At 68.8% G+C, this 220,087-nt stretch carries 218 protein-coding genes, 1 tRNA gene and 4 pseudogenes; 131 read left to right on the forward strand and 92 right to left on the reverse strand.

Annotation, left to right across the window (positions count from 1 at the left end):
- Positions 1–40 precede the first annotated feature (40 nt).
- The 18 genes from folE (at position 41) to GVY64_RS15490 (ending at position 16,375) form a co-directional block, all read left to right on the forward strand.
- Positions 41–658: a GTP cyclohydrolase I FolE gene (gene folE, locus GVY64_RS15405; RefSeq protein WP_201298032.1), complete on the forward strand. Its 618-nt coding sequence runs from the start codon at positions 41–43 to the stop codon at positions 656–658.
- Between the two features lie 176 nt (positions 659–834).
- The gene (gene folP / locus GVY64_RS15410; protein ID WP_159842270.1) at positions 835–1,692 is read left to right on the forward strand and encodes a dihydropteroate synthase; all 858 of its coding nucleotides are present in this window, start codon (positions 835–837) and stop codon (positions 1,690–1,692) included.
- The gene (folB, locus tag GVY64_RS15415; RefSeq protein WP_159841910.1) at positions 1,689–2,126 is read left to right on the forward strand and encodes a dihydroneopterin aldolase; all 438 of its coding nucleotides are present in this window, start codon (positions 1,689–1,691) and stop codon (positions 2,124–2,126) included. The genes folP and folB overlap by 4 nt, the downstream gene beginning before the upstream one ends.
- Positions 2,127–2,184: 58 nt before the next feature.
- Positions 2,185–2,721 carry a 2-amino-4-hydroxy-6-hydroxymethyldihydropteridine diphosphokinase gene (gene folK / locus GVY64_RS15420; protein ID WP_159841912.1) on the forward strand — a complete coding sequence of 179 codons (537 nt, stop codon included), beginning with the start codon at positions 2,185–2,187 and terminating at the stop codon, positions 2,719–2,721.
- Positions 2,722–2,723: 2 nt separating this feature from the next.
- Positions 2,724–3,194 carry a DUF3180 domain-containing protein gene (locus GVY64_RS15425; RefSeq protein ID WP_159842272.1) on the forward strand — a complete coding sequence of 157 codons (471 nt, stop codon included), beginning with the start codon at positions 2,724–2,726 and terminating at the stop codon, positions 3,192–3,194.
- Between the two features lie 69 nt (positions 3,195–3,263).
- Positions 3,264–4,211: a DUF6779 domain-containing protein gene (locus GVY64_RS15430; protein ID WP_159841914.1), complete on the forward strand. Its 948-nt coding sequence runs from the start codon at positions 3,264–3,266 to the stop codon at positions 4,209–4,211.
- Positions 4,212–4,366: 155 nt separating this feature from the next.
- On the forward strand, positions 4,367–5,296 hold the full coding sequence (locus GVY64_RS15435) for a Rossmann-like and DUF2520 domain-containing protein (RefSeq protein ID WP_159841916.1): 930 nt from the start codon (positions 4,367–4,369) through the stop codon (positions 5,294–5,296).
- Complete coding sequence (gene panC, locus GVY64_RS15440) at positions 5,296–6,276, forward strand: pantoate--beta-alanine ligase (protein ID WP_159841918.1); 981 nt, start codon at positions 5,296–5,298, stop codon at positions 6,274–6,276. The genes GVY64_RS15435 and panC overlap by 1 nt, the downstream gene beginning before the upstream one ends.
- 13 nt (positions 6,277–6,289) lie before the next feature.
- Positions 6,290–6,709, forward strand: coding sequence for an aspartate 1-decarboxylase (gene panD, locus GVY64_RS15445; protein WP_040773236.1), 420 nt, complete (start codon positions 6,290–6,292; stop codon positions 6,707–6,709).
- Positions 6,710–6,726: 17 nt separating this feature from the next.
- Positions 6,727–7,524, forward strand: a complete 798-nt coding sequence (locus GVY64_RS15450) for a type III pantothenate kinase (RefSeq protein WP_159841920.1) — start codon at positions 6,727–6,729, stop codon at positions 7,522–7,524.
- A 180-nt stretch (positions 7,525–7,704) separates the two neighbouring features.
- Positions 7,705–8,313, forward strand: coding sequence for a cysteine dioxygenase (locus GVY64_RS15455; protein WP_159841922.1), 609 nt, complete (start codon positions 7,705–7,707; stop codon positions 8,311–8,313).
- Between the two features lie 8 nt (positions 8,314–8,321).
- Positions 8,322–8,744, forward strand: coding sequence for a rhodanese-like domain-containing protein (locus GVY64_RS15460; protein WP_159842274.1), 423 nt, complete (start codon positions 8,322–8,324; stop codon positions 8,742–8,744).
- 262 nt (positions 8,745–9,006) lie between these two features.
- Complete coding sequence (gene lysS, locus GVY64_RS15465) at positions 9,007–10,506, forward strand: lysine--tRNA ligase (RefSeq protein WP_159842276.1); 1,500 nt, start codon at positions 9,007–9,009, stop codon at positions 10,504–10,506.
- Positions 10,507–10,621: 115 nt separating this feature from the next.
- Positions 10,622–10,981 carry a histone-like nucleoid-structuring protein Lsr2 gene (locus GVY64_RS15470; protein WP_159841924.1) on the forward strand — a complete coding sequence of 120 codons (360 nt, stop codon included), beginning with the start codon at positions 10,622–10,624 and terminating at the stop codon, positions 10,979–10,981.
- Positions 10,982–11,211: 230 nt separating this feature from the next.
- The gene (locus tag GVY64_RS15475) at positions 11,212–11,811 is read left to right on the forward strand and encodes an FHA domain-containing protein (protein ID WP_051020193.1); all 600 of its coding nucleotides are present in this window, start codon (positions 11,212–11,214) and stop codon (positions 11,809–11,811) included.
- Between the two features lie 132 nt (positions 11,812–11,943).
- A complete protein-coding gene (locus GVY64_RS15480; RefSeq protein WP_159841926.1) occupies positions 11,944–12,498 on the forward strand; it encodes an anthrone oxygenase family protein in 555 nt (184 codons plus the stop codon).
- Positions 12,499–12,611: 113 nt separating this feature from the next.
- Positions 12,612–13,529 (forward strand): esterase/lipase family protein, encoded by a 918-nt coding sequence (locus GVY64_RS15485; protein ID WP_442939590.1) that lies wholly within the window; start codon positions 12,612–12,614, stop codon positions 13,527–13,529.
- Positions 13,530–13,819: 290 nt separating this feature from the next.
- Positions 13,820–16,375, forward strand: coding sequence for an ATP-dependent Clp protease ATP-binding subunit (locus tag GVY64_RS15490; RefSeq protein WP_159841930.1), 2,556 nt, complete (start codon positions 13,820–13,822; stop codon positions 16,373–16,375).
- 73 nt (positions 16,376–16,448) lie between these two features.
- Here the strand turns inward: GVY64_RS15490 and GVY64_RS15495 are convergent, their stop codons facing one another.
- From GVY64_RS15495 to GVY64_RS15510, 4 genes are all read right to left on the reverse strand, one after another.
- Positions 16,449–17,255 carry an LLM class flavin-dependent oxidoreductase gene (locus GVY64_RS15495; protein ID WP_236566856.1) on the reverse strand — a complete coding sequence of 269 codons (807 nt, stop codon included), beginning with the start codon at positions 17,253–17,255 and terminating at the stop codon, positions 16,449–16,451.
- Between the two features lie 17 nt (positions 17,256–17,272).
- The gene (locus GVY64_RS15500; protein ID WP_159841932.1) at positions 17,273–17,542 is read right to left on the reverse strand and encodes a hypothetical protein; all 270 of its coding nucleotides are present in this window, start codon (positions 17,540–17,542) and stop codon (positions 17,273–17,275) included.
- 380 nt (positions 17,543–17,922) lie between these two features.
- The gene (locus GVY64_RS15505) at positions 17,923–18,636 is read right to left on the reverse strand and encodes a response regulator transcription factor (protein WP_159841934.1); all 714 of its coding nucleotides are present in this window, start codon (positions 18,634–18,636) and stop codon (positions 17,923–17,925) included.
- Between the two features lie 32 nt (positions 18,637–18,668).
- Entirely contained in the window at positions 18,669–20,609 is a 1,941-nt protein-coding gene (locus GVY64_RS15510) for a histidine kinase (RefSeq protein ID WP_236566857.1), read from the reverse strand.
- 234 nt (positions 20,610–20,843) lie between these two features.
- Here GVY64_RS15510 and GVY64_RS15515 point away from each other — a divergent pair, with 234 nt between their 5' ends.
- Together GVY64_RS15515 and GVY64_RS15520 are read left to right on the forward strand one after the other, a co-directional pair.
- On the forward strand, positions 20,844–21,746 hold the full coding sequence (locus GVY64_RS15515; RefSeq protein WP_159841936.1) for an ABC transporter ATP-binding protein: 903 nt from the start codon (positions 20,844–20,846) through the stop codon (positions 21,744–21,746).
- Positions 21,743–22,606 carry an ABC transporter permease subunit gene (locus tag GVY64_RS15520; protein ID WP_159841938.1) on the forward strand — a complete coding sequence of 288 codons (864 nt, stop codon included), beginning with the start codon at positions 21,743–21,745 and terminating at the stop codon, positions 22,604–22,606. Before GVY64_RS15515 ends, GVY64_RS15520 begins: the two co-directional genes overlap by 4 nt.
- 21 nt (positions 22,607–22,627) lie before the next feature.
- On the opposite strand, the gene GVY64_RS15525 is transcribed toward GVY64_RS15520, so the two are convergent.
- On the reverse strand, positions 22,628–23,236 hold the full coding sequence (locus GVY64_RS15525; protein WP_159841940.1) for a TetR/AcrR family transcriptional regulator: 609 nt from the start codon (positions 23,234–23,236) through the stop codon (positions 22,628–22,630).
- Between the two features lie 108 nt (positions 23,237–23,344).
- Here GVY64_RS15525 and GVY64_RS15530 point away from each other — a divergent pair, with 108 nt between their 5' ends.
- The 3 genes from GVY64_RS15530 (at position 23,345) to GVY64_RS15540 (ending at position 24,925) form a co-directional block, all read left to right on the forward strand.
- Complete coding sequence (locus GVY64_RS15530) at positions 23,345–23,992, forward strand: FMN-dependent NADH-azoreductase (RefSeq protein ID WP_159841942.1); 648 nt, start codon at positions 23,345–23,347, stop codon at positions 23,990–23,992.
- Position 23,993: 1 nt separating this feature from the next.
- Positions 23,994–24,314, forward strand: coding sequence for a DMT family transporter (locus tag GVY64_RS15535; protein ID WP_159841944.1), 321 nt, complete (start codon positions 23,994–23,996; stop codon positions 24,312–24,314).
- Between the two features lie 170 nt (positions 24,315–24,484).
- Positions 24,485–24,925 carry an OsmC family peroxiredoxin gene (locus GVY64_RS15540; RefSeq protein ID WP_159841946.1) on the forward strand — a complete coding sequence of 147 codons (441 nt, stop codon included), beginning with the start codon at positions 24,485–24,487 and terminating at the stop codon, positions 24,923–24,925.
- A 55-nt stretch (positions 24,926–24,980) separates the two neighbouring features.
- Here GVY64_RS15540 and GVY64_RS15545 read toward each other — a convergent pair whose 3' ends face one another.
- The 4 genes from GVY64_RS15545 to mhuD all read right to left on the reverse strand — a co-directional run bounded on the left by GVY64_RS15545 (position 24,981) and on the right by mhuD (position 27,076).
- Positions 24,981–25,460, reverse strand: coding sequence for a hypothetical protein (locus GVY64_RS15545; RefSeq protein ID WP_159841948.1), 480 nt, complete (start codon positions 25,458–25,460; stop codon positions 24,981–24,983).
- A 35-nt stretch (positions 25,461–25,495) separates the two neighbouring features.
- On the reverse strand, positions 25,496–26,314 hold the full coding sequence (locus GVY64_RS15550; protein ID WP_159841950.1) for a CbtA family protein: 819 nt from the start codon (positions 26,312–26,314) through the stop codon (positions 25,496–25,498).
- Complete coding sequence (locus tag GVY64_RS15555) at positions 26,305–26,499, reverse strand: CbtB domain-containing protein (RefSeq protein ID WP_039794710.1); 195 nt, start codon at positions 26,497–26,499, stop codon at positions 26,305–26,307. The genes GVY64_RS15550 and GVY64_RS15555 overlap by 10 nt, the downstream gene beginning before the upstream one ends.
- Before the next feature lie 262 nt (positions 26,500–26,761).
- On the reverse strand, positions 26,762–27,076 hold the full coding sequence (gene mhuD / locus GVY64_RS15560; protein WP_039794711.1) for a mycobilin-forming heme oxygenase MhuD: 315 nt from the start codon (positions 27,074–27,076) through the stop codon (positions 26,762–26,764).
- A 58-nt stretch (positions 27,077–27,134) separates the two neighbouring features.
- Here mhuD and GVY64_RS15565 point away from each other — a divergent pair, with 58 nt between their 5' ends.
- Positions 27,135–27,881 (forward strand): alpha/beta fold hydrolase, encoded by a 747-nt coding sequence (locus GVY64_RS15565; RefSeq protein WP_159841952.1) that lies wholly within the window; start codon positions 27,135–27,137, stop codon positions 27,879–27,881.
- A gap of 37 nt (positions 27,882–27,918) precedes the next feature.
- On the opposite strand, the gene GVY64_RS15570 is transcribed toward GVY64_RS15565, so the two are convergent.
- On the reverse strand, positions 27,919–28,836 hold the full coding sequence (locus tag GVY64_RS15570; protein ID WP_442939591.1) for an A/G-specific adenine glycosylase: 918 nt from the start codon (positions 28,834–28,836) through the stop codon (positions 27,919–27,921).
- Positions 28,837–28,927: 91 nt separating this feature from the next.
- Here GVY64_RS15570 and GVY64_RS15575 point away from each other — a divergent pair, with 91 nt between their 5' ends.
- Positions 28,928–29,551, forward strand: a complete 624-nt coding sequence (locus tag GVY64_RS15575) for a carbonic anhydrase (RefSeq protein WP_063022306.1) — start codon at positions 28,928–28,930, stop codon at positions 29,549–29,551.
- Positions 29,552–29,664: 113 nt separating this feature from the next.
- On the forward strand, positions 29,665–30,312 hold the full coding sequence (locus tag GVY64_RS15580; RefSeq protein WP_159841954.1) for a hypothetical protein: 648 nt from the start codon (positions 29,665–29,667) through the stop codon (positions 30,310–30,312).
- Between the two features lie 9 nt (positions 30,313–30,321).
- Here the strand turns inward: GVY64_RS15580 and radA are convergent, their stop codons facing one another.
- Positions 30,322–31,719, reverse strand: a complete 1,398-nt coding sequence (gene radA, locus GVY64_RS15585; protein WP_159841956.1) for a DNA repair protein RadA — start codon at positions 31,717–31,719, stop codon at positions 30,322–30,324.
- Positions 31,720–32,048: 329 nt separating this feature from the next.
- A complete protein-coding gene (locus GVY64_RS15590) occupies positions 32,049–32,756 on the reverse strand; it encodes a hypothetical protein (RefSeq protein WP_201298033.1) in 708 nt (235 codons plus the stop codon).
- A 455-nt stretch (positions 32,757–33,211) separates the two neighbouring features.
- Here GVY64_RS15590 and carD point away from each other — a divergent pair, with 455 nt between their 5' ends.
- The 6 genes from carD (at position 33,212) to GVY64_RS15620 (ending at position 37,690) form a co-directional block, all read left to right on the forward strand.
- Positions 33,212–33,700: an RNA polymerase-binding transcription factor CarD gene (carD, locus tag GVY64_RS15595; protein ID WP_011206964.1), complete on the forward strand. Its 489-nt coding sequence runs from the start codon at positions 33,212–33,214 to the stop codon at positions 33,698–33,700.
- Between the two features lie 2 nt (positions 33,701–33,702).
- The gene (gene ispD, locus GVY64_RS15600; RefSeq protein ID WP_159841958.1) at positions 33,703–34,428 is read left to right on the forward strand and encodes a 2-C-methyl-D-erythritol 4-phosphate cytidylyltransferase; all 726 of its coding nucleotides are present in this window, start codon (positions 33,703–33,705) and stop codon (positions 34,426–34,428) included.
- Between the two features lie 2 nt (positions 34,429–34,430).
- Complete coding sequence (gene ispF / locus GVY64_RS15605) at positions 34,431–34,898, forward strand: 2-C-methyl-D-erythritol 2,4-cyclodiphosphate synthase (protein WP_159842286.1); 468 nt, start codon at positions 34,431–34,433, stop codon at positions 34,896–34,898.
- Positions 34,899–34,962: 64 nt separating this feature from the next.
- Complete coding sequence (cysS, locus tag GVY64_RS15610) at positions 34,963–36,369, forward strand: cysteine--tRNA ligase (RefSeq protein WP_159841960.1); 1,407 nt, start codon at positions 34,963–34,965, stop codon at positions 36,367–36,369.
- Positions 36,369–37,346, forward strand: coding sequence for a 23S rRNA (guanosine(2251)-2'-O)-methyltransferase RlmB (rlmB, locus tag GVY64_RS15615; protein ID WP_159841962.1), 978 nt, complete (start codon positions 36,369–36,371; stop codon positions 37,344–37,346). The genes cysS and rlmB overlap by 1 nt, the downstream gene beginning before the upstream one ends.
- 65 nt (positions 37,347–37,411) lie before the next feature.
- Positions 37,412–37,690, forward strand: coding sequence for a DUF4190 domain-containing protein (locus GVY64_RS15620; protein ID WP_159841964.1), 279 nt, complete (start codon positions 37,412–37,414; stop codon positions 37,688–37,690).
- A 36-nt stretch (positions 37,691–37,726) separates the two neighbouring features.
- Here the strand turns inward: GVY64_RS15620 and GVY64_RS15625 are convergent, their stop codons facing one another.
- The 3 genes from GVY64_RS15625 to GVY64_RS15635 form a co-directional block, all read right to left on the reverse strand.
- On the reverse strand, positions 37,727–38,533 hold the full coding sequence (locus tag GVY64_RS15625; protein ID WP_159841966.1) for an enoyl-CoA hydratase/isomerase family protein: 807 nt from the start codon (positions 38,531–38,533) through the stop codon (positions 37,727–37,729).
- 55 nt (positions 38,534–38,588) lie between these two features.
- Positions 38,589–39,761, reverse strand: coding sequence for an acyl-CoA dehydrogenase family protein (locus GVY64_RS15630; RefSeq protein WP_159841968.1), 1,173 nt, complete (start codon positions 39,759–39,761; stop codon positions 38,589–38,591).
- A gap of 308 nt (positions 39,762–40,069) precedes the next feature.
- A complete protein-coding gene (locus GVY64_RS15635) occupies positions 40,070–41,044 on the reverse strand; it encodes a helix-turn-helix transcriptional regulator (RefSeq protein WP_159841970.1) in 975 nt (324 codons plus the stop codon).
- 78 nt (positions 41,045–41,122) lie between these two features.
- Here GVY64_RS15635 and GVY64_RS15640 point away from each other — a divergent pair, with 78 nt between their 5' ends.
- Positions 41,123–41,536 (forward strand): RidA family protein, encoded by a 414-nt coding sequence (locus GVY64_RS15640; RefSeq protein WP_159841971.1) that lies wholly within the window; start codon positions 41,123–41,125, stop codon positions 41,534–41,536.
- 83 nt (positions 41,537–41,619) lie between these two features.
- On the opposite strand, the gene GVY64_RS15645 is transcribed toward GVY64_RS15640, so the two are convergent.
- The 5 genes and pseudogenes from GVY64_RS15645 to kstR all read right to left on the reverse strand — a co-directional run bounded on the left by GVY64_RS15645 (position 41,620) and on the right by kstR (position 48,521).
- Entirely contained in the window at positions 41,620–42,489 is an 870-nt protein-coding gene (locus tag GVY64_RS15645) for a metal ABC transporter permease (RefSeq protein ID WP_159841973.1), read from the reverse strand.
- Between the two features lie 641 nt (positions 42,490–43,130).
- Positions 43,131–43,994 (reverse strand): annotated as a pseudogene (locus GVY64_RS15650) (metal ABC transporter ATP-binding protein); the annotation flags it as partial.
- A gap of 4 nt (positions 43,995–43,998) precedes the next feature.
- Positions 43,999–44,877, reverse strand: coding sequence for a metal ABC transporter solute-binding protein, Zn/Mn family (locus GVY64_RS15655; protein ID WP_236566858.1), 879 nt, complete (start codon positions 44,875–44,877; stop codon positions 43,999–44,001).
- 163 nt (positions 44,878–45,040) lie between these two features.
- Positions 45,041–47,614 carry a trehalose-phosphatase gene (otsB, locus tag GVY64_RS15660; protein ID WP_159841975.1) on the reverse strand — a complete coding sequence of 858 codons (2,574 nt, stop codon included), beginning with the start codon at positions 47,612–47,614 and terminating at the stop codon, positions 45,041–45,043.
- Between the two features lie 256 nt (positions 47,615–47,870).
- Positions 47,871–48,521, reverse strand: a complete 651-nt coding sequence (gene kstR / locus GVY64_RS15665; protein WP_043686038.1) for a cholesterol catabolism transcriptional regulator KstR — start codon at positions 48,519–48,521, stop codon at positions 47,871–47,873.
- A gap of 145 nt (positions 48,522–48,666) precedes the next feature.
- Here kstR and GVY64_RS15670 point away from each other — a divergent pair, with 145 nt between their 5' ends.
- The 7 genes from GVY64_RS15670 (at position 48,667) to GVY64_RS15700 (ending at position 56,097) form a co-directional block, all read left to right on the forward strand.
- Positions 48,667–50,820, forward strand: coding sequence for an acyl-CoA dehydrogenase (locus GVY64_RS15670; protein ID WP_159841978.1), 2,154 nt, complete (start codon positions 48,667–48,669; stop codon positions 50,818–50,820).
- Between the two features lie 25 nt (positions 50,821–50,845).
- Entirely contained in the window at positions 50,846–51,910 is a 1,065-nt protein-coding gene (locus GVY64_RS15675; protein ID WP_159841980.1) for an acyl-CoA dehydrogenase family protein, read from the forward strand.
- The gene (locus tag GVY64_RS15680; protein ID WP_159841982.1) at positions 51,895–53,055 is read left to right on the forward strand and encodes an acyl-CoA dehydrogenase family protein; all 1,161 of its coding nucleotides are present in this window, start codon (positions 51,895–51,897) and stop codon (positions 53,053–53,055) included. The genes GVY64_RS15675 and GVY64_RS15680 overlap by 16 nt, the downstream gene beginning before the upstream one ends.
- Before the next feature lie 18 nt (positions 53,056–53,073).
- Positions 53,074–54,009 carry a bifunctional MaoC family dehydratase N-terminal/OB-fold nucleic acid binding domain-containing protein gene (locus tag GVY64_RS15685; RefSeq protein ID WP_159841984.1) on the forward strand — a complete coding sequence of 312 codons (936 nt, stop codon included), beginning with the start codon at positions 53,074–53,076 and terminating at the stop codon, positions 54,007–54,009.
- Complete coding sequence (locus tag GVY64_RS15690) at positions 54,006–54,425, forward strand: MaoC family dehydratase (RefSeq protein ID WP_159841986.1); 420 nt, start codon at positions 54,006–54,008, stop codon at positions 54,423–54,425. The genes GVY64_RS15685 and GVY64_RS15690 overlap by 4 nt, the downstream gene beginning before the upstream one ends.
- Positions 54,418–55,596: a lipid-transfer protein gene (locus tag GVY64_RS15695; protein WP_159841988.1), complete on the forward strand. Its 1,179-nt coding sequence runs from the start codon at positions 54,418–54,420 to the stop codon at positions 55,594–55,596. Before GVY64_RS15690 ends, GVY64_RS15695 begins: the two co-directional genes overlap by 8 nt.
- 63 nt (positions 55,597–55,659) lie before the next feature.
- On the forward strand, positions 55,660–56,097 hold the full coding sequence (locus GVY64_RS15700) for an NUDIX hydrolase (RefSeq protein ID WP_159841990.1): 438 nt from the start codon (positions 55,660–55,662) through the stop codon (positions 56,095–56,097).
- A 9-nt stretch (positions 56,098–56,106) separates the two neighbouring features.
- On the opposite strand, the gene GVY64_RS15705 is transcribed toward GVY64_RS15700, so the two are convergent.
- Complete coding sequence (locus tag GVY64_RS15705) at positions 56,107–56,688, reverse strand: TetR/AcrR family transcriptional regulator (RefSeq protein WP_236566859.1); 582 nt, start codon at positions 56,686–56,688, stop codon at positions 56,107–56,109.
- Between the two features lie 61 nt (positions 56,689–56,749).
- On the opposite strand from GVY64_RS15705, the gene zapE reads away from it, so the two are divergent.
- The 6 genes from zapE (at position 56,750) to GVY64_RS15735 (ending at position 62,085) form a co-directional block, all read left to right on the forward strand.
- The gene (gene zapE, locus GVY64_RS15710) at positions 56,750–57,748 is read left to right on the forward strand and encodes a cell division protein ZapE (RefSeq protein ID WP_159841992.1); all 999 of its coding nucleotides are present in this window, start codon (positions 56,750–56,752) and stop codon (positions 57,746–57,748) included.
- Positions 57,749–57,926: 178 nt separating this feature from the next.
- On the forward strand, positions 57,927–58,844 hold the full coding sequence (locus tag GVY64_RS15715; protein ID WP_159841994.1) for a DUF4129 domain-containing protein: 918 nt from the start codon (positions 57,927–57,929) through the stop codon (positions 58,842–58,844).
- Between the two features lie 34 nt (positions 58,845–58,878).
- A complete protein-coding gene (locus tag GVY64_RS15720; RefSeq protein WP_159842292.1) occupies positions 58,879–59,364 on the forward strand; it encodes a hypothetical protein in 486 nt (161 codons plus the stop codon).
- A 29-nt stretch (positions 59,365–59,393) separates the two neighbouring features.
- Positions 59,394–60,356 (forward strand): AAA family ATPase, encoded by a 963-nt coding sequence (locus GVY64_RS15725; protein ID WP_159841996.1) that lies wholly within the window; start codon positions 59,394–59,396, stop codon positions 60,354–60,356.
- A complete protein-coding gene (locus tag GVY64_RS15730) occupies positions 60,353–61,627 on the forward strand; it encodes a DUF58 domain-containing protein (protein ID WP_159841998.1) in 1,275 nt (424 codons plus the stop codon). Before GVY64_RS15725 ends, GVY64_RS15730 begins: the two co-directional genes overlap by 4 nt.
- Positions 61,624–62,085 carry a hypothetical protein gene (locus GVY64_RS15735; protein WP_159842000.1) on the forward strand — a complete coding sequence of 154 codons (462 nt, stop codon included), beginning with the start codon at positions 61,624–61,626 and terminating at the stop codon, positions 62,083–62,085. Before GVY64_RS15730 ends, GVY64_RS15735 begins: the two co-directional genes overlap by 4 nt.
- 68 nt (positions 62,086–62,153) lie before the next feature.
- Here the strand turns inward: GVY64_RS15735 and GVY64_RS15740 are convergent, their stop codons facing one another.
- The 3 genes from GVY64_RS15740 to kstD form a co-directional block, all read right to left on the reverse strand.
- A complete protein-coding gene (locus GVY64_RS15740; protein WP_159842002.1) occupies positions 62,154–62,780 on the reverse strand; it encodes a hypothetical protein in 627 nt (208 codons plus the stop codon).
- Positions 62,781–62,936: 156 nt separating this feature from the next.
- Positions 62,937–63,803 carry a MaoC family dehydratase gene (locus tag GVY64_RS15745; protein ID WP_159842004.1) on the reverse strand — a complete coding sequence of 289 codons (867 nt, stop codon included), beginning with the start codon at positions 63,801–63,803 and terminating at the stop codon, positions 62,937–62,939.
- Between the two features lie 218 nt (positions 63,804–64,021).
- A complete protein-coding gene (gene kstD, locus GVY64_RS15750) occupies positions 64,022–65,731 on the reverse strand; it encodes a 3-oxosteroid 1-dehydrogenase (RefSeq protein WP_201298026.1) in 1,710 nt (569 codons plus the stop codon).
- Positions 65,732–65,836: 105 nt separating this feature from the next.
- Between kstD and GVY64_RS15755 the strand changes: the two genes are divergently transcribed.
- From GVY64_RS15755 to dmpG, 4 genes are read left to right on the forward strand one after another with little or no spacing between them, the layout of a single operon-like run.
- Positions 65,837–67,462, forward strand: a complete 1,626-nt coding sequence (locus GVY64_RS15755; protein WP_159842008.1) for an FAD-binding protein — start codon at positions 65,837–65,839, stop codon at positions 67,460–67,462.
- A 1-nt stretch (position 67,463) separates the two neighbouring features.
- The gene (locus GVY64_RS15760) at positions 67,464–68,249 is read left to right on the forward strand and encodes a 2-keto-4-pentenoate hydratase (protein WP_159842010.1); all 786 of its coding nucleotides are present in this window, start codon (positions 67,464–67,466) and stop codon (positions 68,247–68,249) included.
- A gap of 10 nt (positions 68,250–68,259) precedes the next feature.
- Positions 68,260–69,168, forward strand: a complete 909-nt coding sequence (locus tag GVY64_RS15765; protein WP_159842012.1) for an acetaldehyde dehydrogenase (acetylating) — start codon at positions 68,260–68,262, stop codon at positions 69,166–69,168.
- Positions 69,169–69,180: 12 nt separating this feature from the next.
- A complete protein-coding gene (dmpG, locus tag GVY64_RS15770; RefSeq protein ID WP_159842014.1) occupies positions 69,181–70,218 on the forward strand; it encodes a 4-hydroxy-2-oxovalerate aldolase in 1,038 nt (345 codons plus the stop codon).
- 100 nt (positions 70,219–70,318) lie between these two features.
- On the opposite strand, the gene GVY64_RS15775 is transcribed toward dmpG, so the two are convergent.
- Both GVY64_RS15775 and GVY64_RS15780 read right to left on the reverse strand, forming a co-directional pair.
- On the reverse strand, positions 70,319–70,726 hold the full coding sequence (locus tag GVY64_RS15775; RefSeq protein ID WP_159842016.1) for a hypothetical protein: 408 nt from the start codon (positions 70,724–70,726) through the stop codon (positions 70,319–70,321).
- A gap of 22 nt (positions 70,727–70,748) precedes the next feature.
- The gene (locus tag GVY64_RS15780) at positions 70,749–71,255 is read right to left on the reverse strand and encodes a hypothetical protein (protein ID WP_159842018.1); all 507 of its coding nucleotides are present in this window, start codon (positions 71,253–71,255) and stop codon (positions 70,749–70,751) included.
- 298 nt (positions 71,256–71,553) lie between these two features.
- Here GVY64_RS15780 and GVY64_RS15785 point away from each other — a divergent pair.
- A pseudogene (locus GVY64_RS15785) lies at positions 71,554–71,757 on the forward strand (4-hydroxy-2-oxovalerate aldolase); the annotation flags it as partial.
- A 413-nt stretch (positions 71,758–72,170) separates the two neighbouring features.
- Here GVY64_RS15785 and GVY64_RS15790 read toward each other — a convergent pair.
- Together GVY64_RS15790 and GVY64_RS15795 are read right to left on the reverse strand one after the other, a co-directional pair.
- The gene (locus tag GVY64_RS15790; RefSeq protein WP_159842020.1) at positions 72,171–73,310 is read right to left on the reverse strand and encodes a baeRF10 domain-containing protein; all 1,140 of its coding nucleotides are present in this window, start codon (positions 73,308–73,310) and stop codon (positions 72,171–72,173) included.
- Positions 73,311–73,700: 390 nt separating this feature from the next.
- Complete coding sequence (locus GVY64_RS15795) at positions 73,701–74,360, reverse strand: ATP-grasp domain-containing protein (RefSeq protein WP_236566860.1); 660 nt, start codon at positions 74,358–74,360, stop codon at positions 73,701–73,703.
- A gap of 81 nt (positions 74,361–74,441) precedes the next feature.
- Between GVY64_RS15795 and GVY64_RS37855 the strand changes: the two genes are divergently transcribed.
- Positions 74,442–74,630, forward strand: a complete 189-nt coding sequence (locus tag GVY64_RS37855; protein WP_236566861.1) for a hypothetical protein — start codon at positions 74,442–74,444, stop codon at positions 74,628–74,630.
- 33 nt (positions 74,631–74,663) lie between these two features.
- Here the strand turns inward: GVY64_RS37855 and GVY64_RS15800 are convergent, their stop codons facing one another.
- The 5 genes from GVY64_RS15800 to hsaA form a co-directional block, all read right to left on the reverse strand.
- Positions 74,664–75,221 carry a YdeI/OmpD-associated family protein gene (locus tag GVY64_RS15800; protein WP_236566862.1) on the reverse strand — a complete coding sequence of 186 codons (558 nt, stop codon included), beginning with the start codon at positions 75,219–75,221 and terminating at the stop codon, positions 74,664–74,666.
- Positions 75,222–75,429: 208 nt separating this feature from the next.
- Positions 75,430–76,002: a 3-hydroxy-9,10-secoandrosta-1,3,5(10)-triene-9,17-dione monooxygenase reductase subunit gene (gene hsaB, locus GVY64_RS15805; protein WP_159842026.1), complete on the reverse strand. Its 573-nt coding sequence runs from the start codon at positions 76,000–76,002 to the stop codon at positions 75,430–75,432.
- Between the two features lie 20 nt (positions 76,003–76,022).
- Complete coding sequence (gene hsaC, locus GVY64_RS15810; RefSeq protein WP_159842028.1) at positions 76,023–76,928, reverse strand: iron-dependent extradiol dioxygenase HsaC; 906 nt, start codon at positions 76,926–76,928, stop codon at positions 76,023–76,025.
- The gene (hsaD, locus tag GVY64_RS15815; protein WP_159842030.1) at positions 76,928–77,806 is read right to left on the reverse strand and encodes a 4,5:9,10-diseco-3-hydroxy-5,9,17-trioxoandrosta-1(10),2-diene-4-oate hydrolase; all 879 of its coding nucleotides are present in this window, start codon (positions 77,804–77,806) and stop codon (positions 76,928–76,930) included. Before hsaD ends, hsaC begins: the two co-directional genes overlap by 1 nt.
- Positions 77,807–77,815: 9 nt before the next feature.
- Positions 77,816–78,979, reverse strand: a complete 1,164-nt coding sequence (gene hsaA / locus GVY64_RS15820; protein ID WP_159842032.1) for a 3-hydroxy-9,10-secoandrosta-1,3,5(10)-triene-9,17-dione monooxygenase oxygenase subunit — start codon at positions 78,977–78,979, stop codon at positions 77,816–77,818.
- Positions 78,980–79,177: 198 nt separating this feature from the next.
- Here hsaA and GVY64_RS15825 point away from each other — a divergent pair, with 198 nt between their 5' ends.
- The 3 genes from GVY64_RS15825 (at position 79,178) to GVY64_RS15835 (ending at position 81,694) form a co-directional block, all read left to right on the forward strand.
- Positions 79,178–80,374, forward strand: coding sequence for a Rieske 2Fe-2S domain-containing protein (locus GVY64_RS15825; protein ID WP_159842034.1), 1,197 nt, complete (start codon positions 79,178–79,180; stop codon positions 80,372–80,374).
- The gene (locus tag GVY64_RS15830) at positions 80,374–80,706 is read left to right on the forward strand and encodes a hypothetical protein (protein WP_063022259.1); all 333 of its coding nucleotides are present in this window, start codon (positions 80,374–80,376) and stop codon (positions 80,704–80,706) included. The genes GVY64_RS15825 and GVY64_RS15830 overlap by 1 nt, the downstream gene beginning before the upstream one ends.
- A 169-nt stretch (positions 80,707–80,875) precedes the next feature.
- Positions 80,876–81,694 carry an MBL fold metallo-hydrolase gene (locus GVY64_RS15835; RefSeq protein ID WP_159842036.1) on the forward strand — a complete coding sequence of 273 codons (819 nt, stop codon included), beginning with the start codon at positions 80,876–80,878 and terminating at the stop codon, positions 81,692–81,694.
- A gap of 6 nt (positions 81,695–81,700) precedes the next feature.
- Here GVY64_RS15835 and GVY64_RS15840 read toward each other — a convergent pair whose 3' ends face one another.
- Together GVY64_RS15840 and GVY64_RS15845 are read right to left on the reverse strand one after the other, a co-directional pair.
- Positions 81,701–82,111: a cupin domain-containing protein gene (locus tag GVY64_RS15840; RefSeq protein WP_159842038.1), complete on the reverse strand. Its 411-nt coding sequence runs from the start codon at positions 82,109–82,111 to the stop codon at positions 81,701–81,703.
- Positions 82,112–82,141: 30 nt separating this feature from the next.
- On the reverse strand, positions 82,142–83,191 hold the full coding sequence (locus GVY64_RS15845; RefSeq protein ID WP_159842040.1) for a saccharopine dehydrogenase NADP-binding domain-containing protein: 1,050 nt from the start codon (positions 83,189–83,191) through the stop codon (positions 82,142–82,144).
- A gap of 96 nt (positions 83,192–83,287) precedes the next feature.
- Here GVY64_RS15845 and GVY64_RS15850 point away from each other — a divergent pair, with 96 nt between their 5' ends.
- Positions 83,288–84,205, forward strand: coding sequence for an AraC family transcriptional regulator (locus GVY64_RS15850; protein WP_159842042.1), 918 nt, complete (start codon positions 83,288–83,290; stop codon positions 84,203–84,205).
- A gap of 127 nt (positions 84,206–84,332) precedes the next feature.
- On the opposite strand, the gene GVY64_RS15855 is transcribed toward GVY64_RS15850, so the two are convergent.
- The 4 genes from GVY64_RS15855 to GVY64_RS15870 form a co-directional block, all read right to left on the reverse strand.
- Positions 84,333–85,085: a DUF427 domain-containing protein gene (locus GVY64_RS15855; RefSeq protein ID WP_159842044.1), complete on the reverse strand. Its 753-nt coding sequence runs from the start codon at positions 85,083–85,085 to the stop codon at positions 84,333–84,335.
- Positions 85,086–85,177: 92 nt separating this feature from the next.
- Complete coding sequence (locus GVY64_RS15860) at positions 85,178–86,416, reverse strand: MFS transporter (RefSeq protein ID WP_159842046.1); 1,239 nt, start codon at positions 86,414–86,416, stop codon at positions 85,178–85,180.
- Positions 86,416–86,886, reverse strand: a complete 471-nt coding sequence (locus tag GVY64_RS15865) for a MarR family winged helix-turn-helix transcriptional regulator (protein WP_159842048.1) — start codon at positions 86,884–86,886, stop codon at positions 86,416–86,418. Before GVY64_RS15865 ends, GVY64_RS15860 begins: the two co-directional genes overlap by 1 nt.
- Positions 86,887–87,000: 114 nt before the next feature.
- The gene (locus tag GVY64_RS15870) at positions 87,001–87,498 is read right to left on the reverse strand and encodes a cupin domain-containing protein (protein WP_159842050.1); all 498 of its coding nucleotides are present in this window, start codon (positions 87,496–87,498) and stop codon (positions 87,001–87,003) included.
- A 77-nt stretch (positions 87,499–87,575) separates the two neighbouring features.
- Between GVY64_RS15870 and GVY64_RS15875 the strand changes: the two genes are divergently transcribed.
- Positions 87,576–88,154 (forward strand): TetR/AcrR family transcriptional regulator, encoded by a 579-nt coding sequence (locus GVY64_RS15875; RefSeq protein WP_201298028.1) that lies wholly within the window; start codon positions 87,576–87,578, stop codon positions 88,152–88,154.
- Position 88,155: 1 nt separating this feature from the next.
- Here GVY64_RS15875 and GVY64_RS15880 read toward each other — a convergent pair whose 3' ends face one another.
- The 6 genes from GVY64_RS15880 to GVY64_RS15905 form a co-directional block, all read right to left on the reverse strand.
- Positions 88,156–89,553 (reverse strand): FAD-binding oxidoreductase, encoded by a 1,398-nt coding sequence (locus GVY64_RS15880; protein ID WP_159842054.1) that lies wholly within the window; start codon positions 89,551–89,553, stop codon positions 88,156–88,158.
- Positions 89,554–89,763: 210 nt separating this feature from the next.
- Positions 89,764–90,819, reverse strand: coding sequence for an acyl-CoA dehydrogenase family protein (locus GVY64_RS15885; RefSeq protein ID WP_159842056.1), 1,056 nt, complete (start codon positions 90,817–90,819; stop codon positions 89,764–89,766).
- Positions 90,820–90,943: 124 nt separating this feature from the next.
- Positions 90,944–91,975 (reverse strand): acyl-CoA dehydrogenase family protein, encoded by a 1,032-nt coding sequence (locus GVY64_RS15890; protein WP_159842058.1) that lies wholly within the window; start codon positions 91,973–91,975, stop codon positions 90,944–90,946.
- Positions 91,972–93,114, reverse strand: a complete 1,143-nt coding sequence (locus GVY64_RS15895; RefSeq protein ID WP_159842060.1) for an acyl-CoA dehydrogenase family protein — start codon at positions 93,112–93,114, stop codon at positions 91,972–91,974. Before GVY64_RS15895 ends, GVY64_RS15890 begins: the two co-directional genes overlap by 4 nt.
- Entirely contained in the window at positions 93,114–94,019 is a 906-nt protein-coding gene (locus GVY64_RS15900) for an enoyl-CoA hydratase (protein WP_159842062.1), read from the reverse strand. Before GVY64_RS15900 ends, GVY64_RS15895 begins: the two co-directional genes overlap by 1 nt.
- Positions 94,019–95,572 (reverse strand): FadD3 family acyl-CoA ligase, encoded by a 1,554-nt coding sequence (locus GVY64_RS15905; protein WP_159842064.1) that lies wholly within the window; start codon positions 95,570–95,572, stop codon positions 94,019–94,021. Before GVY64_RS15905 ends, GVY64_RS15900 begins: the two co-directional genes overlap by 1 nt.
- Positions 95,573–95,647: 75 nt before the next feature.
- Here GVY64_RS15905 and GVY64_RS15910 point away from each other — a divergent pair, with 75 nt between their 5' ends.
- The 7 genes from GVY64_RS15910 (at position 95,648) to GVY64_RS15940 (ending at position 102,119) form a co-directional block, all read left to right on the forward strand.
- Positions 95,648–96,865, forward strand: coding sequence for an acyl-CoA dehydrogenase family protein (locus tag GVY64_RS15910; RefSeq protein ID WP_159842066.1), 1,218 nt, complete (start codon positions 95,648–95,650; stop codon positions 96,863–96,865).
- Positions 96,862–97,659 (forward strand): SDR family oxidoreductase, encoded by a 798-nt coding sequence (locus GVY64_RS15915; RefSeq protein ID WP_159842068.1) that lies wholly within the window; start codon positions 96,862–96,864, stop codon positions 97,657–97,659. Before GVY64_RS15910 ends, GVY64_RS15915 begins: the two co-directional genes overlap by 4 nt.
- 198 nt (positions 97,660–97,857) lie before the next feature.
- On the forward strand, positions 97,858–98,631 hold the full coding sequence (locus GVY64_RS15920; RefSeq protein ID WP_236566863.1) for a hypothetical protein: 774 nt from the start codon (positions 97,858–97,860) through the stop codon (positions 98,629–98,631).
- A 90-nt stretch (positions 98,632–98,721) separates the two neighbouring features.
- A complete protein-coding gene (locus GVY64_RS15925) occupies positions 98,722–99,279 on the forward strand; it encodes a TetR/AcrR family transcriptional regulator (RefSeq protein ID WP_159842296.1) in 558 nt (185 codons plus the stop codon).
- Positions 99,280–99,289: 10 nt separating this feature from the next.
- Positions 99,290–100,483: an acetyl-CoA C-acetyltransferase gene (locus GVY64_RS15930; protein ID WP_442939594.1), complete on the forward strand. Its 1,194-nt coding sequence runs from the start codon at positions 99,290–99,292 to the stop codon at positions 100,481–100,483.
- Between the two features lie 276 nt (positions 100,484–100,759).
- The gene (locus GVY64_RS15935) at positions 100,760–101,338 is read left to right on the forward strand and encodes a dihydrofolate reductase family protein (RefSeq protein ID WP_159842070.1); all 579 of its coding nucleotides are present in this window, start codon (positions 100,760–100,762) and stop codon (positions 101,336–101,338) included.
- Between the two features lie 85 nt (positions 101,339–101,423).
- A complete protein-coding gene (locus GVY64_RS15940; protein WP_159842072.1) occupies positions 101,424–102,119 on the forward strand; it encodes an LmeA family phospholipid-binding protein in 696 nt (231 codons plus the stop codon).
- A gap of 211 nt (positions 102,120–102,330) precedes the next feature.
- Here GVY64_RS15940 and GVY64_RS15945 read toward each other — a convergent pair whose 3' ends face one another.
- Positions 102,331–103,839 (reverse strand): FAD-dependent monooxygenase, encoded by a 1,509-nt coding sequence (locus tag GVY64_RS15945; RefSeq protein ID WP_201298029.1) that lies wholly within the window; start codon positions 103,837–103,839, stop codon positions 102,331–102,333.
- Positions 103,840–104,143: 304 nt separating this feature from the next.
- Entirely contained in the window at positions 104,144–104,719 is a 576-nt protein-coding gene (locus GVY64_RS15950) for a dihydrofolate reductase family protein (protein WP_159842074.1), read from the reverse strand.
- A 72-nt stretch (positions 104,720–104,791) separates the two neighbouring features.
- Here GVY64_RS15950 and GVY64_RS15955 point away from each other — a divergent pair, with 72 nt between their 5' ends.
- Positions 104,792–105,391, forward strand: coding sequence for a TetR/AcrR family transcriptional regulator (locus tag GVY64_RS15955; protein WP_159842076.1), 600 nt, complete (start codon positions 104,792–104,794; stop codon positions 105,389–105,391).
- A gap of 193 nt (positions 105,392–105,584) precedes the next feature.
- Here GVY64_RS15955 and GVY64_RS15960 read toward each other — a convergent pair whose 3' ends face one another.
- The 5 genes from GVY64_RS15960 to GVY64_RS15980 all read right to left on the reverse strand — a co-directional run bounded on the left by GVY64_RS15960 (position 105,585) and on the right by GVY64_RS15980 (position 109,993).
- A complete protein-coding gene (locus GVY64_RS15960; protein WP_159842078.1) occupies positions 105,585–106,058 on the reverse strand; it encodes a YbhB/YbcL family Raf kinase inhibitor-like protein in 474 nt (157 codons plus the stop codon).
- 433 nt (positions 106,059–106,491) lie between these two features.
- Positions 106,492–107,586, reverse strand: a complete 1,095-nt coding sequence (locus tag GVY64_RS15965; protein ID WP_159842080.1) for an NAD(P)H-dependent flavin oxidoreductase — start codon at positions 107,584–107,586, stop codon at positions 106,492–106,494.
- Positions 107,583–108,341 carry a CoA-transferase subunit beta gene (locus GVY64_RS15970; RefSeq protein ID WP_159842082.1) on the reverse strand — a complete coding sequence of 253 codons (759 nt, stop codon included), beginning with the start codon at positions 108,339–108,341 and terminating at the stop codon, positions 107,583–107,585. Before GVY64_RS15970 ends, GVY64_RS15965 begins: the two co-directional genes overlap by 4 nt.
- The gene (locus tag GVY64_RS15975) at positions 108,341–109,216 is read right to left on the reverse strand and encodes a CoA transferase subunit A (RefSeq protein ID WP_201298030.1); all 876 of its coding nucleotides are present in this window, start codon (positions 109,214–109,216) and stop codon (positions 108,341–108,343) included. The genes GVY64_RS15970 and GVY64_RS15975 overlap by 1 nt, the downstream gene beginning before the upstream one ends.
- A gap of 12 nt (positions 109,217–109,228) precedes the next feature.
- Positions 109,229–109,993 (reverse strand): enoyl-CoA hydratase family protein, encoded by a 765-nt coding sequence (locus GVY64_RS15980; RefSeq protein WP_159842084.1) that lies wholly within the window; start codon positions 109,991–109,993, stop codon positions 109,229–109,231.
- A 64-nt stretch (positions 109,994–110,057) separates the two neighbouring features.
- Between GVY64_RS15980 and GVY64_RS15985 the strand changes: the two genes are divergently transcribed.
- From GVY64_RS15985 to GVY64_RS16005, 5 genes are all read left to right on the forward strand, one after another.
- Entirely contained in the window at positions 110,058–110,840 is a 783-nt protein-coding gene (locus tag GVY64_RS15985) for an SDR family oxidoreductase (protein ID WP_159842086.1), read from the forward strand.
- Positions 110,841–110,868: 28 nt separating this feature from the next.
- Positions 110,869–111,780 (forward strand): SDR family oxidoreductase, encoded by a 912-nt coding sequence (locus GVY64_RS15990; protein WP_159842088.1) that lies wholly within the window; start codon positions 110,869–110,871, stop codon positions 111,778–111,780.
- A 135-nt stretch (positions 111,781–111,915) separates the two neighbouring features.
- Positions 111,916–113,118: a hypothetical protein gene (locus tag GVY64_RS15995; protein WP_159842090.1), complete on the forward strand. Its 1,203-nt coding sequence runs from the start codon at positions 111,916–111,918 to the stop codon at positions 113,116–113,118.
- A gap of 11 nt (positions 113,119–113,129) precedes the next feature.
- Positions 113,130–113,645: an ImmA/IrrE family metallo-endopeptidase gene (locus GVY64_RS16000; protein WP_159842092.1), complete on the forward strand. Its 516-nt coding sequence runs from the start codon at positions 113,130–113,132 to the stop codon at positions 113,643–113,645.
- Positions 113,642–114,652 carry a hypothetical protein gene (locus GVY64_RS16005; RefSeq protein WP_159842094.1) on the forward strand — a complete coding sequence of 337 codons (1,011 nt, stop codon included), beginning with the start codon at positions 113,642–113,644 and terminating at the stop codon, positions 114,650–114,652. Before GVY64_RS16000 ends, GVY64_RS16005 begins: the two co-directional genes overlap by 4 nt.
- A 291-nt stretch (positions 114,653–114,943) precedes the next feature.
- Here GVY64_RS16005 and GVY64_RS16010 read toward each other — a convergent pair whose 3' ends face one another.
- Together GVY64_RS16010 and GVY64_RS16015 are read right to left on the reverse strand one after the other, a co-directional pair.
- Positions 114,944–115,360, reverse strand: coding sequence for a helix-turn-helix domain-containing protein (locus GVY64_RS16010; RefSeq protein ID WP_011207048.1), 417 nt, complete (start codon positions 115,358–115,360; stop codon positions 114,944–114,946).
- 359 nt (positions 115,361–115,719) lie between these two features.
- Entirely contained in the window at positions 115,720–116,883 is a 1,164-nt protein-coding gene (locus tag GVY64_RS16015) for a steroid 3-ketoacyl-CoA thiolase (RefSeq protein WP_159842096.1), read from the reverse strand.
- A 102-nt stretch (positions 116,884–116,985) separates the two neighbouring features.
- Here GVY64_RS16015 and GVY64_RS16020 point away from each other — a divergent pair, with 102 nt between their 5' ends.
- A complete protein-coding gene (locus GVY64_RS16020) occupies positions 116,986–118,287 on the forward strand; it encodes a cytochrome P450 (RefSeq protein WP_159842098.1) in 1,302 nt (433 codons plus the stop codon).
- Positions 118,288–118,342: 55 nt separating this feature from the next.
- Here the strand turns inward: GVY64_RS16020 and GVY64_RS16025 are convergent, their stop codons facing one another.
- The 5 genes from GVY64_RS16025 to GVY64_RS16045 are packed head-to-tail and all read right to left on the reverse strand — an operon-like array spanning position 118,343 to position 122,856.
- On the reverse strand, positions 118,343–118,759 hold the full coding sequence (locus GVY64_RS16025) for a nuclear transport factor 2 family protein (RefSeq protein ID WP_159842100.1): 417 nt from the start codon (positions 118,757–118,759) through the stop codon (positions 118,343–118,345).
- A 28-nt stretch (positions 118,760–118,787) separates the two neighbouring features.
- Positions 118,788–119,672, reverse strand: coding sequence for a TIGR03619 family F420-dependent LLM class oxidoreductase (locus tag GVY64_RS16030; RefSeq protein WP_159842302.1), 885 nt, complete (start codon positions 119,670–119,672; stop codon positions 118,788–118,790).
- Positions 119,673–119,677: 5 nt separating this feature from the next.
- Complete coding sequence (locus tag GVY64_RS16035; RefSeq protein WP_159842102.1) at positions 119,678–120,844, reverse strand: thiolase domain-containing protein; 1,167 nt, start codon at positions 120,842–120,844, stop codon at positions 119,678–119,680.
- Positions 120,841–121,878 carry a thiolase domain-containing protein gene (locus GVY64_RS16040; protein ID WP_159842104.1) on the reverse strand — a complete coding sequence of 346 codons (1,038 nt, stop codon included), beginning with the start codon at positions 121,876–121,878 and terminating at the stop codon, positions 120,841–120,843. The genes GVY64_RS16035 and GVY64_RS16040 overlap by 4 nt, the downstream gene beginning before the upstream one ends.
- 12 nt (positions 121,879–121,890) lie before the next feature.
- On the reverse strand, positions 121,891–122,856 hold the full coding sequence (locus GVY64_RS16045) for a Zn-ribbon domain-containing OB-fold protein (RefSeq protein WP_159842106.1): 966 nt from the start codon (positions 122,854–122,856) through the stop codon (positions 121,891–121,893).
- A gap of 115 nt (positions 122,857–122,971) precedes the next feature.
- Here GVY64_RS16045 and GVY64_RS16050 point away from each other — a divergent pair, with 115 nt between their 5' ends.
- Positions 122,972–124,009 carry an LLM class F420-dependent oxidoreductase gene (locus tag GVY64_RS16050; RefSeq protein ID WP_159842108.1) on the forward strand — a complete coding sequence of 346 codons (1,038 nt, stop codon included), beginning with the start codon at positions 122,972–122,974 and terminating at the stop codon, positions 124,007–124,009.
- 82 nt (positions 124,010–124,091) lie between these two features.
- The gene (locus GVY64_RS16055; RefSeq protein WP_159842110.1) at positions 124,092–125,630 is read left to right on the forward strand and encodes an acyl-CoA synthetase; all 1,539 of its coding nucleotides are present in this window, start codon (positions 124,092–124,094) and stop codon (positions 125,628–125,630) included.
- 413 nt (positions 125,631–126,043) lie between these two features.
- Here GVY64_RS16055 and GVY64_RS16060 read toward each other — a convergent pair whose 3' ends face one another.
- The 3 genes from GVY64_RS16060 to GVY64_RS16070 all read right to left on the reverse strand — a co-directional run bounded on the left by GVY64_RS16060 (position 126,044) and on the right by GVY64_RS16070 (position 126,978).
- Positions 126,044–126,250: a hypothetical protein gene (locus GVY64_RS16060; RefSeq protein ID WP_159842112.1), complete on the reverse strand. Its 207-nt coding sequence runs from the start codon at positions 126,248–126,250 to the stop codon at positions 126,044–126,046.
- Positions 126,251–126,263: 13 nt separating this feature from the next.
- On the reverse strand, positions 126,264–126,695 hold the full coding sequence (locus GVY64_RS16065) for a hypothetical protein (protein ID WP_159842114.1): 432 nt from the start codon (positions 126,693–126,695) through the stop codon (positions 126,264–126,266).
- Positions 126,696–126,840: 145 nt separating this feature from the next.
- Positions 126,841–126,978 (reverse strand): hypothetical protein, encoded by a 138-nt coding sequence (locus GVY64_RS16070; RefSeq protein WP_159842116.1) that lies wholly within the window; start codon positions 126,976–126,978, stop codon positions 126,841–126,843.
- A gap of 482 nt (positions 126,979–127,460) precedes the next feature.
- Here GVY64_RS16070 and GVY64_RS16075 point away from each other — a divergent pair, with 482 nt between their 5' ends.
- From GVY64_RS16075 to GVY64_RS16085, 3 genes are read left to right on the forward strand one after another with little or no spacing between them, the layout of a single operon-like run.
- Positions 127,461–127,736 carry a hypothetical protein gene (locus GVY64_RS16075; protein ID WP_236566864.1) on the forward strand — a complete coding sequence of 92 codons (276 nt, stop codon included), beginning with the start codon at positions 127,461–127,463 and terminating at the stop codon, positions 127,734–127,736.
- The gene (locus tag GVY64_RS16080) at positions 127,726–128,226 is read left to right on the forward strand and encodes a DUF6879 family protein (protein ID WP_236566865.1); all 501 of its coding nucleotides are present in this window, start codon (positions 127,726–127,728) and stop codon (positions 128,224–128,226) included. The genes GVY64_RS16075 and GVY64_RS16080 overlap by 11 nt, the downstream gene beginning before the upstream one ends.
- Positions 128,223–129,065, forward strand: a complete 843-nt coding sequence (locus GVY64_RS16085; protein ID WP_159842122.1) for a helix-turn-helix domain-containing protein — start codon at positions 128,223–128,225, stop codon at positions 129,063–129,065. Before GVY64_RS16080 ends, GVY64_RS16085 begins: the two co-directional genes overlap by 4 nt.
- Before the next feature lie 22 nt (positions 129,066–129,087).
- Here the strand turns inward: GVY64_RS16085 and GVY64_RS16090 are convergent, their stop codons facing one another.
- Positions 129,088–130,092 carry a sigma-70 family RNA polymerase sigma factor gene (locus GVY64_RS16090; RefSeq protein WP_159842124.1) on the reverse strand — a complete coding sequence of 335 codons (1,005 nt, stop codon included), beginning with the start codon at positions 130,090–130,092 and terminating at the stop codon, positions 129,088–129,090.
- 183 nt (positions 130,093–130,275) lie between these two features.
- On the opposite strand from GVY64_RS16090, the gene GVY64_RS16095 reads away from it, so the two are divergent.
- Complete coding sequence (locus GVY64_RS16095) at positions 130,276–130,695, forward strand: VOC family protein (protein WP_159842126.1); 420 nt, start codon at positions 130,276–130,278, stop codon at positions 130,693–130,695.
- Positions 130,696–130,762: 67 nt separating this feature from the next.
- On the opposite strand, the gene GVY64_RS16100 is transcribed toward GVY64_RS16095, so the two are convergent.
- Complete coding sequence (locus GVY64_RS16100; protein ID WP_159842128.1) at positions 130,763–131,545, reverse strand: crotonase/enoyl-CoA hydratase family protein; 783 nt, start codon at positions 131,543–131,545, stop codon at positions 130,763–130,765.
- A 60-nt stretch (positions 131,546–131,605) separates the two neighbouring features.
- Here GVY64_RS16100 and GVY64_RS16105 point away from each other — a divergent pair, with 60 nt between their 5' ends.
- Positions 131,606–133,255 (forward strand): acyl-CoA synthetase, encoded by a 1,650-nt coding sequence (locus GVY64_RS16105; RefSeq protein WP_159842304.1) that lies wholly within the window; start codon positions 131,606–131,608, stop codon positions 133,253–133,255.
- 66 nt (positions 133,256–133,321) lie between these two features.
- Here GVY64_RS16105 and GVY64_RS16110 read toward each other — a convergent pair whose 3' ends face one another.
- The gene (locus tag GVY64_RS16110) at positions 133,322–134,509 is read right to left on the reverse strand and encodes an FAD-dependent monooxygenase (RefSeq protein ID WP_159842130.1); all 1,188 of its coding nucleotides are present in this window, start codon (positions 134,507–134,509) and stop codon (positions 133,322–133,324) included.
- 102 nt (positions 134,510–134,611) lie between these two features.
- Between GVY64_RS16110 and GVY64_RS16115 the strand changes: the two genes are divergently transcribed.
- Positions 134,612–135,199, forward strand: coding sequence for a TetR/AcrR family transcriptional regulator (locus GVY64_RS16115; RefSeq protein ID WP_159842132.1), 588 nt, complete (start codon positions 134,612–134,614; stop codon positions 135,197–135,199).
- A gap of 241 nt (positions 135,200–135,440) precedes the next feature.
- Here the strand turns inward: GVY64_RS16115 and GVY64_RS16120 are convergent, their stop codons facing one another.
- Together GVY64_RS16120 and GVY64_RS16125 are read right to left on the reverse strand one after the other, a co-directional pair.
- Entirely contained in the window at positions 135,441–136,556 is a 1,116-nt protein-coding gene (locus tag GVY64_RS16120) for an acyl-CoA dehydrogenase family protein (protein ID WP_159842134.1), read from the reverse strand.
- 20 nt (positions 136,557–136,576) lie between these two features.
- Positions 136,577–137,770, reverse strand: a complete 1,194-nt coding sequence (locus GVY64_RS16125) for an acyl-CoA dehydrogenase family protein (protein ID WP_159842136.1) — start codon at positions 137,768–137,770, stop codon at positions 136,577–136,579.
- A 207-nt stretch (positions 137,771–137,977) separates the two neighbouring features.
- Between GVY64_RS16125 and GVY64_RS16130 the strand changes: the two genes are divergently transcribed.
- The 12 genes from GVY64_RS16130 (at position 137,978) to GVY64_RS16185 (ending at position 149,933) form a co-directional block, all read left to right on the forward strand.
- A complete protein-coding gene (locus tag GVY64_RS16130) occupies positions 137,978–138,166 on the forward strand; it encodes a ferredoxin (protein ID WP_063022338.1) in 189 nt (62 codons plus the stop codon).
- A 43-nt stretch (positions 138,167–138,209) separates the two neighbouring features.
- Positions 138,210–139,112, forward strand: coding sequence for a 3-oxoacyl-ACP reductase (locus tag GVY64_RS16135; protein WP_159842138.1), 903 nt, complete (start codon positions 138,210–138,212; stop codon positions 139,110–139,112).
- A 290-nt stretch (positions 139,113–139,402) separates the two neighbouring features.
- Complete coding sequence (locus GVY64_RS16140) at positions 139,403–140,167, forward strand: MlaE family ABC transporter permease (protein ID WP_067795040.1); 765 nt, start codon at positions 139,403–139,405, stop codon at positions 140,165–140,167.
- A gap of 4 nt (positions 140,168–140,171) precedes the next feature.
- On the forward strand, positions 140,172–141,023 hold the full coding sequence (locus tag GVY64_RS16145; protein WP_159842140.1) for an MlaE family ABC transporter permease: 852 nt from the start codon (positions 140,172–140,174) through the stop codon (positions 141,021–141,023).
- A 37-nt stretch (positions 141,024–141,060) separates the two neighbouring features.
- Positions 141,061–142,242 carry an MCE family protein gene (locus tag GVY64_RS16150; RefSeq protein ID WP_236566874.1) on the forward strand — a complete coding sequence of 394 codons (1,182 nt, stop codon included), beginning with the start codon at positions 141,061–141,063 and terminating at the stop codon, positions 142,240–142,242.
- Positions 142,239–143,267, forward strand: a complete 1,029-nt coding sequence (locus GVY64_RS16155; protein WP_159842144.1) for an MCE family protein — start codon at positions 142,239–142,241, stop codon at positions 143,265–143,267. The genes GVY64_RS16150 and GVY64_RS16155 overlap by 4 nt, the downstream gene beginning before the upstream one ends.
- On the forward strand, positions 143,264–144,325 hold the full coding sequence (locus GVY64_RS16160) for an MCE family protein (protein ID WP_159842146.1): 1,062 nt from the start codon (positions 143,264–143,266) through the stop codon (positions 144,323–144,325). The genes GVY64_RS16155 and GVY64_RS16160 overlap by 4 nt, the downstream gene beginning before the upstream one ends.
- Before the next feature lie 82 nt (positions 144,326–144,407).
- Positions 144,408–145,688 (forward strand): MCE family protein, encoded by a 1,281-nt coding sequence (locus tag GVY64_RS16165; protein WP_159842148.1) that lies wholly within the window; start codon positions 144,408–144,410, stop codon positions 145,686–145,688.
- Entirely contained in the window at positions 145,685–146,938 is a 1,254-nt protein-coding gene (locus GVY64_RS16170) for an MCE family protein (RefSeq protein WP_236566866.1), read from the forward strand. Before GVY64_RS16165 ends, GVY64_RS16170 begins: the two co-directional genes overlap by 4 nt.
- A complete protein-coding gene (locus GVY64_RS16175; protein ID WP_159842150.1) occupies positions 146,935–148,359 on the forward strand; it encodes an MCE family protein in 1,425 nt (474 codons plus the stop codon). Before GVY64_RS16170 ends, GVY64_RS16175 begins: the two co-directional genes overlap by 4 nt.
- Positions 148,356–149,285 carry a hypothetical protein gene (locus GVY64_RS16180; protein ID WP_159842152.1) on the forward strand — a complete coding sequence of 310 codons (930 nt, stop codon included), beginning with the start codon at positions 148,356–148,358 and terminating at the stop codon, positions 149,283–149,285. The genes GVY64_RS16175 and GVY64_RS16180 overlap by 4 nt, the downstream gene beginning before the upstream one ends.
- Positions 149,286–149,438: 153 nt before the next feature.
- On the forward strand, positions 149,439–149,933 hold the full coding sequence (locus GVY64_RS16185; RefSeq protein ID WP_159842154.1) for a h domain protein: 495 nt from the start codon (positions 149,439–149,441) through the stop codon (positions 149,931–149,933).
- An 18-nt stretch (positions 149,934–149,951) separates the two neighbouring features.
- Here GVY64_RS16185 and GVY64_RS16190 read toward each other — a convergent pair whose 3' ends face one another.
- From GVY64_RS16190 to GVY64_RS37255, 4 genes and pseudogenes are all read right to left on the reverse strand, one after another.
- On the reverse strand, positions 149,952–151,418 hold the full coding sequence (locus GVY64_RS16190) for a sensor histidine kinase (RefSeq protein WP_159842156.1): 1,467 nt from the start codon (positions 151,416–151,418) through the stop codon (positions 149,952–149,954).
- Positions 151,415–152,146, reverse strand: coding sequence for a response regulator transcription factor (locus GVY64_RS16195; RefSeq protein ID WP_159842158.1), 732 nt, complete (start codon positions 152,144–152,146; stop codon positions 151,415–151,417). The genes GVY64_RS16190 and GVY64_RS16195 overlap by 4 nt, the downstream gene beginning before the upstream one ends.
- Positions 152,147–152,216: 70 nt before the next feature.
- Positions 152,217–153,677: pseudogene (locus GVY64_RS16200) on the reverse strand (alpha,alpha-trehalose-phosphate synthase (UDP-forming)); the annotation flags it as partial.
- 159 nt (positions 153,678–153,836) lie between these two features.
- Positions 153,837–154,007 carry a hypothetical protein gene (locus GVY64_RS37255; protein ID WP_195085746.1) on the reverse strand — a complete coding sequence of 57 codons (171 nt, stop codon included), beginning with the start codon at positions 154,005–154,007 and terminating at the stop codon, positions 153,837–153,839.
- A gap of 190 nt (positions 154,008–154,197) precedes the next feature.
- Between GVY64_RS37255 and GVY64_RS16205 the strand changes: the two genes are divergently transcribed.
- From GVY64_RS16205 to GVY64_RS16220, 4 genes are all read left to right on the forward strand, one after another.
- Positions 154,198–155,016 carry an alpha/beta fold hydrolase gene (locus GVY64_RS16205; RefSeq protein WP_159842162.1) on the forward strand — a complete coding sequence of 273 codons (819 nt, stop codon included), beginning with the start codon at positions 154,198–154,200 and terminating at the stop codon, positions 155,014–155,016.
- Positions 155,017–155,185: 169 nt separating this feature from the next.
- On the forward strand, positions 155,186–155,425 hold the full coding sequence (locus GVY64_RS16210) for an MbtH family protein (RefSeq protein WP_067795192.1): 240 nt from the start codon (positions 155,186–155,188) through the stop codon (positions 155,423–155,425).
- A gap of 242 nt (positions 155,426–155,667) precedes the next feature.
- Positions 155,668–155,739 (forward strand) — tRNA-Thr (locus tag GVY64_RS16215).
- 911 nt (positions 155,740–156,650) lie between these two features.
- A complete protein-coding gene (locus GVY64_RS16220) occupies positions 156,651–158,363 on the forward strand; it encodes a glycoside hydrolase domain-containing protein (RefSeq protein ID WP_159842164.1) in 1,713 nt (570 codons plus the stop codon).
- A 195-nt stretch (positions 158,364–158,558) separates the two neighbouring features.
- Here GVY64_RS16220 and GVY64_RS16225 read toward each other — a convergent pair whose 3' ends face one another.
- Both GVY64_RS16225 and GVY64_RS16230 read right to left on the reverse strand, forming a co-directional pair.
- Positions 158,559–158,984: an HIT family protein gene (locus GVY64_RS16225; protein WP_159842166.1), complete on the reverse strand. Its 426-nt coding sequence runs from the start codon at positions 158,982–158,984 to the stop codon at positions 158,559–158,561.
- Between the two features lie 46 nt (positions 158,985–159,030).
- Positions 159,031–159,408, reverse strand: a complete 378-nt coding sequence (locus tag GVY64_RS16230; protein ID WP_043718981.1) for a PH domain-containing protein — start codon at positions 159,406–159,408, stop codon at positions 159,031–159,033.
- A gap of 150 nt (positions 159,409–159,558) precedes the next feature.
- Between GVY64_RS16230 and purD the strand changes: the two genes are divergently transcribed.
- Positions 159,559–160,830: a phosphoribosylamine--glycine ligase gene (gene purD / locus GVY64_RS16235; RefSeq protein ID WP_159842168.1), complete on the forward strand. Its 1,272-nt coding sequence runs from the start codon at positions 159,559–159,561 to the stop codon at positions 160,828–160,830.
- A gap of 26 nt (positions 160,831–160,856) precedes the next feature.
- On the opposite strand, the gene GVY64_RS16240 is transcribed toward purD, so the two are convergent.
- Positions 160,857–161,828, reverse strand: a complete 972-nt coding sequence (locus tag GVY64_RS16240; RefSeq protein ID WP_159842170.1) for a M23 family metallopeptidase — start codon at positions 161,826–161,828, stop codon at positions 160,857–160,859.
- Between the two features lie 53 nt (positions 161,829–161,881).
- Between GVY64_RS16240 and GVY64_RS16245 the strand changes: the two genes are divergently transcribed.
- From GVY64_RS16245 to GVY64_RS16260, 4 genes are all read left to right on the forward strand, one after another.
- Complete coding sequence (locus GVY64_RS16245) at positions 161,882–163,051, forward strand: pyridoxal phosphate-dependent aminotransferase (protein WP_159842172.1); 1,170 nt, start codon at positions 161,882–161,884, stop codon at positions 163,049–163,051.
- Positions 163,052–163,179: 128 nt separating this feature from the next.
- On the forward strand, positions 163,180–163,875 hold the full coding sequence (locus GVY64_RS16250; RefSeq protein WP_236566867.1) for a TetR/AcrR family transcriptional regulator: 696 nt from the start codon (positions 163,180–163,182) through the stop codon (positions 163,873–163,875).
- A 6-nt stretch (positions 163,876–163,881) separates the two neighbouring features.
- Positions 163,882–165,303, forward strand: a complete 1,422-nt coding sequence (gene purB, locus GVY64_RS16255; RefSeq protein WP_159842174.1) for an adenylosuccinate lyase — start codon at positions 163,882–163,884, stop codon at positions 165,301–165,303.
- Between the two features lie 335 nt (positions 165,304–165,638).
- Positions 165,639–166,061: an HIT family protein gene (locus GVY64_RS16260; protein WP_159842176.1), complete on the forward strand. Its 423-nt coding sequence runs from the start codon at positions 165,639–165,641 to the stop codon at positions 166,059–166,061.
- Positions 166,062–166,274: 213 nt separating this feature from the next.
- Here the strand turns inward: GVY64_RS16260 and GVY64_RS16265 are convergent, their stop codons facing one another.
- Positions 166,275–167,363 carry an alkene reductase gene (locus GVY64_RS16265; protein WP_159842178.1) on the reverse strand — a complete coding sequence of 363 codons (1,089 nt, stop codon included), beginning with the start codon at positions 167,361–167,363 and terminating at the stop codon, positions 166,275–166,277.
- 46 nt (positions 167,364–167,409) lie between these two features.
- Here GVY64_RS16265 and GVY64_RS16270 point away from each other — a divergent pair, with 46 nt between their 5' ends.
- From GVY64_RS16270 to GVY64_RS16280, 3 genes are all read left to right on the forward strand, one after another.
- Positions 167,410–167,781 (forward strand): MerR family transcriptional regulator, encoded by a 372-nt coding sequence (locus tag GVY64_RS16270; protein ID WP_159842180.1) that lies wholly within the window; start codon positions 167,410–167,412, stop codon positions 167,779–167,781.
- A 10-nt stretch (positions 167,782–167,791) separates the two neighbouring features.
- Positions 167,792–169,963 carry a S9 family peptidase gene (locus GVY64_RS16275; RefSeq protein WP_159842182.1) on the forward strand — a complete coding sequence of 724 codons (2,172 nt, stop codon included), beginning with the start codon at positions 167,792–167,794 and terminating at the stop codon, positions 169,961–169,963.
- A 129-nt stretch (positions 169,964–170,092) separates the two neighbouring features.
- Positions 170,093–170,794: a DUF2334 domain-containing protein gene (locus tag GVY64_RS16280; RefSeq protein ID WP_159842184.1), complete on the forward strand. Its 702-nt coding sequence runs from the start codon at positions 170,093–170,095 to the stop codon at positions 170,792–170,794.
- A 117-nt stretch (positions 170,795–170,911) separates the two neighbouring features.
- Here the strand turns inward: GVY64_RS16280 and GVY64_RS16285 are convergent, their stop codons facing one another.
- Positions 170,912–172,303 carry a glutamate decarboxylase gene (locus tag GVY64_RS16285; protein ID WP_159842186.1) on the reverse strand — a complete coding sequence of 464 codons (1,392 nt, stop codon included), beginning with the start codon at positions 172,301–172,303 and terminating at the stop codon, positions 170,912–170,914.
- 211 nt (positions 172,304–172,514) lie between these two features.
- On the opposite strand from GVY64_RS16285, the gene GVY64_RS16290 reads away from it, so the two are divergent.
- A complete protein-coding gene (locus GVY64_RS16290; RefSeq protein WP_159842188.1) occupies positions 172,515–173,870 on the forward strand; it encodes a dipeptidase in 1,356 nt (451 codons plus the stop codon).
- A gap of 2 nt (positions 173,871–173,872) precedes the next feature.
- On the opposite strand, the gene GVY64_RS16295 is transcribed toward GVY64_RS16290, so the two are convergent.
- On the reverse strand, positions 173,873–174,517 hold the full coding sequence (locus GVY64_RS16295; protein ID WP_159842190.1) for an MBL fold metallo-hydrolase: 645 nt from the start codon (positions 174,515–174,517) through the stop codon (positions 173,873–173,875).
- 131 nt (positions 174,518–174,648) lie between these two features.
- Between GVY64_RS16295 and purS the strand changes: the two genes are divergently transcribed.
- Positions 174,649–174,885, forward strand: a complete 237-nt coding sequence (purS, locus tag GVY64_RS16300) for a phosphoribosylformylglycinamidine synthase subunit PurS (RefSeq protein WP_063023328.1) — start codon at positions 174,649–174,651, stop codon at positions 174,883–174,885.
- On the forward strand, positions 174,882–175,559 hold the full coding sequence (gene purQ / locus GVY64_RS16305) for a phosphoribosylformylglycinamidine synthase subunit PurQ (protein WP_159842192.1): 678 nt from the start codon (positions 174,882–174,884) through the stop codon (positions 175,557–175,559). The genes purS and purQ overlap by 4 nt, the downstream gene beginning before the upstream one ends.
- Before the next feature lie 91 nt (positions 175,560–175,650).
- Here the strand turns inward: purQ and GVY64_RS16310 are convergent, their stop codons facing one another.
- Positions 175,651–176,727, reverse strand: a complete 1,077-nt coding sequence (locus GVY64_RS16310) for a substrate-binding domain-containing protein (RefSeq protein WP_159842194.1) — start codon at positions 176,725–176,727, stop codon at positions 175,651–175,653.
- A 50-nt stretch (positions 176,728–176,777) separates the two neighbouring features.
- Between GVY64_RS16310 and GVY64_RS16315 the strand changes: the two genes are divergently transcribed.
- From GVY64_RS16315 to GVY64_RS16325, 3 genes are read left to right on the forward strand one after another with little or no spacing between them, the layout of a single operon-like run.
- Positions 176,778–177,209 carry a MarR family winged helix-turn-helix transcriptional regulator gene (locus GVY64_RS16315; RefSeq protein WP_043719065.1) on the forward strand — a complete coding sequence of 144 codons (432 nt, stop codon included), beginning with the start codon at positions 176,778–176,780 and terminating at the stop codon, positions 177,207–177,209.
- 27 nt (positions 177,210–177,236) lie between these two features.
- The gene (locus GVY64_RS16320) at positions 177,237–177,386 is read left to right on the forward strand and encodes a hypothetical protein (protein WP_159842196.1); all 150 of its coding nucleotides are present in this window, start codon (positions 177,237–177,239) and stop codon (positions 177,384–177,386) included.
- Between the two features lie 50 nt (positions 177,387–177,436).
- Positions 177,437–178,735: a M18 family aminopeptidase gene (locus tag GVY64_RS16325; RefSeq protein WP_159842198.1), complete on the forward strand. Its 1,299-nt coding sequence runs from the start codon at positions 177,437–177,439 to the stop codon at positions 178,733–178,735.
- On the opposite strand, the gene GVY64_RS16330 is transcribed toward GVY64_RS16325, so the two are convergent.
- On the reverse strand, positions 178,684–179,997 hold the full coding sequence (locus GVY64_RS16330; RefSeq protein WP_236566868.1) for a glycosyltransferase 87 family protein: 1,314 nt from the start codon (positions 179,995–179,997) through the stop codon (positions 178,684–178,686). The two genes, GVY64_RS16325 and GVY64_RS16330, sit on opposite strands and share 52 nt — an antisense overlap.
- Before the next feature lie 128 nt (positions 179,998–180,125).
- Between GVY64_RS16330 and purL the strand changes: the two genes are divergently transcribed.
- Entirely contained in the window at positions 180,126–182,420 is a 2,295-nt protein-coding gene (purL, locus tag GVY64_RS16335; protein ID WP_159842200.1) for a phosphoribosylformylglycinamidine synthase subunit PurL, read from the forward strand.
- A gap of 62 nt (positions 182,421–182,482) precedes the next feature.
- Here the strand turns inward: purL and GVY64_RS16340 are convergent, their stop codons facing one another.
- Complete coding sequence (locus GVY64_RS16340; RefSeq protein WP_159842202.1) at positions 182,483–182,773, reverse strand: YiaA/YiaB family inner membrane protein; 291 nt, start codon at positions 182,771–182,773, stop codon at positions 182,483–182,485.
- Between the two features lie 162 nt (positions 182,774–182,935).
- Here GVY64_RS16340 and GVY64_RS16345 point away from each other — a divergent pair, with 162 nt between their 5' ends.
- From GVY64_RS16345 to GVY64_RS16360, 4 genes are all read left to right on the forward strand, one after another.
- Positions 182,936–184,669, forward strand: coding sequence for an alpha/beta hydrolase (locus GVY64_RS16345; protein WP_159842204.1), 1,734 nt, complete (start codon positions 182,936–182,938; stop codon positions 184,667–184,669).
- A gap of 32 nt (positions 184,670–184,701) precedes the next feature.
- Entirely contained in the window at positions 184,702–185,343 is a 642-nt protein-coding gene (locus tag GVY64_RS16350; protein ID WP_236566869.1) for a CPBP family intramembrane glutamic endopeptidase, read from the forward strand.
- Between the two features lie 338 nt (positions 185,344–185,681).
- Positions 185,682–187,136, forward strand: coding sequence for a serine hydrolase domain-containing protein (locus GVY64_RS16355; protein ID WP_159842208.1), 1,455 nt, complete (start codon positions 185,682–185,684; stop codon positions 187,134–187,136).
- Positions 187,137–187,233: 97 nt separating this feature from the next.
- Entirely contained in the window at positions 187,234–187,629 is a 396-nt protein-coding gene (locus GVY64_RS16360; RefSeq protein ID WP_159842210.1) for a sterol carrier family protein, read from the forward strand.
- Positions 187,630–187,669: 40 nt separating this feature from the next.
- Here the strand turns inward: GVY64_RS16360 and GVY64_RS16365 are convergent, their stop codons facing one another.
- Positions 187,670–188,938, reverse strand: coding sequence for a YhgE/Pip domain-containing protein (locus GVY64_RS16365; RefSeq protein ID WP_159842310.1), 1,269 nt, complete (start codon positions 188,936–188,938; stop codon positions 187,670–187,672).
- A gap of 216 nt (positions 188,939–189,154) precedes the next feature.
- Here GVY64_RS16365 and purF point away from each other — a divergent pair, with 216 nt between their 5' ends.
- The 6 genes from purF (at position 189,155) to purM (ending at position 197,773) form a co-directional block, all read left to right on the forward strand.
- Positions 189,155–190,747 (forward strand): amidophosphoribosyltransferase, encoded by a 1,593-nt coding sequence (gene purF, locus GVY64_RS16370; protein ID WP_159842212.1) that lies wholly within the window; start codon positions 189,155–189,157, stop codon positions 190,745–190,747.
- 429 nt (positions 190,748–191,176) lie between these two features.
- Positions 191,177–192,748, forward strand: coding sequence for an ABC transporter substrate-binding protein (locus GVY64_RS16375; protein ID WP_442939597.1), 1,572 nt, complete (start codon positions 191,177–191,179; stop codon positions 192,746–192,748).
- A gap of 116 nt (positions 192,749–192,864) precedes the next feature.
- Entirely contained in the window at positions 192,865–193,875 is a 1,011-nt protein-coding gene (locus GVY64_RS16380; protein ID WP_201298036.1) for an ABC transporter permease, read from the forward strand.
- Positions 193,876–193,958: 83 nt separating this feature from the next.
- Entirely contained in the window at positions 193,959–194,885 is a 927-nt protein-coding gene (locus tag GVY64_RS16385) for an ABC transporter permease (protein ID WP_236566876.1), read from the forward strand.
- Positions 194,878–196,566, forward strand: coding sequence for an ABC transporter ATP-binding protein (locus tag GVY64_RS16390; RefSeq protein WP_159842218.1), 1,689 nt, complete (start codon positions 194,878–194,880; stop codon positions 196,564–196,566). The genes GVY64_RS16385 and GVY64_RS16390 overlap by 8 nt, the downstream gene beginning before the upstream one ends.
- A gap of 130 nt (positions 196,567–196,696) precedes the next feature.
- Positions 196,697–197,773 carry a phosphoribosylformylglycinamidine cyclo-ligase gene (gene purM / locus GVY64_RS16395; protein ID WP_159842220.1) on the forward strand — a complete coding sequence of 359 codons (1,077 nt, stop codon included), beginning with the start codon at positions 196,697–196,699 and terminating at the stop codon, positions 197,771–197,773.
- 145 nt (positions 197,774–197,918) lie between these two features.
- Here purM and GVY64_RS16400 read toward each other — a convergent pair whose 3' ends face one another.
- The 4 genes from GVY64_RS16400 to ygfZ form a co-directional block, all read right to left on the reverse strand.
- Entirely contained in the window at positions 197,919–198,128 is a 210-nt protein-coding gene (locus tag GVY64_RS16400; protein ID WP_063053670.1) for a DUF3073 domain-containing protein, read from the reverse strand.
- 175 nt (positions 198,129–198,303) lie between these two features.
- Positions 198,304–199,251: an asparaginase gene (locus GVY64_RS16405; protein WP_159842222.1), complete on the reverse strand. Its 948-nt coding sequence runs from the start codon at positions 199,249–199,251 to the stop codon at positions 198,304–198,306.
- A complete protein-coding gene (locus GVY64_RS16410; RefSeq protein ID WP_159842224.1) occupies positions 199,248–199,964 on the reverse strand; it encodes an MOSC domain-containing protein in 717 nt (238 codons plus the stop codon). Before GVY64_RS16410 ends, GVY64_RS16405 begins: the two co-directional genes overlap by 4 nt.
- Positions 199,965–200,065: 101 nt before the next feature.
- Positions 200,066–201,181: a CAF17-like 4Fe-4S cluster assembly/insertion protein YgfZ gene (gene ygfZ / locus GVY64_RS16415; protein WP_236566870.1), complete on the reverse strand. Its 1,116-nt coding sequence runs from the start codon at positions 201,179–201,181 to the stop codon at positions 200,066–200,068.
- Between the two features lie 182 nt (positions 201,182–201,363).
- On the opposite strand from ygfZ, the gene GVY64_RS16420 reads away from it, so the two are divergent.
- From GVY64_RS16420 to cydC, 5 genes are all read left to right on the forward strand, one after another.
- The gene (locus GVY64_RS16420; RefSeq protein ID WP_159842228.1) at positions 201,364–202,284 is read left to right on the forward strand and encodes an aminodeoxychorismate lyase; all 921 of its coding nucleotides are present in this window, start codon (positions 201,364–201,366) and stop codon (positions 202,282–202,284) included.
- A 196-nt stretch (positions 202,285–202,480) separates the two neighbouring features.
- Positions 202,481–203,974 carry a cytochrome ubiquinol oxidase subunit I gene (locus GVY64_RS16425; RefSeq protein ID WP_159842230.1) on the forward strand — a complete coding sequence of 498 codons (1,494 nt, stop codon included), beginning with the start codon at positions 202,481–202,483 and terminating at the stop codon, positions 203,972–203,974.
- A 9-nt stretch (positions 203,975–203,983) separates the two neighbouring features.
- Positions 203,984–205,015, forward strand: coding sequence for a cytochrome d ubiquinol oxidase subunit II (cydB, locus tag GVY64_RS16430; RefSeq protein WP_159842233.1), 1,032 nt, complete (start codon positions 203,984–203,986; stop codon positions 205,013–205,015).
- 4 nt (positions 205,016–205,019) lie between these two features.
- The gene (locus GVY64_RS16435) at positions 205,020–207,035 is read left to right on the forward strand and encodes an ABC transporter ATP-binding protein/permease (RefSeq protein ID WP_159842235.1); all 2,016 of its coding nucleotides are present in this window, start codon (positions 205,020–205,022) and stop codon (positions 207,033–207,035) included.
- Between the two features lie 89 nt (positions 207,036–207,124).
- Positions 207,125–208,801: a thiol reductant ABC exporter subunit CydC gene (gene cydC / locus GVY64_RS16440; RefSeq protein WP_159842314.1), complete on the forward strand. Its 1,677-nt coding sequence runs from the start codon at positions 207,125–207,127 to the stop codon at positions 208,799–208,801.
- Positions 208,802–209,333: 532 nt separating this feature from the next.
- Here the strand turns inward: cydC and GVY64_RS16445 are convergent.
- The 6 genes from GVY64_RS16445 to GVY64_RS16470 all read right to left on the reverse strand — a co-directional run bounded on the left by GVY64_RS16445 (position 209,334) and on the right by GVY64_RS16470 (position 213,427).
- Complete coding sequence (locus GVY64_RS16445; protein WP_159842237.1) at positions 209,334–210,041, reverse strand: FABP family protein; 708 nt, start codon at positions 210,039–210,041, stop codon at positions 209,334–209,336.
- A 189-nt stretch (positions 210,042–210,230) separates the two neighbouring features.
- A complete protein-coding gene (locus GVY64_RS16450; protein WP_159842239.1) occupies positions 210,231–210,536 on the reverse strand; it encodes a DUF1416 domain-containing protein in 306 nt (101 codons plus the stop codon).
- Positions 210,537–210,541: 5 nt separating this feature from the next.
- Positions 210,542–211,375 carry a sulfurtransferase gene (locus GVY64_RS16455; RefSeq protein ID WP_159842241.1) on the reverse strand — a complete coding sequence of 278 codons (834 nt, stop codon included), beginning with the start codon at positions 211,373–211,375 and terminating at the stop codon, positions 210,542–210,544.
- 29 nt (positions 211,376–211,404) lie between these two features.
- Complete coding sequence (locus tag GVY64_RS16460) at positions 211,405–211,899, reverse strand: DUF4395 domain-containing protein (protein ID WP_159842243.1); 495 nt, start codon at positions 211,897–211,899, stop codon at positions 211,405–211,407.
- 287 nt (positions 211,900–212,186) lie between these two features.
- Entirely contained in the window at positions 212,187–212,630 is a 444-nt protein-coding gene (locus tag GVY64_RS16465; protein ID WP_159842245.1) for a thioredoxin family protein, read from the reverse strand.
- On the reverse strand, positions 212,627–213,427 hold the full coding sequence (locus tag GVY64_RS16470; RefSeq protein ID WP_159842247.1) for an LmeA family phospholipid-binding protein: 801 nt from the start codon (positions 213,425–213,427) through the stop codon (positions 212,627–212,629). Before GVY64_RS16470 ends, GVY64_RS16465 begins: the two co-directional genes overlap by 4 nt.
- A gap of 294 nt (positions 213,428–213,721) precedes the next feature.
- On the opposite strand from GVY64_RS16470, the gene GVY64_RS16475 reads away from it, so the two are divergent.
- From GVY64_RS16475 to pstB, 6 genes are all read left to right on the forward strand, one after another.
- Positions 213,722–214,486, forward strand: a complete 765-nt coding sequence (locus GVY64_RS16475; RefSeq protein WP_159842249.1) for a winged helix-turn-helix transcriptional regulator — start codon at positions 213,722–213,724, stop codon at positions 214,484–214,486.
- 126 nt (positions 214,487–214,612) lie between these two features.
- Positions 214,613–215,533 (forward strand): mycothiol synthase, encoded by a 921-nt coding sequence (mshD, locus tag GVY64_RS16480; protein WP_159842251.1) that lies wholly within the window; start codon positions 214,613–214,615, stop codon positions 215,531–215,533.
- Between the two features lie 241 nt (positions 215,534–215,774).
- Positions 215,775–216,887, forward strand: a complete 1,113-nt coding sequence (gene pstS, locus GVY64_RS16485; protein WP_159842253.1) for a phosphate ABC transporter substrate-binding protein PstS — start codon at positions 215,775–215,777, stop codon at positions 216,885–216,887.
- Between the two features lie 91 nt (positions 216,888–216,978).
- Positions 216,979–217,950, forward strand: coding sequence for a phosphate ABC transporter permease subunit PstC (pstC, locus tag GVY64_RS16490; RefSeq protein WP_159842316.1), 972 nt, complete (start codon positions 216,979–216,981; stop codon positions 217,948–217,950).
- Entirely contained in the window at positions 217,950–218,852 is a 903-nt protein-coding gene (pstA, locus tag GVY64_RS16495; protein ID WP_159842255.1) for a phosphate ABC transporter permease PstA, read from the forward strand. Before pstC ends, pstA begins: the two co-directional genes overlap by 1 nt.
- A 21-nt stretch (positions 218,853–218,873) precedes the next feature.
- Positions 218,874–219,650: a phosphate ABC transporter ATP-binding protein PstB gene (gene pstB, locus GVY64_RS16500; RefSeq protein WP_159842257.1), complete on the forward strand. Its 777-nt coding sequence runs from the start codon at positions 218,874–218,876 to the stop codon at positions 219,648–219,650.
- A gap of 200 nt (positions 219,651–219,850) precedes the next feature.
- On the opposite strand, the pseudogene GVY64_RS16505 reads toward pstB, so the two are convergent.
- A pseudogene (locus GVY64_RS16505) lies at positions 219,851–220,087 on the reverse strand (IS5/IS1182 family transposase); the annotation flags it as partial.

Raw genomic sequence — 220,087 nt, forward strand, 5'->3', positions numbered from 1 at the left:
TCACACCCTCGCCGAAGCGGACAGTGTTGATTACGACGGTATCGATCTCGGCGTCACCGAGCCCGGCCTCGTCGCCTTGGAGACCGGCAGGTCGTTCGACCAGGCGCGGGCCGAGGCGGCGGTGCGTGAGTTGTTGCTCGCCGTCGGGGAGGATCCGGATCGGCCCGGGCTGCTCGAGACACCCGCCCGGGTCGCGCGCGCCTACCGGGAGACCTTCGCCGGGCTGTACGTGGAACCGGACTCGGTGCTCAACACGACGTTCGACGAGGGCCATCAGGAACTCGTGCTGGTCCGGGACATCCCGATGTACTCCACTTGCGAGCACCACCTGGTGTCCTTCCACGGCGTCGCCCATGTGGGCTACATCCCCGGTCCGCACGGCCGGGTCACCGGACTGTCCAAGCTCGCCCGGCTGGTCGACCTGTACGCCAAGCGCCCGCAGGTGCAGGAGCGGCTGACCAGCCAGATCGCCGACGCGATGATGCGCAAACTGGACCCGCGCGGCGCGATCGTGGTGGTCGAGGCCGAGCACCTCTGCATGGCGATGCGGGGCATCCGCAAGCCGGGCGCCAGTACGACCACCTCCGCGGTGCGCGGGCTGCTGCAGTCCAACGCCGCCTCCCGCGCCGAGGCGCTCGATCTGATCCTGCGGAAGTGAGCGAGCCCGCGGTGTCCGAACCGAGTAGCCGAGGGCGCGCACCGACCGGAGCGACCACGGCGGACACCGCCGCCGGAGCGACCGCGTCCCCGGACACGTCATCGGCGCCGCCGGGTGCAGCGGGGGCGAGCCGGTTCGCCGACGTCCGCGCCCGCGACGGACGTTCCTGCGTGGTGATGGGCGTCGTGAACGTCACCAGCGATTCGTTCTCCGACGGCGGGCGATACCTCGATCCCGAGCTGGCCATCGCGCACGGCATGCGCCTGCACGCCGCGGGCGCGGACATCATCGACGTCGGCGGTGAGTCGACCAGGCCGGGCGCGGTTCGCATCGACGCGGCGACCGAGGCCGCACGGGTGACGCCGGTCATCCGCGGACTGGTCGCCGCGGGCGTGCCGACCAGCGTGGACACCATGCGCGCCGCGGTAGCCGCCGCGGCGATCGAAGCCGGTGTCTCGGTGGTGAACGACGTCTCCGGCGGCCGCGCCGATGCCGACATGGTGCGGGTGGTCGCGTCCGCGCGGGTTCCGTGGATTCTCATGCACTGGCGGGCGGGCGCCGACTACCGGCACACCGGACCGGCGGACCACTACGACGACGTGGTCGCGGAGGTGCTGTCGGAGTTGACCGCGCAGGTGGACATGGCCGTCGCCGCGGGCGTGGATCCGTCCCGGCTGCTCCTCGATCCCGGTCTGGGCTTCGCGAAGAACGCCGAGCACAACTGGGCCCTGCTCGGCGCGCTGCCCGAATTGGTCGAGCACGGGCTGCCGGTCCTCATCGGCGCTTCGCGCAAGCGCTTCCTCGGTGCGCTGCTGGCCGACGAGGCGGGGCCGCGTCCACCGGACGGCCGGGAGACGGCCACCGCGACCATCTCGGCGCTGGCCGCGCTGCACGGCGCGTGGGGCGTGCGCGTGCACGACGTGCGCGCTTCGCTGGACGCGATCACGGTCACCGACGCGTGGCAGAATGCCGCACGGCTGCGCGCCACACAGCACGACACCGCCCGATCCAGTGCGCAAGGAGCTCAACGATGAGCCGGTCCCCGGTCCACGCCGAAGACGATGCACCGCCCCGTGATTCGGCGATCCGGCGCGGCGCCGACCGCATCGAGCTGCGCGGCTTGCGCGCCTACGGGCACCACGGTGTGTTCGAGCACGAACGGCGCGACGGTCAAGAGTTCCTCGTCGACCTGACGGTCTGGGTGGATTTCGCCCTGGCCGCCGCGTCCGACGATCTCGCGGCGACGGTCGATTACGGCGCGCTGGCCGAGCGTGCGGTCCGCATCGTCCAAGGCGAGCCGCGCGACCTCATCGAAACGGTGGTGTCGGAGATCGCCGACGACGTGATGACCGATCCGCGGATCAGATCGGTCGAGGTGGTGCTGCACAAACCGTCCGCGCCGATTCCACACTCGTTCGCCGACGTCCGGGTGATCACCTCGCGCCACCGGGAGGAGCCCGCCGGATGAGCGAGCTGGATTGCGGCACGGCCTTTTCCGCCGTGCCGGGCGCCGCGGAGGCGCGCCGATGACCCGTGCCGTGCTATCCATCGGTTCCAATCTGGGTGACCGGCTCGCGCATCTGCGCAGCGTCCTGGACGGGTTCGGCCACCGTGTGCTGGCCGTCTCCGCCGTGTACTCCACCGCACCGTGGGGTGGCGTCCCGCAGGAGGACTACCTGAACGCCGCTGTGCTGGCGGAGGATCCGGCCTTCGGCTGCGCCGACTGGCTGCGGCGCGGCCAGGAGCTGGAGCAAGCCGCGGGACGAGTTCGCGACGTGCGTTGGGGCGCACGCACGCTGGACGTGGACGTGGTCTGGTGCGCCGAGGTGCGCGACGGGGAGCCGGTCGCGTGCCGCAGCGCGGATCCCGATCTGCTGCTGCCGCACCCGCAGGCGCATCGGCGCGCCTTCGTCCTGGTGCCGTGGCTGGACGTGGCGCCGGACGCGGTGCTCGAGGTCGACGGCGCACCGCACGCCGTGGCGGGTCTGCTGGCGCGGCTGGATCCGGCCGAGCGCGCGGGAGTGCGCCGCACCGAGTTCTCGCTGACGGGCACGCCGTCGTGAAACTGAAACCGACGCGCATCCTCGATCTCGTGGCGAACGTGCTGATCGCCGCGATCGCCGCGTGGATCGCCACCCGGATGGCCTACGACAACTTCCCGCCGATCTCGATCTTCGCGGGCGCGTCGTTGTACCCGGTGGCCGCCATCGAAGCGGTGCTCGCGTTCGTCATCCGGGCGCGGGTCAACGACCACGAGATCGGCGACGGCCGCCACCAGTTGCATCCGATCACCGCGGCCCGCGCCGTCGCGCTGGCCAAGGCGTCGGCGCAGGTCGGTTCGATCGCCGCGGGCATCTGGCTGGGCTTCCTGTGCTGGGTCTTCCCCCAGCGCGGCACGCTGCGCGCGGCTGCCGCCGACAGCCCCGGCGCGATTGTCGGGATGCTGGCGGGGGTCGCTTTGGTTGCTGCGGCCCTCTGGCTGGAGTACTGCTGCCGGGCGCCGGAGGATCCGACCGACGATGCGGCAACTACTTAGCTAGTCGGACGAACGGAATCACAAGACGGAATCTGGGCGCGGCTCGAGCTATTGGCTACCCTGGCTGGCATGGTTTCACCCTCCCGTAGCAGCACTTCCCGTACCCGGCGGGACGATGCGGGAAAATTGTTCGTGGGCGTCCTCATCGTGCTCGGTCTGGTTGCCAGCGTTTTCCTGATCTTCAGTAACAGCGTGGAGTTCGTACGGGTAGGTCTGGTCGCGGCGCTGTGGGCCGGGGCAATCGGCGCTCTGGCTGCGACGAAGTACCGCAAAGAGGCGACGATCGACAAGGCGAAGGTGCGTGATCTGCAGACCGTCTACGAGTTGCAGCTGGAGCGGGAGGTCACCGCGCGCCGCGAGTACGAGCTCGGCGTCGAGGCGCGGGTCCGCGAGGAAGTGGGAGCCGACGCGGCCGAACTCGCGGCCTTGCGCGCGGAGCTCACCGTGCTGCGCCAGAGCCTGCAGCGGTTGTTCGACGGCGATCTGCCGACGGATCGACCGGCGTTGCGCGCCGACGCCACCCGGATCCAGGAGCTGACCAGCTCGGGCGCCGAATCCGGGAACAATAGCTCCGCGAATGCCGGAATGTGCTCGATGTTCGCCGACCAGCAACCGCGTAGCAGTATGACGCCGATTTTCGAGCCCGATCATCCCGAGCCGCCGGTCTTCGCCAGCCCCTTCGACGACCCGGTGACCGCGGAGACCGCGGTCGTCTCCCTCGACGACGACGCCGACCAGGCCGACGCGGAGCAGGCGCACTCCGCCGAGCCGCGCGGCTGGGCCGACGCCTTCACCGAGGCCGTGGACGAGCCGCTGGACGATCCGCCGACCCAGCCTGCCGTGCGGCCGCAACCGAAGCCCGAACCGGCCCCACGGCCTGCCTCCGCCCCCGCCATGGGCACGCCCAGCGCGCGCAGGCGGCGCCGGGCCGACAGCGACGACGAGACGCCGTCGCGCCGGCTCTCGGTAGCGGAGATCATGGCCAACTTGCAGTCGGAGGAGCGCGAACGCCGCTGATGAGGGCCGGGCACCGGCCCCGCACTGCGGCCTAGATCACGCGCGCACCCCGTGGCGGCGGTGAACCGCCTGCCGATATCCTCTTGGCGTACCGTCCGGTACCCGCATGGCGGGACTGGAACGACATCGAGAGGACAACGTTGACCTCGAGAAGCGTGAATTCCGACAACGCTGCTTCGGGCTACGACCCCGCGCCCGCACGCCTGACGGTGGGAATCGTCTCGGCGGGACGCGTGGGATCGGCATTGGGCGCCGCACTCGAGCGGGCCGGACATGTGGTGTTCGGCGTCTGCGCGATCTCCGACGCCTCGGTGCGCCGTGCCCGCACCCGGCTGCCCGATTCGGAGATCCTGCCGATCGAACAGGTGGCCGCACGCAGCGAGCTGCTGCTGCTCGCCGTGCCCGACGCCGAGCTCGCCGGTCTGGTTCGCGGCCTGGCCGGTGCCGGCGTGGTCCGGCCCGGCACCATCGTGGCGCATACCTCCGGCGCGAACGGCGTCGGCGTACTCGCGCCCCTGGCCGAGATGGGCGCCCTTCCGCTGGCCATCCACCCGGCGATGACCTTCACCGGACACGACGAGGACGTGACCCGGCTGGGCAACGCGTGTTTCGGCATCACCGCGGCCGACGAGGTGGGTTACGCCATCGCACAGTCGCTGGTGATCGAGATGGGCGGTGAACCGGTCCGCGTGCCGGAGCAGAATCGGCCGCTCTATCACGCCGCGCTCGCGCACGGCAGCAATCACCTGGTCACGGTGATCGTCGACGCGGTGGCCGCGTTGCGCGCCGCGCTGTCCGGGCCCGGCCTGCTCGGTCAGCAGCTGGTCGACGACCAACCGAACGGCTTGGCCGAGCGTCTGCTCGCCCCCCTGGCCTCGGCGGCGCTGGACAACGCGTTGCGTCGCGGCCAGTCGGCGCTGACCGGTCCGGTCGCCCGCGGCGACGCGGACGCGGTGGCCGCCCATCTGGACGCGTTGGCGTCGGTCGATGCCAGGTTGGCCGAGGCGTATCGCGCGTTGTCGCTGCGCACGGCCCAGCGGGCCGGAACCGCGCCCGCTGTCATCGAGCTGCTGGAAGGACGCTGATGTTGGACCCGAAATTGCGCGGCGCCTACCACCCCGGCGCGCTGACCGTGCACCACGATCCCGCGGTGGTGGGCGCGGTGTCCGCCGCCCTGCGCGGCGTCGGCCGCACCGTCGCCCTGGTGCCGACCATGGGCGCGCTGCACGAGGGGCACTTGGAGATCGTCCGGCTGGCCAAGCGGACCAACCAGGTCGTCATCGTGTCGATCTTCGTCAACCCCCTCCAGTTCGGCGCGAACGAGGACCTGGACAAGTACCCCCGCACGCTGGACGCCGACGTCGAGCTGTTGCGTGCGGAGGGCGTCGAGCTGGTGTTCGCGCCGAGCGTGGCCGACATGTACCCGGACGGTCCGCGCACCACCGTGCACCCCGGTCCGCTGGGCGCGGAACTGGAGGGGGCCAGCCGCCCGACGCATTTCGCGGGCATGCTCACCGTGGTCGCCAAACTGTTGCAGATCGCGCGGCCCACCGAAGCGTTCTTCGGCGAGAAGGACTATCAGCAGCTCACGTTGATCCGGCAGATGGTTCGCGACCTGAACTTCGACGTCCGGATCACCCCGGTGGTGACCGTCCGTGAGCCCGACGGCCTCGCGCTGTCCTCGCGCAACCGCTATCTGGACCCGGTGCAGCGCGAAGCGGCGCTCGCCCTGTCGGCCGCGCTGTCGGCGGGCAAGCACGCGGGCGGTCTCGGCGGCGACGCGGTGCTCGCGGCCGCCCGCCGAGTGCTCGATGCCGCGACCGGCGTGGACCTCGACTACTTGGAGCTGCGCTCGGCCACCTTGGGCCCCGCCCCGGCTACGGGCAACGCCAGACTGTTGATCGCGGCCCGGGTCGGCGCGACCCGGCTGATCGACAACATCGCCGTCACGCTCGGCGCTCCGATCGACGGCCATCCCAACGTCTCCGGTTCGCGGTCCGCCGTGGACTTGTCCCAGCCTGTCCCGGCGGTGTCGGATCCCGCCTCGTTTCCTTCCGCGAACTAGAAAGGTCGACGCAATGCTGCGCACCATGATGAAGTCGAAGATCCACCGTGCCACCGTGACGCACGCCGATTTGCACTACGTCGGCTCGGTCACCGTCGACCAAGACCTGCTCGACGCCGCCGACCTGCTGGAAGGCGAACAGGTCTGCATCGTGGACATCGACAACGGGGCCCGCCTGGAGACCTATGTCATCGCCGGTGAGCGGGGTTCCGGGGTGATCGGGATCAACGGCGCCGCGGCGCACCTGGTGCACCCGGGCGATCTCGTCATCCTGATCGCCTACGGCCAGCTGAACGAGCAGGAAATCGCCGAGTACGACCCGAAGGTGGTGTTCGTCGACGAGCGCAACCGCCCGGTCGAGCTCGGTTCGGATCCGGCCCACGCGCCGGAGGGCTCGGGCCTGACCTCGCCGCGCTCGCTGTCGTTCGTCTGAGGAGCGGCGACCCGGACATGCTGCTGACCATCGATGTCCGCAACACGAGTATCGAACTCGGTTTGTTCTCCGGTTCCGGAGCGCATTCGAAACTGGTTCGGCACTGGCGGATGCACACCAATCCGCTGCTGACCGCCGACGAATTCGCCATGCAGGTGCGCGGGCTGGTCGGCGCGCAACTGGACGAGGTGATCGGCGTCTCCGCGCTTTCGACGGTACCGCCCGTGCTGCGCGAACTGCGCGGGATGCTCAGCCAATACTGGGGACACGTTCCGCACGTCTTGGTGGAACCCGGTGTGCGCACGGGGATTCCGCTGCTGGTGGACAATCCCAAAGAAGTGGGCGCCGACCGCATCGTCAATTGCCTGGCGGCTTACCAGCGGTATTCCGCGCCCGCGATCGTCGTCGATTTCGGCACGGCGATCTGTGTGGATCTGGTGTCGAAGAAGGGCGAGTTCCTCGGCGGAATCATCGCGCCCGGGGTGGAGATCTCCACCGAAGCCCTGGTGGAGCGCAGTGCGCTGCGGCGGGCGGAGTTGACCAGGCCGCGGTCGGTGCTGGGCAAGAACAGCATGGAATGCATGCAATCGGGCGCGGTGTTCGGTTTCGCCGGACTGGTGGACGGCCTGATCGATCGGATTCGCGACGAGTTCGACGCCTTCGCCGGCGACGATGTCGCGGTGGTGGCGACCGGTGCCACCGCGCCATTGATCGTCCCGGAATCGGAAACGATCGACGATCACGATCCGCACCTCACGCTGACCGGGCTGCGACTCGTATACGAACGCAACCAGCGGCGCAAGGGAAGTGTCTGATATGCGCGGTGTTGGATTTGTCGCAGGACCGGAGTTGTCGGCACCGCGTCGTCTGCTGTTAAACTCACTCTCGTGACGTTCTACGTGAGCACCCAGGAGTGTTGTCGAGGCTGACGTGCCTCGACCGATCGAGGCTGAGTTCCCGCCCTCGACCGATACCTTCCTCCTGGAGATTCGCTCATGCGTTCTTCTGTTCTTTCCCTTTCTTCCGCGCGTACCGCGCTGTCGGCCACCCCGCCGGTGGAACGTTCGGTGGCGCCCGCCTTACCCACCCGGTTGCGCCCCGCCGATCTGCTGCGGCTGACCGACGAGGGCGCCGAGGACGTGCTGGCCGGACGGTACGACCACCTGCTTCCCGCCGCTGGGAATTGGCCGGCGGACGAGCGCTGGGCGGCCAGACTGCTCACCGACGACGAGGTGGACGTCTGGCTGATCAGCTGGACGCCGGGCAAGTCGACCGAACTGCACGACCATGCCGGGTCGCTCGGCGCACTCACCGTGCTCAGTGGGGCGCTGTCCGAATACCGATGGAACGGAACAGAATTGCGCTGCCGCACGCTCGCGGCGGGTGACCAGGCTTCGTTCCCGATCGGCTGGGTGCACGACGTCATGCGCGCGCCGGCCGCGGTGCCCGGCGCGGCCGAATCCGCGGGCCCGCTCGATCCGACGCTGAGCGTGCACGCCTATTCCCCGCCCCTCACTGCCATGTCGTATTACGAGGTGACCGGTCACGGCACCCTGCGGCGCACTCGAACCGTCCTCACCGACCAGCCCGAAGGTGACATGTGATGACCCGTTTGACCATCGATCAGATGCTCGAGAACGCACGGGCGCAGCTCGACCGGATCTATGCCTTCGAATTGCCGGAAGCCATCGAGCGCGGCGCCATTCTGGTGGATATCCGGCCGCAGGCCCAGCGCGGACGGGAGGGTACCTTGCCGGGTGCTCTCGTGATCGAGCGCAATGTCCTGGAATGGCGGCTGGATCCCACCAGTTCCGCCCGCCTGGCGCTGGCCGCCGATCACGACGTGGAATGGATCGTCGTCTGCTCGGAGGGCTATACCTCCAGCCTGGCCGCCGCCGCGTTGCGGCAACTCGGACTGCATCGGGCGACCGATCTGGTGGGCGGCTACCAGGCGCTGAAGGCGGCCGGGCTGTTGAACGTCGCCGTCGGGGCACCGCACTTCGCGCGGGAGGCCGACGCGCTCGCCTTGCTGTAATTCCGCCGTCAACACTTCCATCTCGAAATAGCCGGTCGCGCAGGTGTTTTCGCACACAGCATGATGCGCACCGGCTATTTCGCGTCTTTGGCGGGCAAGCCGGGGCCTCCTGGGCGGGACGCCGCATCGATACCGTTTCGTTACTCCGGGTCGGAGTCCGGGCGGCGCGCAAAACGATTTCCGGTGCACGCTAGGGTTGTTCGATGTGAGCACCCCGAACTCTGCATCTTCCAGCGCATCGACATCGGATTCGCGGCCTGCCGTGGCGCCCGCCGCCGACGATGCCCCGGAGCAGATACGGATTCGACGGGAGAAGCGGGAGCGGCTGCTGGCTGCCGGTGGCGAGGCCTATCCCGTCGTCGTGCCGCGCACGCATACCCTGGCGGAAATTCGGGCCGCATATCCGGACCTGGCCGCCGACACCGCCACCGGGCAACAGGTGGGCGTCGCCGGGCGCGTCATATTCCTGCGCAATACCGGCAAGTTGTGTTTCGCGACACTGCAGGAGGGCGACGGCACCAAGCTGCAGGCGATGATCAGCCTGAACGGGGTCGGCGCGGACGCCCTCGCCGCCTGGAAGGCCGACGTCGACCTCGGTGACTTCGTTTTCGTGCACGGCGAGGTCATCTCCTCACGGACCGGGGAACTGAGCGTCATGGCCGATTCCTGGTTCATGGCGGCGAAGGCGCTGCGACCGCTGCCGGTGGCGCATAAAGAGATGAACGAGGAGTCGCGGGTCCGGCAGCGTTATGTGGACCTGATCGTGCGCCCGGAGGCCAGGGAAATGGCCCGTACCCGCATCGCCGTGGTGCGCGCGCTGCGCGCCGCGCTGGAGCGCAGGGGCTTCCTCGAGGTGGAGACGCCCATGCTGCAGACGCTGCACGGCGGCGCGGCGGCCCGCCCGTTCGTCACCCATTCCAACGCCCTCGACATGGACCTCTACCTGCGCATCGCGCCCGAGCTGTTCCTGAAGCGCTGTGTGGTGGGCGGCTTGGAGCGGGTCTTCGAGATCAACCGGAACTTCCGGAACGAGGGCGCGGACTCCACCCATTCCCCCGAGTTCGCGATGCTGGAGACATACCAGGCATACGGCACCTATGACGACTCGGCGGTCATGATCCGGGAATTGGTGCAGGAAGTGGCGCAGGAGGCCTTCGGTACCCAGGTGGTGACCCTGGCCGACGGCACCGAATACGATCTTCGCGGCGAGTGGGCCACCGTCGAGATGTACCCTTCGCTGTCCGACGCGCTAGGCGTGCGGGTCACTCCGGAAACGTCGGTCGCCGAATTGCGCGCGCTCGCCGATCGGGTCGGTCTGGAAATTCCGGAGGGCAAGGGCTACGGCCACGGGAAACTCGTCGAGGAACTCTGGGAACACCAGTATGGTGACAAGCTGTACGCGCCGACTTTCGTGCGCGACTTCCCGGTGGAGACCTCCCCGTTGACCAGGCAGCATCGCAGCACCGCGGGTGTGACGGAGAAGTGGGATCTCTATGTGCGCGGCTTCGAGTTGGCCACGGGCTATTCGGAGTTGGTCGACCCGGTGATCCAGCGCGAGCGGTTCGTCGATCAGGCTCGGCTGGCCGCGCAGGGTGACGACGAGGCGATGGTGCTCGACGAGGACTTCCTCGCGGCGATGGAGCACGGCATGCCGCCGACCACCGGAACGGGTATGGGAATCGATCGGTTGTTGATGGCGCTGACCGGATTGGGAATCCGAGAAACGATACTGTTCCCAATTGTGCGTCCGGTCACCAGGTGACCACTGGATTGCAAAGCAGCGGCTCCGTCTTGGAATTTCCGGAATTCGGGGTATTCTTGCCTCGGGTAATCGGCCTAGTATGCGGGTCGCACGATTTCGAGAGGACGTTCATCTCATGGCAAAGAAGGTCACCGTTAGCCTGATCGACGATGTCGACGGTGAGTCCATCGCAGACGAGACCATCGAGTTTGCGATCGACGGTGTGTCGTACGAGATCGACCTGTCGTCGGCAAATGCGGCGAAGCTGCGCGACGGTTTGGAGGAGTGGGTTACGAATGCCCGCCGGGTGAGCGGTCGCCGCCGGGTCAAGGCCGCCGCGGCTGCCACGGGCACTCCCAAGAGCCGGGTCTCGATCGATCGGGAACAAAGCGCTGCAATTCGTGAGTGGGCGCGTCGGAATGGGCACAAGGTGTCCGCGCGGGGCCGCATCTCCGCCGACATCACCGACGCGTACAACAAGGCCGCGAAGGGATAGTTCTTTTTCCGGCCGCCGTCCCGGCGAATCGTGCGACGTCGGGGCGGCGGTCTTGTTTGTGATAGGGCTTCGATATAGCAGCGAGACCAGATCACACGGCAGGCCGTCCGCGGCGGATGAATCGATCTTGCTCGCGGTACCCGGACGCGGCACCATGGAAACGTGCGACGGTCACTGGCGGTATGGAGAGGTGAGGTATCGGCACAGTGACAGGATTCGTCGGATCATTCTTGCGGTTCACCGATGACGCCGGCCGGCAGCAGGAGTTCACGCTGACTCCCGACCGCGGGCGCGTCACCATCGGCCGCTCCCCGCATGCCGATCTCGCTCTGAGCTGGGACGCCGAGGTCTCCCGGCTGCACGCGGCGGTCGAATACCTCGGTGCCCACTGGACCATCGTGGACGACGGCCTCTCCCGCAACGGCACGTTCGTCAACGGGGACCGGCTCGTCGGCCGCCGCAGGCTGATGGCGGGCGACGTCATCCGCGTCGGCACCTCGCGGGTGTCGTTCCACGACTTCGGCGGCGTATCCGACGACATCACCCGTACGTCCACCGGCTCGATACCGACCGCGCGCTCGCTCACCGAAACGCAGCGCTCGGTCCTGATCGCACTGTGCCGTCCGTACAAGCACGGTGCGGGTTTCGCCACTCCCGCCTCGAATCAGCAGATCGCCGAGGAGTTGTTCCTCAGCGTGGACGCGATCAAGACCCATCTGCGCGCGCTGTTCGCGAAGTTCGGGGTGGAGGACCTGCCGCAGAACCAGAAGCGTGTGCGGCTGGCGGGACTGGCCATGCAGAGTGGGCTCATTTCCGATCGGGACCTGTGAGACCTCCACCGTAGACGCTCGCGCAGCCGGTCGAGCTTCTCGACCATGGAGAGTGACCGGGGCAGCGGCTTGACTGGGAGACGCGCAGCCGGAGCGACGACGACTCCGGCCGGTTCCCAGCAGGAGGAAGTCATGACCGCCACCCGCCTCGCCGCACTGGTGCTCGCCACGCTGGCGACGGGCCTGATCGCGGGCCTGTTCTACGCGTACGCCAACTCGGTGATGCCCGCGCTGGCCCGCACCGACGATCGCGCCATGATCGACGTGATGCAGAAGATCAACGTGGTGATCATCAATCCGTGGTTCATGATCGCCTTCCTCGGCACGGTGGGGTTCACCATCCTGGCGGCGGCGCTGCACCTGGGACGAGAGCACCGGAGCACGCTGATCTGGATCGTGCTCGCGCTGGTGCTCAACATCGTCGCCTTCGCGGTGACCTCGGGGCTGAACGTCCCGCTCAACGACCAGCTGGCCGCCGCGGGTGACCCGGCGTCGATCACCGACCTCGCCGCGGTGCGCGCCGATTTCGAATCCGCCTGGGTCCGCTGGAACGTCCTGCGCGGCGTCCTGCACACGCTGGCCTTCCTGGTGCTGTGCGGCGCGCTGGTCGTCGCGGGCGTGCAGCATGGCAAGGCGGCGGCCACGGCGCCGCACCACTCCCCGGCGTCCGCCTTCGGTCAGAGCTAGTTTCCGCGGCGACCCGCCGGAATCTGCCTCGTCCGGGCCACTTCGTGCGGTAGCTTCCCGGGAAGACGAGACCGGACCGGGAGGCTATCGTGCGGCGTGTCCCAGGCTTTTCGTTGTTCATCGTTCTGCTCGCCGCGGTGTGCGCCACCGCGGGCGCGGCCAACGCGCAGGAGCGATATCCGGTCGAATTCAACTTCTTCGCGGGCATTCCCGCCGAACTGTCCAATCCGGGCGGCTCGCTGCCCGGCACCAACGACTGGTCCTGCCGGCCGGACTCCGAGCATCCGAACCCGGTGGTCCTCGTGCACGGCACCGGTGGTGGCGCACAGACGAATTGGGGCGTGTACGCGCCTTTGCTGGCCAACGAGGGCTACTGCGTGTACTCGGCCACGTTCGGGGCCTACGACCTGCCTTGGCCCGCTTCGGCCATCGGGGGCATGCTCCCGATCGAGCAGAGCGCGGCCCAGCTCGCCGCTTTCGTCGACCGGGTGCGCGCCGCGACCGGCGCGCAGAAGGTCGACCTGATCGGCCATTCCCAGGGCAACTTCATCGGCAACTACTTCGTCAAACGGCTCGCGGGCGCGGGCAAGGTGGACAAGATGGTCGGCCTGGCCCCGCCGTGGCTGGGCTCGAACGCGTACGGTATGGCGGACCTGAACGCGTTCGGTACGCGGCTTGGCCTCGGCCCGCTGTTCGACGCCGTGGCCGGATCACCCTGCAATGCCTGCCGCCAGGTGCTGCAAGGGTCGGAGTTCGTGCGCGCGCTCAACGCGGACGGCGTCTACCACCCCGACGTGACCTACACCAATATCGCGACCGTGCTGGACGAACTGGTGGTGCCGTACACCTCCGGATTGGTCACCGGCCCCCGCGTGACGAACATCGTGGTTCAGGACGGCTGCTCGACGGACTACTCTGGGCATACGGGCATAGCGGGCAGCAAGAGGGCCGCGACCTACGTGCTCAACGCGCTCGATCCCGCTCATCAACGCCCGGTGCCCTGCGGTTTCGTCGACCCGTACACGGGGTAGGCAGCCGAGGTCGTACGTGTGCGGCGCGGATCCGGCCGACGGACGGTTTGTTCGCTGAGGGCAAAACCCGGCCGGAAACGAATCCCGCGGCGCCCACGTTATGAGTGAATGACCGTGCTGTCGCCGGTCGGCAATAGGGTGGACCGGCGGCGGTGGCATCCCCCGCCAACTAGAGTGGAGGCGGGGGCCGCAACCCCCGGGCTTCATGGCAGGCTGACGCCCACGGTTGTTGTACACAGCACACTGCGGCGTCTGTTGCCAGAATGTCGGAGCAGGAGAGTGAGGGAGCGATGTTCGAGAGGTTCACCGACCGCGCGAGGCGTGTCGTTGTCCTGGCCCAGGAAGAGGCCCGGATGCTCAACCACAACTACATCGGCACCGAGCACATCCTGCTGGGGCTGATTCACGAGGGTGAGGGCGTCGCGGCCAAGTCGCTGGAGTCGCTCGGCATTTCGCTGGAAGGCGTGCGCAGCCAGGTGGAGGAGATCATCGGCCAGGGCCAGCAGGCCCCGTCCGGTCATATCCCGTTCACCCCGCGCGCCAAGAAGGTGCTGGAGCTGAGCCTTCGCGAGGCGCTGCAGCTCGGTCACAACTACATCGGCACCGAGCACATCCTGCTCGGCCTCATCCGTGAGGGCGAAGGTGTGGCGGCGCAGGTGCTGGTGAAGCTGGGCGCCGATCTCAACCGTGTGCGCCAGCAGGTCATCCAGTTGCTGTCCGGGTACCAGGGCAAGGAGCCGGTGGAGTCCGGTTCGCGCGGCGAGGCGGGCACCCCGTCCACCTCGCTGGTGCTCGACCAGTTCGGTCGCAACCTGACGCAGGCCGCGCTCGAGGGCAAGCTCGACCCGGTCATCGGCCGCTCGAAAGAGATCGAGCGCGTCATGCAGGTGCTCAGCCGCCGTACCAAGAACAACCCGGTGCTGATCGGCGAGCCCGGCGTCGGCAAGACCGCCGTCGTCGAGGGGCTCGCGCAGGCCATCGTCAACGGCGAGGTCCCCGAGACGCTGAAGGACAAGCAGCTCTACACCCTCGACCTGGGCTCCCTGGTCGCGGGCAGCCGCTACCGCGGTGACTTCGAAGAGCGCCTGAAGAAGGTGCTCAAGGAGATCAACACCCGCGGCGACATCATCCTGTTCATCGACGAGCTGCACACGCTGGTCGGTGCGGGCGCCGCCGAGGGCGCGATCGACGCGGCTTCCATCCTGAAGCCGAAGCTGGCCCGCGGCGAGCTGCAGACCATCGGCGCGACCACCCTCGACGAGTACCGCAAGTACATCGAGAAGGACGCCGCTCTGGAGCGCCGGTTCCAGCCGGTGCAGGTGGGCGAGCCGACCGTCGAGCACACCATCAACATCCTCAAGGGTCTGCGCGACCGCTACGAGGCGCACCACCGCGTCTCCATCACCGACGGCGCGCTGGTGGCCGCCGCCACCTTGGCCGACCGCTACATCAACGACCGGTTCCTGCCGGACAAGGCGATCGACCTGATCGATGAGGCGGGCGCGCGTATGCGCATCCGTCGCATGACCGCGCCGCCGGACCTGCGCGAATTCGACGACAAGATCGCCGAGGCGCGCCGGGAGAAGGAGTCCGCGATCGATGCGCAGGACTTCGAGAAGGCCGCGCGACTGCGCGACAAGGAGAAGCAGCTCCTCGCCAAGCGGGCCGAGCGGGAGAAGCAGTGGCGCTCCGGTGACCTGGATGTCGTGGCGGAGGTCGACGACGAGCAGATCGCCGAGGTGCTGGCGAACTGGACCGGTATCCCGGTGTTCAAGCTCACCGAGGAGGAGACCACCCGTCTGCTCCGCATGGAGGACGAGCTGCACAAGCGGATCATCGGCCAGGAGGACGCGGTCAAGGCCGTCTCCAAGGCCATCCGCCGTACCCGTGCCGGCCTGAAGGACCCGAAGCGCCCGTCCGGCTCGTTCATCTTCGCCGGCCCGTCCGGTGTCGGTAAGACCGAGCTGTCCAAGGCGCTGGCGAACTTCTTGTTCGGTGACGACGACGCGCTCATCCAGATCGACATGGGCGAGTTCCACGACCGCTTCACCGCCTCGCGGCTGTTCGGTGCCCCTCCGGGCTACGTCGGCTACGAAGAGGGCGGCCAGCTCACCGAGAAGGTGCGCCGCAAGCCGTTCTCGGTCGTGCTGTTCGACGAGATCGAGAAGGCACACCAGGAGATCTACAACACCCTGTTGCAGGTGCTGGAGGACGGCCGCCTCACCGACGGCCAGGGCCGGACCGTGGACTTCAAGAACACGGTGCTGATCTTCACCTCGAACCTCGGCACCTCGGACATCTCGAAGGCCGTCGGCCTGGGCTTCTCGCAGTCCAACAACGAGGGCTCGAACTACGAGCGGATGAAGCTCAAGGTCAACGACGAGCTGAAGAAGCACTTCCGGCCCGAGTTCCTCAACCGCATCGATGACGTGATCGTCTTCCACCAGCTCACCAACGAGCAGATCGTCGAGATGGTGGACCTGATGATCGGCCGCGTCGCCACGCAGCTGAAGAACAAGGACATGGCGATCGAGCTCACCCCGACCGCCAAGAGCCTGCTGGCCAAGCGCGGCTTCGATCCCGTGCTCGGTGCCCGGCCGCTGCGCCGCACCATCCAGCGCGAGATCGAGGACCAGCTGTCGGAGAAGATTCTCTTCGGCGAGATCGGTCCGGGCCAGGTCATCCAGGTCGATGTCGAAGGCTGGGACGGCGAGGGCTCCGGCGAGGACGCCAAGTTCACCTTCACCGGTAAGGCGAAGCTGACCAAGGCGCAGTCCGAGGAGAAGCCGGAAGTCGTGCTGACCGGCGCGGCCGAAGGCGCCACCGAGGCTGCCTCGGGCGAGTAAGTCTCGAAAGAAAGCCCGTGCCCACCGTATGGCGGTGCGCACGGGCTTTTTCGTGTTCCGGTGGCGGATCGGATCAGGAACTCGATGCGGCGAAATGAGCGAGGATCGGTGCGAAGTCGTCGGCGAGTTCCCCGGGCACGATCACCTCGTCGATGCCGTACTTCTCGAGGCGACGCTCGAGGATCTCGGCGGCGGCCGACGGCTCCGCCGGAAGCACTCCTGCCGCGCCCGCGTCCCTGAGCTCATCGGCGTTCCGGCCGAGCTTCGTCGCGATCCAGATCGGGAGCCGCTGCCCGATGCCGACCAGCTGATGGGTGAAGCGCAGGGGGCGGTCGGTGCTGTCTCGCGCGGTGCGGACCAGGTCGGCCAACTCGGCGTCGGTGGCGGCGGGCCCCGCGGCGAGCAGAATGCGGTCGGCGAATTCCGCCGCCGTTCCCAGCATCCTGGGGCCGTTGGCGGCGATCACGATCGGTGGGGCGGGGTTCACTTCAGCACGCACGGCGGCAATGGTGGCGACCACCTGCGCGCGTCGTTGTCCGGGCGAACCCCAGGACGCCCCGAGCCGCTGCGCTTCGGCGGCGGCGTCCGGTCGCCCCGAGCCGACCCCTAGTTCGAAGCGCCCGTCCGACAGCAGTTGCAGGGCCGCGGTCTCCCGGACGGTGGCGGCAGGGGTACGCAGCGGTGCGGCGAGGACGTTCGGGCGCAAGTGAATAGTCGTGGTGACGGCGGCCGCGGCGGCGAGGGCCGGGAACGGTGAAGGGGTGAACCGGGTGTCGGGCAGTAGAAGGGTCCGGTAGCCGCGCTGTTCGGCGGCGGCCGCCTCGCGCGCCCAGCCGGCTCCCGAGCGCGGGGTGAGGACGATGCCGAAGGTCATGGTCATGGGCGGGATCTCCTGATCTACTGCTTGCCGCGCCGCCGCGGCTCGCTGAGCACGGCGAGCCTGCTGCGGTACTGCTCCTCGGTGATCTCGCCGCGGGCGAACGCGGTGCGCAGGGCGCCGATACCGCTCGCATGTCCGATGAACCGCCGCCGGGCGAATACCAGCACCGCCACGACGGTCATCCAGAACAACAGAGGGAAGATCCAGAAGAACGGCGCAGGGTGCCAGGCGCCGTCGTAGTGGCCGGCCAGGAAACTCACGGCCTCGGGTCGAGTGAAAATGTTCATGTGAAAAGACTGCGCCGAGGGGCACGTCCGGGCATCGGTCGCGCGTCGTCACTCGGAATACGTTCGGATACGTACGCTCGACGTTGCGTACGGTCCTCGCACGGTGATTTACCAGTTATTTGCTGAAGGGCGTTATCCCTGCAAAATGTGGTTCGCTGAAGAATTGCCATCGGGGCGGTATCCCGGCGATGGGGTGAGGACGCCGTACCGATTTCGACGTCTTCCGCATCTGCCGACGGCAGCGAGGCGAAGAACATGGAAGCCGGAGCGCGAGCTACACCATCCGCCGGAATCATCGAGTTTCGAATTCGATCGGCGGGTCGGCTGCCCTGACGACCGGTGCGGCCGGTATCGAGTTCCCCGCAGGCGAGAACCGTTCTTCACTGCCAGCCAGGGCGGACGAGCCCTGATTCATAGGCCATCACCACCAATTGGGTGCGATCCCTGGCGTGCAGTTTGGTGAGAATCCGGCTGACGTGGGTGCGGGCGGTCGCGGGACTCATGTACAGGCGTTCCCCGATTTCGGCATTGGTCAGTCCCTCGGCCACCAGAGCCATCACCTCGCGTTCGCGGTCGGTGAGCTCGGCCGGCGTGGCGGGCGGCGGTGTTTTGGCGCGCGCGGAGAACTCCGTGATCAGTCTGCGGGTCACGCCGGGGGAGAGCAGCGCGTCGCCCGCGGCGACCACGCGGACGGCTCGCACGAGATCTGCCGGTTCGGTGTGCTTGACCAGGAATCCGGACGCGCCGGAGCGCAGCGCCTCGAAGACGTACTCGTCGAGCTCGAAGGTGGTCAGCACGACCACGCGCACCTCGGCCAGCCGCGGGTCCTCGGCGATCATGCGGGTGGCGGCCAAACCGTCCAGGACGGGCATGCGGATGTCCATCAGGACCACGTCGGGGCGCAGACTGCGGGTCATCCGGACGGCCTGCTCGCCGTTGTCCGCCTCGCCGACCACCTCGATGCCGTCCTGGGCGTCCAGCAGCGCGACGAAACCGCCGCGCACCAACGCTTGGTCGTCGGCCACCAGCACCCGGATGCCGCCGGACGGAGTGGACGCCGGGTCCGCCCGGGCTGGATCGTCCTGGTCGTACATCCGTCTCCTCTCCCGAGGGCTGTCTCGTCCAGTCAGTGCTGCGGGCGACCGGCGGAGGTGCTCGGTCGACCGGTGGTGTCAGCGGGTCGGCCCGGCGGCGTAGGCGACTCGGCCTCGCTCCTGCCTGTGGTGGCCGACGTGCCCGCGGCGGTCGATCCGGACATCTCGTCACCGGTCGGCGAAGTTCCCGGCCGCTCCATGCCAGGTCTCTCCGCGCCGGGGCCCGTCGCGTCCGGACCTGCGGCGCCCGGCTCCGGTGCGCCCGATCTCTTGCCGCGCTGCGCGATTCTTCTCGCTGTCCCGGCGCCGCGTATCCGCGTGCTGGCCGTCGCGGAGCGTTGATCCGGCCGGTTCGAAGGCGCGTCGTTCTGGGCTTGCGCTGGCGATGCCGCGTCGTTTTGGGGTTGCGCTGGCGATGCTGCGTCGTTTCGGATTTGCGCTGGCGATGACGCGTTGTTTTGGGCTCGCGCCGACGATGCCGCGTCGTTTTGGGCTTGCGCTGGCGATGACGCGTTGTTTTGGGCTCGCGCCGACGATGCCGCGTCGTTTTGGGCTTGCGCTGGCGATGACGCGTTGTTTTGGGCGCGCGCCGATGATGCTGCGTTGTTTTGGGCTTGCGCGTTCGACGCTCGAGTGTTCTGAGTCTGCGCTTCTGACGCACCGGTGCCCCGAGCGTGTGGTCCCGACGCCGTCAGTGTTCCGGGGGCGGCTTTGTCGGCGCCGGGTTCGGGTGTCCTCGTGGGAAGCCGTGCGGCGACCCGGAACCCGCCGCTGGGACGGGGACCCGCGGTGAGAGCGCCGCCGAGGGCGTGGGTGCGTTCGCGCATGCCGATGATGCCGTTGCCGCCGCCGTTGCCGGAGCGCGTGGGAGCACTGGTCGGGCGGGTGTTGTCGACGGTGATGTCGACCGAGTCCGGGGTGTAGCGCACGGTCACCGTGGCCTCGGCTCCGGGTGCGTGGCGGAGCACGTTGGTCAGCGACTCCTGGACTATCCGCGCCGCCGCCACGTCGATCACGCTGGGCAACTGCTGCGGTGTGCCGAGCACTCGCGTGCCGACCGTCAGTCCGGTGGCGCGGGGGCGCTGCAACAAGTCGTCCAAGTCGCCGATGCTCGGCGCGGGAGCCCGCGGTGCGGGCGGCGGCTCGGCCGCTGTCGTGCGCAGAGCGCTGTCCTCCGCGTCAGCCGCAGGCGTCTGCTCGCGGGGAGCTGCGGGCGCGGTGCCGGAGCGGATCGTATGCAGGAGCGCATGCACCTCGGCGAGGGCGTCGCGACTGGCGTTCTTGATCGCCGTGAGCGCCTTCTCCGCCTGCTCCGGGCGTTTGTCGAGCAGTTCCAGCGCCACCGAGGACTGCACGTTGATCATCGAAAGGCTGTGGGCCAGCACGTCGTGCAATTCGCGCGCGATGGCGAGCCGCTCGTCGCTGGCTCGTCGCTCGCGCTGCGCTTCCTCGTCCCGCTGCGCGGCCTCGGCGCGCTGCCTGCGCGCGACCAGCACGGCCTTGCGCTGCCGGATGCCCTCGGCCGCCAGCAGCAGCACCGACAGCCACGCCATCAGCGCGAACACCTGCCACAGGTCGGCGGGGCGGCCCAGCAGCGCGGGCAGCGGCCAGACCAGCGCCAGATACCCGAGCGGGACCAGCGGATAGGTCCACCACCGTGACCCGCTGCTCGCGGCGGTCAAGAACGCGACGACCAGTGCGACGAAGATCGGGCCATACCCGTAGCCCCGGAGGAAGTACGCGAGACAGACGGCGAGCACGACGATCAGCACGGGCACCGGCTGCACGCGCCGCCAGATCAACGCGACCGGCCCGGCCAGCAGCAGCACGTAACCGAGCGCGTCGAGGGAGTGCACTCCGGTCTGCCGCATATTCGCGAAAGTGCCTCCGACCACTTGAACCGCGGCGACGACGAGCGCGACGCCCCAGTCCCAGCCGACCGAACTCCGATCCGTAATCCCTGCCACCCGCACCCACGTAGCCTATGCGGCTCGGTCGTGATTCGACGTCCGCCTGGGAACGTATTTCGCCGGAATAGTGCCGATTCGAATGTTCGCCTACGAGTTCGGTCTTTCCGGAAGCGACCGGGCGCCGGCCGACTCGGCAGGGCCACGGGGCCGCGAGCGAGTGCTGTCGTTCCAGCTACGTATGCCGATCGTCGCCCGCCGACGGATGTCCGCATCGGGTCGGCGGCGGATTCTCGAGGCATGACGGATTCGATCGTGGTCACCCGAGGGTTGACCAAACGCTACGGGGCGCACACCGCTGTCGAGGATGTGAGCATGAGCGTCGCGGCCGGCGAGATCTACGGCTTCCTCGGCCCGAACGGCGCGGGCAAGACCACCACACTGCGCATGCTGGCGGGGCTGATCCGTCCGAGCGAAGGCACGGCCACGGTCGCGGGGCGTCGTCCCGGTGATCCCGCGGTGGTCCGCCGGATCGGCGTGCTCATCGAGGGCCCCGGCTTCTACCCGTACCTTTCCGGCCGCGACAACCTGCGCGTGCTGGCCGACTATCGCGGGCTCGGGCGGCCGGAGGTGGAGGACGTGCTCGAGCGGGTGGGGCTGGCGGGTCGCGGCGAGGACAAGTACCGCACGTACTCGCTGGGCATGAAACAGCGCCTCGGGGTGGGCGCCGCCCTGCTCGGCGACCCGGACCTGCTGATCCTGGACGAGCCGACGAACGGCCTCGACCCCGCCGGTATGGCCGAAATGCGCGACCTCATCACCACTTCGGCCGCCGAGGGCCGCACGGTGCTGCTGTCGAGCCACATGCTCAGCGAAGTGCAGGCGATCTGCGACCGGGTGGGCGTGATCGCGCAGGGCAGGCTGATCGCCGAAGCGACCGTCGCGGAGTTGCGCGGGAATTCGTCGCTGCTGCTGCGGGCCGAGCCGGTGGAAGTGGCCTTCCCCGCCGTGCGGCGGCTGGTGGGCGAACGATCGGCGCTGCTGACCGCGAAGGGCATCCGGATCGAGTCGGACACCGTCAGCGCGCCCGCGGTGGCACGCGCGGTGGTGGCGTCGGGCGCGGATCTGCTGGAACTGCGGGCCGAGGAGAAGTCCCTGGAGGACGTGTTCTTCGAGATGACGCGATGGGAGGCCGCGCGATGAATGGCACGGCGATCCGCGACCTGGTCGCGAGCACGAAGGCGGAAATGCTGCGGATGCGGAAGTGGCCGGCGTTCTGGATCGTGCTCGGCACGTGGCTTCTGCTGAATCTCACGTTCGCCTATCTGTTCAACTATCTGGCCTACACCTCGGGGGAATCGAGCCGGATGTCCAACGGCCTGCCGCGCGAGGCTCTGCTGCAGCAGCTGTTGCCCGCCGCGGTGCCGGAAGTGTTCACCCAAGGCATGGCGATGTTCGGCGGCGCGCTGATGCTCATCCTCGGCGCTTTGACGGTCGGCAGCGGATATGGCTGGGGCACCTGGAAGACCGTGTTCACCCAGGGGCCTGCACGGGCCCAGGTGGTCGCCGCGGTAGTGGTGAGTCTCGCGGCAGTGGTGGTGGCGCTGGTGTGCACGGCATTCGTCGCCGACATCGCGGTGGCCGCGCTGATCGCGGCGTCTCAGTCGCAGCCGCTCGCCCTGCCCGCGCTGGACCGGTCACTGCTCGGAATCCTCACGGGGGGCGTCATTCTCGGCATGTGGACACTGGCGGGAGCGTTGATCGGCGCGATCGCCCGCGGGCCCGCGCTTGCCGTGGGGCTCGGCCTGGTCTGGGTGCTGGTGGTGGAGAATTTGCTGCGCGGCGTCGCCGGGATCTTCGCGCCGATCGGGGTGATCACCGATCATCTGCCCGGCACGGCGGCCGGGTCACTGGCGGGGGCGATGCGCACTGTGGACGGTCCTGCCACGCCAGGCGTGCTGCACGTGCTCTCCCGGACCGAATCGCTGATCGTGCTGGTGGTCTACCTGGTGCTGTTCGCGGGCGGCACGATCTGGCTGCTGCGTCGACGCGATGTGGTGTGAACCACGACTCGACGGCCGTGCTCACCTCTGCGTGAGCACGGTTTCGGCGATCACCTGGAGCGCGTCGGCGATCTGTCCGGAAGTCAGGCCGCGCTCGCGTTGCTGCCGATAGACCTCGGCCGCCAGTGGTGCGAGGAGCGGGTCGACCAGTGCGTCCGGTTCGCGAATCCCCGCCGCCACCACCAACGCTCGCACATGGGCGTACCAGAATCCGTAAGCCCCGGTCGCGAAGCGGGCCCCGCCGATCTCCGCGCCGAGTACGAGATGGGCGTGCGCGTCCAGCAATCCGACCATCGCGGCGTAGAACGCGCCCAGTCTCTTCGCTGGGGGAGCTCCGGGCCCGAGCGGCGGCGGACCGGAGAGCAGTTTCTCTTGCAGCGCTCGCTCGTGTTCGTCGAGCAGGGCTACGGCGACCGAATTGGTGTCCGGATAGCGCCGGTAGAGGGTGCCGCGGCCGACGCCTGCGGCCTTCGCGATGTCGTCCATCGTCACCGTGCGTGGGTCCCGGGCGGCGAACAACTCGGCCGCGGCGGCGAGCACTTTGGCTCGGTTGCGGGCCGCGTCCGCGCGTTCCGGGGCCGCCGACCGGCCCGGACCGAGGCCTGCGAGCAGATCGGATCGGGGGTGCATGCCGTGACTGTAGCCGATCGGACGATAAGTGGACAACATGTCCATATTGCGCGTACGGTGGGCTCGACGCTAATCGGACAATATGTCCACTTAATCGGAGGTCGGATCATGAGCACCCTGTTGCACCTCGACGCCAGCGCCCGGCGACGGTCGATCAGCCGGGAACTGAGCGGCGCTTTCGCCGACGCGTGGCGCGCACGGCATCCGGACGGCGGCTACCACTACCGCGACCTCGCCGCCGAGCCGGTGCCGTTCATCGGCGAAGCGTGGACCGAGCTGTGCGACGCCGTGCTCGCCTTGCCGAGCACCGACCCGGCGCGGCTCGGTGCCTTGGTGCGCACCCCGGCGCAGGCCGCCGCATGGAAGGTCGTCGAGCCGTTGCTCGCCGAGCTGCTCGCGGCGGATGTGATCCTGATCGGCACCCCGATGTACAACTACTCGATCCCGGCCTCGCTCAAAGCATGGCTGGACCAGGTGACCTTTCCGCGAATGTCGCTGGGCCACCGTCGGTTCGTCGTGACGAGCGCGCGCGGCGGTGCTTACTCGCCCGGCGCCCCCAAAGCCGCCTACGACTATCAGGAGCGCTTTCTGCGCGACTTCTTCGCGGGCCATTTCGCCGTATCCGACGTCGTTTTCGTGCACGCGGAACTCGCGAATGCCCGTCAGGACCCGGCCCTGGCGCACCGGCGCGCCGAGCACGACGCGTCGTATGCGCGCGCTTCGGCCGCCGTCAGCGCTCTTGCCGGGGAGTACTGACATGAACTGGGTAGTTCTCGTCGCCGCCGGGCTGGTGGAGATCGTCTGGTCGCAGAGCATCAAACCGACCGAGAATTTCACCAGGCTGGTCCCCACCCTGGTCTGTTTCGTGCTCGGCGCGACCGCCGTCTACTTGCTGTCCCGCGCCATGCAGACGTTGCCGGTCGGTACCGCCTACGCGGTGTTCACCGGCATCGGCGCGCTCGGCGCGATCACCCTCGGCATCGTGGTCCACAAGGACCCGCTCGGCGCCGGGCGCTTGCTGGCGCTCGCGTTGATCCTCGGCGGCATCGTGCTGGCCAGGATCACGAACCCGGAGTAGGCCCCCGACCGCGCGGATTCGCTTGGGCGTGGGGCACTTACCGCTGACGCGCGCACCGTGTCCGAGCGCCGCGTCGCGGCGAACGCGATCGGTGAACCGGTGGGCCGGGGCGCGTCGGCCGGGGTAGGTTCGTCCTGAATCGTCTAATGATCATCGGCGAAAGGACCGTGATGCCCACACGTACCGCGCGTACTGCCTGGACCGGCACCCTGCAGGAGGGTTCCGGACAGGTCGAACTGGCCAGTTCGGGGGTCGGTAAGTACGACGTGTCGTTTCCCAAGCGTTCCGCCGAGGAGGCCGACGGCACTACCAGCCCGGAGGAACTGATCGCGGCCGCGCACTCGTCCTGCTACGCGATGGCGCTGTCGGCGCAGATCGGCAACGCGGGCGGCACCCCGGAGAGCCTGGACGTCACCGCCGATGTGACCCTCGGCCCCGATCCGGCGGGCGGCTTTCGGATCACCGGGATCAAGCTGACCGTCCGCGGTCGCGTCTCGGGCATCGACGCGGACGCCTTCCATGCCGCGGCCGAGGCCGCCAAGGCGGGCTGCCCGGTCAGCAAGGCCCTCGCCGGCGTCGACCACATCACCCTCGACGCGGCCCTCGCGTAGCACGCCGTTGCCCCGCATCCCCCATGGGTGCGGGGCGCGAAGCGTGTGCGGCGGATCAGCGCTCGTGGAAGTAGCGGCGCGCGGGCCGGGTGTAGAGCGCCGGGATGGCGATCAGCACGGCGATGACGTGAACCGCGCGGAAGGCGGCGAGCAGCAGTAACGCGGGTGCGGCATCCCGCACGAGGTCGCGCAGTTCGTTCGCGGACATGGCCGCGGCGAGCGGCTCGATGAGCAACGGCAACAACCCGAAGACGCCGATGCCGACCGTGAGGAACAGGCGGGCCCATCGGTCGCCGCGGGTCATCCGCACCGCGACGGCGAGCACCAGAAGGTAGATCGCCATGCGAAGGCCCAGCCCGGTCGCGACGCTCGCCGGGTCGGCTGCGGGGGACAGGAAGGCTCGCGCGATCGTCTCCGCGACGCCCGCGACCAATGCCACCACCAATGCGACGAACGCGACACGGACGGCGCGTGGTGGTCCAGCAGGGTAGACGCGCAATGGCTTGGTCCAGACGGGAAAGGCGGTGCCGGTCATGGGACCGACACTGCCGCAGCGCTGCTAGGCGCGAATCACTCCGCGGTAGCGGCCGCGACCCGTACCGGGGTATCGGTGCGTGTCGCGAACTCACTGAGCGCCGCGAAACCGAGGGCCAGGCATACCCACAGGGTCGCTGTCTCGGCCAACGACGCCACCCGGAACTGCCACAGCAGGGTGGCGGGGAAGTCCGCGCTCACCTCGTTCACGCCGGGCAGCAGGATGTATCCGAGCGTGGTCACCAGGACGAACGCCGCGACGCCTCCGATCAACCGGAACGTGGGAAGTTGCCCGCGCAGCGCGGTGAACACCGCCACCGCCACGCCGACGGCCACGAGGCCCAGCACGACCGCCGCCACCCACAGCAGGGTGCGCTCGTTGATGGTGTCCGGGTCGCCCACCGCCGGTGGGTTGGCCGGGTACTTGAAGAAGGGCACCGCGACGATCGCGGCCCAACCCGCCACGCCGAGCGCCAGTGCGAGCCGTGGACCGGTCAGCGTGGTGTGGCGGCGCGCGAAATGCGCGACCGAGGCGTAGATGGCGCCGAGTGCGAGCCCGGCCAGGCCGAGCGCGAGAAACTGCCCGAACTTCTGGCCGCCGCGGCTCACCAGCGGTTCTTCCTCGTCACCGTGGGAATGTCCGCCCGGCGGTCGGGCGTCGCCGTGCGCGTGCGGCGATTCGGCGTGTTCGCCGTGCGGGTGTTCGCCGGCGGAGTCGGCTTCCTCGATGGCGATGGCGGCGTCCACCTTGGGTTCACCGACGAAGTAACCGACTGTGGCGGCCAGCAGTCCGGCGATCAAACCGGCCAGCAGGCCGCGCAGCAGCAGGGTTCGGAGCGAACCGATCAGTGGCACGGAAGCCCCAGCAGGTGGCGTCCGTCGTGCATCAGCTCATGCAGGTACATCCCGCTGCGCGAGATGACGCCCTGGTCGAACCCGACCAGGTACAGCGTGAGCAGTGCGAGAAGAACGACACCGACCGTGACGAGCACGGTGGCCAGGGAATCGGTTGCCCGGCTGGGTGAATGCGCGATGGCCATTCGAGTCCTCCTTGGGATACGCGTCCCGTCGGGTGGTGGCGCGACGGTGCCGGTGTCTGGCTTTCCGGCACCGGACTCGGTGCGTGGAACACAGTGGCGCGACCGCTCCGGAATCTCACCGGAATTACCGCGTCACCCTCGCGTTTGTCCTTCGAACTGTGACACCCGCACCGCCCCGGCGTCAACCGGGTCCGGCACGGGCGTACCACGGCGTCGGGCGAGTCGCCGGGCAGGCGGGCCTGCCCGGCGGTAGGTCTCGGACTCAGTTCGCGGGCTTCGCGTCGACGTCGAGCACGACCTCGAACTCCAGCAGGGACGCACCCGTCGAGACCGGCTTCTGCCGCTCGCCCGCGTGCGCCTCGCGCGCGGGCCCGTCCCGCCAAGCCGCGAAGGATTCTTCCGAATCCCATTGCGTCACCACGAAATAGCGCTTCTCACCGGCCACCGGACGCAGCAACTGGAAGCCGAGGAAGCCGGGGGAGTTCTCGACCGCGTGCGCACGGTGGGCGAACCGCTTCTCCAGCTCGGGGCCCGCGCCCTCGGGAACCTCGATCGCGTTGATCTTCACAACAGCCATGCGTCCAAGCTAGCGGCTGCTGCCGAGCAGACGCTCGGTGACTCGTATTGTCGAGGCGATGTTGTACGACGAAGGCGGAGCAGGCGCGCCGATCCTGCTGCTGCACGGACTGATGGGCCGCGCGCGCACCTGGCGCGATCAGCTGGGCTGGCTGCGCGAATACGGCCACGTCTACACCTTCGACGCCGCCGGGCACGGCAGGCCCGCGCCGGTGCAGCTGACCACCGAGGCGTTCGTCGCCGACCTCGCCGCTTGCACCGCCGCGATCGCCGAGCCGATGGTGGTGATCGGCCATTCGATGGGCGCGCTGCACGGCTGGGTGTTCGCCGCTACCCACCCCGAGCGGGTCCGGGCGCTGGTGATCGAGGACATCGCGCCGGACTTCACCGGCCGCACCGCCGCGCACTGGGCGGCCATGATCGAGGCATGGCCGCAGCCGTTTCCCGACGACGAGGCGGTGTTGTCCTTCTTCGGGCCGGTCGCCGGGCGGTACTTCCTGAATTCGTTCGAGCGCGGGCCGGAGGGATACCGGCTGCACGGCTCGGTCACCACCTTCCGCGATATCTCCGAGGAGTGGGGAACGCGCGACTTCTGGCGGCAATGGCATGCGGTGCGAGTCCCCGCCCTGCTGCTGGAAGGCGAGCACAGCATCACCCCGCCGGGGCAGATGCGGCAGATGGCCGCCGCGCACCCGGGCGCCGACTACGTCCTCGTCCCCGGCGCGGGCCACCTCGTCCACGACGACCAACCGGAGCGCTATCGAGCGGAAGTCGAGCGCTTCCTGCGACGAATATCGGGCAGCTAGGGACTTCGGCGCTTCCGTCGGGCGGCCCGATGTCGGTTCAGCTGATCACCTCGGGATGCCCGCCCTCGCCCGCCAAGGCGAACAAACCGTCGGGTGTCTGTTCGATCAGACCGTCCACCAGCAGCGAATCCAGAGCGCGGTCGCGCTGGCCCGGATCGCGGGTCCAGGCCAGATCCAGGCGCATCCGTTCCACCGGACCGCTGGCGTGCCGCAAAACGTCGAGCAGGCGACCGCGCGCTTGCCGGTCGGTGCCCTCGTACTTCTGGGTGCGGCGGACCACGTCGCTCACCGGACGGCCCGCGGCGACCCACGCGCAGTCCGGCAACGGGCAGCGCGAGCAGTCGGGCGTGCGGGCAGTGCACACGGTCGCGCCGAGCTCCATCAGGGCGGCGGAGAACACCGCCGCGCGGTCGACCTGGAGCGGCAGCAGCGCCTCGGTTTCAGGGAGGTCCCGCGACGACGGATTGCCCGCCTCGGCGCGCCCGTGCACCGCCCTGGCAACCACCCGCCGGACGTTGGTGTCCACCACCGGAACACGCTGACCGTAGGCGAAACAGGCGACGGCGCGCGCGGTGTAGGCCCCGATACCGGGCAACCCGAGCAGCACCTCCACATCGGCGGGCACCTCGTCACCGTGCTCGGCCGCCAGTACCCGGGCGCACTCGTGCAACCGCAGCGCGCGGCGCGGATAGCCCAGCTTGCCCCAGGCGCGCAGCACTTCCGCCTGCGACGAGGCGGCCATCGCCGAAGGGACCGGCCAGCGCGCCACCCACTCCCGCCAGATCGGTTCCACCCGAACGACCGGGGTCTGCTGCAGCATGATCTCGCTCATCAGAATCTGCCACGCGGTGACGCCGTCGCGGCGCCACGGCAGATCGCGCGCGGTCGCTGCGTACCAGTCCAGCAACGTGTCCGCGTCGATGCCCTTCGGTGCGCCGTTCCGCACTGTCCTCACTATCCCCGTCCTACGGCCGCCAGGCGGTATTTGCCCACCCGTAACCGACCGAACTCGCTGGTAGCACAAACCATCCTGCACAATGGTCGGTATGCCGGATTCCAACCCGATCAGTGCCTGGAAGTCCCTGCGTGAAGGCAACGACCGCTTCGTCAGTGGTGCGCTGCTGCATCCTAGCCAGGGTGCCGCGGACCGGGCCAAGCTTGTCAGCGGCCAGCATCCGCACGCGATCTTGTTCGGTTGCGGCGACTCCCGGGTCGCCGCCGAACTGATCTTCGACCAAGGTCTCGGCGACATGTTCGTGGTGCGTACCGCGGGCCATGTGGTCGACAGCTCGGTGCTCGGTTCGATCGAGTACGGGGTGCAGGTGCTCAACGTGCCGCTCATCGTAGTGCTCGGGCACGACAGCTGCGGAGCCGTGAAGGCCACCATCGACGCGCTCGACGGCGGCGAGGTCCCCGGCGGGTTCATCCGTAGCGTGGTCGAGCGAGTCACCCCGTCCATCCTGGTCGGACGCCGGGAAGGACTGTCCACCGTCGACGAGATCGAGGCCAGGCACGTGGTGGAGACCAGTCGCCTGCTCATGCAGCGGTCGATGATCATCTCGCAAGCGGTGGCGACCGGCGCGTGCGCCATCGCCTCCGTGACCTACAAGCTGGCCGAGGGCAAAGTGCAGCTGCACCGGGTCGTCGGCAACATCGGCGAGGAGGCCTGAGGCCGCGATCGGCCCAGCGTGCCGGCGGAATGTACTCGTCGCCCGCGGGTGCGGGCGGCCGACACGCCGTGCCCCTGAGACGATGCGCCCGACCATGCCCTTACCGTTGAGGCGTGCTGGAACCGAATGGACCGCTGCCACCGGAGATCTACTGGCGTCGACGCGTGTTCGCCATCGGAATCCTGGTGGTCGCCCTGGCGCTGGTGATCTGGGTCGTGCTCGCGGTCGCGCGCGGCGGCGACTCGCCCGGTGACTCCCGCACCGCCGGGTCCAGCACGGTCACGGCCGAGCCCGCCGAGGCCGCGGCCAAGCCGTCGGGCGAGTCCGGCGCGCCGAAGACCTCCGCGGCGGCGAGCAGTGCCGCGGCAGGGCCGTGCCCGGACCAATCGCTGGCGATCAAGGTGACCGTCGAGCAGCCCACCTACAAGACCGGCGAGCAGCCGGTGTTCGGCATCGTCATCACGAACATCTCGGCGGTGCCGTGCACCCGGGACATGGGCTCCGGCCTGCAACAGGTCTCGGTGCACACGCTCGACGGCCAGCGGCGTCTGTGGTCGAGCACCGACTGCTATCCGGACGGGCAGCCCGACGTCCGCACGATGAGCCGCGGCGAACAGGCGGCGTTCACGGTGACCTGGTCGGGCACCACGTCCCAGCCCAGCTGCGCGGGCGAACGCGTCCAGGTCCCCCCGGGGGCGTACAGCGTTGTCGCGCAACTCGGTTCGGTACGCAGCATGGCGGAGCCGTTCAACATCGCTTGAGAAAAGCGGTCAGCCGGCGGCCTCTTCGGGCGCGGCCCGTAGTTTGCGCAGGCCGGCTATGCGGATGGCCGAGCGGAGGTCGTTCACCTCGTAGACCTTCATGGTGCTCTGCACCGGCGCGAGGCCGGGCGGCACCAGGGCCGTGGTGAAGCCGAGCCGTTCGGCTTCGGCCAGCCGCCGGTTGAGGCCGGTCACTTTGCGGACCTCGCCCGCGAGCCCCACCTCGCCGAGGATCACCCAGCCCGGCGGGATCGGAACGTCGGACTCGGCACTGGCGATGGCGAGCGCGATGGCCAGGTCGGCGGACGGCTCGACCAGCCGCATGCCGCCGACCGTCGCGGCGTAGACGTCGCTCTTACCGAGGAACACCCGGCCCCGGCTCTGCAGGACGGCCAGCACCATGGCGACGCGGTTGTAGTCCAGGCCGCTCACCGCGCGGCGCGGCTGCGGGATCTCGGTCTTCACGGTCAGGCCCTGCACCTCGCCGACCAGCGGACGCTTGCCGTCCATCGCGACGGTCACCGCGGTGCCCGGCACGGAATCCGTCCGGTGGTGCAGGAACAGTCCGGACGGGTCGTCGACGCAGGCGATGCCGTCCTCGTGCAACTCGAAGCAGCCCACCTCGTCGGCGCTGCCGAAGCGGTTCTTGATGCCGCGCACCATGCGCAGTGTGGAGTTCTTGTCGCCTTCGAACTGCAGGACCACGTCGACCAAGTGCTCGAGCGTGCGCGGGCCCGCGACATTGCCGTCCTTGGTGACATGCCCGACCAGCAGCACCGCGATCCCGCTCGCCTTGGCCAGCGAGGTCAGCGCGGCGGTCACCTCGCGGACCTGGGTGACGCCGCCGATCACGCCGTCCACCTCCGGGGCGAGCATCGTCTGCACCGAGTCGACCACCAGCAGCGTGGGGCGCACCTGCTCGACGTGTCCGAGCACGATCGACAGGTCCGATTCCGCGGCCAGATAGACCCGGTCGTGCACCGCGCCGGTGCGATCGGCCCGCAATCGCACCTGCCCCGCCGATTCCTCGGCGGTCACGTACAGCGACTTCTCCTCGCGCTGGGCCGCCCAGCGATGCGCCACCTCGAGCAGCAGCGTCGACTTGCCCACCCCCGGCTCGCCGGACAGCAACACCACCGAGCCGGGCACCACACCGCCGCCGAGCACCCGGTCCAGCTCGCTGACGCCGGTCGGCCGCGCTTTGGTGACCTTGGAATCGATCTGCGAGATCGGCGCGGCCGCGGTACTGGGCAACATCGCCTTGCGCCCGGGAGCCCCGACCGCCCCCGCCCCGGCGACCACCTCGTCGACGGTGCCCCAGGCCCCGCACTCAGGACACTTGCCCACCCACTTGGCGACTTCGTGCGAACAGGCGGAGCACCGAAAGGTCGGCTTGGTCTTTGCCACACGGGCACCATACGCACCACCGCCGACAGTGTTTGTTTTCCAGCGCCTGCGGCGCTGGGTGTTCGCGGAGCCGGGCCGCGAACCGGCAATGCTCGGTCTCGCTCCGCTCGGAAGACGTGGTCGGGGTGAGCCGGGTGCGTCGGTAGCGCGGACACGAAGGGGTACGCGGATCAGCTGTTCGAGCCCGTTCGGCGGGGGTCTTATGAGCGCCGTTCACGGACCGGTTCGTGTCCGGGTGGCGACGCAGTCGCGAGTCTCACCCGCCCGGACACGAACCGCTGAGGGGCCGCGAACCCGCCGCGCCGTAGGCGCGGCGAATCGGACACGGCTCAGTGGCCGCCGGAGTGCTCGGCTTCGGCCGGACCGGACTTGTCGGACTCGTGGCGCTCGGTGTGCTCACCGGCGTCGACCGGGACCTGGACCTGGACGGTGCCGTTCTGCTTGAAGTTGAACGAGACGTTGTAGGTCAGGCCCGGGGTGACGTCCCTGGTGAGGCCGGTGATCTCGATCAGGATCGGATTGGCTTCCGGGTCCTCGGAGGCGGCCGGGGAGCCGTGCTCGCCCGCGCCGTGTGAGTCGGCGGTGGTGGTCGGCGCGGCGGAACGGGGCGCGGAGGTGGGCGCGGCGGCGCTCGTGGTCGGCGCGGCGCTGGTCGTGGTGGACGCGGCTTCGCGCTTGACCGGGTGGTCGGCCGCGACGACGGTCTGCTGCGGGGCGAGCTCGACGACGGATTTGCCGGAGGCCGGGGTGATCTTGACGGTGCCGAGGTCGGTGGTGATGCTGGTCAGCTCGTCGCGGACGGACTCGCCGTTGTTGATGATGGACAACGCGATGAGCGCCTTGCCGCCTTTGGCGTTGTTGTAGGCGGTGCCCTCGGTGGGGTACACGATGTGCACGTTGCGCAGCGCGATGCGGCCGACGTCGGCGTGGTTGCCGTTCACGGCGGCGACCTGCTCCGCGGTCTGCGAGATCTGGCCCGCGCCGCAGCCCGACAGCGCGATCGCCGCTCCGGCGGCGAGTGCGGCAACCGTCACCATGCGACGTCGCGCCCCCTTCGGGGCGGTCACAGCTTTCAGGGCAGTCACGGGTTGTCCCTCCATGTCGACCGGGCTCTGGCTCCGCGCGGGAGCGTAGTAACTAGGCAGCGTAGTAGTTCCCTCGGCGGACCGGGCGCGGGGGCCGTGGGAACGCGGACGCGGCATCGCGAAGCGAATGCGCGGTGCGCGGCGGGCCACGGGACATCCGGGCCGACACTCGGCGTGTCGATAACGGTTCGATCGAGCTTCGGAGGTTGCCGCGAAGGTGCCGGCGCGCGGGAGGCGAGCGACGCGGAATGAGCCGGAAGATAACCCCTTCTGGCACAACGTAATGCACACCGCCTGGCATCTGTCAAGCCCCACGGTGGCCTCGTTGTGGCCCTGACCTGCACAGTTGATCGCGCCGTTATCGAGTCGCATGTTAAACTGTGAACATCGAAAGGGGCACGGGACACATGATTTTTAAGGTCGGAGACACCGTCGTTTACCCCCACCACGGAGCGGCGCTGATCGAAGCAATCGAGACTCGCACCATCAAGGGTGAGCAAAAAGAGTATCTGGTCCTGAAGGTCGCCCAAGGCGATCTCACTGTTCGGGTTCCCGCGGAGAACGCCGAATACGTCGGCGTGCGTGACGTCGTGGGTCAAGAGGGTCTCGATCGGGTCTTCCAGGTGCTTCGCGCGCCGCATACGGAGGAGCCGACCAACTGGTCCCGCCGCTACAAGGCCAACCTCGAGAAGCTCGCCTCCGGCGATGTGAACAAGGTGGCCGAGGTCGTTCGCGATCTGTGGCGCCGGGAACAGGACCGCGGCCTGTCCGCAGGCGAGAAGCGCATGCTCGCCAAGGCGCGGCAGATTCTCGTCGGTGAGCTCGCGCTGGCCGAAGGCACCGATGACGGCAAGGCCGAGACCCTGCTCGACGAGGTCCTCGCAGCGGCTTCCTGACCGTGAACACACCTGACAACGGTGTCCGTTCCACCGACGGACCCGTCGTTGCTCTGGTGCCTGCCGCCGGCCGTGGCGTGCGTCTGGGTGAATCCACACCCAAGGCGTTCGTCCCGGTCGGCGGCACGCCCATGGTCCGGCTCGCCGTCGAAGGCTTGATCGCCTCCGGCGCGGTCGACCGCATCATCGTGATGGTTCCCACCGAACTCGTCGACAGCGCCGTTGCCCTGCTGCCGCCCACGAGTTCGGTTCAGGTGGTCGTCGGCGGCGCCGAACGCATCGACTCGGTGCGGGCGGGTATCGCCGCGGCGCCCGACGCCGCCTTCTTCCTGGTGCACGACGCCGCCCGAGCACTCACCCCGCCCGAGCTCATCGCGCGGGTCGCGGCGGAACTGCGCGCGGGCCGCCCCGCAGTGGTTCCCGGACTCCCGGTGGCCGACACCATCAAGTCCGTCGACGCGGTCGGCGCCGTGACCGGTACTCCCGATCGCGCCTGCTTACGCGCGATCCAGACGCCGCAGGGCTTCGCGGCGGATCTCTTGCGCTCCGCTTACGCGCCCGAGGGCATCCAGGCCACCGACGACGCGGGGCTGGTCGAGCGGCTCGGCGTCGCGGTCCACACCATCCCCGGCGATCCGCTGGCTTTCAAGATCACCACTCCGCTCGACCTCCGGCTCGCGGGCGCGGTGCTCGACGGCGCGAGCCTCGGACGGGTGGTGGCGCCGTGACCATGCGCGTGGGCATCGGCAGCGACGTCCATCCGATCGAAGCGGGCCGGCCCTGCTGGATGGCCGGTCTGCTGTTCGACGGCGACGACGGCTGCTCCGGTCACTCGGACGGCGACGTCGCCGCGCACGCGCTGTGCGACGCGCTGCTGTCCGCGGCGGGTCTCGGCGATGTCGGCGCGGTGTTCGGCACCGGCCGCCCGGAATGGGCGGGTGTCTCCGGCGCGGCCATGCTGAAGGAAGTGCGCAGGCTCCTGGACGAGGCGGGCTTCGAAGTGGTCAACGCCGCGGTGCAGGTCATCGGCAACCGGCCCAAGATCGGGCCCCGGCGCGCCGAGGCGCAACAGGTGCTCGGCGAGCTGCTCGACGCGCCGGTCTCGGTGTCCGGCACCACCACCGACGGGCTCGGTCTGACCGGTCGGGGCGAAGGCGTCGCCGCTGTGGCGACGGCTCTGCTGCAAGCCTGTCGTTGATCCAGCTCCGACGGACCCGAGCCGGTCCGTGAACGACCTTATACACCAGCTAGGATCGACTGCCGTGACGCTGCGCCTCTTTGACACCGACACGCGGACCGTGCGCGATTTCGCGCCCTTGGTCCCCGGCCGTGCTTCGGTGTACCTCTGTGGCGCCACCGTGCAGGGCGAGCCGCACATCGGTCATGTGCGCAGCGGAGTCGCGTTCGACGTGCTGCGGCGCTGGCTGCTCGCGCACGACATCGACGTCCTCTTCATCCGCAACGTCACCGATATCGAGGACAAGATCCTGATCAAGGCCGCCGAGGCGGGCAGGCCGTGGTGGGAGTGGGCCGCCACGCACGAGCGCGCCTTCGATCGCGCCTACGAACAGCTCGGTGTGCTGCCGCCGTCCGCGGAACCGCGCGCCACCGGCCATATCACCCAAATGGTCGAGATGATGCAGCGGCTGATCGAGCGCGGTCATGCCTACGCCTCGGCGGGCAACGTCTACTTCGACGTGGTCAGCTATCCCGATTACGGCAAGCTGTCCGGCCACCGGCTCGACGACGTGCACCAGGGCGAGAGCGCAGGCGAGGGCAAACGCGACCCGCGCGACTTCACCCTGTGGAAAGCGGCCAAGCCGGGCGAGCCGACTTGGCCCTCGCCGTGGGGTCCTGGCCGCCCGGGGTGGCACCTGGAGTGCTCCGCGATGGCCGAGTTCTATCTCGGTGCGGAGTTCGACATCCATTGCGGCGGTATGGATCTGGTGTTCCCGCACCACGAGAACGAGATCGCTCAGTCGAAGGGCGCCGGGGACGGCTTCGCCAGGTACTGGCTGCACAACGGCTGGGTGACCATGGGCGGGGAGAAGATGTCCAAGTCACTGGGCAACGTGCTGTCCGTGCCGAACGTGCTGAAGCAGGTCCGTGCCGTCGAATTGCGGTTCTACCTCGGGAGCGCGCACTACCGCTCGATGCTGGAGTACTCGGATAAGGCGCTGCACGACGCGGCGCAGTCCTACCAGCGCATCGAGGCGTTCGTGAACCGGGTGGCGGACCGGGCCGGTGCGATTCCGGTGGGCAAGTGGACCGACGCGTTCGCCGCCGCCCTCGACGACGATCTCGCGGTGCCGAAGGCGCTGGCGGAGATCCACCGGGTGGTGCACGAGGGCAACAAGGCGTTGGAGGCAGGCGCGATCGACTCGGCGCGCGACTTGGCGAGCCAGGTGCGCGCCATGCTCGCCATCCTCGGTGTCGACCCGCTGGACCCGCACTGGTACACCCCGAGTGATTCTTCCGCCGCGCTCGGCGCTCTCGACGTGCTGGTGCGAGCGGAACTCGACCGCCGTCAGGAAGCGCGCGCCACGAAGGACTGGGCGACCGCCGACGCCGTGCGCGATCGCCTGCAGTCGGCGGGTATCGAGGTCACCGACACCGCCGGCGGTCCAGAATGGGCGCTCGGCGCACCGCAATCCGGAAAGGCCCAGTGATGGCAGGCAATTCACAGCGTCGAGGTGCGGTGCGCAAGAGTGGCACCAAGAAGGGCGCCGTGGTCGGCTCCGGCGGCAAGCGCAGGCGCGGATTGGAGGGGCGTGGCGCCACTCCGCCCGCCGAGATGCGGACCAAGCATCCCGCCGCCAAGCGCGCGGCCGCGAAAGCCAAAGCGACGCAAGCACGCTCGACCGCGCGCGGCGGGACCGCACGGCCCGCAGGACGCAAGACCGACGACGGTCCGGAGCTGGTGCTCGGGCGCAATCCGGTGGTCGAGTGCCTGCGCGCGGGCGTGCCCGCGACGGCGCTCTACGTCGCGGTCGGCACCGAGAACGACGACCGGTTGACCGAGAGCGTGCGGCTCGCCGCCGACACCGGCATCTCCATCCTGGAGGTGCCGCGCACCGACTTGGACCGGTTGAGCGCCAACGGATTGCATCAGGGCGTCGCCCTCCAGGTGCCGCCGTATCGCTACGCCCACCCGGACGACCTGCTCGACCGGGCGCGCGGATCCGCGCAGCCCGCTCTGCTCGTCGCGCTGGACAACATCTCCGACCCGCGCAACCTGGGCGCGGTGGTGCGTTCGGTGGCGGCCTTCGGCGGCCACGGCGTCCTGATCCCGCAGCGGCGCAGCGCGAGCGTCACCGCGGTGGCCTGGCGCACCAGCGCGGGCGCCGCCGCTCGGCTTCCGGTCGCGCGCGCGACGAATCTCACACGCACTCTGAAGGATTGGGCGGCTCAGGGCGTTCAGGTCGTCGGCTTGGACGCCGGGGGCAACACCTCGCTGGACGATTTCGACGGCCGCGAGCCGACCGTGATCGTGGTCGGTTCGGAGGGGAAGGGCCTGTCCCGCCTGGTCCGGGAGTCCTGTGACGCGATTCTGTCGATTCCGATGGCGGGTCCGGTGGAATCGCTGAACGCGTCGGTCGCCGCAGGTGTCGTGCTCTCCGAAGTCGCCCGCCAGCGTCGCGCCTGAGACCGGTTTCCGCCTCGTACGCCTAAAAACCCGGAGAGGCCGCCCCGCCCAGTAGAATTCGGCTGGTGGTGATACCCAATCAGCCCATTGGTGCGCCGGTCGAGCATCCGAACGCGACGGCGGTGTTGTTTCTCGGCGCGGCGAGCGTCCTTTGCTGCGGGGTGCTCGGGCCGGTGGCGTGGGCGCTGGGACGGCGCGCGCTCGACCAGATCGAGGAATCCGGCGGCGCGTACGGTGGCCGGGCCCAGGTGCTGGTGGGCTACGTCCTCGGCGTCATCGGCACCGTCCTGATGATCATCGTCGCGGTGCTGTTCCTGCTCATCCTGATCGGCGGTAATGCTTGAGCGATGCCGCGGGGACACGCCGCGGCCCGACGGGGCCTAGTCCAGACTCGGCAGGTCACGCTCCGCGGCGTCCCAGGCGGGCCATTCCGAGCTGACGCTGCCCGACCAGCTGGGCTGCCTGCGATCCCGGAACGCGGCCATGGCCTCGCCGCCGTCGACGCTCTTGGACGCGTGCTGGTTGAGTTCGGTCTCCATTTGGCCGACCACGGCCGGGCTCATCCCGAGCCCTTCCCAGAGCAGCCGCTTGGACAGTGCCACCGGTAGCGGCGCCGAGCCGTTCGCGATGTCGTGCGCGACGGCCAGCGCGGTGGGTAGCACCTCGCCCGCGGGTAGCGAGCTGTTGGCCAGGCCCATCGCCTTCGCCTCGTCACCGTCGAACGTGCGGCCGGTGAGCATGATGTCGGCGGCGTTGGCCATGCCGACGAGCCTGGGTAGCGTCCAGTGCGCGTAGCCGTCGGCGAGGACGCCGCGACGCACCTGGTTCAGCCCGTACACCGCGTCGCGGGCCAGGTACCGCAGGTCGCACTGCAGGGCCAGGGCCAGGCCGATGCCGACCGCGTGGCCGTTCACGGCCGCGATCACCGGCTTGCGCACCCGCCACGGCGGCGGATCGATGGTGGCGCTGACCTCGCCCACCCGGTTGGACAGGTCCGCGCCCGCGCAGAACGCGGGCGGGGTTCCGGTGACGACCACGGCACGAATGGCGTCTTCCGCATCGCAGCGCTGCAACGCAGCGCCCAATTCGGCGGCCATCGTGGGGGTGAAGGCGTTCTGCTGGGCGGGCCGGTTGAGCGTGAGCACGGCGACGCCTCGCGAGACATCGACGTGCAGTTCCGAACTCATGCCACAGGATGTTAGCCGACGGACGCGCAGCTGACCCGGGGCCGAAAGTCCTCCGCTATCCGCGCAGCACCTTCCGCCCGATGGCGTACTTGTGCACCTCGGTCGGCCCGTCGTAGAGCCGGAAGGCGCGCATGTCCCGGAAGATCATCTCGACCACCGTCTCGTCGCTGATCCCGATCCCGCCGAGCACCTGCACGCACCGGTCGGCGACCTTGAACAGTTCCTCGGAGACGAACGACTTGGCGATCGAACTCTCGTGCCGCGCCTTCTGGCCGTTGTCCATCAGCCAGCACGCGTGCCAGATGGTCAGCCTGCACTGGTGCAGCGCGATCTCGTTGTCGGCGAGCATGAACGACACGCCCTCGTGTTCGCCGATCGGTTTGCCGAACGCGGTGCGGGTGCGGGCGTGCTCGATCGCGATGCTCTGGGCGCGTTCCGCGGCGCCGAGCCAGCGCATGCAGTGGGTCAGGCGAGCCGGGGCGAGCCGGAGCTGGGCGTAGCGCAGCGCCTGGCCCGCCTCGCCGAGCAGTGCCTCGCGCGGCAGCACCAGATCGTCGAAGCGGACCACACCGTGCCCGGCGACGTAGTTGCGGTCCATCGTGTTCATCGTGCGCTCGATGACGATGCCGGGCTGGTCGCCGTCGGCCAGGAAGAGCGTGGGGCCCTCCGGCAGGTGCGGGTTGGCGGCCAGGCGCGCCATGATGATCCAGGTCTTCGCGCCGTTCGCGCCGGTGATCAGCCATTTACGGCCGTTGATGGTGAAGTTCTCGCCGTCGAAGGTCGCGGTGGTGGACAGCTGGGCCGGGTCGGAGCCGGCGCCGTCGGGCTCGGTCATGGCGAAGACCGAGCGCTGGTACCCCGCGACCACCGGGGCCAGGTAGCGCTGGACCTGGGCGGGGTCGGCCACCTTGGACAGCAGGAACATGTTGCCCTCGTCGGGCGCCGCGCAGTTCATCGCGACCGGGCCGAGCGTGGACCAGCCCGCCGCCTCGTAGATCACCGCCTGCTCGATGTGGGTCAGGCCGCGCCCGCCGAGCGACTCCGGCGCCTGCACGGTGAGCAGCTTCTCGGCGCGGGCGAGTTCGACGAGTTCCTGCCGCAGTTCGTCGGTGGGGCCGTGCGCGGTCAGGCGCGGATCCCGCTCGTAGGGGACGATCTTGTCGATGACGAATCGGCGTACTCGGTCGCGTTCGGCGGCGAGGTCGGCGGGAATCGCGAAGTCGATCATCGTTGGTCACCATTCGTTCGGGGGCGCGACGTGTCGAGCATACGAAAGCATCCGGCAATGACTGAAGGCGGCTGCCATCAATGGTGGGCTGCTTTCCTGGACACATCCTGAGCTGCGCCGACAATGGCTGAATCGCGGCCTCGCGTCGCCGGAGACAGTGCCGGAACCGCTACCCCGCCGCCGCCGATCGCGCGGACCTTTCTCGAACAGCCGCCGCGGCCGAGCTCGAACTCGGTACGCGGCTGCGCCGGAGTGCGGGACGGCGATCAACCTGCGGCGACGTGTGGCCGAGGGGCGTGCTACGACCGTCAGGACGACGCTCCGTAGCAGGCGGCGATCGCGGCGGCGCGGTCTCGCAGGGTAGTGCGCAACCACTCGGGGGCCAACGCTTCCGCGTCCGCGGCGAGCTGCCACAGCGCCCATTCGGCATGTCGGGAATCCTGGAAGGTCACCTCCAGCCGCAACCGGCCGTCGGCCTCGGCTTCTTCGGCGCGGACCGTGAGTGCGGTGCTCACCAGGTCCTCCCGCCGGGCCGGCGCCAGTCGCACCAGGACGGTGACTCGGTCGCCGCCCATCCGGAACCGTGTGCTGCGTTCCTGCCAGGCCCGGTCCAGATCGACCCGGTCCGGTCGCTGTGCCGGTTCGGGAAGTTCCTCGGCGGCCAGCACTCGCGACAACCGGTAGGTGCGGTCCGCGCCGGACCTCGTGGCCAGCAAGTAGCCCTGGCCGCGGGCGGTGACCAAGCCGATCGGGTCCACCGTGCGCCACGTCGGGGTCTGGTCCACGGCCGCGTAATGGATGCGCAGCTTGTGTCCGGCGAATACCGCGCGCCGGATCTCGGTCACTATGCCGTCGGGCACCTCTTCGGCGACCAGCCGCCGGGAGAGGAGGTCGGTCTCCGGGTCGATGAGCAATCGCTGGGCCGCGTCACCGGCGGTGGCCCGATAACTTTCGGGCAGCGCGTCGACCACCTTGAGCATGGCCGAAGCGAGCGCCGAGCCCAGGCCGAATACTTGCGCGCCGCGCCGTGTTCCGGCGACCAGCAGGGCGAGCGCCTCGTCGTGGTTCAGACCGGTGAGTTCGGTCTGGAACCCCGGTAACAACGCGAAACCGCCGTGCCGCCCGCGTTCCGCGTAGACCGGGACACCGGCCGCGGACAGGGCTTCGATGTCGCGCAGCACCGTGCGGGTGGATACCTCCAGCTCGCGGGCGAGCGCGTCCGCGGTCAACCGACCGCGCTGACGCAGCAGCAGCACCAGCGAGACCAATCGGTCGGCGCGCATCCGAAAAATCTACCGGAATACACGACGGAGGATGTCGTGATTTGTTGGGAGGCTCTTCTGCGTACGAATTCTCGATGGATGGGAGCTGATGTGGGAGCGCAACGAACGGCGGTCAACCCGGTGACGTGGGCGGCGGAAATGGGTTTCAACCAGGGCGAGCTGGTGTCCGGGCACACCCGGACCCTGTACTGCTCCGGACAGACCGCGATGAGCGGCGACGGCAAGCCCCAGCATGACGGTGATATGGCGGCGCAGTTGGCGCTGAGCCTCGACAACCTGGAGGCCGTGCTCGCCGAGGCCGGCATGTCTCTCGCCAACCTCGTTCGGCTGAACGTCTACACCACCGACGTCGATCTGCTGTTCCCGCACTACGGTGTGCTGGCGTCGCGGTTGGGCGCCGCCGGGGTGGCACCGGCCACCACGATGCTCGAAGTCACCCGGCTGGCTGTCCCCGGCCAGATGGTCGAGCTCGAGGGCACCGCCGTCGCGTGATGCGGCGCCGCTCCTCGTGCCGGTTGAACCCGCACGAGGAGCGGGAAGGTGGTGGTTTCCGCCGGCCGGACCGGTGAGGTGGCTCAGCGGGCGCGGGCGAGTCGGCGGTTACGGGTGCCGAGCACGCGGCAGGCCAGATAGATCAGGAACGAGATGGTGGTGACGAAGGTCGAGACGGGAACGCCCGGCGCGAGCGACAGCAGGATGCCGCCGACGGCGGCGACTTCCGCGAACACCACGGCGAGCAGCGTCGCGCGGATCGGGTCCGCGGTGAGCTGGGCGGCCGCCGCGGCCGGGGTGATCAGCAAGGCGAGGACCAGCAGCGCGCCGACGATCTGCACGCCGAACGCCGCGGTGATGCCGAGCAGCACGGCGAACACGATGGACAGCGCGCGCACCGGAACACCGCGCGCCACCGCCACCTCCGGGTCGGAGCTGGCGAACAGCAGCGGCCGGTAGACGAACGCGAGCACCGCGATCACCCCGGCGGTGCAGACGGCGAGCAGGCCGAGACCGTTGTTGCCGACGCTGACCACCTGGCCGGTCAGCAGCGAGAATTTCGATCCCGCGCGATCGGGCCCCAGCCACAGGAACAGCACCGACAGACCCAGACCGAACGAGAGCACCACCGCGATCACCGAATCGCGTTCCCGCGCACGGGTGCCGAGCAGGCCGAACAACACCGCCGCGACCACCGATCCCGCGATGGCGCCCAGCCCGACGCCGACTCCCGCCAGCAGCGCGGCGGCGGCGCCGGTCAGGGACAGCTCGCTGGTGCCGTGCACGGCGAACGACATCTGCCTGCTGATGATGAGCGGACCGATCACTCCCGACAGCAGCCCGAGCAGCGCCGCGGCGAGCAGTGCTTGCTGGACGAAGCCGTAGGACAGCAGATTCGCCGTGGTGCCGAAGTCGAGCATCTTGCCGAGGACGCCGGAGAGCTTGTCGGTCACGACCGTGCTCCGCTCTGTTCCGGATCCGCGGGCCGGGCGGGACGGTCGCCGTTGCCCTCCGGAGAGTCTGCCGAAGTCCGGCATGCCGACGCCATGCCGTTCCCGTGTACCGAGCCGGTCGCCCCGTCACCGTTGGCCGCACTGTCATCCGGGGATTCGGACGCTGTCGCCACCGCCGTGGCCAGGCTCGGCGACGGCTTGTCGACTGACGGTCCGGAGCCCGCACGGTCGGCAGTAGTTGGAACCGCCGGTGTTCGGGAACCGTCGGTCGCCGGGTGGGTCGCTTCGTTGGTTCGTGCGCTGGTCCGGAAACCAACCGAGGTAGCGGAGGCGGTTGTTTCGTCGGCGGTTGACGATTCCCCTGGAGTCGAGCGGGCGGACGCGCGGACCGTAGACGATTCTTCGCCCGGGATGGCACCGCTGACTACCGAGTGGGTTGTCGACAGGCCGCTTTGGGCGCTGTTTCCAGAGTCGGCCGGTATCGCAGGGGTAGCCTCGGCGTCCGTGCTCGCCGGGGTCTGTGGGGTGGGAAGCGGCTTTGCGGCGGATGCTCCCGCCGAGGTCGCGGCATCGTCGGCCGGTACCGCGGAGGTGGCCGAGTCGCCGTGCGGGAATTCGTCCCCGGCCGGGCCGTGACAGTGACCGCCCGCGGTGCCGAGCGCGTCCATGGTGTCGCCGGTGCCGACGACCACCAGACGCCCGCGTACCCGCAGGACGTCCACCTGGGTGCGGTACAGCTGCGACAGCACCGCCGAGGTCATCACCTGCTCCGGCGTCCCGATCCGGAACCTGCCGTCGACCAGGTAGAGCACTCGATCCACCAGCGGCAGAATCGGATTGATCTCGTGCGTCACGAACAGCACCGCGGTGTCGTGGGTGTGTCTTCGGCGATCGATCAGTTCGGCGACCAGTCGCTGATTCGCCAGGTCCAGGCTGAGCAACGGTTCGTCGCACAGCAGCACCTTCGGATCGCCGACCAGCGCCTGCGCCACCCGCAGGCGCTGCTGCTCGCCGCCGGACATCGATTCCAGCGGCGCGTGGGCGAAGTGTTCCGCTCCGACGTCGGCGATGGCCGCGGCCACCTTGCGCTTGCGCTCGGCACGGGAGCGCAGGCCCAGCCCCCAACGATGCCCGTCGACGCCGAGCCCGACGAGGTCGACGCCGCGCAACTGCACTCCGGCGTCGATCGTCTTCTGCTGCGGCACATAACCGATGTCGTGATTGCCCGCGCGCGCCGGAGAGCCCGCGATCCGCGCCGTGCCGGAACTCAAGCCGACTTGGCCGAGCAGCACCTTCAGCAGCGAGGTCTTGCCCGACCCGTTCGGGCCGAGTATCGCGACGAATTCGCCCGGCGCGACGGTGAGATCCAGCCCGTCCCACAATGTTCGGTCCCCGAACGAGAGGCGGGCCGCCTCCAGCCGCACCGCGGCCGAGTCGCCGCCGCTGTTCGATCGCCGCCGGTCCACCCCGTCGGTGTGCTCGGTCAGCGCGGCTCCCTCGGTCATCTGCTCAGCCCAGCGCGGCGGCCAGCGCCTGCGCGTTCTTCGTCTGCCACTGAATGTAATCCACGCCTTCGGGCAGGGTCTCGGTCACCTCGACGATGGTGACGCCCGCGTTCTGCGCGGTGCCGCGCAGGTCTTTGGTGATCTTGTCCTCGGTCTGCACGTTGTAGATCAGCGCGCGGACCCGTTTGCCCGTGAGCAGATCCTGGGTCGCCGCGACGGCCGCGGGCGCCGGGTCGGTCTCCTGTTCGACGGCTTCCTGGAACTCGTGCGGAGTCAGGTCCTCGGCTCCGGCGGCGGTCACCAGGTAGTGCGCGAGCGGTTCGGTCTGCAGCACCGGCGTCTTCGGGTGTTCGGCGGCGAGCTTGCCGGTGATGGCGGTGACCGCGGCGAGCCGGTTCTTGAAGGTCGCGGCGCGCTCGGCGTAGGCCGCGGCCTTGTCCGGATCCAGTTCGCCGAGCTGGGCGGCGATCCGGTCGGCGACCACGTCGACCGTGCGCACGTCGTACCAGACGTGCTCGTTGTCGTCGCTCTGGTCGACGCGCACGGAGAACGCGTCCACGGTGCGCTTGTTCGTGCCCGCCACCGCTTTCTCCGCGAACTCGTCGTAGCCGCCGCCGTTGTAGACCACGAGGTCGGCATCGCTGAGCGCGGCCGACTCGACGGCGGAGGTCTCGTGGGAGTGCGGGTCGGCGGACGGATCGGTGATCAGCGACCTGACGGCGGCGTCGGGGCCTGCGACGGCGGCGGCGATGTCGCCCCATACGTCGGTGGAGGCGACGACGGTGGGCCGTCCGTCGTCGTTCGATCCGCCGCAGGCGGTCAGTGTCAGGGCGGAGGCGACCCCCACAGCGATGCCTGCGTAGATGGCAAATCCGGTTCTCACGTGGGGGTACTCCTGGCAGTGCTCTAGATCATAATGGAAATCGTTCCCGTTTAACTCTAGCAGGGGACGTCGAGCCGCGAGCCGCGAAGCCCCTCGAAAGAACGGAATGCGAAGGGCCCGGGAACGATTTCTCGTTCGCGGGCCCTCGGCTCGACACGCGCTGTCAGACCAGCGCGGCCTCCACCGGTTGTCCGAGCAACTGCGCGCAGCGCAACAGACCCAGATGGCTGTAGGCCTGCGGGTGGTTGCCCAGCGAGCGCTCGGCCACCGGGTCGTACTCCTCGCTGAGCAGCCCGGTCGGGCCGGCCACGTCGACCAGCTGCGCGAACAGCGCCTCGGCGTCGGAGCGCTTCCCGATCAGCAGGTACGCCTCGACCAGCCAGGCGGCGCACAGGTGGAATCCGCCTTCGCCGCCGGGCAGACCGTCGTCGTGGTGGTAGCGGTACACCGTCGACCCGCTGCGCAGCTCGGCCTCGGTCGCCACGACAGTCGCCGCGAAGCGCGGGTCGGACGGGTCGATCAGGCCGCTCAACCCGATGTGCAGCGTCGCCGCGTCCAGGTCGGTGCCGTCGTAGGCCGCGGTGTAGGACTGGACCTCGTCGTTCCAGCCCTTCGCCTTCACCTCGTCGGCGATGGTGTCGCGCAGCACCGACCAGGCCGGATCGACCTCACGGTCGAACTTCTGCGCCAGGGTCAGCGCCCGGTCGACGGTCAGCCAGCCCATCACCTTCGAGTACACGTGGTGGCGCGGGTTGCCGCGGATCTCCCAGATGCCGTGGTCGGGCTCCTGCCAGCGCCGCTGCACGGCCGCGACCATGGCGCAGACAAGCTCCCAGTCGGCGTCGGGGAGCACGCCCGCCGGATCGGTGACGCCGCGCAGCTCCCTGGCGTGCGCCAGGGTGGCGATGAGGTCGACGATCGGACCGAAGACGTCCAGCTGCACCTGCATGTTGGCCGCGTTGCCGACGCGCACGGGGCGCGAGCCCGCGTAGCCGGGCAGCTGGTCGATCGAGGCCTCCGGCGGCAGCGTCTCGCCGTACAGTGTGTACAGCGGGTGCAGGCGCTCGGGGCCGGGCAACGTCTCCAGCACCCGGTGCACCCAGCCGAGGTAGTCCTCGGCCTCGGCGAGCGAGCCCAGCGAGACCAGCGCCTGCGCGGTCAGCGCCGCGTCGCGCAGCCAGCAGTAGCGGTAGTCCCAGTTGCGCACGCCGCCGATGTCCTCGGGCAGCGAGGTGGTCGCGGCCGCGAGGATCGAACCGGACGGCGCGTGCACCAGGCCGCGCAGGGTGAGCGCGGAGCGCTTCATCAGGTCGGGCTTGAGCGGGGGCAGCGTGAGCGTCGCGGCCCACTCCGACCAGTACCGCTCCGCCGCCCGCCGCCGCTCCGTCTCACTGGTCGCAGCGGGATCGAGATCGGCCGTGCCGCAGCGTAGTTCGAGCACGACGGGGCCCTTGGACGGGTCCACCACGGCCCGGGCCGATTCGTGGGTGCCGTCCGAGACGATCTCCCAGTGCACGCCGGGGGAGCGCAGCACGATCGGGTCGTTGGTGCCGTACACCCGCAGCCCGCCCTCCTGCGCTTCGAGATTCACCGGCACCTGGCCGAACTCCGGCCGGGGAGCGAAGGTGATCACGGCCTTCGCGTCACCGGTGATCACCCGGGTGAGGTCGGTGCGGGTGGGCGCCACGTCGTGCGGCAGGTAATCGGTGACCTGCAACTTGGCCCAGCGGGTCTCCACGGTCATCGTGCCGTCGACGTAGCGCTGCGAGAGCGGCAGGCCCGGCCGTTGGGGCTCGATGGTGAAGTGACCGCCCTGCGGGCCGCCGAGCAGGTGCGCGAACACCGCGGCGGAGTCCGGTTCGGGGTGGCAGAACCACGTCACCGTGGCGTCCGGGGTGAGCAGCGCGACCGAGCGCGGGCTGGCCAGCATGGTCAGCCGCTCGATGCGCGGCGCGCTCGCGCCTGCCAGCCAGGTCCGGCGCTCCTCCAGCAGGTAGGCCAGCGCGCGGGCCACGGCCTCGGTGCTGTCCACCCGGAACTTGGCCAGGCTCTCGCCGTCGCCGACCTTGATGCCGACGTCGGGCCCCGACAGCACCCGGAACGCCTTCTCGTCGGTGACGTCGTCACCGAAGAACACCGCGGCCGACGCCCCCGCCTGATGCCGGACGGTGTCCAGAGCCGTGCCCTTGTCGGTCTGCACCACGGCCAGTTCGATGACCGCCTTGCCCTCGGTGACCTGCACGCCGAACCAGCAGGCCGGGCCGAGCCGAACCTGCGACAGCGCGCGATGACCGATCTCCGGGCTGGCGTTGCGCACGTGCAGCGCGACACTGGCCGGCTTGATCTCGACGGTGACGCCCGGATTGTCCGAGGCGATCTGGTTCAGGGCGGTCTGCACCTCTTGGAGCAGATGCTTGGCGTCGTTGTCGATCGCGTGCACGAAGCCCACGTCGAATTCCGAGCCGTGGCTGCCGATCAGTTGCACCTCGACCGGCAGGCGCGACAGCGCCGCGAGATCTCGCAGCGCGCGGCCGGAGATCACGGCGGCGGTGGTCCCGGTCAGGCCGGCGAGGGCTCGTAACGCGCTCACCGATTCCCGATGGGGGAAGGCTTTGGCCGGGTCGGACACGATGGGCGCGAGTGTCCCGTCGTAGTCCGATGCGACCAGCAGCCGTGGCACGCGCGCGACCGTCGACAGTGCACGGCGAAGTTCCAGTGGCAGATCCTGTGCGCTCACGCATCCAACCTAGTGATCGGAGGAGTTTTTTCAGGGGCGGGCAAAACAATACTGGGTTGAATTTGCCGCACAGCAACACACCGGTCCGCGTGCGCACCATAACGCACGAGCTGAACCGGTGTCCGCTGGATCTGCCCAGCTGACGCCAACGGGATCCGGATAGGTGAGCTTCGTCGCAGCACGGGAGCCCTTCGGGCCCGGCGCGGTGACCGGGCGCCGAAATCACTCGATGTGCGCTGGGAGATCCGCCTATACCTTACTGGTTGCGCTCGCCCAGCAGCAGGTCGACGGTCAGCTCCAGGCGTTCGGTGACATCGGTGGCCGAGGCGCGCCGGGTGAGCCAGGCGACCAGATTCGACAGCCACACGTCGCTGATCACGCGGGCGATGGCCAGCTGGCGCTCGGTCGGCTCGCCGTCGTTCATGGCGCGGGCGAAGACGCGGTCCATGACCTTGCCGACGCGGTCCACCTCGGCGGCGGCCGAGGCGTCGGCGAACATGAACGCCCTGGTCATGGCCTCGGTGAGCAGCGGGTCGCGCTGCATCATCCGGGTGATCTGGGTGAGCAGCAGGTGCATGCGCTCCTGCGGAGACTGTCCGGCAAGCGGCTTGCGTTTGCCCTCGATCTGCTCGAACTCGCGCGACAGCGCCGAGACCAGCAGGTGCACCTTCGACGGAAAGTAGCGGTACAGCGTGCCGACGGCGACGTCGGCGCGTTCGGCCACCGCGCGCATCTGGACCGCGTCGTAGCCGCCCTTGGACGCGAGCGCCAAGGTCGCGTCCAGGATCCGCTTGCGACGTTCGCGCTGCGCCGCCGAGCTCAGCTCGTCCTCGCTGAGCGTGGTGACCGTGGCGGCGGGCCGGGCCGCGCTCGGGTCGGCTGGCTGCGATCGGGACGGACTGGCCATTGATGAAAGTCCTTTCCGGAAACGTCGTTTCGTCGGCTGCGTGCGCGGTGTGGCCGCGGCGGCGATGGTCTCTTGACTTCCGCCCGGCTAGGATATTAGAACATGTTCTAGGTGTGGGAGTCACGCCGGAAAGGCGGTATGGAGTGTGACCATCGCCACCACTGACGAGCATAAAGCCGTCCAGGAGTCGATGCGCGGATGGGCGGCGTCGGTCCGTCCAATTGCAACAATGCGGACCGGTGCGGCCGACTTCTGGCGCGCCTACTGGCCCGCGCTGGCCGAGATCGGGATCTTCCGGGTCGCGGTCGCCGAGGACGCGGGCGGTGCGGGCGGGTCGGTCGCCGATCTGGCCGTGCTGGTGGAGCAGGCGGCGCACGACTTGGTCGGCGGCCCGGTGCTCGCAACGGCTTTGGCCAATCTGATCACCGCCGGGCAACTCGACGAGGACCTGCCGTGCGGTGTCGCGCTCGACTTCGTCGTCGGTTCGACGGTGAGCGTACCCGCCGCAAGCGATGGTGTGTTGCTCACGGGTACCTGGGATTCCGTGCTCGGCGCCGCGCCGGGGACCGCCGTGCTGCTGCCGATCGACCAACCTCAGGGGCAGCGCTGGTGCCTGGTGCCGCCAGACGCCGCCGGCCTGCGGGTGGAGGCCCTCGCGCCGCTGGACCCGAGCACGCCGCTGGCGCGGGTGCACTGCGCCGACCTGCGCGTGCCCGCCGAACGCGTGTTCGTCGCGCCGCACGCCGCCGGGGATCTGCTCGTCGCGCTGGTCGCCGCCGAACTGTCCGGTCTCGCGGGCTGGTGCCTGGAGACCGCGGTCGAGTACGCCAAGGTGCGCGAGCAGTTCGGCCGCAAGATCGGTTCGTTCCAGGCGGTCAAGCACATCTGTGCCTGGATGCTGTGCCGCACCGAGCTCATCCGCGCCGTGGCGGCCGACACCGCGGCCGCCGTGGACGATGGCGGCGCCGAGCTGCCGATCGCCGCTGCCATCGCGGCCGCGATCGCTCTGGACGCCGCGGTCGAGACCGCCAAGGATTGCATCCAGGTGCTCGGCGGCATCGGCTTCACCTGGGAACACGACGCGCACCTGTATCTGCGCCGGGCGACGGCGCTGCGCCAGCTGCTCGGCGGTTCGGCGCGCTGGCGGGCCCGGGTCACCGAGCTGACCCGCCGGGGGCTGCGGCGCACCACCGGCGCCGACCGGGTCTTCGCCGAAGAAGGCGTGGCCGCCGTGGACGGCGATCGCGCGCACGAACTGGCGACCGACGTCGCACGGATCGCGGCGCTGCCCGCCGACCGGCAGCGCGACGCGCTGGTCGAAGCCGGCCTGGTCATGCCGCATTGGCCGCGCCCGTACGGGCGCGCCGCGGACCCGATGACCGGCCTGGTGATCTCCGAGGAACTGCGCCGCGCCGGGCTCACCGCGCCCGACCTGGCCATCGGAGGCTGGGCGATCCCGACGTTGTTGCAGCACGGGACGCCGGAACAGATCGAGCGCTTCGCTTGGCCGACCTTGCGCGGCGAGGTGGTCTGGTGCCAGCTGTTCAGCGAGCCGGAAGCGGGCTCCGACCTGGCGGCGTTGCGCACCACCGCGAAGAAAGTGGACGGCGGCTGGGTGCTGCGCGGTCAGAAGGTGTGGACTTCGCTGGGCGACAAGGCGAATTGGGCGATCTGCCTGGCGCGCACCGACCCGGACGCGGCCAAGCACCGGGGCATCACGTACTTCTTGGTCGACATGCACAGCGCCGGGCTCGAAGTGCGCCCGCTGGTGCAGATCACCGGGGAAGCGCGTTTCAGCGAGGTCTTCCTCGACGACGTGTTCGTGCCGGACGACTGCGTGGTCGGCGCGCTGAACAACGGATGGAAGATCGCCCGCTCTACCCTCTCCACGGAGCGGGTGGCCATGGGCGGCAACGGAATCGGGCCCGTGCTCGAAGAGCTGATCGCGAAATCGCCCGCCACCGGCCCCGGCGCGGAGCTGGTGAACGACCGGCTGGGCGGCTTCGTCGCGGAGGCGATCGCGGGCCTGCTGCTCGAACAGCGGGCCGCGGTGAAGATGCTGGCGGGCGGAGACCCCGGCGCGCAGAGCAGCGTTCGCAAGCTGGTCGGCGTGCGCCACCGCCAAGCGGTCGCCGAATTCGCCGCGGAGGCGGCGGGCCCGCTTGGCGCGCAGGACTCCGAGGTGACCAAGGAGTTCCTGCTCACGCGCTGTCTGTCGATCGCGGGCGGAACCGAGCAGATCCTGCTCACCGTGGCCGGTGAGCGGATTCTGGGGCTGCCCCGTGACGCGGACAGCTAGCCCTACAGTCGATCGGGAGACAAGCGTGGATTTCACCAGGGACGAGGGCCAGGACGCCGTGGCCGAGGTCGTCGTGAGCTTGCTGGAACGTGAACCGGCGCGCGACATGCGGTTGTGGCCGAAGCTGGCCGACTCCGGCTTGCTCGTGGTCGCGCTGCCGGAACGGTACGGCGGGGACGGCATGGGGCTGCTGGAGGTGTCGGCGCTGCTCACCGAGCTGGCCACCGACGCCGTGGCGGTGCCGGCGTTGCCGACGCTGGGCTTCGGCGTGCTGCCGGTGGTGGCCTGCGCGCCGGAGCGCGTGCAGGAGCTCGTGTTGCCCGGGGTCGCCGAAGGCGCCGTGCTCACCGCGGCGCTGAGTGAACCGGCGGCTCCGTTCACCGTCAAGCCGGAGACGACCGCGATCGTCGACGGCGGCACGGTGCGCGTCACGGGCCACAAGGTCGCCGTGCCGTACGCCGAGGAGGCGAGCTGGTTGCTGGTGCCGACCAACGCGGGCATCGCCGTCGTGGACGCCCAGGCCGACGGGCTCACCCGGACGCCGACGCCGGTCTCCGGCGGCATCCCCGAGTGCACGGTGCGGCTGGACCAGGTGGAGATCCCCGCCGACCAGCTGTGGCCGGTCGGGCTCGCCGACCTGCACCGGCTGGCGCTCGCCTCGATCGGCTCGGTTGCCGATGGCTTGCTCAAGGGTGCGATCACGCTCACCGCCGAGCATCTGCGCACCCGTCATCAGTTCGGCAGGCCGCTGGCGGAGTTCCAGGCGGTCGCCCAGCAGATCGCGGATCTGTACGTCGTGTCGCGCACCCTGCACGTCGCCGCCGTCTCCGCCAATTGGGCTCTGGCGCAGGAGGATGCGAGCCAGGAGCATCGCGAGCGCACCGACGACGACCTGGAGATCCTGGCCTACACGGTCGCCGGGGAATTGCCCGCGGCCATGCAGAAGTGTCACCACCTGCACGGCGGTCTCGGCGTCGACGTGACCCACCCGATGCACCGCTATTACTCACAAGCCAAGGACATCGCTCGCTGGCTCGGCGGCGCGTCGTTCCGGCTCGACCGATTGGGGGCCAGATGTTCATCGACCTGACCATCGAGCAACGCCGGCTGCGCGACGAACTGCGCTCCTACTTCGCCGATCTCGTGACTCCCGAGGAGGAGGCGGAGATGGCGGTGAACCGGCACGGCGACGCCTACCGTGCCGTGGTGCGCCGGATGGGCCGCGACGGCTGGCTCGGCGTCGGCTGGCCCAAGGAATACGGCGGCCAGGGCTTCGGGCCGGTCGAGCAGCAGATCTTCTTCAACGAGGCGGTCCGCGCCGACGTCCCGCTGCCGCTGGTGACGCTGCTGACCGTCGGGCCCACGTTGCAGCAGTTCGGCACGGACGAGCAGAAGCAGCGGTTTCTGCCCGGAATCCTCTCCGGCGACATCCATTTCGCGATCGGCTATTCCGAACCGGAGGCGGGCACCGACCTGGCCGCGCTGCGCACCTCGGCGGTGCGCGACGAGTCAGGGGACTGGATCGTCAACGGCCAGAAGATCTTCACGACGGGCGCGCACGAAGCCGACTTCATCTGGCTGGCCTGCCGCACCGGCTCCACCGAGTCGCGTCACCGCGGCATCACGATCCTGATCGTGGACACCACCGATCCCGGTTACTCCTGGACGCCGATCATCACCTGCGACGGCGCCCACCACACCAACGCCACCTATTTCGACAACGTGCGCGTCCCGGCGAGCATGCTGGTCGGTGCGGAGAACCGGGGCTGGAAGCTGATCACGACGCAGCTCAACCACGAGCGGGTGAGCCTGGGTCCGTCGGGCAAGATCGAACAGCTCTACGACCGGGTGCGCGACTGGGCGCAACCGCGCGGCGTGCTCGCCGAACTGGACGTGCGGCGCGCGCTGGGCCGCATCCACGCCATGGTCCGGTTGAACGAACTGCTGAACTGGCAGGTCGCCGGAACGGTGGACGGCGACCAAGCCCAGGTGATCGCCGACGCGTCCGCCACCAAGGTCTACTCCACCGAATCGCTCCAGGAGGCGGGCAGGCTCGCCGAGGAGATCGTCGGCCGCTACGGCGACCCGGCCGACCCGGCCACCGGCGAGCTGCTGACCTGGCTGGACCGCAGGACCAAGCAGAACCTCGTGGTCACCTTCGGCGGTGGCGTCAACGAAGTGATGCGCGAGCTGGTCGCCTCGTCCGGACTGCGGCTGCCGCGAGTACCCCGATAACCAGTGAAGGAGCCGCGCGTGCCGGAAACCACAACTCCGGAGAAGATTCTCGCCGCAGCCCGGGCGATCCAGGCGGCGGGTGAGTGCGCGCCCCGTTTCGGGCGCGATCCGGTGAACCAGCCGATGATCAACAACTGGGTCGAGGCGCTGGGCGATGCCAACCCGATCTACGTCGACGAGCAGGCGGCGCGTGCGGCGGGCCATCCCGGCATCGTCGCGCCGCCCGCCATGGCCCAGGTGTGGACCATGTTCGGGCTCGGGGGCTCCCGGCCCGCCGACGACCCGATGGGGGCGGCCACGGAGCTGCTCGACGCCGCGGGTTACACCTCGGTGGTCGCCACCGACTGTCAGCAGACCTACCACCGCTATCTCGATGTCGGCGAGCAGGTTTCGGTCACCAGCACGCTGTCGGATATCCGTGGCCCGAAGCGCACCGCGCTGGGCGAGGGATGGTTCGTCACCTTTCAGACCAGCTGGCGGGTCGGCGACGAGGTGGTCGCCGAGATGCTGTTCCGGCTGCTGAAATTCGCTCCCGGTACCGCGGCGCCGAAACCCGAGGCAGGCGAGCGGGTCAAGCCGCTGGTCTCCTGGGACACCGAATTCTTCTGGGACGGAACCAAGGCCGGTGAGCTGCGCATCCAGCGGCTGCCGGACGGATCGCTGCGGCATCCGCCGATTCCCGCCATCTGGCAGGACAAGTCGAAACCGACCGACTACATCGTCGCCTCCGGGCGCGGCACCGTCTTCAGTTACGTCGTGCATCACGCGCCGAAGGTGCCGGGACGGCAGCTGCCGTTCGTGGTGGCGCTGGTCGAATTGGAGGAGGGCGTGCGCATGCTCGGTGAACTGCGCGGCATCGACCCCGCCGAGGTGCGGGTCGGCCTGCCGGTGGAGGTGGGCTTCGAGAAGCTCGACGACGAGGCGGTTCTGCCGGTCTGGCAGGTGGTCTCGTGACCGCGGCCGTCGAACCGGACGCCGTGCGCGTCGGCACGGCGCTGCCCGAGCTGGTGATCCACGCCGATCCGACCTTCGTGATCAGTACCGCCCTGGCCACCAGGGACTTCCAGGATGTGCATCACGACCGGGACAAGGCCGTCGCCCGCGGCTCGAAGGACATCTTCGTCAACATCCTCACCGACACCGGCTTGGTGCAGCGGTTCGTCACCGATTGGGCGGGCCCGCGCGCGGTCGTCAAGTCCATCGCGCTGCGCTTGGGCGTGCCGCTGTACGCAGGCGACACGCTGACGCTCACCGGCACGGTGACCGCGCTGGAGGGTGACGACATCCACATCGCCGTGGTCGGTACGGACAGCCTCGGCGACCACATCACGGCCACGGCCGTCATCACGTTGCGGAGGGCTGATGTCTGACCAGCGGATCTCCGGCCGGGCCGCCGTCGTCGGCATCGGCGCCACGGACTTCTCCAAGGACTCCGGGCGCAGCGAACTGCGTTTGGCCGCAGAGGCGGTCACGGCCGCGTTGGCCGACGCGGGCCTGACGCCCGCCGACGTGGACGGCCTGACCACGTTCACCATGGACACCAACACCCAGGCCGCGGTCGCCAGGGCGGTCGGCATCCCGCAGCTGAAGTTCTTCAGCCACATCGGGTACGGCGGCGGCGCGGCATGCGCCACCATCCAGCAGGCCGCCATGGCGGTGGCCACCGGCATCGCCGACGTGGTCGTGGCCTATCGCGCGTTCAACGAGCGGTCGGTGTCGCGGTTCGGGCAGTTCTCCACGGCGCTGGCCACCGCGCCCACGTCGTCGGGCATCGACGCGGGCTGGTCCTACCCCCAGGGCCTGGGGACGCCGGCCGCGCAGGTCGCGATGGTCGCCCGCCGCTACATGCACGTCTACGGCGCCACCAGCGAAGACTTCGGCCGGGTGGCCGTGGCCGACCGCAAACACGCCGCGGTGAACCCGGCCGCCTTCTTCTACGGCAAGCCGATCACTCTGGAGGACCACCAGAACTCCCGCTGGATCGCCGAGCCGCTGCATCTGCTGGACTGCTGCCAGGAGTCCGACGGCGGCGTCGCGATCGTGGTCACCAGCGTGCAGCGGGCCCACGATCTGCCGCAGCGTCCCGCCGTGATCGCCGCGGCCGCGCAGGGTTCAGGGGCCGACCAGTACGTGATGACCAGCTACTACCGCGACGCCATGACCGGTCTTCCGGAGATGGGGCTGGTCGGCGAGCAGTTGTGGGCGCAGAGCGGATTGCGTCCGGAGGACATGCAGGCCGCCATCCTCTACGACCACTTCACCCCGTTCGTCCTCATGCAACTGGAGGAACTCGGGTTCTGTGGCCGGGGCGAGGCGAAGGACTTCATCGCCGGTGGCGCCATCGAGGTCGGCGGCCGCCTGCCGCTCAACACCCACGGCGGCCAACTCGGCGAGGCGTACATCCACGGGATGAACGGCATCGCCGAGGCCGTGCGCCAGATCCGGGGCACCTCGGTCAATCCGGTCTCCGACCTGACCAACATCCTGGTCACGGCGGGCACCGGCGTCCCAACCTCCGGCTTGGTGCTCACCACCGGCTGATCGGGTCGGTGTCGCCCGCGCGCGGACGATGGGTGGGAGTCGCCGAGGCGTAGGTTGGGGTCGGTGGTGGACCGGCATCTGGTGGACGTGCACGTGCTTTTGCTGCGCGGCGCGGAGGTGTTGCTGAGCAGGCGGCGCAGTGCGGACGAGTTCGACGGGCTGTGGCACCTGCCGGCCGGGAAGCTGGAGGCGGGGGAGTCGGCGCTCGCCGCGGCCGCCCGCGAAGCCTGCGAGGAGGTCGGTGTCGTGATCGCCCCGGCGGATCTGCGGCACGTCCACTCCGCGCACGTGGTCGAAACCGGGCGGGAGGCGCGGATCGGGTTGTTCTTCGAGACCCGCCGCTGGTCGGGCGAGCCGGTCAACCGCGAGCCCGACAAGTCGTACGAACTGCGCTGGTTCCCCCTGGCGAACCTGCCGGAAACACTCATCCCGTACCCGGCCGCGGGTATCCGCGGCTTTCTCGACGGCGTGACCTACAGCCAGCGCGGCTGGCCGGACTGAGCGCGGCGGTCACGCGTTCAGGTGTGTGGTGAGGATGCGGGCCAATTGCCGCACACTCTCCGGCGTGCCGGGGCGCAAGGCGGTGCGGTTGCCCGCGAAGCGGTCGAAGACGGCGCCCTCGACGACGGCGACGAAGTCCTCCGCCCGGGTCCGCGGGTCGGACGCGCCCATGGCGTGGAAGAGGTCCCGGGCGCGGTCGACCGAGAACAAGCTGTGCGCCAGCCGGGGATGCAAGTCGCGATCGTCGAGCAGATCGACCAGCAGGGCATGGCGGGCGATCAGATGCGCGCGCCGGTCGGTCAGCAGCCGGTCCAGCCAGGCGGCGATGGCCTCGGCGGCCGATTCCGGCGCGGCGGCGGAGGAGGGCGCGAGCGCGGCGGCGGCGAAATCCGCGCGGGATCGGTCGGTGATCCGGTCCACGACGGCCTCGATGAGCGCGCGTTTGGTGCGGAAGTAGTACGAGGTCGAGCCCGGGGGCAGTGCCAGTTCGGTGTCCAGCGCGCGGTGGGTGAGCGCGCGCAGGCCGTTGGTCGCGATCAGTTCGATGGCCGTGTCGACGAGGAGTACGCGCCGGTCGCCTGTGGACATCATCACCCTTCCTGGCGGTCACTTGACCACGTCCTCTACAAATGTAGAGGACTCAGGAGGTGTCATGGAACCCGGTGTCATCCGGTGGGATTCCGATCAGGCGCGGGCGGCGGCGCGGTTGCGCGAGTTGGTCGATCGGCGCGGTCGCCCGGTCCGGCGTCATCGGGGCGTCTATCTGCACGGCAGACCCGGACGCGGCAAAACCATGCTCATGAACCGGTTCTTCGCCGAGGTGGCGTCCGAGCGCAAGCGGCGCTACCACTTCCATCCATTCTTCGCCGAATTACACGCCACGGCACACGCGTCCGGTTCCATCGATGCCGCGGTGGACGCGCTGCTCGGCGATGCCGTGCTGATCTGCTTCGACGAATTCCACGTGCACGACATCGGCGACGCGATGCTGCTCGCACGGCTGCTCGACGCGCTGTTCGCCCGCCGCGTCACGCTGGTGGTGACCTCGAACTATCCGCCGGAAGGCCTGCTGCCGAATCCGCTGTTCCACGAACGGTTCCTGCCGACGATAGACCGGATTCTCACGCACATGGACGTGGTGCCGGTCGACGGCGCGATCGACTATCGCTCCCTCGGCGCGTGCGCCGTCCGCTCCGGATTCGCCGCCGGACGATACGTCGTGGCGCGCTCGGCGGCCGCTGTCGGCACGGGAAAAAGCGCTGCGCCCCAACGTGACAACGAAGCGGCGGCCGAGATTTTCCTCGGTGCCCGCAGATTGCACGCCATTGCCGGAGACGACGGCGCTCTCGTCATCGACTTCGCCGCATTGTGTGGAGTCCCAACTTCCGCATCGGATTATGTTGCGCTGGCCCAACGATTTCCGCGCTGGGAAATCCGGGAAGTGCCACCGCTGTACGAAGTTCCGCCCGACTGGGCGATGCGTTTCGTGAACGTGGTCGATGTTCTCTACGACAGCGATCGGGAGCTCACCGTCGTCGCGTCCGCGCCGCTCGCCGCGCTCGTGCGAGACGTCGCGGAAGTGCCGGATATCTCACGTTTGGCGAGCCGGCTTTGTGAATTGTCCCAGTCTTCGTCCGATATCACCGGCTAGTCGCCGCCACGACGGACGGCCGGTCGACTTCCCGCACAGCTGCGCTTTAAGAGGAGGGACTTCGAAGTATTCCATTCCATCCCGAGCGGACCGCCCGGCATGTAACTATGTGGCTGTTTTGTGCAGTACTCAGATTTGGCGGTAACCAGTGGCCCGGGCGCGAGCGCCGATATCGCGCGTGATCGTCCTGATCACGCTGCTGGCTTTTGCTGCCATCGCCCTGCACGGATACATCCCAGGAATTACCGAAACCGAGTCGCGCAGGCACGCACCGTCCGCCTTGTCGGTCGCGCTCATGCCGGTGCTGCTCACCGTGTCCATCGTGATCCTGCTGGCCGGGGTGATCGCCAGTCAGCACCGTTTGCCGCTGGCCATGCCGGAGCCCGAGCGGGAGGAGGAGCGCACGCAGTGGCGTCTCGGGCGTGTCGGCCTCGCGCTGCTGGGCGCGCTGGCGCTGCTCGGCGTGCTGTTCGCGGCCGCGGCGGCGATCTACTTCCTCGGCGCGAGCAGGCCGAGCGAGCCCGCGCGCCCTGCGGCGCCCGCCACCACCACGGGCACGCCGCCGGAGCACGGGACGCCGCCGTCCGCCGAATACGACCCGAAGTCGGCGGAGTTGACCGGGACAGCGCTGGTTCTCGCCGGAATCGCGGCCGCGGGCTTGGTGACGGTGGCGATGAGCGGTCTGGTCGTGGTCGCGGTGTCGACCCGGCGCAAGCCCGCTCCCGCGCCCGCGCAGACGGTCGCGGCGGCGCCCACCGTGGCGGATTCGCTGGCCCGCGCGGCCGAGTTGGGTCTGGCCGCGATGAACGCCCCGGGTCAGGACCCGCGCACCGCGATCATCGCCTGCTACGTCGCGATGGAGCGCGGTCTCGCCTCCGACCGCGCCGCCGCACCGCTCGTCTCGGACACCCCGATGGAAGTGCTGGCCCGCGCGTTCGAACGCGGCGCGCTGCACGACGCGTCCGCCCGCGAGCTGGTCGCCCTCTTCGAGGAGGCCAGGTTCAGCCCGCACGCCATGCTCGAATGGCAACGGATGCGGGCCGAGCAACTGCTGCGCATCGTGCTCGCCGATCTGCAAGGGGAGGTGCCCGCGTGACCGGACGGGCGAGAGAGGACCTGGCGTGAATCGGATGGGGGTGGTGATCATCGCCGTGATCGTCACCGGGCTGGTCGAGCTGGTCGCCGTCGAGCGGGCCCGCGGATTGCTGCTGGTCGTCGCCGGGATCCCGGTGGCGGTGGCACTGGTCTGGCTGGTCTGGTCGCTGTTCGAGCGCTCGGAGGCCGCGGACGACGAGGTCGAGGACATGGAGAACGGGCCGGCGGAGATGCTGCAACGCTGGCACGCCAGGGCGCAGATGCTCGCGGACCGCGCGGACGGCAGCCGTGCCGATTGGGACCGGCACCTGCGTCCGCTGCTGGCCAAGGAGTTCGAGCTGTCCAGCGGACAGCGGGTGGCGAAGAACCGCAGAGCGGTCGAGGCAGCGGGTATCCACCAGTTCGGGCCCGAGCTGTGGCGCTGGGTGGACCCGGCCAACTCGGCCCTTCGTGATCAGGCCGGCAGGGCACCGGGACGTGCGGCGCTGGACGAGATCCTGAGCCGCCTGCAGAGAATGTGAAATGGGTTGAGGCAAGTGCGGGTACACACATGACCATGCCGATGGACGTGACCATCCAGCGCAGCGAGGCCGTGCTCCGGGAGCTTTCCCGGGTCGTGGTCGGCAAGCAGGACGAGTTGCAGTTGATCATGATCGCCGTGCTGTCCGGTGGGCACGTGCTGATCGAGGACTTACCCGGCCTCGGCAAGACGCTGATCGCGAGATCGTTCGCGGCCGCGCTCGGGCTGCAGTTCACCCGGGTGCAGTTCACGCCCGATCTACTGCCCGCCGACCTGCTGGGGTCGACGATCTACGACATGTCCTCCGGCCGGTTCACCTTCCGGCGCGGGCCGGTGTTCACCAACGTGCTGCTGGCCGACGAGGTGAACCGCACCCCGCCGAAGACGCAGGCCGCGCTGCTGGAGGCGATGGCGGAGGGGCAGGTCAGCATCGACGGCGAGACGTTGCTGCTGCCGCAACCGTTCGTCGTGCTGGCCACCGACAACCCGATCGAATACGAGGGCACCTATCCGCTGCCGGAAGCCCAGCTCGACCGGTTCGCCATCCAGCTGCGCCTGGGGTACCTGTCCGAGCGCGACGAGACGCAGATGATCCGCCGCAGGCTGGAACGCGGCGCGCAACAGCCGCAGGTCAACCAGGTAGTGGACGCGAACGGGCTGCTGGAGATGCGGCAATCCGTCGAATACGTGACCGTGCACCCAGACGTGGTGAGCTACGTCGTCGCGCTGGCGTCGGCCACCAGGGGGCACCCCCAGGTCGAGGTCGGCGCGAGCCCGCGCGCGGAACTCGACCTGGTGCAGATGTCCCGGGCTCGGGCGCTGCTGCTCGGCCGCGACTACGTGATCCCCGAGGACGTGAAGGCGCTGGCCATCCCGGCCATGGCGCACCGGATCACGCTGCGGCCGGAGATGTGGGTGCGCCGCATCCGCGGCGAGGACGTCATCACCGAACTGCTGCGCCGTCTGCCGGTCCCGCGCGCCACCGTGACATGAGGCACCGCGACGCCAGCTCGGCGGTCGACGCCGAATTGCGGTGGCGGCCCGCCCCGCTGGTCTTCATGCTCGCGGGGTGCGCCGCGGCGGCCCTGGTGCTCGCGGTGGTCCTCGGCAGGTGGCAGCTGCTGGTCTTCGCCGCGCCGCTGCTCGGCGTGCTGGCCACCGCGCCGTGGCAGCAGTCCTCCACCCGGATCCAGGTCGACGGCGGCGGCACGCTGCGCTGCTTCGAGACCGAGGAGGTGACGCTCACCGTCGCCGCCTTCGTCGAGAAGGGGCACGCGCTGCTGCGCCTGAAACCGCAGAGCTCGGCAGGGCTGGGGATGCAGGTCGAAGAGGCCGGCGATTCCGGAGTCGCGCCCGCCGGGTTGCGCCTGGCCCTCTCGGCGGGCAGGTGGGGGCGCTACCCGGTGTCGGTGCGGGTATCGGCGCTGAGCCCCGCCGGGCTCGCGGTCGCCACCGCGATACTGCCCGCGGGCCAGTTGTTCGTGTATCCGATCACCGATCCGCAGCGCATGCGCTTGCCGCGCACGGAACTCCCCGAGCGGCTCGGCACGCACCTGACCCGCAGGCACGGCCCCGGCGTCGAATACGCGGACATCCGCGCCTACGCGCCCGGCGATCAGTTGCGCATCGTGAACTGGCCGGTGAGCGCGCGGCGGGGACGGTTGTATGTCACCGAGCGGCTGACCAACCGTTCCGCCGACGTCGTGGTGCTGGTGGACACCTCCCAGCAGGCGCCGGGACCGGCCACCGATTCACTGGAGCTGTCGGTGCGCGGCGCGGCGCAGGTGGTGCAGTCGACCCTGCAGGCGGGCGACCGGACCGCCGTGGTCTGCCTCGGCCAGGCGCCGCGCTGGCTGCGGCCGGACATCGGACGTCGCCAGTTCTACCGCATCGTGGACACCGTGCTCGACGTCGGCGACGAGCACATCCCCACCACCGGCACGCTCGCGCCGCACGCGGCGGTGCCGCTCGGCGCGATCGTGGTGGCGTTCTCCACGCTGCTGGACACGCAATTCGCGCTCGCGTTGATCGACCTGCGCAAGCGCGGGCACGTAGTGGTCGTGGTGGACGTCCTGCGCGGCACGCCGTTCCGAGAGGACCTCGACCCGATTCTGGCGAAGATGTGGCAGCTCGAGCGCGCGGCGATGTACCGGGACATGGGCACCGTCGGCGTCGACATCGTGGCGTGGCCGGAGGACGCGCGCCTGGACCAGATCATGCGGGCGCTGCCCGAGCACCGCAGGACCGTACGGGTGCGCCGATGACCAGATTCCTCGCCGTTCTCTCCGGGGTGCTGCTGGTGGCGGCCGTGGCGCTGCTGGAGCCGTGGATCGGCATTCCGGCCCTGGTCTTCGTCGCGCTCGGCTGGTGGCTGCGGCCGCTCGCGGTCTGCGCGGTGCTGCTCGCGCTGGCCGTGCTGGCGATCGCCGACGCGGGTGTGCTCGCCTCCGCCGCAACGGGATTGGTCGCCACCACCTATCTGCTCAACGCGGCGACGGTGACCGCCCCGCACGGCGTGGTGCCGACCACGATCCCGTCGGTGACCGGTGCGGTCGGCTTCGCGGCGGTCGCCGTCGCCGCCGCTCTGCTCCCACTGCGCTTGGCCTGGGCTCCGCTGGCCGCGCCGGTGCTCGTGCTGGTGCTCTACGCCCTGGTGATCCAGGGTGCGGCCGCCCGACGCGGCAGCGGCGACCGAGAATTGGCTCCGGGCGGCGAAGCCTGACCCGGACGGTTGGGATGTGTCACGCGCGTGGAGTCAGGGTCCAACGTGGTTTTGTTCCCGAGTCGACCTCACAGCCCCATCTTCGAACCACATGCTGTGGTGCCTGTGTCGACCGGCTCGTACAGGCCGGAGACGGCGTTGTACGCCAAACCGGAAGTGTCGGTGAACTCGGCCAATTCCCGGTCCGCGTCCAGCTGCATTCGAATGCCGTCGAACCGTGCATCGACCGTCGCGTAGAGCGGCCGGTCGGTCTCGAGCACCGTGCCGTCGGCCAGCTCGAAGCTGATTATCTCGTCGCAGTCGGCCAGTTCGATGGCAAACCGTGCCGTTGTGCCGACTTGACGCAGAACCTGGATGTGGACGTAGTCGAACGCGTAGTGGCAACCGTCGTAGATATACGCCGAGATGGGCGCTTCGGCTTCGGTGCATTCGACCTGTGCGCCTTCCATTCCCCGCCAGGAGGTGCCTTCCAGCGGGATCCAGTCGATCATGACGTCCGCCGAGGAGTTCCCGTCCGGCCAACCCGGAACATACAGTGACCAGGTGAGTGCCGGATCGGGGCTCACATACTCGTTGACGGTCAGCAGGCCCTGCCAGGTGGCCCCGGAGTGCGGGTTCGATTCGTCGAGGAACAGATCGGCGCTGTGCGAGCGGTCATCCGCGCGATTACTGCATGCGTCGCATTGCTCTTGCAATCCGCATCCTCTTTTCGATGATTGTCATGCTGAATCCCCCGTTCGGCGCGCACCCGGTTCTGTCACCGGCCGGTAGCTCGGCGCAGTCGCATAGTAGTCGGCTCCGTACTCGACAGGTAGCCCGCGCCGAGGCGGTGTATCAGCGTGGCAACCCGCTCAGGCGGAACCGATCCGTAGCGAGACGTCGCCGAGGACCGGTGCGTCGTCGCGTTCGACCACGGTCGCGGCGATGGTGAGCACGTCGTCCTGGCGCCAGATCCGGGTGCGGATCGTCTCGCCGGGGTAGAGCACACCGGCGAAGCGGGCGCGGAAACCGGTGACGCGGCTCGCGTCGGAGTCGAGCACGGTGTCGGTCACGGTCTTGCAGACGATGCCGTAGGTGCACAACCCGTGCAGGATGGGCGCGGGAAACCCGGCCGCGCGGGCGAATTCGGGGTCCGAGTGCAGCGGGTTGCGATCACCGGACATCCGGTAGAGCAACGCCTGCTGCGGCAGCGTCGGCGTGGTGACGTCGAAATCCGGTGCGCGATCCGGCAATTCGGTCTTGGTGCCCGGTCCGCGCTCGCCGCCGAAGCCGCCCTCGCCCTTGGCGAAGATCGAAGAGCGCTCGGTCCACAGCGGCGCTCCGTCGGAGCCGGTGACGGTGTGCTCCTGCACGATGACCGCGGCCGAGCCCTTGTCCCAGATCTCGGCGATCCGGCTGGTCTTGGTCGCCTTGCCCGCCGCCGGGATCGGCCGGTGCACCTCGACCTCTTGGTGACCGTGCACCACCTTCGCCAAATCGATCTCGACCCCGGGGAAGCTCACCTTCGGCGGCTCGGTTTCGTGCACCGTCGCCGCCACGGTGGCGAAGGTCGGCAGCACCTGCGGTTCACGGTCGTCGAGGTAGCGCAGCTCGGCCGGGTCGGTCCAGCGCGTGCCCGCGCCGAGGCCCAGCTGGTAGAGCTGCACGTCCGAAGGGGTCCAGGCGAACTCCCGGCTCGGCAGTTGCGCGCCGAGCGCGATCTTCGGGTCGATGGGCATCAGTTCTCCTTGTACATGAATGTGGATCGATCCGGCCGTGCGCGCCGCGCGTGTGGTCGTGCCGGAACTCGGCAGCGCCCGGGTTCGATCCTGCGCGTCCGGGCACCGGCTCGCCAGTGTGTCGTCCGCTCCGCGGGATCGTTCCACGGCTGCTCATCGGCCTGGGGATGGATCGCGGTGCTCCGCCCACGAGCCGTAGCCCGCACCGCGATCCCTTCTCACGCTTCCGCGGTGGCGGCGGCGGGCTGCTCCTTCTTGCGCTTGACGATGTCCAGCACCGCGAGGTATCCGAAGGTGATCGCGGGGCCGATGGTGGCTCCGGGCCCGGCGTAGGTGTGGCCCATCACCGGTGTGGAGCAGTTGCCGGAGGCGTACAACCCCTCGATGGCGCTGCCGTCCTCGCGCAGCACCCGCCCTGCGGTGTCGGCCACCAGTCCGCCTTTGGTGCCCAGATCGCCCGGCACGATCTTGGCGGCGTAGTACGGGCCCTGCACCAGCGCGGCCAGGCACGGATTGGGCCGCACGGTCGGATCGCCGTAATACCGGTCGTAGTGGCTGTCGCCGCGGCCGAAGTCCTCGTCCTTGCCGGTCTCGGCGAAGCCGTTGAACCGGGCCACGGTCGCGGCCAGCTCGCCGGCGGGCACGCCGATCTTGCCTGCCAATTCCTCGATGCTGTCGGCCTTGACGATGAAGTCGTTTTCCATCCACCGGGACGGAAAGCGCTGACCGGGCTGTAGTCCGGCGAAGATGTAGCGGTTCCGGTAGCGCTGGTCGAACACCAGCCATGCGGGGATGTTCTCGCCCGGCCCCTCACCCTGCCCGTACTCGCCGCCGTACATGGTGTGCACTGCCTCGACGTAAGGAGCGGACTCATTTCCGAATCGCTTGCCGTCGGCGTTCACCATGATGCTGCCGGGCAGGTTCCGTTCGGCCAGCGCGAACCATGGTTTGCCGCCCTTGAAGATGGTCGGCCCCCACCAAGCGTCCTCCATGAAACCGATGGCCGCGCCCGCCGCCATGCCCGCTTGGATGCCGTCGCCGGTATTGGCGGCCGCGCCGGTGGTCCACTCGGTGGTGATGGGCTGGCGCTGGTATTTGGTGCGCATCTCCGCGTTGTGCTCGAAACCGCCGCTGCCGAGGACGACGCCGTAGCGGGCGGTGAACGTGACCGGCTCGCCCTCGTGCAGCGCACGGACGCCGGTGACGACGCCGTCGGTCACGACGAGGTCGGTCATCGGGGTGTTCAGCAACAGCGGCACGTTCGCGTCCATGAGCCCCTTGCGCATGCCCGCGATGATGGCCTGCCCCATGCCGACGATGTGTTTGCGGGTGAACTTGGCCCAGTAGGTGCGCGCGCCGACGCGCATCGCCCGGAGCATGCCCTTCGGATGACGCCGGATCAGATTGAGCCGGACGAAGTCGGCCTGCATGACCACGACGTTCAGCGGAGCCTTCGCGTACGGCGGCTCCAGGTGGAACCGCTCCTCGCCCAGGATCTTCGTGTCGAACGGCTTGGGCTCGCACGAGCGGCCCTCGGGCCGACCGCCCGGCGCCTCCGGATGGTAGTCGGAGTAGCCCGGCACCCAGGTCATCTTCAGCGGCGAGTGATCGAGCACGAAGTCCATCGCCTCGGCCCCGCGATCGATGAAGGCGTCGATCCGTTCGGAGGGCACGACGTCGCCGATGATGCTGTGCAGATAGGTCCGCGCGTCCTCGCGGTCGTCGGGCCGACCGGACGCACGCAGCGCCTTGTTGCCCGGGATCCACACGCCGCCGCCGGAGCGCGCGGTCGACCCGCCGTAGTGCGCGGCCTTCTCGATGACCACCACGCTCAGGCCGTTGTGGGCCGCGGTGAGGGCGGCGGTCATGCCGGCGGCGCCGCTGCCGACCACCACCACGTCGTATTCCCGATCAGTCATGTAGAACACGTTATAGAATGGACGCGCCATTGGTCTATGTTGTGTGGCAGAAGACTTGCTCGACGTTCCGTTTGTCGAGGAAACTTGTTTCAGTTTCAGACCGGAGTTAAGAACATGGGCCTCGAATGGGACCTGGCCACCGACGTTGTCGTGGTCGGATACGGCGCCGCGGGTGCGGCGGCCGCGCTCGAAGCGACCGCGGCGGGCGCGCAGGTGCTCGTGCTGGAACGCTTCGCCGGAGGCGGAACGTCGGCGCTGTCCGGCGGGATCATCTACGCGGGCGGCGGCACGTCGGTGCAGCGCGAGGCGGGAGTCGAGGACACCCCCGAGGCCATGTACGCCTACCTCGAGCGGGAGGTCGGCGACGCGGTCGCCCCCGAGACGCTGCGCCGGTTCGTCGACGAGAGCCCGGAACTGATCGAGTGGCTGAAGGCGCACGGAGTCCCCTTCGAAGCCTCCCTGTGCCCGTACAAGACCTCCTACCCCAACGACCGCTACTACCTGTACTACTCCGGCAGCGAGATCTCCGGCGCGTTCCGCGACATCCCGGCCGCCCAGCGCGGGCATCGGGTGAAGGGCAGGGGCACTTCGGGAAAGAAACTCACCGGCCCGCTCGCCGCGGCCGCGTCCAGGGCGGGCGTACGCGTGGAGACCCTCACCCGGGTCACCCGGCTGCTCACCGACGGCGCGGGCGCCGTGATCGGCGTCGAATGCCGCACGCTGCGTGACGCGCCCGGCCGGGTCCGGGACCGCTACACCCGCATGGCAAAGGCCGCGGCCAAACCCGGCATCTACTACCCGCCGCTGCGGCGGGCGCTCGAACAACGGCTGGAGGCGCTGGAACGTCGCTACGGCAGCACGATTCGCGTTCTCGCGCGGCGTGGGGTGGTGCTCGGCGCGGGCGGGTTCATCGCCAATCGCGACATGGTGCGGCAGTACGCGCCGGCGTTCCACGGTGGTCTCGCGCTCGGCACCACCGCGGACGACGGCAGCGGCATCCTGATGGCGCAGCAGGTCGGCGCGGCGGTGGACCACATGGACAACGTCTCCGCGTGGCGATTCCTGCTCCCGCCCAGCGCGTTCACCGGGGCGCTGCTGGTGGACGCCGAAGGTCGTCGGGTGATCGACGAGACGCGCTACGGCGCCGCGGTCGGCAACAAGCTGATCACCGAACACGGCGGCAAGGGCTGGCTGCTGGCCGACGAGCCGTTGATGCGTACCGCCATCGGGCAGATCGGCAAACAGGGCGCCTGGTTCCAGCGCGGGCAGTTCGAGACGATGCGGCGCACCGCCGTTCGCGGCGCGACGCTGGAGCAAGCCGCCGCCGAGGCGGGCATCGACCCGGCCGGGCTGCGCGCGACGGTCGACGCGCACAACACCGCGATCGAGACCGGCGCCCCCGATCCGGTCGGCAAGCCCGCCGAGTTCACCAGACCGATCCGCACCGGCCCGTTCTGGTTGTTGGATGTGGGCATCAAACCGAGCCTGACCAACCCATGCCCCATGCTCACCCTCGGCGGCGTCGTCGTGGACGAGCGCACCGGCGCGGTCAAGACGGCCGAAGGGGCCGACATCCCGGGGCTCTTCGCCGCCGGGCGCACCGCGGTCGGCGTCTGCTCCGAGTCCTATGTCAGCGGGCTGTCGCTGGCCGATTGCATCTTCTCCGGCCGCAGGGCAGGCCGGTCCGTCGCGGGCGAGCAGGTCTCGGCGCTGGAAAAGACAACTGTGGAAGGGAAATAGCGTGCTGTCCGACGCGGTACGAACCGAACTGGCCGACGAACTCGAGCGCGCGGAGCGCGACCGGGTGGCGATCGATCCGCTGATCGCCCGTCACCCGGACATCGACGTGGTCGACGCCTACGAGATCCAGCTGATCAACATCCGGCGCAGGCTCGACGCGGGCGCGCGCGTGGTCGGGCACAAAGTGGGCCTGTCCTCGAAGGCCATGCAGCAGATGATGGGCGTGGACGAGCCCGACTACGGGCATCTGCTCGCGGAAATGGAAGTCTACGAAGACGTTCCGGTCGAAGCGGGCCGCTACCTGTTCCCCCGGGTGGAGGTGGAGGTCGGTTTCGTGCTCGGCGCCGACCTGCCCGGCGCGGAATGCACCGAAGAGGACGTGCTCGCGGCTACCGTCGCGTTCGCGCCCGCGATCGAATTGATCGACTCGCGGATCAAGGACTGGAACATCGGCCTGGCCGACACCATCTCCGACAACGCGTCCTCCGCCGGTTTCGTGCTCGGCGCCCAGCGCGTCGCGCCGAAGGATATCGACGTCAAGGCCATCGACGCGGTGCTCACCCGCAACGGCGAGGTGGTCGCCGAGGGCCGCAGCGACGCCGTGCTCGGCGATCCGGTGATCGCGGTGGCCTGGCTGGCGCGCAAGGTCGCGAGCTTCGGGGTCCGGTTGAAGGCAGGCGACATCGTGCTGCCCGGCTCGTGCACCCGCGCCATCGACGCCCGTCCGGGCGATGAGTTCCACGCCGAGTTCGCCGGACTCGGCTCCGTCCGTCTGCAATTCACCTAGGGAGGCTGTCGTGTCCAACGGGACCGTCACCGCCGCGATCGTCGGGTCCGGCAACATCAGCACCGATCTGCTCTACAAACTGCTGCGGTCGCAGAAGATCCAGCCGCGCTGGATGATCGGGATCGACCCGGACAGCGAGGGCCTGAAGCGGGCGCGCGGGCTCGGACTCGAAACCTCGCACGAGGGCGTGGACTGGCTGCTCGGGCAGTCCGAACTGCCCGACCTGATCTTCGAGGCGACCTCGGCGTACGTGCACCGCGCCGCCGCGCCGCGCTACGCCGAAGCGGGCATCCGCGCCGTCGACCTCACCCCCGCCGCCGTCGGCCCCGCCGTCGTGCCGCCGGTGAACCTGGGCGCGAATCTCGACGCGCCGAACGTCAACATGATCACCTGCGGCGGTCAGGCGACGATCCCGATCGTCGCCGCGGTGTCGCGGGTCGTCCCGGTGCCGTACGCGGAGATCGTCGCGTCGGTGTCCTCGGTCTCCGCGGGCCCCGGCACGCGAGCGAACATCGACGAGTTCACCAAGACCACCAGTCGCGGCGTCGAGACCATCGGTGGAGCGCAGCGCGGCAAGGCCATCATCATCCTGAACCCGGCCGAGCCGCCGATGATCATGCGCGACACGATCTTCTGCGCCATCCCCGACGACGCCGACACCGACGCGATCGCCGACTCCATCCACCGGATGGTCGCCGACATCCAGCAATACGTCCCCGGCTACCGGCTGCTCAACGAGCCGCAGTTCGACGAGCCCTCGGTGGTCTCCGGCGGCATGGCCAAGGTGTCGGTGTTCGTCGAGGTGGAGGGCGCGGGCGACTTCCTGCCCCCGTACGCGGGCAACCTCGACATCATGACCGCCGCCGCGACACAGGTCGGCGAGGTCATCGCCGAACAGATCGTCACGGCCCGGGTGTAAGGAGCTTTCGTCATGGCCTACTCAGCAGAACTCGACATCCGCGTCACCGACACCTCGCTGCGCGACGGGTCCCACCACAAGCGGCACCAGTTCACCGCCACCGAGATGCGCGACATCGTGGCCGCGCTCGACGGCGCGGGCGTGCCGGTGATCGAGGTGACGCACGGCGACGGCCTCGGCGGCTCGTCGTTCAACTACGGCTTCTCCAAGACGCCCGAGCAGGAACTGGTCACCATCGCGGCCGAGACGGCCAAGCGGGCGAAGATCGCCGTGCTGATGCTGCCCGGCGTCGGGGTGAAGGAAGACATCAAGATCTCGCAGGACAACGGTGCGTCGATCTGCCGCATCGCGACGCACTGCACCGAGGCCGACGTGTCGATCCAGCACTTCGGTCTCGCACGGGAACTCGGGTTGGAGACGGTCGGATTCCTGATGATGTCGCACACCCAGCCGCCGGAGGTGCTGGCCAAGCAGGCGCGCATCATGGCGGACGCGGGGTGCCAGTGCGTCTACATCGTCGACTCCGCCGGCGCGCTGGTGCTGGAACAAGTCTCCGATCGGGTCGCGGCACTGGTGGCCGAACTCGGCGACGACGCGCAGGTCGGCTTCCACGGGCACGAGAACCTCGACTTGGCCGTCGCCAACTCGGTCTACGCCATCCGCGCGGGTGCCACGCAGATCGACGGCAGCGCACGGCGTTTCGGCGCGGGTGCGGGCAACACGCCCGTCGAGGCGCTGGTAGGTGTGTGCGACAAGCTGGGCGTGCGGACGGGCATCGATTTCTTCGCCATCGCCGACGCCGCCGAAGACGTCGTCCGCCCGGCGATGCCGCAGGAATGCCTGCTCGACCGCCAGGCCCTGATGATGGGCTACGCGGGCGTGTATTCCAGTTTCCTCAAGCACGCCGAACGCCAAGCCGAGCGCTACGGCGTCTCGGCCGCCGAGATGCTGGTCCGCGCGGGCAAGCGCAAGCTCGTCGGCGGCCAGGAAGACCAGCTCATCGACATCGCGCTGGAGTTGCAGCGGGAGAAGGCGACCGTCTCCGCCTGACCGGGCGGACGAAGCGGGCCGCGAACGAAGTTACCGTTCGCGGCCCGGTCTGCCCAGGAAACCGAGTTGTGTCGGTGGCAACGTCGGCGTGCGGCCCGGGCTAATCGGCGGAATTTCCCAGCTGTCCGTACTGGACGAGAAAGGCCTTGTCCGCCAAACTTTGCCAACCACGTTCGGTCGGTTCCAACGATCGCCCGCTCGTGGTCGGATCCTTGGGCCACGGCTCCCGAATATGGATCTGGATATCATCCTGCAGAATCAGTGCCAGTTCCATCGCGAACTCCTCTGCGGTCGCGCTGCCTGGTTCGGTGGGGTCGAGGGCCGCGGCAGTGCCGACATCAGGCACAGCGACGCGCACCAGATCCTTCGGCTCTGGTCGTCCGGTACGCTGGGCAAACCTGCGCCATTTATCGGTGGTCCCGGTTTCTACATGCACCGCAAATCCGAGCGAAGTTTCGATGTCGGAGGCAAGTAGCATTGCGCCTCGAACGGCGTCATCTATGTCCACGTCCTCTATCCTGCCACGGCTGTTACGGTACTGTGCATTCGTTGATCGGTGTGATGTAGACGGTCCCATCCGGCGCCGTATGGAGGCCGTCCACATGTAGCACGTCGCCGCTTTTCCAGATGTTCTTGCCGTTACGGTAACGCGCCTGTCCGAAATGAAGCATATCGTCCTTCTCTGCTTTCTGTACTTTGCTTATCGGCGACTTGTTGACGAATAGATGCCACTCGTATTCACCGGGCCGGTGGCTTAAATCGTTGATGAACCACCACCATGTGTAATATCCGATGGGATCACCATTATATGGCCTTATTTCAGATTTGAGAGTTCCGTGCGCGGTTTTCAACTGGTAGTCGAGACATAGCGGAGGGGTAGCCTGTGCGGCAGCGGGGAGTGCTACCTGGCCGGCGATGCAGCAGGCAATCGCCATCGCCGAAACTGCCACCGGCCGCCAGCGCTGACGAATGCCCGTCCCTCCGATGCTGTCGCGGGATGCTGGTTTGATGCGGCGGCTGATCCCCGAGTCGACCACGGCTTCAACGGGTGCTATCTCCTGTGGACTGGGAGTTGTCGAGCTGTGTGGGATCGACCGCGTAGCAACATCTTTGTATAGATGACTCATCATGTGTTCCTTGCTCGAACGTCGAAAGCTCCTCTGTCTATTAGGCTTCGACGCTTCAAACCCGGGCGCGGTTCCATCAGCTTCGAACTTTCTGAAGTTGTCTCCAACGGCTTGCGTGGGAACACCGACGAGCTACCCGCCGGACTGAGCACGCGGGCATTCGTTCAGGCGACGGTAAAATCGAAGGGGCAGATCGCTCGGGGCGCCGGATCGCCAGGCCCTGATGATGGGCTACGCGGGCGTGTATTCCAGTTTCCTCAAGCACGCCGAACGCCAAGCCGAGCGCTACGGCGTCTCGGCCGCCGAGATGCTGGTCCGCGCGGGCAAGCGCAAGCTCGTCGGCGGCCAGGAAGACCAGCTCATCGACATCGCGCTGGAGTTGCAGCGGGAGAAGGCGACCGTCTCCGCCTGACGGGTGGACGCGCCCGGACGAGAGCGGTGCTCCGGCCGGGTCTCGACCGTCCGCCCGTGGTCGCGGAGAAGCATCGCTGCGGCCGATCGGCGGAGTCCCGTGACGGTCGCGGTGTGGAGCGACGAGGCGGGCGGCCGGTGCTGGGCGGCTGACCTCGGCACCGGCGTCATGCCATGCGCCGGAGGGGATGCGCGCGGTCGGTCTCCGGATCCGATCCGACGTCTCCTCCGGAGTGTCCGGGGTGGGCAGGCCGATCAATACTTGCCTGTCCACCCATCCGGTGTGGAGTTCGGCAGGTGACGCGCATCGGTACGCAACTGCTGCGGTGCAGACCGAGGCCGCGCAGGGTGCGTGAACACAGGCGACGGCGCACACACAGGCGCGGCTGTGGACGATTGTGCACAACTCCGCGGCTACGGCAACGACGGGAGCGGGAAGCGCAGTAGCGCTGCGGCCTGGTGTTCCTTCAGTTCGGTGTCGGCCTTGACGTGCCGGACGGAGCCGCTCTCATCGATGACGCTCTGGGCGAGTTCGTCCAGGATGTCCTCGGTCGGGCGGGGCCGGTCGCCCGAGACCGGGCACTCGTCGCCGGACAGGCCCAGCCAACCGCAGCTGTCGCAGACCACCCCGTGCACCATCGCGCCGTCCTGGATCAGCAAGGTGTCCACCGCCTTGGCGGTGGCGGCCCGCAGGCAGTTCGCGACGTCCACGACGGCCGGGTTGCCGGTGGCGATCCGCTCCAGCACCTCGCCCACCCGGCGGACATCGACGTCCCGCTCGTAGTGCGTCACGATCTCGGTCGCGTTCTGTTTCACCTCACCGACTGTCGCCGAGCCGGTGTCGATGGTGAACGTGCCCGCGACACGCTCCCGGAGTTCGCGCGGCAGGGTGTCCACGAAGTGCGGTATCTCGTCGCGATGGCCGCCGACGGCGAGCAGGTCGTAGTCGTCCCCGGCGAACATCTCGGCCATCTCGGCCGCGGTGTGCCGGTAATGCTTCTTGAGCAACTCGTCCGCCTTGTGGTGCACCTTGTTCTCGAGCCGGTTCGCCGCGTAGTTGGGATCGCGCAGCGCGGGATCCCGGATCTGGCGCGCCTCCTCGATCTCGTCGGCGAACAGCTCCCACACCGCCGCGCTCGCCCGGTCCACCACCGCCACGCAGCAGCGGGCGTATTCCTCGAGCACGGCCAGCAGTGGCCGGGTCCAGGCCACCGCGTCCACCACGACGCGGTCGTGGACGGCGTGCGGGAGTTGCACCGCCTCGAACATGTTCTTGCCGCCGCAGGCGAACATCGCGACCGCGCCGGGCTGCCAGATGTCCGACCGGACGGTCTCGCGCATGCGGTCCAGGTCGTCGCGGACCGACAGCCTGGCTTCGTGGTCGGACGACTTGTCCTTCACCATCGGGTTGACCTCGTCCGCCATGCTGTTCACCCGGCTCACCAGCCCCGAGCGCTCGCCCGGATCCACCGGAACGTGCGCGTACATCGATACGACGGGAATGCCGTCACCTTGCATCCGGCGTATCCGTCCGATCGTCTCGGCTGTGATCATCGCTCCTCGCTTCCACCGTGGTTCGCGCGGGCCTCGGTCTGCGGCGCTTCGTACACCACGGTGTCGAGCTGGGCGCGGCAGAACCTCCGTCCGCCCGGACGACTCGCTCGACCCGATTGTTCTCCCTGTTCTGGTGGACGCGCCTCGACCTGCCGGGTCCAGTGCCGGGGCGCGGGTTCGCCCCGCTGGGCCGGTTGCGGGTGGGGGTGGGCAGCGAATCGACTGCGGGGAAGTGGCGGCCGAGTTCACGAGCGGGGGCTGAGTAATTCCAATGCAGGCGGGCCACACCGCGGCGGACGGCGCAAACCCTGCTCCTGCTCGCCGGATCGATGTCGCGGTGCACCGCCGAACGCGGGATCGCGTTCGCCGGGAAGTCGAGCGTCGATTCCTCTATCCGCGGTCACCAGCGCGGAGCGCGGTGATCAGCTCCTCGGGCGGGATGGTGCGGGGGCGGTCGCTGACCTGGCCGTCACCGAGCTCGACGAGACGCCAGACCTGGTCCTCGCGCAGCACGAAGTCGGCCGTGACGAAGGGAAGGCCCAGTGCGGCGATGGCATGTTCGACGGCGGCCGGATCGAATTCGACGTCGGGCAGCTCGTCCGGAGTGTCCGGGTGCGGGCCGACCAATCGGCACTTGCCCTCCACCCACCAGGTGCGGACTTCGGGTGACCGGAAACGCTCGAAGCGGCGCAGGACGAAACCACCGGTCAGATCGTCGCCGCGAAGTTCGTGGAATCTGTTCGCCACATGCCAGGCCGCATCCGCATCCGCGACGTCCGGGATGAACGCCGCTTCGTGCCAGTAGTGCTTCATCGACTTCGTGTAGTCGCGCAGGACGGCGGCGCCCCTGCCCAGTTCCTGACATGCGTGATCGAATGCGGCGCGGTCCTTTCCGGTGGTCCACACCGATCGCGGAGTCATCTCGGCCAGTGCGGGATACCACCCTGGCAACTCGTGAGCGCGCCGGTACTGCTCCGCGTCGGTGCGTAGCGTGACGCCCCGCTGCCGCAAACTCCGGTCGAACGCGGCGTACTGATCACTACGCAGCATCCAGCCGCGATAGACAGCCGCGCCGCCCGCGCGAACACGGCGAACGGCCCCGTCCGCGCCGCCGGTGCGAGTCAACGCGTCGTGATCGACCACAGCGACTTCGTGCCCGGCGTCGCGCGCAGCATCCGCTTCCGCGGCGAAATGTTCGTCGACACGGAGGGGGCGAAGCGCATCGGCCGGAACAAGCAACAGCACAGCCATATCCTCGCGGCCGTCCACGCGATTCCCAACCGATTTCCGCGCGTCGCGGTGAGATCGTCGCGGCCATAGTGCCGTTGAGTTACCTGCCCTCGACCGAGACTTTTATCCGCTCAGCTCCGCGACGATGCGGCGCAGTTGGGTGGCGCGCTCGGCAGGCTTCCGCGACTTCATCAGTCGCAGCAACAGCGCGTACCGCGCGGTGCGGTCGAGCTGATCGAAAGCATCTCGTGCGCGGTGGCTTTCGCTGAGAGCGGCGGTCAAATCGCCGGGACAGGTAGCGGTGCGCTGAGGCGCGTAGGCGGCCTGCCAGCGGCCGTCGGAGCGGGCGGCGGCGATCGCCGCGAAGCCCGGTGTACGCATGCGGCCCGCCGCGATCAGCGCTTCGGCTTTGTCGACGTTGATCTGCGACCACGGACTCTCCGACCGGCGCGGCGAGTACCGCTGCAGGTAGTGGTCGGCGTCGAGACCGCGGCGGTGGCTGTCGATCCACCCGAAGCAGAGTGCGCCGTCGAGCGCCTCGCCGTTGCTGATCGTCCTGCCGGCCGCCCCCTTCTTCGCGATCTTCAACCACACGTCGACCGCGTGGCCGTGATTGACGGCGAGCCACTCCTCCCACTGCGCGACGTCGGCGCATGTGAGGATTCCTGTTTCCTGACCCACGGTGCCTCCCGAGATGCGATGTCGTCTTCTCACCCCATCCTCCGCCCCAAAGTGCTCATCAACTGAGCACTTCATGCGCTACACCGCGACGATCTCGTCCAGCCCGCGGAAATCCGCGCTGTTGCGGGTGTACAGCGGTAGCCCACGTGCTGACGCGATTGCCGTCATGCCCGCTGTAGCGCGCGGAGCTACGGCGCTGCTCGCACCCTTACAACCAGGTGTCCAACGTCGTCGTCGTGAGGAAGTGCTCCAGGTCGGCGCGCCAGGGGGCCGGGGTGGTCTTCTCCGGTTCGATGGCGGTGTATTGGCCGCGGTAGAACAGCAGCGGGCGGCCGGTGGTCGTGGTCTCGGAGAGGGCCTTGACCCGGCCGATGACGATGTAGTGGTCGCCGCCGTCGACGACGCTGTCGACGGTGCATTGGATGGTGGCCAGCGCCTCGTCCAGGACGGGGAGTTCCTGGTCGGAGGTGTGCCAGGCGGCACCGGCGAACTTGTCGGGTTCGCGGGAGCCGAAGCGGGCGCACAGCTCGCGCTGCTGTTCGGCGAGAACGTTCACGCAGAAGCGCCCGGATTTCTCGATGGCCGCCCAGGATCGGGACGCCTTGGTAGGGCAGAACAGCACCAGTGGCGGTTCGAGGGAGAGGGCGGCGAAGGACTGGCACGCGAAGCCGATCGGCGCCCCGTCATCGTCGAAGGTGGTGATCACGGTGATGCCGGTGCAGAACTGCCCCAGCACGTTCCGGAACTGCCGTGGATCGATCTCGGATCCGTCCGCGGTCATCGTTTCGCTCGCCCTCTCGGTCACTGCTGCCGCTGTCCGACGGTGAAGTCGTGCCCCCACAGGCTCACCGCGGTGGATTCCCGCGCGATCCAGTCGTGGTCGTCGACTTCCAGCCCCTCACAACCGAATTCGACGTCGAATCCACCCGGCGTCTTCATGTAGAAGGAGAGCATCTTGTCGTTGACGTGCCGTCCCAGTGTCGCCGACATCTTGACCTTCTTGCGCAGCGCGCGGTCCAGGGCCAGCCCGACGTCGTCGGCGTTCTCCACCTCGATCATCAGGTGCACGATGCCGCTCGGCGTCGGCATGGGCAGGAACGCCAGCGAGTGGTGGCGCGGATTGCAGCCGAAGAACCGCAGCCACGCGGGCTCGCCGTCGGCGGGACGGCCGACCATCTGCGGTGGCAGCCGCATCGAATCGCGCAACCGGAAGCCGAGCACGTCGCGGTAGAACTCCAGGGCCGCCTTGTCGTCCTTGGTGGAGAGCACCACGTGGCCGAGCCCTTGCTCCTCGGTGACGAACTTGTGCCCGTACGGGCTGACCACCCGGCGATGCTCCAGTGCCACACCGTGGAACGCCTCGAGCGTGTTGCCGGAGGGATCGTCGAACCGGATCAGCTCGTACACCCGGCGATCGGCCAGTTCGGCGGCGGTGCCCTCTTTGAAGGGCACGCCCGCCGCGTCCAACCGATCGCGGATGTCCTGCAGCTCTTCGGCGTTGGCGGTCTCCCAACCCGAGATCTGCAGCCGGTCCTTCTCCCCGGGAACGATCACGAGCCGGGCCGGGAACTCGTCCATGCGCAAATACAGCGCTTCGGGATCGGTGCCCTTGCCCTCGACCATGCCGAGGACTTTGAGCCCGTACTCCCGCCAGGCGGCCATGTCGGTCGCCTCGATACGCAGATATCCCAGTGATCGGATGCCCATCACTTCTCCTTGACGCCCGCGAGGAAATCGATCGCGAGCCGGTTGAATTCGTGGAACTTCTCCAGCTGTGCCCAGTGTCCACACCCGCCGAAGACGTGCAACTGCGCGCGCGGGATCAGCTTGGTCGCCACCAGTGCGCCGTCGAGCGGGTTGACCCGGTCCTCGCGGCCCCAGATCAGCAGCACCGGCTGACGCAGCTTGTAGGCGTCGCGCCAGAGCATGCCCTTCTCGAAGTCCGCGCTCGCGAACGACTTGCCCATCGCCCGGGTCGCGGCCAGCGCCTCGGGCGTGCTCGCGGAAGCGAACCGCTCGTCGATCAGCTCGTCGGTGACCAACGACTGGTCGAAGACCATGATGCGCAGGAACGCCGCCAGGTTCTCCCTGGTGGGCTCGTAGTTGAACTTGGAGAGCAGTTTGACGCCCTCGGTCGGGTCGGGCGCGAACAGATTGGTGCTCAGTCCGCCCGGACCCATCAGGATCAGCTTCCCGGCGCGTTCCGGGTAGTCCAGCGCGAACCGGACGGCCGCGCCGCCGCCGAGGGAGTTGCCCAGCAGGTGCACCCGGGATGTGATCTCCAGGTGGTCTAGCAGGTCCTTCAGCGCCGACGCGCTGTGCACGAAATATTGCGGGTGCTCGGTGGGCTTGTCCGAGCGGCCGTAGCCCGGCTGATCCACCGCGAGCACGTGGAAGTGCTCGGCCAGCACCGGGATGTTGCGCGCGAAGTTCGACCATGAGGACGCGCCCGGTCCGCCGCCGTGCAGCAGGACGATCGTCGGCCCGTTGCCGACGCCCGCCTCGTGGTAGTGCAGCCGCAGGTCGGGCCGCACCTGGGCGTAACGCGAGGTCGATTCGGCGGTGAGTTCCGCGGTCGAGGTCACGGGCACCCCCTACACCATGCCGTCGGTGACGGGGAGGCCGAACTCGTGCGTGCCGTACATCAAGTAGGCGCGCTCGGGATCGTTGGCCGCGTGCACCCGGCCGGCGTGCGCGTCGCGCCAGAAGCGTTGCAGCGGAGTGCCGTTGGCGAGCGCGGTAGCGCCGGAGCTCTCGAACAGCTTGTCGATCGCGGCGATCGAGCGGCCGGTCGCGCGCACCTGGTCGCGGCGGGCCCGCACGCGCAAGTCGAACGGGATCTCCTGGCCCGCCACCAGCAGCGCGTATTCGTCGGCGACGTTGCCCGACAGCTGTCGCCACGCGGCGTCGATGTCGCTGGCGGCCTCCGCGATACGCACTTTGGCGAACGGGTCCTCCTTGGCCTTCTCGCCCGCATAGGCCGCGCGCACCCGCTTGCCCTGGTGCTCGACGTGCGCCGCGTAGGCGCCGTAGGCCATGCCGACGATGGGGGTGGAGATCGTGGTGGGATGGATGGTGCCCCAGGGCATCCTGTAAACCGGATCGGTGTTCTGCTCCAGACCGGGCGATTTCAGTTCGCTCATGGCGCGGAAGCTCAGGAACCGGTGCGACGGCACGAAGACGTCTTTCACCACGACCGTGTTGGAGCCGGTGCCGCGCAGACCGACCACGTTCCACACGTCGTCGATGCGGTAGTCGTCGCGCGGGATGAGGAAGCTGCCGAAATCGACCGGCTTGCCGTCCTTGATCACCGGGCCGCCCAGGACCGCCCAGGTGGCGTGATCGCAGCCGGAGGACCAGGCCCACGCGCCGTTGACGAGGTAACCGCCGTCGACGACCGTGCCCGCGCCCATCGGCGCGTAGGAGGAGGAGATCCGCACTTCGGTGTCCTCGCCCCAGACGTCTTCCTGCGCCTGCTGCGCGAACAGTGCCAGGTGCCAGTTGTGCACGCCCACAATGCCTGCCACCCAGCCGGTGGACCCGCAGGCGCTGGCGATCTTGCGCACGGTGTCGTAGAAGACCACCGGATCGGCGGCGTGACCGCCCCACTGCTTGGGCTGGAGCAGCCGGAAGAAGCCGGTCTCCTGCAACGCCTTCATGCTTTCGTCGGGGATGCGCCGCAGGTCCTCGGCCTCCTGTGCGCGTTCGCGCAACGTCGGCAACAGCGCTTCGACCCGTTCGGTCACTTCTTGCGTCATCTCGGGACCTGCTCCTGCCTGGTCGGTTGATGTCCGGAATCTCATTTGCCTCTGAGACTAGAACAGGTTCCTATTTCTGTCGAGAACCGGTGTCCACCCCTGCCTGGACATGCGCTCATGCAGGAAGTGAGGGGAATCGCTGGCATCGAGAGCGCCAGTTTTGTAACGTGTTCTAGTACAGATGGAGGAGGAAACGCGATGGCAGTTACGCCACAGGGCGGTGCGAAGGTCCGGGAACTGGATGTCGGCGCCGCACCGACTCGCTATGCGCGGGGATGGCATTGCCTGGGTCTGGCCAAGACGTTCCGGGACGGCAAGCCGCACGCGGTGAACGTCTTCGGCACCAAGCTCGTCGTCTGGGCCGACAGCAACGGTGAACTGCGGGTGCTGGACGCCTACTGCAGGCACATGGGCGGCGACCTGAGCATGGGCGAGGTCAAGGGCGACGACATCGCCTGTCCGTTCCACGACTGGCGCTGGTCGGGCACCAACGGCAAGTGCACCGCGATTCCGTACGCGCGCCGGGTGCCGCCGCTGGCGCGCACCAGGAAGTGGACCACGCTGGAGCGCAACGGTCAGCTGTTCGTCTGGCACGACCACGAGGGCAGCCAGCCGCCGCCCGAGGTCACCATCCCGCACATCAAGGGCCCTTACACCGACGCCGACGGCAACCCCAGCGAGCAGCTCGACAGCGGGTGGACCGACTGGACCTGGAACTCGATGCTGATCGAGGGCGCCAACTGCCGCGAGATCATCGACAACGTGGTCGACATGGCCCACTTCTTCTACATCCATTTCGCCTTCCCGACGTACTTCAAGAACGTCTTCGAGGGGCACATCGCCACCCAGTTCCTGGAGACCAAGGGCAGGCCGGACATCGGCATGGCCTCCAAGTACGGCGGTGACACGCTGCTGAAATCCGAGGCCTCGTACTTCGGCCCCTCGTACATGATCAACCCGCTGATCAACATCTACAGCGGTTACGAGGTCAAGAGCGTCCTGATCAACTGCCACTACCCGGTCACCCAGGACTCCTTCGTCCTGCAGTGGGGCATCACGCTGGAGAAGCCGAAGGGCGTCGAGGGCGAGATGGCCGACCGGCTGGCGGAGAAGATGACCGAAGGCATCAGCGTCGGCTTCCTGCAGGACGTCGAGATCTGGAAGCACAAGTCCAAGGTCGAGAACCCGCTGCTGTGCGAGGAGGACGGGCCGGTCTACCAGCTGCGCCGCTGGTACGAGCAGTTCTACGTCGATCTGGCCGACGTCACCGAGAAGATGACCCAGCGCTTCGAGTTCGAGGTGGACACCACCAAGGCCAATGAGGCATGGGAGGCCGAGGTCGCGGAGAACCTGCGGCGCAAGCGCGAGTCCGAGGAAGCCGAGGCCGGCGTCTGATGGCGGCCACCTGGGCGAAGGCACCCGATTTCGCCGACCAGCCCGCTCGGCGAGCCGAAGTGCGCGCCCAGACGGTGGTCGACAAACAGCGTTACCTGGAGGACGGCCTGACCCCGCTGCGGTGTCAGGCCTGCCAGAGCCAGGTGCTGGTGCGCAAGAGCAGCACGCACCAGACCTCGGTGCAGTGGACCGGCGATCCGGCCGAGCGCTGCCCGGTCTTCGCCGAACTGAGTGCGCGCGGCCACGGGCCGGGCCGCCCCGACTCCTGTCCGAATCTCGAGCGCACCATCGCCTGGGCCGTGGACGAGGGCGTGCTCGAAATCCCCGAGTGATCCAGCTGCGCGGGGCGGTGGGCACCGATCGGGTTGCCCGCCGCTCGCCGCGGCGGCGACCGCGCTGTCGCGGCCGAGCCGTGCTCCGGCTACGTTGACGGGAACAAAAAGGACCTTCGTGCCGGAACGGATATCGTCCGAACCGGCGCCGCAGGAGGGAGTTTCCGCGATGCTGGTGCGGCATCTGGACTGCGCGACCATGTGCCCGGTCGGCGGGCGCGCGCTGCTGGGCAGCGGTGGGCTGCTGACCGGTGGCCTGGTCGGTCATTGCCTGCTCGTCGAGTCCGAGGACGGACTGGTGCTGGTGGACACCGGATTCGGCATGGCCGACGTGCTCGACCGCGGCAGGCTGGGCGCAGGCAGCGCGCGGCTGCTGCGTCCCCGGTTGCGTCCGGAACTCACCGCGCTGCACCAGATCCGCGGGCTCGGCTATCGGCGCGAGGACGTCCGGCACATCGTGCTCACCCACCTCGACCTCGATCACGCCGGCGGGCTGTCGGATTTCCCCGACGCCACGGTGCACGTCTTCGCCGACGAACTCGACGCGGCGACCCAGCGCCCCACCATCGGCGAGAAGCTGCGTTATCAGCCGCGCCAGTGGGAGCACGGGCCCCGCTGGCTGGCCCACGAGACCGGTGCGGACACCTGGTTCGGTTTCACCGCCGTCCCGGTGCTAGAGGACATCATGCTGATCCCGCTGGTCGGGCACACCCGCGGGCACAGCGGCGTCGCGGTCCGGCAGAGCGACGGATGGTTGTTGCACTGCGGTGACGCCTACTTCCACCACCGGCAGCTGGCGGAGGGGAGGGCTCGTCCGCCGATCGGCCTGGGTGTCTTCGAGGTGCTCGCGAGCACGCTGGGGCGCGCCCGGGTGGAGAATCTGGAGCGCCTGCGCACGCTGCACGCCGATCACGGCGATCGGGTGCGGATGTTCTGCGCGCACGATCCGCACGAGCTCGCGCAGTTCGCCACGGTGCCGGTGCGCTGAACCCGGTCAGTCCAGCCGGAAGTCGGCGAAGTCGAAACCCGGTGCGACGATACAGCTGACCAGCACATATTCCGCGCCGGCGGGTCGCGCCGACTGGCTGACGCCGCCGGGCACCACGGCTTGCAGCAGGTGACCGCGCTCCACGTCGGGACCCAGGGTCACCGCTTCGCCGCCGATGTCGAGCGCGAGGGGCCCGCCGCGATGCCAGAGCCATAGCTCGTCGGAGCGCACCGTGTGCGGCGCGGACCGCTCGCCCGGCAGCAGCAGGAAATGGATCGCCGTCGCCGCGGCGCGCGGGGCCGGGTAACCTTCGGGCGTGAATTCCACTGGGCTGCGCCAGGTTTCGCGGTACCAACCGCCTTCCGGATGCGGCGCGAGATCGAGTGCGGCGGCGAGTGTCGGTCGAGTGTCGGTCATCGTTCGACTATGCCCGATCGGCGCCGCCGCTCAGCTCTCCTCGATCCGCCAGGTGATGCCGAACGGCGCCAGCGCGACGAGGAAATCGGCGGGGTCGAACGCTTCGGCGGGCGCGAGCGCGCCCGGTGCGGCGGCGTTCCCGGCCAGCCGGACGGCCGTCTCCACGGCCATCAGCGCGGAATCGCGGTAGGAGTCGACGCCGCTGAGCACGCCGCGGGCGTGCCGTCCGTCGGCGCCGAACGCGTCCACCACGAGGTCGTAGCGCAGGTCCGCGCTGGGCGCGTCGGGCAGTGTGTCGATGAGTTCGGCGGTGAACCCGCTGAGCGTGTCGAGAATCGACGTGGCGAGGACGCCTTCGACGTACGAAACGTTCGAGTGACGGGGGATGGTCAGCACCGGGGGCTGGGGAAACTTCGCGACGGTGGTCGGCTCGGTGTCGCCGGGGAAGGTCACCTTGTCGTGCCGTGCCCCCGCGCCCGTGCGCAGTTCGCCGTCGGCGTAGTGCCAGCCGCCGCCGCGGAACCAGTCGAGGCTCGCGAAGACCGTCTTCGCACTGCCTTTGGAACCGTTGCCGCCACTCTTGCTCAGGTGGCTCAGCACCACCTCGGCCGGGCCGGTCACCCGGCGCGTGGCGAGGTGAGCGAGCAGGTCGCCGGGGACATTGCTGTCGGTGACGCCGGAGACGAGGGTGACGCCCGCCGCCGTGGCGCGCGGTCCGAACTCGTCGAAGACCCGTTTCAGGAACAGTTGCTCGCCGGACATGTCGGTGTAGTGCGCACCGGCGTCGATCGCTGCCGCAAGCACCGCCGCGCCGTGCTCGACATAGGCGGGCAGGCTGCTGATCACCACGTCCGCGCCGGTGAACGCGGTGACGAGGGCCGCGTGGTCGGTCAGCTCGGCAACCCGTACGGCGGCGTCGGGCAGGTCGGCGGCGTCGGCGGCGGCACGGATGCGATCGGCGTCGCGGCCCACCAGGGTCGGGGTGAGGCCGCGGCGGCGCAGTTCGGCGAGCAGGTAGCCGCCGGTGTGTCCGGTGGCGCCGTAGACGGCGATGGTGCGGGGGTCTTCGGTGGATGTCATGAGAAGAAATCTAGTATTTTGCGATGAGTCATCCAATGCTTATGAAGCTCGAAAATTTGTCTCAAACGCTCATGTGAAGAGTGCTACGGTAAGCGGGTGGACATTCTGAGCGAGGCCATCGCGGCGATCCGCACCGGCAGCCCCACCTCCGGCCTGTTCATTCGGCACGCGCCGTGGGGTCGGCGGTATCCCGTGGTTCCCGGCGCCGGGTTCCACGTGGTCCTCCAGGGCTCTTGCTGGGTGGTGCCGCCCGACGGCGAACCCATGGCGCTCGGCGTGGGGGACGTCTTGTTCATGCCGCGCGGGGCCGACCACGATCTGCTGGACAGTCTGGACAGCCCGGTCACCGAGACCGCGTTGCCCGGCGAGCCCAGGGAGATCACGGGGCCCGGCGTTCGCACCGCCTTGCTCTGCGGCGCTTACGAACTCGGCCGTGGTCGCAGCCATCCGATCCTCGACGAGCTGCCCGAGTTCATTCATCTGCCCGCGCGGCCGGGGCGTCATCCCGCGCTGCGGGGCGCCGTCGACCTGCTGGCCGCGGAGATCGCCGAGCCGCGCCCGGGTAGCGACGCGGCCGTGCCCGCGATTCTCGAGACGTTGCTGTTGTTCATCCTGCGCGCTTGGTTCGACGAGCAAGCCGGCGCGCGATCGACCGGCTGGGCAGGCGCTTTCGCCGATTCCGCGGTCGCGGCGGTGCTGCGCGCCGTGCACGAGGAACCCGCGCGTGCGTGGACGGTCGCCGATCTCGGCGATATCGCGGGCGTCTCCCGCGCGACTCTCGCCCGCCGCTTCCTCGCGACGGTCGGCGAACCACCCTTGGCCTACGTGACCCGCTGGCGCATGCTGACCGCCGCCCGCCTGCTGCGCGACACCGACGCCGGCCTCGGCGCCGTGGCCCGCCGCGTGGGCTACGCCTCGGAGTTCGCTTTCGCCAAAGCGTTCAAACGCGAATACGGCCTGGCCCCAGGCCAGTACCGCCGTGCGGCCGACAGCCCGCCCCTGGTCGCGGTGTGAACCGGCGCCGGACCACCCGCTCGGTGCGCATGGCGCGAAGACCCCACCGTGGTGATCGTGTGGCACGTGCGGCCTGCCTTGTGCCGACCGAGGCTCCTGCCGCGCGCCGACCGGGCCGACGCTGAACTCAGCTGAACGGCGAGCTGGGCCGTTCCTGGAGTTCGTCGTCCACGTAGATGTCGACTTTCTCGTTGTAGAAGCAGACCAGCCCGGCGACCTTCTGGCTCTCCGGAAGCGGCGTGCGGTAGCCCCACACGTAGTCGGGATACTCCTTGCCCTCGACGCGGACCGTCCAGTAGTCGGCGGTGCCCTTGTACGGGCAGCTGGTGTGGGTGGCCGACGGGTGCAGCAGATCCATGCGGACGTCTGTCATCGGCAGGTAGTACCGCGGCGGCAAACCGGTTTCGAACAGAATGCGCGGCGTGCGCGAGTCGGCGACGGTGACGCCGTCGATCTCCACTCGCACGTGTCGCGAGCTGGCCAGGATGTCGACGCGCGAGTAGGGATTGCGCGGATGCACGTAGATCGGCTCGTCCTCCTCGAACCACTCGTCCATCGCGCCCCACTCCAGCCGGACGAGGTCGCGCAATTCGGTGAGCGGCGAGTCGTGGTACCGCAGCGCCGCCCCGCCCGCCGTCGTGCCGTCGACCATGACGTCGTAGACGGTCGCGTCGCCACGGCTGGCGGAGTGCCGGGTCTGCCCGCTCGGTTCGAGCTTCGCGCGCAGATCCGCGGCCGGCAGATAGTAGGTCGGGTAGTGCGGGTTCTCCCAGACGAGCACCGGCCGCGCACTGTCGGCCACCAAGTGACCGCCCAGGTAGACGCGCACGCGCTTCGGGCTGATCTCGACGCGGACGCGGCCTCGCTTCGCTTCGGTCATATCACTCGACCGTACTCCTCGCACTGCCCGCCCCGGAGTGGAAGAACGACGAAGGCAGCCACGCCGGTGGCCGCCTTCGGTGCGCTCGGGGGTCAGTCGCCGACCGTCATGGCCTGCGCTTCCTCGACGCTGTGCGGTGCGGGATCGTGGTCGTCGAGCTGCGCCAGCGCGGCGCGCCCGGCCAGCAGGACGACGACGGCGGCGGCGGTGCACGCCGCGCCGACCCAGAACGGCAACGAGATGCTGTGCTCGCCGAGTTTGCCCGCGAGGTAAGGAGCGGCGGCCCCACCCGCGAACCGGACGAAGCTGTACGCCGCCGACGCCGTGGACCGCTCCACCGGCGCGGAGATCATCACGGCCTCGGTGATCAGCGTGTTGTTCACGCCGAGGAACAGGCCCGCCAGCACGGTGCCGATGATCAGCACGGGCTTGTGCTCGGCGAAGACGGCCATCATCGCCAGGTCCGCCGCGAACAGCGCCAGCGACAGTCCCATCATCGGCAGCGAACCGAACCGGCGCTGCAACCGGGGAGCCAGGAACACCGACGCGATCGCCAGCAGCACACCCCAGCCGCAGAAGATGAAGCCGATCGCGTAGGTGCCCATGTCCAGCGGGAACGGGGTGTAGGCGAGCAGGGTGAAGAAACCGAAGTTGTACAGCAGCGCGGTGAGGCTCACGATCAGCAGCCCCCGGTGGCGCAACGCGCGGAACGGCGCGGTGATCGAGGTGCGGTGCGCCGGCTTTGGGCCCTCCGGCAGCAGGACGACGATGCTGATCAGCGCGACGGCCATCAGCGCGGAGACGCCGAAGAACGGCCCACGCCAGCTGATTCCGCCGAGCACGCCGCCGACCAGCGGTCCGGTCGCGATGCCGATGCCGAGCGCCGCCTCGTAGAGGATGATCGCGCGCGCCACGCCGCCGCTGGCCGCGCCGACGATGGTGGCCAGCGCGGTGGCGATGAACAGCGCGTTGCCCAGGCCCCAGCCCGCCCGGAAGCCGACGATCTGCGCCACCGTGTCGGACATGCCTGCCAGCGCCGCGAACACGATGATGATCGCCAACCCGGCCAGCAGCGTCTTCTTGGCGCCGAAGCGGCTGGACACCACACCGGTGACCAGCATGGCCACGCCCGTGACCAGCATGTAGCTGGTGAACAGCAGCGACACCTGGGACGGCGAGGCGTGCAGTTGTTCGCCGATGGGTTTGAGAATGGGATCGACCAGACCGATGCCCATGAACGCGATCACGCTGGCGAACGCGACCGCCCACACGGCTTTCGGTTGTTCGGTGTCGTCCGCGCTCGGGGCGCGGGTGGGAGCCAAAGTGCTCATCAGTGTTCCCTCGAGATCGGATCGTGTTGTCGCGTAGCCGTTTTCAGGGCCTCCAGCAGGTCGTGCAATTCGGTGTCCAGCCGCGCCAGGCGTTCGGCGTCGAAACCGGGCAGGTGTCCACCGATCGCGGCGGCGAATGCTCGGCGGAACTCGGTCAGCCGAGTCCGCCCGGCCGGGGTGAGTTCGACGAGGACGGCCCGGAAGTCCTCCGGGTCCTTGTGCCTGGTCGCGTAGCCTTCCGCGACCAGCTTGCCGATCAGCGCCGTTGCCGCCGGCTGTGAACATCGGTCGATCCTGGCGAATTCGCTGACCCGCAGCGCACCGTGTTCGTCGAGCACCGCCAGTGCCCGCAGCACGGCCCGTGGCAGGTCGTCGCCGCTGATCACCCCGGCCAGCCGAGTGAGCCTGCCCGCGGTGACGAGAAGGTCGACGACGAGGTCATCGGCTACGTTCACGGGAGCTTGCCGCACGAGGAATATTCTTACATAGGCTAACTATCTACCTGTCGTGAAGTCGGCCACAGGCGGGGAACGTGCGGGCGGCCCCGCGCGGCGGCGGTTTCGCGGGGCCGTCGATCTCTGCGGTCAATCCTGCTGTGCGGCAGCTCGATCGGTGGCGTGTTCCGGCTCCTCGTAGCGGATGTCGTAGGCTGCCGCGATCGGATTGATCTTCACCGGGTCGAGTGCTCCATCGGTCAGCACCGACGCGCAGGCTTCGAAGAGATCCTCCAGGTAGCACTCCCAGCCGCCGGGTGAGGAGATCTGCAGCACCCGCGGCGGCGGTTGCGATCCGCAGCGCAGGGCGTGCGGGACACCGTGCGGCAGCAGGACGAACATGCCTTTCGTCGCGCAGAGGGTCCGGTCGTCGAACTCGACGTCGAGCGTGCCTTCGAGCACGTAGATGCATTCGTCCGCCACCTGGTGGGTGTGCCGCGGAATATCGCGTGCGAGCGTCACTTCCAGCAGCGAGAACCTGCCCTCGGTGTCGGCGGTGGTCGCCTTCACCGCGAACGCGGGCGGTAAGGGCACCCGGCCGGGCCGCGCCTCGCCTGCGTCCAGGAGGTGGAAACGATTGTGGGACATGAAGTGTTACCCTTCGAAGCAGTTGAACGGAAACGGAATCCGATTCCGTTTTAAGCGTAAACATGGAGGGATCGCCAGTGTCAAGGCCAACGCCCCGCAAGCCGCGCGCGGACGCCGCGCTCAACCGCGCCCGCATCGTGGCCGTGGCCCGCACGCTGTTCGCCGAGCGCGGCGGCGCGGTGCAACTGCCCGAGATCGCCCGCGCCGCCGGCGTCGGCATCGGCACGGTCTACCGCCATTTCCCCACCCATGCCGACCTCATCGAAGCCGCGGCCGAGCAGCGCTTCGCCGAAATCGAGGAGTTCGCCCGCACCGAATGTCTGCGGGCCGAGCCAGGGCAGGGGCTCGCCCGCTACCTACGTCATGTCGGCGCGGTGCTGGCGGCCGACCGCGGCTTGTCGGCGGCGATCGAGGCGGCTCGGCATTCGGCGGGCAGCGCGCCGCGGGGCGAATCCCGCAGCAGGCTCGAGGAGGTGATCACCGAACTCGTCGAGCGGGACCGGGCCGCGGGGACCCTGCGCGACGACTGCACGGCGGCCGACGTCTACATGATCGTCGGCGCGGTGTCCGCGACGATCGGCAGCGGAAGCGGCGATTGGCGCCGGCTTGTGGAGATCGTTCTCGACGGCCTACGTCGCGGACGTCAGGACGAGTGAGTCAGCCGGGGGCTATGTTGGCGTTGCGGTGGAAGACGTTGCCCGGGTCGTAGTCGGCTTTGATGTGAGCCAGCTTCGCGTATTTGGCGCTTCCGTAGGATTCGCGGACCCGGTCGTGATTCGGGTCCGCCATGAAGTTCACGTACCCGCCGCGATTGGAAGCCATCGGGCGCAGCGCTTCCCACGTCGTGCGCACCCATTCCCGGTCGCGGGCGAGCGTCTCGGCGTCGGGGGTGATCGCGGTGATATTGCACCCGTAATGCGGGGTGCGCGCGCCGCCGAAGGCCGTGTCGTCCTCGCCGACGGTGGTGAACGCGCCGCTGAGCGGGAAGATCGGCATGAACGACAACGGCGCGGTCTTCGCCGCGGCGTGCGCGGTGAGCACGGCGATGACGTCGTTGGAGAAGTCGTCCAGATCGAGCCCCTTCTCGTAGCCGCGCATGCCCCAGGGCGCCGCGGCGTCGAGCATCCGTTGCAATCCGGCGTACGGGATCGGGCCGAGGAACTCGAACAGCGGCGGGAGGGCGCTGCGGATCGGCGCTACCGCGGCGGCGTGCTCCTCGGCCGTGCCGAAACCGGCGACGATCAAGGCGTGACCCGCTCGGCCGTGGTAACGCTCCGGAACGAACGGCGCGGGCGGCGCGGTCATCGCCAGCGCTATCAACGCTCCCGACCGGCGCGGCAGGGTGGGAAGGAACTCCCGGATCAAGCGCAGAGCGTCGGTCCCGTCCGGCATATCCCAGAAGAACAGGCCGAGGTGCACCTCCGGCCCGACGTGATGCAGGCGGTATTCGAATTCGGTGACCACACCGAAGTTTCCGCCGCCTCCGCGCAACGCCCAGAACAGATCCGCGTTCTCCGTCTCACCGGCCCGTACCACCCGGCCGTCGGCGAGCACCACCTGCGCCGAGACGAGATTGTCGACAGCCAGCCCGGCCATGCGGGTCAGCCAGCCCATACCGCCGCCGAGGGTGAGGCCGCCGACGCCGGTGTCGCTGATCACCCCGCCGGTCACCGCCAGGCCGTAGGCCTGGGTCGCGGCGTCCATGTCCGCCATCGTCGCTCCGCCGCCGACCCGGGCGCGCTCGGTCTCCGGATTCACCACGACGCCCGTCAGCGCGCTGAGGTTGATCATCAGGCCGCCCTCGCCGACCGCGGTCCCGCTGTAGGAGTGGCCGCCACCGCGCACGGAGATCTCCAGCCCGCGCTCCCTGGCGAAGGCCAATGCCGTGGCCACGTCGCGAGACGACAGGCACTGGGCTATCACGGCGGGTCGCCGGTCGATATCGGCGTTCCAGATGGCGCGGGCGCGGTCGTACCCGGCGTCCGTGGGGCCGAACACCGGCCCGTCCATGGTGGACCGTAGAACCTGGAGATCGGAATTCACTGTTTGCGTCATGGCATCCTCCCGGATGGTGGCCCCGACGACTTGTTGGGCGGCGAGTCGGCAACTCGACTCGCTACGGCACCGATCCCGACCTTGCGGTGCCACTCGAAAACGCATCCCCCGACCATGCGCGTGTGGCGCTTGTCACATCTTAGTTGATCGTGTCCAGGCCCGACAGCCTCCGGGACGGGGCGCACCGTCGGAAGGCCGGTGCGCCCCGACTCAGGCGGGCTGCTCCGCCGGACGGTGCGCGGCGCCGAACAGCTGGGCGTCGCCATGGGCGCGCTTGAAGAACAAATGCGCGTCGTGTTCCCAGGTGATCGCGATGCCGCCGTGCAACTGGACGGTCTCGGCCGCGATGGCGGTGAGCGCCTCCGAGCAGTGCACGCGGGCGACCCAGACGTCCTCGGCGGCCGACGGGCTGTGCGCCGCCACCGCAGCGGTGGCGGCGACGGACGCGGAACGGGCCGATTCCAGCAGCACGTACATATCGGCCATACGGTGCTTGAGCGCCTGGAAGCTGCCGATCACCCGGCCGAACTGCACGCGGGACTTGGCGTAGTCCACCGTCATCTCGAGGCAGCGGTCGGCGGCCCCCACCTGCTCGGCGGCCAGCGCGGCCCAGGCGGTCTCCCGCAGCCGGGCGACGGTCGCCGCCGGATCGCCCGACCCGAGCCGTCGCGCGGGCGCCTCGGCGAAGGCGACCTCGGCCAGCTTGCGGGTGGGGTCCATGGTGGGCGCGGACCGCCGGGTGACGCCCGCAGCGGTGGGCTCGACCTCGAACAGGCCGGTCGCGGTGACGACCACGAGAGTGTCCGCCGACATCCCGTCGAGCACGTAGTGCGCCGTCCCGGTCAGGGCGCCGTCCGTCTCGTGGACGCCCGGCTGGTCCCAGCCGCGCTCGCTCGCCCAGCAGACCGCGATCGTCCGCGTGCCCTCCGCCACCTCGGGCAGCAGCCGCTCGCAGGCTTCGGTATCGCCCGACAGCAGGACGGCCTGCGCGCCCAAGACGGCCGAGCCGAGCATCGGCACCCCGGCCAGCGTGCGGCCCAATTCGCCCACTACGAGCAGGGATTCGACCAGGCTCGCACCGAAGCCGCCGTACTCCTCGGGAATCGCGAGAGCAGCGACGCCGATCTGCTCGCACAGCAGCCGCCACAGGGCCTGGTCGTAGCCGAGTTCGGTGTCCATCGCGGCACGCACCGCCGCGGACCCCGCGTGCTTGGTCAGCAGCGCCCGCACCGAGGCGAGGAACTCCTGGTGTTCGGCGGTGCTCATCGATGTCCTTTCGTGGTGACGCCGCGCTGCCTCCTGCGGGCCTGACCGCTCATGCTGTGTTCGTTCTTCGCATGAGCGGGGCCCTGCGTGGTGACGCCGCGCTGCCTCCTCCGGGCCTGACCGCTCATGCGATGCCTCGCGCGGCGCGATCGGAGTCGGTGTCCTTCCGCAGCGCCCGTGCGATCCGGGCGCGGTGCAGATCCGGTGTGCCCCATGCCGAGCGCAGCGCGGTCACCTTCGTCAGCCACAGCGAAAGGTCGTACTCGGCGGTGTAGCCGATCGCGCCGTGCACCTGCAGCGCCATGCGGGCCGCGCGGTAGGCGGCGTCGCCGCAGGCGATCACGGCGGCCGAGACGTCGCGGCTCCGGGTGGCTTCGGTCATCGTCAGCGCGGCCCGGAAGAGCAGCGGCTCGGCCAGATCCAGCGCGATGAGCACGTCGGCGAGCTTCTGCTTCACGGCTTGGAACTCGCCGATCGGCTTGCCGAACTGCTTGCGCTGCTTGGCGTACTCGGTGGACGCGTGCAGCAGGGCTTTGCCCGCGCCGAGCAGCTGCGCCGAGCAGGCCAGTGCGCCGGTATCGAAACCGGCAGCCGCGGCCGCGCGCGCCCCATCGCCCTCGGCGACGGTCTCGGCCGTGGCGACGGTGAACAGGCGCCGGGCGGGATCGACCGAGCGCACCAGGCCGGTGCGATGCCCGGTGGACAGCTGATTCTCCCCGGCCAGCAGGACCACCTCGGCGGTGTCGGCATCCAGCGCGACACTGCCGGGACCGGCTGACGCGAACGCGACGGTGCCCAGCGCCGTGCCCTCCACGAAGCCGGGCAGCCAACGCGCGGCGAGGTCCTGGTCCGGGAGCGCCTGCAGCAGAGCCGGAATCGCCGCGGCGGTTTCCACCAGCGGGCCGGGCACGGCCGCCCGGCCGATCTCCTGGAACGCCACGACCAGGTCGATCGGTTCGGCGCCGATGCCGCCGTGCTCCTCCGCGACGGCCAAACCCAGCACACCGGCCTCCGCCAGTTGCCGGATCAGCGCGCGCCCGGGGCCGCTGTCGCCGGACGCCCACGCGCGCACGGCGGCGGGCGCGCGGCCCGCCTCCAGCAGTTTGCGCAGGCTGACGCCGAAATCGAGTTGTTCGGGGCTGAGCGCGAATCTCATCGGCTGCTTCCTCTCGGTAGTCCGAGCAGCCGCTCGGCGATGATGTTGCGCTGGATTTCGTTGGTTCCCGCGTAGATCGGGCCGGACAGGGCGAACAGGAATCCGTCGGTCCACGGCCCGGAGCGCTCGGCCGCCGCACCGAGCACCTCGAGCGCGGTTTCGTGCATGGCGATGTCGAGTTCGGACCAGAACACCTTGGTGATCGACGATTCCGCGCCCAGCTTGCCGCCCTCGTCGAGCCGGGTCACCGTGCCGAACGTGTGCAGCCGGTAGGCCTCGCTGCCGATCCAGGCGTCCACCACCGCGTCGCGCTGCGCGGTGTTGTCCTCGTCGCCGGTCTCGCGCCACAGATCGATCAGCCGCTGCGCGGTGGCGCTGAACCGGCCGGGGCTGCGCAGGGAGAGGCCGCGTTCGTTGCTGGAGGTGCTCATCGCCACGCGCCAGCCCTCGCCGGGCGCGCCGATCACGTCGCGGTCGGGCACGAACACGTCGTCGAGGAAGATCTCGGCGAAGCCGGGCTCGCCGTCCAGCTGCGGGATGGGGCGGACCGAGACCCCGTCGGCGGTCAGCGGGAACATGACGTAGGTGAGGCCCTTGTGCCGCTCGGCCTCGGGGTCGCTGCGGAACAGCCCGAATGCCCAGTCGGCGAAGGCGGCGCGCGAACTCCACGTCTTCTGACCGCTCAGCAGCCAGCCGCCGGTGGTGCGCCGGGCGGTGGAACGGATACCGGCCAAGTCGCTGCCCGCTTCGGGCTCCGACCACGCCTGCGCCCAGATGTCGTCGCCGCGCGCCATCCGCGGCATGATCCGCTCCAGCTGTTCCGGCGTGCCGTGTTCGAAAAGCGTCGGCGCCAGCAGGAATATGCCGTTCTGGCTGACCCGCCCCGGCGCGCCCGCCGCGTAGTACTCCTGCTCGAACAGCACCCACTCCAGCAGCGAGGCATCGCGCCCGCCGAATTCCTCCGGCCAGGCCACCACCGAGAGCCGGGCGTCGGCGAGGGTGCGCTCCCACGCGCGGTGCGCCTCGAACCCCGCTTTGGTGTCCATGGAGGGCAGCGGTTTCGCGGGTTTGTTCGCGGCCAGGAATTCGCGGACTTCCCGCTGGAATTCCTGGGTCGCCTGGTCGAGATCCAGATCCACTAGGTCGTTCCGTTCTGTTCTGCGGTGCTCGCGGTGGCCTTCATCGACTTGGCGTTCATGCCGCCCAGTGAGTCGGCGCCGACCTCGGCGTTGTGCGCGTGGGCGAAGTGGTGCAGGCCGAACACCGAGTCCATGCCCGACCGCATGCCCATCAGGTCCTCGGCCTGGTTGACCGCCTTCTTGGTCAGCGCGAGGCCGAATTGCGGCATGGCGGCGATCTTCTCGGCCAGCGCCAAGGTCTCGGCCTCCAGGTCGGCGCGCGGCACCACCCGGTTGACCATGCCCCACTCCTTGGCCTGCGCGGCGCCGAACCGGTCCCCGGTGAACAGGAACTCCTTCGCCGCGCGCGGACCCATCACCCACGGATGGGCGAAGTACTCGACGCCCGGGATGCCCATGCGCACCACGGGATCGCTGAAGAAGGCGTCGTCGGAGGCGATGATCAGATCGCACACCCAGGCCAGCATGAGTCCGCCTGCGATGCAGGCGCCCTGCACCATCGCGATGGTCGGCTTGGGAATCTCCCGCCAGCGCCTGCACATGCCGAGGTAGACCTCGAGCTCGCGGGCGAAGCGCTGATCGCCGCCCGCGCGGTCCACGTGGTCCCACCACAGCGCGGCCTTGTTCTGGTATCGCACGTGGTGATCGCGACCGGGCGTGCCGATGTCGTGCCCGGCGCTGAAGTGCTTGCCGTTGCCGGCCAGGACGATCACCCCGACTTCCGGGTCCTCCACGGCCCGCTCGAAGGCGGCGTCGAGGGCGTAGGTCATCACCGAGTTCTGCGCGTTGCGGTAGTCCGGCCGGTTCAGCGTGACGATCGCTACGCGACCGCGCCGCTCGTAGGTGACGACCTCACCCTCGTCCGGGATCGCCGGACCCTGGTCCGGGGTTGCCGGTTCCGACATTACGACTTCTCCTCACGTAGTTGACGCTTGAGCACTTTCCCGGCGGCGCTGTAGGGCAGCTGGTCGCGGAATTCGACGAATCGCGGCACCTTGAAATTGGCCAGCACGGTGGCGGCGTGCGTGCGCACCTGGTCCTCGGTGAGCGCGGCGCCGGGTTTGCGGACCACGTACGCCTTGCCCACCTCGCCCATCCTGGCGTCCGGGACGCCGATCACCGCCGACTCGGCCACGCCGTCCAGCCGGGCCAGTGCCTGTTCCACTTCGGCGGGGTAGACGTTGAAGCCGCCGGAGATGTACATGTCCTTGAGCCGGTCGGTGATCTTCAGGTATCCGCGCTCGTCGATCGTGCCGATGTCGCCGGTGTGCAGCCAGCCGTCGGCGTCGATCGTCTGCGCGGTGCTGTCCGGGTCGTCCAGGTAACCGAGCATCACGTTCGGCCCGCGCAGCAGGACCTCGCCCGCGTCGCCGAGCCGCAGTTCGAAGTCCGCGATCGGCCTGCCGCAGGTGTTCGCGATGGTCTCGGCGTCGTCGTCGACGCGGCACATGGTGCCGAAGCCCGCGCTCTCGGACAGGCCGTAGGCGGTGATCACGACGTCGAAGGCCAGTTCCGAGCGCATCCGCTCGATCAGCACCACCGGCACCGTCGCCGCGCCGGTGACGGCCACCCGCAGCGAGTTCAGGTCGAATTCGGAGCGACGCGGGAAATCCAGGATCGTCTGATAGATCGTCGGCGGGCCGGGCAGCACCGTGACCTGCTCCGCGCCGATCAGCCGCATCGTCTCCGGTACGTCGAAGGTGGCCTGCGGGATGATCGTGGCTCCGGTGACCAGGCAGGCGAGGATGCCCGCCTTGTAGCCGAAGTTGTGGAAGAACGGGTTCACCACCAGGTACCGATCATCCCCGCGCAACGTGGCGCACTCGGCCCAGGCCCGCACGACGGACAGCGCCTGCCGGTGGGCGACCAGGGTGCCTTTGCTGCGGCCGGTGGTGCCGGAGGTGAACAGGATGTCGGAGATGTCGTCGGGACGGACCGACGCGGCGCGTTCCTCGGCTTCGGCCACGGTGACCGGCGCGGCGACGGTCGCGAGTTCGGACCAGTCCAGCGCCGCGATGTCGGTGTTCTCGGTGCCCGGTTCGACCGGGATCACCACCACCGTGTCGATGGCCAGGTCCGGAGCGGACGCGCGGAGTTCGGCGAGCCGCTCGCGGCCGAGGAAAGGACCGGCGATGAACAGCGCCTTCGCGTCCACTCGTCCGAGCACGTCGGCGGCCTCGTCGGCCACGTAGCGGGTGTTCAACGGCACCAGCGCCGCGCCGGCGTAATGGGCGGCCAGCGCGGCGATCACCCAGTGGTGCGTATTGGGCGCCCACATGGCCACGCGATCGCCCACTCGCACGCCGCGCGCGATCAATGCCCGCGCCACTTCCTGGACCGCCTCGAGCAGCTGGGTCCAGTCCAGCCGGACCTCGCCGTCGGCGATCGCCGGTGCATCGCCGAAGGTCCGGGCGGCGTGGTGCAGTGCCATCGGTGTCGTCTGAACAGGGGTTGTCACGGTTGTCCTTACCGTCCGCGAGCGACTTATGCGCACACTCTACAAAGCAAGTGCTTGGTAGGTTATCCTACCGGCGTGGGTGCGATCCAGACCTCAGAATCCGACACCGCCGCTCCGGACGGGCGGTTTTCCGCCGCGCAGGACGAGCGATTCGCCGCCGACGTGCGAGAGTGGCTGGAGGAGAACCTCAACGGCGAATTCCGCGAGCTGCGCGGCCTCGGCGGTCCCGGCCGCGAACACGAGGCGTTCGACGAACGCCTCGCCTGGGACCGGCACTTGGCCGCGGCCGGGTGGACCTGCCTGGGCTGGCCGAAGGAATACGGCGGTCGCGAGGCCACGGTCCGTCAACAGGTGATCTTCCACGAGGAGTACGCCAAGGCGAACGCCCCCGCGCGGGTGTCGCACGTGGGCGAGGAACTGCTCGGCCCGACGCTGCTCGCCTTCGGTACCCAGGCCCAGAAGAACCGGTTCCTGCCCGGTATTCGCGATGTCACCGAACTGTGGTGTCAGGGCTATTCCGAACCCGGCGCGGGCTCGGATCTGGCCGCCATCACCACCGCCGCGCGATTGGACGGCGACGAGTGGTCGATCAACGGGCAGAAGATCTGGACGTCGCTGGCACACGTCGCGGACTGGTGCTTCGTCGTCGCCCGCACCGAGCGCGGGTCCGTACGGCACAAGGGCCTGTCCTACCTGTTGGTCCCGATGAAGCAGCCGGGCGTCGACGTGCGCCCGATCATCCAGCTGACCGGGACCTCGGAGTTCAACGAAGTCTTCTTCGACAACGCCCGCACCGCGGCCGACCTGGTGGTCGGCGAGCCGGGGGACGGCTGGCGCATCGCCATGGGCACGCTCACCTTCGAGCGCGGTATCTCCACCTTGGGCCAGCAGATCCGCTTCGCCCGGGAACTGGCCGACATCGAGGCATTGGCGCGGCGCACCGGCGCGGCCGACGACCCGCTGATCGCCGACCGGATCGACCGCGCCTGGGTCGGCCTGCGCGTACTGCGTGCGCACGCCATACGCACGATGGAGGGCGCCGGCGTGGACGACGGCGCGGGCCAGGCTTCGGTGGCGAAACTGCTCTGGGCCAATTGGCATCGCGGGCTCGGCGAGCTGGCGATGGCCGTGCTCGGCGCCCGCGGGCTGGTGGCGGGTGAAGACGATCTCGACGAATGGCAGCGGCTGTATCTGTTCACCCGCGCCGACACCATCTACGGAGGTTCGAACGAAGTGCAGCGCAACATCATCGCCGAGCGGGTGCTCGGCCTACCGCGCGAGGCCCGCCCGTGACGGGCCCGCTGTCGGTCGCCCCCGCGCCCGTCCCCGGGCACGGCCTGCTGACCGGACGATCCGCCGTGATCACCGCGGCCGCGGGCACCGGCATCGGTTCGGCGACCGCGCGCAGGCTGCTGGCCGAGGGCGCGGACGTAGTGGTCTCCGACTGGCACGAGCGTCGGCTGGCGGAGACCGCGACCGAGCTGGCGGCTGAATTCCCGGACCGGCGGGTCGCCTCGATCGCGTGCGACGTGCAGAGCACCGAGCAGGTGAACGCGCTGGTGCGCGGCGCTGCCGACGCTCTGGGCCGGATCGACATCATGGTCAACAACGCCGGGCTGGGCGGGGAGACGCCCGTGGTCGACATGACCGACGAGCAGTGGGAGCGCGTTCTCGACATCACGCTCAACGGCACGTTCCGCTGCACCCGCGCCGTTCTCGGCTACTTCCGCGACGCGGGCCACGGCGGCGTGGTCGTGAACAACGCCAGCGTGCTCGGCTGGCGAGCGCAGTACGGCCAAGCGCACTACGCCGCGGCGAAGGCGGGCGTCATGGCGTTGACCAGGTGCAGCGCGGTGGAGGCGGCCGAACTGGGCGTCCGGATCAACGCGGTGGCCCCGAGCATCGCCCGGCACGCGTTCCTGGACAAGGTCAGCTCCACCGAACTGCTCGACCGCCTGTCGGAGCGTGAGGCGTTCGGGCGCGCGGCCGAGCCATGGGAGGTCGCCGCGACGATCGCCATGCTGGCCAGCGATTACACCACCTACCTGACCGGCGAGGTGGTCTCCATCAGCAGCCAACGCGCCTGAGCCACCGCGTATCCCGGGCTCGTCCGCGCCATGCCGAGCGGACGAGCGCATCCGGCGACCGTCGAGCAGCCACCCGGCCGCCGCTGCGCGTGAGACCCTTCGCGCCGTATTGCGATCGCCTTCTTTCATCGGGCAGGCCCGCGAAATGGGCAGCTGATCAGGTAGAAAAGGGCGAGCCGGAGCGCCCTGCGGTGTGCCATGCTGAAGGAGATCGGATCCGCGCTCTTCAAGGGGGCGATGGCTATGGGCCTGGATCGCCCACCTGCCCGCGAACAATTGGAACTCGACGTGGTGCGCGAAGTCGTGCTCGCCAGGCGACGGATGGACAGCCTCGTCCTCTCCGCGCTCACCCTCGGCGCCGAACTCATCCAGCACACGTCCGAGAGCGCGGTCGCCACGGCCGCCGTCCGCATCCTGGAGCAGCACGCCGTCGACGAGCGGGAAGTCGCCCGCGATCCGCGCGGCGCGCTGCGTGCCGATCTGGCGCGTGATCGCGAGCGCGCGCGCCGCGTCGGCCTCGGCGTGGACGGCGGGGAGACCGAGCAGGAACGGCGCAGACAGCGCCAGACGGCTCTGCTGTGCGAAGTGCGCGCCGACTTGCTGGCGGTGGTCGCGAAATGCCGGAAATTCCGCTTCGACCAGGTGACTTTCTCCGACGAGATCGCACAGGGACTGTGCGCGGCCACCGATAAGCTGGTGATCGGGGCCGACATGGACACCTACCACGCCTGGCAGCGCGGCATGGTGCTGAAGTTGAGCGAGGAACCGGTGCGGGGCGGCCCGCCGCGGGTGATGGCCACGGTGGACGCCGGGCCGGACCGCGGTCAGCTCACCGTGGAATGGGACAGCTGCGAACGACGTCTCGCGCTCGTCGCGCGGATGGCGCGAGCGGGTGTCTCACCCGTGATCATCTGCGATCGCCTGCTGGCGGATCTCTCCGTGTCGTCGCCGCTGCGCTACTCGGCCCGGTGAGCTCTCGACCAAGCAAATGCTTGGTTGTATGATGGCCGTGTGCCCGCACCAGACGCTTCGAAATCAGCACGGCGCAGCGAGTTGCTCGCCATGGCGGCCGAATTGTTCGCCGAGCGAGGACTGCGCGCCACCACCGTGCGTGACATCGCCGACGCGGCCGGAATCCTCTCCGGGAGCCTCTATCACCACTTCGATTCCAAGGAGTCGATGGTGGACGAGATCCTGCGTGGATTCCTGGACGAACTGTTCGGCCGCTACCGGGAGATCGTCGCCTCCGGCCTGAGTTCACGAGACACCTTGGAAGCCTTGGTGCTCGCGTCCTACGAGTCGTTCGACCGCTGGCACGCCGCGGTGGCGATCTACCAGGCCGAGGCGAAGCGACTGCGCGACTCGGAGCGGTTCGCCTACATCGCCGACTACAACCGCGAATTTCGTGAGCTGTGGCACCGGGTGCTGACCAACGGCGTCCAGGACGGCAGCTTCCGGGCGGAACTCGACGTCGAACTGGCCTACCGGTTCCTGCGGGACACGGTGTGGGTCGCGGTGCGGTGGTACCGGCCGGGCGGCCCGATCACTGTCGAGAATCTCGCAAAGCAGTACCTGACCATCGTGCTCGACGGGCTCACCGCCGGCGAGCGCACCACGTAGGAGTCCTTACATGTCAGCACCTTCCGCGTCCCGTCGTCCGTACGCCCCGCTGCGGGACGCCTACGTGATCGATGCGGTACGCACCCCGGTCGGCAAGCGCGGCGGCGCACTGGCGGGCGTGCACCCGGCCGATCTCGGCGCGGCCGCACTGCGCGGCCTCCTGGACCGCAATACGATCGATCCGGGGAATGTGGACGATGTGATCGTCGGCTGTGTCGACAACATCGGCCCGCAAGCGGGCAATATCGGGCGCACCATGTGGCTGACCGCCGGATATCCCGAAGAGGTCCCCGGCGTCACGGTCGACCGGCAGTGCGGATCGAGCCAGCAGGCCATCAATTTCGGCGCCCAGGCCATCATGAGCGGCACCACCGAGGTCATCGTCGCAGGCGGCGTGCAGAACATGAGCGCGATCCCCATTTCCGCGGCCATGCTCGCGGGCAAGGAGTACGGCTTCGACTCGCCGTTCGTCGGGGCGCAGGGCTGGGACCACCGCTACGGCACCGGTGAGGTGACGCAGTTCCGCGCCGCCCAGCTGATCGCCGAGAAGTGGGGCATCAGCAGGGAAGAGATGGAGCGCTGGGCGCTGCGCAGCCACGAGCGGGCCCGCGACGCGATCAAGAACGGCCGCTTCGACAACGAGATCGTGCCGGTCGGCGACTTCTGGATCGACCAGGGGCCGCGCGAGACCAGCCTGGAGAAGATGGCGTCGCTGCCGCCACTGGCCGAGGGCAGCCCGCTGACCGCCGCGGTCGCCAGCCAGATCTCCGACGGAGCCAGCGCCACCCTGCTCGCTTCGGAGTGGGCGGTGCAGGAGTACGGCTTGACGCCGCGAGCGCGCATCCACCACGTCAGCGCGCGGGGTGCGGACCCGATCTTCATGCTCACCGCGCCGATTCCGGCGACCAAGTGGGCGCTGGAGAAGAGCGGACTCACCATCGACGACATCGACGTGGTCGAGATCAACGAGGCGTTCGCGCCGGTGGTGCTGTCCTGGCTGAAGGAGACCGGCGCGGACCCGGAGAAGGTCAACGTCAACGGCGGCGCCATCGCACTCGGCCACCCCCTCGGAGCGACCGGCGCGAAGCTCTTCGCGACGCTGCTCAACGAGCTCGAGCGGATCGAGGGCCGCTACGGCCTGCTCACCATCTGCGAAGGCGGCGGCACCGCCAACGCCACCATCATCGAGCGGCTGCCCCGCTGACCCGCGACCAGCGGCACGTCGGGAAATCGACGTGCCGCTGGGCCGTGCATGATCGGTGCCGACGCGGCGCCGGTCGCGCTCAGTCGGATTGCACCTCGTGATCGGACTGCCCCTGGGACGACTCGTCGGCAACGCTCCCGCTCGCGGAATCCCCGGTCGGCTCGCTCTCGCTGTCCTGGCCGGGCGGCCGGACTCGGGAGCCGATCGGCGATGAGTTCGCCTGTGGTTTCCCGTCTGTACCCACAGACCCGGTCAACCGCACCCGAGGAGAGCATCATGACCGCCACGTACACCTTCGACGTCTTCTCCAGTCTCGACGGCTACGGCAGCGTCAGCGGCGGTGACTGGGGCGGGTACTGGGGCAAACAAGGCCCCGAATTGCTCGCCCACCGCCTCGCCTCGTACACCCCGGAGCAGCGGATGGTTCTCGGAGCGAACACGTATCGAGCGTTCGCACAGCTGCTGGCCTCGGGCACCGAGGAGTCGGTGCGTGACGCATGGGTCACCCGGATGAGGAACCTGCCTACGACGGTGGTGTCGACCACCCTGGACGGTCCTCTCGACTGGCCGGACGCCACCGTCGTGAGCGGTGACGCCGTCGACGTCGTCGCCCGGCTGAAGCAGGAGTCCGAGGTGCCGCTGCGGTCGCACGGGAGTCTGTCGATGAACCGGGCGCTGATGGCCGCGGGCCTGGTCGACCGCGTCCAGGTGACGCTGTTCCCGGTGATCACCGGTCGGACCGGTGCTGATCCGATCTTCCGAGGGGCGGCCGACTTCGACCTCGAGCTGATCGAAAGCCGGACGCTCGACGGCAACATCCAAGAACTCGTCTACCGGCCCACCCTGCATGTCTGAGTCCGACTGCGGTTCGACGTGTCCACGAAGCCGCGGCCGGTCGCGAAGCACAGCATGATGGTGGGATGGCCGAGCGGGTGAACGCATGCGCACATTGCTGATACTGATCGTCGTGCTGATGATCGCGCTGATCGTCGGCGACCGGATCGCGGTCGTGCTGGCGCAGAACGAGATCGGCCGCAAGATCGCCGCGGAGTACGACCTCCCGCACCAACCGAGCGTCGACATCGGCGGCTTCCCTTTCCTCACCCAGGCCGCCGAGGGCAACTATCACGACATCGGTATCCGTGTCGGTGATTGGAGCGGGCAGAACATCACCGTCCACAACCTCGACATCGCGATGACCGACGTATCGGCGCCGCTGACCGACGTACTGCAAAACCGGACATCGAACCTGATCGCGGCCACGGCGACGGCGACCGCCGTGGTTCCCTACGACACCGTGCGGGAATTCGCGCCGTCGGGCGTGGAGTCGATCTCCAACGGCCAGGACGGGCTGCGCGTCGCCGGGACATTCCCGGTGGAGGGCATCCCGGTAGCCGCGACGGTCGTAGTCACCGTCGCACCCACCGGCGAGGGCATTCAAGTCACGCCGGTCTCGGTCCAGCCCGCGGCAGGCGGACCGAAGATTCCCCTGGCGATGCTGCGCCGAAGCCTCACCTTCGTCGTGCCGTTACAGCGGCTGCCGCTCGGTGCGCAGCTGACGGCCATCCGGCCGAGCGCCGACGGCCTCCAGGTGACCGCCGTGGCCCATGACGTGCACTTCTCCGATCTGCCGTGAGCACCGGTGTGGCCATGCGACGGCTGCCGGGCGACGCCGGTCGGGATCTGTCGGCAAGCCTCGACATGATCACCGACTTCGCGTAGCAGGCGAAGCGCGAGCGACCGCCGTCACCCACTGCGGACGGGAAGTGTCGCGCCGATTCCGGTCACGGACCATTCCGGAGCTGTGCTTGCCGGGGCGAAGCCCCGGCAAGCGGCCGGTAAGAAGGTCAATCGCCGACGGGGATCGTCGTTGCCGCGGGTGCGCCGAACCAGGACGACAACGCCGCTCGCAGGCCGTCCTCCGCGCGGTCTGCGGGTTCGTCGATGGTGGCGGCCCAGGCGATGTGGCCGTCCGGGCGGATGAGGAGGGCGTCGGCCGGACGGTTCTCGACTTTGCCGGTGCGGATGTCGATGCGGTCCCGCCAGTCTCGGGCGGTAGCTCGCAGGTCCGCACGATCGGCGAGATCGAGCAAGACGGGCCGCGCGGCGCGCATCAGTTCGGCGACGCCGGTCGTCCCGTCGTCGGTGAGCAGGGTGAGGTCGGGCACGAAGGTTCCCGTCAAGGCGTGACCATTCGGGTTGGGCAGCTGATAGCGGATATCGGCGCCGGCGATGAAGGCCCCCAGGCGCCGCACGGGCTGTTCGTCGGTGAGAAGTTCCTGGAAGACCTCGCGCAGTGCTTCGGCGGCCGGGTCGTGCCCACGCCGCAGCGCGACCTGTGCCCGGGTGTGCAGCATGGTGCGCTCCCCGGCGAGGTGACGTTCCTCGTGGTAGGTGGCCAGCAGGCCGCCGGGCGCCCACCCGTGGACGTCGGCGGCCAGCTTCCAGGCCAGGTTGACCGCGTCGAGCATGCCGGCGTTGAGCGCCACGCCCGTGGCGGGAAACAGATGGGCCGCGTCACCGGCGAGCAGGACCCGGCCGGCGCGATAGCGTTCGGCGTGGCGGGCCTTGAAGGTGAAGCGCGACAGCCGAAATGTCTCCGCCACAGGAAGATCCACGCCCAGCACGCGGCGGATGCTGTCCTGCAATTCGGTCACGGTCATCGGCACGTCGTCGTCGTATTCGACGGTCTCGTCCTCGATCGTGTAGACGGACAGCACCTCCGACGCGGGCGACGCACCCATTCCGAACAGACCGCGGTCTGTGCGCGTGAAACCCGCACGGATGGTTCCGAACCCGGAAAGCTCCAGGTCGCCGTTGTCCAGCCGGGTCACCGAATCGGGCAGGGTGATCTGGGCCAGCCGATTCACCTCCGGATAAACCGTGCCGGGGAACGAAATCCCGGCCAGGTCACGAACCCGGCTGCGCGCACCGTCGCAGCCCACCAGATAGCGCGCGGTCACCCGGTACGGCCCGTCCGGACCGACGACCTCCACGGTGACCGCGTCGGCGTCCTGCCGCATATCCAGCACCTGGTGTCCGCGACGGATATCGACGCCGAGTTCGCCGGCGTGCTCGCCGAGCAATCGCTCGAGTCGTTGTTGCGGCAGCGGCAGGGCGTGCATCGGTGACTCCACCAGCTGGGTGAGGTCCACATGCACACCGCCGAACGGGAACCGCGGAGCCGGAATCGGATCGGTACAGGCCGCTGCGAACCGATCCAGCAACCCCCGGTAGCGCAACAGCTCCAGGATCTGCCCGCCGAGACCACCGGCTTTCGGGGTGTCCCGCGGCTGCGGCTGCCGCTCCAGCACCAGCGGCCGCACTCCGGCCAACCGCAGCTCGGCGGCCAGCATCAGGCCGGTGGGGCCCGCGCCACGATGATCACGTCGGTATGCATTGCTACTCCCATTCCGGCCGATTCCGGCCGTGGCGAACGATTGACGGGAACCTCAGGTCACCGGACGTGCGCTACCGCGCCCCGTGCCTGCCGTGCCGGGACCACCCGCCCTTGGAGTTGGGGACCGTGCGCGGAGGCACAGGGCGAGTCACGAAGCGCTGGTTGCTCTGGCTCGGGAAGGTGCTGCGTTGCTTTCGCATATCGGTACCGCCTTTTCGAAAACTCGTGAAGTGCCGGAATACCGGCGGGTTCGCGCCTGGTCAGGCCCGGTCGAACCAGGTCATCTGCGCGCCGCTGCTGAACTCTTTGCGCTGAGTGACCTTGAATTGCGTCGGCTGGAAATTGCCCGTGAAGACCCCGATGCCGTCGCCCGCGATCACGGGATAGCTCTTGATGATCAGCTTGTCGACCTCGCCGAGGAGCTGCCCGGCCAGATTGCCGCCGCCGCAGAGCCAGATATCCAGGCCCTCCTCCTTCTTCAGTCGCCGGACCAGCTCCACCGGATCGGTGTCGACGACCTCCACCTGCGGGTTGTCCACCGGTGGGAGAGTGCTGGAGAAGACGTACTGCTTCAAGTGGTTGTACGGGCTGGTGGCGCCCTGCGCGAGGCCCGGCTCGTAGGCGCCGCGGCCCATGAGCACGGTGTCCAAGGTCTTGTTGGGCGTGTCGAGGGCCATGCCGACGGACTCGCGGATCTGCGTCGGCACCGTCTCCGGATAGCGCGGATTGATCCACGCCATCATGTCCTCATTGAACGGATAGAAGTCGTATTCCCCCTGCGGACCTGCGATGTAGCCGTCGAGGGAGACCGCAACGTAGTAGACGAGCTTTCGCATTTTGACCGCCTAGTATGTAGTACTCTGAACGAAGTGATTTGAACCGTAGTACTACGAATGGAGTGGTGTCAAGTGGTGCGCACGAATCCGGAACGCCGTCAGGCTCTACTGGATGCATCGATCGAGGTCCTGGCCCGTGACGGGGCCCGCGGCCTGACTTTCCGGGCGGTCGATCAGGAGGCGGGCGTGCCCGCCGGGACCGCCTCGAACTACTTCCCCAATCGGGATGCCCTGCTCGTCCAGGTGGGTCACCGCTATTACGAGCGACTGATTCCCAGCGACGACGCCATGGCGAAATCGCGTGGGCCGCAAACCCGCGAGAGCATGACCGAACTCATGACCGAGGTGGTCGACCGGGTCTCTCATTTCCGCACCGGCTATCTCGCGATCCTGGAACTGCGGCTGGAGGCCACCCGGCGTCCCGAACTGCAGGCATTGCTCACCGAGCGGGTGCGCGCGGATCTGGACTTCAATATCGCCAACTATCGGGAGTCCGAACTGCCCGGCGACGAGGACGCCGTTGTGCTGCTCTATCTCGCCCTGAACTGGCTCATCCTCGAACGACTCACCCTCCCGGGCATTTTCGACGAGCAACGCGCCGCCGAACTGGTGCGGACGATCGTGGAGCGCGCGATCCCCGCCACCACCCAGGTCGCCGACGCCAACCCTTGACGCACGTCACCAGCCGGTGAACTCGTCGCGTCGCTTGCGTCCGCCGCCGCTCGAGTCGCCGTCTGCGCGCATGTCTTACCGGTTGCCGCCCACGGGCAGTTGGTTACCACCGCGCCATTTCTGTCCTGCGCGATCGTTCTCCGGACCGGCGCCTGGGGCGGTCGGCCTCGAACGCCCCACGCCAGGGCAAGCCTCAGCGTGTCCGCTGGTCGACGGTGTAGGTGCCGATGAGCTGGCCGTCGCCGAGGCTCGCGTCGACGATCGCGGTTCTCGCGTCGTTCGGTGCGGTTCGCGAGTCCACCAGCACAGGGCGGGAAAGCGCGTACACGATGAATCGGTAGTGGTGCACACCCGTGCCCGCGGGTGGGCACGGGCCGAAGTATTCGGCTTTGTCGGCGCTGTTCAGGCTCACCACGCCACCCGCGGGTGTCTTCCCCTCCTCGGTGGACGTGGTGGTCGGCGGGATATTGCTGACCACCCAGTGCGTGAACAGGCCGCTGGGAGCGTCGGGGTCGTCCACGATCAGTGCGAGGTTGGCGGCTTGCTCAGGGGCGGTCCACGTCAGAGGCGGCGGTTCGTTTCGGCCGTGGCAGGTGTAGACCGCCGGGATCGGGTCGCCATGGTTGAAAGCGCTACTACGCACCGAGATCTCGGTCGTCGCGGGCATCGCGGCCTCCGCTCGGGTCGAGGGACAGTGGTCGAGTCCAGCGATTCGCCTGGGCCGGTCCGTGCGGACGAGCCAGGGGCGCCACGACGGCGGATACCAGGCGAACCCGGTATGTCGTTATCAGCCCAGCGTAAGCCGACGACTGTCGATCGACCAGGCTCAGCCGCGAATGTGCAGTTATCGGCAGTCGGTACTCCGCACGGGCCGCCCTCCCCGGTCATCGAACCGGTTCCGACGTACTCGACCGCGCGACGTGATGGCCCTGACGCGGCTCGGTCCGGGTCGCCTGAAAACCGGGGGCTGTCGTTCGCAGCCGAATTGGGCGCGTGCTCGGCGACCACATCACGTCTACCGCCCGCGCGGGCCCCTCTGATTCGACACGGAGTGACGGCGGCCGCCCTCGCAGCCGCCGTCATGAGTGACTCCGTCCAGTTCAGTCCGATCCGGTAGCCGCCGACTGCTTGTCCGCGGCGAGCTTTGCGATCGTCTCGATCCGCCCCACCGCGTCCGTGACGATCCGATCGATCAACTCCTTGCATGTGGGGAGGTCATCGATGATCCCGGTGACCTGCCCCGCGGCGAGCACGCCCGCCTCGGTGTTGCCCTCGACCAATCCGGCGCGCAGCAGCATCGGCGTGTTCGCGGCCATCACCACCTGGGACCAGGTGAGGTCTTTGGTCTTTCGCATGGCCAGGCCGTCGCGGATCATGGTGGACCACTTCATGCCCGTCATGCTCTTGAACCGAGCCGCGTTGCGCACCGCGGCGGTGAGCCCGCGCCAGCGGCCCGAATGTTCCAGCCGCTGCACCAGTTCGGTGTTCAGCACGCGATGCGGCATGCCGTCGACCTTGAGCGACACCACTGTGTCCTGGAGCTGTCGCCGCAGGTACTCCTGCTTGACGGCGTCCGGAACGGTGCTCTCCCGGGTGAGCAGGAACCGGGTGCCCATGGCGACGCCCGCCGCGCCGTAGGCCAGGGCGGCGGCCAGGCCGCGCCCGTCGAAGAACCCGCCGGCCGCGACCACGGGGATGTCCACCGCGTCCAGCACGGAGGGCAGCAGCAGGGTGGTGGCCACCGGGCCGGTGTGTCCGCCACCTTCGCCGCCCTGCACGATCACCGCGTCGGCGCCCCAGGACTCGACTTTGACCGCGTGCTTGGCCGCGCCGATCGACGGGATGACCACCACGCCCGCGTCCTTCAGCTTCGCGATCAGATCTTGCTTGGGGGCGAGCGCGAACGACGCGACCGCCACCTTCTCCCGGATCAGCAGATCGATCCGCTCGGGGGCGTCCGCCGCATCGGCGCGGATGTTCACGCCGAAGGGTCTCGCGGTCTGCGCCTTGGTCTTCGCGATGGCCGCCTCGAGTTCGGCGAACGTCATGGTGGCGGAGGCGAGGATGCCCAGTCCGCCCGCCTCGGCGGTGGCCGAGACCAGGCTCGGGCCGGCGACCCAGCCCATCCCGGTCTGCACGATCGGGTGTTCGATGCCGACCAGATCGGTCAGCGCGGTGCGCAGGCGCGGGCTCATGACGGGACCTCGGTTTCGCGAATCTTCTTGGGGTCGAGCACCTCCCGGATCAGCCGCAGCTCCTCGGCGGTGGGTTGCCGGGTCCGGCCCGCTTCGGCGAGACCGGCGATCTCGAACGAGGTGTTCGCGGCGACCTCGTCGGCGGTGACGCCGGGATGGAGGCTGCGCGCGCGCATGGTGTGGCCGGGTCCTCCGAAATCGAAGACGCCCAAGTTGGTCACCACGCGATGCAGGTGGTGGAAGCGGTAGGCCGGGTTGGTCGCGTCGACCTTGTCGTATCCCACGCCGGAGACGATGTCGACCCGGTCGGTGAACACACGCTTCGTGTGCCGCGCGACCCAGTAGCTGGTGGCGTGGTTGATCGTGTTGCCCGGCGCGCCACGCACACCGAACATCTGGCGAGTGGGCTGCTGCAACGATCCGAACGCCGAGAGGTTCTGATTGCCGAACCGGTCGATCTGGTTGGCGCCCATCACCACGTGCCGCCGTCCGGACGCCACGACATCGAAGACCCTCCGGAACGGAATCCAGCCTTCGATGGGCGCCTTGCCACCCAGCGGGGGAGTCTCGGCGAACAGCAGCGCCTCACCGTCGGACAGCAGCAGATCGGGTTCGGTGGTGAGTTTGGCCAGGCGCGCTCCGATGATCGACATCGGTGACATGGGGCTGGCCATGATCTCCCCGGCGCCGCTGAAGATCTCCGCGCAGGCGACGGCGCAGATCTCGGCGCGGGTGACGGTTTCGATGCTGGTCATCACGCCTCCTCGGCGAATCGGCGGACGGCGGCCTGGTACTGCTCCTCCGAGCCGGTCAGATAGGTGTCGATGAACAGCTGCCACGTCTCCGGCGTCTTCGCGGATTCGACGTAGTGCTTCTGGAACTTCTCGTCCCGGCCGTAGTCGTCGGCGGCCAGGGTGAAGTGCGCGCCGCCAGGGGCCTCGACCACGCCGTCCACCATCATGCGGTTGAGCAACAGCGCTTGCAGGGGAACGGTTTTCACCAGCTCCTCGGTCTCCACCACGCGCTCGACCGCGACGTAGCGGCGCTGTGCCGCCAGGCAGAACAGGTCGTCGAAGTACGGATCGACGCCGGTGTAGGCGGCATTGCCGTGCTGGTCGCCGAGGTTGAGGTGCACCAGCGCCGCGTCCAGATTCAGCGCGGGCATGGCGATCAGCGTCTCGGGCGTGCCGTCGACGGGATACGGCGATTCGACCGTCTTCAGCTCGCCCTCCCAGAAGTTCGGCACATCGGAGCCGAGCCCGGCGCGGATCGGCAGAAACGGCAGTCGCGCAGCCGCCGCCTCCAGGCCGCACTTGAGCATGCCTTCGTCCATCTCGCGGGCGGCCAGCGCGCCGGAGGTGCGCGCTTCGGCGAACCACGGGTCGTAGAACGGCGCCGAATCCAGCGACACGAAACCGTAGTACGCCTTGCGCACCTTGCCCGCCGAGCACAGCAGCCCGAGATCCGGCCCGCCGTAGCTGACCACGGTCAGATCCGTGATGTCCGAACGAAGGATGGCTCGCACCAGCGCCATGGGCTTGCGCCGGGACCCCCAGCCGCCGAGGCCGATCGTCATCCCGCTGCGCAGCTCGCCGACGACCTCGTCGAGCGACATCCGCTTGTCTCGCATGGAAGTTCCTCTCTACTGCCCGCTCTTGCGCGCCGCGAGGTCGTCGTCGAACCGGGCGCGGATCTCGTCGGCGACGCCGGCGAGGTTGAGTTCGAAGGTGAATCCCTGCTCGTATCGGTAGCTGCGGTGCACGTCCTGCACGTCGATGCCGTTGAGGGCCCGCTTCGCCGCCCGGATCACCCGGCCGTCCTTGGCCGCGATGTTCTTGGCCAGCTCCAGGGCGGCGGCGTCGAGTTCGGCGCGCGGCACCACCTGGTAGACCGAGCCGTAGTGGTGCAACTGCTGCGCGGTGATGGTGCTCGCGGTGTAGAACAGCGCGCGCATCAGGTGCTGGGGCACCAGGCGGGCGAGGTGGGTGGCCGCGCCGAGCGCGCCGCGGTCGACCTCGGGCAGCCCGAAGGTGGCGTCGTCGGAGGCGATCACGACATCCGCATTGCCCACCAGGCCGATGCCACCGCCCAGGCAGAAGCCCTGGACCACGGCGATCACCGGCACCTGGCACTCGTACACCGCCGCGAACGCCTCGAAACAGCCGTGGTTCGCGTCGATCAGCGCCTGGTGGCCCGGCTTGCTCTGGATCTCCTTGATGTCCACGCCCGCGTTGAACCCGCGGTTCTCCGCGCGCAGCACCACCACCTTGGTGTCCGGGTCGCGTCCCGCCGCGCGCACTTCGTCGGCGATGGCGAACCAGCCGTCGGTCGGGATGGCGTTGACCGGCGGATAGTCGACCGTGACCACGCTGATCCCGGTCGCTTCGGAGTGGCGGTTGATCCCCATGGCAAGTCCCATCGTGTGTACCAGCGCATTGGCAAAGCAAGCAGTTGCTTGGTAGGTTAGCACGGTGGCACTCGAAATCGATCTGGCCGGGCACGTCGTTCTGGTGACCGGCGGCGTGCGCGGTGTCGGCGCGGGCGTGAGCAAGGCGTTCCTCGCCGCGGGCGCGACCGTCGTGGCGTGTGCGCGGCGACCGGCCGACGCGCCCGTCGAAGTGGACGGGCGCGCCATCGACTACCTCCCGTGCGATGTACGGGACGCCGACGCGGTGCGCGCGCTGGTCGAAACGATCACCGAACGCCACGGCCGCCTCGACCATCTGGTCAACAACGCGGGCGGCGCTCCCTTCGCGCTCGCCGCCGAAGCGAGCAAGAACTTCCACGCCAAGATCGTCGAGCTGAACCTGCTCGCTCCGCTGCTGCTGGCGCAGACCGCCAACGCGGTGATGCAGCGACAGGACGACGGCGGCTCCATCGTGAACATCTCCAGCGTCAGCGGACATCGCCCCTCGCCCGGCACCGCGGCCTACGGCGCGGCCAAGGCGGGCATGGACAGCCTCACCGGCTCGCTCGCCGTCGAGTGGGCGCCCAAGGTGCGGGTCAACTCGCTGGTGGTCGGCCCGGTCGACACCGAGTTGAGCCGGATGCACTACGGCGATCAGGACGGCGTGGACGCGGTGGGCCGGACCATCCCGCTCGGGCGCATGGCCCGCCCCGACGACGTCGGCCGCTGCGCCGTCTTCCTCGCCTCGCCGCTGGCCGCCTATGTCAGCGGCGCGACGCTCCTGGTGCACGGCGGCGGCGAACGGCCCGCCTTCCTCGCCGCCTCCAACGCCGACCAGCAGTCCTGAACAAGACCGGACACGAAGAAGGACACATATGGACACCGAGCAGATCTGCGCCGGGCGCGTCGTCATCGTCACCGGCGCGGGCCGGGGCATCGGCCGCGCGCACGCTCTCGCCTTCGCCGCGGCGGGCGCCGACGTGGTGGTGAACGACATCGGTTCTACGCTGGACGGCGCGGCCACCGCGGAAACACCCGCCGCGCAGGTGGTGGCCGAGATCGAGGCGCTGGGCGGACGAGCCGTGGCCAACGGCGACGACGTCGCCGACTGGGCAGGCGCGCGCAGGCTCGTGCAGCAGGCCGTCGACACCTTCGGCAAGCTCGACGTGCTGGTCAACAACGCCGGATTCGTGCGCGACCGGATGCTGGTCAACCTGAGCGAGGACGAGTGGGACGCGGTGGTCCGCGTCCACCTGAAGGGCCATTTCGCCACCATGCGGCACGCGATCGAGTACTGGCGCGGTGAGGCCAAGGCGGGCCGTCCGGTCGACGGCCGGATCATCAACACCAGCTCCGGCGCGGGTCTGCAGGGCAGCGTCGGCCAGAGCAATTACGGCGCGGCCAAGGCGGGTATCGCGGGCCTGACGCTGACCGCCGCCGCCGAGTTCGCGCGCTACGGCGTGACGGTGAACGCGATCGCCCCGTCCGCGCGCACCAGGATGACCGAGACGGTGTTCGCGGACATGATGGCCAGACCCGAGAACGGCTTCGACGCGATGGCGCCGGAGAACGTGTCCCCGCTGGTCGTGTGGTTGGGCAGCGCGCAGTCGGCGGCGGTGACGGGGCGCGTGTTCGAGGTCGAGGGCGGCAAGGTGGCGCTGGCCGACGGCTGGCGGCACGGCGTGGCCGTGGACCGCGGCGCCCGCTGGGATCCGGCCGAGCTCGGACCCGTCGTGGCCGATCTGATCGCCAAAGCGACTCCGCCGGAGCCGGTGTACGGGGCCTGATCGGCCTCGCCCCTTTCGAGAGCGCGTTCGCGGGCCTGGGTTTAGTATGGGCACCCATCCGTTCGGAAAGTCCCGTGTGTGAGTGACGACCGGGCACAGAACTGCGCTTCGACTGATGAGGGGAAGGCTCGGCGCATGGCAGGAGGTCGCGCAGCCCGTGTGCCTGCGGTAGCGGGCGCCGTCCTGGGCGCTGCGCTGCTAGGCAGCCCGGCCTTCGCCGACGTCGGACGCCCCTGCCCCTCGTGCGTCGCGGACCCCGCTCCGCCGCCCTATGACAGCGGCGATTCCTGGTATCCGCTGACCCTGCCCGGACAGCAATCGGAGACCAGCGCGCCCCCGGCCCAGCCCACCGCCGGAACCGGTTCGCTCGCAGCGGGTTCGGCGGCAGAAGGTTCTGCCGCAGCGGGTTCGGCGGCCGCTGGGTCCGCCGGGGCGGGAGTTGTGCTCGGGCCGGGCTCGGCTGGACTCGGCGTGGTGCTCGGCTCGGGTTCCGCCGGCCTCGCGCTCGTCCTCGGGTCCGGCTCGGCCGGCCTGGGCGTCGCACTCGGCGCGAGTTCGGCGTCCGTGGGCTCCGCTGCCGCCGGTACCGGTTCGGCGGTCTCGGGTACCGGTTCGGCCGCACTGGCAACGGGCTCCGCCGCGCTGGGCACCGGTTCGGCTGTCGTGGGCGCCACCGGTTCCGCCGCCCTCGGTGCCGGCTCCGCTGCCGTGGGCGCCACCGGTTCGGCTGCGTTGGGCGCTGGGGCCGCTGCGTCGGGCACTGGTTCGGCCGCCTTGGGGGGTACTGGTTCGGCCGCGCTGGGCGCCGGTTCGGCTGTCGTGGGCGCCACCGGTTCCGCCGCAGTCGGCTCGGCAGGCATCGGGTCCGCGGCCGTCGGTTCCGCCGCCACCGGTTCGGCGGCAACGGGCTCCGCCGCGGTGGGTTCGGCGGCCGTCGGGTCCGCGAGTCCATTGCTGCTGTTGTTGATTCCGCTACCGCAGGCGACCGCACCCCCCGCCCCAGCGCTGCCACTCGTGACGATTCCTCCCGCACCCCGCCTCGTTGCACCGGAAATCCCGCCCATTCCGATAGGCGCTTGGACGATTCCGCCGCTCGCCGCCCCTGCCCCCGACCTCTCCGCGCCCGCGCCGCCGCAGGCGCGGCAGCCCGCGCCCCCGGCGGTCCACCCGGTCAACTCCACCGATGTCGTTCCCGCGCCGGAACTGTTGTCCGTGATCGGGGGACTGATCGCGCTCGGATCGGCGGGCGCGGCATGCGGCGTGATCAGCTTCCGGAGCGCGGCGGCCGCACAGGCCAGGATCGACGCGGCGCGGGCCCAGTTCTTCCCGAGGTCCTGAGGAGGCCGCCGATGAGCGAGAGCCGGACTCGCGGCAGCACGCGGTCCTATCGCCGGGTCGCCGCCGCCGTCGACGCCGTGTGCGCGGTGGCGGCCGACTTCGACGCGACCACTCTCGACGAGGTCGTCCTGGCGATCGCGGGCGAGCGGCGCCGGAAGATCGAGATCGCCAGTGCGCGATTGGGTCCCGGTGTCTGCGGACAGCGCCGCCGCTATCCCGACCGGGACGTGATCGTGCTCGCGGAGACGCTGCCGAGCCGTGAGCACACCCTCGCCCACGAACTCGGCCACATCGTCTTCGACCACGAAGGCGCGCCCGCGTCCGAAGTGACGCTGGCAGCGAGCGACGACCTGATCGCCTACATGCTCAGCCGGCGCGCGCATCAGCAGATCGTCGACGACGGCGCCGACGAGCTGGCCGAGTGGGAAGCCGAGACGTTCGCCGCGATGCTGATGACCCGGCTGCGCGTGTTCAACAGCCGGGGCGCGGGCGTCTCGGTCCTTCGATTCGACGAGGCGCTCGGATGACGCTGTGGTCGACGGCTCTGCTGGTCTGGATGGCCGCCGGTGCGCGGGTGGGGCGCGTCTTGGTCAAGCCCGCGACGACGGCCCGGGTCGCGATCGTCGTCGCGGTCGCCGTCGTCGCGGTGGCGGCCACCGTCGCGGTGCCCGAGATCGCGGTCGCAGTGGACAATCTCGTCCCGGGCGGCGTGCACGCGGGCCGGCTGTCCGACGGAGTCGTCACCGCGAGCTGGATCGCTTTCGCGACGGCCACCTCGGTGGTCGCCTCGGCCGCCTGGCCGGTGGTCTCGCGGCGGAATCTGCGGCAGATCGCCTGCTTGCTCTACGGCGTCGGGCTGATCGCGATGGTGCTGACGCTCGCCTGGTCGTTCACCTTCGGGTGGGTGGTCGTGGCCGTCGGGTGCGCGTTCGTCGTGGTCACCGGTCTGCGCAATCTGGACTGGACCGCGCTCGGCCGCGGCATCGCGCTCTACACGGCGGGCACCGCGGTGGTCGCGGGGCTGGCGGCGGGCCGGATCGGGCGCGCGTTCAAGCACGCGCCCCGGCCGGCGCCCGGCGACCCGGCTTGGGCGTGGCCGATCTGGGAGCTCGCGAGCCTGCTCGTCGCGCTCGGCGCGGTGTGGATCGTGGTGGAACTCTGGGTGCGCGCGCGGGTGTTGTTGCGTCGGATCCGCGCACTGCATCGGACCATGGTCGGTCGTTTTCCCGAGGTGGTCGCGCACGAGCCGGGTGGATTCTCCACGCAACTCAGGGCTTCCGATCAGGTGGCGCAGATCATCGATGCGCTGTATCTGCAGTCCGGCGGCGGACTCGTGCTGGCGGAGCTGGCGCCGCCACCCGCCTCGGTGGCCGACCGGGCGGACCGGGTGGCGCGATGGGTGCGCGACCCGGCAGGGGAGTTCGTGGTGGACGCGCGGTGGATAGCTCCGCCCGAAGGCATTAGTCCGCGCGGTTGGGTGCAGGCCGTCGCGCGGGCCTATCGGACGATCGCGTCCGCACCCGCTCGAAATTGATCGACTTCGCGCGAATGTGATCAATCCGGCGCAAAATAGGTGCGCGCGGTCGGACTATTCGGACAGACCGGTTGGATCGGGAATCTCGTTCGGCGCGAACGAGGGCCGTTGCGTCGCGCCGAATGCGCTTATGTGCATACCTCACCCGGACCGCAGCACTAACCGGCGTGCGGCCGTGCCCCAATTTCTCGGGGCAGATCGCACACCGGTCGTGTGCTGCGCCCGCTTACGCGCGCATAACACAGCACAGTGCGACCCGGTGGGTCGCACTGTGCTGCCGTGCAGGAGAACCTATTCGGTGCCGTCCGGAGGAATTTCGGGCAACCCTTCGCTTGCCCGCAACTTCTCCGCCATAGACGTGAGCAGGTTCTGTGATTCTTCGGACAAGTCGAACGCTCTACTCGACAGCCGTCGCAGTCCGTAGCCCTGCAGCTGGGACAGCAGCTCCAGATCGTGATCGATCTTGGCGGCATAGATGTCGTTGAAGAAGTAGTCCGGCTTGACTTTGAAGAACTTCGCCAGGGCGGCCACCGTCTCATCCGACGGGTTCGTCCGTTGTCCCGACCGCAACTGCGACAGGTACGGTTTCGAGATCGGATGTCCGGAGGCCGTCAGCGCCGCCGCAACCTCCGCGTTGGTGTGCGGCTTACGCCCCGGGGGATGCACGGTTTCGAACAGCTTGTTCAGCCGCGCCGCGAAATCAGCCATTGTGAGCCGCCCAATTCCCTTCGCTGTACTAACAGTCGTTATCTCGGATACGTATCATTGATATTAGCGGCTCAGTAACTGAAAACCTACGCCTGATTCCGGATTTCCTTGAAGCTTCTAGGTCGGAAGGCGGCGAAGGGGCTGGGACGGTCGCGTTTGCGGGTCACCCCAAGGCCTCTCGAGAAGCCGCGGTACGAACCGGTTCTGGCCCGTCGCTGCGGTCCCGTCGCAAGGGGTCTTGATAGCCGCAAGATAGCTGACATCTCATGGACTCGGCGGTACATGGGTTTGTGTGGCGTACGACACGTTTGCGCCCGCAGGGGATGAACGTTCAACAAACGCGTTCGAAATGGTTGAAGTCACAAACGTTCGATGATCGTTCCTGTCGCGAGTGCGCCACCGGCGCACATGAGAACCATTGCCGTGCTGCGATCGGAGCGCTCCAGCTCGTGCAAAGCCGTTGTGATGAGGCGTGATCCGGTGGAGCCGACCGGGTGCCCGAGCGCGATGGCGCCGCCGTTGACATTAACCCGGTCCATGTCCGGCTGGTGTACAGAAGCCCACGAAAGTGCGACCGACGCGAACGCTTCATTGATCTCGAAAAGGTCGATGTCGCCGATAGTCATGCCGGACCGCTCCAGCAGCCGGGTGCACGCCTGTACCGGGCCGTCGAGGTGGAACTCCGGCTCCGCGCCGACCACCGCTTGGGTGACGATCCGTGCTCGCGGTCGCAAACCGGCTCGCTCGGCTGCCTTTTCGTCCATCAGCAGCACCGCGGCGGCGCCGTCGGAGATCTGCGAGGACGACCCGGCGGTGTGCACGCCGCCTTCCAGCACCGGCTTCAGCTTCGCCAGGCCCTCGACGGTGGTCTCGCGCAGGCCCTGATCCCGTGTCACGTCGAGCTTTTCGCCGGTGGGATTGCCTTCCTTGTCGACCGCCGGAGCGGTGACGCTGAGCACCTCGCGATCGAACCGGCCTTCCGCCCACGCCTGCCCGGCCAGGCGCTGCGAACGCGCGCCGAACGCGTCCACGTCCGCGCGACTGATGCCGCGCCGCTTGGCGATCCGCTCGGCTGCCTCGAACTGGTTGGGCAGGTCGATATTCCACGACGCGGGCCTGCGCGACCCGGCGTGCTCGCCGACGTTGGCGCCGAGCGGAACCCGGCTCATCGCCTCCACGCCGCAGGCCATGCCGATGTCGATGGCGCCGGCCGCGATCAGGCCCGCGATGAGGTGGTTGGCCTGCTGGGCCGATCCGCACTGGGTGTCGATCGTGGTGGCGCCGACCTGCCAGGGCAGGCCCGCGTGCAGCCAGGCGACCCGGGTGACGTTGTTGGACTGCTCGCCCGCCTGGGTGACGCAGCCGCCGATGACCTGTTCGACCTGCGCGGGGTCCAGGTGCGCGCGCTCGAGCAGCCCGCGTTGGGCCGCGCCGAGCAGTTCGGCCGCGTGCAGGCCCGACAGCCAGCCGCCGCGCTTGCCGATCGGGGTCCGAGCGGCCTCGACGATCACGGGTGTGCCCATGTCCAACCTTTCCTTATGGGACAGAAAATTGAAACGCGTTCATAGCACTTTCCGGGGGCGGATCTGTCCGGTTTCTTTCCTCGTTCTCGCCCCTGTGCTTCAATGATTATAGAACGTGTTTCAGTTTGTCGAAGGAGACATCTGGTGGTAGACACTCGGAATGCCCGGCCGAATCTTCCGGACGGGTTCGACGTCACGGACCCGGACATCTACGCCGAGCGTGTTCCGGTCGAGGAGTTCGCCGAACTGCGCCGGACCGCGCCGATCTGGTGGAACCCGCAGTCGCCGGAGGTCAGCGGCTTCCACGACGACGGCTTCTGGGTGGTGAGCAAGCACGCCGACGTCAAGGAGGTCTCGCGGCGCAGCGACGTGTTCTCCAGCTACGAGAACACCGCCATCCCGCGGTTCAACGACGACATCGCCCGGGAGCAGATCGAGCTGCAGCGGATCGTCCTGCTGAACATGGACGCGCCGGAGCACACCAAGCTGCGCAAAATCATTTCGCGAGGCTTCACGCCGCGCGCCATCAACGGCCTGCGCGCCGAGCTGTCGGCCCGCGCGGAATCGATCGTGAAGGCGGCGGCGGAGTCGGGCTCGGGAGACTTCGTCACCCAGGTCGCCTGCGAGCTGCCGTTGCAGGCCATCGCCGAGCTGATCGGCGTCCCGCAGGAAGACCGGATGAAGGTCTTCACCTGGTCCAACGACATGACCGGCTACGACGACCCGGAGAGCACGGCCGACCCGGTCGCGGCGTCGGCGGAGATCCTGGGTTACGCCTACCAGATGGCAGCCGCGCGCAAGCAGTGCCCGGCCGACGACATCGTGACCACGCTGATCGAGGCGGACGTCGACGGGGACAAGCTCACCGAAGAGGAGTTCGGCTTCTTCGTGATCATGCTCGCCGTCGCGGGCAACGAGACCACCCGCAACGCCATCTCCCACGGCATGATCGCCTTCCTGGAGAACCCGGACCAGTGGGAGCTGTTCAAGAAGGAACGTCCCGCCACGGCCGCCGACGAGATCATCCGGTGGGCCACCCCGGTCACCTCGTTCCAGCGCACCGCGCTGGAGGACACCGAGCTCGGCGGCGTGCAGATCAAGAAGGGCCAGCGGGTGGTCATGCTGTACCGCTCGGCCAACTTCGACGAGGAGGTCTTCGATCACCCGGAGAAGTTCGACATCATGCGCACGGACAACCCCCACCTGGCCTTCGGCGGCACCGGCGCGCACTTCTGCATCGGGGCGAACCTCGCCCGGCTGGAGATCGACCTGATCTTCAACGCCATCGCCGATCACCTGCCCGACATCACCAAGGTCGCCGACGCGAAGCGGCTGCGGTCGGGTTGGCTGAACGGGATCAAGGAGTTCCCCGTCGACTACAAGACCTGCCCGGTCGCGCACTGAGATACGAAAGGGCCCTCGCACCGCAGTGCGAGGGCCCTTTCGTATGTCCGCCGCGTCAGTCGGCCGGCCGCGCGGTCTTCATGGCGCGATCCACCTCCCAGAACGCCCGCAGTGCGGCGATCTTGCCGTCGTCGTCCACCCGGTAGGTGAACACGCCGTCGGCGTCGATCCGGTGGCCGCCGATGGTGCTGCGGATCGTGCCGGTGAAGGCGACTTCGTTGCCGCAGGCGAAGGAGTCGCCGAACAGGAACTCGATCAGATCCGTCTTCGCGATCGCCTTGTCCCAGAACGCGGCGATGGCCTCGGTGCCGCGGTGGCCCTTGCCCTCCGGATCGAAGCCGGACGGGCCGATGGGGTCCTCCACGATGCCGTCTTCGGCGAACAGCGCGACCCACGCCTGCTTGTCCCGCGCTCGCACGGCGGCCTGCGATGCGAGGCCCGCGGCCCGGGCCGGATGGTCGGTGGTGGTCATACGGCCTCCCTTGGCCGGCGAGTCGTCCTCATCGCGCTGCGAGGACGGGTTCGGTGATGTATTGCCGCGCGAACTTGCGCAGCGAGTCCTGCTTGGCGGCCAGTTCGCCGTCGAATCCGATGCCGTCGGCCAGCCAGGGCACCACGATCGCGTCGGTGACGCCCGCGTCGGCGAGGTCCTGATAGCCGGACCGGCCGAACCTATCGACGCAGACCGCCTGGATCTCGAACGGCTCGTCGGTCCGGCCGTACTCGGCGCGCAGCGCGTCGAGCCTGCCGATGGTGCGCCGCAGTTCGTCGTAGGTCATCATGGCCGAGGTCCAGCCGTCGCCCACGCGCGCGGCGCGTCGCAGCGCCGCGTCGGTGTGCCCGCCGATGTAGAACGGCACCGGCTCGGTCGGCGCCGGGCTGATCTGCAACGGATCGAAGTCGAAGAACTCGCCGTGGTACTCGACCATGCCTCCGGCCAGCACCAGTTTGATGACCTCGATCATCTCGTCCACCCGTGCGCCACGGCGCGCGAACGGCACGCCGCACCACTCGAACTCCTCCGGCGCCCAGCCGATGCCGACGCCGAAACCGAAGCGGTTACCCGACAGGTTGGCCACCGAGCCGACCTGCCGGGCCAGCAACAATGGGTTACGCGAACCCAGCTTCAGCACGTTCGTGTAGAAGCGGATGCGGCTGGTGACGGCGGCCATGGCGGTCGCGCCGATGAGCGGGTCGACCCAGGGGGTGTCCGGTCCCCAGAACCGGCTGCCATCAGCGGTGTACGGGTACTTCGCCGCCGCCGACTTCATGTAGAACAGCGAGTCGGGCAGCGCGATGGAGGAGAATCCGCACTCCTCGGCGGTTTTCGCGAGCTCCGTCAGCTGGTCCAGCGGACTCAGCGCGATGCCGACGGTGAACTGCAGCGGGGTCACCGCCGCTCCGATCCGACCACCCACATCGAGAAGTACTGCGAGCCACCGCCGTACGCGTGACCCAGCGCCTTGCGCGCGCCCTCGACCTGATAGTCCCCGGCCCGCTGCATGACCTGCTTGGCGGCCTCGGCGAACCGGATCAGCCCGGAGGCGCCGATCGGGTTGGACGACAGCACGCCGCCGGACGGATTGACCGGAAGGGTGCCGCCGATCTCGGTCTCACCCTTGTCGGTGAGCTTCCACCCGTCGCCCTGCGGCACGAAGCCGAGGTTCTCCAGCCACATCGGCTCGAACCAGGAGAACGGGACGTAGATCTCGGCCACGTCGATCTCCTCCAGCGGGTTGGTGATGCCCGCCGCCTCCCACAGCGCCGCGGCCGCGTCCCGGCCCGCCTGCGGGTTCACCTGGTCGCGGCCGGCGAAGGTGGTCGGTTCGGTGCGCATCGCGGTGCCGTGCACCCAGGCGACCTTCCGGCCGGTGGCCTCCACCGCCTCGGCGGCCTCCGCGTCGCCGAGCACGATCGCGCACGCGCCGTCGGAGGAGGGGCAGGTCTCGTCGAAGCGGATCGGGTCCCACAGCATCTGGGAGGCGAGCACCGATTCCAGCGTGATGTCGGGCTGCTTCAGGTGGGCCAGCGGGTTCTTGGCGCCGTTGCGTCGATCTTTCACCGCGACCATGGCGCCGATGTGGCCAGGCGCGTTGGAGCGCCGGATGTAGGAGCGCACGTGCGGCGCGAAGTACCCGCCCGCGCCGGCGCCGACCGGCATGGTGAACGGCACCGGAATCGACAGCGCCCACATGGCGTTCGACTCCGACTGCTTCTCCCACGCCACCGCGAGCACGCGCTTGTGCACGCCCGCCTGGATCAGGTTGGTCGCGACGATGCCGGTGGAGCCGCCGACCGACCCGGCGGTGTGCACCCGCAACAGCGGCTTTCCGGTAGCGCCGAGCGCGTCCGCCATGAACAGCTCGGGCATCATGACGCCCTCGAATCCGTCGGGCGCTTTGCCGACCACTACCGCGTCGATATCGGCGATGGTGAGACCGGCGTCGGCGAGCGCCCGGTCGATGGCCTCACGGCACATCCCCGCCATGGACACGTCGGTCCGTTTCGTCACGTGATGGGTTTGTCCGGTGCCGAGCACCGCGGCTGGCAAGCTCATCGGTTCTCCGATTCCAAAACGGTCACAAGGTTCTGCTGGAGCGCGGGGCCGCTGGTGGCGTGGGCGAGCGCGCGATTCGCCGAGCCCGCGATGATCGCCTCGGCCGCGAAGCCGATGCGCTCCAGGCCCGCGGCGAACATCGGGTGAGCCGCGAGCGCGCCACCGGACGGATTCACCTTCGTGCCGTTCGGCAGCCCGATCGCCTCGGCGAGGATCAGCTGCTGATGGCTGAACGGCGCGTGCAGCTCGGCGATGTCGAAGCCGCTGACGTCGCCGCCGGTGACCGCCTTGGCCGCGGCGGCCGTCGAGGGCGAGACGGTCAGGTCGCGCGCGCCGAGCACGGGAGTGTCGATCCGATGCGCCATGCCGGTGATCCACGCGGGACGCTCGCACAGTTCGCGGGCGCGGTCGCCCACGGCGAGCACGACCGCCGCCGCGCCGTCGGTGATCGGCGCGATGTCGTGCGCCCGCAGCGGATCGGCGACATACGGCTGTTCGAGCAGGCTGTCGGCGTCACCGGACGCGCCTGCGGCCACGGCCGCCATGTCCAGCTCGGTCCAGCGGCCCGCGTCGAGACCGGCGCGTGCCTGCAGGCCCGCGATGGACCAGGCGTCCGGCCACAGCGGCGCGACCACGTACGGGTCCAGCTGCATGGTGAGCACCTGGCGCAGCGTGCCCGCCGAGGACTTGCCGAACCCGTACACCAGCGCCGTCTTCGCCTGCCCCGAGCGCAGTTTCACCCACGCCTCGTACAGCGCCCAGGCGGCGTCCATCTCGACGTGCGATTCGTTGATCGGCGGCACCGCGCCGATGGCGTCGATCGCCGAGATGAACGAGAAAGCCCGTCCGGCAAGGTAATCGGACGAGCCCGAGCACCAGAAGTCGATGTCGGACTTGGTGATGCCGAGCCGGTCGTAGAGCTGCTGGAAGCAGGGCACCAGCATCTCGACACCGTTGGTGGTGCCGAAGGTCTCCGGCACATGCGGCGCGTGGGCGAAACCCACGACCGCGATGTCGGTGGCGTTGTCAGTCAACGTGCGCCTCTCTCAGAGGTGGTGCTTATAGGTCTCGTAGTCGGCGTCCGGCTCGCCGGAGGGGCGGAAGTGGTCCACATTCTCCAGGCCGTAGCCCCACTCCTCGCGCGGCTTCCACACCGCCTCCACCCGCATGCCCATGCGCACTTCGCTCGCGTCGCATCCGAGCACCAGGTGCAGCACCGGGATGTCCGCGCCGTCCAGCAGCACGTAGGCCGCGACGTACGGCGGCTTGATCCGCTGGCCGAGGAACGGCACGTTGACGATGCAGAAGGTGGTCACGGTGCCGCGATCGGACAGTTCGATGAACTCGTCGGTCGGCCTGCCATCGGTCGGGTTCGCGCCGCGCGGCGGGAAGTACACCTTGCCTGCGGCGTCGGTGCGCGCGCCGATCAGCTTGCCTTCGGCGAGTCCGCGCAGGTAGACGGTCTCCTGCGGCGAGGCGGTGTGCTTGTAGGACAGATCGACCGGCGTGATGAGCATGGTGACCGGGTCGGCCGCGGCGGACTCGACGGGTCCGGCGGACTTCTCGCCCGGCTCGAAGCAGAGGATGTCGCGAATGCTGCCCTCGGTCTGTTCGGCCCAGCGGGCGGTCACCCGCAAGCCTGTCCGGATGTCCTCGGGCGCGGCGACGTCGACGGCGTGCAGCAGCGTGGTGTCCGCGCCGTCCAGCCGGATCAGCGCCCAGGCGAACGGGCGGTCGAACGGCTGGCCGGGCAGCGGCTCGCGCACCCAGGTCCACGACTCGACGGTGCCGGTATCGGCGACGTCGACGAATTCGGTCAGCGGTTCGGCGGTGATCGGATCGTATTCCGGCGGCGGCACGATCACCCGGCCGTCCGAGCCGCGCACGCCGACGATCTTGTGGTCGCGCAATCCGGTCAGGAAGGTTCCGATGGTGGAGCCGACGGAGCGGGTGTAATCGAAACGCACCCGCAGGGGCGCGCTGAGTACCTCGGGCACGGCGTCGGTGTTCAATGCCGTGCCGCTACCACCAGCGATTGCCGTGGATGCAGTATTCCCCTGAGTCACGATATCGAGTAGAACAGGTTCTAACTCTGGTGGCAAGCAGTTGATCGGAAAGGGGTCCGGCGTGAAGTTCGGATTGCAACTCGGGTACTGGATGGCCCAGCCGCCCGCGAACGCGGGGGAGCTGGTGGTGGCGGCCGAGGAAGCCGGGTTCGACGCCGTCTTCGCCGCCGAGTCGTGGGGGTCGGACGCCTTCGGCCCGCTCACCTGGTGGGGCTCGGCCACGCGGCGGGTGCGCCTTGGCACCTCGGTGGTGCAGATGTCGGCGCGAACGCCCGCCGCGACCGCCATGCACGCGCTCACCCTCGACCATCTCAGCGGCGGTCGCGCCATCCTCGGCCTGGGCGTCTCGGGTCCGCAGGTGGTGGAGGGCTGGTACGGCCAACCCTTCGCCAAGCCGTTGCAGCGCACCCGCGAGTATGTCGGGATCGTGCGCCAGGTGCTGGCCCGGCAGGCGCCCGTCACCAGCGACGGCCCGCACTACCCGCTGCCCTACACCGGGCCGGGCTCGCTCGGGCTCGGTAAGCCGCTGAAGCCGATCGTGCATCCGCTACGTGCGGATTTGCCGATCTGGCTGGGTGCGGAGGGGCCGAAGAATGTGGCGCTCACCGCCGAGATCGCCGACGGCTGGCTGGCCATCTACTACGCGCCCCGGCTGGCCGGAATGTACGACGAGTGGCTCGACGAGGGCTTCGCGCGGGCGGGCGCGCGGCGCAGCCGGGACGACTTCGAGATCGCCGCGAGTTGCCAGGTGGTGATCACCGACGATCCGGCGAGCGAGCTGGAGCGGATGCGCTGGATCATGGCGCTCTACATCGGCGGCATGGGCGCCCCGGAACTGAATTTCCACGCTCAGGTGTACCGGCGGATGGGCTACGACCGGGAGGTCGACGAGATCGGCAAGTTGTTCCAGTCGGGCAAGAAGGCGGAGGCCGCCGCGGCGGTGCCGGACGAGCTGATTCTGGACACCGCGATCATCGGCGACGAGGAGCACGTCCGCAAACAGCTGCGGGTGTGGGAGGCCGCCGGCGTCACCATGATGCTGGTGTCGGTTCCCGATGTCGCGCAATTGCATCGGCTCGCACCCCTTGTCGAAGAGTAGAACACGTTCTAGATTCATTGGGGTGACTGCCTCACCCGCCCCGTCGGCTCCGCCTCCTCACCAGCCCCCTGCGCAGGAGCCAGTGCAAATTCTCGGTCTGTGGAACATCGCCGAAGCCGAACCCGATCGGATCGCGATGGTCGATCCCTGGGGCCAGGAGGTGACGTATCGCGAATTGGCGACGCTGGCCAATCGTTACGCCACCGGCCTGCGCGGGCTCGGCCTGAACACCGGTGACGTGCTGGTGAGCATGGTGCACAACTGTGTGGAGGCCATCGCGGCGTATTTCGCGGCCTACCAGTCGGGGTTGTACATCGTCGCGGTGAACTGGCATCTCACCGGTCCGGAGGTCGCCTACATCCTGGCCGACAGCGAGGCGAAGGCGTTCATCGCCAGCGATCGTTTCGCCGCCGCCGCCAAGGCCGCCGCCGACGAGGCCGGGCTGCCCGCGGCGGCGCGCTTCGCGGTGGGTGAGATCGAAGGCTTCAAGTCGGTGGCCTGGCTCGGCGCGGCCGACACCGGCCGTCCGTCCGACCGCAGCACCGGCGCGCCCATGCTGTACACCTCCGGAACCACCGGACGGCCCAAGGGCGTGCGGCGGCCGCTCACCGGCGCGGACCCCGACGTCGTCCCACCGCACACCACCGCGTTCTTCGGCCTGTTCGAGCTCGCGCCCTACGACGACCACGTGCACATCTGCGGCTCGCCGCTGTACCACACGGCGGTGCTGAACTTCGCGACCATCTCGATCCAGCTGGGCCACAAGCTCGTGCTGATGGACCGCTGGGACGCCGAGGACATGCTGCGGCTGATCGACAAGCACCGCGTGACGCACAGCCACATGGTGCCCACCCAGTTCCACCGCCTGCTCGCCCTGCCGGAGGAGGTGCGCGCCAAGTACGACGTGTCCTCGCTGCGCAGCATGGTGCACGGCGCCGCGCCCTGCCCGCAGGAGACGAAGCGGCGGATGCTCGAGTGGTGGGGCCCGACGGTCACCGAGTACTACGCGGCCACCGAGGGCGGCGGCACGGTGATCAACGGCACCGAGTGGCTGCGGAAACCGGGCTCGGTCGGCAAGGCGTGGCCGTGGTCGGTGATCAAGGTGCTCAGCGAGGAAGACGGGTCCGAGGTGCCGGTCGGCGAACCCGGCCTGGTCTACATGCGCATGGGTGCCTCGAGTTTCGAATACCACCACGACAAGGCCAAGACCGATGACTCGCGCGTCGGTGACCTGTTCACCGTCGGCGACATCGGCCACCTCGACGAGGACGGCTACCTCTACCTGCACGACCGTCGTTCGGACCTGATCCTGTCCGGCGGGGTGAACATCTACCCGGCGGAGGTCGAGAACGTCCTGATCACCCATCCGAAGGTCGCCGACGTGGCGGTCTTCGGCATCCCGCATCCGGATTGGGGTCAGGAAGTGAAGGCCGTCGTGCAGCCCGCCGACGGGATCGACGGCGATGACGCGCTCACCGAGGAACTGCTCGCGTTCGCCGCCACGCAATTGGCGAAGTACAAGATGCCCAAGTCGATCGACTATCTACCCGAACTGCCGCGCGATCCCAACGGCAAGCTCTACAAGCGCAAACTGCGCGAGCGGTACATCCCCGCCTCCTGAGCCACGCCGCCGGACGGACGGCGTCGGGCACTACCCGGCCCACGTCCAGCGGACGGTAGGCGCGCGCCGCGCAGCCGGGCCGCTGGGGCTGTGACCCGGCCGCGCGACGACGCCGAAAGCGAATGCGCCCTTCACGAATACCGTGAAGGGCGCATTCGCGCGTCCCTGCGAGGGGATCGGCGAGCGGCTGTCACCGCCGAAGTCGAGTATTTCGAGTGGTGGTGTAGCTACGACCGCAAAGCCACACACTTCCTCGCGTTCCTCATCCTCGCCGCGGCGCTGACCTGCCTCGAGAATCTGACGAAATGCGCCACATGAGACGTGGTCTCAGGAGCGCACCCTTAGTCGGGCTACGTACCGGTGCCCCGAGATCGCACTCTGGGGGCTTCCGTCGTCTCGATTCCGCTCCGGGCTCACTCGTCCGGCGTGTACTCGGCGTACCGCTCCGACGTGGGGAAGGTGGCTGCTGCCAACTCCCGCGCAGCTTGGATCAGTGCGGCTATCGCCCGGTGCTCCGGACCGAGGTACCGGCCCGCTTCCTCTGTGATTTGTTGGAGCTGATCTCTCAGCCGCACCGAAGTTTCCTTGTCGAGTGCGCCGGGGGGTTCCGTGGTAGACATACCGCTCCTCTGGTCAGAACCGGTTAGGGCATTTGGAGGCCGGTACCTCCACCGTGCCGGATGCGTTGTTGTAGGTGAACTGGTGCCCCTGAATCTTGCCGCGTATACCGACGCTGACACGCCACTTGCCGGCGTAGCACGCGGCCGACACCGTGTAGGAGTGTCCACCGCCCCGGAACGGTGGCGGGATGGTCGAATCGGTTCGGGTCGAGACCACCTCCCACCGACCGCCCTCCTCGTGCTGCAACGCCAAGACGACTATGTGTTCGTCCGGCGGGATATCACACGCGGCAATACCGTCGCCCGTGATCTGGGGCGGTAGCACTGTCGGCACCGAGTGCGTGAACTCGAAATCACAACTGCGAGCAGCGTGGGCCGTGCCGGTAACCGCTGGACTCATGCCGATCAGCACGGCCGCAGCGATCAGCCCAGTAATGGTTTTCAACGGTTATCCCCCCACTTCGATGTCAAACCGGACATAACTCGCTCCAAAAGATCGGGCGTTGGAGGTTCCCACTTGTCAAAGCTGGAGAGAACAAACAGACCAATTTCATACCGGGATCGCGTTTCGCAAGATCCTCGCCGGTCATCTACATACCGCCCTGCTGACGCGTCTCTTCGCGTTCGATCCGTTTCCCGATCTTCTCTTCCGGTATCCGCTGAGGCCAGAACACCACAGCGAAGAACGCGACCAGCGGGACAGCGAACGCCACGAACAACCCCATCACGCGGGCTCCACATCGTCGTCCACCGGATCGAGTCGCTCCGCTTCACCAGGGCCGAACGCCCGAGCGCCGTTACACGACTGCCGGGGGTGGTGGAACTCGATATATACCCCCGGCTCTGCGTCGTCGGCGCCATCCCACCGTTCGAACACACCACCAGGGAACGGGTAAAGCCTTGTGCCTCTGCGTTGTTGATCTCCGTCTGCAGTCATCTCAACCCCTGTAGTAGGCCAGTGGTAGGCACCCCGTGACCGGTTCACGGCACATGTCACGGGGGCCGACTCCGACGGTACGAATCGTCTACCGCGCCGGTCCACAATCGTGCTCAATCGTGCACGAGTCTAAGATTTCCAGTGCTTACGTGGTATCTCTGAGTCAAAATCGGTTCTGTATGTGCAATCTCGTGCACGACATGATCTGGAGGTACACAGATGCCGTTACGTTTCCTAGGCAAAGGCGGAAGCACCAACAACGGGTGCCCTACCTTGCTGGCGAACGACCCCTGCGGGTACGTCGTCCAAGCATGGAAAACGGACCGGGCCGATACAGTCGAGTTGCCACACCTGCTACTCGGGTTCTTGGAACCGGATACGTTCATCGGTGCGACGTTGACCGACACCGGCCGGGGAACATTCCGGCTCACCGGTCGGCCGGTCACTGAACCGGACCTACTCGCACAGCTCGACATCGCGGACGGCGAAACCGCTATCGAGGTTCCGAAGCTGGAAAGGACGTTCTACGGTGCTGCTAGTGCCCGATGAAGGGTTCCCGGACCTACTCCGGACCTGCAAGCGGGAAGCGTTTCATCTCGAAGTGCTCGACACCTACGCCGAACCGAACGAGCATGAACCGTTCCGGCGATTCCTGGCAGACGAGCCGGATGACTACGCATGGTTCCAGCCGTGGACCGAGCTGATACAGGAGACGACCAGCCGGGGTGTAGCGGTCACACGGGTACGAATCGTCACCGAACCGCACACCGACTACACCCGGTTCGCGCTTGCCGTGGCAGCGCTCAATGTACGGGCAGGCGAAGACATTCGATATCTGCCCCGGCAGCATGCCGGGGAAGTCCCTTCGGATGACTACTGGCTACTTGATGACGAAACAGTGGTCTTCTCAGCGTTCGGGGAGTCCGGAGGTTGGTCCGGTGCGGCAACTACCGACCCGCACATTGCCGCGTACTGTCGCGGGCTCCGAGCCCGGTTCTGGCCTCTCGCCACTCCGTTTCCGGATTACGTCACACAGTGACCGGTTCAGTTGACCAGCAGCGCGAATATCTCGGGGCGCAACTCCGAGGTATTCGCGTTGCCGCTGGGTTGTCCGGTGCGGAGTTGGCACGCCGTAGCGGATGGGACCCAAGCAAGGTCTCAAAGATCGAATACGGCCGGATACGCCCGTCTCTAGAGGACATCTCGGTGTACTGCCGACACTGCAACGCGGGTGACCAACTAGCAGACCTCCACGCGGCGCGGCAGAACATCGATACCGCGTACCTCGAGTGGCGGAAGATTCTCGGTACCGGAACCAAGCGCAGACAGCAAGCGTCGATCAAGTGGGAATCCGAAGCTCGGATCATCCGATCGTTTGAACCGGTCTTGATTCCCGGTCTTCTACAGACCGCCGACTACGCGGCGGGCATCCTGCGGAAGGTAATCGAGTTCCAGCAGATTCCGAACGATCTGGACGCGGGTGTATCCAAGCGGATGCAGCGGCAACAAGTCTTGTATCAGCGGGATCACTTGTTCCACTTCGTCCTTGGTGAACAAGCGTTGTACACCACCGTTGGCGACGATCAGACGATGATCGGCCAGCTCGACCGGCTCTTAGCTGTCCAAGGTATGCCACGTGTGACGCTCGGTATCGTGCCGATGCTGGCACCGTTCGAGACGGCTACCACGTCGTTTCTGATGTTCGATTCGAGCCGTGTCCTGGTCGAGAACATCACAGCAGAGCTGTCGATCACTCAGCCGCGAGAGATCGCGGTGTATCACCGGACGTTCGATGTCCTGGCCGGTCAATCCGTGACCGGTGACGCTGCACGGGAGCTGATCCGCAAGGCGCTGGACGCCCGTACGCCCCGACCGTGACCGTGCAGGGGGTATTCGCTGGTCAGCGGTTCATGCTCTCGCGCAGTTCGGGCGCGAGGCCGAATAGCGGGAACAGCTTGTCGGTGTCCAGGAAGAAGTTCAGTCCGGCGATGGTGTCGCCGTCGAGTTCGAGCACCGTGATCGACCACGGCACCCACACGCCCGGCTCGGCGCTCGGCTTGTAGTGGCCGAAGGCGGGCAGGCCGTTGGCGCCTTCCAGCGGGATCAGACGCGAATCGCGGCAAGCGCTTCCGTGGCCGAGCATGAACGCGGCCACGTTCTCCGGACCGGAGATCCACAGCTCGATCGGCGGCATGGACAGCGCCACATCCGCTTTCAGCAGGGAGGTGAGCGTATCCATGTCGTAGGCCTCGAAGGCCTTGACGAAGTTGTCCACCAGCTTGCGCTGATCCTCGTCGGAGTCGTCATAGGTGTCGGTGGCCGCGGGCTGGACCTTGGACATGGTGGCGCGCGCCCGTTGCAGCGCGCTGTTGACCGACGCGGGCGACATGGTGAGCGCCTCGGCGGTCTCGTTCGCGGAGAAGCGCAGGACCTCGCGCATGATCAGGATCGCGCGCTGCGTGGCGGGCAGATGCTGGCAGGCCGCGACGAAGGCCAATCGCAAGGTGTCCTTCGCGCTGGCGTGGTCGGCCGGATCGGCGCCGAAGGCCAACGCGTTCGGGATCGGCTCGATCCAGACGTAGTCCGGCTGTGGCGCGGGCAGCGGCGAATCCGGCCGCGACGGACCGTTCAGATCCATAGGCCGAGCCCGGCGCTGCGGGCCGTCGAGCATGTCCAGGCAGACGTTCGTGGTGATCTTGTACAGCCAGGAGCGGAGGCTGGCGCGGCCCTCGAACGAGTCGTAGGACTTCCACGCCCGGGTCAGGGTCTCCTGGACCGCGTCCTCCGCTTCGAAGGACGAGCCGAGCATGCGGTAGGCGTACGCGCACAGCTCCCTGCGATGGGTCTCGAACGCGGCGAGCAGATCGGGAGCGAGGCCGGCGGGGGAGGCTGGCGAGTCGTTCATGGGAGTCACCCTGCCACAGGCCACCGACACAAAACAGGCTCTCGGACTCGAGAGCGTCGCTGATCAAGATCAATAAACCTGCCTGCGGTGTGGGATGCGCCACCGACGCTTCCGCGATGAGTTCGCCGGGCGCGGTCCGTCCTATCCAGTGACACGAACGGACTTGCTCGAGAGGAAGAGGCCATGAGCAGCAAGATGATCTTCATCAATCTCCCGGTCACCGATCTGCACCGGTCGACGGCGTTCTACGAGGCGCTGGGCTGGAAGGTCAACCAGGAGTTCACCGATGACAACGCGGCCTGCATCGTGATCGACGACAACATCTGCCTGATGCTGCTCACCGAGGATTTCTTCACCACCTTCAGCAAGCGGCCGGTGGCCGACACCAAGGCGGCGATCGGCGCGGCGTACGCGCTGGCCCTGGGCAGCGCCGCGGAGGTCGACAACCTGGCCGAGGCCGCGCTGGCCGCGGGCGCGACCGAAGAGGTGAACGAGGACAAGCGGGCGCAAGAGGCGCAGGTCGGCATGCATGGCCGCACCTTCATCGACCCGGACGGCCACCAGTGGGAGCCGTTCTGGATGGATTACCCGGGCGCGAACTGAGCCCGGCGAGGGGTCGCCCCCGATGCGCGTGCACTGGTCGCGCATCGGGGGCGTTGGGCTATCGGCGTCAGTTTCCGGTGAAAGAGGGCTTGCGCTTTTCCGCGAACGCCCGCGGCCCTTCCTTGGCATCCGCCGAGCGGAAGACCGCCATGCCGAGCTTGGCGTCGATCTGGAAGGCGTCCTCCTCCGGCATGGCCTCCGTCTCCCGGATGGTGCGCAGGATGGCCTGCACGGCGAGCGGGCCGTTGGCGGCGATCTGCCCCGCGATCTCCAGCGCTTTGTCCAGCGCGGTGCCGTCCGCGACCACGTGGCCGATCAGGCCGATCTCCTTGGCTTCCGCCGCGGTGATGTGCCGGCCGGTGAGCAGGATCTCGGCGGCGACGGTGTAGGGAATCTGGCGGACCAGCCGCACCGCCGAGCCGCCCAGGGGGAACAGACCCCAACGGGCTTCGGAGACGCCGAATTTCGCGCTTTCCCCGGCCACCCGAATGTCGGTGCCCTGCAGGATCTCGGTGCCGCCCGCGATGGCCGGGCCCTCGACCGCCGCGATCAGCGGCTTGGTCAGTCTGCGGCCCTTGAGCAGCGCCTCCAGCTTGGCCGGATTCCAGCCGCCGCCGTCGATGGTGTCGCCCGGGTGCTCGGAGGTCATGCCCTTCAGATCGGCGCCTGCGCAGAACGCGCCGCCCGCGCCGGTCAGGATCGCGACCCGGATGTCCGGATCGTCGTCCACCTGGTTCCAGGCGTCCTTCATTATCGCCATCATCTCGCCCGACAGGGCGTTGCGCGCCTCGGGCCGGTTCATGGTGACGATGAGGACGTGGTCGCGCTTCTCGACGAGGCAGTGCGGCATCGCTGATTCTCCTGACTTCGAGCCTTGTCAGAAACAGTAACACGTTCTATTTTTAAGGCTGTGAGCTACAACATAGCGGACCTAGTCGAACATGCCATCGACCTGATGCCCGACCGCGTCGCGCTGGCCGACGACGGCCGCGAGGTCACCTACGCCCAGTTGGAGGAGCGGGCCAACAAGCTCGCTCACTACCTGCAAGAACAGGGAGTCCAGCCGGGCGACAAGGTGGGCATCTACTCACGCAACACGATCGAGGCCGTCGAGGCCATGGTCGCGATCTTCAAGGCGCGGGCCGTGATGATCAACGTGAACTTCCGTTACGTCGAGAACGAGTTGCAATACATCTTCGACAACTCGGACATGGTGGCGCTGGTCCACGAGCGGCGCTACAGCGACCGGGTCGCTGCCGTTCGTCCCAAGACCCCGCAGCTGCGCACCGTTATCGTCGTCGACGACGATACGACCGGCACGATTGCCACCGCAGCGGATTCGGTGGAATACGAGGCGGTGATCGCGCAGTCCTCGGGCGAGCGCGACTTCGGCGAACGCTCGCCCGACGACCTGTACATGGTCTACACCGGTGGCACCACCGGGATGCCCAAGGGCGTGATGTGGCGCCAGGAGGACGTGTGGCGCGTGCTCGGCGCAGGCATCAACTTCATCACCGGCGAATACGTCCAGGACGAATGGGAGTTGGCGAAGGTGGGCGCGGGCAGCCCGCCGATGGTGCGGTTCCCGATCCCGCCGATGATCCACGGCGGGGCGCAGTGGGCCACGTTCCACAGCCTGTTCGGCGGCGGCAAGGCCGTGATGCTCCCGGAGTTCTCCGGGCACGGCGTGTGGCAGGCCATCGACAAGCACAAGATCAATCTGATCTTCATCACCGGTGACGCGATGGCGCGCCCCATGCTCGACGCGCTCATCGAGGGCAACCCGGAAACCGGTCAGCCCTATGACCTTTCGAGCTTGTACGTGATGGCCAGCAGTGCGGCGCTGTTCTCGCCCGCGCTCAAGGATCAATTCCTCGAACTGCTGCCCAACCGGATGATCTCCGATTCGATCGGTTCCTCCGAGACCGGGTTCGGCGGCATCGCCATCGTGGCCAAGGGGGCGACGCACACCGGCGGGCCGCGCGTGAAGATCGACGCCTCCACCGATGTGCTCGACGAGGACGGCAACCCGGTGCAGCCCGGCTCCGGCGTGGTCGGCATCCTGGCCCGGCGCGGGCACATCCCGCTCGGCTACTACAAGGACGAGGCGAAGACCGCGGCGACGTTCAAGGAGTTCAACGGGGTGCGCTACGCCATCCCGGGCGACTTCGCTCGCGTCGAGGAAGACGGCACGGTCACCATGCTCGGCCGCGGTTCGGTCAGCATCAACAGCGGCGGCGAGAAGATCTACCCGGAGGAGGTCGAGGGCGCCCTCAAGACCCACCCCGAGATCTTCGACGCGCTGGTGGTGGGTATCGACGACGAGCGCTGGGGGCAGCGGGTGGTGGCGGTCGTGCAATGTCGCGGTGAATCCCGGCCCACCTTGGAAGAACTGCGTCCCATGCTCACCCAGGAGATCGCGCCGTACAAGCTTCCCCGCAGCTTGTGGTACGTCGACGAGATCAAGCGCTCCCCGGCGGGCAAGCCCGATTACCGCTGGGCCAAGGAGCAAACCCAGTCCCGCCCCGCCGACGACCACGCGGTGGCGAGCGCGAAATAGCGGTTGCGCAAGGTGGCCGGCCACCGTTTCGCACGACGGTGGCCGGCCACGTTGCTGTTCGCGGGATCAGCGGTTGGCCAGTTCGGCCAGTTGGTAGGCGAGGCGGTGGCGGAAGGCGGGGATGCGGGCGAGGGTGGTGAGGGTCAGATTGCGCAGGGCGCGGGCCGGGCGTGCGCGCAGGGTCGCCATTCTGGTCATGCGGTCGGTGAACGAGACGACGCCGAGGGCGACCGGGCGGCGGGTGGCTTCGTAGTCGTCGAGCAGGGTGTCCGGCTCGCCCGCCAGCACGCGGGCCAGCAGCGGGCCGAGGGCGGCGGCGTCTTGGATCCCCGTGTTCATGCCTTGGCCGCCGGCCGGGCTGTGCACGTGAGCCGCGTCGCCCGCGAGCAGGATGCGGCCGCTGCGGTACCGGTCGGCGACGCGGTGGTGCACGCGGAAGCGCGAGCTCCACAGCACCTCGTGCACGCGTACCGTGCCGCCGGGGCCGCGGGCGTCGAGAATGGCCTGGATGTCCTGCTCCGTCGAGTGCTCGGGCGCGGTTTCCAGGGTGGCGACCACGCGGAAGCGGTTGGGCTCCTTCTCGTCGGGCAGCGGCGCGACCACCGTGACACCCTCCGGTGAAAGGTGCAGGGCGACTTCGTCGCGCGCGATCGGCCAGTCCATCCGCACGTCGGCGAGGACGAAGGATTCCGGGTACGACGCGCCGGTGAATCCGATGCCCGCTTGCTCGCGGACGATGCTGTGCATGCCGTCGGTCCCGATGACGTAGTCGGCGCGGATGCTGCCGGGCGCGCCCGCCTCGTCGGTGTATTCGACCGTGACGCCGTCGTTTTCCTCGGCGACCCGGGTGACCTGGTACGGCCGCTGCACGTCGCCGCCCGCCTTCCGCAGCCGCTTCAGCAGCACCGCCTCGGTGGTGTCCTGCGGGGTCATCAGGGTGTACGGGTAGCGCGTCGGGAGTCCGTCGAAGTCGATGGTGGCCAAGGTGCTGCCGCCGTCGTGGACGGTGAAGCGCGCGACGATGTCACCCGTCGCGACCAGTTCGTCGGCGATGCCGAGCTGCTCGAGCACTTCGAGTGTCCTGGCGTGCACGACCGCGGCTCGGGAGGTGTTCGCGCCTTCGCTCAGCCGGTCCAGGAGGACGAAGGCCACGCCCGCGTCGGCCAGCGTGATCGCTGCGGTGAGCCCGGCGGGACCCGCGCCGACGATCACGACGGAGGTGGTGGCGGGCAGCGGGTTCGTTGTGGCGTTCATCGGAACTCCTCTATGTCAACGTTTGTAGGCCAACGTTTGTTGGCATAACCGTAGCGCTGCGCGCTCTAGGAAGTCAACAGTTGTTGGCCTACACTTGTTGGCATGACCGTCGATCCTGATCAAGCGCCCGCTCGCCGCTCGGACGCGACGCGCGCGGCGATTCTGGAAGCGGCCCGCGCGCGGTTCGCCGCGGAGGGTTTCCGCAAGGCGACCATTCGCGCCATCGCGGCGGACGCGGACATCGACCCGTCCATGGTCATGCGATATTTCGGCAGCAAAGACGGCCTCTTCGCGGCCGCGGTCGACGTCCGGCTGGACTTGCCCGACCTCGCCTCCGCGGACCCCGATCACCTCGGCGAACTGCTGGTGCGCCGCTTCTTCGAGGTCTGGGAGGAGCAGCCGAACAAGGAGGTGCTGCTGACGCTGCTGCGTTCGTCGATCACCGACGAAGCGGTCGCCGAACGCGTCCGCGCCATCTTCGCCCAGCAGGTACTGCCCGCCGTCCTGCGCTTCGGTGATCCCGCCGACGCCGCACGCCGAGGAGGCCTGATCGTCACCCAGATGCTCGGCCTCGCCCTGTGCCGCTACGTCCTGTGCCTACCCCCGGTCGTCGCCCTGACCCGCGCCCAGATCATCGCGGAGGTAGGCCCCACCCTCCAGCGCTATTTGACGTCCACCCCGCCCGACTGAAATCGGCTTGTGCGGGGCCCTACGTTCGAACGATGGCCGACGATCCGAGCTGCTCCGCGACGGAGCGGCATGTCCATGGCTCCGGCCCCACCCAGCTCGACCAGCGCCGCGCGGCGTTCGAAGACGCTGCCGACCACGTATGGCGGGTGAGCGCAGACCGGAACCGGCGACTCGCCTGAAACAACGAATTCGGCCCACACGACATGTCGCCGTGCGGGCCGAATCGTCTATCGGGCCGCTCTCAGCCGGCCAGCAGCGCGCCGAGGGCGCGGAGGTGGTCGGTGCTCGCGCCGAGGGCGAACTCGTTGTGTTTGGCGGCGGTGAAGTAGTTGTGCACGATGTGGTCGCGGTCGATGCCTACGCCGCCGTGCACGTGGACGACGGTGTGCGCGACGCGGTGGCCCGCGTCGGCGGCCCAGAACTTGGCGGTGTGCACCGCTTCCGCGGCGGGCAGGTCCTCCGAGAGCAGCCACGCCGCCTGGGTGACGGCCAGGCGCAGGCCTTGGACGTCGATGTAGGCGTCGGCCAGCCGCTGGGCGACGGCCTGGAAACTGCCGACCGCCTTGCCGAACTGTTCCCGCTCCCTGGCGTATTCGGCGACCAGTTCGAGCGCCCGTTCCAGGGTGCCGAGCTGTGCCGCGCTCAGGCCGAGCCAGGCGCGGGTGAGGATCCAGTCCAGGATCTCCGCCCCACCTGCGACACTGCCGACCAACTCGGCGGGGGTATCGGTGAGCTCGACCGCGAACTCGGGGCTGCGATCGACCACCTGCTGGGCGCTCACCGTCGTCGCCGCGGGATCGACCAGGAACACCGCGGTGGTCCCGGAAACCGTGGCGGGCACGAGGATTCGCTCGGCCCGGTTCGCGAAGGGCACCGTGGTCTTGGCCCCGGTCAGCCGCCAGCCGGCGCCGGTCTCGACCGCGGTGGTGGCCGGTGCGGCGGGCTCCCAGTTGCGCTCCTCGGCCAGCGCCACCGTCAGGATGACGCTGCCCGCGCCCGCCCGCGCGGCCAGTTCACGCTGTTGTTCGGAACCGAATCGCGCCAGCGCGCCCGCGCCGAGCGCGATCGACCACAGATACGGCACGGCCGCGAGATGCTTGCCCAGTTCACGCAGGATGGCGGTCTGCTCGAGCGCACCGAGATCGCTGCCGCCGACCGACTCGGGCAGCGCCGCAGCGAGCACACCGGTCTCGGCCAGCGAATTCCACAGCGGCTGGTCGAATCGCTCGACCTCCGCGCCCGCCTCGGCCCGGTTGCCGTCGAGTTCGCGCAGCCGGTCGGCGGTGACCAGCTTGCCGCACACCTCGCCGGTCAGCCGGCCGAGATCGAGTTGGGCTTCGGTGGGGGTGAAATCCATGGTGGTCTCTCTGCTTTCGGTCAGCGTGCCGCGGCAGGCTGCTTGAGGGCGGTCATGGCGATGATGTCGCGCTGCACCTCGTTGGTGCCGCCGCCGAAGGTGAGGATGAGCGCGGCGCGGTGCATCCGCTCCAGCCGCCCGCGCAGTTGCGCGCCGGGGGAGTCCTGGCGCAGATACGCCTGCGGGCCGAGCACCTCCATGAGCAACCGGTAGGCCTCGGTCGCCAGCTCGGTGCCGTACACCTTGCAGGCCGAGGCGTCCCACGGCCGCGGAGCCGCGTCGCCGCCCGCGTCGGCCCGGCTGGCGATCTCCCAGTTCAGCAGCTTCAGATAGTCCACCTTGGCGTGCACCTTGGCCAGATTGAGCTGCACCCATTCGCGGTCGATCACGCGGGAGCCGTCGGCGGCCTTGGTGTTGCGCGCCCACTCGACGGTCTGGTTCAACGCGAGCGCCAGCGGCGCGGCCGAGGTGAGCGCGACGCGCTCGTGGTTGAGCTGGTTGGTGATCAGCGCCCAGCCGCCGTTCTCCTGGCCGACCAGCGCACTCGCGGGCACGCGAACGTCCTGGTAGTAGGTGGCGCTGGTGTCCGGTCCCGCCATCGTGTGCACGGGAGTCCAGGAGAATCCCTCGGCGGTGGTCGGCACGATGAGCATGCTGATGCCCTTGTGCTTCTTGGCCGTCGGATCGGTGCGCACGGCCAGCCAGACGTAGTCGGCGTAGGCGATCAGGCTGGTCCACATCTTCTGGCCGTTGATCACGTAGTCGTCGCCGTCGCGCACCGCGGTGGTGCGCAGGCTGGCCAGGTCGGTGCCCGCGCCCGGCTCCGAGTAGCCGATGGAGAAGTGCAGTTCACCAGCCGCGATCTTGGGCAGGAAGAACTTCTTCTGTTCCTCGCTGCCGTAGTGCATGATCGTCGGCGCGACCGAGTTGATGGTCAGGAACGGCACCGGCGCGCCGGCGATCGCCGCCTCGTCGGTGAAGATCAGCTGATCCATGGTGGGGCGGTCCTGACCGCCGTACTCCTTGGGCCAGCCCAGCGCCAGCCAGCCGTCGTGGCCCATCTGCTGGACCACCTCGCGGTAGACGTTGCCCTGCCCGTACTCGCCGGTCTGCGCGCTCAGCGCCTCCCGGCGCTCGGGGGTGATGAGCCGCGCGAAGTAGTCGCGCAGCTCTGCGCGCAGCTGCTCCTGTTGCGGCGTGTACGCAATGCGCATGGAAAACCTCATGGGGGATGGTCGGCCGACGGAGCTTGTGGAGTCGGCGGGGCGGGTGGGACCGAGCCTTCGTTGGATCGGGTTCCCCCGATCATTGCATATGGACTGAAACATGTTCCAGTATTGATACTGAATCCGGCCGATGGCGCCGCGGTGAGGCGCATCGGCTTGTTAGGCTTCGGCCAGAGTGGCGGTAAAGGAGTTGTCATGAAGATCAGTGTCGATCCGGACCAGTGCGAAGCGAATGGAATATGTGTCGGAATCGCCCCCGACGTGTTCGAACTCGATGACGAGGACGTACTGCACATCGCGAACGCCGACGTGCCCGACGATCGGCTCGCCGATGTCCAGGATGCCGTCGCGCAGTGCCCCAAGGCGGCGCTGCGGCTGCAGTGAGCGATGCTTGCCGTAAGTTGGAACACGTTCTAGAGTCGGCCGCGTGAGCAATGATCTGAGCCTTGCGGGCCGTGTAGCGATCGTGACCGGCGGCGGCGCCGGACTTGGGCGGGCCGAAGCGCTCGCGCTGGCCGGGTCGGGCGCGTCGGTGGTGGTCAACGACCTCGCGGAGTCGGACGCGGTCGCGAGCACGCTCGGGGAGATCCGGGCGCTCGGCGCCAAGGCGGAGTTCGTCGCGGGCAGTATCGCCGAACGTGCCACCGCCGACGCGCTGATCCGCACCGCGGAGGAGTCGTTCGGATCGGTCGACATCGTGGTCAACAACGCGGGCATCACCCGCGACCGGATGTTGTTCAACATGTCCGACGAGGATTTCGACGCGGTGCTCGCGGTGCATCTGCGCGGCCATTTCCTCCTCTCGCGCAATGCTGCCGCGTACTGGCGCGGCAAGTCGAAGCAGGCGGGCGAGCCGGTCTACGGCCGGCTGATCAACACCTCGTCGGAGGCCGGGCTGCTCGGCCCGGAGGGGCAGGCCAACTACGGCGCCGCGAAGGCGGGCATCACCGCGCTGACCCTCTCGGCCGCGCGGGCACTGTCGCGCTACGGCGTGCGCGCCAACGCGATCGCGCCGCGGGCGCGCACCGCGATGACCGAGGCGGTGTTCAGTCCCGCCCCGGAGGGTGCGGCCGATCCGCTGTCGCCCGATCATGTCGCGCGGCTGGTCGCCTACCTGGCCTCGCCCGCGGCCGACGCGGTCAACGGGCAACTGTTCGTCGTCTACGGGGGGATGGTGGCGCTGATGGCGGCGCCGGTCGTGGAGCGCCGGTTCGACGCGACCGGTGCGGAGTGGTCGCCCCAGGATCTGGCCGACACGCTGGGCGGCTACTTCGCCGATCGTCCGCAGGGGCGCACTTTCTCGGCGTCTTCGCTGGCCGAGCTGGGGTGAGCCGCGGCGGCTCACGGCCGCCGCGCTACTGATCAGCTGTCCAACTGTTGATCATGGCATCGGTGCTTGGTAGACATAGGGACGGGTTATGTCCCAGCTCACAAAGGTGGGATCATCACTCACTGACACCGGTTCCAAATTTATATGCCGATTTTTCGAGAAATTGCACGTCAAATGTGCGAAAAAGGCTACCGGCAACACGGTGAACATGTTCTAATCGTTCCGGCGGTGCGGCCACGGTGAGATTCGCGCCGTGTGCTGTGTACGCCGGTGAGCAAGGAGGATCGCGGATGAACGAGGTCCTTGCCGTGCCATTGCGGGCCGTCGGTGGATTCTTCGAACTCACCGCCGATGTCGCACGCGCCAGCGTGCGCAGACCGTTTCAATGGCGCGAGTTCATCGACCAGTCCTGGTTCATCGCGCGGGTTTCGATCGTGCCGACATTGCTGGTGGCCATTCCGTTCACCGTTCTGGTGAGCTTCACGCTGAACATTCTCTTGCGCGAGATCGGCGCGGCCGACCTCAGCGGGGCGGGCGCCGCATTCGGCGCGGTCACCCAGGTCGGGCCGATCGTCACCGTGCTCATCGTCGCGGGCGCGGGCGCCACCGCGATCTGCGCCGATCTCGGCGCGCGCACCATCCGCGAGGAGATCGACGCGATGCGGGTGCTCGGCATCAATCCGGTGCACCGTTTGGTCGTGCCCCGGGTGCTCGCCTCGATGTTCGTCGCACTGATGCTCAACAGCCTGGTGTGCACCATCGGCATCGTCGGCGGATTTCTGTTCTCGGTGTTTCTGCAGGATGTGAACCCCGGCGCGTTCGTCAATGGCATCACGCTGCTCACCCATCTGCCCGAGTTGATCATTTCGGAGGTGAAAGCCGGATTGTTCGGGCTGATCGCCGGACTGGTCGCCTGCTATCTGGGCCTGAATGTCAAAGGTGGACCCAAGAGTGTCGGTGATGCGGTGAATCAGACCGTAGTCTTCGCTTTTATGGCCCTGTTCGTCGTGAACGTGGTGGTCACCGCCGTCGGCATCAAGTTCACGGCGCGGTGACGCGATGGCCTTCGTAATCGAATCCCGCTTTCCCCGGACCGTGCGACGGGTGCGCCGCATGTCGGACTCGCTCGATTCGGTGGGCAAGCATGCCGTGTTCTATGCCCAGGCGCTCGGTGCCATCCCGCGGGCTCTGGTGCACTATCGCACCGAGACCATCCGGCTGATCGCCGAGATCAGCATGGGCACCGGCGCGCTGGCGGTGATCGGCGGCACGGTGGTGATCGTCGGGTTCCTGACCCTCTTCGCAGGCGGCACGATCGCCGTGCAGGGCTACAGCTCGCTGGGCAATATCGGCGTCGAGGCGTTGACCGGCTTCTTCGCCGCGTTCATCAACGTCCGCATCGCGGCGCCGGTGATCTCCGGCATCGGTCTGGCGGCCACCATCGGAGCAGGCTCCACCGCGCAGCTGGGCGCTATGCGGGTGGCCGAGGAAATCGACGCATTGGAGTCGATGGCGATCCGGCCGGTGCCCTACTTGGTCGGCACCCGCGTGCTGGCCGGGATGATCGCGATCGTCCCGCTGTACGCGCTCGCGGTGATCGCCTCGTTCCTGGCCAGCCGCTTCGCCACCGTGGTGATCTACGGGCAGTCGGCGGGCGTCTACGACCATTACTTCTCCACGTTCCTCATCCCGAGCGACATCCTCTGGTCCTTCGCCCAGGCGATCTTCATGGCGCTGGCGGTCATGCTGATCCACACCTACTACGGCTACAACGCCGCTGGCGGGCCGGTCGGCGTGGGTGTCGCGGTGGGCAACGCGGTGCGCGCCTCGCTGGTCGCGGTGGTCACGGTGACCCTGCTGATCTCGCTGGCCATCTACGGCACCTCCGGCAACTTCCATCTCTCCGGATAGCGACATGGCGGAATCGAAGCAAACGGAAAGCCGCCTCATGCAGGCGCTGCGCGGCGGGCTCGGCCTGAAACTGGCCGGGGCCGCGATGGTGCTCGCGCTGGTCGCCGTCGTGGCGGTCGCGCTGATCATGTTCCTCGGCGGGTTCACGCCAACCGCCACCGTGACGGTGGACGCGCCGCGCAGCGGCTTGGTGCTGGACCCGGACGCCAAGGTGAAGGTCCGCGGGGTGGAGATCGGCCGGGTGGCCTCCGTCGACAACACCGACGAGGGCGCCCGGCTGAAGCTGGCACTCGATCCGGAGCTGTTGAAGCTGGTGCCGTCCAACGCGGACGTCGACATCAGGTCCACCACCGTGTTCGGCGCGAAGTACGTCAAATTCATCGTTCCGCAGCAGCCCTCGACCACGTCGCTGCAACCGGGCGCGGTCGTCACCGCCCAACGGGTGACCGTCGAGTTCAACACGCTGTTCCAGCACCTGTCCGACGTGCTGGCCAAGATCGAGCCGGAAAAGCTGAACGCGACGCTGTCCGCGCTCGGCACCGCGTTGCAGGGCCGCGGGGAGAAGCTGGGCGCACTGCTCGAGCAGAGCGACGCCTACCTGCGCGACATCAACCCGTATCTGCCGACGCTGCAACAGGATCTGGCGAAAACCGGCCAGGTCACCGATCTGTACGCGGACACGGTGAACGACCTGTTGCGCACGGTGGACAACTTCACGGTCACCAGCCGGACCCTGGCCCAGGAACAGGACAGCCTGGACAACGTCCTGGTGAATCTCACCGGCCTGGCCGACACCACCGGATCGGTGTTGCGCGACAACGAGAACCAGCTCGGTACGGCGCTGGATCTGCTGCGCCCGACCACCGGCCTGCTCGACGAATACGCGCCCGCGTTGTACTGCCTGATCGGCGGCCTCGGCAAGGCGCTGCCGTTGGGCGAGGCGGTTTTCGGCGGCCTGCAGGAAGGCGTCGCGCTGAACACCGGCTTCATGTACGGCGCGAAGCCCTACACCTATCCGGAGGATCTGCCCAAGGTCAACGCCACCGGCGGCCCGCAATGTGGGGGCATCCTGGACCGGGTGCCGGGCAGCCACTCGAACTATGTCGTCACCGACACCTCGGAAGGCCACGTGTACACGCCGTCGACGACGCTGAGTGTGAACCCGCCGAAGATCTTCCAGATCCTGTTCGCCGGACTACCGGGGGTGCCGCGCCCGTGAAGAACACCGCGACCACCGTCAAACTGGCCGTCTTCACGCTGGTGATGACGCTGATCTTCGCCGGCTTGGCGGTCGTGTTCAGCCAGATGCGCTTCGCGCGGGAGAACGGCTATCACGCCGTGTTCACCAGCTCGTCGGGCATGCTGCCCGGCGCGAAGGTGCGCATCGCGGGCGTGCCGGTCGGCTCCGTCACGTCGGTGCGGGTCGGCAAGGACTATCTGGCGCACGTCGAGTTCGACGTCGACCGCAAGTACCGGCTGCTCACCAGCACCCGGGCGGCGATCAAATACGAGAACCTGGTCGGTGACCGGTACCTCGAGCTGACCGAGGGGCCGGGCTCGAACCGGGTCTTGCAGCCGGGCGGCACCATCGTCAAGGAGCAGACCGCGCCCGCGCTCGATCTGGACATGTTGCTCGGCGGTTTCCGGCCGCTGCTGCGTGGCCTGGATCCGGGACAGGTGAACGACCTGACCAACGCGCTGCTGCAGATCTTCCAGGGCCAGGGCGGCACGCTGGTGTCCCTGCTCAACAGCGGCGGTTCGTTCGCCAAGACGCTCGCCGACCGGGACGCGCTGATCGGCAGCGTGATCAACAACTTGAACACGGTGTTGCAGACGATCGATCAGCGCGGCGACCAGTTCGCCACCACCATCGCCGAGCTCCAGCGCCTGATCAGCGGGTTGGCCGCCGACAAGGATCAGATCGGCGACGCGCTCCCGCGCATCGCCGGGGCCACCGGCGACCTGACCGACCTGCTCGCCCAGGCCCGTCCCGATCTGCAGGGCACCATCGAGCAGACCGGCCGCTTGGCCACCAATCTCGACGCCGGGTCCGACACGGTGCAGTGGGTGCTGGAGCGGCTGCCGTCGACCTATCGCCAGCTGATCCGCATCGGCTCATACGGATCCTTCCTCCAGCTCTACGTCTGCTCGACGAACTTCCTGGTGGACGGCCCGAACGGCCAGACGATGAAGATCAACATGCCCGGGGCGCAGACGACCGGAAGGTGTGCGGACAACCGATGAACGAGCAGCGATCACCCGCCATCACCATCGGCATCGTCGGCCTCGTGCTCGCGGTGGCGGTGGCGCTGTCGGCCCTGCAATTCGACCGGCTGCCGTTCATCCGTTCCGGCGCCACGTTCACCGCCTACTTCGCCGACGCGGGCGGCCTGCTCCCCGGCGACGCGGTCCAGGTCGCGGGCGTGCGGTCCGGGCGGGTCGAGAACGTCAGCCTGGACGGCGCGAAGGTGCTCGTGCGGTTCACCCTCGCCGAGTCGATCGTGCTGGGCGAGAAGACCTCGGCGGCCATCAAGACCAACACGGTGCTCGGGCGCAAATCCCTGGAAGTGACGCCGTCCGGCCCCGGAGCGCTGCGCACCGACGACACCATCCCGCTCGAGCGCACCACCTCGCCGTATTCGCTGAACGAGGCGCTGAGCGAACTGGCGGGCACGGTGCACGACCTGGACCTGGACCGCGTCGACCAGACCCTGGACGCGCTCTCGGCCACCTTCGCCGACACGCCCGCGCCGTTGCGCTCGGCGCTCGACGGCGTCACCGCGCTGTCCCGCAGCATCAACGCGCGCGACCAGGCGCTGACGGATCTGCTGAAGCGGGCGCAGAGCGTCACGAAGATCCTCGCCGACCGCGGCAACCAGATCAACGCGCTGCTGCTTGACGGCAACGAGCTGCTCGGTGAGCTGGATCGGCGGCGCAGCGCGCTCGGGCAGCTGATCGTCTACGTCAACGGACTCGCCCAGCAGTTGTCCGGTTTGGTCGCCGACAACGAGGCGCAGCTCAAACCCGCGTTGGACAAGCTCAACTCGGTGCTGGCGCTGTTGCAGCGCAACAAGCAGAACCTCGCCGACGCGCTGGACGGGCTCGGCCCGTTCGCCGCCGCCTTGGGCGAACAGGTCGGCAGCGGCCCCTACTTCCAGGCGTACGTGATCAACGCCGCGAGCAAGACGCTGCAGCCGCTGGTGGACGCGCTGGTGTGGCCGCAGCACCTGCCGAACGATCTGCAGAGCTACCTCACGCCGCCCCCCTCGATCGAACCCGCGACACAGGAGCCGCCGCGATGAGTGGGCATCACCCGTCCATCCCGCACCCGTCCCGAGCCGTCGGCAGATCGGCTCCGACGGCGGGGGAGTCGCGTCCGGAGGGATGTGCATGCTGAACGTCGTACGGAAACTGCCCCGCTGGGCGCTGGTGCTGGCCGGTGTGGTCGTCGCGGCGCTCGTGGTCGCGGTCGCGTGGAACGGCATCACCCGCATCGGCACCACGAAGGTCACCGCCTACTTCCCGTCCACGTCCGGCCTGTACGCGGGCGACGATGTGCGGGTGCTCGGCGTCGAGGTCGGCCGGATCGACGCCATCGAGCCCGCCGCCGACCGGGTGAAGGTGACGATGACCTTGAATCGCGGAGTCGACGTCCCCGCCGACCCCAAGGCGGTGATCATCTCGCCTTCACTGGTCTCGGCGCGGTTCGTCCAGCTCGCCCCCGCCTACACCGGCGGACCGAAGCTGGCCGACGACAGCGTGATCCCGATCGAGCACACCGCGGTGCCGGTCGAGTGGGACGACATCAAGGCCGAGCTGTCCAAGCTGGCCACCGCGCTCGGCCCGGTCGGCGACGACAAGCAGGGCTCGTTCGGCCGCTTCGTCGACACCGCGGCCGACAACCTCGACGGCAACGGGCAGCGGTTCCGCGACACGTTGCGAGAGCTGTCGGCTACTTTGAGCACGCTGTCGGACGGTCGCACCGACCTCTTCGGCACTGTGCGCAACCTGCAGAAGTTCGTCGAGGTGCTGTCGGCGAGCAACGAGCAGATCGTCCAGTTCGGCGGACGGTTGGCGTCGGTGTCGTCGGTGCTGGCCGGGGTCTCCTCGGACCTCGGTGCGGGACTGGACAATCTGGACGCGGCGATCGTCGACGTGCGCCGGTTCATCGACGGCAGCGGCGCCGAACTCACCGAGGGTGTGCAGCGGCTGGCCGACGCAACCCAGGTGCTGGTCGACAAGCGGCCGGAACTCGAACGCGTCCTGCACTCCGGCCCCACCGCGCTGGTGAACTTCTACCAGATCTACAAACCGGCCCAAGGCACCCTGACCGGCGCGATCGCGCTGAACAACCCGGCCGACCCGCTCGGCTTCCTGTGCGGTTCGGTCCGGGCGCTGGAGACCAACGACGCCGACCGCAGCGCCGACCTGTGCGCGCAGTACCTGGCGCCCGTGATCAACAGCCTGAGCATGAACTACGTGCCGATCATGACGAACCCGGCCAGTGGCGTGACCGCCTTCCCCGACCAGCTGGTGTACACCGATCCCAGCCTGGCCGGGCGGGTGGCGAACCAGACTCCGCAGCAGCCGCAGCCCGCGCCGGTGAGCGTGCCGCAGGGTCTCGCCGGTCTGGCCATTCCTGGCCTGACAGGAGGTGGGCGATGATGCCGACCCGGCGGATGCGCCGGACCGCCGCGGTCGCGGCGGGGCTGGCGGTGGCGCTCGGCGTCTCCGGCTGTCAGTGGGACGGACTGAACTCGTTGCCGATGCCAGGGACCGAGGGCACCGGGCCGGGCTCCTACGAAGTCCGTATCCAGATGCCCAACGTCACCACGCTGACCCGGAATTCGCCGGTGCGGGTGCACGACGTCACGGTCGGCACGGTCGCCGGGATCGAGGTGGAGGACTGGCATGCGCTGGTCACCGTCCGGCTGAACCCGGATGTGCACCTGCCCGCGAACGCCGTCGCCAAGATCGGGCAGACCAGTCTGCTGGGGTCCAACCATCTCGAACTCGCCGAGCCGACGGATCAGGCGCCGCAAGGGCAGTTGCAGGCGGGTGACGTCATTCCGCTGGGGCGGGCCGGGACCTTCCCGACCACCGAGCAGGTGTTGTCCTCGCTGTCGGTGGTGCTCAACGGTGGTGGCGTCGCGCAGCTGGAGACCATCACCCACGAACTCAACTCCGCCCTCACCGGGCGGGAGGAGGCCATCCGGGACCTGCTGCCACAGCTGAACGAGCTCACCACGAACCTGGACCGCCAGACCGGCGACATCATCGCCGCGATGAGCGGGCTGGACCGGCTCGGCGGGCAGCTCGCCGAGCAGCGCGACGTGGTGGCCGCGGCCATCGAGCAGATCCATCCGGCGTTGACCGTGCTCGCCGACCGCCGCGCGAACATCACCCGGGCGATCACCGCGCTGGGCGAACTGAGCGACGTCGTGCGGCGCATCGTCGACGCGAGCGGCGAGGACCTGAAGGCCAACCTGCGCAGCCTCGTGCCGGTGCTGAAGTCGCTGTCGGACACCGGCAGCGACCTGACCGAAGCGCTGAAGATCCTGGCCACCTTCCCGTTCCCGATGAAGAACCTGGATCACGCGATCAAGGGCGACTACCTCAATCTGTTCATGACCGTGGACATCACCGGCAAGCGACTGGATTCCAACTTCCTCACCGGAACGCCGCTGGGCGGACGGTTCGGCGGCGTGGAAGGCGCGCTCGGCAGCTTCGCGCCCGGTACGGCCGCGCAGAACGGCGACCCGGCCACCGGGCCGTTGCAGGCGCCGCCGCCCCCGGCCGGCCAGCCCGCCCCGACCATCCCGGGACTGCCGCCGATTCCGGGCATTCCCGCCATTCCCGGGTTGACCGTGCCCATGCCGGGCAATACCGCGCCGGAAGGGGGCCCGGGGCAGTGAAACTCACCCGGTTCGTCCGTACCCAGCTGATCATCTTCTCCATCCTGACGGTGATCGGCCTGGTGGTCATGGGCGGCACTTACGTCAAGCTGCCCGCGATGTTCGGCATCGGGCGCTACGAGGTCACCGTGCAGCTCGCCGCGACCGGTGGTCTGTACCCGACGGCCAACGTCGCCTATCGCGGCACGAACGTCGGCGTGGTGAAGGAGGTCCGGCTGACGCCGGTCGGCGTGGACGCGAAGTTGTCCATCGCCAGCGACTACAAGATCCCCTCCGACGTCGACGCGTGGGTGCGCAGCGTCTCCGCGGTCGGCGAGCAATACGTCGACCTCGTGCCCGCGCAGAACCGCACGAGCGGAAACCTGCGCGACGGCAGCGTGATCCCGGTGGAGCGCACCAAACTGCCGCAAGACGTCGGCGCGCTGCTCGACCAGGCCGACCGGCTGCTGTCGAGCGTCGCGGACACCCGGCTGAAACAGGTGATCGACGAGGCGTTCGTCGCCTTCAACGGTGCGGGACCCGACTTGCAGCGGTTCATCGACTCCGCGTCGCTGCTGGTACAGGAAGCGCAGGCGAACGCGGAACCGACGAAGCAACTGCTCGACCAGATCGGGCCGCTGCTGGACACCCAGACCCGCTCGGACGCCGCGATCCGCTCTTGGACCGCCGATCTGGCGACGGTCACCGACCAGCTGCGCGGCCACGATCCAGCGTTGCGCGGCATCCTGCGCGAGGGTCCGTCCGCGATGCAGCGGGTGACCAACCTGTTCGACGATCTGCGTCCCACGCTGCCGCTGCTGCTGTCGAACCTGGTCAGCGTCGGCCAGGTCGCGGTCACGTATCACGCCGGACTGGAACAGATCCTGGTGGTGTATCCGCCGCTGGTCGCCGCCTTGCTCACCGCGGTACGCGGCCCCCTCGAATACGGAGCCCTGGTCGACTTCATGGCGTTGGTCAACGACCCGCCCGCCTGCACGACCGGCTTCCTCCCGCCGGACCAGCGCCGCTCGCCGAGCTTGCTCGACACCCCGGACACGCCCTCGGGCCTGTACTGCAAGGTGCCGCAGGACGCCCCCGAGGCGGTGCGCGGCATTCGCAACACACCGTGCGCCGAGGTGCCCGGCGTGCGCGCCCCGACGCCGGAAATGTGCCGGACCGGGTACGTTCCGTTGGGTAACAACCCCCCGTTCGGGCCACCGCAGCCGGTGGCGCCCGCGGCAGCGCCCGCCGATGAGCCGCCCGTCGTCGCGCCGGCGAGTTACGGGAGCGGCACGCCGGCCGCTGCCCGAGCCTACGACCCGGGCAGCGGCGTTTACATCGGCCCCGACGGTCGGACGTACCGACAGGGCGATATCGGACCGAGCGGTTCGGGCACGGTACCGTCGAGCTGGCAGGCGATGCTCGAGGAGCAGCAACGATGAGTGAGAGCAACGGAGAAGGCCACCGCACGCGACGGCGTGCGGTGCGTTCGGCCGGGCCGCCGGTCGAGGAGATCGAGACCGGCGGCGGCGCCAAGACCGCGACCGCCACTGATGCGAAGACCGCGACCGCCGCTGATGCGCAGGCCGCGAAAGCCGCTGGCGCGAAGACCGCGACCACCACTGGCGCGAAGACCGCGAAAGCCGCTGGTGCGCAGGCCGCGACCGCCGAGGTCTCCGCTGCCCGCGCGACCGAACCCGCCATCGCGGACAACGGGTCGAGTTCCGAAGCCACCGAGCCGGACACCCCGGGCGCATCGGCACCGGCCCGGGACGGCTCGACCGCCGGCGCGGGCGAGGCGACGGTCGCCTTGACGAAAACCGCGACCGAGCGGGCCTCCGAAGCGGCGTCCACCGAGCAGACGCCCGCCTCGGACAAGGGCCGCGGTCTTCCTCGCATTCTCGCGATGGCCGCCGCCGCGCTGCTGGTCGTAGCGCTCGTCTGCGGCGCGACCCTTTCGGCTCTCGCGATGCGCTCGGCGCACCAGCGCGACGAGCGTCGCGCCGAATATGTGGAGACCGCCAGGCAGGCGATCGTCAACCTGACCACCATCCGCGCCGATTCGGCCAAGCAGGACATCGACCGGATCCTGTCGCTGGCCTCGGGCGAGTTCAAGACCGAGTTCGACGGCCGGGTCGACCCGTTCACCAGCATCGTGCAGCAGGCGAAAGTGGTTTCCAGCGGCGAGATCGTCGAGGCCGCACTGGAGAGCGACGACGATCGTTCCGGGCGCGTGCTGGTCGCCGCCAAACAGACGCTGACCAATGCGGGCCAGGCCGAGCCGCAGACCAGGTACTACCGGTTCCGGGTCACCGTCGCGCGCGGGGATTCCGGGCTGACCGTGTCGGACGTGGAGTTCGTGGCATGACGGGCATGAACGGTCAGCCCCCGAGGCGGCAGCGGAGCGTGACCACGGAGGGCTCCGTTCATGCCGGAGAGGACACAGCATGAACGGTCAGGCCCGGAGGCGGCAGCGGAGCGTGACCACGGAGGGCTCCGTTCATGCCGGAGAGGACACAGCATGAACGGTCAGGGAATTCGAGCCAGGATCCTGCTCGCGGTGCTCGGTGTCGTGGTCGCCGCGGCCGCGGTCGTCGGCGGCGTCAACGGCTACCGCTACTGGGACGACCGGCAGGCCGAGCAGTCCCGCAAGGAGGCAGTCGCGACGGCGGGACGCACCGTCGAGGCCATGTTCACCTACAACCCGCAGACCGTGGACACCGAACTGCCCAAGTCCGCCGATAGCCTCACCGGTGATTTCCGCACGGACTACCTGACGCTGATCGAGAAGCAGATCGCGCCCGGCGCCAAGGAGAAGCAGCTCACCGTCACCGCGACCACGCAGGCGGCCGGTGTCATCTCCGCCGACCGTTCGCACGCGCAGGTCCTGCTGTTCCTCAACCAGGTGATGACGAGCAAGGACACCCCGCAGGGCACCACCACGGGCAGTCGCGTACGAGTCACGCTGACGAAAGCGGATTCGCACTGGCTGGTCTCGGCGGTGACCCCGGTCTGACCGTCGACCCGTGGTCCGCTAGGACGCCTGCGCAGGCTGCTTGCGCGGTAGCCGCACGGTGAACGTCGTCCCGGTGCCGGGCGAACTGCGCACGCCGACTTCGCCGCCGTGCGCGGTCACCAGCGCCTGCACGATGGACAAGCCCAGCCCGGTGCCGCCGCTGCTGCGGGCGCGTGAGCTGTCGGTGCGATAGAAGCGCTCGAAGACGTGTTCGGCGTCCTCCGGTGGCAGGCCGGGGCCGGTGTCGGCCACCTCGAGCAGTACGTCCTCGGGGCCGGGCCGCAAGAGCACCGTCACCTGTGCGTCGGGCGCGGTGTGCGTGAGGGCGTTGGTCAGCAGATTGCCCAGCACCTGGCGCAGTCTCGCCTCGTCGCCGATCACCTCGAGCGTCCCCTCGCCCGGCTCGACCTTCAGCTCGATGCTGCGGACGGGCCCGTCGGAGTGCCCCGCGGCCACTACTGCCCGCGCGTTGTGCACTCCGTCGCTGGCCACAGCGAGCAGGTCCACCGGGCCGAGCTCCAGCGGACGCTGCGCATCCAGCCGCGCGAGCATCAGCAGATCTTCCACGAGCACGCCCATTCGCTGCGATTCGCGCTCGATGCGGTCCATGAACGCCGCCGGATCGCCGGTGGCGCCTTGGCGGTACAGTTCGGCGAACCCGCGGATCGTGGTCAGCGGTGTGCGCAGCTCGTGGCTGGCGTCGGCGATGAACCGGCGCATCCGCTCCTCCGACCGGCGCGCCGCCTCCTCGGACGCGGCGGTGGCGGTGAACGCGCGCTGGATCTGCGCCAGCATCCCGTTCAGCGACCTGGACAGCCGGTCTACCTCCGTGTTGGTGTTGCGCACCGGGACCCGGCGGTGCAGATCGCCACGGGCGATGGCCGCGGCTGTGCTCTCCACCCGCCGCAGCGGCCGCAGGCTGCGCCGCACCACGAAGTAGGCGAGCACCGCCAGCACCGCCAGGACGACCGCCCCGACGATCAGCTCGAGCATCACCAGCCGGTGTACCGTGTCGGTGTTCTGGGTGAGGGGCAGCGCCACCGTCGTGGTGCCGTCCGGTGTGCGAGTTGTCAGCACACGCCACCGGATCGGCCCGCCGTTCGCGGAATCGACGGTGTACGGGCCGGATGGCGGGGTCGCGGGCAGGGCAGGCTCGGAGTCCTCGGCGAACGCCGGGATGAGGAACACGCGACCGTCGGAGCGCATGGAGCGCACGTAGAACTGGCTCGAGGCGTGGCGCGGGTCGGGCGGCAGCACCGGAGGGGGCGGCGGGCGTCTCGACCATTCCCGCGCGCCGTCGCGCAACTGCTGGTCGGTGCGGTCGGTCAGCTGCTGATCCAGGGCCGAGGTGACGACCATGCCGGAGACGAGCAAGCCGAGCCCCGCCGTGAGCACCAGCAGAACCATCAGCGTCACGCGCAGCGGAACGGCGGAAAGCAGGCCGGAGACCTTTGCACGCGCCGTGGCGAGCCGGCCCGGGTTCATGTAGCGCTCTTGCGATGAGGCGCGCGCATCACGTAGCCGACGCCGCGCAGAGTGTGGATCAGCCGGGTATCGCCGGTGTCGACCTTTTTGCGCAAGTAGGAGACGTAGGTCTCCACCACGCCGACCTCGCCGCCGAAGTCGTAGCGCCAGACGTGGTCGAGGATGCGCGGCTTGCTCAGCACGGTGCCCGCGTTGACCATGAAGTAGCGCAGCAGCGTGAACTCGGTCGGCGACAGCGCGACCGGCTCGCCCGCTTTCCACACCTCGTGGGTGTCGTCGTCGAGTTCGATGTCCTCGAAGCGGATGCGCGAACTCTCCCGCTGCGGCGCGGCGTGCCCCGCGCGGCGCAGGATGACCCGCAGCCGGGCCACGACCTCTTCCAGGCTGAACGGCTTGGTGACGTAGTCGTCGGCGCCCAGGGTGAGGCCGGTGACCTTGTCCTGCACGTCGTCGCGCGCGGTCAGGAACAACACGGGCGCGTCGACGCCGTCCGCTCGCAGCCGGCGCAGCAGGCCGAACCCGTCCATGCCGGGCATCATCACGTCCATGATCAGCGCCTGCGGACGGAAGCTGCGCGCCTTGTCCAGCGCCTGCGCGCCGTCGGCCGCGGTGTCCACTTCGAAGCCCTGGTAGCGCAGGCTCACCGCGAGCAGTTCGACGATCATCGGCTCGTCGTCGACCACCAGGATTCTGGCCTCCGGCGTCTGCCGCACGGGCGCACCACTCATGGCTTCATGGTCCGCCATCCGGCTGCGAACTTCCTGGACCGAAGCTGGGTGGTTCCTGTGAGCGCCGGTTTCAGCGCTCGCGGTCCTCGGGGTACACGTCGTCGTCGGTCAGCAACGCGCTGCCTGCGACCTGGTCTTGCGCCAGCGCGTCGAGGAAGGCGCGCGCCCAGCGGTCCACGTCGTGGGCCAGTACCTGCCTGCGCAGCGAACGCATCCGCCTGCGTTTGACGTCGCGCTCGTCTTCCAGCGCCGCGACGATGGCGTCCTTCACGTCGTCGAGGTCGTGCGGGTTGCACAGATACGCCTGCCGCAGCTCGGCCGCCGCGCCCGTGAACTCGCTCAGCACCAAGGCGCCGTTGAGCCCGCTGTGACACGCGACGTACTCCTTGGCGACGAGATTCATGCCGTCGCGCAACGGCGTCACCAGCATCACGTCGGCGGCTACGAAGAACGCCACCAGTTCGTCGCGCGGGATCGGGCGGTGCAGGTAGTGCACCACCGGATAGCCGACCCGGGCGAACTCGCCGTTGATGCGGCCGACCTGGCGTTCGATGTCGCCCCGCATCTGGATGTAGCTTTCCACCCGCTCGCGACTGGGGGTGGCCAGCTGGATCATCACCGTCTCGGAGGGATCGATCCGGCCCTCCAGCAGCAGCTCCTCGAGCGCGTTGAGACGGATGTCGATGCCTTTGGTGTAGTCCAGCCGGTCCACTCCGAGCAAGATATTCTTCGGGTTGCCCAGCTCGGCCCGGATCTTGGCGGCGCGCTCGCGCACCGAACGGCGCCTGGAGTGCTCGTCCAGTTCGGCGGAGGCGATCGAGATCGGGAACGCGCCGACGCGCACCGTGCGGAATCCGACCTGGACGACGCCGAGCTTGGAACGGACCCCGACCGACCCGCGCGACGTGGGCTGACCGGCCAGTCTGCGAGCCAGATAGAGGAAGTTCTGCGCGCCGCCGGGCAGGTGGAAGCCGATGAGATCGGCGCCGAGCAGGCCCTCCACGATCTCCGTGCGCCACGGCATCTGCATGAAAAGCTCGACCGGCGGGAACGGGATGTGCAGGAAGAACCCGATGGTCAGATCCGGACGCAGCATGCGCAGCATCTTGGGCACCAGCTGCAGCTGGTAGTCCTGTACCCATACGGTCGCGCCCTCGGCGGCGACCTTGGCGGTGGCCTCGGCGAAACGCCGGTTCACCGTGACGTAGGCGCTCCACCACTTGCGGTCGTAGACCGGCCGCACGATCACGTCGTGATACAGCGGCCACAGCGTCCCGTTGGAGAAGCCTTCGTAGTAGTCGGCCACCTCGTCGGCGGACAACGGGACCGGATGCAGTTCGAGACCGTCCTCGATGATCGGGTCCACGTCGACGTTGGGGACGCCAGCCCAGCCGACCCACGCTCCCTTGTTGTTGCGCAGGACCGATTCCAGCGCGGTCACCAGACCGCCCGGGCTGCGCTTCCACCGGGTGCTGCCGTCGGGCAGCCGTTCCAGGTCGACGGGGAGCCGGTTGGCGACGACGACGAAACCGGAGCCGGTGTTCTCCGCCGCGGCGTCAGCAGTCGAGGTCTCTCTGGCGTGCTCGGAGTCGTCGGACGGATTCATCTGGTCCACTCACGCATCCTTTGCGCGTTGCTGTATCCCGCTGGAGTTGTGTAGTCGACGTCGCCGTTGGCGTCGAGAACGAGGTTATTCGCCTCGAGCGTTCGGTCCAATACCCAACATGGACAACAACATCCGGCATTCGTCGGCGTCCTCGGCGTAAGCGGCGACCACTCGCTGCGCCTGACGCGCGGTTTCGTCGGCGAGCGGTTCCAGATCCTCGTCCGCAATGTCGTTCGCGCTGCCCTTCGCGGCCATCGTCAAGTCCTCCCGGCTCAGTGCGCTCTTGCCCTGCGAAAAGTCAATGGTATGCGACGCTGGGAGGTGCACTCGCCGGGGCGTTGGCCGAAGCGCGGTACGAGGCCGCCGAGGCACCCCGGTCGGTGCATCTTCCCCGCCGGTCCCTATACCGTGGGGAACGCAGCACCAACCTCACGAAAGGGTCGACATGCCGCTGGCCACGGTGAACGGGATTTCCCTCAACTATCAGGTGAAGGGTGACCGCGCCAAGGGCTCCGCGCCGCTCGTGGTCATGATCATGGGCACCGGCAGTCCCGGCCGGGTGTGGGAGCTGCACCAGGTTCCGGCCCTGGTCGCGGCCGGTTACCGGGTCTGCACGTTCGACAACCGCGGGATCGCGCCGTCGTTCGAGGCGGCCTCCGGCATGACCATCGACGAGCTGGTCGCCGACACCGCCGCCCTGATCGAGTTCCTCGACGAGGGCCCCGCGCTGGTGGTGGGCACCTCGATGGGCGCGCGTGTGGCCCAGGAACTGGCGCTGGCCCGCCCGGACCTGGTGCGCAAGGCGGTGTTCATGGCCGGACACGGACGGCTGGACCAGTTCCAGAAGACGCTGTCGCTCGGCGAGCACGAACTCGACGCCGCGGGGGTGAAATTGCCGCCCAAATACGAGGCCGCGATCACCGCGGTCATGAACCTCTCGCCCGCCACCATGGCCGAACCGAACGCCGCGCGCGACTGGCTCGACCTGTTCGAGTTCACCGGCGGGCCGGTCCCGCCCGGCATTCGAGCGCAGCGCAGGATGGACCACGATTTCGACCGGGTGCAGGCCTACCGGGGCATCCGCGTGCCGTGTCTCTCGATCGGATTCGCCGACGACCGGATGATTCCGCCGTATCTGTCCAGGGAGATCGCCGAGGTCATTCCGGGTGCGCGGTACCAGGAGATACCGGACGCCGGGCATTTCGGATATTTGGAACGGCCGGAGGCGGTCAACAAGATTCTTCTGGACTTCTTTGCGGGCTGATTGCGCGTCGGCGGGGGTGACAGCGTAGGTAACCACCCAGGCGTAACGTCTTGCTTGCTAGTGTCGAAACAACGCTCGGGGTCTCTCGGCGCCAGGGGTTGGCAGCAACCCGGCGCCGGGTGAACCAGGAGCGATCCCGTACATAGCGCCAGTATCCAGTGAGGTGAAATTGAGCACCAACCCCTTCGATGATGAAGACGGCCGCTTCTTCGTCCTGGTCAACGACGAAGAACAGCACTCTTTGTGGCCGGCCTTCGCAGAGGTTCCAGCCGGATGGCGAGTCGTGTTCGGCGAGGACAGCCGCGCCGCCTGTGTCGAGTACGTGGAGAAGAACTGGACCGACATGCGTCCGAAGAGCTTGCGTGACGCCATGGCCGCGGACGACGCGGCCCGTCAGGGCTCTGTCTGATCCGTCGCGCCCTCGGCGCGGCGTGTTCGCGGCCGCCTGACAGCTCGCGTCCGAGTGACCGCCGATCGCGACCCGCGTCGCGCGGCGGCCACTCGGCCGCGAGTCGAGCCGCGAGCAGCGCAAGCTCGATCTCGCTTCGCTCGAAAAGCGGTTGTCGGGCCGGTACGGTCGCGTTCGGCGTCGAACGCGCATTCCGTTGTGAGGCGGACGCCGTACCGGGCTATGATGACAACCGCTTTCCCGCCTCCTTAGCTCAGTGGTAGAGCACTCGCCTTGTAAGCGAGCGGTCGTCAGTTCAATCCTGACAGGGGGCTCCGTCTGGTTGCTGGGCGTGTAGCTCAGTGGTAGAGGCCGTGCTCGGTGTTGTAAGCGAGCGGTCGTCAGTTCAATCCTGACAGGGGGCTCCGTCTGGTTGCTGGGCGTGTAGCTCAGTGGTAGAGGCCGTGCTCGGTGTTGTAAGCGAGCGGTCGTCAATGCACCCTTGACGCGGGTTCAATGGAGTTGCTGCGCGTGTGCGGCTCACGGATATCGGCCGTGGCCGATGTCGTATGCGCGCGGTCGTCGGTTTCGATCCGGCAGGAACTCACCGGCCACTGCGCGTGTATTCGCTCAGTGGTCGAGGCCGTGGGCCTCGGGGGCGAGCTCGAGGATGCCGGGTGGTTCGTCCTCCCCGAGGGTGGTAGCGGCGAGGCTGCGCGGGATCGGGTCGGCTGGTGCGCGGTCGCTCCAGGGCCTGGACAGGAGCAGGTGGTCCGGTCGCCATCGGGTGCTGGCCGATGTGGCCGGAGTACACCGATGCGGCCGGCGGCCGGAAACAGCTGTCACCGATGTACGGTGAACGCCTCCGAATGCGTCCGGTTCGGATCTGGCCCGGCAACAGGGAACTTCGACAATGCGGTCCGGTGGGAACGGCTCCGGGAAGCGGCCGACCAGTATGACGGTCGATGGCGAACGATCAGCAGATCTGATTACCGACTGACGAGCATGTTTTCGGCTACGAGTCCGTTTGTAGTCTGGTGTGCGCAAACAGGTCTCGTGATGAACCGGATCAGGTCACGCGCAAACACCGGATGGGCTACAAACCAGACATGTGGGCATACTTCGCGCACATTCGGGCGACTCTAGCTCTGTCGGGTTCACCATCTGCCGAAAGTTACTGAGATGTACGAATTCAACGCGTTGCTGCCGACCGTTGCGCGGGCTCGTACGACCCAGGGGGTGCGCGATGACTGAGTTGATCGACTTCTCCGCGGCGCTCATCGAGCCGCAAGCGATCAAGGACGCCGGATACGCGGGCGTCATCGGCTACTTCAGTGATTCCCGTCCGGGCACGAATTTCGGTGCGAAGCCGCTGCGGCGGGAGTATTGCGACCGATTGCGCGCCATCGGGCTCGAGATAGTGACCAATTACCAGTACGGCAAAGGGGAGACGGCGGACTGGAAAGGCGGTTACGCCGCGGGCGTGCGTCATGCGCGGATCGCGCTCGATTACCACTTCGCGGCAGGCGGACCCGGCTTTCGTCCGCTGTATGCCCCGGTCGACGCCAATCCGACGCTGGCGGAGTGGAATTCGCTCATCGCCCCGTTTCTGCGCGGCTGGGCGTCGGTCGTCGGGTTGGAATGGACCGGTATGTACGGCAATGCCCGGTGCATCGACTGGGCGCTCGAGGACGGCGTCGCCAGTTGGTTCTGGCAACACAACTGGTCCGGCGATTCCTCGATCAACGGCGACCATCCGGCCGCGCACATCCATCAGATCCGCATCGACCGCGACCGAGTGGCCGGCGTCGTCGTCGATGTCAACAAAGTCCTCGCCGACGACTACGGCCAGTGGTCGAAGGCTCTGTCGAATCCAGGGGGAGCCGTGCAGAAGCCGGAATACGTCGAATTGGACCGCATGGGCGACTCCGCGTCCAGCCGTCACGGTGCGCGCATCGAGAACTTTCTGCTGCACACCCAGGAAGGCAACGGAACGGCTGAAAGCCTGGCCAACTATCTCAACAATCCGGCGAACGGGGTGAGCTATCACTACACCGTGCGCGACCGCGTGGTGGTCGACGTGGTGGACACCGATCTGGCCAGCTGGTCGGTGCTGGACGCGAACTCGTTCACGATCAACCTCTGCTTCGCGGGCAGCCGCGTCGCGTGGAGCCGGGACGACTGGCTGCGCATCCGCGACGACATCAGGATCGCGGCCTGGCTCGCGGTGCAGGACGCGCGTAAGTACGGGTTCGACACGTATGTCATCGCGCCGCCTTACCAGCGGCGGCAGGGAATCTCCGACCACAAGTACGTCACCGAGTGTCTCCGCATCGGCACGCACACCGACGTGGGACCGAATTTCCCCTGGGACGTTTTCGCCGACGACGTGCGCGCTTTCGCCACCGGCGGGCCCACCGGGTCGGAGCCGAACGCGATCAATGATTGCGCGGCCGCGAATCCATGGCTGGGCGGCCGGATCACGGCGGGTGAGATCGCCACGCCTGACGGTGCCGGCCGCTTCGCCCAGTTCGAGCACGGGTACATCTACTGGCATCCGGACACGGGTGCGCACGCCATCCCGGAGACGCTGTGGGGAAAGTTCGAGGCATTGGGCTGGGAGGCCGGTCCGCTCGGATATCCGATCACCGATCGCGCCCTCTTACCCGGTCCGGACGGCCAGACCGCGGGTGAGGTGCAAGGTTTCCAGGGCGGCGCGCTCTACCGGCGGCAGACGAGCGACACCGTGTGCTGGGTGCACGGCGCGATCCGCGACCGCTGGAACCGCTCGGGTTTCGAGAACGGCCCGCTGGGCTGGCCGACGACCGACGAGATCCCCTGGGACACCGGCACCTACCAGGACTTCGAGCACGGCCGGATCTATTGGACCCCGAGCCAGACGCTGGCCACGGTAGCGGTCGGCGGAGTCGATACACCCCTGCACGACGTAGCGAGCTGACCGCGATAGAAATGGACACCAAGGGTCCGACCGCGACAAGCGGCCGGAACCCACACGATCGAGGCGACAACTGATCTCGCACGAACATGGGTAACTCCTTGGGTACGCCCAGAACACACGTCGCACCCAACGCAGGACCTGAACGCACATCCACCGCCACCCAACTCGTACGGCCTGAATACCCGGAGAGGCGGCTCAGCCGGGGACGTTGGCGCCGTAGCCGAGGTCGCGCAGCGCCTGCTTGATCTTGGTCTGGGCCTCGTCCAGGGACTCCGGGCTCGGGTTCGGATCGGCGCCGGAGATGTCGAAGTCACCGAGCGCGAAGGCCGGGAACACGTGCACGTGCAGGTGCGGCACTTCCAGACCCGCGATCAGCAGACCGGCGCGCGGCGCGTCCCACGCCGCGCGCACGGCCTGGCCGATCTTCTGGGCGACGGCGGTCAGCCGGGCGAAGGTGTCGGCGTCGATGTCCTGCCACTGGTCGATCTCCTTGCGGGGCACCACGAGCGTGTGACCAGGGGTGACCGGGGCGATGGTGAGGAAACCGACGAACTCGTCGTCCTCCCAGACGAAACGGCCCGGGAGCTGACCGGCGATGATCGCGCTGAAGACAGAAGCCATGTCCCGCAGCGTAGACGGGTCCGTGCGCCGCGGCGCCGGCCGCGCGCTACACCGCGACGAAGTGCGACAGGATGCCTTGCACCTCGTAGATGTCCACCTGCCGGTTGAACCGCTTCAGCAGCGGTTCCGCGGTGCCCGCGATCCAGATGGCCAACTCGGCGTCCAGATCGAAGGTGCCCGCGGTCTCCACCGAGAAGTGGGTGATCGCCCGATAGGGAACGCTGTGGTAGCTCACCTTCCGGCCGGTGACGCCCTGCTTGTCGATCAGGATCAGGCGGCGATTCGTGAACAGCATCGCGTCGCGGACCAGCAGGTATGCGGCATACACCTGCTCTCCGTTGCCGAGGAGCTTGGCGTACTCCTGTTGCGCCTGCCCCGGATCGATCCGGCCGGCGTTGCCCATCAGTCCGTCGATCAGACCCATCTCAGCACTTCCTTCGGGTGCTCCGGCGGCACGAGTGGTCAGGCCCCAAGGTGAGGGAAGTGCCGCCACATCGGTTGTCCCCATTCATCATCCCCTTCGTGCGCACCGGCAGCGGCGATCCCGCCGAACGGCTCGTTTAGGCTGTCTGCCGTGCGTGTACTCGTCATCGGTTCCGGAGCCCGTGAACATGCCCTCGTCCTGGCGCTGCGCCGGGACCCCGCGGTGACCGCGCTCTTCGCCGCGCCCGGCAACGCGGGGATCGCCCAGCACGCGCAGGTCCGCCCGGTCGACCCGTGCGCCGCCGAGGACGTGGTCGCGTTGGCCACCGAGGTGGACGCCGACCTGGTGGTGATCGGCCCCGAGGTCCCGCTGGTGCTCGGCGTCGCCGACGCGCTGCGGGTGGCGGGCATCCCGTGCTTCGGGCCGTCGGCCGCGGCCGCCCGGATCGAGGGCTCCAAAGCGTTCGCCAAGGATGTGATGGCCGCTGCGGGCGTGCGCACCGCGCACAGCGAAGTGGTGGACAACCCGGCCGAGCTGGACGACGCGCTGGACCGCTTCGGTCCCACCTGGGTGGTGAAGGACGACGGACTCGCCGCGGGCAAAGGCGTGGTGGTGACCGCGGACCGTTCCGCCGCGCGCGAGCACGGGGCCGAACTGCTCGAGCAGGGCCACCCGGTGCTGCTGGAATCGTTCCTGGACGGCCCGGAAGTCTCGCTGTTCTGCCTGGTCGACGGCGAGACGGTGGTTCCGCTGCTGCCTGCGCAGGACCACAAACGCGTCGGTGACGGCGACACCGGGCCCAACACCGGCGGCATGGGCGCCTACACGCCGCTGCCCTGGCTGCCCGGGGAGACCCTCACCGCGATCGTCGAGGACGTGGTGCAGCCCGTCGCCGCCGAACTGGTGCGGCGGGGCAGCGGTTTCTCCGGCCTGCTGTACGCCGGGCTGGCGATCGGCGCGGCCGGCCCCGCCGTGGTCGAGTTCAACTGCCGCTTCGGCGATCCCGAGACGCAAGCGGTGCTGGCGTTGCTGGACAGCCCGCTCGGCGAGCTGCTGCACGCCACCGCCACCGGCACGCTGGCGCAGGTCGAGCCGCCGCGCTGGCGCGACGGCGCCGCGGTCACCGTGGTGCTCGCCGCCGAGAACTACCCGGGCCGCCCGCGCCTGGGCGACGCGATCTCGGGTGCGGGCGAGGGCGCGTCCGACGAAACCGCGACGGTGCTGCACGCGGGCACCACGCAGCGCGAGGACGGGGCCCTGGTCTCCGCGGGCGGACGGGTGCTGAACGTGGTCGGCGTCGGCGCCGACCTCGCCGAGGCCCGCACCCGCGCCTACGAGCGCATCGCCGCGATCAAACTGCCGGGCAGCCACTACCGCACGGACATCGGCCTGGCCGCCGTCGAAGGCCGCATCGAGGTCTGATTCCGCGGCTCGGCGGCCGCCGCCGTTCAGCCGAAGGTGAGTCCGCGCATCGCCAGCCACTGCTGCGGGTCCACGTGCTGTCCGCCGACGATCACCTCGAAGTGCAGGTGCGGGCCGGTGGAGTCGCCGCGGTTGCCCATGCGGGCGATCTGCATTCCCGCGGGCACCCGTTCGCCGACCGAGACGAAGAAGTCGTACATGTGCCCGTAGACGGTGATGCTGCCGTCGTCGTGGCGGATCCGCACCCAGAGGCCGAAGCCCTGCGCCGGTCCGGCATCGATGACTGTACCGTCGGCGACCGCGTAGATCGGGGTGCCGATCGGGCCCGCGATATCGATGCCGTTGTGGAAGGTGCCCCAGCGGGACCCGAAGCCCGAGGTGAAGATGCCGCGCGTGGGCAGTGCGAAGCCCCTGCCGCCCGGCGCGAGCGCCCCGGGCTGCACCGGTGCGGTGCCGGTCATCCACGGCTGACGCTCGCCGGCGACGGCGGCGGCCGCCTCGGCCTTCGCGCGTTCGAGCGTCGCGCGCGCGGCGGCCGCGACCACCGCCTGCTCCCGCAGCCGCTCGCCGTTGGCGATCGCGTTCAGCAATCTGGTCACCGAGGGCGGGGTGTTCTGCATCTGCGGTGGGTACGCGACGGCGACGAGCTGGGCGCGATCCGGCGCCGGAGTGCGATCGGTGACCATCCCGGCGAACGACGTGTCGCCCGCGGCGAACACCGAGGTCACGGCGAGCCCGGCCAGCAGCACCTTGTGCTTGCGCGCCAACGCGAGCACCTGCTCGCCGGTGGGTTTGCGCCGCCACAGGTCGCGAGGATCCGGTCTGCGCTCCCACACCTGCCCGCGGCGTGCCCACAGGGCGCGCGGATCGATCTCGTCGCCGCCGAGCAGCCGCCTTCGGGGTCGCGGCGAGCGCGCGCGCCAATCGCGCGGAATGATGCCGATGCCGGCCACTCCGCGCACTCGGTCGAGCCCGTCTCGTCGAGCCTTATCGAGCATCGGGTAGACCATAACCGCGACCGTGCGGTGAAGCGTGCTCTACCGTCTGTCGAGTGTCCAGAGAATCTCGCCGGTCGACCATTCCACCTTTCTACGTGATGGATGTGTGGAAAGCCGCCGCGGAACGCGCCCGGACGCACGGTGATGTGCTCGTGCTCGCGGCGGGACAACCGTCGACACCCGCGCCCGCGCCGGTCCTGCGCGCGACCGAACTGGCCATCCAGTCCGAATTGCTCGGTTACACGGAGACTTTCGGCATCCTCGCGATTCGCGAAGCGATCGCCGAGCACCATCGCGAGACCTATGGTTACCAGGTCCACCCGGACGACGTGGTCGTGACGACCGGCTCGTCCGGCGCGTTCTCGCTGATCTTCCTCGCCGCCTTCGACCCGGGGGACACCGTCGTGGTCGCGCGTCCCGGCTATCCGGCCTATCGCAACACGCTCGCCGCGCTCGGCTGCCGTGTGCTGGAGCTGGACTGCGGCGCCCAGACCAGATTCCAGCCCACCGTCGCCATGCTCGAGGCGCTGCCCGAGCCGCCCGCCGGTCTGGTGGTGGCCAGCCCCGCCAACCCGACCGGCACCATGATCGCGCCCGCGGAACTCGCCGCGCTCGCCCGATGGTGCGAGGAGCACGGCACCCTGCTCATCTCCGACGAGATCTACCACGGCATCACCTACGACAGCGCGGGCGCCGACAGCGCGACCTCATCGGCCTGGGAGACCTCGCGGGAATCGGTGGTGATCGGCTCGGTCTCCAAGTACTTCTCCATGACGGGCTGGCGGCTGGGCTGGATGCTGGTGCCGAGCGGGCTGCGGCCCGCGTTGCAGCGCCTGGCCTCGAACCTGACCGTCTGCCCGCCCGCCATCTCGCAGTACGCGGCGCTGCACGCGTTCGGCGCGGAGGCGAAGGAGGAACTCGACGGGCACGTCCGGCGCTATGCGGTGAACCGGCGATTGCTGCTGGACGGGCTGCCGAAATTGGGCATCACCGACCTCGCCCCGGCCGACGGCGCTTTCTACGCCTACGCCGACATCGGTCACCTCACCGACGATTCTCGCGCTTGGTGCGCCGACGTGCTGCGGCACACCGGTGTCGCGCTCGCACCGGGGGTCGATTTCGACACCGTCAACGGACACCGCACGGTCCGCTTCTCGTTCGCCGGAGCGACCGCGGACATCGAGGCGGCGCTGCTGCGTCTAGGGCACTATCTCGCCGTTTGAAAGACCCGTCCGGCAACAACTTTTCGCAGTTCGGCACCCTGGCCGCGCGGATGCGGTAAAACAACGATGGTTGCTTTTCCTCGCCGATTTCCCCTGGAAGAACTGATGACGACTGGCACGATGGCACGGTGATCACCGCGACGACCCCGAAAGGCGAACGGCGTCGCCAGGCTTTGATAGCCGCCGCTGCCGAGCTCCTGCTCGAAGGCGGGTTCGAGGCGGTGCGGCACCGTTCGGTTGCGACGCGCGCTGATCTGCCCCTGGCGTCGACCACCTACTACTTCGAATCCCTGGACGACCTGATCGCCCGGGCGGTCGAGTTCAGCGGCATGGCCGAACTGGACGCGATGCGCAGGCGAGTCGGCGAAGTGAGCCACCGCCGCCGCGGCGCGGAGGCGACCGTCGACCTGGTGCTCGATCTGCTCGTGGGCAGTGACGGCCCCGACGAAGGCGCGCGGGGGCAGCTCATCGCCCGCTACGAGCGCTCGGTCGCCTCGGCGCGGCACCCGGAGCTGCGCGAAGTCCAGCTGCGGCTGCGCGCCCAGCTGGACGAGTTGCTGGCCGACGTGCTGCGCCGCTCCGACCGGATGGTGCGGCCGGAGCAGTTGCGCAGGCTGGTCGCGGTGGTGGACGGCGCCGTGGTCGCCGCGCTCACCGAGATGGACCCGGAGCCGCGGCGGATGGCCCGCGGCGCGTTGCTGGAAGTGATCGACATAGTCGCGCCTCCGGCCCGGGGCACGCCCCCCGATGCGGCCTACGCGACCACGGACGGCCCCGTGCGTGCCACGCCCCAGCAAGTGGATCGTTACCGAGCACTAGACTGACCGGACGTGAGCATCGTCCCCAATGTCCTGGCCACCCGTTACGCCAGTCCCGAGCTGGTGCACTTGTGGTCGCCGGAGCACAAGATCGTGCTGGAGCGGCGGCTGTGGCTGGAGGTGCTGCGGGCCCAGGCGGAACTGGGCGTCGATGTGCCCGAGGGAGTGGTCGCCGACTATGAGCGGGTGCTCGACGAGGTGGACCTCGCCTCCATCGCCGAACGCGAGCGGGTCACCCGGCACGACGTGAAGGCGCGCATCGAGGAGTTCAACGCGCTGGCCGGGCACGAGCACGTGCACAAGGGCATGACCAGCCGCGACCTCACCGAGAACGTGGAACAGTTGCAGATCCGGCTCTCGCTCGAGCACGTGCACGCGCACGGCGTCGCGATCGCCGCGCGGCTGGCCGAGCGCGCCGCCGAATACCAGGCGCTCGTGATGGCGGGCCGCTCGCACAACGTCGCGGCGCAGGCCACCACGCTCGGGAAGCGGTTCGCCTCGGCCGCCGACGAATTGCTGATCGCGCTGACCCGGCTGCGTGAGCTGATCGACCGCTATCCGCTGCGCGGAATCAAGGGTCCGATGGGTACCGCGCAGGACATGCTCGACCTGCTCGGCGGCGACCCCGCCAAGCTCGCCCGGCTGGAGCAGCAGGTGGCCAGGCACCTGGGTTTCGCCACCGTGCTCACCAGCGTGGGCCAGGTCTACCCGCGCTCGCTGGATCACGACGTGCTCTCCACCCTGGTGCAGGTGGGCGCGGGTCCGTCCTCGTTCGCGCACACCATCCGGCTGATGGCCGGGCACGAGCTGGTCACCGAGGGCTTCCAGCCCGGACAGGTAGGCAGCTCGGCGATGCCGCACAAGATGAACACCCGCTCCTGCGAGCGGGTCAACGGCCTGCAGGTGGTGCTGCGCGGTTACGCCTCGATGGCCGCCGAGCTGGCGGGCGCGCAGTGGAACGAGGGCGACGTGTTCTGCTCGGTGGTCCGCCGCGTCGCGCTGCCGGACGCGTTCTTCGCCATCGACGGGATGATGGAAACCTTCCTCACGGTGCTGGCCGAGTTCGGCGCCTATCCGGCGGTGATCGCCCGCGAACTGGACCGGTACCTGCCCTTCCTCGCCACCACCCGCATCCTCATGGCGGCCGTCCGCACCGGTGTCGGCCGCGAGACCGCGCACGAGGTCATCAAGGAGCACGCCGTCGCGGTCGCCCTGGCCATGCGCGAGCAGGGGCGCGAACCCGATCTCCTGGATCGCCTCGCCGCCGACGCGCGCCTGCCCCTCGATCGCCCTGCCCTCGACGCGGCACTGGCCGACAAGTCCGTCTTCGTCGGCGCGGCCGAAGCCCAGGTCGCCGATGTCATCGGCCAAGTGCAGAAACTGGTCGACCGGTACCCGGACGCGGCGCGGTACTCGCCGTCGCCGATCCTGTAGCGGGACTGCGCCTTTCGCGACGACATCGCTCGTCGGCCTGGTCGGGGGCCGGTATCGTCCCCCCGTGCCTTTCCACGCTTTCCGATGCCATCGCCTGGGCATTCGGCGCGGGTGGGAACTGGAAGGCGATGGTGACCCCACTGGTGCGGGCCGTGGTTGCTGTCGGAGACCACCCCGAACAGCGCGAAACCCGACTGCCCACCGTCCGGTGAAGAGCCGGGTCCACTTCTCCCAGCTACTGCCAGGAGCTGATTCGATGGTACCGCACGTGTTGTGTTCGGGGCTACGTGATTGCGTAGCCCGAACACAACAGGTGACCGCATAGGCTGCGGGTCGTGAATCCGTACACGATTTTCGCCGATATCGTCGCCGGGCGGGCGCCGTCGAGCAAGGTCTACGAGGACGACGATGTCCTGGCGTTCATGGACATTCGGCCGATGACGCCGGGGCATCTGCTGGTGGTGCCGAAGGTGGCGGCGCGCAGTCTGGCGGAGCTCGATCCGGTCGTCGGGGGGAAGCTGTTCCAGGTGGGACAGCGGCTCGCGGCGGCGCTGCGGACCAGTGAGGTCGGGTGCGACGGCGTCAATTTCTTTCTCGCGGACGGGGTGACGGCCGGGCAGGAGGTGTTTCACGTGCACTTGCACGTCATCCCGCGGACTCCCGGCGACGGTTTCGGCCTGCGCGGCCGTCCGACCAGTCCGCGGCGGGAAGACCTGGACTATCTCGCCACCTCGATCCGAGGCGCACTGAAGGATTGAGCATGGAACGTTCCGCACCGCGCCCGCGAACTCGAGCGGCTCGCCCGGTGTTCCACAGTGCCGGTTCGCGCAAAGGCGACTCGTGAACAGCGGCCGCCGATCGCCGAGCCGGATGCCGGAATCGCGGCGTCCGGCCCGGCACCGTGCACGGCCTCCGAGCGCGAGTCGCCGGGTGGCGCTGCCGAGGACCGCCCAATCCTCGAGAGCGACGAGTCAGTCGCGCACCAATTCGGCCGCCGTCCAGTTCGGATAGTCGCTGTAGCCCTCGGCGGTGCGGCCGTACAGGAACTCTTCGCGAATGGGGGCCAGCGGTAGGTCGTAGCGGATGCGGTGCACGAGATCGGGGTTGGCGATGAACGGCCTGCCGAAGGAGACCAGGTCGGCGAGGCCGGCGCCCAGCGTCGCCTCCGCGCCCGCCGCGGTGGTCGGCGCACGGTTCTCGCCGATGTTCGCGATGAGTGTGCCGTGCCAGCGCGGGCGCAGATCGCGCAGCGCGGGGTAGTGGTCGTTGTCGGTGAGGTGCAGGTAGGCCAGGCCGCGTCGGTCGAGTTCGGTGACGAGGGCGCGGTAGAGCGGAGCCGGGTCGGCCTCGGACATGTTGAACTGCGGGTTGCCCGGGGAGAGCCGGATCGCGGTGTACTCGGCGCCGATGGCGTCGGTCACCGCGTCCACCACGGCGAGAGGAAGCCGCATGCGGTTGACGATCGAACCCCCGTACTCGTCGTCGCGCAGGTTGGTGTTGTCGGCCAGGAACTGGTGCGGCAGATAGCTGTTGGCAGCGTGGATCTCGACACCGTCGAAGCCCGCCGCCACGGCATTGCGTGCGGCGGCGGCGTAGTGCCGCACGGCGGCCTCGATGCCGGCGCGGTCGAGCGCGGCGGGCGTGATCGGGTCGGCCTTGCTGCCGTCGATCAGATGCACCCGGTCGTCGTCCACCACCGCCGACGGTCCCGCGGGCCAGGAACCATCGATCCGGGCGAGCGGATGACCCTTGCGTCCGCCGTGCATGAGCTGCGCGAAGATCCGCCCGCCGCGCGCGTGCACGGCCTCGGTGACCCGCCGCCACGCCGCGACATGCGCGGGCGTCTGCAATCCGGGGACCCACGCTTCGCTCTGGCCGGTCGAGTGCGGCCAGATGCCCTCGGTGACGATGAGCCCGGCCGTCGCGCGCTGGGCGTAATAGTCGGCGACGGCATCGGTCGGCGAGCCGTCCGGCAGCGAGCGCAGCCGGGTCATCGGCGACATGACGATCCGGTTGGGCAGGTCGAGCGGATGGTTGCGGTATTCGGTCAACAGCAGCATGGCTGTACCGTAAAACCTGACATCGATGTTAGGTCAAGGAGCGAATGTGCGGATCGGTGAACTCGCCGAGCGGACCGGCGTGAGCGTCCGGTCACTGCGGTACTACGAGAGCAAGGGCCTGCTGAGCTCGGAACGCACCTCCGGTGGGCAGCGGGAGTATCCCGAGGCGGCGGTCGACCGGGTCCGGCGCATCCAGGAGATGTTCGCCGCCGGGCTGCACAGCGACACGATCGGTGAACTGCTGCCGTGCATCCACGATGTCGACGGCACGCCCAATGCCGCGGCGACGCCGTTCCTGGTGGAAAAGCTCACCGAGGAACGCGCCAGGATCGATCAGGCGATGCGCGACCTGCGCCGGACCAGCGACGTGCTCGACGGCATCATCCGTGCGGCGGGCGGGCAAGCCGCCGAACAGTAGGGTGGACGCCATGGCTCTCGACAGCGGAACGATCTCCGAAACGGGTAGCGGCGCGGTGACGCCGCCGGTCGCCGAGACGGTGCCCACCGAGCGGGTGCACCACGGCGACGTCTTCGTCGACGAGTACGAGTGGCTGCGGGACAAGGAGAATCCCGACGTCATCGCCTATCTGGAGGCGGAGAACGCCTACACCGAGGCGCAGACCGAGCACCTGAGCACCCTGCGCGAGACGATCTTCGACGAGATCAAGGCGCGCACGCAGGAGACCGATCTGTCGGTGCCGACCCGGCTGGGCGACTACTGGTACTACTCGCGCAGCTTCGAGGGCAAGCAGTACGGCGTGCACTGCCGGTGCCCGATCGCCGAGGGCGCCGAAGGCATCGATGCGTGGACCCCGCCGCAGCTGAGCGCCGATACCGAGGTCCCGGGCGAACAGGTGCTGCTCGACAGCAACGAACTGGCCGAAGGGCACGATTTCTTCGCCCTCGGCGCGTTCTCGATCAGCCATGACGGAACTCTGCTCGCCTACTCGGTGGACAACGTGGGCGACGAACGGTACGTGCTGCGCTTCAAGGATCTGCGCACCGGCGAACTGCTCGGCGACGAGATCGCGGGCACCGCACCGGGCGCGACCTGGTCGCTGGACGGCAGCCATGTCTTCTATCAGACCGTCGACGAGTCGTGGCGGCCCGACACGGTGTGGCGGCACCGGCTGGGCAGCACCGATCCCGACGTCAAGGTGTTCCACGAGCCCGACGAGCGCTACTGGGTGAGCATCGGCGCCAGCCGCTCGGAGAAATACCTGATGATCTGGGTCGGGTCCAAGATCACCAGCGAGGGCTGGGTGCTGGCGTCCGACGATCCGGAGGGCGAGTTCCGGGTGCTGCTGCCGCGCCGGGAGGGCGTCGAGTACTCCGCCGAGCACGCGGTGATCGGTGGCGAGGACCGCTTCCTCATCCTGCACAACGACGTGGTCGACGGCGTGAAGGCGCAGAACTTCGTGCTGGCCGAGGCGCCGGTCGACGATCCGTCGAACCTGACCCAGCTGATCGCGCATCGCGAGGACGTGCGGCTCGAGGACATCGACGCCTTCCGCGACCACTTGGTGCTCAGCTACCGGCGCGAGGCGCTCACCCGGATCGCGGTGTGGCCGCTGACCGACGCCGGTTACGGCGAGCGCCGGGAACTCGACTTCGATCTCGAACTCTTCGCCGTCGGCGTGGGATCCAACCCCGAGTGGGCTCAGCCGACCCTGCGCATCGGGCTGACCTCCTTCATCACGCCGATGCAGGTGTTCGACTACGTCCCGGCCACCGGTGAGCTGCTGTTGCGCAAGGAACAGCCGGTGCTCGGCGGCTACGACGCCGACGACTACGAACAGCAGCGGGAGTGGGCGGTCGCCGCGGACGGCACCCGGATTCCGATCTCGCTGGTGCGGAAGAAGACCACCGCGGCCGACGGACCGAAGCCGTTGCTGCTCTACGGCTACGGCTCCTACGAGGCGAGCATCGACCCGTCCTTCTCGGTCGCCCGCCTGTCGCTGCTGGATCGCGGCATGATCTTCGCGGTGGCGCACGTGCGCGGCGGCGGCGAGATGGGCAGGCTCTGGTACGAGCACGGCAAGACGCTCACCAAGAAGAACACCTTCACCGACTTCGTGGCCGCCGCGCGGCATCTCGTCGACACCGGGGTCACCGCCGCGGACCGGATGGTCGCCGATGGTGGCAGCGCGGGCGGACTGCTGGTCGGTGCGGTGGCGAATCTTGCCCCCGAGCTGTTCGCGGGCATCCTGGCGAACGTGCCGTTCGTCGATCCGCTCACCTCCATCCTGGATCCGTCGCTCCCGCTGACCGTGATCGAGTGGGACGAGTGGGGCAACCCGCTGGCGGACAAGGACGTCTACGAATACATGAAGTCCTACTCGCCCTACGAGAACGTCGAGGCCAAGGATTATCCGGCGATTCTGGCCATCACCAGCCTGAACGACACCCGGGTGCTCTACGTCGAGCCCGCCAAGTGGATCGCCAAGCTGCGCGCCACCGCGACCGGCGACGCCCCCCTGTTGCTGAAGACGGAGATGAGCGCGGGCCACGGCGGGGTCAGCGGACGGTACGAGAAATGGCGGGAAGTGGCCTTCGAGCACGCTTGGGTGCTGGACACGGTCGGTCTCGCCGACGCATAGCGCACCGGCTGCCGAGCCCGGCGGCGCGCCGACCGCGGGGCGCCGGCTCGGCACAGGCGTGGTGGAGAGTTCGCCACCTGGTCATACAGTCTGCACATCACGGACACGTGCGGCTGGCACCGTGGGGTCATGAACGCTGAGCTGATCGTATCGATCTCCGGGATCAGGAACACAACCCGGGACGCGGCGATGGATTTCGCCGAGGAGATGGATCGGCGCGGCGTGCCGCTCTCGCTGCTGGTCGCGCCGCGGCTGAAGGGCAAGTACCGATTGCTCGACGACCCGGCGACGCAGGCCTGGCTGCGCGGCAGGCGGGCCCGCGGCGATGCCATCGTGCTGCACGGGTACGACCAGGCGGCCACCAAGCGGCGGCGCGCCGAGTTCGCGACGCTGCCCCGGCACGAGGCGCGGTTGCGGCTGACTGCTGCGGATCGGGTGATGGAGCAGGCCGACCTGCGCACCCGGCTGTTCGCGGCTCCGCGCTGGGATGCCTCGGCGGGCGCGCTGGACGCACTGCCCGAGGTCGGTTTCCGGCTGGCGCTCGGCCTCGCCTCGATCATCGACCTGGAGCGCAACACAGCGCAGAAATCCAGGGTGTACGGCATCGGCGAGGGGTTCCGCGCGGAGCCCTGGTGGTGCCGCGCGCTGGTCATGGGCGCCGCGCGGACCGCCCGGCGCGGCGGTGTGCTGCGGCTGGCCGTGTCCGCCCCCCAGTTGGCGCGCTCTGGTCCGCGCCAGGCCATGCTCGACGCCGTCGACCTGGCACTGTTCCACGGTGCGGCGGCCGCGACCTACCGATGGGAGCAATTCCCGGCCGTTCGCGCCGCATGACTGACGCCGTGGGTGAGGGTGGGTCGGCCCCGTCACCCGCGGCCGGTCGGGAGCTTCGCGCGACCGATCGGCGCCGCCGCCCGCGAATGGCGTAGCCGGGCGGCGGCGCTGTCACGTTCAGGACGGAGCGACCTTCGTCTCCGCGACGGCCGGCGTCGCGTCGTGCGTGAAGCCGCCCGCCTCCGCGCGCGTGAGCGAGGTCGAGAACGGCCGCTCCCGTAGCTGGTCCATGCAGCGGCGGAGGTCGGCGAGCAGCAGATCGGCCATGTCGACAGTGAAACCGTGGCGCAGTACCGCGCGCATCACCGTCTCCTCGTTCCGGTCGGCCGGCAGCGGATAGGCCGCGATCAGCCAGCCGCGCGAGCGCAGCCGATCGGACAGGTCGTAGAGGTTGAAGCCGGGATCGCCGCTCAGGCGCCAGCACACGGCCGTGATGCCGCGCTGCGGATCGCCGTCGTGGATCAGGTCGAAGGCCCCCAGCTCACGTACTCCCGCGGCCAGATGCTGCGCCGCCCGGTAGATCGCGGACTGTACCCGGGCGTAGCCGGTGCGTCCCAGGCGAATGAACTGGTAGTACTGCGTGATGGCCTGACCGCCGGGCCGGGAGAAGTTCAGGTTGAAGGTGGCCATGCTGCCGCCGAGGTAATCGACGTCGAAGATCAATTCCTCCGGCAGGTCCGCGGCCTCGCGCCAGATCGCCCAGCCCGCGCCGAGCGGTGCCAGCCCGGTCTTGTGGCCGGAGGCATTGATCGACTTCACCCTGGGCAACCGGAAATCCCACACCAGCTCCGGCGCGGCGAAGGGGGCGAGGAAACCGCCGCTGGCCGCGTCGACGTGGATCGGGATGTTCCAGCCCTTTTCGTGCTGCAACGTGTCGAGCGCCGCGCTGATCCCGGCGACGTCTTCGAACAGTCCGGTATAGGTCTGTCCGAAGGTGGGCACGACCATCATGGTGTTCGCGTCGCAGTACGCCGCGAGGTCGTCGGGGTGCATGGTGAGCCGGTCGCCCCGCAGCGGGATCTGCCGGATCTCGACGTCGAAGTAGCGCGCGAACTTCTCCCAGCAGACCTGAACCGGTCCGCATACGAAGTTGGGCGTCCCGCTGCCGCCACGCTTGCGCCAGCGGAATTTCGCCGCCAGACCGCCGAGCATGGCCGCCTCGCTGGACCCGATGGTCGAGGTGCCGTGCGTCCCGGCCGGATCCGGCGCGTGCCACAGGTCGGCGACCATCCGGACGGCGCGGCGCTCCAGCTCGGCCGTCTGCGGGTACTCGTCCTTGTCCACGATGTTCTTGTCCAGGCATTCGGCCATCAGCCTGCGCGCCTGGTCGTCCACCCACGTGGTGCAGAACGTGGCCAGGTTCATCCTGGAGACGCCGTCGAGCAGCAGCTCATCGTGCACGATCTCGTAGGCCACCTGCGGAAACATCTCGTGCGGCGGAAATCCGGCCCGCGGCGCGGACCGGCTGAGCCCGGGCAGGGCGAATAAGTCATCGGCTGCTTCGGACATGTGAACGGCCTCCCGATTCGACTGGTGTGCGGGCGTGCCTGCTGAGGATGCCAGCAGTTTGCCAGCAACCTCGATCCTCAGCTTGGCACACCCTTTCCACCACTGGACGCACTTCGCGCCTACGGTGCGTCCCGCCCGGACCGCGCAGCGGGCGCGAACACCCGGCCGGTGGTGTGAACTTCGCCCCGGCAGCGGGGGATAGGGTGTGGGAATGGTGCAGGACGTGCGGGTGGCGGAATTGCGCGCTGCCGTGGCCGGGTTGATGGGGCAGGCGAAAATAGATTTGGCACAGCTTGTTTCGTTCCGGTCGGTGGCCGATCCGCGGCAGTATCCGATCGAGGAGTGCGACCGGGCGGCGCAGTGGGTCGCCGACGCGTTCGCGGCCGCCGGACTGACCGCGGTCGGCCTGCACGAAACGCCCGACGGCACCAAGGCGGTCGTCGCGTCCCGGCCCGCGCCCGACGGGGCCCCCACGGTGTTGCTCTACTGTCACTACGACGTTCAGCCGCCGCTGGACGAGGCGGCGTGGCGCACCCCGCCGTGGGAGCTGACCGAGCGGGACGGGCGCTGGTACGGCCGCGGCAGCGCCGACTGCAAGGGCAACATCGTCATGCATCTGACGGCGCTGCGCGCGCTCGGTCCGGATCTGCCGCTGGGCGTCACGGTGGTGGCGGAAGGATCCGAGGAGCAGAGCACCGGGGGACTGGAGCGGTTCGTCGAAGCCGAGCCGGAGTTGCTGCGCGCGGACGCGATCGTGGTCGGCGACTGCGGCAACTTCGCCGCTGGTGTGCCCACCTTGACGCAGACGCTGCGCGGCGGCGTGAACGTGGTGGTCACCGTCGAAACTCTCGCCGGCCCGCTGCATTCCGGCATGTTCGGCGGACCGGCCCCCGACGCGCTGGCCGCGCTGATCCGGCTGCTGGCCTCGCTGCGCGACGAGCGGGGCAACACGACCATCGACGGGCTGCCCAACGATCAGGTCTGGCCGGGCGTCCAGTACCCGAGCGAGCAGTTCCACACCGACGCGCGCGTCCTCGGCGGCGTCGAACTCGTCGGTGACGGCACCGTCGCGGACCTGCTCTGGGCGCGACCGGCGCTGACGGTGCTCGGCATCGACGCGCCTCCGGTGGTCGGCTCCGCCGCCGCGATCCCGGCGACCGTGCGCGCCCGGCTGAATCTGCGCATCCCGCCGGGCACCGACCCGGAGCATGCCTACCTGGCGCTCGTCGCGCACCTGGAGGCGCACACGCCGTGGCGCGCCAGGCTGACCGTCGAGCTGGAAGGCACCGGAGCGCCGTTCCGGTCCCCGACCGGCGGACCCGCGCGCGCCGCGATGGAGGCGGCGCTGGCGGCGTCCTACGGTCGGCCGGCGACCACCCAGGGACAGGGCGGCTCGATCCCGCTGTGCAACGTCTTCGCCACCACCTACCCGGACGCGGAAATCATGCTGCTGGGGGTCGAGGAGCCGAAATCCCTGATCCACGCGCCCAACGAGAGCGTCGATCCGAAGGAGATCGAGCACATGGCGCTGGCCGAGGCGATATTCCTCGCCACCTACGCCGGGTAGCGCTACAGCTCGGTGTCGTTCTCCGGTGTGAGGACCCGGAATTCCGTTCCGGCCGGGGCCATCTCGGACAGCCTGCCGAAATAGATGCCCTGCGCCTCTTCCCGGATGATGCCGTAGTGGATGGGCAGCGCGACACGGGGAGCGACCGCGCGCAGGTAGTCGACGGCTTCACTGACCCGCATCCACGGCGCGGCGGCCGGAGCGGCCAGGACGCCGACCGGGACCGGCGGCACCCACAGCGAGTCGCCCGGGTGGACGAGCTGCGCCGGGTCGTCGGCGGTGCCCAGCTGGAAGACGGTGTTGTCGATCACGGGGATCTCCGGATGGATGACGGCGTGCCTGCCTCCACCGCCGGTGATGCGGAGCTCACCGAGGGTGAGCACATTGCCCGCGTGCACCGCCTCCCACCGCCCGCCGCGCTGCTCGGCGGTCTGCGGGTCCGAGAGCAACCGCGCGCCGGGATTGGCCTCGACCAGCGCATCGATCCGGTTCGGGTCGATGTGGTCGGGATGCTGGTGGGTGACCGCGATCGCGTCCAGACCGGTGAGGCCCTCGAAACCGTGCGAGAACGTGCCCGGATCGAACAGGATCTTCGTGCCGTGCAGCTCGACGAGGAGACAGGAGTGACCGAAGTGGGCTATGCGCATGCCGCCATGCTAGCCACGGCCGATGTGTTCTCCGCGACATCGCCGCCGTCTCGGCCTACCCCGCGGATGACGCACCCGACCAGCACAACTACGCTGCTGAGGTAACCCCCCAACCACATGAGGAGCAACGCGTGGCACGAGTCGTGGTCGAGGTGATGCCGAAGGCCGAGATCCTGGATCCGCAGGGGCAGGCCATCGTCGGCGCACTCCCGCGCCTGGGATTCGAGGGCGTCTCGGACGTGCGGCAGGGCAAGCGATTCGAACTCGACGTCGACGACAGCGTCGACGACGCCGCGCTCGAGCAGATCGCCGAATCGCTGTTGTGCAACACGGTGATCGAGGAATGGAAGGTGGTTCGCCTCTCATGACCGCTCGCATCGGCGTCATCACGTTTCCCGGCACGCTCGACGACGTGGACGCGGCCAGGGCGGTGCGCTTGGCCGGTGCCGAGTCGGTCAGCTTGTGGCACGCCGACGCCGACCTGAAGAGCGTCGACGCGGTAATCGTGCCCGGCGGCTTCTCCTACGGCGACTACCTGCGGGCAGGCGCCATCGCCCGGTTCGCCCCCGTCATGGGCGAGGTCGTCCGCGCGGCGGGCGCCGGGCTGCCGGTGCTCGGCATCTGCAACGGCTTCCAGGTGCTGTGCGAGGCCGGGTTGCTGCCCGGCGCGCTGACCCGCAACGAGGGCCTGCACTTCATCTGCCGCGACGAATGGCTCACCGTGGAATCGGCGTCGACGGCGTGGACCTCCCGCTTCGAGCAGGGCGCGCAGATCCTGGTCCCGCTGAAGTCCGGCGAGGGGCGCTACCAGGCGTCGGAGGCCGTGCTGGATCAGTTGGAAGGCGAGGGCCGGGTGGTCTTCCGCTACGCGAGCGACAACCCGAACGGCTCGCAGCGCGGCATCGCGGGCATCGCCTCGGCCAACGGTCGCGTCGTCGGCCTGATGCCGCACCCCGAACACGCCACCGAGCCGCTCACCGGCCCCAGCGACGACGGGCTCGGCCTGTTCCTCTCGGTTCTGGACACGCTGGTCGCTGTGTAATCCGGCCGCGACCTGGTCGCGGCGTCGGTGAATCGAGCTGCGGCACAACTTGTCCGGACCGGGGTTTGCGCTCGGTGTCCGCGTCTGTCCATCAGCTGATGCGGTCGATGATCTCGAAGTCGACTCCCTGCACGCGGGCGATGTACCCGCGCTGGATCGCCTGGTTGCCTCGGAAAGCCCTTACGCCGGACGAAGTTTCGAGGAACAGGCCGTGGTCGAGGGCGTCCAGGATCTCGGGCACCGCGAGTGATCCGACCGTCCGCGCGAGCGAGGCGAGGGTGTGGATGGCTTCGTAAGTGGCGTTGCTGAAGCTGGTCAGCGCGGGGGCGAACGCGCCGTGGCGCCGGTGGTAGCGGGTGATCCGGTCGCGCCCGTCGGGTGTGCGGTCGTCCAGGAAGAAGCTGGACGCCACGAAGAAGCCGTGGTTGGCCTCCGGGCCCGCTGCCAGCAGGACGTTCTCGTCGGCCGCCGGGCTGACCCGCGGCTGGGTCGCGGCGCGGCCGGTGGCCGCGTACTGCCGGTTGAAGCGAGCGACGTCGGCGCCGACCATCAGGATGACCACCCCGTCGGCCAGGCCGAGTGCCGGATGAGTGAGGAAGTCGGAGAAATCCGGGCAGCCCAGCGGAACATACTGTTCCAGCACGATCGCGGCCGGATCGGACAGGCTCGCGCGAATCGCCTCGGCGGACCGGCGCGGCCAGATGTAATCGTTGCCGATGATGGCCCAGCGCCGCACGCCGTACTCGCGTTCGAGCCAGTGCACGGCGGGCACGGTCTGCCCGGCCGGGTGCTCGCCGAGCATCAGCACGCCGGGTAGCTCGTCGGTCAGGCCCTCGTGGCTGGTGGCGTACAGGTACGGAACCCGGCCCGCGCCCGCCCGTGCCACGGCCCGCCGGACCGCGGAGGTGTGCCATCCGGTGATCGCGTGCACCATGCCGGTGGACAGCAGCGCGGAGACCTCGGCGGCGACCTCCGACGGCGCCCGCCCGCCGTCGATATTCGTGGTACGAATTTCCCGCCCCAGAATTCCCGCTCCACGGTTGATTTCGTCGACCGCGAGCGATATCGCCGCATCGCAGGACGGTGCCACGATACCGCCCGGTCCCTGCCGTGGAACTATGTTGAGAACCTCGATTGTGCCGTCGGGGCTCTCGCTCAACGCGGACATTGGGTACTCTTCTTCTCGTTCGAGCGAAATTGACGGCAGGCGGGGAAATAATGACGTCCATTGTAAGCGGAAATTCGACGCTGCATGGCGCGCTGCGTGCCGCGGAGCGCGGTTGGGTGCGCCACTTGGACGCGGCGCTGTGTGCCAGGCAGCTCTCGCCGGATCAGTGGTCGATGCTGTCGAATCTGTGCGGCGACGCGGGCATCACGATGACCGAGCTGGCGGCCAGATCGCAGCTGGCGCCCTCCTCGGCCACCAGGCACGCCGACTATCTCGCCGAGCGCGGCCTGATCTTCCGGCTCGCCGCGCAGGACGATCGCCGTCGCATCCTGATCGGCCTCAGCAGGCTCGGCGCCGACTTGGTCGCCGAAGTGCGCACGGAGGAGGCGCGCGCCGAACAGGAGTTGCGCGGGCGAATCGGTGCGCGTCGATATACCGAACTCATGCGATTGCTCGATCTGGTTTCCATCGCCTCGGAGTAATACGCCGAAGTACTGGACATTCATCCGATGAATGCCGCGAACGCCCGATTCGTGATCTGCCGCCAGACCATTCCGGCCCTTATGCGTCCGGACGAAACTCGCGGCGCCGAGGGTGCTCGGGTCGGCCGTGATTTCGGCATCGGCCATATCGTTTCCACCGGTATTCGCCACGCCTGATGATCGACCGGGGCGCGCCGGTCACCGATACCCTGCCTAGGATCGCAGGCATGCCCGTCTCCACCACCGCCGCCACGGCCGCCGGGTTGTGCGCGTTCATCGATGCGTCTCCGTCGCCGTTCCACGTCTGTCGCACGGTCGCCGCGGAATTGGCGGAGCGGGGGTTCACCCGGCTCGCCGAGTCGCAGCCCTGGCCCACGGACGGCTCGGGCAGGCATTACGTGGTTCGCGGTGGGTCGCTGGTCGCCTGGGCGGCCGGGGACGGCGCGGGCGCGACCCCGTTCCGCGTGGTCGGGGCGCACACCGACAGTCCGAATCTGCGCGTCAAGCAGCATCCCGACCTGATCTCGGCGGGCTGGCAGCTGGTCGGGCTGGAGCCGTACGGCGGCGCGTGGCTGAACTCGTGGCTGGACCGCGAGCTCGGCGTCTCCGGGCGGCTCAGCGTGCGCGACGGAAACACGGTGCGCGAAAACCTGGTTCGCATCGATGAGCCGATCCTGCGGGTGCCGCAACTGGCCATCCACCTCTCCGAGGACCGTAAGGGCGTCACGCTGGACCCGCAGCGGCACGTGAACGCGGTGTGGGGCGCGGGATACGAGGCGGCCGCGTTCATCGATTTCGTGGCCGATCGGGTGGGCGTCGATCCCGGCGACGTGCTCGGCTGGGAGCTGATGACCCACGACCTGACGCCGAGCAGGCTGATCGGCCGGGACCAGGATCTGGTCAGTGCGCCGCGCCTGGACAACCAGGGCACCTGCTTCGCGGGTCTGCGGGCGTTCCTCGCCGCGATCGACGAGCCCGGCGCGGCGATCCCGGTGCTGGCCATGTTCGACCACGAGGAGGTCGGCAGTCAGTCCGACCGCGGCGCACAGTCCGATCTGCTGCCCGCCGTGCTGGAACGCATCGTGCTCGCGCGCGGCGGCGGCCGCGCCGATTACCTTGCCGCGCTGGCCGGTTCGGTGTGCGCGTCCGGCGACATGGCGCACGCGACGCACCCGAATTATCCGGAGCGGCACGAGCCCGCGCACCGGATAGAGGTCAACGGTGGGCCGGTGCTGAAGGTCAACCAGAACCTGCGCTACGCCACCGACGCCACCGGCGCGGGCGCGTTCGCGCTGGCCTGCGCCCAGGCCGGGGTCCCGTTGCAGCGCTACGTGCATCGGGCCGACCTGCCGTGTGGCTCCACGATCGGGCCGATGACCGCGGCGCGCACCGGCATGCCGACCGTCGACGTGGGCGCGCCGCAGCTGGCGATGCATGCGGCGCGCGAGCTGATGGGCGCGTTCGACGTCCCGGCCTATGCCGCGGCGCTGGCCGCCTTTCTCACGCCCGAGACCACCGGGCGGTAGGTGAACACCGCGACGACGAACACGGCGAAAGTCGCCAGCACGTACGTGCTTCCGATGATCTGCTGCCACCAGGCCCACTCCAGCTCGCGGTCGCGCGAGTGCGGCAGCAGCCAGTGCGGGCCGATCAGGAACACCACGGCGGCCGCCGTGACCAGGCCGATCGCTCGCGGACCGCGCCTGCCGCGCACCATGAGATCGGCGGTGACCACCAGTGTGGGCGCGATCCACACCCAGTGATGCGACCAGGAGACCGGCGATACCAGCAGCACCGCCGCGGCGTTCACCAGCAGCGCCGCCACGGTCGCGCCGGCCTCGATCAACCTGCGCATCCACACCGCGGCGAGCGCGACGGCCAGTACCGACAGTGTGATCCACACCAGCGTGGCGGCCGTGTCGTCGATGCCGAGGCGGAACGCCATGCCCTTGATGGACTGATTGCCCGCGAAGTACGGCGGCCCGATGCGGCCGGTGTCGGCGAGAGTGTGGAACCAGTAGTCCACGGAATCGCCGGGGAACAAGAGGAATCCGAGACCGACCGCCGCGATCGCCGATATCACCAGCGTGCCCGCGGCCTTCCAGTCCTTGCGCAGCACGAAGTACAGCAGGTAGCCGGCCGGGATCAGCTTCACCGACACCGCGATGCCGATCAGCATGCCGCGCGGCCAGAACGGCTTGCGCACCAAGCAGTCCAGTGTGATCGCGGCCATCAGCACCAGGTTGATCTGACCGAAGCCGAAGGTCTGGCGGATCGGTTCGAAGAACTGCGCCACCGCTACCGCGCCGATGACCAGGGTGAGGACGGCCGGCCGGGACAACTCCGGACGCAGGCGCGCCAGCACCAGCCACAGCGAGATACCCAGGCTCACCACGGAGGTGACCACCACCAGCACCTCGGCCGCGACCAGCGGCATCAGGGCCAGCGGCGCGAAGAACAACGCGGCCAAGGGCGGATAGGTGAACGGCAGCCCGATCCCCTCCACCGGCGGCATCGGGCCGTACAGGTCGCCGCCGTCCAACCAGACCCGGGCTCCGTTGCGATAGACCTGCAGGTCGATGTAGCCGTGCCACCAGTGCGCCAGCAGTGACACCAGCGCCGACACCGCGAACAATGCGACAGCGGCAATCAGCCAGCGCACTTGCGGTGACCGGAGGTTCGGCGCCGCGTCGCCGGGCGCGGTTCCCGGTCCCCCGCTCCGGGCCGGCGCGTCGTCCGAGGTGACCGATCTCTCACCCGGATTCGCGACCCCCGATCCATCGTTCACGGGCTCAGAGTAGCCGGTGCGGATGGCCCGTACCCACTGCCTCTAGACTTACACCCAGGCATCTCGCCGCCGCCCAGTGACAACGCTCGTCGCTTCAGCATGCCCGGCCGAAAGGACCCTGGTACTCCGTGACTCCGCAGGTCGACACCGTCAGCGCAGCCGCAGCAAACCCCGACGTGGCGCAACCCTACAAAGAACTCGGCCTCAAAGACGACGAGTACGCCCGCATCAAGGAGATCCTCGGTCGCAGGCCGACCGACGCCGAACTGGCGATGTACTCCGTGATGTGGAGCGAACACTGCTCCTACAAGTCCTCGAAGGTGCACCTGCGCTACTTCGGCCAGACCACCACCGACGAGATGCGCGCGTCCATGCTCGCGGGCATCGGTGAGAACGCGGGCGTCGTCGACGTGGGCGACGGCTGGGCGGTCACCTTCAAGGTGGAGAGCCACAACCATCCCTCCTATGTCGAGCCGTACCAGGGCGCGGCCACCGGCGTCGGCGGCATCGTGCGCGACATCATGGCGATGGGCGCGCGCCCGATCGCGGTGATGGACCAGCTGCGCTTCGGCGCGGCCGACGCGGCCGACACCCGCCGCGTGGTGGACGGCGTGGTGCGCGGCGTCGGCGGCTACGGCAACTCGCTCGGCCTGCCGAATGTCGGCGGCGAGACCGTGTTCGACGCCTCCTACCAGGGCAACCCGCTGGTGAACGCGCTGTGCGCGGGCGTGATGCGGGTCGAGGACCTGCATCTGGCCTTCGCTTCCGGCACCGGCAACAAGATCGTGTTGTTCGGCGCGCGCACCGGCCTGGACGGCATCGGCGGCGTCTCGGTGCTTGCCTCGGACACCTTCTCCGGTGACGAGTCCGGTTCCGGCCGCAAGAAGCTGCCCTCGGTGCAGGTCGGCGACCCGTTCACCGAGAAGGTGCTCATCGAGTGCTGTCTCGAGCTGTACGCGGCGAAACTGGTGGTGGGGATCCAGGACCTCGGCGGCGCCGGATTGTCCTGTGCCACTTCCGAGCTCGCGGCGGCCGGGGACGGCGGTATGCACATCGAGCTGGACAAGGTGCCGCTGCGCGCGGCAGGCATGACGCCCGCCGAAGTGCTCTCCAGCGAATCGCAGGAGCGCATGTGCGCGGTCGTCACGCCCGAGAACGTGGACGCGTTCATGGCCGTGTGCCGCAAGTGGGACGTGCTGGCCACGGTGATCGGCGAGGTCACCGACGGTGACCGGCTGGTGGTCACCTGGCACGGCGAGACCGTGGTCGACGTGCCGCCGCGCACCGTCGCGCACGAGGGACCGGTCTACGAGCGCCCGGTCGCGCGCCCCGACGAGCAGGACGCGCTGATCGCCGACTCCCCGGACCGGCTGCCTCGACCGCGGAACGCCGACGAACTGCGCGCCACGCTGCTGCGGATGATCTCCAGCCCGCAGCTGTGCAGCCGCAAGTGGATCACCGAGCAGTACGACCGCTACGTGCGCGGCAACACCGTGCTGGCCGACCAGGCCGACGCGGGCGTCATCCGGATCGACGAGCAGACCGGCCGCGGCATCGCGCTGGCCACCGACGCGTCCGGCCGCTACACCAAGCTGGACCCCTACGCCGGTGCGCAGCTGGCGCTGGCCGAGGCCTACCGCAACGTGGCCACCACCGGCGCGACGCCGAAGGCGGTCACCAACTGCCTGAACTTCGGTTCGCCGGAGGATCCCGGGGTGATGTGGCAGTTCCAGCAGGCGGTACGCGGACTGGCGGACGGCTGCGTGGCGCTGGGCATCCCGGTCACCGGCGGCAATGTCAGCTTCTACAACCAGACCGGTCAGACCGCGATCCTGCCGACCCCGGTGGTCGGCGTACTTGGCGTGATCGACGACGTGCACCGCCGCATTCCGACGGGGGTCGGCCTGGAACCGGGTGAGACGCTGATTCTGCTCGGCGAGACTCGCGACGAGTTCGGCGGGTCCATCTGGTCCCAGGTGGCGCACGACCACCTCGGCGGCGTCCCCCCGAAGGTCGACTTCGCCCGCGAGCAGTTGCTCGCCGAGGTGCTCACCGCCGGTTCGCGCGACGGCATGATCAGCGCCGCGCACGACCTCTCGGAGGGCGGTCTCGCCCAGGCCGTCGTCGAAGCCGCGCTCGCCGGGGAGACCGGCTGCCGCATCCTGCTGCCCGAGGGTGCGGACCCGTTCGTCACCCTGTTCTCCGAGTCGGCGGGCCGCGTGCTGGTCGCCGTTCCTCGCTCGGAGGAGACCAGGTTCACCCGCATGTGCACCGCCCGCGAACTGCCGTGGGTGCGCATCGGCGTGGTCGACCAGGGGTCGGATTCGGTCGAGGTGCAGGGCCAGTTCTCGATCACCATGGACGAATTGCGGGCCGCGCACGAAGGCACGCTGCCGAAACTGTTCGGCGCGGGCGCCGTCTGACGAAACCGCCCACCTGGGCGGGCCTGGACCCCTCGTTGCCGGGCCCGCCCAGGTGCGCGGGTTCAGGCGACGGAATTGAACGGATCGTGCTCGGAGAGCAGCTTCTCCATCCGCGCCTGATCGATGCGACCGTGGATGGTCGCCGCCTCCTGCTGGTCGCGGATCACCTTCGCGAGCGTGAAGGTGCTCGTGACCAGGAAGAGCATGGACATCGCGAGGAACCCGCGCTGCCAGACGTCCAACGGCAGTGCGTAGATCCCGATCCCGATTCCGACGAAGCTGATGCCGAACGCGATCGCGGCCTGGGCGACGTAAGCGGCGGTGGCCTTCTGCCGCGCGGTCGTTGTGCTCATGGACAGAAAGTTTCCGGTCGGCGCGGCGTAGGCACCTGTGTACAACTACTCGAGCGGCATGGGTAGTTGCCTGGACCGCGGCCGGTGTGATCTGCGTCCGGTGCGACCGCGTCGCGGCGGGCGACGCGCCGGACGGTCGGTGGCGACCGCCATACTGATCGAATGCTGGAGACCGCCGGGACCATGCGGAAACTGCGCACGCGCGCGGTCGCGATGACCCGGCGCGCCGAGGACGTCATCGATCTGAACTACGTCGGCTTGGTGGTGGCGACGGTGTTCTTCGCGTTGTCGGTGACACCGTCGCTGCTGCCGCGCGACTGGTTGTTCCAGGGGTTGATCAGCGGGATCAACGCCGCCATCGGGTACGGCGCGGGGTGTTTGCTGGAATGGCTGTTCCGGCTGTGGGTGCGGCCGCGGTTGAAGATTCCGCCGCCGCCGACGTGGGCGCGTTACGCGGTCAAGTCCGCGGTGCTGCTCACCGCGGCGCTGAGCGCCGCGCTGATGCTGGTGCAGTCGGCGCGGTGGCAGCGCGAGATCACGGCGTTGATGGACATGGAAGGCACCACCACGCCCGCCTACCTGCGCACCGGTCTGCTCAGCCTGGCCGTCGGCGCGGCGGCGGTCGCGGTCTACCGCACGCTGCGAGAGATCATCCTTTTCCTGGCTCGCGTGCTCAACCGGTGGGTGCGAGTGCCGCGGGAGCTCGCGCCGGCCGCCGGATTCCTGGTGCTGGTGGTGCTGGCGGTGACGATCTTCAACGGTGTCGCCACCCAGGCGTTCTTCGCGGTGGCCAACTCGGCCTTCAGCGTGCGCAACGACCACACCTCGGTGAACGCGGTGCAGCCGCAGCAACCGGAACGCTCCGGCAGCCCGGCCTCGCTGGCGAAATGGGAGACCTTGGGATTCGAGGGGCGCTGGTTCGTCTCACACGGCCCCACGGCGAACCGCATCACCTCGGTCACAGGCCGTCCGGCCAAGGAACCCATCCGCGCCTACGTCGGCCTGGAATCGGTCGAAGGCGACCAGCAACCGGCCGAGCTGGCGGTGGCGGAGCTGGAGCGGACCGGAGCGTTCGATCGGAAGGCGCTCGTGGTGGTCACCACCACCGGCACCGGATGGGTGAACTCGCTGGCGGCGGGGGCGATCGAGTACATGTACGACGGCGACACGGCGATCGTCGCCACGCAGTACTCGTACCTGCCGAGCGTGCTGTCGTTTTTGGCCGACCGCAACAAGGCCGCCGCGGCGGGCCGGGACGTGTTCGACGCGGTGTACCAGCACTGGACCGCGCGGCCGCCGGAGGTGCGGCCCAAACTGCTGGTGTACGGGGAGAGCCTGGGCTCGCAGGGGTCCGAGGCGGCGTTCGAGGGCCTCGCCGACCTGCGGGCAAAGGTCGACGGCGCGCTGTGGGTCGGCCCGCCGAACTCCAACCGGCTTTGGCAGCAGTTCGTCGCCCGCCGTGATCCGGGGTCCAGGGAGGTCGAGCCGCTGTACGCGGACGGGCTGGTGGTGCGGTTCGCCACCGACAGCGCCGACTTGGCGCGGCCTTCGTCGGAGTGGCGGCCTCCGCGTATCGCGTATCTGCAGCACGCGTCCGACCCGATCGTCTGGTGGTCGACGGATCTGATCTTCTCGCGACCCGATTGGCTGTCGGAGCCCCGCGGCTCGGACGTCTCCTCGCAGATGCGCTGGTGGCCGTTCGTCACGTTCTGGCAGGTGGCCGCGGATCTCACCAACGCGCAAGGCGTCACCGACGGGCACGGACACCGGTACGGCAGCCTGGTGCTGGACGGCTGGGCGGCCATCGCCGCGCCGCCGGACTGGACCGCCGAGCGCGCCGAACGGATCCGGGCAGTGGTCGAGGCCGCGGAGGACTCCGAGCGAGAGACCAAGTGAGATCTGGCACGGCCGCGAGATCGATTGTGGCGGTGGCTGCTCCGCTCGCCTGGAGCAATGCGGTCCTGCCTCGCCTCGGTCTCGGCATCCGTGGGCGCACGGCTGCCAATGCCGGTTTCGCCACCCTCTACGCGATCGCAGTGCGTGCCGACCCGGGGCGGTGGTCGGTGCGCGGCGTTCGCTCCGGGCTGCTCGCCGCCTCGGCGGTGACAGCCGGTTACGCATCGGCCCTTGCCGTTCCGTCGCTGCGATGGCAATCGGCCGAACTCGCCGGCCGCGGACCCGACGTGCCGACCGCGGAGTGGGTGGCGGTGCACATTCCCCTCGGGACCGTCTACAGCGAGGAACTCGTTTTCCGCGGCACGCTGGATCCACTGCTCGACAACGTCTTAGGTCCGCGAGCAGGCGCGTTGCTCGGCGCGGCGATCTTCGGGCTGTGGCACATCGCACCCGCGCGGGCCGTAGGTGACAGCGTGCCCGCCACCGTGGCCGTGACGGCGGCGGGCGGTCTCGTGTTCGGTTGGCTGCGCCGCCGCACCGCGGGCGTCGTCGCTCCGGCACTGCTGCACCTGGCCATGAACGCGGGTGGTGCGATCGCTCCTCGCCTGGCCCGCCGCCGCCAGATCCAGGATCGCCGATCCCGGCCGGTCCGGCCGGCGCCTGCGAGCTTGTGAACAGCTACGGAACTCCATTGTTCGGCGCTCCTTGCGAGCGGTGCGTGGTTTCCGACCCGCGTTCGCCGCAGCCTCCTCTCCGCTGCGGAGCCGCTGCCGTCGAACGAGTGCGGTGATTCGGCGGCCGTGACGATCGTCGGAGTCCGCCGCCGCCCCTGGGGCCTGCGGATGCCGCGGCCTGCCGAACGCCTCGCAGGCATGGTTCGTAAGTGACTCGGCCCGTCCGCCGTCCGCGATCGAATGGCGCCGCACTCGAGGGTTGCGCACATCGTTCCAATATGGGTACGGTGTTCGCATAGCGCGAACAGTGTGCGCAAGGGAGAGATCGGAGTGAAGCTATGGCGAACGCGATGAACTGGGACGAGACGGGTGCGTGGCAGGTGCGTGGAGACTGGGGCAGCACGGATTCGTCCGGACGCCGGTTCTCCGTGGCACGCTGGCAGGCGCGGTTGGACCAATTGCGCGCCCAGCACAACGTTCCGGGGGCGTCGCTGGCCGTGCTGGTGGACGGACAGGTCTACGAGATCGCCAGCGGCGTCCTGCACCGGGGAACGGGCGTGCGGGTGACCACCGACTCGGTGTTCCTCTGCGGCTCGATCGCCAAGGTGTACACCGCGACGCTGATCATGCAGCTCGCCGATGCGGGAAAACTCGATCTCGATGCTCCGGTGATCGACGTCCTGCCGGAGTTCGCCACTCCCGATGAGCCGGCGACGACGACGATCACGATCAGGCAGCTGCTCAGCCACACCGGCGGCGTCACAAACGATTTCAACCACGACACCGGGCGGGGCGACGACTGTCTCGCCGCGTATGTCGCGGCGGCACGCGAAGTGGCGTTGGACTGCGCGCCCGGCACAGCGATGTCCTATGGCAGCCTCGGCTACATCGTCCTCGGCCGTGTCGTCGAAGTACTCACCGGCAAGACCTGGGATCAGGCCGTGCAGGACATGCTCGCCGCCCCGCTGGGGCTCGGCCACCTGGTGACGCTGCCCGAGCAAGCGCTGCGGTTCCGCGTCGCGATGAGCCATCTGGGTGCGGCGGGCGTCGATCCGGATCCCGCGCCGGAGTGGGATGCGATGCCGCGCAGCGCCGCGCCTGCGGCTCGGGTGATCACCTCCGCGGGCGACATGGTCCGCTTCGCTCGAATGCATCTCGAGGGCGGGCGCGCCGCCGACGGCGCGACGGTGTTGTCCCGTGCTTCGGTCGCCGCGATGCAGCGGCGCGAGGTCGACGTACCGGACAAGTGGACGGTCAGCGCCGACGGCTGGGGTCTCGGGTGGACGCTCTACGACTGGGACGGCGTCAAAGGATTCGGCCACGACGGCGCGGCCGTAGGTCAGTACGCGTACTTGCGGGCGGTGCCCGAAGCGGGGGTCGCTGTGGCGCTGCTCACCAATGGCGGCGGCGCCCGCCCGCTCTACGCGGCCCTGTTCGGGGAACTGCTCGCCGAACTGGCGGACGTGCGGATGCCGGACCCGTTCGGCCCGGCCGACCCGCCGGTGGCAGTGGACATCGCCCCGTTCGTGGGCACCTACCGGCGCGCGGGCGTGGTGGTCACCGTCACGAAGCGGGATGACGGCACCGGGCACATGCGCTATGAGTTCGTCGACGGTATGGCGGGCCTGTCACCGGCGCTGGACATGGAATTGACCCCCGTCGGGCCCACCGTGTTCGCCGCCTCCGGCGCGGGCCCGTCGTTCAGCGAGGAATACATGCCTGTCGTCTTCGCCACGCTCGCCGACGGCACCGAGTGCTGCTATGTGGGCATGCGCGCCACCCCGAAGGTGTGACACCCCGCCATCTCGTCCAGTCGCCCGGCCGCGCTCCCGCTTCGAGCGGGTGCCCAGCGCCGGGCGACTGCCAAGCGTGCGAAGTAGGGTCGGGAACGTGGCAGGACGAGGGACGGTCGATCCAGCGCGGATGCGGGCGGCGGTGGCGGTGGTGAGCGAGTGGTTGCGCGACGAGTCGGTCGGCGCCCCCACTCGTGCGGAACTGGCGACGGCGGTGCGGACGACCGCACGGTCACTGGCGGCTTCCGCGCCAGGACACTCGGTGGAGGTGCGGGTGCCGCCCTTCGTCGCGGTGCAGTGCATCGAGGGCCCGCGGCACACCAGGGGCACCCCGCCGAACGTCGTCGAGACCGACCCGCGCACCTGGCTGCTGCTGGCCACCGGCCTCGTCACGTTCGACGACGCCCGAACCGCCGGGGCGGTGAGCGCCTCGGGCGCCCGGGCGCCCGAAATCGCCCATTGGCTGCCGATCGTCCGGGCGACGACCAGCTGACGGCGGCCGGAGGAGTCCGTCATCGCGGCGTGTGGCCGGCTCAGCCCTGGACGATGTTGCGGCGCTCCAGCCCCTTGCGGTCGTAGAAGCGGGTGACCGTCGCGCCGAAGACCAGTCCGATCACCAGCCCGAGGACCGCCATCCACACGCCGCGGGTGAGTCCCGCCGCGAAATTCGCGTCGAAGTACAGAATCGAGCGCACCCCGAGGAACACCTGATGCATGGGCTCGAAGGAGGCGAGCCAGCCGAAGTACCGCGGCGTGGCTTCGATCGGCACGGTACCGCCGGAGGACGGCAAGCCGAGGATGACGAACAGGATCAGGTTCACCAGCAGTCCCGCCGAACCGATCGCCGCCAGCATGGACAGCCCGGTCACGCCGACGGCGGTCATGGCGAGCGCGCTGTAGAGGTACAGGGCGAGCGGATTGCCGATCGGCATGTCCAGCAGCTCCCCGACGATCAGGAACACCGCCGCGACGATGTTCGCCGCCAGCACGAACACACCCCACTTGATCAGCAGCGTCTTGAACCGCGAGATCGGTGTCGGCGGGTAGTGCACGTACCACGGCCCGTATTCGGTGGGGACGAAGCCGAGCTGCGCATCGATCATGGTGTGGATCACCATCGCGCCGACCACACCGGCCAACAGCAGCAACAAGGAGTAGAAGAACGCGGTCAGCCCTTGACCGCTGCCGTGCGGCAGCGGGTGGTACTGCTGGGTGACCACTTCGATCGGCGACGCCAGCGCCACCTTGGTCGCGCCGGTCAGCTGCGGCGCGGGCGGACCGCCGGGCCGCGGGGCGAGCTGCGCGGTGACCTGGTCGAGCAGCTGCTTGCCGACCTGCTTGTTCACTTCGGTCAGCGCCTCGTTCCCGATCCGCAGCACGATCTGGGTACCGAACGCGCCGGTACGCGGGTTCGTCTGCACGGTGATGATCGGTCGCGGGATGTCGCCCGGTATGACACTGCCCACACCCAGATTGCCGAGCCGCTTGCTGAAATCGCTCGGGATGACGATCGCGCCGTAGACCTGCCCCGACTGCATCTGCCGCTCGGCCTCGTTGATGCTGATCACGCGCAGGTCGACCTTGTCCGAGGGCACCCCGTCGGCCAGCGCGGCGGTGATCTGGTCGCCGAAATTCACCTTCTGCGCGCTGTCGCCGCTGCCGATGGTGTCGCCCACGTCCTGATTGACGAGGGCGATCGGGAAGTCGTGCAGGTTCTTCTCCGGATCGACGACATAGTCGAGATACATGATGCCCAGCAGCGCGGTGAGCAGGCTCAGCACGGCGAGGGGAAACAGCACCATCCGAGGCCAGGGCCTGCGCGCGGGAGCCGCACCCGACTCCGTCGTGCCCGCGTCGTCCGTAGTCGTCACGGTGCGCACCGTAACAGCTGCGCGGCCCGCGCCGACCTCGCTTCGCTGACGCCGGATTGCTATTCGGATGCGGCGGCGATGCGAGAGCACGGCTGTCCACCCGTAGAATGAAATCTGCCCCCAGCCCGCCCGAACAGGGAGCAAACGGTGACCAACGCCGAACTGCCGGTCCAGAGCATTTCCGCCACCTCCTGTCCCACCCCGGACGTCGACGAGAACGAGCCGCGCGAGGAGTGTGGAGTCTTCGGAGTCTGGGCGCCGAGTGAAGAAGTGGCGAAACTCACGTACTACGGGCTCTATGCTCTGCAACACCGTGGGCAGGAGGCGGCGGGCATCGCGGTGTCGGACGGCTCGCAGATCCTCGTCTTCAAAGATCTGGGTCTGGTCAGCCAGGTGTTCGACGAGCAGACCCTGGCGGCCATGCCGGGCCACATCGCCGTCGGGCACTGCCGCTACTCCACCACGGGTGGAGTGACCTGGGAGAACGCCCAGCCCATCTTCCGCACCACCGCGGTCGGCTCCGGAGTTGCCCTCGGCCACAACGGCAATCTGGTCAACACCGCCGAATTGGCCGGTCGCGCACGCGAACTCGGACTCCTCGGCGCCACCGTCCGGGGTGGCCGCCCGCAGCCCGCCGCGGCGACGTCCGACTCCGACGTGGTCACCGCGCTGCTCGCGCACGCCTCCGCCGACTCCAGCATCGAGCAGGCCGCGATGGAACTGCTGCCCACCTTGAAGGGCGCGTTCTGCCTGACGTTCATGGACGAGCACACCCTCTACGCCGCGCGCGACCCGCACGGCGTGCGCCCGCTGTGCCTGGGCAGGCTGGAGCGTGGCTGGGTCGTTGCCAGTGAGACCGCCGCGCTGGACATCGTCGGCGCCGCATTCGTCCGCGAGATCGAACCCGGCGAACTGCTGGCGATCGACGCCGACGGCGTGCGCTCGATGCGCTTCGCCAACCCCGAGCCCAAGGGTTGCGTCTTCGAGTACGTCTACCTGGCCCGGCCGGACAGCACCATCGCGGGCCGGTCGGTGCACGCTACCCGGGTGGAGATCGGTCGGCGCCTGGCGAAGGAGCACCCGGTCGACGCCGACCTGGTGATCCCGGTCCCCGAATCGGGCACTCCGGCCGCCGTCGGCTACGCGCAGGGGTCGGGCGTGCCCTATGGCCAGGGTCTGATGAAGAACGCCTACGTGGGTCGCACATTCATCCAGCCCAGCCAGACCATCCGGCAGCTGGGTATCCGACTCAAGCTCAATCCGCTGCGCGAGGTCATCCGGGGCAAGCGCCTGATCGTCGTGGACGACTCGATCGTGCGCGGCAACACCCAGCGCGCGCTGATCCGGATGCTGCGCGAGGCGGGCGCGGTGGAGATCCACGTGCGGATCGCCTCGCCGCCGGTGAAGTGGCCGTGCTTCTACGGCATCGACTTCGCCTCCCGCGCGGAGTTGATCGCCAACGGCGCGGGAACCGAGGGCGACGTCGCTGACATGGTCGAAGGCGTGCGCCGCTCGATCGGCGCCGACACCCTCGGCTACATCTCGCTCGACGGCATGGTCGCCGCGACCGAACAGCCACGCTCGCGGCTGTGCGCCGCCTGTTTCGACGGCGACTACCCGATCCCGCTGCCCACCGAGGCCGCCATCGGAAAGAACGTGCTCGAGGGCATGCTCACCGGCCAGTCCGAGGCCGTGCTGCTGAGCGAGAACGCGAACGCGAGCGCGCTCAGCCGTCCATGAGCGGCCGCTGATCGCCTTCTGATCATCCGATCCGGTGGTTCGCCCGCTCCGGGCGAGCGCCGGATCACTCTCACACCGCGGCGCGGGAGGGTTTCGTCGCGAGCGTTCGTGGGTACCGTGATGCACTGTCACGCAGCGTGGTCTGGCGTGCTCGAGACATGACGCCCAGCGCTCCGCGGCAATTCTGGACGTACGACCGGTATTTCCCGGCGGTCGTAGGCCCTGCGCATAATGCCTGCTGACGGGCTCGCGAATTTTCTTCGAAAACGTAACGTGCCGAAAATGCTTCGTAGGTACGGTGCCGATCAGATCGGAAGTTCACCCGTGTCCGCACCGGGCCTGCGATCCCAGCGGAACGCGGTGCGGCGCTCGAGAAGTGGGGCCGTGATGAGGAATTCGAGGTTGGGGCGACGTAGCGGAACGCGAACCATCGCGGCCGTCGGGTTGCTGGCGTTGGCGGCGTCGGTGCTCGCGGGCTGCGGTTCCGGACGAACCGGTGAGGACGACGACGGCGGCGGCTTGGTGGCGGGCACCACCGACAAGATCTTCTCGCTCGATCCGGCGGCCGCCTACGACAACGGCTCGCTGGTCGCCGAGACGCAGATCTATCAGTACCTGCTCAACTTCGCGCCCGGCGACGCGACGCCACAGCCGGATGCCGCGCAGAAGTGCGAGTTCACCGCGCCCACGGTATACACCTGCACGTTGAAGGACGGCCTGAAGTTCGCCAACGGCAACCCGCTGACCGCGACCAGCGTGAAGTTCTCCTTCGACCGGATGCTGCGGATCAACGACCCCAACGGCCCCGCGTCGCTGCTGGGCAACCTGGAGAAGACCGACGTCGTAGACGCGCGCACCGTCGCGTTCACGTTGAAGGTGGCGAACGATCAGACCTTCCCCGCGATCCTGCCCACTCAGGCGGGGCCGATCGTCGACGAGAAGGTGTACGCGCCGGACCGGGTTCTGCCGGACGAGGACGTGGTGAAGGGCAAGGGCTACTCCGGCCCGTACACCATCGCCGGTTATGACAAGAACAAGCTCGTCGAGTATCGGGCGTTCGCCGACTACAACGGCATCCTCGGCAAGCCGAAGACCGAGACGGTGTCGACGAAGTACTACGCGACCACCGACAACATGAAACTCGACCTGCAGAACGGTTCGCTCGACGTCGGATACCGGTCGTTCACGCCCACCGACATCGAGTCGCTGCGCGGCGACGGCAAGGTCACCGTGCACGAGGGCCCTGGCGGTGAACTGCGCTACATCGTGTTCAACCTGAACACCATGCCGGGCGGCACGCCCGCGCAGAAACTGGCCGTGCGCAAGGCCGTCGCGTCCACCGTCGACCGGGCCGCGCTGGCCGACGGCGTCTACAAGAAGACGTATCTGCCCGCGTATTCGTCCGTGCCGCAGGGCGTGCCGGGCGCGGCGGAGCCGTTCAAGGACATCTACGGCGCCCGGCCGAACAAGGACCAGGCGGCGAAGATCCTGGCCGAGGCCGGGGTGCCGACGCCGGTCGCGCTGAATCTCCAGTACAACCCGGATCATTACGGTTCCAGCAGCTCCGAGGAGTACGCCGCGATCAAGGCACAGCTGGAGGCCACCGGCTTGTTCCGGGTCGATCTGCAATCCACCGAGTGGGTGACCTATCAGCGCGAACGCGCGCGCGACGGGTATCCGCTCTTCCAGTTCGGCTGGTTCCCGGACTTCCCGGACCCGGACAACTACCTGTCCCCGTTCTTCGGCCCGAACAACTTCCTGCAGTCGCATTTCGAGGATCCGGGCATCTCCGCGCAGCTGATCGCCCAGGCGACCCAGCCCGACAAGGACAAGCGGCTCGCGCAGATCCAGCAGGTCCAGCGCGATCTCGCGCAGAACTTCCTGCCGATCGTTCCGTTGCTGTCCGGCAAGCAGATCGCGGTCTCGGCCGCCGGAGTGCACGGCGTGGAACAGACCCTCGACGCGTCGTTCAAATTCCGTTACACGGTGCTGAGCAAGTGAGTTCCGGCGACACAGCCGGGCCCGGGACGACGATATCGGCGAACAGCGCGCCGGTGCCGGTCCGGGCCCGGCCCTCCGGCCTGCGGCGAAGCCGCGACGACTCGCGCCATCGCGCGTTGCTGCTCTACCTGAGCGTCCGCCTATTGCTGATCCCGGTGACCGCGTGGATCCTGGTCACGGTCGTGTTCTTCTTGATGCGGGTGGTCGGCGACCCGATCAGCGCGGCCATGGGCGGGCGCATGACCCAGCAGCAGATCGAGGCACGCAAGGAGGCGGCCGGGCTGAACCGGCCGATCCTGACCCAGTACCGGGACTATCTGTCCGGGCTGCTGCACGGTGATCTCGGTCGCTCTCAGGACAATCGGGAGATCAGCGAGGTGGTGGTCACCTATGGCGCGGCCTCGCTGGAGCTGGTGTGCTGGGCGCTGGTCGTCGCGTTCGCGATCGGCGTCCCGCTGGGCAGATACGCCGCGACCCGCCGGGATTCGGCCGCCGACACCACGCTGCGGTTGCTGGCCATCTTGTTCTACGCCGCGCCGGTGTTCTTCGTCGGCCTGCTGTTGAAGCTGGTGTTCGCGGTGCGCCTGGGCTGGTTGCCGGTGGCGGGCCGGGCGAGCACGAACGTGGAGCTCCGGCTGCAGCACGTCTCGCCGAAAACCAACATCATGGTGATCGACGCGATCCTCTACGGCGACACCGGATACCTGATCGACGTGCTGAAGCACGCGGTGCTGCCCGCCATAGCGCTGGGTCTGCTCACCGCGGGCATCTTCCTTCGCCTGGTCCGGATCAATCTGATCCAGACCCTTCGCGCCGACTATGTGGACGCGGCACGAGCGCGCGGCCTGTCCCGCCGGGTGGTGACCGGCCGGCACGCCTTCCGCAACGCGATGATCCCGATCGTCACGGTGATGGGCATGCAGATCGCCATGATGCTCGGCGCGTCGGTGCTCACCGAGACCACCTTCGAGTGGAAGGGCCTGGGCTATCAGTTCGCGCAGTACCTGTCCGCGCGCGACTTCATCGCCGTGCAGGGCATCGTCGCGTTCATCGCACTCATCGTGGCGGTGATGAGTTTCCTGGTGGATGTCGTGGTGGCGCTGATCGATCCGAGAGTGAGGTTCTGATGACCGCTCCGGAACTGCTGAACGAGCCTCCCGTCCTGCCGCCCGTGGCGCGCCAGGGCGTGCCGGGCCTGCGGTTGTTCTCGATGACCGCGGGGTTGCAGCGCGCGACGCTGATCCTCGGACTCGTGTTGGTCGGTCTGTTCGTGGTCGCCGCTGTCTTCGCTCCGCTGATCGCGCCGTACGGATTCGCGCAGAGCGCCGCGGAGGGCGTCGATTTCGCCCGTCAGCAGGCCCCATCGGCCGAGCACTGGTTCGGCACCTCGGTGCGCGGCGAAGACGTGTTCTCCCGGGTGGTCTACGGTGCGCGCACGGCACTGTGGGTGATCGCGATCTCGCTGATGCTCTCGTTGTCGATCGGGGTGCCGCTCGGGCTGCTGTCCGGTTATGTCGGCCGGTGGCCGGACCGGTTGCTGGTGCTGTTCATGGACGCGATGTACGCCTTCCCCACGCTGCTGCTGGCGATCGTGGTGTCCATCGTCGTCGCGGGCGGCCGCTCGACCAGCCTGGGTGGTGTGCTGTCCGCGGCGGTGGCCATCACGGCGGTCTTCGTGCCGCAGTACTTCCGGGTGGTGCGCAACGCCACCGTGGCCGTGAAACAGGAGCCGTACGTCGACGCGGCCCGGGTGACCGGGGCGTCGACCGCGCGAATCCTGTTCCGGCACATCCTCGCCAACGCCACCCAGTCGCTGCCGGTGATCGTCACGCTCAACGGGTCGGAGGCCATTCTCACCCTGGCCGGGCTGGGGTTCCTCGGTTTCGGCATCGAGCCGACACAGGCGGCGGAGTGGGGCTTCGATCTGAACAAAGCGCTGTCGGACGTGTCCAACGGCATCTGGTGGACCGGCCTCTTCCCCGGTGTCGCCATCGTGCTCGTCGTGCTCGGCATGACCTTGGTCGGCGAGAGCCTGAACGAGGTGCTCAACCCGATCCTGCGCACTCGTCGCGCCGCGGCGGTGGCGAGCGCGCCCGTTCCCGCGCCGGACGGCGGAAAGGAAGCGGCCGATGTCTGAGCCGGTCACGGAGGATCGGGGCCGTCCCGCTCTGTCCATCGAATCGCTGTCGGTCACCTTCGCCACCGACACGGGGCCCGTCCACGCGGTCACCGGCGTCTCCTACGAGGTCTATCCGGGTGAAGTGCTGGCCATTGTCGGGGAATCCGGTTCGGGCAAGTCGGTGAGCTCGCGTACGGCGATGGGGTTGCTGCCCGAGACGGCCACCGTGCAAGGCTTGGTCACCCTGGGCGCCGAGCAGGTCACTTCGATGAGCGAGAAGCAGCTCACCGCGCTGCGCGGCGGCGCGATCTCGATGGTGTTCCAGGAACCCGGTCTGGCGCTGGACCCGCTGTTCACCGTCGGCTTCCAGATCGGCGAGGCGCTGCGCGCCCATGAGCAACTGAGCAGAAAAGCGGCGAAGGCGCGCGCGGTGGAACTGCTGCGCCTGGTCGGGTTGCCCGACCCGGAGCAGCGGGTCGACTACTACCCGCACCAGCTCTCCGGCGGGCAGAAGCAACGCGTCGTGATCGCCATCGCGATCGCGTGCGAACCGAAGGTCATCATCGCCGACGAACCCACCACGGCGTTGGACGTCACGGTGCAGGCCGAGATCCTCGCCTTGCTGCGGGACCTGCGCGACCGGATCGGCAGCGCGATCGTGCTGATCACCCACAACATGGGCGTCGTCGCCGACATCGCCGACCGCGTGGTGGTGATGCGCGACGGCGCGGTGGTCGAGCAGGCGCCGGTGGACGAGTTGTTCGCCCGTCCCACCGCGGCGTACACCCGCGCCCTGCTGGCCGCGGTGCCGCACCTGGGCACCGAGCAGATCGAGCACGGCCCGCCGCACAGCACGGCCGGCCACGGTGATCCGGTGCTCGAGGTCAGCGATCTGGTGGTCGAGTTCCCCGGCCCCTTCGGCCGGCCGCGTTTCCGCGCCGTGGACGGGGTGAGCCTGCGCATCTACCCCGGCGAGACGCTCGGCCTGGTCGGTGAATCCGGGTCGGGGAAGTCGACCATCGGCCGCTGTGTCGCGGCACTGCAACGGCCGACGTCCGGGACAGTGCGGGTGCGCGGGCAGGACATCACGCGGCTGTCGCAGCGCAAACTGCGGCCGATCCGGCGGCGCTTCGGATTCGTCTTCCAGGACCCGGCCAGTTCACTGAACCCCCGGCTCACCGTGGGGGAGTGCGTGGCCGAGCCGCTGATCGTGCACAAGGCCGGAAGTTCCGCGCAGATCCGCGCCAGAGTGCGCGGACTGCTCGACGACGTGCGGTTGCCCGCGGGCGCCGAACACCGCTACCCGCACGAATTGTCCGGCGGGCAGCGGCAGCGCGCCAGCCTGGCCCGCGCCCTGGTGCTCGACCCGGACCTGCTGGTCGCCGACGAGCCGACCAGCGCGCTGGACGTCTCGGTGCAGGCGGCGGTGCTGGAGCTGTTCGGTCAGCTGCAGCGCGAATGCGGCTGGGCGTGTCTGTTCATCAGCCACGACCTGGCAGTGGTCGACCAGCTCGCCGACCGGATCCTGGTGCTGCGCGACGGAGCGGTGGTCGAGCAGGGTGATCGCGATCAGATCCTGCGAGCCCCGCAGCAGGAGTACACCCGGCGTCTGGTCGCCGCGGTGCCGGTGCCCGACCCGGTGCGGCAACGCCGACGGCGGGAGCAGGCCGAGCGGTTCGACGGGACGGAGACCGACTGATCGTCCGCTTTACGGTTCGCCGTGCCCTATTGTCAAGAGGGCGAGCCAACACCGGTGCGGGGTCGTTATCCGCCTCCGGTAGCGTGAGCAGGCATCTATCCGCCGATTCGGTTTGGAGCTCTCCCCGAAAATGACTGAACAGACCCCCAGTGGTGGTGCCTCGTACGCCGCGGCAGGCGTGGACATCGAGGCAGGTGATCGCGCAGTCGAGTTGTTCGGGCCATTGGCGAAGAAGGCGACCCGGCCCGAGGTCCAAGGCGGACTCGGCGGCTTCGCCGGGCTGTTCGCGCTGAAGGGCGGCTACCGGGAACCGCTGCTGGCGGCGTCCACCGACGGCGTCGGCACCAAGATCGCGGTGGCGCAGGCGATGGACAAGCACGACACCGTCGGCCTCGATCTCGTCGCCATGGTGGTGGACGACCTCGTGGTCTGCGGGGCGGAGCCGTTGTTCCTGCAGGACTACATCGCGATCGGCAAGGTCGTCCCGGAGAAGGTCGCCGAACTCGTCTCCGGTATCGCGGAGGGTTGTGTGCGCGCCGGTTGCGCGCTGCTCGGCGGCGAGACCGCCGAGCACCCCGGGTTGATGGACCCGGACGACTACGACCTGTCCGCCACCGGCATCGGCGTGGTCGAGGCCGACGCGGTGCTCGGCCCGGACCGGGTTCGACCCGGTGACGTGGTGATCGCCATGGGGTCCTCGGGCCTGCACTCCAACGGCTACAGCCTGGCCCGCAAAGTGCTGCTCGACATCGACCGCATGTCGCTGACCGGCCATGTCGAGGAATTCGGCCGCACCTTGGGTGAGGAACTGCTGGAGCCGACCCGGATCTACGCCAAGGACTGCCTCGCGCTGATCGCCGAGACCGACGTGCGCACCTTCGCCCATGTCACCGGCGGCGGCCTGGCCGCGAACCTGGCCCGGGTGCTGCCCGCGGGCCTGGTGGCCGAACTGGATCGCGGCACCTGGAATCCGGCGCCGGTGTTCAAGATGATCGCCCAGCGCGGCCGGGTGGAGCGGGCCGAGATGGAGAAGACGTTCAACATGGGCGTCGGCATGGTCGCCGTGGTCGCTCCGGAGGACGTGGATCGGGCGCTGGCGGTGCTGACCGCGCGGCACATCGAGTGCTGGACCCTGGGCACGGTCAAGAAGGCCAAGGACGCCGACGCCCTGCGCGCCGTCCTGGTCGGGGAGCATCCGCGGTTCTGACCGCGAAGACACGTCAGAGTCCCGCATCCTCGTTCGATGCGGGACTCTGACGTGTTGCAAGCCTTTTCGGCGCCTGTGACGTCAATCCGCGACAACGCTCGAAGGGGGAGGCCCGTCGGCCTCCCCCTTCAGACGTAGATCGGAGTCAGCGGCGCCAGTCGTCGTAGTCGTCCTCGTCCCAGCGGGACAAAGAGTCGTCCGCGTCGTGCTCATCGGACAGCACACCACCACTCCGCTGGGAGTTGGGGCTTCCCGAAAGCTCGCGCTGAAGGCTCGCGAAGTCGGTCGGCGTCGAGCTGTACTTCAGCTCGCGTGCGACCTTGGTCTGCTTTGCCTTAGCCCGGCCACGGCCCATGGCTGACCCCCTCGCGTCACAGCGGGGCGGCCTGGGGTTTGGTGGCGGCCCCGTTCGAATTAATACTCTTCCTGACAGACACTTTAGCGTGTGTCCGGCGGTCTCGCTTCCAGGAGTGGGTGAAGAACTCGCGAACTGGTGCCGTTTGCCCGCTTGTCGCCCAGGCGTGTGATAGCTAGACGACTCCTGGTATGGCGCGAATCACACCGACGCGAGCGCCTCCGCCGAGTACCGCTGGGGCCGCCAGTTCCGCGTGCGCAACGGTCCACTCGATCCCCATCCGATGCAGAATCGCCAGCGTCAGCGGCATTCGAGCGCGATCGTGGCCGTCTTCGATCTTGTACGCGAACGCCGATCCGTCCGGCAACGCGCCGGCGTGCACACCGTCCGCGCCGATCTTGCAGACCAGTCCGGGAGTGGCCTGCATGGCCAGCAGGTCGGGTGCGTTCGTGCCGGAAATCACTCGCGGATGTGCGCGCACCGCGTCGGCGACCCGGCGTTCCGGGGTGCCGGGTTCGGCCGTCGCCATGGCCGCGAACACCCGGGCGAGATTGACGAGCGAGACCGGGATGATCGGCAGCCCGCAGCCGTCGATGCCCAGATCGGTTTCCGGCTCGCCGGTCAGGTCGGCGACCGTCGCGATCACCGCGCGCTGCAGCGGATGCGCCCGATCCTGATAGCCCGCGGTGGGCCAGCCGTTGACCGCGCAGGTCGCGAGCATTGCCGCGTGCTTGCCCGAGCAGTTCATGTAGATCGGATGGGGACCGCCCGACAGCGCTGCGACGCGGGCGCGCTCGTCGTACGGCAGATCGGCCGGGCACGCCAGCGCGGTATCGGGCAGACCGAAGCGGTCCAGCAACCTGCGCACCAGCGCGATGTGGTCCGGTTCGCCGTAATGCGAGGCGGTCGCGATGGCCAGTTCGGCGTCGTCGAGCGGCTCGAAGCCGTTGCGCAACAGAGTGATCGCCTGCATCGGCTTGTTCGTCGAGCGCGGGAAGATCGGCAGGTGCACTTCACCGAGTTCGAGAGTGGGCTCACCCGCGGCGTCGAGCACCACCACCGAGCCGCGGTGCACGCATTCGCGGAAGCCGGAGCGGACGACTTCGACCAGTTCGACACTCATGGCTGCACCCCCGTGGCGATGTCATCGGTGCTCGCGGTCGCGTGCCGGTGCGTGGCGGCGCGCGCGGCGCGGCCATGCCTGCGCGCGTGCCGTTCCACCTGCATGCGCACGTCGTCGGAGATGGTCGGCTCGTCGGCGAGCAGGATCGCCAGCAGGTCCGGATCGGCGCCGGTGAACAGATCGCGGACGGTGACGCCGTGTTCGGGGACGTGCACCACCGAGATCCGGTCGCCCGCCGCGATCGTGCCCTCCCTGAGTACCCGCAGGTAGGCGCCCGTGTCGCTGCGCAGGGTGAACCGCTTGACCCACTGTTGCTCGCCGCTCCAATGCTGGAACGAGGCACACGGCACGCGCGGCGCGCTGACCTCGAGCAAAGTGTCGCCGACCGACCAGCGTGCGCCGATCACCGCGTCGCTGACCGGCAGGCCACGGACACGCAGGTTTTCGCCGAACCACCCCGCGGGCAGGTCCCGGCCCAGTTCTGTGCCCCAGCGGCGGGCGTCCTCGTCGGCGTAGGCGTAGACGGCCTGGTCCACACCACCGTGGTCCTTGGTGTTGCAGACGTGATCACCCGCCAAGCCGAGCGCGCGCACCGCGACGCGTCCCGCCACCGGTCGCTTATCGATCGCGCTGCGACCGACCCGTCCCGGCACCTCGATCTCGGCGTGCACGACGCACGCCGCGAGCACTTCTCCGGTATCACCGACGCGCATGGGCGGCGCTCCTCTTGTCGCGGATGGGGAACTCGGCGCTGAGCAGGGGTGGGGAGGTCGGCTGGGGAAAGTCCCAGGCCGGTCGGTGTTTCGCCAACGGATCAGCGCCCGCGCAGCCGGTCGACCGCGAGACGGCCCGCCTGCGGCTCGTCGTCGGCGGGGACCGAATCGGGGTCGATGGACGCGGCGACCGGGCCCGCGGCCAGCGCGGTGTCCACCGGTACCGTGCGCTTGACCAAGGCGAGGGCGATCGGGCCGAACTCGTAGTGATCGATGACCGTGCCGAGTCTGCCGACCGCGCGGCCGCCCGCGGTGACGTCGTCACCGGTGGCCGGGCGCTCGTCCGCCGAGCCGTCCAGGTGCAGCAGCAGCAGGTGCCGCGGCGGCTTACCCAGATTGTGCACTCGGGCTACGGTCTCCTGGCCGCGGTAGCAGCCCTTGTCCAGGTGGACCGCTCCGTGTTCGGCGACGCCGCCGATCCAGTGGGCCTCGTGCGGGATGGTCCGCTCGTCGGTGTCCAGCCCGATCCGCGGGCGAACTGCCGCGACGCGCAGCGCCTCGAACGCCCACATCCCCGCCGGGGTGGCGCCGGCCGCGGCGAGTTCGGTCCACAGACCGGTCAGCCGGTCGCGCGGGATGACCAGGTCGAAGGCGTCGGCCGTCGGCCACGGCATCCGGCGCAGGAAACCGCCGCCGGGCAGCGGCGTCGCCTCGTAGACACCGGGGAGGGCGGCGATGCCGAGGGCCTCGGTCAGTCCGGCCACTTCCGGTCCGAGCAGGCTCAGCACCGCGTGGTCGGCGGCTTCGACCGGCTTGGCGTCGGCCCAGAACACCATCCTCTGCAGGAACGCGAGCAGGTCGGGTCCGCCCTCGGCCTCCGTATCGATCCAGACGGTGCCGTCCAGTTCGGTGAGCACGAAATGGTGCTGGACCCGGCCGTTCAGATCGAGATCGAGATTCTCGGCGGACTGCCCGTCGCCCAGGGCGGCGACATGCTGACTGGAGATCGTGTGCAACCAGGTCAGCCGCTCGGCGCCGGTGATGCGCAGGACGAATCGGTGCGAACGGTCGACGATCGCGGCGCGCTGCACCGCGGCGCGCTGTTCACCGAACGGATCGCCGTAGTGCCAGGCGACGGCGGCGTCGGGCGAACCCGCCGCTCCCGCGACGGCTCCCGACACACTGAGCAGGGGGCTGGGCGCAACGACCACGGACACCCCTCCCACTTTAGGCGGGGTCGTCCGGCGGTGCGCGAACCGGGCTGCGGCGCCGGAGTCCGGCATAGCCGATCGGCATTGTCCGAGCATTACGGCGGGCGCTGTGGTGCGGCTCCACAAAAGGTCTGGCAAAAGCGGCCGTGACATAGGCATTGTCCGCTCACACCGCCTACGCTCGTCGCATGGTGGATCGAGTTCTGGTAACTCTCGATGGCGCGGTCCGAGATGCGGACGCGCCGTTGTTGTTCGCGGATGATATCGGCGTATTGCGTGGCGATGGTGTGTTCGAAACGGTGCTGGTGCGCGCGGGAGTCGCGTGCGCGGTCGAATTTCATCTAGGCAGACTGCGCCGCTCCGCACAGGCGCTCGATCTGCCGGAGCCGGAACTGGGCAAATGGCGTGAGGCGGTGGAGACCGCCGCCAAGGAGTGGGGCAGCGAACGCGAAGGCGTGATGCGGCTGGTGTTGACCCGCGGCCGCGACTCCGAGCTGGCAGGCACTCCCGACAAGGTGAAGACCGGCGACCTCGCCGCCGCAGTGCCGGTGCCGACCGCCTTCGTGCTCGTGGCGCCGGTGCCCGACCGCGTGGAGAAGGCCCGTACCGAAGGCGTCGCCGTGGTGACCCTGTCGCGCGGCATCTCGATCGACCTCGCGCAGGCCGCGCCGTGGCAATTGCTCGGAGCCAAGACGCTGTCCTACGCCACCAACATGGCCGCCCTGCGATTCGCCGCACGGATGGGCGCGGACGACGTGATCTTCACCAGTACCGAGAACCGGGTGCTGGAGGGGCCGCGCTCCTCCGTGGTAATCGCCCGCGACAAGCAGTTGATCACCCCGCCGGCCAAGAACGGCGTGCTGCCCGGCGTCACCCAGCGCGCGCTGTTCGCCGAAGCCGAGAAGGCGGGCTGGCAATGCCGCTACGACTCGCTGTTCACCGCCGACCTGCTCACCTGCGACAGCATCTGGATGCTCTCGAGCATTTCCCTTGCCGCGCGGGTCAATTCGCTCGACGGGCTGCGGATGTCCGCGCCGGACAACGCCGAAGAGATCATCGGACTGGTCGATCGCGGCATCGAGCGGGCGGGAGCCATCGGCGACTGGTGACGGCCGGTGCCGTCGTGGTGATCAGCGTCGCTCCGTGATCTCCGTCCTACCCCGGCGGGCACGGGGCGGCGATGAGCACGGGAAACGGTCCGAAACGGACGGAAATGGGCCCTGGTGCGTGGTCTAGGACTCATTGTCCGTAACCGCCTCCGACGTAGGATTACTACGACACGTCGTAGACACGCAGGAGGCCGGCTTGAACGCCTTGGACATCTCCCGATGGCAGTTCGGCATCACGACCGTCTATCACTTCCTCCTGGTGCCCCTGACCATCGGTCTCGCGCCGCTGGTGGCCGCCATGCAGACGGCCTGGGTCGTCACCGGCAAGCAGCACTGGCTGCGGCTGACCAAATTCTTCGGCAAGCTGTTCCTGATCAACTTCGCGCTCGGCGTCGCGACCGGCATCGTGCAGGAGTTCCAGTTCGGCATGAACTGGAGCGAGTACTCCCGCTTCGTCGGCGACGTCTTCGGCGCACCGCTGGCGCTGGAAGGGCTGATCGCCTTCTTCATGGAGTCGACCTTCCTCGGCCTGTGGATCTTCGGCTGGACCCGATTGCCGAAACTGCTGCACCTCGGCGCGATCTGGATGGTCGCGATCGGCGTGAACGCCTCGGCGTACTTCATCGTGGCGGCCAACTCGTTCATGCAGCATCCGGTCGGCGCCCGCTACAACCCGGAAACCGGTCGCGCGGAACTGGCGAGCATCGTGGAGGTGCTCACCAACAACACCTTGCTGGCAGCCTTCCCGCACGTCGTGGCCGGTTCCTTCCTCACAGCGGGCACGTTCGTCGCCGGCATCGCGGGCTGGTGGATGGTGCGCAACGCGCGCAGCGGCGACCCGGCGAAAATGGCCGAAGCGCGGGCGATGTGGCGGCCCGCGGCACGGGCGGGCATCGCGGTGCTGATCGTGTCCATGGCCGCGCTGGTCTACACCGGTGACGTGCAGGGCAAGCTGATGTTCGAGCAGCAGCCGATGAAGATGGCCTCGGCGGAATCCTTGTGCCACACCGCACCCGACCCGGACTTCTCCGTGCTCACCGTCGGTACGCACAACAATTGCGACAGCGTGACGCACGTACTCGAGGTGCCGTACGTGCTGCCCTGGCTGGCGAAGGGCGAGTTCACCGGCGTGACGCTGGACGGCGTCGTCGACCTGCAGAAGGCCTACAACGAGAAGTTCGGCGTCGGCGACTACCGGCCCAACCTGTTCGTCACCTACTGGTCGTTCCGCGCCATGATCGGCTTGTCGGCGGGTTCGGCGCTGCTCGCGCTCGCCGGGCTGTGGCTCACCCGTCGCGGACGGGTAGCCGACCAGCGCTGGTTCTCCTGGCTGAGCCTGCTGGCCATCCCGACGCCCTTCCTGGCCAACAGCGCCGGGTGGGTGTTCACCGAGATGGGCCGCCAACCCTGGGTGGTCGCGCCCAATCCCACCGGCGATCCGAACCTGCGCCTCACCGTGCAGCAGGGCGTGTCGAACCACTCGCCCGGCGTCGTGCTCTTCTCGCTGATCACCTTCACGCTGCTGTACGGCGCGCTCGCGATCGTGTGGTTCTACCTGATGCGCCGGTACGTGATCCATGGACCCGACCCGGCCGCGCCCGCCGCGACGGAGCCGAAGGACGAGGACGCGTCTTCGGGCGGCTCCCGCGCCGAAGAACCTGCCGTCGAACAACTGTCGTTCGCCTACTAGGAGCCGGCGATGAATTTGCAAGAGTTCTGGTTCGTCTTGATCGGCGTGCTGTTCACCGGCTACTTCGTGCTGGAGGGCTTCGACTTCGGCGTCGGCATGCTCATGCCGATCCTCGGCAAGGGGTCCGACCGCCGCAGGCGTGCGGTGCTCAACACGATCGGGCCGGTGTGGGACGCCAACGAAGTGTGGCTGATCACCGCGGGCGCGGCGATGTTCGCCGCGTTCCCGGAGTGGTACGCCAGCCTGTTCTCCGGCTTCTACCTGGCGTTGCTGCTGGTGCTCGTCGCGCTGATCCTGCGGATCTGCGCCATCGAATACCGCGGCAAGATCGACGACCCGCGCTGGCGGGCACGCTGCGACATCGGCATCGGCATCGGTTCCTGGGTTCCGGCGCTGGCCTGGGGCTGGGTATTCGCCAATGTGGTGCACGGCGTCCCGCTGAACGAGAAGAAGCAGTTCGCGGGCTCGGTGGCGGATCTGTTCGGGCCCTACGCGCTGCTCGGCGCGCTGGCGACCGGCCTGCTGTTCGCGCTGCACGGAGCGATGTTCCTGGTGCTCAAGACCGCGGGCGAGGTCCGCGACGACGCACGGCGCGCCGCCCGGCTGCTGTCGGCCCCGACGGTGATCGTGGTCGGCGGATTCGGGTTGTGGACCCAGCTGTCCTACGGTGCGGGCTGGACGTGGATCCCGTTGGGACTGGCCGTACTCGGCCTGATCCTCGCGGTGGCCGCCGATCTCGCGCAACGCGACGGGTGGGCGTTCACCGGCACCACGGTGACCGTCGCGGCGGCGACCGCGCTGCTGTTCGGCTCGCTGTTCCCGAATGTGCTTCCCTCGACGATCGACGCGGCATTCGACCTGACGATCCACAACGCGTCCTCGACGCCGTACACGCTGAAGGTGATGAGCTGGGCGGCGCTGCTCGTCACGCCGGTCGTGCTGGTGTACCAGGGCTGGACGTACTGGGTGTTCCGCAAGCGGATCACCGTCGAGCAGATCCCGCCCCCGGTCGGCCTGCCCTTGCGGCCTGTGCAGGATTGACGCCATGGCCCGCCCGCCGATCGATCCGCGCCTGTGGCGGTACGCCCGCTCCGCGCGCACCTACCTCGCGCTGAGCGTGGCGCTGTCACTGGTCGTCACCGGAGCGATCGTGGCGGCCGCGGTGCTGATCGGACGGGTGCTGGCGGGGGCGGTCACCGATCCGGACGCGCGCACGCTCGGCGCGTGGACGGTCGAACTGATCGTTCTCGCGCTGGTCGTCGCGGTGCGGGTGCTCGCCACCTGGTCGCAGTCCCGGCTGGCACACCGGGCGGGCGCGAGCGTGGTGGCGGAGCTGGAGGGCGCGGTGCTCGCGGCGGGCGCACGGCTGTCGCCGCGCGAACTCGACACACGCCGGACGGAGTTGGCCGTGGTCGTCGGCTCGGGATTGTCCGGGCTGCGTGGCTATCTCGTCGGCTACCTGCCCGCTCTGCTGCTGGCGGTGCTGGTGCCGCCGGTCGTGCTCGCGGTCATCGCGGCACACGATCCGACGTCGGGGGTGATCGCGCTGATCACCTTGCCGCTCATCCCGATCTTCATGATCCTCATCGGACTGCTGACCCAGGGGCGGGCCGAAGCCACGCTCGCCGCCACGACGCGGTTGTCCGACCAGTTGCTCGACCTGTTCGCGGGCATGCCGACGTTGCGGGCGCTCGGCCGCGAGACCGGTGACGTGGTGGAACCGGCTGCGGAGCAAGAACAGGGCGGGGCCGGACACCCACGCACCATGCAGCACCGCGTTCGCGATCTCGGTGACGCCTTGCGGCAGCGCACCATGCGCGCGCTGCGCATGGCGTTCCTGTCCTCGATGGTGCTGGAGCTGCTCGCGACCCTGAGCGTGGCCCTGATCGCGGTCTCCATCGGCCTGCGACTGGTGTTCGGCGAAATGAGTCTCTACGCGGGTTTGGTGGCGCTGATACTCGCCCCCGAGGTCTACCTGCCGCTACGCATGGTGGGCGAACGATTCCACGCCGCCCAGGACGGCATGGCGGCGGCCGACAAGGCCTTCGCGATTCTGGAGTCCACGCCGACCGAGCGCGTCGGCGGCGAGACCGGCACGGCGATGGAACCGCATGACGAGTTGTTCGAGCGGCGGTCCGGCGACCGCGTGGAGGGCGCGGCGACGATTAGGGGCGTCGACTTGTTCGAAAGGCGGCTGGACAGCGACGTGGAGGGGGCGGTGGCGGCCCCCGACGGCGAGGCGTTCGAGTGGAGGCCCAGCGTTGGCGTCGAGGGCGCGGTGGCGGCGGAGGCACCGCCGAGCGTCGATCCGAGCGATCGCCGCACCGTGCCGGAGGAAGCCATGGGGACGGTTCGTCGGGGCAACTCCGCAGAGGCCGGTGTGATCGAACTCCTCGCTCTCTCGATCCAGGCACGGGACGGATTCGCTCCCGCGGGTTTGTCGGCGAACATGCGGCCCGGATCGCTCACGGTGCTCGCCGGTCCCAACGGAAGCGGGAAATCGACCGTCATACAGGCGATCCTGGGCTTGCTCCCGCCCGACCGCGGCGCCGTGACCGTCGACGGCGTAGACGTCCGCGACCTGGACCCGGACCGATGGTGGGCGCGGGTCGCCTGGCTGCCGCAGCGGCCGGTGCTGGTGCCCGGCACGCTTCGGGACAACCTCGAACTGCTCGGTGCGCGAACGGTCGACCACAGCGGCCCGGCGCGCGTGCTCGACGACCTCGAAGCCGCCTGCGTGGCCACCGGTTTCGATGCCGTGCTCGATGACCTCCCCGACCGCTGGGACACCGCGGTCGGCCCCGGCGGCATCGGCCTGTCCCTCGGCCAGCGCCAACGCCTCGCGCTGACCAGGGTGCTGGCCGCCGATCGTCCTGTCCTGCTGCTCGACGAGCCGACCGCGCACCTCGACGCCGCCGCCGAAGCCACCGTGCTGGCTGCCCTCCGGGTGCGAGCCCGTGCGGGCGCGACGGTCGTCGTCATCGGGCACCGCCCGACCGTCCTGGCCGCCGCGGACCAGGTCGTCCAGGTACGCGCCGAGGCCGCGGAGGTTTTGCGATGAGCCTCGTGACTTTCCGGGCCGACAGGGCGGCGCCGAATTCGGATACGCGAAGAACAACCCGCGCCACGGTGCTGGGGGATCTACGCCGGATGTGGGCGCTGCTCGAATTGTCCCGCGCGCGAGTCGCGGTGGCGATCGGGTGGGGCGTGCTGGCGTTGGGCAGTGGGCTGGGGCTCGCGGCGCTGGCGGCCTGGCTGATCGCAAGAGCCTGGCAGATGCCGCCGGTGCTCGACCTGAGCATCGTCGTCGTCGCGGTGCGCGCGCTCGGTATCTCCCGTGGCCTGTGCCGATACCTGGAGCGTCTTGCCACGCACGACGTCGCGCTGCGCGCCATGACCACCGCGCGAACCACGGTCTACCGCACACTGGCGCGCTCGGATATCTGGCTGCGCCGGCCCGACGCCCCGCGGGGCGCGAACGATCAACCGGGCACGAAGCCGCCGCGCCGCGGTGATCTCCTGGTCCGCATCGGCAGCGACATCGATGATTTGGGCGCCGTGGTGGTCCGCGTGTCGGTGCCGATCGCGGTCGCCCTCGTCCTCTCGGTCGCGGCCGTCGCACTCCTGGCCACGATCTCGCTCGCGGCGGCCGCGATCCTGGCGGGGGCGCTCGCACTGTCGGGCGTCGTCGCGCCATGGTTGTCGGCCAAGGCGGCGTCCGAGGCGGAACGAGCCGTCCGCGCCGACCGCGCGGAATTCACCGCGCAGGCCATGACCGTCCTCGACCACGCCGCCGAACTACGCGTCGCCGGTCGTCTGGACGCCGCGCTGGCCGCCGCCGGAGCGGCGGCGCGCCGGGCGGTCGCCGCCGAGGACCACGCGGCCGCGCGCAGCGCCTGGTCGGCCGCCGCCACGCCGCTCTCGATCGGCGCCGCCGTGTTCGGCGCCCTCCTGATCGGCATCACCCTCTACGGCCCGGACGGTGGCACGGCCGGCGCGATGACACCCATGGCGCTCGTCGTGCTCGTCCTCTTGCCGCTCTCGGCTTTCGAAGCGGTCGCCCCGCTGCCCGCGGCGGCACAAACATTGACAACCGCCCGTGCGGCTCTACATCGCCTGGACGACTTCGCATCCGGCAGCACGGCGGAGAACTCCTGGGCACCGCGGAGAAGCGCCGCGGACTCGGCCAGGCCGACCGACGCGGCGGGGCCGGAACTGCCCCGAGCACGACGGATCGCGGTGGTCGGCCCCAGCGGCGCGGGCAAGACGACCCTGCTGATGAAGTGGGCGGGGTTGTTTGGCACACCTCGCCCCGGCGTCACCTTCTTCGCCGAGGACGCGCACCTGTTCGGCACCTCCGTGCTGGAGAACCTGCGAGTCGCGCGTGGTGACCTGACCGCCGAAACAGCCGAGCAGGCGTTGCGCGCAGTCGGTCTCGGAGACTGGCTGGACGGACTTCCCGAGGGCGTGCACACCGACCTGGTCGGGGGAGCGGCAGCTGTTTCAGGGGGCCAGCGCCGCCGGATCCTGCTCGCGCGGGCGCTGGTGTCCCCGGCGCGGGTGCTGCTGCTGGACGAACCGACAGAACACCTGGAAGCCGAGGCGGGGGCGAAGCTGTTGCGCGACCTGCTGGACATCGACAGCGGACTCGTCGAACCCGACCGCACCGTGGTCGTCGTCACCCATCAGCTCCCGGTCGACCACCAGGCAGACGCGGTGCTCCGAATCACAGCATCAGGCCAGATCAGCACGGATTCCGCCGCGCCTGCGGCACCTTCCCGCGGCGCGGATTCCGCCGACCGAGAAATTCCGTTGCCGAGCTGCTGACGCATCGCTAGATTCGTTCGTACACGAGGAAGGAGGTGGTTCGAAGAATGGATATTCATAGGACACGTGAGGTGGCTGTCCGCTAGCGCCACCGCTGCAGGTGGATTTCGCCCGCGCGAGCGCTGAGCGAATTCCAGGCAGTCACCCGGCCCCCGAGCCCCGGTCGGTCCGACCGGACCCGTGCGAGGAAACTCGCACCGGTATGGCTCGGGGGCTGTTCCGCCTCTCCGGGTCTTCAGGCCGTACTGGTTGGGTGCGGCGCAGGTTGGTCGCAGGTCCTGCGTGAGGGCGTAGGTGCGTTTCGGGGTGGCCGAGGGTTACCCATGTACTTGCGAGATCAGTTGTCGCTTCGACTATCGGTGCGAGGTCAGTTGGCATCCCAGAGTTGCGTTGGTCAGTGCAATCATCTGAGCTCGTTGGCACTTGGGGAAATCAGCGCGAACGTTCAGGGCTGAGCAGCACAGCACAGACGGCCCGGACGCAGCTCCCGCTTCACCTCGACTTGTACGGTCTCGACAGCCGGGAGGGGAGTTCAGCCGATGTAGCGCTGGAGGCGGGCCGAGAGGCGGGGTTCGAGGGGGCCGTCGGCTACCACGCGTTCCTCGACGTACGCCAAGTCGCCGCCCTCGACGATGCCGTAGAGGCGCTTGGCGCCGCCCACGACGACGCCCGACTGGCTGCGGATCACCACGTCGGTGGCCAATTCCCAGGACGACTGGGTCAGCGCTTGCCCGTAGAACAGTTCGACGATGCCACTGCTGTGCGACAGCAGCAGTTCGATGACCTCGTCGTTGCCGTCGATGCCGACCCGCCAGAAGCCGCTCTCGCGCAGGTCGGGACCGCCGTAGTTGCCGTCGGCCTCGATGACCCAGGACCGGGATTCCCAGGCGAGATAGTCACCGCCGTCGTGCGAGACGACGATCTGCTGGCCGAACCGGTAGTCCCCGCGCTCGGGATCATTGCCCTCGCCCTCGCCGCGCCACACGCCGACCAGCGGGAGCAGCGCGAGCATGGAGGCACTCAGATCCGGGCCGAGGCGCAGGTTGGCGGTGTCCTCGGGCAGCGGGAGATCCGGTAGGACCGGGATGTTCCTGGCACCGGTCGATTTCGCCCGTTCGGCAGCGTCTGCCACGGCCTGGTCACCGCTGTGGCGACCGGCGGCATCGGCCGGAGCGTTGCCGTTCAGTTGTTCACTCGCTCGCTCGGCCGGGTTGGAACCTTCGCTCGCGAGTTCGCTCATGATTCGGTGAACAGCCGGTAGAAGACGTAGAGGCCGAACCAGCCGATCAGAACGGCCACGGCCACCAGCAGAATCTCGAAGAAGAGGACCACGTTCCGAGTCTAACGACCCCCTCGTGGCGGCACGCAAACGGCCCCGGTGCTTCCGCGAAGCGGAAAGCGACCGGGGCCGTTCGACGAGTGCGAGGTCTTACTTGGCGACCGCGACGTCGACCGCGTGGATGCCCGCGCCTTCGGGGCGGACCTCGGCGGAGCCGTTGCCCGCGGAGGACAGCGCGCGGACGGTCCACGAGCCGGGAGCCGCGAAGAACCGGAAGTCACCGGTGCCCGACGCGACGACCTCGGCGGTGAAATCACCGTTGCCGTCGAGCAGGCGCACGAACGCCCCGCCCACCGGCTGGCCGTCGGCGCTGAGGACGCGGCCGGTGATGACCGTCTCCTTCTCCACGTCGACGCCGGCCGGGATGGCCTGACCCTGGGTAGGTGCTGCACACATGTCGATTACTCTCCCAACTCGATCGGAGCGCCGACGAGAGAGCCGTACTCGGTCCAGCTCCCGTCGTAGTTCTTGACGTTCTGGTGGCCCAGCAGTTCCTGCAGCACGAACCAGGTGTGCGAGGAACGCTCGCCGATCCGGCAGTACGCGATGGTCTCCTTCTCGCCGTCCAGCCCGGCTTCCTTGTAGATCTCGGTCAGCTCGGCGTCGGACTTGAAGGTGCCGTCCTCGTTCGCGGCCTTGCTCCACGGCACGTTGATGGCGCCGGGGATATGGCCCGGACGCTGGCTCTGCTCCTGCGGCAGGTGGGCGGGCGCCAGGATCTTGCCGGTGAACTCGTCGGGCGAACGCACGTCGACCAGGTTCTTGGTGCCGATGGCCGCGATGACCTCGTCACGGAAGGCGCGGATGCTCAGGTCGGGGGCCGACGCCTTGTACTGGGTGGCGGGCCGGTTCACCGGCTCCGTGGACAGCGGGCGGCCGTCGAGCTCCCACTTCTTGCGGCCACCGTCGAGCAGCTTGACGTTGTTGTGGCCGTACAGCTTGAAGTACCAGTAGGCGTACGCGGCGAACCAGTTGTTGTTGCCGCCGTACAGGATGACTTCGTCGTCGTTCGAGATGCCGCGCGCCGAGAGCAGGTCGGAGAACTGCTCCTGGTTCACGAAGTCACGACGAACCTGATCCTGCAGGTCCTTCTTCCAGTCGAGCCGGACGGCACCCTCGATGTGCCCGCCGTCGTAGGCGGAGGTGTCCTCGTCGACCTCGACGAAGACCACGCCGGGGGCGTTGAGGTTCTCTTCGGCCCAGTCAACGGAGACCAGGACATCGGAGCGAGCCATTGTTTTCCTTTCAGAGATGACGTGCAGGGTCAGTTCGATGCCGGTGACGGGCTCCGGCGGAGGCGGGCTACCAGCGGATAGATCCGGCAACCCAGGCAGATCCCGAACGCGGCGTTCAGGAACGCCGCGAACAGGGCGAAGCCGGCGAACACCGCGCCGACGACTGTGGAGCCGAGCGCGAAGCCCAGCAAGCTGACGGCCGCGAAGACGAAACCGAGCAGCTGCGCGAACCGCAGCGGAGCCGTCGGCTCGGTCTCACTCGTCGGCGCGAGGCGCGGCGCGACGAAGGCGGCGTAGATCCGGCCGTACGGATGGCGGCGCGGACCGAGGGCGGCGCCGACCGCGAAGACGATCGCCTGCAGGGCGATCAACACCGCCGCTGCCGCCGGTGAGACCGCGGCGGCGAGCACGACGACGACGAGGACGCCGGTGGTGAGCCAAGCGGCGAACCGCGGTCCGCGCACATCGACCTGGTCGGCGGAAACGGGGGTGGCTTCGGAAGTGTTACGGATCTGGGTGGACATTGTGCGTACTCCTGCGCTGAATAAGTCCGATGACTGGAGATTTGCCAACTCGCCGGGGGATCGTGAGATCACTCGCGCGGCGGGCAGGGGTCGGCGTCAGGAAATCCGGAAGAGCCGACCGATCAGCGGCACAGGCAGCAACAACCACCGAGCCGACACAGATCCACTGTGCGGCGTCGGGTGAGCATCAGCTCGTGGTTGGAAAGCACGTCAGCAGTTTACCCAATTCGGCGGGGAAATTGGACCCGGGGTGGATCACACCCGTCCAGGGGAGTTGTCATCGCAGCTCACGCCGCTGCGGTCAGCGGCTCGAGCGCGGAGTGCAGATCGGTGGCCTTGGGCACGCCGGAGATGCGGAACCGCTCCTTGCCCTCGACGTCGAAGACGAACGTGGTGGGCAGCGAAAGGACGTTCAGTTCCCGCGCGAGCGCGGGCTCGGCGTCGATGTCCACCTCGATGTCCTGCGGCGGCTGCGGCGATCCCGCGAGCTGATCGGTGACGTTGGCAACCACCCGGCGAACGGCGTCGCACGGTCCGCACCAGTCGGCGGAGAAATGCAGGACCGCGGGCCCGGCGCCGGTCACGCCGACGGACGCCAGCAGTTGCGCGCGAGCGGAGTCGGACAAGTCGATGCCGTCGGCCGCGCGGATCTTGCCGTCGCGCCGACGCAGCAGGACGCCCACCGCCAGCGCGGCGAGCAGGACCACTGCGAGGATGGTGAGTTGGATCATGGTCGCTGCAATCGGTCTAGGTCGATCGTGACGTTCAGGCCCTTGCCCTCCACGACGATCTGACCGCCCTGGGCGGAGACCTTGGTGGGCCGGACACCGAACGGCAACTCCTTGGTGTCGATGGTACGGGTGAACCTGGCGAGGACCGCGGGCCGATCGGCCTCGGTGATCACCGCCACAGGCATGGTCTCGGTGCCGGGCGGGCCGCGATAGAAGCCGGTCGCGACGATTTTCACCTGGTCGCCGTCGAGTGAAAGATCGGCCTGCACGCTGACCTTTTCGCCGCCGTACTGCGCGCCCGGCGTCTCCGGCAGGGTGCCGGTGAGCACCAGCGCGCCGGTCGTGGTCATTCCTGAACCGCCGGAGCCGCCGGTTCCGTCGGACTTGTCGGCAGGACGCGAATGCACCTGCAGGTCGGGGATGGCGAACAGCCTGCCGAGTTCGGTCGGCTCCACGCGCAACCGGCTGTCGACCCGCTCCACGGGGACCCCGCGCAGACTGCCGTCGACCAGTTCACCGACCGGCAGCCGCACCCCGGTCAGCGTCGCCTCCAGCGCGATCTCGCCGGGGATGTCCAGACGCTTCGCGCGCGCCCGGATCTCCACGTGGTCGTAGCGACCGTCCCAAGCCTGGCCGAGAAAGGGGAAACCGTTGATGGTGACCTCGGGATCCGCGGTGAGGTCGGCGCCGTCACGCAGCGCCCTGGACACGCGGTACTCCGAATAAGCCGCAGTACTGAAGTCGACGACCACGGCGAACCCCGCCAGACACAGCAGGCCGATGATCAGCTTGCGCATGCTCCCCCGTCTCTCCGGGTCTCGGGCCGCGGCGGCCGGAAGCCGCGCGGCGCGCGTTCGGCTGCCGTGCCGGGCGCGCCGCCGGTGGCGGGCATGCCCGATACGTAACCCATGTACGCACCATATCGGTTGGCCGGAGCCGGGCACCGGAGTGTCCACCGGTGTGACGACGGACCCCGGAATGCGTGGTCATGCCTTGTTACGCGCTAATCTTGCATCCGATTACCTGTGATTAGCGACGCGGGCGCGGCGGCGCTGCCGCATCCGCGTGGCTACGAGATGGGAGGAGGGCCTGTGGAGCTGCTCCTGCTTACCTCCGACCCCAACCCCGAGTCGGTGTTGCCCTCGCTCGCCTTGCTCGCGCACAACGTGCGCCCGGCGCCCACCGAAGTGGCTTCGTTGCTCGAGGCAGGCAGCGCGGACGTCGCCCTGGTGGACGCGAGGACCGACTTGGCCGCGGCCCGCGGCCTGTGCCGCCTGCTGGGCAGTACCGGATCCTCGGTGCCGGTAGTCGCGGTGCTCACCGAGGGCGGCCTGGTCGCGGTGAACGCGGACTGGGGACTCGACGACATCCTGCTGCCCGGCACCGGCCCCGCCGAGCTCGACGCCAGGCTGCGGCTGCTGGTCGGACGCAACGGCGGCGTGGCGAGCCCGGAGAACACCGGCAAGATCACGCTCGGCGAGCTGGTGATCGACGAGGGCACCTACACCGCACGATTGCGTGGCCGCCCGCTCGATCTCACCTACAAAGAATTCGAGCTGCTGAAGTATCTCGCGCAGCACGCGGGCCGCGTGTTCACCCGCGCCCAACTGCTGCAGGAGGTGTGGGGCTACGACTTCTTCGGCGGGACCCGCACCGTGGACGTGCACGTACGGCGGTTGCGCGCCAAGCTCGGCACTGAATACGAGTCGCTGATCGGCACCGTGCGCAACGTCGGTTACAAAGCCGTGCGCCCGTCGCGGGCGTCGGCCAAGGGCGAGCCGGTGAGCTTCCCGGACGACGACAACGAGGGCACCGACGATTCGCCGCTCACGCCGGTCAACGGCTCCGCCCAGTAACCCCCGGCGGACGGTGGCCGGCTCAGGCGGTGCTCGCACCGTTCCCGGCGGAAATGCCCACCGTCTCCACGACGTTGCCGACAGTGGATCCCGCGCGGGGTCCACCGGCTCGAGGAACGGAGGCCGATGAGCGGCGCGACGACACAGTGGACCGACCGTCCCGACGCGGCCACGGTGCAGGCGATCACCGATCTGCTCGTGCGCGCGAGCGCGGCCGACGGCGTCGCCCCGGTCTCGGAACAAGCCGTGCTGTCGCTGACGTCGGGCGACCACACCGGAGCGCGCCACCTGCTCGCCTGGCGGGCCGGAGCGATCGCCGGTTACGCCAATCTCGTTCCGGAGCACGGCGAACACCCGGCGATGGCCGAGGTCGCCGTCGATCCGGTCCAGCGCGGGCACGGCGTGGGTACCGATCTGGTCACGGCAGTCCTGGCCGAGGGCGGGCCGGGCGCACGGGTCTGGGCGCACGGCGACCGGCCGGCGGCCAAGGCTGTCGCCGCCCGGCTCGGGCTGCGGACGGCGCGTGAGTTGTGGCAGATGCGGCGGTCTCTGGCAACTCCACCGCTACCCGAGCTCGTGGTCCCGGACGACCTCGTGTTGCGCACCTACGCCGGTCCCGCCGACGACGCGGAACTGTTGCGGGTGAACGGCGCCGCCTTCGCCTGGCATCCCGAGCAAGGCGGGTGGACCGAGCGCGACCTCGAAGTCCGTCGCGGTGAGTCGTGGTTCGATCCGGCGGGCCTGTTCCTGGCGTTCGACCCGGCGGCTCCCGATCGTCTGCTGGGATTCCACTGGACCAAGGTGCATCACGCGGAGAATCCGCCCGTCGGCGAGGTCTACGTGGTCGGCATCGATCCGGCCGCGCAGGGCCGGGGGCTCGGTCGACTGCTCACCCTGGCGGGGTTGCGGCACCTGCGCGACCGCGGGTTGGCCGAGGTGTTGCTCTACACCGAGGCCGACAATGTCGCCGCGGTGCGCACTTATACCCGTCTCGGATTCGCTCCGGCGCACGTCGACGTCGCCTATGCCGCGGCGGAGGCTGAATAGCAGGCGGCAGAACGGATGCGCGCGAGTAAAACTGCGGCAAACGTCACATCCCCCCGCTGCAATCGCGCCGGGCTGTTCACTCTCCGTTCACTCAGGTCGGTCCAACTGTCAACCACGTGACTTTAGGTTGTGTGAGGGCAGCACACTGCTGCCTGGTGCGCAAGTTCCCCGCGAACAGCACCACAGCACCCGTCCGGGCCGGTGAGGGACCGGACGAGTAGGACGCCATTCCGGAGGAATAGTGAATCTCAAGCGCAGCAGCGCCCTGGTTGGTGTGCTGGCCGTCGGCGCCATGACGCTGGCCGCCTGTGGCAGCGACGACAACACCTCTACCGACACGGGCAATGTGGCCAAGGTCGACGTCGCCTGCGGCGGCAAGAAGGCCCTCAAGGCCAGCGGTTCCTCCGCGCAGAAGAACGCGATGGAGCGCTTCATCGCCGCGTACGAGAAGAACTGCGACGGCGCCACGCTCAACTACACCTCCAGCGGCTCGGGCGCAGGCGTGAGCGAATTCATCGGCGCCCAGACCGATTTCGGTGGCTCCGACTCGCCCCTGAGCGCGAAGAAGGACGAGCCGAAGAAGGCCGCCGACCGCTGCGCCTCGCCCGCGTGGAACCTGCCGACCGTGTTCGGCCCGGTCGCGATCACCTACAACATCGACGGCGTGACCGATCTCGCGCTGGACGGCCCGACCGCCGCCAAGATCTTCAACGGCACCGTGACCACCTGGGACGCCCCGGAGATCAAGGCGCTGAACCCGAACGCCAAGTTGCCGTCCGAGCCGATCGCGGTGATCTTCCGCAGCGACGAGTCGGGCACCACCGACAACTTCCAGCTCTACCTGGATTCCGCCTCCGACGGCGCCTGGGGCAAGGGCGCGGGCAAGGCCTTCAACGGCGGCGTCGGCGCGGGCTCGAAGGGCAACGAGGGCACCTCGGCCGCGGTGAAGACCACCAAGAACTCGATCACCTACAACGAGTGGTCCTTCGCGAAGGCGCAGAACCTGTCGATCGCTCGCATCATCACCTCGGCGAGCAAGGACCCGGTCACCCTGAGCGTCGCGTCGGCGGGCAAGGCGATCGAGTCCGCGAAGATCTCCGGCCAGGGCAACGACCTGATCATCGACACCTCCTCGTTCTACAAGCCGTCGGTCGCGGGCGCGTACCCGATCGTGATGCCGACCTACGAGGTCGTGTGCTCGAAGTACTCCGACGCCGACACGGCGAAGGCGGTCAAGGCCTTCCTCACCTCGGCGGTCACCAACGGCCAGCAGGGCTTGGACGAGGCCGGGTACATCCCGATCCCGGAGCAGTTCAAGACCAAGCTGACCACCGCCATCAACGCCATCTCCTGATAGCAGCCCCCACATGACCGTCCACGACGAGGTTGCCGCCGCAGGCCAGTCGGATTCGACCGGCCTGCGAGCAGGCGGAGATACTGCGCTCATGCCGAGCAAGCCGAGCACCGACCCGGCCACGAAGAGTGGTCGCCCGCACAGCCCGCGAGCGGAGATCGTCTTCCGCTCGCTGGCGACCGCAGCGGGTGCGATCATCGTCGCCGCCATCGCATTGATCGCGCTGTTCCTGCTCATCCGGGCGGTGCCGTCGGTGCTGGCGAACGAGTCGAACTTTTTCACCAGCACCGACTTCAACACCTCGGACGCCAACCACCTCCGGTTCGGCATCCGGGATCTGTTCATGGTCACGGTGCTGAGTTCGATCTTCGCACTGATGCTCGCCGTTCCGGTCGGCATCGGCATCGCGCTGTTTCTGACGCACTACGCGCCGAAGACGCTGGCGCGGCCGTTCTCGGTGATCGTCGATCTGCTCGCGGCGGTGCCCTCGATCGTGTTCGGTCTGTGGGGAATCCTGGTGCTCGCTCCGCAATTGGAGCCGATCCAGGCCTTCCTGAACGACAACCTGGGATGGCTGTTCCTCTTCGCGGACGGCAACATCCCGCTGGCCAGCGGCGGCACGATCTTCACCGCGGGCGTCGTGCTCGCGGTGATGATCCTGCCGATCATCACGTCGGTCAGCCGTGAGGTGTTCAACCTCACCCCGCGAGCCCACATCGAGGCGGCACAGGCGCTCGGCGCCACGAAGTGGGAAGTCGTGCGGATGACGGTGCTGCCGTACGGCCGCAGCGGCATGATCGCCGGCGCCATGCTCGGCCTCGGACGCGCGCTCGGCGAGACGATCGCCGTGCTGATCGTGCTGAAGACGGCCGCCCAGCCGGGGCAGTGGTCGGTGTTCGACGGCGGCTACACCTTCGCCTCCAAGATCGCCTCGGCCGCGGCGGAGTTCAGCGCCCCGCTGCCGACCGGCGCCTACATCGCGGCAGGCTTCGTGCTGTTCGCGCTGACCTTCGTCGTGAACGCGCTGGCTCGACTCGCCGCGGGCGGAAGGGTGAACGGGTGATGACCTCCTCGACTCTGGACCGGCCGATCAAGCCGCCCACCTTCCGAGATGTGAGCTTGTCGCGCAAGGTGCGCAACAACGTCGCGACCGGCCTGGTCTGGCTGGCGTTCGGCGTCGCGCTCGTGCCGCTGGCCTGGGTCCTGCTCATGGTGATCAGCAAGGGCTTCAGCGCGGTGGTCCGGGCGGACTGGTGGCAGAACTCGCTGAAGGGCGTGCTGCCCAATCAGGTCGCGGGCGGCGTCTACCACGCCATCTACGGCACCATCGTGCAGTCGCTGGTCGCGACGGTGATCGCCGTTCCGCTCGGCATCATGGCGGCGGTGTACCTGGTCGAGTACGGCCGCGGCGTGCTGGCCAAGACCACGACCTTCATGGTCGACATCCTGGCCGGCGTGCCGTCGATCGTCGCCGCGCTGTTCATCTTCGCGCTGTGGATCGCGACGCTCGGCTTCCCGCAGAGCTCTTTCGCGGTGTCACTGGCATTGGTGCTGCTGATGCTGCCGGTGGTCGTCCGCAGCACCGAGGAAATGCTCAAACTGGTGCCCGACGAACTGCGCGAGGCGTCCTACGCGCTCGGTATCCCGAAGTGGAAGACCATCGTGCGGATCGTGGTGCCGACCGCGCTGCCCGGCATGATCAGCGGCATCCTGCTCGCCATCGCCAGGGTGATGGGCGAGACCGCTCCCGTGCTGGTGCTCGTCGGCTACAGCAAGTCGATCAACACGAACATCTTCGACGGCAACATGGCGTCGCTGCCGCTGTTGATCTACCAGGAACTGGCCAACCCCGAAGCTGCCGGACGCGAGCGGGTGTGGGGCGCGGCTTTGACCCTCATCATCATCATCGCCCTCCTGTACCTGGCGGCTGCGGTCCTCAACCGCCTGCTCACCCGGAACCGATAGAAGCGGAACGGATTACCGAAAATGGCCAAGCGGATCGACGTCAAAGATCTGAACATCTACTACGGCAAGTTCCATGCCGTGTCCGATGTCTCGCTGACCGTGCTGCCGCGCAGCGTGACCGCCTTCATCGGTCCCTCGGGCTGTGGCAAGTCCACCGTGCTGCGTTCGCTCAACCGCATGCACGAGGTAACCCCGAACGCCAGGGTCGAGGGCGCGGTCCTGCTGGACGGCGAGGACATCTACGGCACCCAGGTCGACCCGGTGGGCGTGCGCCGCACGATCGGCATGGTCTTCCAGCGGCCGAACCCGTTCCCCACCATGTCGATCAAGGACAACGTCGTCGCGGGCCTGAAGCTGCAGGGCGTGCGCAACAAGAAGGAACTCGACGAGGTCGCCGAGCGATCGTTGCGCGGCGCCAATCTGTGGAACGAGGTCAAGGACCGCTTGGACAAGCCGGGCGGTGGCCTCTCCGGTGGCCAGCAGCAGCGTCTGTGCATCGCGCGCGCCATCGCCGTGTCGCCCGACGTGCTGCTGATGGACGAGCCGTGTTCGGCGCTGGACCCGATCTCCACCCTGGCGATCGAGGACCTGATCACCGAACTGAAGAAGGATTTCACCATCGTCATCGTCACCCACAACATGCAGCAGGCCGCGCGCGTGAGTGACCAGACCGGCTTCTTCAACCTGGAGGCCCAGGGCAAGCCGGGCAAGCTGATCGAGATCGATGACACCGAGAAGATCTTCTCCAACCCGTCGCAGAAGGCCACGGAGGACTACATCTCCGGTCGCTTCGGCTGAGAACGTTTCGGGGAGTCGGTGCTGTAATGGCTCCTCCTGCTTTCGCCGTTGCGGCAACGCCGAAGGCAGCGGTGCCGGCGTGCCGGGTTCACGACTTCCGCGCGTTTTCTGCGGGGCCCGTGGTTGTTCAGTCTGCTGCTGATCCGTATTTCTCTTGCATGGCTTGGCCGTGTTGTTTGGCCATGTGGTAAGAGCGCCTATCAGGTTCGGTTGCGGAGTCTTCGCCAGCAGATGAGGGCGGCGGCGAGGTCGAGGAATCCTTGGTGGATGTCGGTGCGTCGTTCCCAGCGGGTGGCCAGGCGGCGGTACTGGTGTAGCAGGGCCAGGGATTGTTCGACGATCCATCGCCCTGTCACCTTGTCGCGGGTGCCGCGGCGCGGGATGTGCCCGGTGATACGACGTTGCCGCAGGTCGGCATACACGCGCGGATAGTCGTA

This window comes from Nocardia sp. CY41, assembly GCF_009829325.1.
Lineage (GTDB): Bacteria > Actinomycetota > Actinomycetes > Mycobacteriales > Mycobacteriaceae > Nocardia.

Excerpts from the sequence above, each read along its gene's own strand:
- folP (WP_159842270.1), top strand. The coding sequence starts at position 835 with ATGGGCGTCGTGAACGTCACCAGCGATTCGTTCTCCGACGGCGGGCGA.
- folB (WP_159841910.1), top strand. The coding sequence starts at position 1,689 with ATGAGCCGGTCCCCGGTCCACGCCGAAGACGATGCACCGCCCCGTGAT.
- folK (WP_159841912.1), top strand. The coding sequence starts at position 2,185 with ATGACCCGTGCCGTGCTATCCATCGGTTCCAATCTGGGTGACCGGCTC.
- GVY64_RS15430 (WP_159841914.1), top strand. The coding sequence starts at position 3,264 with ATGGTTTCACCCTCCCGTAGCAGCACTTCCCGTACCCGGCGGGACGAT.
- panC (WP_159841918.1), top strand. The coding sequence starts at position 5,296 with ATGTTGGACCCGAAATTGCGCGGCGCCTACCACCCCGGCGCGCTGACC.
- panD (WP_040773236.1), top strand. The coding sequence starts at position 6,290 with ATGCTGCGCACCATGATGAAGTCGAAGATCCACCGTGCCACCGTGACG.
- GVY64_RS15450 (WP_159841920.1), top strand. The coding sequence starts at position 6,727 with ATGCTGCTGACCATCGATGTCCGCAACACGAGTATCGAACTCGGTTTG.
- GVY64_RS15455 (WP_159841922.1), top strand. The coding sequence starts at position 7,705 with ATGCGTTCTTCTGTTCTTTCCCTTTCTTCCGCGCGTACCGCGCTGTCG.
- GVY64_RS15470 (WP_159841924.1), top strand. The coding sequence starts at position 10,622 with ATGGCAAAGAAGGTCACCGTTAGCCTGATCGACGATGTCGACGGTGAG.
- GVY64_RS15480 (WP_159841926.1), top strand. The coding sequence starts at position 11,944 with ATGACCGCCACCCGCCTCGCCGCACTGGTGCTCGCCACGCTGGCGACG.
- GVY64_RS15490 (WP_159841930.1), top strand. The coding sequence starts at position 13,820 with ATGTTCGAGAGGTTCACCGACCGCGCGAGGCGTGTCGTTGTCCTGGCC.
- GVY64_RS15495 (WP_236566856.1), bottom strand. The coding sequence starts at position 17,255 with ATGACCATGACCTTCGGCATCGTCCTCACCCCGCGCTCGGGAGCCGGC.
- GVY64_RS15500 (WP_159841932.1), bottom strand. The coding sequence starts at position 17,542 with ATGAACATTTTCACTCGACCCGAGGCCGTGAGTTTCCTGGCCGGCCAC.
- GVY64_RS15505 (WP_159841934.1), bottom strand. The coding sequence starts at position 18,636 with ATGTACGACCAGGACGATCCAGCCCGGGCGGACCCGGCGTCCACTCCG.
- GVY64_RS15515 (WP_159841936.1), top strand. The coding sequence starts at position 20,844 with ATGACGGATTCGATCGTGGTCACCCGAGGGTTGACCAAACGCTACGGG.
- GVY64_RS15520 (WP_159841938.1), top strand. The coding sequence starts at position 21,743 with ATGAATGGCACGGCGATCCGCGACCTGGTCGCGAGCACGAAGGCGGAA.
- GVY64_RS15525 (WP_159841940.1), bottom strand. The coding sequence starts at position 23,236 with ATGCACCCCCGATCCGATCTGCTCGCAGGCCTCGGTCCGGGCCGGTCG.
- GVY64_RS15530 (WP_159841942.1), top strand. The coding sequence starts at position 23,345 with ATGAGCACCCTGTTGCACCTCGACGCCAGCGCCCGGCGACGGTCGATC.
- GVY64_RS15535 (WP_159841944.1), top strand. The coding sequence starts at position 23,994 with ATGAACTGGGTAGTTCTCGTCGCCGCCGGGCTGGTGGAGATCGTCTGG.
- GVY64_RS15540 (WP_159841946.1), top strand. The coding sequence starts at position 24,485 with ATGCCCACACGTACCGCGCGTACTGCCTGGACCGGCACCCTGCAGGAG.
- GVY64_RS15545 (WP_159841948.1), bottom strand. The coding sequence starts at position 25,460 with ATGACCGGCACCGCCTTTCCCGTCTGGACCAAGCCATTGCGCGTCTAC.
- GVY64_RS15555 (WP_039794710.1), bottom strand. The coding sequence starts at position 26,499 with ATGGCCATCGCGCATTCACCCAGCCGGGCAACCGATTCCCTGGCCACC.
- mhuD (WP_039794711.1), bottom strand. The coding sequence starts at position 27,076 with ATGGCTGTTGTGAAGATCAACGCGATCGAGGTTCCCGAGGGCGCGGGC.
- GVY64_RS15565 (WP_159841952.1), top strand. The coding sequence starts at position 27,135 with ATGTTGTACGACGAAGGCGGAGCAGGCGCGCCGATCCTGCTGCTGCAC.
- GVY64_RS15575 (WP_063022306.1), top strand. The coding sequence starts at position 28,928 with ATGCCGGATTCCAACCCGATCAGTGCCTGGAAGTCCCTGCGTGAAGGC.
- GVY64_RS15590 (WP_201298033.1), bottom strand. The coding sequence starts at position 32,756 with ATGGTGACGGTTGCCGCACTCGCCGCCGGAGCGGCGATCGCGCTGTCG.
- carD (WP_011206964.1), top strand. The coding sequence starts at position 33,212 with ATGATTTTTAAGGTCGGAGACACCGTCGTTTACCCCCACCACGGAGCG.
- ispF (WP_159842286.1), top strand. The coding sequence starts at position 34,431 with ATGCGCGTGGGCATCGGCAGCGACGTCCATCCGATCGAAGCGGGCCGG.
- rlmB (WP_159841962.1), top strand. The coding sequence starts at position 36,369 with ATGGCAGGCAATTCACAGCGTCGAGGTGCGGTGCGCAAGAGTGGCACC.
- GVY64_RS15625 (WP_159841966.1), bottom strand. The coding sequence starts at position 38,533 with ATGAGTTCGGAACTGCACGTCGATGTCTCGCGAGGCGTCGCCGTGCTC.
- GVY64_RS15630 (WP_159841968.1), bottom strand. The coding sequence starts at position 39,761 with ATGATCGACTTCGCGATTCCCGCCGACCTCGCCGCCGAACGCGACCGA.
- GVY64_RS15635 (WP_159841970.1), bottom strand. The coding sequence starts at position 41,044 with ATGCGCGCCGACCGATTGGTCTCGCTGGTGCTGCTGCTGCGTCAGCGC.
- GVY64_RS15640 (WP_159841971.1), top strand. The coding sequence starts at position 41,123 with ATGGGAGCTGATGTGGGAGCGCAACGAACGGCGGTCAACCCGGTGACG.
- kstR (WP_043686038.1), bottom strand. The coding sequence starts at position 48,521 with ATGGCCAGTCCGTCCCGATCGCAGCCAGCCGACCCGAGCGCGGCCCGG.
- GVY64_RS15680 (WP_159841982.1), top strand. The coding sequence starts at position 51,895 with ATGTTCATCGACCTGACCATCGAGCAACGCCGGCTGCGCGACGAACTG.
- GVY64_RS15695 (WP_159841988.1), top strand. The coding sequence starts at position 54,418 with ATGTCTGACCAGCGGATCTCCGGCCGGGCCGCCGTCGTCGGCATCGGC.
- GVY64_RS15705 (WP_236566859.1), bottom strand. The coding sequence starts at position 56,688 with ATGATGTCCACAGGCGACCGGCGCGTACTCCTCGTCGACACGGCCATC.
- zapE (WP_159841992.1), top strand. The coding sequence starts at position 56,750 with ATGGAACCCGGTGTCATCCGGTGGGATTCCGATCAGGCGCGGGCGGCG.
- GVY64_RS15720 (WP_159842292.1), top strand. The coding sequence starts at position 58,879 with ATGGGGGTGGTGATCATCGCCGTGATCGTCACCGGGCTGGTCGAGCTG.
- GVY64_RS15725 (WP_159841996.1), top strand. The coding sequence starts at position 59,394 with ATGACCATGCCGATGGACGTGACCATCCAGCGCAGCGAGGCCGTGCTC.
- GVY64_RS15730 (WP_159841998.1), top strand. The coding sequence starts at position 60,353 with ATGAGGCACCGCGACGCCAGCTCGGCGGTCGACGCCGAATTGCGGTGG.
- GVY64_RS15735 (WP_159842000.1), top strand. The coding sequence starts at position 61,624 with ATGACCAGATTCCTCGCCGTTCTCTCCGGGGTGCTGCTGGTGGCGGCC.
- GVY64_RS15745 (WP_159842004.1), bottom strand. The coding sequence starts at position 63,803 with ATGCCCATCGACCCGAAGATCGCGCTCGGCGCGCAACTGCCGAGCCGG.
- GVY64_RS15755 (WP_159842008.1), top strand. The coding sequence starts at position 65,837 with ATGGGCCTCGAATGGGACCTGGCCACCGACGTTGTCGTGGTCGGATAC.
- dmpG (WP_159842014.1), top strand. The coding sequence starts at position 69,181 with ATGGCCTACTCAGCAGAACTCGACATCCGCGTCACCGACACCTCGCTG.
- GVY64_RS15790 (WP_159842020.1), bottom strand. The coding sequence starts at position 73,310 with ATGATCACAGCCGAGACGATCGGACGGATACGCCGGATGCAAGGTGAC.
- GVY64_RS15795 (WP_236566860.1), bottom strand. The coding sequence starts at position 74,360 with ATGCTGCGTAGTGATCAGTACGCCGCGTTCGACCGGAGTTTGCGGCAG.
- hsaB (WP_159842026.1), bottom strand. The coding sequence starts at position 76,002 with ATGACCGCGGACGGATCCGAGATCGATCCACGGCAGTTCCGGAACGTG.
- hsaC (WP_159842028.1), bottom strand. The coding sequence starts at position 76,928 with ATGGGCATCCGATCACTGGGATATCTGCGTATCGAGGCGACCGACATG.
- hsaA (WP_159842032.1), bottom strand. The coding sequence starts at position 78,979 with ATGACGCAAGAAGTGACCGAACGGGTCGAAGCGCTGTTGCCGACGTTG.
- GVY64_RS15825 (WP_159842034.1), top strand. The coding sequence starts at position 79,178 with ATGGCAGTTACGCCACAGGGCGGTGCGAAGGTCCGGGAACTGGATGTC.
- GVY64_RS15830 (WP_063022259.1), top strand. The coding sequence starts at position 80,374 with ATGGCGGCCACCTGGGCGAAGGCACCCGATTTCGCCGACCAGCCCGCT.
- GVY64_RS15835 (WP_159842036.1), top strand. The coding sequence starts at position 80,876 with ATGCTGGTGCGGCATCTGGACTGCGCGACCATGTGCCCGGTCGGCGGG.
- GVY64_RS15840 (WP_159842038.1), bottom strand. The coding sequence starts at position 82,111 with ATGACCGACACTCGACCGACACTCGCCGCCGCACTCGATCTCGCGCCG.
- GVY64_RS15845 (WP_159842040.1), bottom strand. The coding sequence starts at position 83,191 with ATGACATCCACCGAAGACCCCCGCACCATCGCCGTCTACGGCGCCACC.
- GVY64_RS15855 (WP_159842044.1), bottom strand. The coding sequence starts at position 85,085 with ATGACCGAAGCGAAGCGAGGCCGCGTCCGCGTCGAGATCAGCCCGAAG.
- GVY64_RS15860 (WP_159842046.1), bottom strand. The coding sequence starts at position 86,416 with ATGAGCACTTTGGCTCCCACCCGCGCCCCGAGCGCGGACGACACCGAA.
- GVY64_RS15870 (WP_159842050.1), bottom strand. The coding sequence starts at position 87,498 with ATGTCCCACAATCGTTTCCACCTCCTGGACGCAGGCGAGGCGCGGCCC.
- GVY64_RS15880 (WP_159842054.1), bottom strand. The coding sequence starts at position 89,553 with ATGACGCAAACAGTGAATTCCGATCTCCAGGTTCTACGGTCCACCATG.
- GVY64_RS15885 (WP_159842056.1), bottom strand. The coding sequence starts at position 90,819 with ATGAGCACCGCCGAACACCAGGAGTTCCTCGCCTCGGTGCGGGCGCTG.
- GVY64_RS15890 (WP_159842058.1), bottom strand. The coding sequence starts at position 91,975 with ATGAGATTCGCGCTCAGCCCCGAACAACTCGATTTCGGCGTCAGCCTG.
- GVY64_RS15900 (WP_159842062.1), bottom strand. The coding sequence starts at position 94,019 with ATGTCGGAACCGGCAACCCCGGACCAGGGTCCGGCGATCCCGGACGAG.
- GVY64_RS15920 (WP_236566863.1), top strand. The coding sequence starts at position 97,858 with ATGCTGAAGGAGATCGGATCCGCGCTCTTCAAGGGGGCGATGGCTATG.
- GVY64_RS15925 (WP_159842296.1), top strand. The coding sequence starts at position 98,722 with ATGGCGGCCGAATTGTTCGCCGAGCGAGGACTGCGCGCCACCACCGTG.
- GVY64_RS15930 (WP_442939594.1), top strand. The coding sequence starts at position 99,290 with ATGTCAGCACCTTCCGCGTCCCGTCGTCCGTACGCCCCGCTGCGGGAC.
- GVY64_RS15935 (WP_159842070.1), top strand. The coding sequence starts at position 100,760 with ATGACCGCCACGTACACCTTCGACGTCTTCTCCAGTCTCGACGGCTAC.
- GVY64_RS15940 (WP_159842072.1), top strand. The coding sequence starts at position 101,424 with ATGCGCACATTGCTGATACTGATCGTCGTGCTGATGATCGCGCTGATC.
- GVY64_RS15945 (WP_201298029.1), bottom strand. The coding sequence starts at position 103,839 with ATGCTGGCCGCCGAGCTGCGGTTGGCCGGAGTGCGGCCGCTGGTGCTG.
- GVY64_RS15950 (WP_159842074.1), bottom strand. The coding sequence starts at position 104,719 with ATGCGAAAGCTCGTCTACTACGTTGCGGTCTCCCTCGACGGCTACATC.
- GVY64_RS15960 (WP_159842078.1), bottom strand. The coding sequence starts at position 106,058 with ATGCCCGCGACGACCGAGATCTCGGTGCGTAGTAGCGCTTTCAACCAT.
- GVY64_RS15965 (WP_159842080.1), bottom strand. The coding sequence starts at position 107,586 with ATGAGCCCGCGCCTGCGCACCGCGCTGACCGATCTGGTCGGCATCGAA.
- GVY64_RS15970 (WP_159842082.1), bottom strand. The coding sequence starts at position 108,341 with ATGACCAGCATCGAAACCGTCACCCGCGCCGAGATCTGCGCCGTCGCC.
- GVY64_RS15975 (WP_201298030.1), bottom strand. The coding sequence starts at position 109,216 with ATGCGAGACAAGCGGATGTCGCTCGACGAGGTCGTCGGCGAGCTGCGC.
- GVY64_RS15980 (WP_159842084.1), bottom strand. The coding sequence starts at position 109,993 with ATGGGGATCAACCGCCACTCCGAAGCGACCGGGATCAGCGTGGTCACG.
- GVY64_RS15990 (WP_159842088.1), top strand. The coding sequence starts at position 110,869 with ATGGACACCGAGCAGATCTGCGCCGGGCGCGTCGTCATCGTCACCGGC.
- GVY64_RS15995 (WP_159842090.1), top strand. The coding sequence starts at position 111,916 with ATGGCAGGAGGTCGCGCAGCCCGTGTGCCTGCGGTAGCGGGCGCCGTC.
- GVY64_RS16000 (WP_159842092.1), top strand. The coding sequence starts at position 113,130 with ATGAGCGAGAGCCGGACTCGCGGCAGCACGCGGTCCTATCGCCGGGTC.
- GVY64_RS16005 (WP_159842094.1), top strand. The coding sequence starts at position 113,642 with ATGACGCTGTGGTCGACGGCTCTGCTGGTCTGGATGGCCGCCGGTGCG.
- GVY64_RS16010 (WP_011207048.1), bottom strand. The coding sequence starts at position 115,360 with ATGGCTGATTTCGCGGCGCGGCTGAACAAGCTGTTCGAAACCGTGCAT.
- GVY64_RS16015 (WP_159842096.1), bottom strand. The coding sequence starts at position 116,883 with ATGGGCACACCCGTGATCGTCGAGGCCGCTCGGACCCCGATCGGCAAG.
- GVY64_RS16020 (WP_159842098.1), top strand. The coding sequence starts at position 116,986 with ATGATTATAGAACGTGTTTCAGTTTGTCGAAGGAGACATCTGGTGGTA.
- GVY64_RS16025 (WP_159842100.1), bottom strand. The coding sequence starts at position 118,759 with ATGACCACCACCGACCATCCGGCCCGGGCCGCGGGCCTCGCATCGCAG.
- GVY64_RS16035 (WP_159842102.1), bottom strand. The coding sequence starts at position 120,844 with ATGAGCTTGCCAGCCGCGGTGCTCGGCACCGGACAAACCCATCACGTG.
- GVY64_RS16060 (WP_159842112.1), bottom strand. The coding sequence starts at position 126,250 with ATGTCTACCACGGAACCCCCCGGCGCACTCGACAAGGAAACTTCGGTG.
- GVY64_RS16090 (WP_159842124.1), bottom strand. The coding sequence starts at position 130,092 with ATGAACGACTCGCCAGCCTCCCCCGCCGGCCTCGCTCCCGATCTGCTC.
- GVY64_RS16095 (WP_159842126.1), top strand. The coding sequence starts at position 130,276 with ATGAGCAGCAAGATGATCTTCATCAATCTCCCGGTCACCGATCTGCAC.
- GVY64_RS16100 (WP_159842128.1), bottom strand. The coding sequence starts at position 131,545 with ATGCCGCACTGCCTCGTCGAGAAGCGCGACCACGTCCTCATCGTCACC.
- GVY64_RS16110 (WP_159842130.1), bottom strand. The coding sequence starts at position 134,509 with ATGAACGCCACAACGAACCCGCTGCCCGCCACCACCTCCGTCGTGATC.
- GVY64_RS16115 (WP_159842132.1), top strand. The coding sequence starts at position 134,612 with ATGACCGTCGATCCTGATCAAGCGCCCGCTCGCCGCTCGGACGCGACG.
- GVY64_RS16120 (WP_159842134.1), bottom strand. The coding sequence starts at position 136,556 with ATGGATTTCACCCCCACCGAAGCCCAACTCGATCTCGGCCGGCTGACC.
- GVY64_RS16125 (WP_159842136.1), bottom strand. The coding sequence starts at position 137,770 with ATGCGCATTGCGTACACGCCGCAACAGGAGCAGCTGCGCGCAGAGCTG.
- GVY64_RS16130 (WP_063022338.1), top strand. The coding sequence starts at position 137,978 with ATGAAGATCAGTGTCGATCCGGACCAGTGCGAAGCGAATGGAATATGT.
- GVY64_RS16140 (WP_067795040.1), top strand. The coding sequence starts at position 139,403 with ATGAACGAGGTCCTTGCCGTGCCATTGCGGGCCGTCGGTGGATTCTTC.
- GVY64_RS16145 (WP_159842140.1), top strand. The coding sequence starts at position 140,172 with ATGGCCTTCGTAATCGAATCCCGCTTTCCCCGGACCGTGCGACGGGTG.
- GVY64_RS16150 (WP_236566874.1), top strand. The coding sequence starts at position 141,061 with ATGCAGGCGCTGCGCGGCGGGCTCGGCCTGAAACTGGCCGGGGCCGCG.
- GVY64_RS16160 (WP_159842146.1), top strand. The coding sequence starts at position 143,264 with ATGAACGAGCAGCGATCACCCGCCATCACCATCGGCATCGTCGGCCTC.
- GVY64_RS16165 (WP_159842148.1), top strand. The coding sequence starts at position 144,408 with ATGTGCATGCTGAACGTCGTACGGAAACTGCCCCGCTGGGCGCTGGTG.
- GVY64_RS16170 (WP_236566866.1), top strand. The coding sequence starts at position 145,685 with ATGATGCCGACCCGGCGGATGCGCCGGACCGCCGCGGTCGCGGCGGGG.
- GVY64_RS16180 (WP_159842152.1), top strand. The coding sequence starts at position 148,356 with ATGAGTGAGAGCAACGGAGAAGGCCACCGCACGCGACGGCGTGCGGTG.
- GVY64_RS16185 (WP_159842154.1), top strand. The coding sequence starts at position 149,439 with ATGAACGGTCAGGGAATTCGAGCCAGGATCCTGCTCGCGGTGCTCGGT.
- GVY64_RS16190 (WP_159842156.1), bottom strand. The coding sequence starts at position 151,418 with ATGAACCCGGGCCGGCTCGCCACGGCGCGTGCAAAGGTCTCCGGCCTG.
- GVY64_RS16195 (WP_159842158.1), bottom strand. The coding sequence starts at position 152,146 with ATGAGTGGTGCGCCCGTGCGGCAGACGCCGGAGGCCAGAATCCTGGTG.
- GVY64_RS37255 (WP_195085746.1), bottom strand. The coding sequence starts at position 154,007 with ATGGCCGCGAAGGGCAGCGCGAACGACATTGCGGACGAGGATCTGGAA.
- GVY64_RS16205 (WP_159842162.1), top strand. The coding sequence starts at position 154,198 with ATGCCGCTGGCCACGGTGAACGGGATTTCCCTCAACTATCAGGTGAAG.
- GVY64_RS16220 (WP_159842164.1), top strand. The coding sequence starts at position 156,651 with ATGACTGAGTTGATCGACTTCTCCGCGGCGCTCATCGAGCCGCAAGCG.
- GVY64_RS16225 (WP_159842166.1), bottom strand. The coding sequence starts at position 158,984 with ATGGCTTCTGTCTTCAGCGCGATCATCGCCGGTCAGCTCCCGGGCCGT.
- GVY64_RS16230 (WP_043718981.1), bottom strand. The coding sequence starts at position 159,408 with ATGGGTCTGATCGACGGACTGATGGGCAACGCCGGCCGGATCGATCCG.
- GVY64_RS16240 (WP_159842170.1), bottom strand. The coding sequence starts at position 161,828 with ATGCTCGATAAGGCTCGACGAGACGGGCTCGACCGAGTGCGCGGAGTG.
- GVY64_RS16265 (WP_159842178.1), bottom strand. The coding sequence starts at position 167,363 with ATGCTGCTGTTGACCGAATACCGCAACCATCCGCTCGACCTGCCCAAC.
- GVY64_RS16275 (WP_159842182.1), top strand. The coding sequence starts at position 167,792 with ATGGCTCTCGACAGCGGAACGATCTCCGAAACGGGTAGCGGCGCGGTG.
- GVY64_RS16280 (WP_159842184.1), top strand. The coding sequence starts at position 170,093 with ATGAACGCTGAGCTGATCGTATCGATCTCCGGGATCAGGAACACAACC.
- GVY64_RS16285 (WP_159842186.1), bottom strand. The coding sequence starts at position 172,303 with ATGTCCGAAGCAGCCGATGACTTATTCGCCCTGCCCGGGCTCAGCCGG.
- GVY64_RS16290 (WP_159842188.1), top strand. The coding sequence starts at position 172,515 with ATGGTGCAGGACGTGCGGGTGGCGGAATTGCGCGCTGCCGTGGCCGGG.
- GVY64_RS16295 (WP_159842190.1), bottom strand. The coding sequence starts at position 174,517 with ATGCGCATAGCCCACTTCGGTCACTCCTGTCTCCTCGTCGAGCTGCAC.
- purQ (WP_159842192.1), top strand. The coding sequence starts at position 174,882 with ATGACCGCTCGCATCGGCGTCATCACGTTTCCCGGCACGCTCGACGAC.
- GVY64_RS16310 (WP_159842194.1), bottom strand. The coding sequence starts at position 176,727 with ATGTCCGCGTTGAGCGAGAGCCCCGACGGCACAATCGAGGTTCTCAAC.
- GVY64_RS16315 (WP_043719065.1), top strand. The coding sequence starts at position 176,778 with ATGACGTCCATTGTAAGCGGAAATTCGACGCTGCATGGCGCGCTGCGT.
- GVY64_RS16320 (WP_159842196.1), top strand. The coding sequence starts at position 177,237 with ATGAATGCCGCGAACGCCCGATTCGTGATCTGCCGCCAGACCATTCCG.
- GVY64_RS16325 (WP_159842198.1), top strand. The coding sequence starts at position 177,437 with ATGCCCGTCTCCACCACCGCCGCCACGGCCGCCGGGTTGTGCGCGTTC.
- GVY64_RS16340 (WP_159842202.1), bottom strand. The coding sequence starts at position 182,773 with ATGAGCACAACGACCGCGCGGCAGAAGGCCACCGCCGCTTACGTCGCC.
- GVY64_RS16345 (WP_159842204.1), top strand. The coding sequence starts at position 182,936 with ATGCTGGAGACCGCCGGGACCATGCGGAAACTGCGCACGCGCGCGGTC.
- GVY64_RS16355 (WP_159842208.1), top strand. The coding sequence starts at position 185,682 with ATGGCGAACGCGATGAACTGGGACGAGACGGGTGCGTGGCAGGTGCGT.
- GVY64_RS16365 (WP_159842310.1), bottom strand. The coding sequence starts at position 188,938 with ATGGTGCTGTTTCCCCTCGCCGTGCTGAGCCTGCTCACCGCGCTGCTG.
- GVY64_RS16385 (WP_236566876.1), top strand. The coding sequence starts at position 193,959 with ATGACCGCGGGGTTGCAGCGCGCGACGCTGATCCTCGGACTCGTGTTG.
- GVY64_RS16390 (WP_159842218.1), top strand. The coding sequence starts at position 194,878 with ATGTCTGAGCCGGTCACGGAGGATCGGGGCCGTCCCGCTCTGTCCATC.
- purM (WP_159842220.1), top strand. The coding sequence starts at position 196,697 with ATGACTGAACAGACCCCCAGTGGTGGTGCCTCGTACGCCGCGGCAGGC.
- GVY64_RS16400 (WP_063053670.1), bottom strand. The coding sequence starts at position 198,128 with ATGGGCCGTGGCCGGGCTAAGGCAAAGCAGACCAAGGTCGCACGCGAG.
- GVY64_RS16405 (WP_159842222.1), bottom strand. The coding sequence starts at position 199,251 with ATGAGTGTCGAACTGGTCGAAGTCGTCCGCTCCGGCTTCCGCGAATGC.
- GVY64_RS16410 (WP_159842224.1), bottom strand. The coding sequence starts at position 199,964 with ATGCGCGTCGGTGATACCGGAGAAGTGCTCGCGGCGTGCGTCGTGCAC.
- GVY64_RS16420 (WP_159842228.1), top strand. The coding sequence starts at position 201,364 with ATGGTGGATCGAGTTCTGGTAACTCTCGATGGCGCGGTCCGAGATGCG.
- cydB (WP_159842233.1), top strand. The coding sequence starts at position 203,984 with ATGAATTTGCAAGAGTTCTGGTTCGTCTTGATCGGCGTGCTGTTCACC.
- GVY64_RS16435 (WP_159842235.1), top strand. The coding sequence starts at position 205,020 with ATGGCCCGCCCGCCGATCGATCCGCGCCTGTGGCGGTACGCCCGCTCC.
- cydC (WP_159842314.1), top strand. The coding sequence starts at position 207,125 with ATGTGGGCGCTGCTCGAATTGTCCCGCGCGCGAGTCGCGGTGGCGATC.
- GVY64_RS16445 (WP_159842237.1), bottom strand. The coding sequence starts at position 210,041 with ATGAGCGAACTCGCGAGCGAAGGTTCCAACCCGGCCGAGCGAGCGAGT.
- GVY64_RS16450 (WP_159842239.1), bottom strand. The coding sequence starts at position 210,536 with ATGTGTGCAGCACCTACCCAGGGTCAGGCCATCCCGGCCGGCGTCGAC.
- GVY64_RS16455 (WP_159842241.1), bottom strand. The coding sequence starts at position 211,375 with ATGGCTCGCTCCGATGTCCTGGTCTCCGTTGACTGGGCCGAAGAGAAC.
- GVY64_RS16460 (WP_159842243.1), bottom strand. The coding sequence starts at position 211,899 with ATGTCCACCCAGATCCGTAACACTTCCGAAGCCACCCCCGTTTCCGCC.
- GVY64_RS16465 (WP_159842245.1), bottom strand. The coding sequence starts at position 212,630 with ATGATCCAACTCACCATCCTCGCAGTGGTCCTGCTCGCCGCGCTGGCG.
- GVY64_RS16470 (WP_159842247.1), bottom strand. The coding sequence starts at position 213,427 with ATGCGCAAGCTGATCATCGGCCTGCTGTGTCTGGCGGGGTTCGCCGTG.
- mshD (WP_159842251.1), top strand. The coding sequence starts at position 214,613 with ATGAGCGGCGCGACGACACAGTGGACCGACCGTCCCGACGCGGCCACG.
- pstC (WP_159842316.1), top strand. The coding sequence starts at position 216,979 with ATGCCGAGCAAGCCGAGCACCGACCCGGCCACGAAGAGTGGTCGCCCG.
- pstA (WP_159842255.1), top strand. The coding sequence starts at position 217,950 with ATGACCTCCTCGACTCTGGACCGGCCGATCAAGCCGCCCACCTTCCGA.
- pstB (WP_159842257.1), top strand. The coding sequence starts at position 218,874 with ATGGCCAAGCGGATCGACGTCAAAGATCTGAACATCTACTACGGCAAG.